The sequence below is a fragment of the Brevibacillus laterosporus genome (genome assembly GCA_007833815.1).
GTDB classification, from domain to species: domain Bacteria; phylum Bacillota; class Bacilli; order Brevibacillales; family Brevibacillaceae; genus Brevibacillus_B; species Brevibacillus_B laterosporus_D.
Genome location: CP033464.1, coordinates 2,095,857 through 2,326,542, shown reverse-complemented (window position 1 = coordinate 2,326,542; position 230,686 = coordinate 2,095,857). Strand labels below are relative to the sequence as shown.

Annotated in this window: 190 protein-coding genes, 19 pseudogenes and 2 riboswitches (1 of these 211 running past the window's edge); of the genes and pseudogenes, 56 read left to right on the top strand and 153 right to left on the bottom strand. The window is 41.7% G+C overall.

The window, feature by feature from the left end:
* The 4 genes from EEL30_12350 to EEL30_12335 form a co-directional block, all read right to left on the bottom strand.
* On the bottom strand, nt 1-1,516 hold the 5' end (the start) of the coding sequence (locus EEL30_12350) for a serine peptidase (protein QDX93022.1). The gene continues 2,315 nt to the left of window position 1, outside the view; 1,516 of the gene's 3,831 nt are visible here — the first part of the coding sequence; it begins with the start codon at nt 1,514-1,516; its stop codon lies beyond the left edge, outside the window.
* Nucleotides 1,517-1,727: 211 nt separating this feature from the next.
* Nucleotides 1,728-2,477: a succinate dehydrogenase iron-sulfur subunit gene (gene sdhB / locus EEL30_12345; GenBank protein ID QDX93021.1), complete on the bottom strand. Its 750-nt coding sequence runs from the start codon at nt 2,475-2,477 to the stop codon at nt 1,728-1,730.
* A 2-nt stretch (nt 2,478-2,479) separates the two neighbouring features.
* Entirely contained in the window at nt 2,480-4,243 is a 1,764-nt protein-coding gene (sdhA, locus tag EEL30_12340; protein ID QDX93020.1) for a succinate dehydrogenase flavoprotein subunit, read from the bottom strand.
* Between the two features lie 18 nt (nt 4,244-4,261).
* A complete protein-coding gene (locus tag EEL30_12335) occupies nt 4,262-4,873 on the bottom strand; it encodes a succinate dehydrogenase (GenBank protein QDX93019.1) in 612 nt (203 codons plus the stop codon).
* A gap of 32 nt (nt 4,874-4,905) precedes the next feature.
* Between EEL30_12335 and EEL30_12330 the strand changes: the two are divergent.
* Nucleotides 4,906-5,144: pseudogene (locus EEL30_12330) on the top strand (hypothetical protein).
* A 249-nt stretch (nt 5,145-5,393) separates the two neighbouring features.
* Nucleotides 5,394-5,873: a DUF2507 domain-containing protein gene (locus tag EEL30_12325; GenBank protein QDX93018.1), complete on the top strand. Its 480-nt coding sequence runs from the start codon at nt 5,394-5,396 to the stop codon at nt 5,871-5,873.
* A gap of 114 nt (nt 5,874-5,987) precedes the next feature.
* Here the strand turns inward: EEL30_12325 and EEL30_12320 are convergent, their stop codons facing one another.
* From EEL30_12320 to EEL30_12310, 3 genes and pseudogenes are all read right to left on the bottom strand, one after another.
* Nucleotides 5,988-7,088 carry a homoserine O-acetyltransferase gene (locus EEL30_12320; GenBank protein QDX93017.1) on the bottom strand — a complete coding sequence of 367 codons (1,101 nt, stop codon included), beginning with the start codon at nt 7,086-7,088 and terminating at the stop codon, nt 5,988-5,990.
* 107 nt (nt 7,089-7,195) lie between these two features.
* Nucleotides 7,196-7,306: riboswitch (SAM riboswitch) on the bottom strand.
* Nucleotides 7,307-7,356: 50 nt separating this feature from the next.
* Nucleotides 7,357-7,728: pseudogene (locus tag EEL30_12315) on the bottom strand (GNAT family N-acetyltransferase).
* 184 nt (nt 7,729-7,912) lie between these two features.
* Complete coding sequence (locus EEL30_12310) at nt 7,913-9,130, bottom strand: aspartate kinase (protein QDX93016.1); 1,218 nt, start codon at nt 9,128-9,130, stop codon at nt 7,913-7,915.
* Between the two features lie 568 nt (nt 9,131-9,698).
* Here EEL30_12310 and EEL30_12305 point away from each other — a divergent pair.
* Nucleotides 9,699-10,622: an SDR family oxidoreductase gene (locus EEL30_12305; protein ID QDX93015.1), complete on the top strand. Its 924-nt coding sequence runs from the start codon at nt 9,699-9,701 to the stop codon at nt 10,620-10,622.
* Between the two features lie 2 nt (nt 10,623-10,624).
* Here the strand turns inward: EEL30_12305 and uvrC are convergent, their stop codons facing one another.
* From uvrC to EEL30_12255, 10 genes are all read right to left on the bottom strand, one after another.
* Nucleotides 10,625-12,451, bottom strand: coding sequence for an excinuclease ABC subunit UvrC (gene uvrC / locus EEL30_12300; protein QDX93014.1), 1,827 nt, complete (start codon nt 12,449-12,451; stop codon nt 10,625-10,627).
* A gap of 231 nt (nt 12,452-12,682) precedes the next feature.
* Nucleotides 12,683-12,997 (bottom strand): thioredoxin, encoded by a 315-nt coding sequence (gene trxA, locus EEL30_12295; GenBank protein ID QDX93013.1) that lies wholly within the window; start codon nt 12,995-12,997, stop codon nt 12,683-12,685.
* 262 nt (nt 12,998-13,259) lie between these two features.
* On the bottom strand, nt 13,260-14,222 hold the full coding sequence (locus EEL30_12290; GenBank protein QDX93012.1) for an electron transfer flavoprotein subunit alpha/FixB family protein: 963 nt from the start codon (nt 14,220-14,222) through the stop codon (nt 13,260-13,262).
* 14 nt (nt 14,223-14,236) lie between these two features.
* Nucleotides 14,237-15,004, bottom strand: a complete 768-nt coding sequence (locus EEL30_12285; protein ID QDX93011.1) for an electron transfer flavoprotein subunit beta/FixA family protein — start codon at nt 15,002-15,004, stop codon at nt 14,237-14,239.
* 12 nt (nt 15,005-15,016) lie between these two features.
* Nucleotides 15,017-15,793 carry an enoyl-CoA hydratase gene (locus EEL30_12280; GenBank protein ID QDX93010.1) on the bottom strand — a complete coding sequence of 259 codons (777 nt, stop codon included), beginning with the start codon at nt 15,791-15,793 and terminating at the stop codon, nt 15,017-15,019.
* 189 nt (nt 15,794-15,982) lie between these two features.
* The gene (locus EEL30_12275) at nt 15,983-16,570 is read right to left on the bottom strand and encodes a TetR/AcrR family transcriptional regulator (GenBank protein ID QDX93009.1); all 588 of its coding nucleotides are present in this window, start codon (nt 16,568-16,570) and stop codon (nt 15,983-15,985) included.
* Nucleotides 16,571-16,829: 259 nt separating this feature from the next.
* Entirely contained in the window at nt 16,830-18,539 is a 1,710-nt protein-coding gene (locus tag EEL30_12270; protein ID QDX93008.1) for a long-chain fatty acid--CoA ligase, read from the bottom strand.
* Between the two features lie 287 nt (nt 18,540-18,826).
* Complete coding sequence (locus EEL30_12265; GenBank protein QDX93007.1) at nt 18,827-19,864, bottom strand: LytR family transcriptional regulator; 1,038 nt, start codon at nt 19,862-19,864, stop codon at nt 18,827-18,829.
* Nucleotides 19,865-20,020: 156 nt separating this feature from the next.
* Nucleotides 20,021-21,196 (bottom strand): thiolase family protein, encoded by a 1,176-nt coding sequence (locus EEL30_12260; protein ID QDX93006.1) that lies wholly within the window; start codon nt 21,194-21,196, stop codon nt 20,021-20,023.
* 23 nt (nt 21,197-21,219) lie between these two features.
* The gene (locus EEL30_12255; protein QDX93005.1) at nt 21,220-22,155 is read right to left on the bottom strand and encodes a 50S ribosomal protein L11 methyltransferase; all 936 of its coding nucleotides are present in this window, start codon (nt 22,153-22,155) and stop codon (nt 21,220-21,222) included.
* Between the two features lie 353 nt (nt 22,156-22,508).
* Here EEL30_12255 and csaB point away from each other — a divergent pair, with 353 nt between their 5' ends.
* The gene (gene csaB / locus EEL30_12250) at nt 22,509-23,612 is read left to right on the top strand and encodes a polysaccharide pyruvyl transferase CsaB (GenBank protein QDX93004.1); all 1,104 of its coding nucleotides are present in this window, start codon (nt 22,509-22,511) and stop codon (nt 23,610-23,612) included.
* Between the two features lie 31 nt (nt 23,613-23,643).
* Entirely contained in the window at nt 23,644-24,492 is an 849-nt protein-coding gene (locus EEL30_12245) for a methyltransferase domain-containing protein (GenBank protein QDX93003.1), read from the top strand.
* A 121-nt stretch (nt 24,493-24,613) separates the two neighbouring features.
* Here the strand turns inward: EEL30_12245 and EEL30_12240 are convergent, their stop codons facing one another.
* The 16 genes and pseudogenes from EEL30_12240 to EEL30_12165 all read right to left on the bottom strand — a co-directional run bounded on the left by EEL30_12240 (nt 24,614) and on the right by EEL30_12165 (nt 36,961).
* A complete protein-coding gene (locus tag EEL30_12240; GenBank protein ID QDX93002.1) occupies nt 24,614-25,525 on the bottom strand; it encodes an ABC transporter ATP-binding protein in 912 nt (303 codons plus the stop codon).
* Entirely contained in the window at nt 25,488-26,600 is a 1,113-nt protein-coding gene (locus EEL30_12235) for an iron ABC transporter permease (protein QDX93001.1), read from the bottom strand. Before EEL30_12235 ends, EEL30_12240 begins: the two co-directional genes overlap by 38 nt.
* Nucleotides 26,601-26,621: 21 nt before the next feature.
* Nucleotides 26,622-27,623 carry an ABC transporter substrate-binding protein gene (locus tag EEL30_12230; protein ID QDX93000.1) on the bottom strand — a complete coding sequence of 334 codons (1,002 nt, stop codon included), beginning with the start codon at nt 27,621-27,623 and terminating at the stop codon, nt 26,622-26,624.
* A 227-nt stretch (nt 27,624-27,850) separates the two neighbouring features.
* Nucleotides 27,851-28,237 carry a hypothetical protein gene (locus EEL30_12225; protein QDX92999.1) on the bottom strand — a complete coding sequence of 129 codons (387 nt, stop codon included), beginning with the start codon at nt 28,235-28,237 and terminating at the stop codon, nt 27,851-27,853.
* Between the two features lie 875 nt (nt 28,238-29,112).
* Nucleotides 29,113-29,709, bottom strand: a complete 597-nt coding sequence (locus EEL30_12220) for a DUF4291 domain-containing protein (protein QDX92998.1) — start codon at nt 29,707-29,709, stop codon at nt 29,113-29,115.
* A 3-nt stretch (nt 29,710-29,712) separates the two neighbouring features.
* Nucleotides 29,713-30,240, bottom strand: coding sequence for a HEAT repeat domain-containing protein (locus EEL30_12215; protein ID QDX92997.1), 528 nt, complete (start codon nt 30,238-30,240; stop codon nt 29,713-29,715).
* The gene (locus EEL30_12210; protein QDX92996.1) at nt 30,237-30,611 is read right to left on the bottom strand and encodes a hypothetical protein; all 375 of its coding nucleotides are present in this window, start codon (nt 30,609-30,611) and stop codon (nt 30,237-30,239) included. The genes EEL30_12215 and EEL30_12210 overlap by 4 nt, the downstream gene beginning before the upstream one ends.
* 44 nt (nt 30,612-30,655) lie before the next feature.
* Nucleotides 30,656-31,883 (bottom strand): annotated as a pseudogene (locus EEL30_12205) (wall-associated protein).
* Nucleotides 31,876-32,082, bottom strand: a pseudogene (locus EEL30_12200) (DUF4280 domain-containing protein). The pseudogenes EEL30_12205 and EEL30_12200 overlap by 8 nt, the downstream one beginning before the upstream one ends.
* Nucleotides 32,083-32,226: 144 nt before the next feature.
* Nucleotides 32,227-32,526, bottom strand: coding sequence for a hypothetical protein (locus tag EEL30_12195; protein ID QDX92995.1), 300 nt, complete (start codon nt 32,524-32,526; stop codon nt 32,227-32,229).
* A gap of 184 nt (nt 32,527-32,710) precedes the next feature.
* Nucleotides 32,711-33,385 carry a hypothetical protein gene (locus EEL30_12190; protein ID QDX92994.1) on the bottom strand — a complete coding sequence of 225 codons (675 nt, stop codon included), beginning with the start codon at nt 33,383-33,385 and terminating at the stop codon, nt 32,711-32,713.
* Nucleotides 33,382-33,651: an HNH endonuclease gene (locus tag EEL30_12185; protein ID QDX92993.1), complete on the bottom strand. Its 270-nt coding sequence runs from the start codon at nt 33,649-33,651 to the stop codon at nt 33,382-33,384. Before EEL30_12185 ends, EEL30_12190 begins: the two co-directional genes overlap by 4 nt.
* Nucleotides 33,652-34,994: 1,343 nt before the next feature.
* Nucleotides 34,995-35,320 (bottom strand): annotated as a pseudogene (locus EEL30_12180) (hypothetical protein).
* A 15-nt stretch (nt 35,321-35,335) separates the two neighbouring features.
* Nucleotides 35,336-35,638 (bottom strand): annotated as a pseudogene (locus EEL30_12175) (transposase).
* A gap of 39 nt (nt 35,639-35,677) precedes the next feature.
* Nucleotides 35,678-36,478 (bottom strand): annotated as a pseudogene (locus EEL30_12170) (RHS repeat-associated core domain-containing protein).
* A 144-nt stretch (nt 36,479-36,622) separates the two neighbouring features.
* Nucleotides 36,623-36,961, bottom strand: a complete 339-nt coding sequence (locus EEL30_12165; GenBank protein QDX92992.1) for a YolD-like family protein — start codon at nt 36,959-36,961, stop codon at nt 36,623-36,625.
* Nucleotides 36,962-37,147: 186 nt separating this feature from the next.
* On the opposite strand from EEL30_12165, the gene EEL30_12160 reads away from it, so the two are divergent.
* From EEL30_12160 to EEL30_12145, 4 genes are all read left to right on the top strand, one after another.
* Nucleotides 37,148-37,840: a hypothetical protein gene (locus EEL30_12160; protein ID QDX92991.1), complete on the top strand. Its 693-nt coding sequence runs from the start codon at nt 37,148-37,150 to the stop codon at nt 37,838-37,840.
* A gap of 32 nt (nt 37,841-37,872) precedes the next feature.
* Nucleotides 37,873-38,109, top strand: a complete 237-nt coding sequence (locus EEL30_12155; GenBank protein QDX92990.1) for a hypothetical protein — start codon at nt 37,873-37,875, stop codon at nt 38,107-38,109.
* A gap of 143 nt (nt 38,110-38,252) precedes the next feature.
* Nucleotides 38,253-38,936 carry a transposase gene (locus EEL30_12150; protein QDX92989.1) on the top strand — a complete coding sequence of 228 codons (684 nt, stop codon included), beginning with the start codon at nt 38,253-38,255 and terminating at the stop codon, nt 38,934-38,936.
* Nucleotides 38,930-39,826: an IS3 family transposase gene (locus EEL30_12145; protein QDX92988.1), complete on the top strand. Its 897-nt coding sequence runs from the start codon at nt 38,930-38,932 to the stop codon at nt 39,824-39,826. Before EEL30_12150 ends, EEL30_12145 begins: the two co-directional genes overlap by 7 nt.
* Before the next feature lie 200 nt (nt 39,827-40,026).
* On the opposite strand, the gene EEL30_12140 is transcribed toward EEL30_12145, so the two are convergent.
* From EEL30_12140 to EEL30_12130, 3 genes are all read right to left on the bottom strand, one after another.
* Nucleotides 40,027-40,467: a rhs-associated protein gene (locus EEL30_12140; protein ID QDX92987.1), complete on the bottom strand. Its 441-nt coding sequence runs from the start codon at nt 40,465-40,467 to the stop codon at nt 40,027-40,029.
* 5 nt (nt 40,468-40,472) lie between these two features.
* Nucleotides 40,473-40,901 carry a hypothetical protein gene (locus tag EEL30_12135; protein ID QDX92986.1) on the bottom strand — a complete coding sequence of 143 codons (429 nt, stop codon included), beginning with the start codon at nt 40,899-40,901 and terminating at the stop codon, nt 40,473-40,475.
* 245 nt (nt 40,902-41,146) lie between these two features.
* Complete coding sequence (locus tag EEL30_12130) at nt 41,147-42,490, bottom strand: transposase (protein ID QDX92985.1); 1,344 nt, start codon at nt 42,488-42,490, stop codon at nt 41,147-41,149.
* Nucleotides 42,491-42,564: 74 nt separating this feature from the next.
* Between EEL30_12130 and EEL30_12125 the strand changes: the two genes are divergently transcribed.
* Nucleotides 42,565-42,798, top strand: coding sequence for a hypothetical protein (locus tag EEL30_12125; GenBank protein ID QDX92984.1), 234 nt, complete (start codon nt 42,565-42,567; stop codon nt 42,796-42,798).
* On the opposite strand, the gene EEL30_12120 is transcribed toward EEL30_12125, so the two are convergent.
* From EEL30_12120 to EEL30_12100, 5 genes and pseudogenes are all read right to left on the bottom strand, one after another.
* On the bottom strand, nt 42,789-43,043 hold the full coding sequence (locus EEL30_12120) for a hypothetical protein (GenBank protein QDX92983.1): 255 nt from the start codon (nt 43,041-43,043) through the stop codon (nt 42,789-42,791). The two genes, EEL30_12125 and EEL30_12120, sit on opposite strands and share 10 nt — an antisense overlap.
* Nucleotides 43,044-43,054: 11 nt before the next feature.
* On the bottom strand, nt 43,055-43,363 hold the full coding sequence (locus EEL30_12115; GenBank protein ID QDX95751.1) for a hypothetical protein: 309 nt from the start codon (nt 43,361-43,363) through the stop codon (nt 43,055-43,057).
* Between the two features lie 78 nt (nt 43,364-43,441).
* Nucleotides 43,442-44,030, bottom strand: a pseudogene (locus EEL30_12110) (hypothetical protein).
* 426 nt (nt 44,031-44,456) lie between these two features.
* Nucleotides 44,457-44,711 carry a hypothetical protein gene (locus EEL30_12105; protein ID QDX92982.1) on the bottom strand — a complete coding sequence of 85 codons (255 nt, stop codon included), beginning with the start codon at nt 44,709-44,711 and terminating at the stop codon, nt 44,457-44,459.
* A 12-nt stretch (nt 44,712-44,723) separates the two neighbouring features.
* Nucleotides 44,724-45,263, bottom strand: a complete 540-nt coding sequence (locus EEL30_12100) for a hypothetical protein (GenBank protein ID QDX92981.1) — start codon at nt 45,261-45,263, stop codon at nt 44,724-44,726.
* Nucleotides 45,264-45,882: 619 nt separating this feature from the next.
* On the opposite strand from EEL30_12100, the pseudogene EEL30_12095 reads away from it, so the two are divergent.
* Nucleotides 45,883-47,032 (top strand): annotated as a pseudogene (locus EEL30_12095) (IS4/IS5 family transposase).
* Nucleotides 47,033-47,171: 139 nt separating this feature from the next.
* On the opposite strand, the gene EEL30_12090 reads toward EEL30_12095, so the two are convergent.
* The 26 genes and pseudogenes from EEL30_12090 to EEL30_11965 all read right to left on the bottom strand — a co-directional run bounded on the left by EEL30_12090 (nt 47,172) and on the right by EEL30_11965 (nt 81,159).
* Nucleotides 47,172-47,468, bottom strand: a complete 297-nt coding sequence (locus tag EEL30_12090; protein QDX92980.1) for a hypothetical protein — start codon at nt 47,466-47,468, stop codon at nt 47,172-47,174.
* 262 nt (nt 47,469-47,730) lie between these two features.
* A complete protein-coding gene (locus EEL30_12085) occupies nt 47,731-48,291 on the bottom strand; it encodes a hypothetical protein (protein QDX92979.1) in 561 nt (186 codons plus the stop codon).
* A gap of 437 nt (nt 48,292-48,728) precedes the next feature.
* Nucleotides 48,729-52,534, bottom strand: a pseudogene (locus tag EEL30_12080) (wall-associated protein).
* A 155-nt stretch (nt 52,535-52,689) separates the two neighbouring features.
* Nucleotides 52,690-52,958: pseudogene (locus tag EEL30_12075) on the bottom strand (hypothetical protein).
* 671 nt (nt 52,959-53,629) lie between these two features.
* On the bottom strand, nt 53,630-54,526 hold the full coding sequence (locus tag EEL30_12070) for a ribonuclease inhibitor (GenBank protein QDX92978.1): 897 nt from the start codon (nt 54,524-54,526) through the stop codon (nt 53,630-53,632).
* Between the two features lie 322 nt (nt 54,527-54,848).
* Nucleotides 54,849-55,469 (bottom strand): annotated as a pseudogene (locus EEL30_12065) (RHS repeat-associated core domain-containing protein).
* 337 nt (nt 55,470-55,806) lie between these two features.
* Nucleotides 55,807-56,334, bottom strand: a complete 528-nt coding sequence (locus tag EEL30_12060; GenBank protein ID QDX92977.1) for a hypothetical protein — start codon at nt 56,332-56,334, stop codon at nt 55,807-55,809.
* 24 nt (nt 56,335-56,358) lie between these two features.
* Nucleotides 56,359-56,892 carry a hypothetical protein gene (locus EEL30_12055; GenBank protein ID QDX92976.1) on the bottom strand — a complete coding sequence of 178 codons (534 nt, stop codon included), beginning with the start codon at nt 56,890-56,892 and terminating at the stop codon, nt 56,359-56,361.
* A gap of 88 nt (nt 56,893-56,980) precedes the next feature.
* Nucleotides 56,981-57,805, bottom strand: a complete 825-nt coding sequence (locus EEL30_12050; GenBank protein QDX92975.1) for a hypothetical protein — start codon at nt 57,803-57,805, stop codon at nt 56,981-56,983.
* 443 nt (nt 57,806-58,248) lie between these two features.
* Nucleotides 58,249-63,792 (bottom strand): annotated as a pseudogene (locus EEL30_12045) (wall-associated protein).
* 41 nt (nt 63,793-63,833) lie between these two features.
* A complete protein-coding gene (locus EEL30_12040; protein ID QDX92974.1) occupies nt 63,834-64,262 on the bottom strand; it encodes a DUF4280 domain-containing protein in 429 nt (142 codons plus the stop codon).
* Complete coding sequence (locus EEL30_12035) at nt 64,250-64,807, bottom strand: serine protease (protein QDX92973.1); 558 nt, start codon at nt 64,805-64,807, stop codon at nt 64,250-64,252. The genes EEL30_12040 and EEL30_12035 overlap by 13 nt, the downstream gene beginning before the upstream one ends.
* A complete protein-coding gene (locus EEL30_12030; protein QDX92972.1) occupies nt 64,779-66,053 on the bottom strand; it encodes a pentapeptide repeat-containing protein in 1,275 nt (424 codons plus the stop codon). The genes EEL30_12035 and EEL30_12030 overlap by 29 nt, the downstream gene beginning before the upstream one ends.
* 35 nt (nt 66,054-66,088) lie before the next feature.
* Nucleotides 66,089-67,513, bottom strand: a complete 1,425-nt coding sequence (locus EEL30_12025) for a hypothetical protein (protein QDX92971.1) — start codon at nt 67,511-67,513, stop codon at nt 66,089-66,091.
* Nucleotides 67,510-68,163: a hypothetical protein gene (locus EEL30_12020; GenBank protein ID QDX92970.1), complete on the bottom strand. Its 654-nt coding sequence runs from the start codon at nt 68,161-68,163 to the stop codon at nt 67,510-67,512. The genes EEL30_12025 and EEL30_12020 overlap by 4 nt, the downstream gene beginning before the upstream one ends.
* 69 nt (nt 68,164-68,232) lie before the next feature.
* Nucleotides 68,233-69,009 carry a DNA and RNA helicase gene (locus EEL30_12015; GenBank protein QDX92969.1) on the bottom strand — a complete coding sequence of 259 codons (777 nt, stop codon included), beginning with the start codon at nt 69,007-69,009 and terminating at the stop codon, nt 68,233-68,235.
* A gap of 94 nt (nt 69,010-69,103) precedes the next feature.
* Nucleotides 69,104-71,752: a molecular chaperone gene (locus EEL30_12010; protein ID QDX92968.1), complete on the bottom strand. Its 2,649-nt coding sequence runs from the start codon at nt 71,750-71,752 to the stop codon at nt 69,104-69,106.
* Nucleotides 71,753-71,778: 26 nt separating this feature from the next.
* On the bottom strand, nt 71,779-72,474 hold the full coding sequence (locus EEL30_12005) for an iron-dependent peroxidase (protein ID QDX92967.1): 696 nt from the start codon (nt 72,472-72,474) through the stop codon (nt 71,779-71,781).
* Nucleotides 72,465-73,751 (bottom strand): normocyte-binding protein, encoded by a 1,287-nt coding sequence (locus tag EEL30_12000; protein ID QDX92966.1) that lies wholly within the window; start codon nt 73,749-73,751, stop codon nt 72,465-72,467. The genes EEL30_12005 and EEL30_12000 overlap by 10 nt, the downstream gene beginning before the upstream one ends.
* Before the next feature lie 181 nt (nt 73,752-73,932).
* Nucleotides 73,933-75,753: pseudogene (locus tag EEL30_11995) on the bottom strand (serine/threonine protein phosphatase).
* A 51-nt stretch (nt 75,754-75,804) separates the two neighbouring features.
* Nucleotides 75,805-76,653: a serine/threonine-protein phosphatase gene (locus tag EEL30_11990; protein QDX92965.1), complete on the bottom strand. Its 849-nt coding sequence runs from the start codon at nt 76,651-76,653 to the stop codon at nt 75,805-75,807.
* A 10-nt stretch (nt 76,654-76,663) separates the two neighbouring features.
* Nucleotides 76,664-77,179 carry an FHA domain-containing protein gene (locus tag EEL30_11985; protein QDX92964.1) on the bottom strand — a complete coding sequence of 172 codons (516 nt, stop codon included), beginning with the start codon at nt 77,177-77,179 and terminating at the stop codon, nt 76,664-76,666.
* Between the two features lie 34 nt (nt 77,180-77,213).
* Nucleotides 77,214-77,771 (bottom strand): FHA domain-containing protein, encoded by a 558-nt coding sequence (locus tag EEL30_11980; protein ID QDX92963.1) that lies wholly within the window; start codon nt 77,769-77,771, stop codon nt 77,214-77,216.
* Nucleotides 77,772-77,907: 136 nt separating this feature from the next.
* Complete coding sequence (locus tag EEL30_11975) at nt 77,908-78,354, bottom strand: J domain-containing protein (GenBank protein ID QDX92962.1); 447 nt, start codon at nt 78,352-78,354, stop codon at nt 77,908-77,910.
* Between the two features lie 91 nt (nt 78,355-78,445).
* Nucleotides 78,446-78,871, bottom strand: coding sequence for a membrane-associated protease 1 (locus EEL30_11970; protein QDX92961.1), 426 nt, complete (start codon nt 78,869-78,871; stop codon nt 78,446-78,448).
* A 119-nt stretch (nt 78,872-78,990) separates the two neighbouring features.
* Complete coding sequence (locus EEL30_11965) at nt 78,991-81,159, bottom strand: transcriptional regulator (protein ID QDX92960.1); 2,169 nt, start codon at nt 81,157-81,159, stop codon at nt 78,991-78,993.
* Nucleotides 81,160-81,612: 453 nt separating this feature from the next.
* Here EEL30_11965 and EEL30_11960 point away from each other — a divergent pair, with 453 nt between their 5' ends.
* Nucleotides 81,613-83,649, top strand: coding sequence for a VWA domain-containing protein (locus EEL30_11960; GenBank protein ID QDX92959.1), 2,037 nt, complete (start codon nt 81,613-81,615; stop codon nt 83,647-83,649).
* An 8-nt stretch (nt 83,650-83,657) separates the two neighbouring features.
* Here EEL30_11960 and EEL30_11955 read toward each other — a convergent pair whose 3' ends face one another.
* Nucleotides 83,658-84,647, bottom strand: a complete 990-nt coding sequence (locus tag EEL30_11955) for a serine/threonine protein kinase (protein QDX92958.1) — start codon at nt 84,645-84,647, stop codon at nt 83,658-83,660.
* Nucleotides 84,644-85,006, bottom strand: a complete 363-nt coding sequence (locus EEL30_11950; protein QDX92957.1) for a thioredoxin — start codon at nt 85,004-85,006, stop codon at nt 84,644-84,646. The genes EEL30_11955 and EEL30_11950 overlap by 4 nt, the downstream gene beginning before the upstream one ends.
* 271 nt (nt 85,007-85,277) lie before the next feature.
* Here EEL30_11950 and EEL30_11945 point away from each other — a divergent pair, with 271 nt between their 5' ends.
* Nucleotides 85,278-86,654 carry a hypothetical protein gene (locus EEL30_11945; protein ID QDX92956.1) on the top strand — a complete coding sequence of 459 codons (1,377 nt, stop codon included), beginning with the start codon at nt 85,278-85,280 and terminating at the stop codon, nt 86,652-86,654.
* Between the two features lie 118 nt (nt 86,655-86,772).
* Here EEL30_11945 and murJ read toward each other — a convergent pair whose 3' ends face one another.
* Nucleotides 86,773-88,299 (bottom strand): murein biosynthesis integral membrane protein MurJ, encoded by a 1,527-nt coding sequence (murJ, locus tag EEL30_11940; protein ID QDX92955.1) that lies wholly within the window; start codon nt 88,297-88,299, stop codon nt 86,773-86,775.
* A 158-nt stretch (nt 88,300-88,457) separates the two neighbouring features.
* Between murJ and EEL30_11935 the strand changes: the two genes are divergently transcribed.
* Genes EEL30_11935 through EEL30_11925 form a run of 3 tightly spaced genes read left to right on the top strand, consistent with a single transcriptional unit; the run spans nt 88,458 to nt 92,198 of the window.
* Nucleotides 88,458-89,711 (top strand): ligase, encoded by a 1,254-nt coding sequence (locus EEL30_11935; protein QDX95750.1) that lies wholly within the window; start codon nt 88,458-88,460, stop codon nt 89,709-89,711.
* A 20-nt stretch (nt 89,712-89,731) separates the two neighbouring features.
* Nucleotides 89,732-91,378, top strand: a complete 1,647-nt coding sequence (locus EEL30_11930; GenBank protein ID QDX92954.1) for a hypothetical protein — start codon at nt 89,732-89,734, stop codon at nt 91,376-91,378.
* Complete coding sequence (locus EEL30_11925; GenBank protein ID QDX92953.1) at nt 91,365-92,198, top strand: hypothetical protein; 834 nt, start codon at nt 91,365-91,367, stop codon at nt 92,196-92,198. The genes EEL30_11930 and EEL30_11925 overlap by 14 nt, the downstream gene beginning before the upstream one ends.
* A gap of 136 nt (nt 92,199-92,334) precedes the next feature.
* On the opposite strand, the gene EEL30_11920 is transcribed toward EEL30_11925, so the two are convergent.
* Complete coding sequence (locus tag EEL30_11920) at nt 92,335-93,843, bottom strand: glycosyltransferase (GenBank protein ID QDX92952.1); 1,509 nt, start codon at nt 93,841-93,843, stop codon at nt 92,335-92,337.
* 208 nt (nt 93,844-94,051) lie between these two features.
* On the opposite strand from EEL30_11920, the gene EEL30_11915 reads away from it, so the two are divergent.
* A complete protein-coding gene (locus EEL30_11915; protein QDX92951.1) occupies nt 94,052-95,194 on the top strand; it encodes a glycosyltransferase in 1,143 nt (380 codons plus the stop codon).
* A gap of 190 nt (nt 95,195-95,384) precedes the next feature.
* A complete protein-coding gene (locus tag EEL30_11910) occupies nt 95,385-96,212 on the top strand; it encodes an aminopeptidase (protein QDX92950.1) in 828 nt (275 codons plus the stop codon).
* A 102-nt stretch (nt 96,213-96,314) separates the two neighbouring features.
* On the opposite strand, the gene EEL30_11905 is transcribed toward EEL30_11910, so the two are convergent.
* The 3 genes from EEL30_11905 to EEL30_11895 all read right to left on the bottom strand — a co-directional run bounded on the left by EEL30_11905 (nt 96,315) and on the right by EEL30_11895 (nt 100,694).
* On the bottom strand, nt 96,315-97,613 hold the full coding sequence (locus EEL30_11905; GenBank protein QDX92949.1) for a nucleotide sugar dehydrogenase: 1,299 nt from the start codon (nt 97,611-97,613) through the stop codon (nt 96,315-96,317).
* Nucleotides 97,614-97,907: 294 nt separating this feature from the next.
* A complete protein-coding gene (locus EEL30_11900; protein QDX92948.1) occupies nt 97,908-98,318 on the bottom strand; it encodes a DUF350 domain-containing protein in 411 nt (136 codons plus the stop codon).
* Nucleotides 98,319-98,336: 18 nt separating this feature from the next.
* Nucleotides 98,337-100,694 (bottom strand): endonuclease MutS2, encoded by a 2,358-nt coding sequence (locus EEL30_11895; GenBank protein QDX92947.1) that lies wholly within the window; start codon nt 100,692-100,694, stop codon nt 98,337-98,339.
* Between the two features lie 203 nt (nt 100,695-100,897).
* Between EEL30_11895 and EEL30_11890 the strand changes: the two genes are divergently transcribed.
* Nucleotides 100,898-101,251 carry a phage holin family protein gene (locus EEL30_11890; protein ID QDX92946.1) on the top strand — a complete coding sequence of 118 codons (354 nt, stop codon included), beginning with the start codon at nt 100,898-100,900 and terminating at the stop codon, nt 101,249-101,251.
* A gap of 184 nt (nt 101,252-101,435) precedes the next feature.
* Here the strand turns inward: EEL30_11890 and zapA are convergent, their stop codons facing one another.
* The 5 genes from zapA to EEL30_11865 form a co-directional block, all read right to left on the bottom strand.
* Entirely contained in the window at nt 101,436-101,714 is a 279-nt protein-coding gene (gene zapA, locus EEL30_11885) for a cell division protein ZapA (GenBank protein QDX92945.1), read from the bottom strand.
* Between the two features lie 96 nt (nt 101,715-101,810).
* Nucleotides 101,811-104,252 carry a phenylalanine--tRNA ligase subunit beta gene (locus EEL30_11880; GenBank protein QDX92944.1) on the bottom strand — a complete coding sequence of 814 codons (2,442 nt, stop codon included), beginning with the start codon at nt 104,250-104,252 and terminating at the stop codon, nt 101,811-101,813.
* A 32-nt stretch (nt 104,253-104,284) separates the two neighbouring features.
* Nucleotides 104,285-105,319 (bottom strand): phenylalanine--tRNA ligase subunit alpha, encoded by a 1,035-nt coding sequence (locus tag EEL30_11875; protein ID QDX95749.1) that lies wholly within the window; start codon nt 105,317-105,319, stop codon nt 104,285-104,287.
* Nucleotides 105,320-105,760: 441 nt separating this feature from the next.
* Nucleotides 105,761-106,588, bottom strand: coding sequence for an RNA methyltransferase (locus tag EEL30_11870; GenBank protein QDX92943.1), 828 nt, complete (start codon nt 106,586-106,588; stop codon nt 105,761-105,763).
* 3 nt (nt 106,589-106,591) lie between these two features.
* A complete protein-coding gene (locus EEL30_11865) occupies nt 106,592-107,245 on the bottom strand; it encodes a TrkA family potassium uptake protein (protein ID QDX92942.1) in 654 nt (217 codons plus the stop codon).
* Between the two features lie 131 nt (nt 107,246-107,376).
* Here EEL30_11865 and sspI point away from each other — a divergent pair, with 131 nt between their 5' ends.
* Nucleotides 107,377-107,613 carry a small acid-soluble spore protein SspI gene (gene sspI, locus EEL30_11860; GenBank protein QDX92941.1) on the top strand — a complete coding sequence of 79 codons (237 nt, stop codon included), beginning with the start codon at nt 107,377-107,379 and terminating at the stop codon, nt 107,611-107,613.
* 324 nt (nt 107,614-107,937) lie between these two features.
* Here sspI and EEL30_11855 read toward each other — a convergent pair whose 3' ends face one another.
* From EEL30_11855 to EEL30_11830, 6 genes are all read right to left on the bottom strand, one after another.
* The gene (locus tag EEL30_11855) at nt 107,938-109,020 is read right to left on the bottom strand and encodes a M42 family peptidase (GenBank protein ID QDX92940.1); all 1,083 of its coding nucleotides are present in this window, start codon (nt 109,018-109,020) and stop codon (nt 107,938-107,940) included.
* Nucleotides 109,021-109,052: 32 nt separating this feature from the next.
* Nucleotides 109,053-109,433, bottom strand: coding sequence for a DUF1294 domain-containing protein (locus tag EEL30_11850; GenBank protein QDX92939.1), 381 nt, complete (start codon nt 109,431-109,433; stop codon nt 109,053-109,055).
* On the bottom strand, nt 109,430-110,056 hold the full coding sequence (locus tag EEL30_11845; GenBank protein QDX95748.1) for a DedA family protein: 627 nt from the start codon (nt 110,054-110,056) through the stop codon (nt 109,430-109,432). Before EEL30_11845 ends, EEL30_11850 begins: the two co-directional genes overlap by 4 nt.
* 225 nt (nt 110,057-110,281) lie before the next feature.
* Nucleotides 110,282-112,057, bottom strand: coding sequence for a DUF4080 domain-containing protein (locus EEL30_11840; protein ID QDX92938.1), 1,776 nt, complete (start codon nt 112,055-112,057; stop codon nt 110,282-110,284).
* Between the two features lie 34 nt (nt 112,058-112,091).
* The gene (locus tag EEL30_11835) at nt 112,092-112,604 is read right to left on the bottom strand and encodes a MogA/MoaB family molybdenum cofactor biosynthesis protein (GenBank protein ID QDX92937.1); all 513 of its coding nucleotides are present in this window, start codon (nt 112,602-112,604) and stop codon (nt 112,092-112,094) included.
* 239 nt (nt 112,605-112,843) lie between these two features.
* On the bottom strand, nt 112,844-113,545 hold the full coding sequence (locus tag EEL30_11830; protein ID QDX92936.1) for a pirin family protein: 702 nt from the start codon (nt 113,543-113,545) through the stop codon (nt 112,844-112,846).
* Between the two features lie 258 nt (nt 113,546-113,803).
* On the opposite strand from EEL30_11830, the gene EEL30_11825 reads away from it, so the two are divergent.
* A complete protein-coding gene (locus EEL30_11825; GenBank protein QDX92935.1) occupies nt 113,804-114,175 on the top strand; it encodes a hypothetical protein in 372 nt (123 codons plus the stop codon).
* 274 nt (nt 114,176-114,449) lie between these two features.
* The gene (locus EEL30_11820; GenBank protein QDX92934.1) at nt 114,450-115,796 is read left to right on the top strand and encodes a Trk family potassium uptake protein; all 1,347 of its coding nucleotides are present in this window, start codon (nt 114,450-114,452) and stop codon (nt 115,794-115,796) included.
* Between the two features lie 73 nt (nt 115,797-115,869).
* Here the strand turns inward: EEL30_11820 and EEL30_11815 are convergent, their stop codons facing one another.
* The 8 genes from EEL30_11815 to EEL30_11780 form a co-directional block, all read right to left on the bottom strand.
* Nucleotides 115,870-116,142, bottom strand: coding sequence for a hypothetical protein (locus EEL30_11815; GenBank protein QDX92933.1), 273 nt, complete (start codon nt 116,140-116,142; stop codon nt 115,870-115,872).
* A 152-nt stretch (nt 116,143-116,294) separates the two neighbouring features.
* A complete protein-coding gene (gene leuB / locus EEL30_11810) occupies nt 116,295-117,392 on the bottom strand; it encodes a 3-isopropylmalate dehydrogenase (protein ID QDX92932.1) in 1,098 nt (365 codons plus the stop codon).
* Between the two features lie 111 nt (nt 117,393-117,503).
* Complete coding sequence (locus EEL30_11805) at nt 117,504-119,039, bottom strand: 2-isopropylmalate synthase (GenBank protein ID QDX92931.1); 1,536 nt, start codon at nt 119,037-119,039, stop codon at nt 117,504-117,506.
* 52 nt (nt 119,040-119,091) lie between these two features.
* A complete protein-coding gene (ilvC, locus tag EEL30_11800; protein ID QDX92930.1) occupies nt 119,092-120,114 on the bottom strand; it encodes a ketol-acid reductoisomerase in 1,023 nt (340 codons plus the stop codon).
* A 75-nt stretch (nt 120,115-120,189) separates the two neighbouring features.
* Nucleotides 120,190-120,690, bottom strand: coding sequence for an acetolactate synthase small subunit (ilvN, locus tag EEL30_11795; protein ID QDX92929.1), 501 nt, complete (start codon nt 120,688-120,690; stop codon nt 120,190-120,192).
* A 1-nt stretch (nt 120,691) separates the two neighbouring features.
* Nucleotides 120,692-122,416 carry a biosynthetic-type acetolactate synthase large subunit gene (gene ilvB, locus EEL30_11790; GenBank protein ID QDX92928.1) on the bottom strand — a complete coding sequence of 575 codons (1,725 nt, stop codon included), beginning with the start codon at nt 122,414-122,416 and terminating at the stop codon, nt 120,692-120,694.
* An 809-nt stretch (nt 122,417-123,225) separates the two neighbouring features.
* Complete coding sequence (gene sat, locus EEL30_11785) at nt 123,226-124,410, bottom strand: sulfate adenylyltransferase (GenBank protein ID QDX92927.1); 1,185 nt, start codon at nt 124,408-124,410, stop codon at nt 123,226-123,228.
* A gap of 42 nt (nt 124,411-124,452) precedes the next feature.
* Nucleotides 124,453-125,145, bottom strand: a complete 693-nt coding sequence (locus tag EEL30_11780) for a phosphoadenylyl-sulfate reductase (protein ID QDX92926.1) — start codon at nt 125,143-125,145, stop codon at nt 124,453-124,455.
* Between the two features lie 298 nt (nt 125,146-125,443).
* On the opposite strand from EEL30_11780, the gene EEL30_11775 reads away from it, so the two are divergent.
* Together EEL30_11775 and EEL30_11770 are read left to right on the top strand one after the other, a co-directional pair.
* Entirely contained in the window at nt 125,444-127,069 is a 1,626-nt protein-coding gene (locus EEL30_11775; GenBank protein QDX92925.1) for a nitrite/sulfite reductase, read from the top strand.
* Nucleotides 127,070-127,165: 96 nt separating this feature from the next.
* Entirely contained in the window at nt 127,166-127,372 is a 207-nt protein-coding gene (locus EEL30_11770; protein QDX92924.1) for a DUF3906 family protein, read from the top strand.
* A gap of 64 nt (nt 127,373-127,436) precedes the next feature.
* On the opposite strand, the gene EEL30_11765 is transcribed toward EEL30_11770, so the two are convergent.
* From EEL30_11765 to EEL30_11725, 9 genes are all read right to left on the bottom strand, one after another.
* Nucleotides 127,437-128,207: a hypothetical protein gene (locus EEL30_11765; GenBank protein ID QDX92923.1), complete on the bottom strand. Its 771-nt coding sequence runs from the start codon at nt 128,205-128,207 to the stop codon at nt 127,437-127,439.
* Nucleotides 128,208-128,212: 5 nt separating this feature from the next.
* Nucleotides 128,213-129,379, bottom strand: coding sequence for an aminotransferase class I/II-fold pyridoxal phosphate-dependent enzyme (locus EEL30_11760; protein ID QDX92922.1), 1,167 nt, complete (start codon nt 129,377-129,379; stop codon nt 128,213-128,215).
* Nucleotides 129,376-130,542: an aminotransferase class I/II-fold pyridoxal phosphate-dependent enzyme gene (locus EEL30_11755; protein QDX92921.1), complete on the bottom strand. Its 1,167-nt coding sequence runs from the start codon at nt 130,540-130,542 to the stop codon at nt 129,376-129,378. Before EEL30_11755 ends, EEL30_11760 begins: the two co-directional genes overlap by 4 nt.
* 99 nt (nt 130,543-130,641) lie before the next feature.
* A riboswitch (SAM riboswitch) is annotated at nt 130,642-130,751 on the bottom strand.
* Between the two features lie 130 nt (nt 130,752-130,881).
* Nucleotides 130,882-131,241, bottom strand: coding sequence for a 50S ribosomal protein L20 (locus EEL30_11750; protein ID QDX92920.1), 360 nt, complete (start codon nt 131,239-131,241; stop codon nt 130,882-130,884).
* Nucleotides 131,242-131,341: 100 nt separating this feature from the next.
* Nucleotides 131,342-131,539, bottom strand: a complete 198-nt coding sequence (locus tag EEL30_11745) for a 50S ribosomal protein L35 (protein QDX92919.1) — start codon at nt 131,537-131,539, stop codon at nt 131,342-131,344.
* Between the two features lie 24 nt (nt 131,540-131,563).
* Complete coding sequence (gene infC / locus EEL30_11740; protein QDX92918.1) at nt 131,564-132,073, bottom strand: translation initiation factor IF-3; 510 nt, start codon at nt 132,071-132,073, stop codon at nt 131,564-131,566.
* A gap of 345 nt (nt 132,074-132,418) precedes the next feature.
* Nucleotides 132,419-134,332, bottom strand: coding sequence for a threonine--tRNA ligase (thrS, locus tag EEL30_11735; protein QDX92917.1), 1,914 nt, complete (start codon nt 134,330-134,332; stop codon nt 132,419-132,421).
* Nucleotides 134,333-134,668: 336 nt separating this feature from the next.
* Nucleotides 134,669-135,586 carry a hypothetical protein gene (locus EEL30_11730; GenBank protein ID QDX92916.1) on the bottom strand — a complete coding sequence of 306 codons (918 nt, stop codon included), beginning with the start codon at nt 135,584-135,586 and terminating at the stop codon, nt 134,669-134,671.
* A gap of 186 nt (nt 135,587-135,772) precedes the next feature.
* Nucleotides 135,773-136,825 (bottom strand): FAD:protein FMN transferase, encoded by a 1,053-nt coding sequence (locus tag EEL30_11725; GenBank protein QDX92915.1) that lies wholly within the window; start codon nt 136,823-136,825, stop codon nt 135,773-135,775.
* A 252-nt stretch (nt 136,826-137,077) separates the two neighbouring features.
* Between EEL30_11725 and EEL30_11720 the strand changes: the two genes are divergently transcribed.
* The 9 genes and pseudogenes from EEL30_11720 to EEL30_11680 all read left to right on the top strand — a co-directional run bounded on the left by EEL30_11720 (nt 137,078) and on the right by EEL30_11680 (nt 146,220).
* Nucleotides 137,078-137,464, top strand: a complete 387-nt coding sequence (locus tag EEL30_11720; protein ID QDX92914.1) for a NusG domain II-containing protein — start codon at nt 137,078-137,080, stop codon at nt 137,462-137,464.
* A complete protein-coding gene (locus EEL30_11715) occupies nt 137,448-138,014 on the top strand; it encodes a Gx transporter family protein (GenBank protein QDX92913.1) in 567 nt (188 codons plus the stop codon). Before EEL30_11720 ends, EEL30_11715 begins: the two co-directional genes overlap by 17 nt.
* Nucleotides 138,015-138,046: 32 nt before the next feature.
* Nucleotides 138,047-138,882: pseudogene (locus EEL30_11710) on the top strand (ATP-binding cassette domain-containing protein).
* Nucleotides 138,858-139,757, top strand: a complete 900-nt coding sequence (locus EEL30_11705; protein QDX92912.1) for an ATP-binding cassette domain-containing protein — start codon at nt 138,858-138,860, stop codon at nt 139,755-139,757. Before EEL30_11710 ends, EEL30_11705 begins: the two are co-directional and overlap by 25 nt.
* Nucleotides 139,751-140,582, top strand: a pseudogene (locus tag EEL30_11700) (energy-coupling factor transporter transmembrane protein EcfT). The gene EEL30_11705 and the pseudogene EEL30_11700 overlap by 7 nt, the downstream one beginning before the upstream one ends.
* Nucleotides 140,566-142,491 carry a U32 family peptidase gene (locus tag EEL30_11695; protein QDX92911.1) on the top strand — a complete coding sequence of 642 codons (1,926 nt, stop codon included), beginning with the start codon at nt 140,566-140,568 and terminating at the stop codon, nt 142,489-142,491. The pseudogene EEL30_11700 and the gene EEL30_11695 overlap by 17 nt, the downstream one beginning before the upstream one ends.
* A 29-nt stretch (nt 142,492-142,520) precedes the next feature.
* Complete coding sequence (locus tag EEL30_11690) at nt 142,521-143,795, top strand: aspartate aminotransferase family protein (protein ID QDX92910.1); 1,275 nt, start codon at nt 142,521-142,523, stop codon at nt 143,793-143,795.
* Nucleotides 143,796-143,918: 123 nt separating this feature from the next.
* Nucleotides 143,919-145,373 carry a menaquinone biosynthesis decarboxylase gene (locus EEL30_11685; GenBank protein ID QDX92909.1) on the top strand — a complete coding sequence of 485 codons (1,455 nt, stop codon included), beginning with the start codon at nt 143,919-143,921 and terminating at the stop codon, nt 145,371-145,373.
* Nucleotides 145,348-146,220 (top strand): 4-hydroxybenzoate octaprenyltransferase, encoded by an 873-nt coding sequence (locus EEL30_11680; GenBank protein ID QDX92908.1) that lies wholly within the window; start codon nt 145,348-145,350, stop codon nt 146,218-146,220. The genes EEL30_11685 and EEL30_11680 overlap by 26 nt, the downstream gene beginning before the upstream one ends.
* Nucleotides 146,221-146,329: 109 nt before the next feature.
* Here EEL30_11680 and EEL30_11675 read toward each other — a convergent pair whose 3' ends face one another.
* From EEL30_11675 to EEL30_11640, 8 genes are all read right to left on the bottom strand, one after another.
* The gene (locus tag EEL30_11675) at nt 146,330-147,514 is read right to left on the bottom strand and encodes a hypothetical protein (GenBank protein ID QDX92907.1); all 1,185 of its coding nucleotides are present in this window, start codon (nt 147,512-147,514) and stop codon (nt 146,330-146,332) included.
* A 24-nt stretch (nt 147,515-147,538) separates the two neighbouring features.
* Entirely contained in the window at nt 147,539-148,261 is a 723-nt protein-coding gene (locus EEL30_11670; GenBank protein QDX92906.1) for a hypothetical protein, read from the bottom strand.
* Between the two features lie 280 nt (nt 148,262-148,541).
* Nucleotides 148,542-149,522, bottom strand: coding sequence for a polyprenyl synthetase family protein (locus tag EEL30_11665; protein ID QDX92905.1), 981 nt, complete (start codon nt 149,520-149,522; stop codon nt 148,542-148,544).
* A complete protein-coding gene (locus EEL30_11660) occupies nt 149,509-149,946 on the bottom strand; it encodes a hypothetical protein (GenBank protein QDX92904.1) in 438 nt (145 codons plus the stop codon). Before EEL30_11660 ends, EEL30_11665 begins: the two co-directional genes overlap by 14 nt.
* Before the next feature lie 131 nt (nt 149,947-150,077).
* The gene (locus EEL30_11655) at nt 150,078-151,958 is read right to left on the bottom strand and encodes a 6-phosphogluconate dehydrogenase (protein QDX95747.1); all 1,881 of its coding nucleotides are present in this window, start codon (nt 151,956-151,958) and stop codon (nt 150,078-150,080) included.
* Nucleotides 151,959-152,038: 80 nt separating this feature from the next.
* Nucleotides 152,039-152,911, bottom strand: a complete 873-nt coding sequence (locus EEL30_11650; protein ID QDX92903.1) for an FMN-binding protein — start codon at nt 152,909-152,911, stop codon at nt 152,039-152,041.
* Between the two features lie 357 nt (nt 152,912-153,268).
* Nucleotides 153,269-154,375 (bottom strand): dehypoxanthine futalosine cyclase, encoded by a 1,107-nt coding sequence (gene mqnC, locus EEL30_11645; protein ID QDX92902.1) that lies wholly within the window; start codon nt 154,373-154,375, stop codon nt 153,269-153,271.
* Nucleotides 154,376-154,457: 82 nt separating this feature from the next.
* Nucleotides 154,458-154,676, bottom strand: coding sequence for a hypothetical protein (locus tag EEL30_11640; protein ID QDX92901.1), 219 nt, complete (start codon nt 154,674-154,676; stop codon nt 154,458-154,460).
* Between the two features lie 254 nt (nt 154,677-154,930).
* Between EEL30_11640 and EEL30_11635 the strand changes: the two genes are divergently transcribed.
* Entirely contained in the window at nt 154,931-155,506 is a 576-nt protein-coding gene (locus EEL30_11635; GenBank protein ID QDX92900.1) for a DedA family protein, read from the top strand.
* Between the two features lie 185 nt (nt 155,507-155,691).
* On the opposite strand, the gene ald is transcribed toward EEL30_11635, so the two are convergent.
* On the bottom strand, nt 155,692-156,819 hold the full coding sequence (ald, locus tag EEL30_11630) for an alanine dehydrogenase (GenBank protein ID QDX92899.1): 1,128 nt from the start codon (nt 156,817-156,819) through the stop codon (nt 155,692-155,694).
* Nucleotides 156,820-157,082: 263 nt separating this feature from the next.
* Nucleotides 157,083-158,495, bottom strand: a complete 1,413-nt coding sequence (locus EEL30_11625; protein QDX92898.1) for an amino acid permease — start codon at nt 158,493-158,495, stop codon at nt 157,083-157,085.
* Between the two features lie 187 nt (nt 158,496-158,682).
* On the opposite strand from EEL30_11625, the gene EEL30_11620 reads away from it, so the two are divergent.
* On the top strand, nt 158,683-159,105 hold the full coding sequence (locus tag EEL30_11620; GenBank protein QDX92897.1) for a cell wall hydrolase: 423 nt from the start codon (nt 158,683-158,685) through the stop codon (nt 159,103-159,105).
* Nucleotides 159,106-159,122: 17 nt separating this feature from the next.
* Complete coding sequence (gene gerQ, locus EEL30_11615; protein QDX92896.1) at nt 159,123-159,602, top strand: spore coat protein GerQ; 480 nt, start codon at nt 159,123-159,125, stop codon at nt 159,600-159,602.
* Nucleotides 159,603-159,778: 176 nt separating this feature from the next.
* Here gerQ and EEL30_11610 read toward each other — a convergent pair whose 3' ends face one another.
* The 14 genes and pseudogenes from EEL30_11610 to EEL30_11545 all read right to left on the bottom strand — a co-directional run bounded on the left by EEL30_11610 (nt 159,779) and on the right by EEL30_11545 (nt 175,561).
* Nucleotides 159,779-160,237, bottom strand: a complete 459-nt coding sequence (locus EEL30_11610) for a DUF420 domain-containing protein (protein QDX92895.1) — start codon at nt 160,235-160,237, stop codon at nt 159,779-159,781.
* Nucleotides 160,238-160,269: 32 nt separating this feature from the next.
* Nucleotides 160,270-161,175, bottom strand: coding sequence for a cytochrome AA3 (locus tag EEL30_11605; GenBank protein ID QDX92894.1), 906 nt, complete (start codon nt 161,173-161,175; stop codon nt 160,270-160,272).
* Between the two features lie 323 nt (nt 161,176-161,498).
* A complete protein-coding gene (locus tag EEL30_11600; GenBank protein QDX92893.1) occupies nt 161,499-161,813 on the bottom strand; it encodes a cytochrome C oxidase subunit IV in 315 nt (104 codons plus the stop codon).
* A 1-nt stretch (nt 161,814) separates the two neighbouring features.
* Nucleotides 161,815-162,441, bottom strand: a complete 627-nt coding sequence (locus EEL30_11595) for a cytochrome (ubi)quinol oxidase subunit III (protein QDX92892.1) — start codon at nt 162,439-162,441, stop codon at nt 161,815-161,817.
* Nucleotides 162,441-164,288 (bottom strand): cytochrome c oxidase subunit I, encoded by a 1,848-nt coding sequence (gene ctaD, locus EEL30_11590; protein QDX92891.1) that lies wholly within the window; start codon nt 164,286-164,288, stop codon nt 162,441-162,443. The genes EEL30_11595 and ctaD overlap by 1 nt, the downstream gene beginning before the upstream one ends.
* Before the next feature lie 36 nt (nt 164,289-164,324).
* Nucleotides 164,325-165,344 carry a cytochrome c oxidase subunit II gene (gene coxB / locus EEL30_11585; protein ID QDX92890.1) on the bottom strand — a complete coding sequence of 340 codons (1,020 nt, stop codon included), beginning with the start codon at nt 165,342-165,344 and terminating at the stop codon, nt 164,325-164,327.
* 562 nt (nt 165,345-165,906) lie between these two features.
* The gene (locus EEL30_11580; protein ID QDX92889.1) at nt 165,907-166,434 is read right to left on the bottom strand and encodes an ACT domain-containing protein; all 528 of its coding nucleotides are present in this window, start codon (nt 166,432-166,434) and stop codon (nt 165,907-165,909) included.
* Between the two features lie 110 nt (nt 166,435-166,544).
* On the bottom strand, nt 166,545-166,847 hold the full coding sequence (locus EEL30_11575; GenBank protein QDX95746.1) for a hypothetical protein: 303 nt from the start codon (nt 166,845-166,847) through the stop codon (nt 166,545-166,547).
* A gap of 129 nt (nt 166,848-166,976) precedes the next feature.
* A pseudogene (locus EEL30_11570) lies at nt 166,977-167,440 on the bottom strand (DUF1284 domain-containing protein).
* 268 nt (nt 167,441-167,708) lie between these two features.
* Nucleotides 167,709-169,136 (bottom strand): aldehyde dehydrogenase family protein, encoded by a 1,428-nt coding sequence (locus EEL30_11565; GenBank protein ID QDX92888.1) that lies wholly within the window; start codon nt 169,134-169,136, stop codon nt 167,709-167,711.
* Between the two features lies 1 nt (nt 169,137).
* Nucleotides 169,138-170,502 carry a 4-aminobutyrate--2-oxoglutarate transaminase gene (gene gabT, locus EEL30_11560; GenBank protein QDX92887.1) on the bottom strand — a complete coding sequence of 455 codons (1,365 nt, stop codon included), beginning with the start codon at nt 170,500-170,502 and terminating at the stop codon, nt 169,138-169,140.
* A gap of 207 nt (nt 170,503-170,709) precedes the next feature.
* On the bottom strand, nt 170,710-172,125 hold the full coding sequence (locus tag EEL30_11555; protein ID QDX92886.1) for a PAS domain S-box protein: 1,416 nt from the start codon (nt 172,123-172,125) through the stop codon (nt 170,710-170,712).
* Nucleotides 172,126-172,169: 44 nt separating this feature from the next.
* On the bottom strand, nt 172,170-173,645 hold the full coding sequence (locus EEL30_11550; protein ID QDX92885.1) for an aminoacyl-histidine dipeptidase: 1,476 nt from the start codon (nt 173,643-173,645) through the stop codon (nt 172,170-172,172).
* Nucleotides 173,646-173,761: 116 nt separating this feature from the next.
* Nucleotides 173,762-175,561 (bottom strand): M3 family oligoendopeptidase, encoded by a 1,800-nt coding sequence (locus tag EEL30_11545; GenBank protein QDX92884.1) that lies wholly within the window; start codon nt 175,559-175,561, stop codon nt 173,762-173,764.
* A gap of 306 nt (nt 175,562-175,867) precedes the next feature.
* On the opposite strand from EEL30_11545, the gene EEL30_11540 reads away from it, so the two are divergent.
* Nucleotides 175,868-176,785 (top strand): gfo/Idh/MocA family oxidoreductase, encoded by a 918-nt coding sequence (locus tag EEL30_11540; GenBank protein ID QDX92883.1) that lies wholly within the window; start codon nt 175,868-175,870, stop codon nt 176,783-176,785.
* A 156-nt stretch (nt 176,786-176,941) separates the two neighbouring features.
* On the opposite strand, the gene EEL30_11535 is transcribed toward EEL30_11540, so the two are convergent.
* The 7 genes from EEL30_11535 to EEL30_11505 all read right to left on the bottom strand — a co-directional run bounded on the left by EEL30_11535 (nt 176,942) and on the right by EEL30_11505 (nt 186,102).
* Nucleotides 176,942-178,186: an MFS transporter gene (locus EEL30_11535; GenBank protein QDX92882.1), complete on the bottom strand. Its 1,245-nt coding sequence runs from the start codon at nt 178,184-178,186 to the stop codon at nt 176,942-176,944.
* 11 nt (nt 178,187-178,197) lie between these two features.
* Complete coding sequence (locus EEL30_11530; protein QDX92881.1) at nt 178,198-179,562, bottom strand: ATP-grasp domain-containing protein; 1,365 nt, start codon at nt 179,560-179,562, stop codon at nt 178,198-178,200.
* Nucleotides 179,559-180,695 carry a radical SAM protein gene (locus EEL30_11525; protein QDX92880.1) on the bottom strand — a complete coding sequence of 379 codons (1,137 nt, stop codon included), beginning with the start codon at nt 180,693-180,695 and terminating at the stop codon, nt 179,559-179,561. The genes EEL30_11530 and EEL30_11525 overlap by 4 nt, the downstream gene beginning before the upstream one ends.
* 172 nt (nt 180,696-180,867) lie before the next feature.
* On the bottom strand, nt 180,868-182,013 hold the full coding sequence (locus EEL30_11520; GenBank protein QDX92879.1) for a mannitol-1-phosphate 5-dehydrogenase: 1,146 nt from the start codon (nt 182,011-182,013) through the stop codon (nt 180,868-180,870).
* A 1-nt stretch (nt 182,014) separates the two neighbouring features.
* Entirely contained in the window at nt 182,015-182,437 is a 423-nt protein-coding gene (locus tag EEL30_11515; GenBank protein QDX92878.1) for a PTS mannitol transporter subunit IIA, read from the bottom strand.
* The gene (locus EEL30_11510; GenBank protein ID QDX92877.1) at nt 182,434-184,602 is read right to left on the bottom strand and encodes a PRD domain-containing protein; all 2,169 of its coding nucleotides are present in this window, start codon (nt 184,600-184,602) and stop codon (nt 182,434-182,436) included. Before EEL30_11510 ends, EEL30_11515 begins: the two co-directional genes overlap by 4 nt.
* Before the next feature lie 33 nt (nt 184,603-184,635).
* Nucleotides 184,636-186,102, bottom strand: coding sequence for a PTS mannitol transporter subunit IICBA (locus tag EEL30_11505; protein QDX92876.1), 1,467 nt, complete (start codon nt 186,100-186,102; stop codon nt 184,636-184,638).
* A 401-nt stretch (nt 186,103-186,503) separates the two neighbouring features.
* On the opposite strand from EEL30_11505, the gene EEL30_11500 reads away from it, so the two are divergent.
* From EEL30_11500 to EEL30_11490, 3 genes are all read left to right on the top strand, one after another.
* Nucleotides 186,504-187,715 carry a GNAT family N-acetyltransferase gene (locus EEL30_11500; GenBank protein QDX92875.1) on the top strand — a complete coding sequence of 404 codons (1,212 nt, stop codon included), beginning with the start codon at nt 186,504-186,506 and terminating at the stop codon, nt 187,713-187,715.
* A gap of 106 nt (nt 187,716-187,821) precedes the next feature.
* Nucleotides 187,822-188,490, top strand: a complete 669-nt coding sequence (locus tag EEL30_11495) for a transposase (protein QDX92874.1) — start codon at nt 187,822-187,824, stop codon at nt 188,488-188,490.
* Nucleotides 188,451-189,380 carry an IS3 family transposase gene (locus EEL30_11490; protein QDX92873.1) on the top strand — a complete coding sequence of 310 codons (930 nt, stop codon included), beginning with the start codon at nt 188,451-188,453 and terminating at the stop codon, nt 189,378-189,380. The genes EEL30_11495 and EEL30_11490 overlap by 40 nt, the downstream gene beginning before the upstream one ends.
* A gap of 109 nt (nt 189,381-189,489) precedes the next feature.
* Here the strand turns inward: EEL30_11490 and pflA are convergent, their stop codons facing one another.
* The 4 genes from pflA to EEL30_11470 all read right to left on the bottom strand — a co-directional run bounded on the left by pflA (nt 189,490) and on the right by EEL30_11470 (nt 196,764).
* Nucleotides 189,490-190,230, bottom strand: coding sequence for a pyruvate formate lyase-activating protein (gene pflA, locus EEL30_11485; protein ID QDX92872.1), 741 nt, complete (start codon nt 190,228-190,230; stop codon nt 189,490-189,492).
* A gap of 141 nt (nt 190,231-190,371) precedes the next feature.
* Entirely contained in the window at nt 190,372-192,636 is a 2,265-nt protein-coding gene (gene pflB / locus EEL30_11480) for a formate C-acetyltransferase (protein QDX92871.1), read from the bottom strand.
* Between the two features lie 595 nt (nt 192,637-193,231).
* Nucleotides 193,232-195,667 carry an NAD(P)/FAD-dependent oxidoreductase gene (locus EEL30_11475; protein QDX92870.1) on the bottom strand — a complete coding sequence of 812 codons (2,436 nt, stop codon included), beginning with the start codon at nt 195,665-195,667 and terminating at the stop codon, nt 193,232-193,234.
* 314 nt (nt 195,668-195,981) lie between these two features.
* The gene (locus EEL30_11470) at nt 195,982-196,764 is read right to left on the bottom strand and encodes a Cof-type HAD-IIB family hydrolase (protein QDX92869.1); all 783 of its coding nucleotides are present in this window, start codon (nt 196,762-196,764) and stop codon (nt 195,982-195,984) included.
* Nucleotides 196,765-196,909: 145 nt separating this feature from the next.
* On the opposite strand from EEL30_11470, the gene yunB reads away from it, so the two are divergent.
* Entirely contained in the window at nt 196,910-197,620 is a 711-nt protein-coding gene (gene yunB / locus EEL30_11465; GenBank protein ID QDX92868.1) for a sporulation protein YunB, read from the top strand.
* 17 nt (nt 197,621-197,637) lie between these two features.
* Here the strand turns inward: yunB and EEL30_11460 are convergent, their stop codons facing one another.
* On the bottom strand, nt 197,638-198,201 hold the full coding sequence (locus tag EEL30_11460) for a DUF402 domain-containing protein (GenBank protein QDX92867.1): 564 nt from the start codon (nt 198,199-198,201) through the stop codon (nt 197,638-197,640).
* A 329-nt stretch (nt 198,202-198,530) separates the two neighbouring features.
* Between EEL30_11460 and EEL30_11455 the strand changes: the two genes are divergently transcribed.
* From EEL30_11455 to EEL30_11415, 9 genes are all read left to right on the top strand, one after another.
* Nucleotides 198,531-200,312 (top strand): flavocytochrome c, encoded by a 1,782-nt coding sequence (locus tag EEL30_11455; protein ID QDX92866.1) that lies wholly within the window; start codon nt 198,531-198,533, stop codon nt 200,310-200,312.
* Nucleotides 200,313-200,558: 246 nt separating this feature from the next.
* A complete protein-coding gene (locus tag EEL30_11450) occupies nt 200,559-200,858 on the top strand; it encodes a DUF2089 family protein (protein QDX92865.1) in 300 nt (99 codons plus the stop codon).
* Between the two features lie 239 nt (nt 200,859-201,097).
* Complete coding sequence (locus EEL30_11445) at nt 201,098-202,108, top strand: iron ABC transporter permease (protein QDX92864.1); 1,011 nt, start codon at nt 201,098-201,100, stop codon at nt 202,106-202,108.
* Nucleotides 202,101-203,162 carry an iron ABC transporter permease gene (locus EEL30_11440; protein QDX92863.1) on the top strand — a complete coding sequence of 354 codons (1,062 nt, stop codon included), beginning with the start codon at nt 202,101-202,103 and terminating at the stop codon, nt 203,160-203,162. Before EEL30_11445 ends, EEL30_11440 begins: the two co-directional genes overlap by 8 nt.
* A gap of 128 nt (nt 203,163-203,290) precedes the next feature.
* A complete protein-coding gene (locus tag EEL30_11435; GenBank protein QDX92862.1) occupies nt 203,291-204,268 on the top strand; it encodes an iron-siderophore ABC transporter substrate-binding protein in 978 nt (325 codons plus the stop codon).
* A gap of 426 nt (nt 204,269-204,694) precedes the next feature.
* On the top strand, nt 204,695-206,257 hold the full coding sequence (locus EEL30_11430) for a spore germination protein (GenBank protein ID QDX92861.1): 1,563 nt from the start codon (nt 204,695-204,697) through the stop codon (nt 206,255-206,257).
* A gap of 38 nt (nt 206,258-206,295) precedes the next feature.
* A complete protein-coding gene (locus tag EEL30_11425; protein ID QDX92860.1) occupies nt 206,296-207,408 on the top strand; it encodes a spore gernimation protein in 1,113 nt (370 codons plus the stop codon).
* Nucleotides 207,383-208,684: a Ger(x)C family spore germination protein gene (locus EEL30_11420; GenBank protein ID QDX92859.1), complete on the top strand. Its 1,302-nt coding sequence runs from the start codon at nt 207,383-207,385 to the stop codon at nt 208,682-208,684. Before EEL30_11425 ends, EEL30_11420 begins: the two co-directional genes overlap by 26 nt.
* A 114-nt stretch (nt 208,685-208,798) precedes the next feature.
* Nucleotides 208,799-209,659: a DUF2087 domain-containing protein gene (locus tag EEL30_11415; GenBank protein ID QDX92858.1), complete on the top strand. Its 861-nt coding sequence runs from the start codon at nt 208,799-208,801 to the stop codon at nt 209,657-209,659.
* A gap of 4 nt (nt 209,660-209,663) precedes the next feature.
* On the opposite strand, the gene EEL30_11410 is transcribed toward EEL30_11415, so the two are convergent.
* Entirely contained in the window at nt 209,664-210,611 is a 948-nt protein-coding gene (locus EEL30_11410) for a nucleoside hydrolase (protein QDX92857.1), read from the bottom strand.
* Nucleotides 210,608-211,585, bottom strand: a complete 978-nt coding sequence (locus tag EEL30_11405) for a nucleoside hydrolase (GenBank protein ID QDX92856.1) — start codon at nt 211,583-211,585, stop codon at nt 210,608-210,610. Before EEL30_11405 ends, EEL30_11410 begins: the two co-directional genes overlap by 4 nt.
* Nucleotides 211,586-211,828: 243 nt before the next feature.
* Between EEL30_11405 and EEL30_11400 the strand changes: the two genes are divergently transcribed.
* A complete protein-coding gene (locus tag EEL30_11400; protein ID QDX92855.1) occupies nt 211,829-212,410 on the top strand; it encodes a biotin transporter BioY in 582 nt (193 codons plus the stop codon).
* 131 nt (nt 212,411-212,541) lie between these two features.
* On the opposite strand, the pseudogene EEL30_11395 reads toward EEL30_11400, so the two are convergent.
* Nucleotides 212,542-214,835 (bottom strand): annotated as a pseudogene (locus EEL30_11395) (pyruvate synthase).
* Between the two features lie 16 nt (nt 214,836-214,851).
* Nucleotides 214,852-215,871 carry a 4Fe-4S dicluster domain-containing protein gene (locus tag EEL30_11390; GenBank protein ID QDX92854.1) on the bottom strand — a complete coding sequence of 340 codons (1,020 nt, stop codon included), beginning with the start codon at nt 215,869-215,871 and terminating at the stop codon, nt 214,852-214,854.
* Nucleotides 215,872-216,192: 321 nt separating this feature from the next.
* On the opposite strand from EEL30_11390, the gene EEL30_11385 reads away from it, so the two are divergent.
* On the top strand, nt 216,193-217,314 hold the full coding sequence (locus EEL30_11385) for an acyltransferase (GenBank protein ID QDX92853.1): 1,122 nt from the start codon (nt 216,193-216,195) through the stop codon (nt 217,312-217,314).
* 80 nt (nt 217,315-217,394) lie between these two features.
* Here EEL30_11385 and EEL30_11380 read toward each other — a convergent pair.
* The 3 genes and pseudogenes from EEL30_11380 to EEL30_11370 all read right to left on the bottom strand — a co-directional run bounded on the left by EEL30_11380 (nt 217,395) and on the right by EEL30_11370 (nt 220,775).
* A pseudogene (locus EEL30_11380) lies at nt 217,395-217,586 on the bottom strand (hypothetical protein).
* Nucleotides 217,587-217,688: 102 nt separating this feature from the next.
* A complete protein-coding gene (gene cls, locus EEL30_11375) occupies nt 217,689-219,134 on the bottom strand; it encodes a cardiolipin synthase (GenBank protein QDX92852.1) in 1,446 nt (481 codons plus the stop codon).
* A gap of 771 nt (nt 219,135-219,905) precedes the next feature.
* The gene (locus EEL30_11370) at nt 219,906-220,775 is read right to left on the bottom strand and encodes a LysR family transcriptional regulator (protein QDX92851.1); all 870 of its coding nucleotides are present in this window, start codon (nt 220,773-220,775) and stop codon (nt 219,906-219,908) included.
* A 145-nt stretch (nt 220,776-220,920) separates the two neighbouring features.
* On the opposite strand from EEL30_11370, the gene EEL30_11365 reads away from it, so the two are divergent.
* Nucleotides 220,921-221,877, top strand: a complete 957-nt coding sequence (locus tag EEL30_11365) for a DMT family transporter (GenBank protein ID QDX92850.1) — start codon at nt 220,921-220,923, stop codon at nt 221,875-221,877.
* 98 nt (nt 221,878-221,975) lie between these two features.
* On the opposite strand, the gene EEL30_11360 is transcribed toward EEL30_11365, so the two are convergent.
* Nucleotides 221,976-222,905, bottom strand: a complete 930-nt coding sequence (locus EEL30_11360; protein QDX92849.1) for an alpha/beta hydrolase — start codon at nt 222,903-222,905, stop codon at nt 221,976-221,978.
* A gap of 151 nt (nt 222,906-223,056) precedes the next feature.
* On the opposite strand from EEL30_11360, the gene EEL30_11355 reads away from it, so the two are divergent.
* On the top strand, nt 223,057-223,440 hold the full coding sequence (locus EEL30_11355) for a hypothetical protein (protein QDX92848.1): 384 nt from the start codon (nt 223,057-223,059) through the stop codon (nt 223,438-223,440).
* A 55-nt stretch (nt 223,441-223,495) separates the two neighbouring features.
* On the opposite strand, the gene EEL30_11350 is transcribed toward EEL30_11355, so the two are convergent.
* From EEL30_11350 to EEL30_11335, 4 genes are all read right to left on the bottom strand, one after another.
* Nucleotides 223,496-224,257 carry a hypothetical protein gene (locus tag EEL30_11350; GenBank protein ID QDX92847.1) on the bottom strand — a complete coding sequence of 254 codons (762 nt, stop codon included), beginning with the start codon at nt 224,255-224,257 and terminating at the stop codon, nt 223,496-223,498.
* Nucleotides 224,258-224,387: 130 nt separating this feature from the next.
* Nucleotides 224,388-224,591 (bottom strand): aspartyl-phosphate phosphatase Spo0E family protein, encoded by a 204-nt coding sequence (locus tag EEL30_11345; GenBank protein QDX92846.1) that lies wholly within the window; start codon nt 224,589-224,591, stop codon nt 224,388-224,390.
* A gap of 170 nt (nt 224,592-224,761) precedes the next feature.
* Entirely contained in the window at nt 224,762-224,959 is a 198-nt protein-coding gene (locus tag EEL30_11340; GenBank protein ID QDX92845.1) for a hypothetical protein, read from the bottom strand.
* On the bottom strand, nt 224,956-226,275 hold the full coding sequence (locus EEL30_11335; protein QDX92844.1) for an XRE family transcriptional regulator: 1,320 nt from the start codon (nt 226,273-226,275) through the stop codon (nt 224,956-224,958). Before EEL30_11335 ends, EEL30_11340 begins: the two co-directional genes overlap by 4 nt.
* A 212-nt stretch (nt 226,276-226,487) precedes the next feature.
* Here EEL30_11335 and EEL30_11330 point away from each other — a divergent pair, with 212 nt between their 5' ends.
* Nucleotides 226,488-226,742, top strand: a complete 255-nt coding sequence (locus tag EEL30_11330) for a hypothetical protein (protein QDX92843.1) — start codon at nt 226,488-226,490, stop codon at nt 226,740-226,742.
* Between the two features lie 191 nt (nt 226,743-226,933).
* Here the strand turns inward: EEL30_11330 and EEL30_11325 are convergent, their stop codons facing one another.
* Nucleotides 226,934-227,362, bottom strand: a complete 429-nt coding sequence (locus tag EEL30_11325) for a methyl-accepting chemotaxis protein (GenBank protein QDX92842.1) — start codon at nt 227,360-227,362, stop codon at nt 226,934-226,936.
* Between the two features lie 44 nt (nt 227,363-227,406).
* The gene (locus EEL30_11320; protein ID QDX92841.1) at nt 227,407-227,886 is read right to left on the bottom strand and encodes a MarR family transcriptional regulator; all 480 of its coding nucleotides are present in this window, start codon (nt 227,884-227,886) and stop codon (nt 227,407-227,409) included.
* A gap of 162 nt (nt 227,887-228,048) precedes the next feature.
* Between EEL30_11320 and EEL30_11315 the strand changes: the two genes are divergently transcribed.
* The gene (locus tag EEL30_11315; GenBank protein ID QDX92840.1) at nt 228,049-229,503 is read left to right on the top strand and encodes an NADP-dependent glyceraldehyde-3-phosphate dehydrogenase; all 1,455 of its coding nucleotides are present in this window, start codon (nt 228,049-228,051) and stop codon (nt 229,501-229,503) included.
* Nucleotides 229,504-229,598: 95 nt separating this feature from the next.
* Here the strand turns inward: EEL30_11315 and EEL30_11310 are convergent, their stop codons facing one another.
* Nucleotides 229,599-230,423 (bottom strand): aldo/keto reductase, encoded by an 825-nt coding sequence (locus tag EEL30_11310; GenBank protein ID QDX92839.1) that lies wholly within the window; start codon nt 230,421-230,423, stop codon nt 229,599-229,601.
* Nucleotides 230,424-230,686: the final 263 nt, after the last annotated feature.

The window sequence follows — 230,686 nt, the reverse complement described above, 5'->3', positions numbered from 1 at the left end:
TTGCCATAGAAGTACCACTCTTCACCCCATACCCTTCACGGGAAACAGTGGATAGAATTCCACCACCAGGTGCAGCTATTTCCGGTTTAAATTGTAGATCTGGTGTAGGTCCCCAGGAAGTAAAGGAAGAAATCGTTCCACCTTCTGGATATGGCAACTCATTTTGTGCAAACTGACCATCGAAGGTAATTTTTACCTTTTTACCTTTTTTTAATTTCGTTGCCACTGCTTCACCCATTGATTGTAGAATGGAAGCGCTTGGAATGTTTTTACTCTCATTTCCACTCATAATAAAAGGGCCCGCTTGATTGTTATAAATAAGAGCTCCAGCTGCACCCGCTTCCTTTGCCAGACGCAGCTTTTCATCGAAGGTAATCTCTCCACGCTCAATTAAAACAACTTTATTTTTGACACTAACGTAGTAATCCTCCTTCTTTCCTTTCCCCACATACACCATTTCGTGCGGCTGTGACAAATACTGTTCTGGTTGTAAAGCACTTCCGCTAGCTGGAATTCCCGTCAAATAGACCACCCGTGCCAACTGATCTACACCCTCTAGCGCAAAACTATTACCAGCAAGAGTCGTAGCATTGACGGAAGCAACGCTAAACGCATCTGGAGCTAATCCAGGTGTCCCGATCATTGCGTAATCTGGATTGGTTTGTTTTACTTTATCACTGCCAAAATAAGAGTCATTGCCAGCCGCTGCTACTACAACAACACCGCTATCTACAGCATTTTTCACTGCATATTGCTCAGTATTCGTCTCGTCTACATAGCCAGCCGAAGAACCGAGACTGAGATTGATCACATCCGCTTTTTTCGCAATAGAATCTGTCATAGCAAACAAAATAGATTCACTAAGACCCGAAATACTGCCTTGATAATTGCTAAAAACTTTTTCACTAAGTAGTTGAGCTTCTGGTGCTACCCCTTTTACTTTGCCATTCCCAGCTACTATTCCCGCTACATGAACACCATGTTGAGATTCCCCAACGTCTTGAGTTATTTGATTGCGATCGGCCCAGTTATAACCTTTTATCACTTTTTGAGTGGATCCAGATTTTTGTTGTGCCGCTTTTTGATCTTTAGGCGCTGGAAAATCAGGATGTTCATGATTAATACCTGTGTCAACAATGGAGATGAGCATACCTTCCCCTTTTACACCTAACTCCTGCCAGGCCCTGTCTGCCTCTATCATGGACAAAGTTGGTCTTCCTGCTTTAGACACCGTTTCCCCTTTTATCACATGCTTTAGGGCATTCCATTCGTTTGCTTGGTTCTGAAACAAGCTGAAAAGATTGCCCGGGGAATGACCGCCTCTCTTTTGAGAAACGGAAGCCTTAGTCGCCTCCCGAATATCCTTATGGATTTGCTCACGTGAAATTATTTGCTGCGTGTTACCAATAGTCGTGTGGTTATGTAAAACTGTGTCTGCTTCAACGTAACTGACTGGATAATATAGCAACGGTACAACTGCACCCGCACAAATCACTTTGATCATTTGATTTTTCATACGCAGCCCCCTCCTGGTGAAAATTCCTCATGTAGTATCTTCATCAGTTTGCCAAAGGAAGCTTATGGGTATACGCCAGTAAGAATACAAAGGGCTAAAAGCATACTACCAATTTTTTCAAGAGAAAAAATAAAAAGCCTTCTCGCGTTGAGAAGGCTTTTACTGAAATAAATATATTTCTTGCGAATCAAATAAGTACCTACCTTCTCGCTTACGAGAAGAAGAATGATTTTATCGCATGCTTAGTTGTCTCTTTATTCATATGAGCGATTGATGTAGTCAATGGAATACCTTTCGGGCAAGACTGCACGCAGTTTTGCGAGTTACCGCAGTAGCTAATGCCACCCTCATCCATCAAGGAATCTAAACGTTCATGCCTGTTCATTTGCCCCGTTGGATGCTCATTGAACAAACGTACCTGAGAAATCGCAAATGCACCAATAAATGGTGATTTATCATTAACGTTCGGGCACGCTTCTAAGCATACGCCACATGTCATACATTTAGACAATTCATATGCCCATTGGCGATCTACTTCCGCCATACGTGGTCCTGGTCCTAAATCATGTGTTCCATCAATAGGAATCCAAGCTTTAACACGTTTTAAGGCATCGAACATACGACTGCGATCTACTGTCAAGTCACGTTGTACAGAGAACGTACTCATTGGCTCAATACGCACTGGTTGTTCCAATTTATCGATCAGAGCGGAACAGGCTTGGCGTGGTTTTCCGTTAATCACCATCGAGCAAGCACCGCACACTTCTTCTAGACAGTTGGATTCCCAGATGACAGGTTTAGTCTTCTGTCCTTGGGAGTTAACTGGGTTGCGTTGAATTTCCATTAAAGCAGAGATTACGTTCATATTTGGACGATATGGAATTTTAAACTCTTCTTTATAAGGCGTGGATTCAGGTGTGTCTTGTCGGGTAACGATCAGATGGATTAAACGATCAGCCATGATCATTTCCCTCCTTTTTTATCACTGGTATAGTCACGCTTACGTGGTTTGATTAAGGAGACATCTATAGCTTCATAATAGATTTCTGGCGCTGTTGTTTCTGGGTTATACTTCGCCATCGTCGTTTTCATGAAGCGTTCGTCATCACGCTCAGGGTAATCAGGCTTGTAGTGAGCACCGCGGCTTTCATCACGTTGCAAAGCACTAAGCGTAATAGCGCGACCTAGCACGAGCATGTTCCACAAATGACGTGTAAACTGTGCTCCAGAGTTGCTCCACTGTTGCGTATCTTGAATGTTGATGTTTTTGTAACGCTCCATGAGCTCAAGAATCTTATCATCGGTTTTTTGCAATCGATCATTGTAGCGAACTACCGTTACGTTATCGGTCATCCACTCACCCAACTCTTTATGGATCACGTACGCATTTTCCGTACCATCCATTTTTAAGATGTTGTCGTATTTCTCTTGTTCTTGCTTGGCATAACTGTCAAACAAGCTACTTGGAAGATCATCTGAGTGCTTATCCAACGAGTTAATGTAATTGATAGCATGTGGACCAGCTACCATTCCACCATAAATAGCGGATAACAGAGAGTTTGCTCCCAGACGGTTACCACCGTGTTGAGAATAATCGCACTCACCAGCAGCAAATAGACCAGGAATGTTAGTCATTTGGTTGTAATCTACCCACATACCACCCATGGAATAGTGAACAGCTGGGAAAATTCGCATCGGTACTTTTCGTGGATCTTCACCAACGAATTTTTCATAGATTTCAATGATACCACCCAGTTTTACATCCAATTCTTTCGGATCTTTGTGGGACAGGTCCAAATACACCATGTTTTCGCCGTTGATGCCCAGTTTCATATCTACACAGACGTGGAAAATTTCGCGAGTCGCAATGTCACGCGGTACAAGGTTTCCGTATGCAGGATACTTTTCCTCCAAGAAATACCAAGGCTTACCGTCTTTATACGTCCAGATACGTCCGCCTTCTCCACGAGCTGACTCAGACATAAGACGTAGCTTGTCATCTCCTGGAATAGCAGTCGGGTGAATCTGGATAAATTCGCCATTCGCATAAATAACGCCTTGTTGATACAAGGCAGATGCCGCCGTACCCGTGTTAATGATAGAATTGGTAGATTTACCAAAGATAATGCCAGGTCCACCAGTCGCCATGATAACTGCATCAGCATGGAATGCTTTAATTTCACCTGAGCGCATGCTCTGTGCAGTTATCCCACGACAGACGCCTGAATCATCAATAACCGCTCCTAAAAAATCCCAATATTCGTATTTTTTAACAAGCCCTTCCGTCTCATAACGGCGTACTTGTTCATCTAGAGCATATAATAATTGCTGTCCTGTTGTGGCTCCAGCAAATGCAGTACGGTGATGCTTCGTTCCCCCAAAGCGACGGAAGTCTAGCAAACCTTCTGGAGTACGGTTAAACATAACACCCATACGATCCAGCATATAAATGATACCAGGTGCAGCATCACACATCGCTTTTACTGGTGGTTGGTTCGCTAGGAAGTCACCGCCATAAATCGTGTCATCAAAGTGTTCCCAAGTAGAGTCGCCTTCCCCTTTGGTATTAACAGCTCCATTAATACCGCCCTGCGCACAGACAGAGTGAGAGCGCTTAACCGGAACTAGGGAAAAAAGTTCTACGGCTACCCCTTTTTCTGCAGCTTTAATTGCCGCCATCAGTCCAGCCAGACCACCGCCGACAATAATTAGTTTACCCTTCGCCATGTTTTCTTCCCCCTTCTCTTACACGAATGCGAATACGGCACGCAAGCCTACGTAGGATAATGCTACGAACAGGATCATGGTGAAATAAGTTGCCATACGTTGTGAACGTGGCCCTACTGTAATGCCCCAATGCACTAAGAACGACCATACACCGTTGCAAAGGTGGAACACAGCGGATAAAACCCCTACAGCGTAAAACGCTATCATCACTGGGTTAGTAAAAATATCATGCATGAGGTCGTAGTTAACTTCGACGGTACCAAGCGCTTTGGCAATTCGTGTTTGCCACACGTGCCACGCTACGAAAATCAGCGTAAAAACACCTGTAATACGTTGCCAGAGATACATTTGATTACGGTAATACGAATAGCTGCCATTGTTAGGTTTTGCTTGAAATGCGAGATACAGACCATAAATGGCGTGAAACAACAGCGGGAGATAAATGAATGCAAATTCCATAAACAATAAGAACGGTGCCTTTTCGATTAGACCAACCGCTTCGTTAAATGCTTCCGGTCCCTTGGTTGCTTGAAAGTTCGCCGTTAAATGGAACAGTAAAAACAACCCGATCGGAAACAACCCGAGTAGAGTGTGAAGCTTGTGCAAAGCGAAGTTTTTCTTACTTGCCATGCCTGGGTCCCCCCTTCATTGATGTGTGGAAAATGTTATCTTACAATACCTATGCTTCAATCCTGTAGGATTTCAGCCAAGACACAAGTTCCGCTCCGCTTCCACTTTGGAAGAACATCCTCCATGCATGAAGAACCAATCTCTCAATATGGGAAAATAAAATATTTCCAGTTTGCGAAATGGTTTTAAAAGTCTGTCAATCCAGCGCATAAAAAGCCGCGGGCGCAATGAGTTGTGTCCAAATAAAGAAGAAAGAGTGGAAATTATGTGACCAAAACAATTGTACTCCTACCTCTTAGTAGCGTCAAGCAATTGAATAGACTTAATACATTCTTAGATTAATTGTAATTTATTTCATTAATATCTTTTATTGTTAAACATTCTTAGTATTGCCACTCATCTATCAGATATACACTCACTTACTCTTCTTTTACCTATCCTATCATTTTCAGAACTTTAGCATAAATGATCTTTTCCTTCATAGAATAGAAATCATGCACGAGAGGAGGACGAGCTACACATGAGACAAGCCACTGATGTCTTACAACAGCTTTTGCCCACGTTTTCACCTCATGACCATCAGCGCATGCAACAAATGAACATGCCCTTTGCGGGTCATCTCTTTTTTCGAAATGTAGTCACACAAGAATTATTGGGAGATTGTGAAGGCCCTATTCTTTATTGGATGGGTAAAGAGATAGGTGCAACCTATCAAATACATGAAGCAGAAGACCTGATATTAGCCTTTATCCAACTTGGCCTAGGAAAATTAGAAATAACCTCGTGTACAGCTAAACGGATTGAGTATCTCCTGACACATCCCCATCTTACCATGCAGACGACAAATCGACTAGAACGCACCCTACAGTTTGAGACAGGCTTTATTGCTGGATCTATTAGTCAGTGGTTAGAACGGGAGACAGATGCCACGCTCACTCTTCTGGAGAGGGACAAAAAAAAAGAGCCAACTGCACACATTCAGGTTGTTATCTCAGGGTAACAACCCGTTTTTTTACGTGCAGAGCCCTTATTTATCCTTACTATGCTGATTGCTCATCGTACCTATCTGCCTATTCCTATCTTCTGTCTACTACGTTTTTTATCAGATGGGCTGTTATCCAATCAATTGAGATGCTTGTTGCTCTTTTGCCCCTACAGGAAAATAAGGCCCTATCAGTTGAGCCATCTTATCCATTTCAACTAAAAAGCCATCATGCCCAAATACCGAGTCAATCGAGTAAAAATCCACATCTTTACCCTGTTGTTTCAACGTAGAGGACAGCCAAAGCTGATGGGGAATTGGATATAATAAATCGTTGGAAATCGCTATACAGACCACTTTTGCACCAATACGTGCCAGCGCACTTTCAATTCCATTCCGTCCTCTGCCGATATCGTGTGTATCCATAGCTTTTAGCAGATAGAGATAGCTGTTCGCATCAAACCGCTGTACAAGTTTATCACCTTGATAACGTAAGTAGCTCTCTACTTCAAATGTGGTATCCACTAAGTCAGCATGCACGGTTCCCTGATGAGCTCTTCCAAAACGCTCTTCAAATAATTCAGCTGTCCGATACGTAATCATGCCTACCATACGCGCCGTGGATAACCCGCGAATCGGGCCGGGTTCTGGATAATAATGACCATTGTTCCAATCAGGATCATTACGGATGGCTTGCCTTGCCACATCATTATAGGCGATTGCCATAGCAGATAAATGAGCACAAGTAGCTATCGGTATTACAAAATCCATCATCTCTGGGTATTCGACCGCCCACTCATAAACTTGCATTCCACCCATTGAACCACCAATGACCGCATAAAGATGAGGGATTCCCAACTGTTGGATAAACTTGTATTGAGCACGAACCATGTCCCGGATGGTTACAACAGGAAAATGAGTCGCATATGGCGCTCCGGTCTCCTTATTCATACTTGCCGGACCTGTTGTTCCGTAACATCCGCCTAGTACGTTAGAGCAAATCACATAATAGAAGTTGGTATCAATCGCTTTGCCTGGTCCAATCAATCCATCCCACCATCCTGGCTTCTCACCATCACCTACAGCTTGACTGTCTCCAGTTAATGCGTGACAAACCACAATCGCATTCGGTTGCTCAGAGTTGTAGGTGCCACTCGTCGTATATCCGATTTCCACTTGACGGAGCACCTCTCCACATTCCAACTCCAGATCATGAATCGTTGCTTTTTTCAATGCCATTCCTCCTATTTCCACTTGATGCTCCTCAACGCAAATCAAATGTAGCGCTAAAAAACCCCTCTTCCGGAGAAGAGGGGTTTTGATCGTATCGACTAGACCCACTCTTATCTGCCAGACTACTACATGCATGCCTGCTGGATTTAGCACCTCTCCGCTTATTGCGGGGTTGCCGGGTTTCTTCGGGCCAGTCCCTCCACCACTCTTGATAAGAGATTCCTATATAATTCTATTTATCATACTTCTTCGAATAATAATTGTCAATCTATTTAGACAAAAGCATTTCCTCTCTTTTTATCTGATACATCGTCCACATTCCAATGTCTTGAAAACCTAAACGCTTGTAGATAGCCCCAGCTTCTGGATTATCGTAAAACAAACAAAGATTGCGTCCTTCTGCCAATACATCCTTACACAACGCTATCATACAAGCACTAGCATAGCCGCGTTTACGATAGGCAGGATGAGTACAAACACCAACTATCATCGCAGCCATCGAGCATTCTGCTGTTGTGGAGGCACATGCTACCGTTTCTCTGTTAACCGCTACATAATAGGTTCTCCCGGTGCCACTTTCCAACGTATGACGCAACGCTTCTTCCGCATAAGCAGATATTCCAAATTCTTTAATTTGATCGGAAATTCTCCATCCAAAGTTTTTCTCTCCATTATCTGAAAATTGATACTACTAGTCAAGAGAGAAAGGGAGAAAATACGTAAAGCTTGGCGGAAATCACTCCACCAAGCTTCTTTTTAAATCCAACCCTATCCATATTGGGCATCTGTTACGCCCTAGTCTCTTTTTTTTACTGTATGCCAGATTAGGCGTGCATGACTGCATCATTGATTACATCCAGTCCAAACGCCGTGTGTAATGTAGTCACAGCAAGTGCCACTTGCTCTGCAGGAATGACGCAAGATACCTTTATATCGGAAGTAGATACCATTCTAATGAGAATATCCTGGCTAGACAAATGACTAAACATATCGGCAGCAACACCTGGATTTGTAATCATACCTGCTCCAACGATCGAGACTTTGGCTAAACCAGACTCATATTCCACATGTTCAAAGCCTAGCTCTCCCTTATTTGCTTCCAATGTCTCCAGCGTTCTATGTAAATCTTCTGCGGAGATGGTAAAGGAAACATTATTTGCTTTGTCATGATAAGTGCTTTGAATAATAATATCTACGTTAATAGATACCTCTGCCAGTGCTTTAAATAGTAAAGACAACATGCCTACTTTTACAGGCATCCCAATAACCGTGATAGATGCCACATCTTTATCATGAGCGATTCCGCTAATTACTTTGCCTAATTCCATGTTTGTATCCTCCTCAACCAATGTTCCTTCTTCATCAGTAAAACTGGAGCGAACCACCAGACGAACTCGATATTTTTTAGCACTTTCCACGGAACGCGGATGAAGTACGCCGGCTCCTAGCGTTGCCAATTCTAGCATTTCATCATAAGAGATAGAGGCTAATTTTTGCGCAAAAGGTACGATGCGTGGATCAGCTGTAAATACACCCGACACATCCGTATAGATTTCGCAACACGTAGCATGTAGACTAGCCGCGATTGTTACCGCTGTGGTATCAGAACCACCCCGTCCCAATGTAGTAATCTCTCCATTTTCGCTAGCGCCTTGAAAACCTGCTACGATCACGATTCTTCCTTGATGCAATTCTTGTTCAATCCGCTGGCTGTTGATCGTACTGATGCGTGCCTTACCATGTATTTCCTCGGTTAAAATGCCCGCCTGCCAGCCTGTCATGGACACCGCTTCGTAACCTCTGCTCTGTAGTGCCATACTGAGTAGCGAAATGGAAACCTGTTCACCTGTAGCCAGCAACATATCCATTTCACGAGCAGGTGGATTTTCATGTAATTCTTTTGCTAAATCCACCAACACATCTGTCGTCTTTCCCATAGCAGATACCACGACCACCATGGCATGCCCTGCATCTTTATAGCGGATAATTCTGTCCGCCACTTTTTGGATACGTTCCGCTGAACCTACGGACGTCCCCCATATTTTTGCACCACAATTTCCATTCTGAATCTCTCCTCTGGTATATTCTGCTAGTCTTGATCATATGCCTTCCTTACATGTCTCTATTTGAATCCTTTTTTATATAACAAAAAAGGCAACGACAAAGGAAATACCTAGTCGTTGCCCTAACTGGACATACACGGTCCCTCCTTCCCCTGTTTCACGGAAACTCCAAAGCAAATAACAAAAAGCTCTGGTAGCCCCGGTGAGATAGCTCTCCATTCGCATGCCGGGTATGACATACAAATGACAGTCTTACGCTTATTTAACGTAAGCCCAGCATGCACCGCTTGGGTATCGCGTGCACACTTCGGCAAATTCCCCTTTCCCAACTCCATCACAGATTCCCACATCTCCGGAAGGTACTCTTGGTTTTTGCGCCTCTACCTCACTTCTGTATGAGGGAAGTGAGGTTGTTGCTTATGAGATTATTCAGAATTATACCATGTGAATTTACCTGTTACAATGCTTTTTGTAATTTGATGTTAGATCTTGTTCACATGGTACAATGGGCGTAGTTTTCAGTAACCCTGTGAAAGGAAATCTCACTATGAAGTCTACTACCCCTATCCAAAATCCTAACACTAGATCAAACACCAATTATCAGATATCAAAATTCCAATCCTCGTCACCTGTTGTTCTCATCACTGGATGCTCCAGTGGCTTCGGGAAACAGATTAGCCTAGCTCTTGCAGAAGAAGGCTATCAAGTGGTGGCAACGATGCGTGATGTATCAAAAAAAGAGCCCCTTCTTCAAGAGGCTTCCGTCCGTAACAGTGTAGAGCGTTTGCACATTATCCCCCTCGATGTTACTAGGCAAGATAGTATCACGCAAGCCGTTGACCAAACGCTTCTCCTATTTGGCAAGATTGATGTACTTATTAACAATGCTGGCTATGCATCTGGCGGTTTTACCGAAGAAATTCCTCTAGAGGAATGGCGAAAACAATTTGAGACGAATTTTTTTGGAGCTGTCGCCACTACCCAAGCCGTACTTGGGCATATGCGTGAGCAGAGGAAGGGTCTCATTATCAATATGAGTAGCATTAGTGGACAGTTTGGCTTTCCTATGTTAGGCCCGTATGCAGCTTCCAAGCATGCATTGGAAGGCTTCAGTGAATCTCTACGTCTAGAAATGCTACCGTTTGGTATTCAAGTTGTCCTCCTGGAGCCGGGATCTTACCGAACCGGTATTTGGCAAAAAAGCGTAGATGCAACAACGCTCTCACCCGAATCGCCCTACCATACTCTCTTAGTTCATTTACAGCAGCAGGCTCAGCACAACTCCACTCACTCTGGTAATCCAGAGGAAGTAGTCCAAACGGTATTACGTATCATGAAGGCTCCTTATCCAGCGTTCCGTTATCCAGTTGGAAAAGGCGTCAAAGGCTTATTACTTAGCAAAAAAATGCTACCGTGGAAGGTCCTAGAACGCATTGTAAAAAAACAACTACTTAAGATGATGAAGAAATAAGTTTACCTCTCATCCTTCAAGCTTCTCAAATGTGTAATAATATCTCTTGCCAATTTGTCACCAATGCCAAGCTGACGGAAATCTTCCACCGTTGCTTCCCTCATCTTTTTCAATGAACCAAAATGTTGGAACAGCTTCTTGCGCCGCTTCTCTCCTATACCTGGAATCTCATCTAATTGCGATGAAAGCATTGTTTTAGAACGAGCCTGGCGATGGAAAGTGATTGCGAATCGATGCACCTCATCTTGGACACGCTGCAACAAATAAAACTCATGGCTATCCCGCTTAAGCTCCACAGGCATAGGCGGGTCACCATACAGTAGCATCGCCGTTTTATGCTTCTCGTCCTTAGCGAGTCCACAGACTGGAATAAACAATCCTAATTCGTTTTCCAGAACATCCATAGCAGCACTAATTTGTCCCTTACCTCCATCAATAACAATTAGATTAGGTAGTGGCTGGTTTTCCTTTAACAGACGAGAATATCTACGCAGAATAACCTCGCGCATGGAGCCGTAATCATCAGGCCCTTCCACCGTTTTTATTTTATATTTCCTGTATTCTTTCTTGTCTGGTTTCCCATCAGTAAAGACGATCATAGCCGACACCGGTTCCGTGCCCTGTATGTTAGAGTTATCAAACGCCTCGATGCGATGAGGTGTTCCTATTCCCATAATGTTGCCTAAATTATGGACGGCTTGCACCGTACGCGCATCATCCTTTGCTAATAAGGCAAACTTCTCTACCAAGGAAATACGGGCATTCTCCTTTGCCATTTCAATTAATTCATGCTTTTTACCACGTTTAGGCGTCAATACTTTTACCCCTAGCCATTCGGAAATCAACTCCGGCTCACTTTCTTCTGGAAGTAAGATTTCTTTCGGCAAAGCTTGTTGCTTGTCAAAATAATACTGAGCCACAAACGACATGAAATCTTCGGTTGCTTCTCCATAAAAGGGGAATGAACTAGTATCACGCTCGATCAGCTTACCCCCACGCATATAGAAGACCTGCACACACATCCAGCCCTTATCGGTATGAAAGCCAAAGATATCGCGGTCAACCGTGTCTGTGAGCGTAATTTTTTGTTTTTCCATGACTGCTTCAATATTAAGAATTTGGTCGCGGAATTCTTTTGCTCTCTCAAACTCCATATTTTCCGCTGCCACCATCATTTTTTCGGTCAATATTTCTTTAGTAGCTTTGTAACCTCCATCTAGGAATCTAGCGATCTCATCAACCATTCTTATATTCTCCGCTTTATCGACCTCGAACACACAGGGTGCCATACATTGATGCATATGGTAATACAAACATACCTGCTTCGGCATGTTTTTACATTTACGGAGCGGGTATAAACGGTCCAACAGCTTCTTCACTTCTTGCGCAGCTGTAGCATTGGGATACGGTCCAAAATACTTCGCTTTATCTTTTAAAATTCGACGCGTGATCTCCAAACGCGGATGCGCCTCATTGGTAATTTTTATATACGGGTACGTTTTGTCATCTTTTAATAAGATATTGTAACGTGGATCATACTTTTTTATCAGATTACACTCTAAAATAAGTGCCTCAATCGGACTAGAGACCACAATATATTCAAAATCAACAATCTCATTGACAAGTAACTGAGTTTTTCCATCATGACTGCCGGTAAAGTAGGAGCGAACGCGATTTTTTAATACCTTAGCTTTTCCCACATAGATAATGTCACCATTCGCATTTTTCATCAAATAACAACCTGGCTTATCCGGCAATATCGCAAGTTTATCTTTAATCTGGCTCACCTCGCGTTCTCCCCTCCTAGTTATGTAGTAAGAATTCTGCATCCGAATGTCTTTTTTCCTATCCTTTATCCTAGCACACTTGTTCTCTTTTTCCTACTTATTAACATGTCAGAAGACACGCTTTGCCCGAAGCCGATTCATCTCATGATTAAAATGACGAGTGTACTCGGCTAATTCATAAAACAAAAGAAAACCCGTACTCCTTTTTAGGAGCCGGGTCTCTTGAACGCATGATGCAGGTTTTGCCCCATACGCATTTGTTCTTGCAATGACTTATAGATGTTTGTTGATTGTTTCCATCAAAGCATCTTTTGGTTTAAAACCAACCATTTTGTCCACTGGTTGACCATCTTTGAACAAAATCAAAGTTGGAATGGACATAACGCCAAATTTACCAGCAGATTCTGGATTATCGTCAACATTCACTTTCACGATTTTCAGCTTTTCGCCTACTTCTTTATCCATATCTTCAAGCACAGGAGCGATCATTTTGCAAGGTCCGCACCATGGAGCCCAGAAGTCTACCAATACTGTACCTTGTTCGATATCTTGTGTGAAAGATTGATCGGTTGCGTTTGTAATAGCCATAGGATTAAATCCTCCTTTACTCTTGGAAAAATAACTTAAAGTCTTCTGAAAGTATATCATCTACAACCAAAATTGACCATGACTCAAAATACTTTCGCTATACTTTGAAAAAACATCCCTATTCTTATCTTATCCTGCTACAAAATGGTTGAATCCATTCGTTACAAGTTCTTTTCTAAATCTAAATCAAATTAACGGTAAAAACAAAAAAACTACGATCCTATAAGAGCAACCGTAGTCTATTTACATGCTTTCAATAATCTTAGCCTACTACTACTTTCTTGAATTCTTCTGTTAACAATGGCACCACTTCGAACAAGTCACCCACGATTCCATAGTCAGCTACTTGGAAAATAGGTGCTTCTGGGTCTTTGTTGATAGCCACAATTACTTTGGAGTTGGACATCCCTGCCAAGTGTTGGATAGCTCCTGAAATTCCGCATGCAATATATAGATCAGGCGTTACCACTTTACCTGTTTGACCGATTTGCAGAGCATAGTCGCAATAATCTGCGTCGCATGCTCCACGGGAAGCACCAACTGCTGCTCCTAGAACCTCAGCTAGCTCTTCTAGTGGTTGAAAGCCTTCTTTACTCTTCACGCCACGACCACCGGAAATAATTACTTTTGCTTCAGACAAGTCTACTTTGCCAGACGTTTTGCGAACGACTTCTTTGATAATGGTGCGTAGATCTTTCAGTTCTGCGTCTACCAAGGACACTGTAGCAGATTGACCTGGCTTGGCTTCTCCCAAGGCAATATTATTTGGACGTATAGTTACGAAAATTTTGTCATTGGAGAATATGCGCTTTTGGAATGCTTTCCCCGCATAAATTGGTCGAGTAAAGACAGGACCTGCTTCTACACTAGTGACATCAGAGATAAGACCTAATCCTAAACGAGCGGCAACACGCGGAGCGATATCACGTCCAATCGCCGTATGCCCTGCCACGATGGCATCTGGATTCACCTCTTGAATTACTTTAACAAAAGCTTGTGCATAGGCATCTGGAGCATATTGGTCTAATGTCTCATTTTTAACCGCATAAAGGGTAGTCGCTCCGTGTTCACCCAGTGCATTGGCATATGAATCTGCATCGCTACCTAACGCAGCAGCTACTACTTCGCCACCCTCTGCAATGATCTGGGCGGCAGCCAATGCCTCCAAGGAAACGTTACGCAATTGATGATCACGTGCTTCAGTTAGTACGAGTACTTTTTTCATTTGGAAGTCCTCCCTTAGATCACTTTTGCTTCGTTGCGCAGTAGTTGCACTAATTCAGCCACTTGGCTTGGAACATCACCTGATAAGATACGGCCTGCTTCTTTCTTTTGTGGTACATATTGATACACGACCTCTGTTTTGCTTGCTACATCTTCTGCTGTAAGTCCCAAATCATCTGCGGACAGACGATCTAATGGTTTCTTTTTCGCCTTCATGATACCTGGTAGAGAAGGATAGCGAGGTTCGTTCAAGCCTTGTTGCGCCGTAATAAGCACAGGCAATGAAGTTTCTACAACCTCCGTATCTCCTTCCACATCGCGGTCGACACGGACCGTGGTACCATCAATTTCAATTTTCACTGCTGTTGAAACATGATTGATCGAGAGCTCTTCCGCTAAACGTGGGCCACCTTGACCTGCACCGGAATCCACAGCCATTTGTCCACCCAAAATCAGATCAAAGCCTTCTTTTTTGGCAACAGCCGCAAGTACTTTTGCTGTTGTGTATTCATCACCAAACAAGGATTCATCATCTACCAGCACTGCCCGATCGGCCCCCATAGCTAGAGCGGTACGCAATTCTTTTTCCGCTCCATCCTTACCTATGGTCATCACAACTACCTCGCCACCAAGATCATCACGTAGCTTGATTGCTTCTTCGATGGCATATTCATCATAAGGATTAATGATTGTTTCCACGCCGTCATCGCTAATGAGACCATCCTGAATAATGATTTTTTCTTCCGTGTCAAAGGTCTGCTTCATCGCAACTAAGATTTTCATGGTTGAAACCTCCTATCGATTGGAAAATTGCGGTTTACGTTTTTCAAGAAAAGCATGTACGCCTTCTTTCATATCTTCTGTAGCAAATACCTGTCCAAATAACTCCGCTTCACGCTTTGTGCCAGCTGTTAAACCCTGCTCGACTCCATAGTGAATAGCTTCCAGTGCGTATTTGACAGAAATCGCACCCTTTTCTGAAATTTTATGAGCTAGCTTCTTACTTTCCTCCAACAACTGCTCGGCTGGATACACAGCTTCTGCTAGACCGATCGCATGCGCTTCTTCGCCATCGATCATATCGGAAGTTAAGATTAGTTGTGTAGCCTTTCCTCGGCCAATCAGGCGTGGCAAACGTTGCGTTCCACCATATCCAGGGATCAGACCAAGATTAAGCTCCGGCAATCCTAATTTCGCTTCCTTTGCTACATAACGAATGTGACACGCCATAGCAAGCTCCAATCCCCCGCCTAGGCAAGCTCCATTTATTGCGGCAATGATAGGTTTGGAGAAAGTCTCCATTCGCAGAAACAATTGTTGTCCCCGCTTTGCTATCTGCTGTGCATTCTGTCCAGTCAGCTCTGTAAATTCTTTAATGTCTGCACCTGCGATAAAAAAGCGCCCTTCGCCTGTAATGACAATGGTCTTTACCTGATCATCTTGCTCCAAATCGTCCAAAGCTTGTGCCAAACTGGTGAGTGTAACCTGATTTAACGCATTCGCTGGCGGATAATTAATCGTCAATACAGCAATAGTTTCTTCTGTTACAAGCGTAAGATTTGGATACGACATGCTTTGTCCCCCTTTTACACCGAACGAGTGAATGAGCGCCCGATCAGTTTTTGTGCAAAATAGAACCTAGGCAACATTGTATCAGAGGAAATCTCTATGCAAAAGTATTTTTATAGGTTTTCCTGATTTGAGATAGCTTAGGTTACATCAAATCATTTGTATCCGAGATTTCCTAGGTTTGAATGGGGTCTAGTATTTGCAGAGTCCCTTTAGGAAGAGATTGTGAATGGGATCCACAAGAGAGACGAGATCGTACTTACATTCTTTCATAATCCAAGAAGTAACCGTCTGATCCAACGTACCAAAAATCATCGTGCGGGCCATCCGTACATCAATATCTGCACGGAAGATACCGCTCTCCATTCCTTCCTGAATGACTCCGTCAATCAGGTTAAAGTATGCTTTTAACACTTCTCCAATACCTTGACTTACCTCAGGATTGATCTGACGCAACTCAATTTGTGTCACAATCGCTAGGTTATGATCCTGCGCCAGTTGGCTTAGATGACTCTGAATAAGGATACGTACTTTCTCAGAAACATCGTTAGCCTGAGAAGTCAATTTACGGCAATTCTCTACAAATTGACCCATCTTCTCGTTAAACAGCGAGATGAGGACATCATCCTTGTTTTCAAAATAGAGATAAATGGTGCCGTCCGCTACCTTAGCTTCTTTAGCGATTCGAGATACCTGCGCGTTATGGTAACCGTGCTTGGCAATCACCGTGACGGCTGCATTTATAATGGCTTGATACTTTTCCCCCGTTTTTTTGGCCATGTTACCCTCCATTTTACTTACTTAGATGTCTTTGTTAGATTTGCTAAAAATGAATGAATATTCATTCAAACACAGTTTATAATACCCATCCCTTGCTGTCAAGCACTAGACAAATAAAAAACGGCTTACCCCACGCAGGGTAAACCGTTGAAGTTATTGTACCTCTGTTTGAATAGGCAAGCAATCCATCTTGAATGATAAAATGCTAAATTCGTCTATTTTGTCACAATTTGTCGCATTTTAGACACATTCTAGTGATTTAGCCTAGTTTACTGCTACTTTCTAATTCAATACGCTTCTTCTCTTCTTCTTGCAAATGACGACGAAGTACCTTTCCTACCATGGTTTTTGGTAGCTCTTCCCTAAATTCATAGGAACGTGGCACCTTATAACTAGCTAATCGCTGACGACAGAATGCATTTAATTCATCCTCTGTCACCTGATAAGAATTCTTGACTACAATAAAAGCTTTAACCGTCTCTCCTCGATATGGATCTGGTATACCAACGACAGCAGCTTCTTGAATGGCAGAATGTTCAAACAAAACTTCTTCCACCTCGCGTGGATAGATATTAAATCCACCAGCAATAATCATATCTTTTTTCCGATCAACGATATAGAAAAAACCCTCTTCATCCATATATGCAATATCTCCGGTCAACAACCAGCCATCCTTGAGAACCATAGATGTGTCTTCAGGACGATTCCAGTACCCCTTCATGACCTGAGGGCCACGAACAGCCAATTCACCAATCTGATTGTAGGGCATCGCTTCATCTGTGGCTGAGTCAATAATACAAGCTTCTGTATCCGGCCAAGGGAGTCCAATGCTACTATTGACTCGTCTTCCCCACAGATTGTTTGAATGCGTAACAGGAGAGGTTTCCGTTAAACCGTATCCCTCTACCAATTTGCCACCTGTTATCTCTTCAAATCGCTCTTGAACTTCTAAAGGAAGCGGTGCAGAACCACTGACACAGGCCTCAATAGAAGATAAATCATAGTTCTTAATATCAGGATGATTAATTAGACCGATGTACATGGTAGGTGCTCCTGGAAAGATCGTAGGGCGCTCTTTTTGTATTAATTGTAGGATTTGCTTTACATCGAAACGCGGAACCAACAAAATTTCCGCGGCCATCTGAACCCCACAGTTCATCACAGTAGTCATGCCGTAAACGTGGAATAAGGGTAGGACTCCAAGGATTTTCTCTTGTCCTTGCTTCATTTTATAAAGAATGAACTTACATTGAACTGCATTCGCCACTAGATTGCGATGGGTAAGCATCACTCCCTTGGCAAAACCAGTCGTTCCACCTGTATATTGCAATAAAGCCAACTCTTCTTCCCAGTTTCCTTCAACTTGGATGGGATTAGTTGATGCCTGCTTTAACGCTTGAACGAAATTCTCTACCCCAGCCTGATATAGAATGGCTGGTATTGGCGCCGCTTTTTTATCAAATTTCTGTGCAATTGGATAAAGCGCTTTCTTAATTGGGGGTAAAAAATCTCGGATGCTGGTTAGAAAAACGTGAAGTAATTTAGTATTTGTTTTTACATTCATTAGTCGGTTGTATAAGAGATCGAGGGTTACAATCGCCACTGCGCCAGAATCGTTGAGCTGGTGAGTTAATTCACGCTCTGTATACAAAGGATTGGTCATAACAACCACCGCTCCAGCAAACATCGCTCCATAAAAAGCTATTACAGCCTGCGGTATATTTGGCAACATAATGGCAATACGATCTCCCTTTTGTACGCCTCGGGCTCGTAGTACATGAGCAAAACGATAGGATTGGGTGAGTAATTCTTGATAGGTCATACGCTTTCCCATAAAAGAAAGAGCATAATTTTGTGGGTAATCTTGTGCTGATTTTTCTAAAAAGTACGTCAATGGAACACGGGGGTATTCCACTGTACCGGGGACTTCTGCTGGGTAACAAGATAACCAAGGCTTGGCAATTGACATCGCTTTCCCTCCAACCTTTGATACCTCATCTTTCCCATCTTCACATTCACAATCTCTCCTTATTTATTCATTTTATTCTAAATTGATAAACTTTTCCAGATTTTTTTACTAATCTTTCCAACAAAGGAAAGGCAAAACGAAACGGGACATGCTATTCGGATGCATGGTTACGCCTTTCCTCCCCCCATATTTAGTTTTGTTATTTCCATTTTCATAAAAAAGGAGAGGCATAGATCTGGTAGATACTTGTGTATGTACGCTATCTTGATTCTCGGATGCTTCCCCTTCTATTCTTCTGCTTTAGCTGTCAACACTTTTTTAATTTTTTCTTGGATTCTCTCTCGCTCCCCTGACGACACCAAGTAATACCAGCCGAGTGTTGTATGATTCCAAATACGTTCGTCACGCCCTTTTATCGTTTCTGTAGTTAAGTGATTTTGTTTGGGATCATAGTAGGTTACAAGCAAAGAGGAAATTTCATCTTGTGTGAGGTCAGTCTTAATATGTTTTCCTAAAATATCCATCAGCTTAAATGCCTTTAGAAAAGCATCCATGGAGCCTCCTTTATTCGCTAAAGCCCGAATCATTTCTTGCTGACGATCAATTCGTTCATAGTCACTGTCTTCATGGCCCAAGTCACTTTTCCGATAACGCGCATAATCTAGTGCCTGTTTCCCATTCAGCACTTGCTTGCCTGGATACAGATCAATATTGGTTCCATCACTAGGATCGGTATACTTCATTCGTTTTTTGACGGTTACTTCTACACCGCCCAATTCATCAATTAGTTTACGAAAGCCCTCAAAGTCAATCGTAGCATAACGATCAATCTTGATAGACAAGTAGTTTTCCAATGTTTTTTTTAGCAGGGCTGGTCCACCAAATGCAGTGGCATGATTTACTTTATCAAAGCCTTTACCTGGGATTTTCATGTAGGTATCACGAGGAATAGAGATCAGTTGAGCTTGCTGAGTTAATGGATTGATGGTAGCTACCAAAAGAGTATCAGAACGTGCACGCTCCCCTTCCCGACTATCCGTACCAATTAACATCATGCTAAAGGGCTGGAGGGTTTGTTCCTTGTGGTATAGCTCTTCCGCTGAAAGGTTGGAGGACTGATACGGGGGAACTTCTGTTGCCTGCATGATTGAGGTCTTGTCTGGAAATGAAGAGCCGCTCACTTGAGGAAGCGGCTCATACCAATCTTGTGTCATCTGCTTGTACTGTTGAAAAGCAGTGCCTAGATAGGCTATCAACGCGATAAATAAGACACAAAGGACAACGACGATCACTTTCTTCCAGGTTTCTTTCTGCTTGGCTTGCATCCGATCTTCCCCCTTACCTAATGGCGATGTGTACAAAAAAAAGAACCCTTTTCAGGGTCCCTTTTACTATGGTCAAAAAATGGCCGATTTATGCAATAGATACCAAGCCTAGACTAACTCTTAGCATAATCCTCTCGTGGCCAATTCGATGGGATTTTAGCGCTCTAAGATCATGCTCATCCCAAGTCCACCACCTACACATAAGGTGGCTAACCCTCTATGTAATTGGCGTCTCTTCATTTCATGCAAGAGCGTAACGATCAAACGACAGCCTGTAGAGCCAACGGGATGTCCAAGCGATATCCCGCTACCATTTACATTAGTGATAGTCCGATCCAATTCTAATAGCTTTTCCACCGCCAGATACTGTGCGGCAAACGCTTCATTAACCTCAATTAGTTGCATGTCTTGTAAACGCAGACCCGCTTTCTTCAAGGCCTTGTGCGTTGCTGGTACTGGTCCATATCCCATCAAATCAGGTTCAACACCTGCCCACGCATAGGAAACAATTCTACCAAGCACAGTTAGTCCAAGGCTTTTTGCTTTACTCTCTTTCATTAACAGCACAGCAGAAGCACCATCGTTCAAACCTGAAGCATTCCCCGCTGTAACCGTCCCCTCATCGCGGAATGTCGGCTTTAGTTTCGCCAAAGCTTCTGGTGTAATGTCTGGGCGAATATGCTCATCTGTGGTCAGTGTGACGGTTTGTTTCTTTTTACTCAACACAATCGGAATGATTTCGTTTTGAAATCGTCCCTCTTTGGTAGCTTGTGCCGCTTTATGATGACTTAAATAAGCAATTTCATCCTGCTCCTCTCGACTAATTCCATAGAGGTCCACCAGACGCTCCGCTGTCTCACCCATTAGAATATCATGATGCGGATCTGTTAATAGCTCCCACAAAGCATCCGTCATTTCGCCATGCATTAATCTTTTACCAAAACGGGCTTGCTTTAACACATAAGGGGCACGGCTCATGCTTTCCACACCACCAGCTATAACAACTTCGCTATCTCCCAAGGCTATCTGTTGCAGACCTGAAACAATTGCCTGCATACCGGAAGAACATTGTCGCTGGACGGTCAATCCCGTCACTTGCTGGGGCAGACCTGCATCCAGAAGAGCTGTTCTCGCAATATTCGGCTCATCTGTACGTTGAATACAGTTCCCTAGAATGACTTCATCAATCTGCGCTGGGTCAATTCCTGTTGTATCCATGATGTCACGAATCGTTAGTTCAGCTAATTTACGCGCTGATACATCTTGAAACATGCCGCCAAATGTTCCGATTGGCGTCCGTTTTGCTGCGACGATTACGATAGGCTCTGCCATGCTACTCCTCCTTAGATGTGCAACTATTTCCCTTTATTGTCGCACAATTCCAATAAGAGTGTCACCCATTCTTCGCTCTGTTTTTGTTCCATTACATAAAACCCTGCTTGCTCATAGACTTCCACTACTTTTGGCAGAATCCATTCCACTATTCCAGACAGAACCAAGCGACCCGTTGGCTTGATGGTACGTTTAACTAGCGGTAACATTTCGATCACTTCTTCTCCACCGATATTAATGAAGATAAAATCAAAATGCTTTTCCAAGGACAATAGACGTTCATCTACGGACGCATCACCTACCAACACCTCGACGGATTGCTCGGATAACTGATTGAGCGCCAGATTGTGCTTTAGTTGAAAATCGGTTTCCAGGTTGATATCTGCTGCATACACGGGATGTGCAGCTCCATTTAACAAGCTGAAGATAGAGAGAATTCCTGAACCCGCGCCCACGTCCAAAATAGTTTTTCCTGCTAATTCGCTCTCTTGTAAACAACGCAAACTATCTTGTGTCGTTCCATGGTATCCCGTTCCAAAAGCAGCACCCGGATCAATGTAGAGTACATGCTCTGCCTGCTCTACTACCTTAGCATCCTCCCAAGAGGGCGCTATGAGCCAATCTCCTATTTGTATGGAGGTAAACTCGTCTTTCCACGATTCGTTCTCCTCTTCTACTTTTTCAATAGCTGTCATTCTAATCTTGTCTTCCCATTGAGCGAGATAGCTTTGTAGTGTAGCTGTCTGTTCTTGCTCAGTGGTCGTTAGTGGTTCAAAAAGATACGCTGTCATCGGTTTCTCAGTCAATTCCGCATAATCGTAGCCGTTGTCAGTCGTAATCACCTCTACTTGTGGCTCAATCCAGCCCAGTGTGTAGTTCGTTTCCATAATGGTATAGGAGAAAATCTCCTCCATTTCTCCTGGTAGGGAAAGCGTATATTTCATCCAATATTTTGTCATGCAACAAGTTCCTTTCTGGCAAAAATCTAGCATATTCTAGTGTAGACATGGTAATATGAACGATATTGGAGCGTGTTCAAAGAGAGGGGTCTACACGATGTTTGATGAGTTTTTCTATCGAAGACGAAAAAACAAAGGCATCCTGTATGTAATGATCGGCTTTATCGTGCTTAGTGTGTTGCTACTTGCTGCGGGAATCTACTATATCATGTAGTTCTGACGCCCTGGCTTTACTTACCTGTTGCCTCTCGATTATACTTGAGGATGTGCCCAAATTAGAAAACGGCACCTATGATTGTATACTACTTATCAGTTACGTTACCAGTACGTTTGAATAGAAAGAAGGTTCTCTCATGTCGCGAATTCTCATCTCCGGATATTACGGCTTTAACAATGCCGGGGACGATGTTGTTTTATATGGAATCATTACCTCGCTCAGACGAGAACAACCGAATATTTCCCTATCCGTGTTGTCAAATACGCCTGAGCGGACAACATCGCTATTTGGGATATCCGCCCATAATCGTTGGAAACTCTCTACGATTGTGCGAGAATTAAAACAAAGCGACCTGTTGGTGATGGGTGGCGGTACGTTAATGCAAGACGTTACTAGTCCCCGCAGTGTACTCTATTATCTAGGGATCGTTACGATTGCCAAATTGTTAGGAAAACCCGTCGTATTTTATGCCCAAGGCTTCGGTCCCATCCTAAAATCGTTTAGCCGATCCATGATTAAAACAGTCGTGAATCATGTAGATGTAATTACAGTGCGCGACCATGAATCTGGTGAAGATTTTAAAGCTTGTGGAGTGACCAAGGCTCCATTGTATGTTACGGCGGACCCTGCACTCACCATTCATCCTGAAGATATTTCAGATGAGCGAGGCGCTGAGCTGGTATCACCTATGTTCGAAGATTCATCCCGACCGCTTGTGATCTTTTCCGTTCGTGATTGGAAAACGGAAGCGCGTTTTAAACAGGTGATTGCCGATGCAGCGGATTATTATCAGGAACGCGGCTGGAACGTGCTGTTTCTACCGATGCATTTCCCGAGCGATATCGCCCCTTCTGAAGACATTATGGAGGCGATGCGTTATAAGGGTGCGGCTATGCTAAAAGAGCATGTCCCTTTTCATGACATTATGTGCATCTTAAAGCAAGCGGATTACGTGGTGGGGATGAGGCTTCATTCTTTGATCCTTGCTTGTATGCTTCACATTCCGTTTATCGGGATTTCCTATGATCCTAAAATTGACCGTTTTGTGGAACGTGCAGGCATGACCTGTGCGGGCCATATCAAGGATTTGACATCAGAACAATTGCTTACACTACTTGATGATCGTATGCAGCATCTAGATCGCGAGCAAGCAATCATCCGTGAAAAAGCTGACATGCTTAAAGCGGAAGCTATGAAAAGTAGCGAATTAGTTCTACAAGCGTTGGCCAGTAAGAAATAATTGTCGTTTGTTTGTAAGGAGGCAAAAGATCTTGTCACTCTCTTCGTCATTACTTATCACATTAAATAAAATGTTTCCTTTGCCCGTTCATCCGTTTAATCTAGCGAATGACGGTAAAATGAGCTATACCGAATGGCAATTCCGCAAGGGTGATCAGACCATTCAATTCTTCTTGCCGTTCCATTCTCAGGAAGAAATGTTTAAAGATAAAACCGTGCTTGATATCGGTTGTGGCGGTGGTGGTAAAACATGCTACTACGCTACGTTTGGTCCAAAAAAGATCATAGGAATTGACATCGTACCTCATTATGCTGAAGAAGGTAATGCCTTTGCTCGGGAAAAGGGCTTGGATAACATAGCTTCATTCATGACGGGTGATGCATCAAAGATGTTATTTGAAGATGAGACGTTCGATACGATCATCATGAACGATGCAATGGAACACGTAGATAATCCAGAGAAAACGCTGGAAGAATGTTTCCGTGTTTTAAAAAAGGGCGGTCATCTCTACATTAACTTCCCGCCATATTACCATCCATATGGTGCTCACTTGTCAGATGCAATCGGATTTCCGTGGGTACATTCCTTCTTTTCTGAGCAAACCTTAATCGATGCTTATCGCAAACTCGTTCAAGATTTGCCAGACGGAAAGGATCGTTTAGGCTTTCGGATTAGCAAGCGTCCAGATGGTTCCGAGTACTTTTCGTATATCAATCGCATGACGATCAGACGTTTCCGTAACATTCAAAAAGGCGTGCACTACCCTGCTGTTTATGAAAAGGAAATGCCTTTGCGCAATGTAGTAGCTAATTTAGCAAAAACGTCCTTGTTCCGTGAGTATTTTGTGAAGATGGTCGTTTGTGTTTATCAAAAGAAATAATACAAAAATCCCCAAACGGATAGTAAAATCTGTTTGGGGGTTTCTGCTATTCCAACACGCTTCTCCATTATCTAGTCGTTTTGAGCAAGAGATACTTGAGGGGAATGAAATGCTTACTTACTCATTTGGTTGTCAGCTTTTCTGCTCGCTGTTTTGGACAAACTAGCACTTGTGGTCGATTTGTCTCTGGATGAGGAACAACCGCTGTATTTACCTGAAAAACGTTAGCAAGTCGCTCAGAGGTCATCATTTCTGACGGTGTTCCCTCAGCCGAAATCTTACCATCATGTAGCACGATAATACGATCACAGTATAAAGCAGCTAAATTAAGATCGTGCAAAACAGAAACGACTGTTACTCCACAATCCTGTTGCCACTCCCGCACCACGTCCATAAATTGCACCTGATAATGAATATCTAGGTAAGTGGTTGGTTCATCTAACAGCACGATGCTAGGCGACTGGGCCATTAATTTGGCCAAGGCCGCACGCTGACGCTGTCCTCCACTCAATTGATCTAGTCTTCTATCTGCCAGCGTCTTCAACTGCAATCGCTCCATGATGCTCTCAATAAATGGTCCGCTGTCCTCTGCTTCCGTTCCCCACCATGATTGATAAGGAAAACGCCCCATTTCCACGACTTCTTGCACAGTGTAATGAATCGGAGGAATCGTTTCCTGTTGGAGAACAGCCATATGTCGTGATAAGTCTTTACGTCCGTATGACTTGATATCTCTACCATATACGAGAACCTGTCCAGTAGATGGTGTCTCCGCTCGTGACATCAAAGATAACAAAGTGGATTTGCCACTGCCATTCGGCCCAATAATACCTACCCACTCACCTGCCTTAATGCCAAGTGAGATCTGTTGCAAGACCGATTGATTTCCGTAACGATGGGAGACATCACAAACAGAAATGACAGGATCAGTCTGTTCTTCTCGCAAAGACTTTTGATGGTTAGAATACGTGGCTTGAACACGATTATACTGTTGTTTACTTGCTGACTTTACTTGGTGTCCCCTGTTCTTCATCAGCATCATCCCCCCTACGCTTCCGTTTATTACGGATCAGTAGCATGGCAAAGAACGGTGCGCCAATGAAGGCGGTTACCACACCAAGTGGAATTTCTGTCGGAGCAAGCAACGTGCGAGCAATGGTATCTGCCCACAATACATAAATAGCTCCACCTATAGCAGACATGGGAATCAATAACCGATAATCAGCCCCAATGATCATCCGTAGTAAATGCGGAACGACCAATCCAACAAAACCAATCACACCAGACACAGACACAGCGGCTGCCGTTACAAGCGTAGCTGTCAGTAGCACGATCCATTTCGTCCGTTCTACATGCAAACCTAGATGTCCCGCTTGCCTCTCTCCCAATGCGAGCATATTTAGGGGTCGGGCATATGCAAATAAAACAAGGAGTCCGACAACAAAATAAGGCAATAAAACTCCTGTAAATGACCAGCCTCGCAAAGCCAGACTCCCCATCACCCAAAATAAAATTTCATTAATGGTTTGCTTAGACATTGCGACGAGAAATGAAACAATGGAGCCTAGAAATGCTTGCATGACCACTCCAGATAAAATCAACGTCTCAATGGGAATCTTTCCGTTTTCTCGTGCCATCTGCAACACGATTACTAATGTACAAACCCCGGTGACAAAGGCAGTCAACGGTACTGTCCACTGTCCTAGCCAAGTATATTGCAAGCCAAAGTAAATGAGTATGGCCGCCCCAACCGAAGCGCCAGACGATACCCCAAGTGTGTAAGGATCTGCTAGTGGATTACGTAAAACACCTTGAAACGCGGCACCCGCTATCCCAAGGGAAGCCCCTACTAATAAAGCCAATATCACCCTTGGCAATCTGACGTTCAACATAATCTGTGTGGAGGATTCATCCCATGTAACTGGAATAAGCGAGTTAACCCCAGGAAGCTGGTGCAATAAAATGCGGGTAATCTCTCCCATCGGTAACATCACAGAACCAATGGCTAAACTAGCCACAACAGACAACAGGAGCAGCATCATTCCCACTGCTCCCGCTGTCATTCCTTTTGTCCCTATCATCTGTCCGTAAGCGTTATTTGTACTCATCTAGAGGTCAGCCCCACTTACTTAAAATTTATCAGGATAAATTGCTTTTGCTATTGTTTTTAGACCTTCTGCGAGGCGTGGTCCAGGACGACTGATGACATTCTGATCTAGACCAACTACTGTGTTATTTTTAACCGCCTCAATCCCACTCCAGCCTTTACGCAAACGAATAATGTCTTCCAAGGATTGGTTGGTCTTGGTGTCCACTACACCCAGTGTATAGAGAATAACATCAGGATTTTGCTTAATAATGGTCTCTTCATTAATTTGCACCCAACCTTGAGTGTCAGCAGCCACGTTGATTCCACCAGCAAGCTCTATCATTTGGTTTAAAAATTCACCTTTACCGACCGTCCAGCCTGGAGCAAATTCAATATAAACTTTCTTTTTCTGGTTAATATCCTTTACCACAGCTTGAATCTCGTCCCACGTCTTTTTAAGTTCGTCAACTACTTTCTTCGCTTCAGCCTGACGATCTGTGATTTTTCCATACAATTCAATATTCGCAATCACATCATCATACGTCTTAGGTTCTACTTTAAAGATTTTTACACCAAGCTCACGGAATTTCTTTACAGTCTCTTCTTTCATTGAAATTCCTGAGAATACAATGTCCGGTTTTGCAGCCAAAATGGATTCTACGTTTGGAGCCATTATGCTACCCATCTTAGGCTTATCCTTTACAGATGCTGGATAGTCATCGTAATCCGAAACACCCGTGATTTTTTGCTCAAGACCAAGTGCAAATAACGTTTCGGTTTCAGCTGGAGATACAGATACGATGCGCTCTGGGGCTTTTTCAAATGTAAACTCTTCTCCCGTCATATCCTTTACTTTGAGCGGATAGATGGTTTTTAATGTAGTATCTGTTGCTTGGTTATCCGAAGCAGAATCAGTCGGTTGGTTCTGGCTTGGGGAAGGCTGTGCTCCCTCCTTTGGTGTTGTTTCACCCGAACATGCAGTTAGTGAAACAGCTAAGCATAGTGTTAGCAATGCTGTTAGAGTTCGTTTCATTTTTTTCATGGAGATATCCTCTCTTCATTCGATTTTTATCGACCACATCTACCAAAAAATCCCTAATCCTTCAAACAGACGGATTAGGGATGGTGTCGCCTCTTGAACGGGAGGACTATTCTCCTCCATCTGACATAAAGAATGCAATTTTCTCGTAAAAGAAACTATCATATTAGATTATAGGAGAAAGAAAGAGAACTTACAAGGAAACTGGTTTAATGGGTGAGTTCATTCTCTTATCTAACAATTTCACCAGTAACCGCGTCAACATATAACCGAGGTGTATCATGATAATAAATCTGATAAACCAAGTGAGGGACTGCTATTTGTTGCTTCGTATCCGGTAGCATGACATAGACTAGTGACCAGGGACGTTCTTTCAAGTAGATAGTGGCAGCAGCATCTGGTGTCATTGCTTGGGGTTTGTCTGGGAAGCTCGTAGATGCTTGTTCTCTATAGCCTAGATCAAGTCCAATTATCTTCTCTTTTTCCGCATCAATGGTTACAGCATAACCCCGAGTAATGACAGGAGTACCTTGATACGACCTTCTAAATTGATAGGTTTGAGCCAAGCCTGTCTTTTTAACATCTATCAATTGAAGCTCTTTCGTATTAACATCCATATATCTTTCTATTCTCCGCGTTACCGCCTCCCAGAAACAACTCGACAGGCAGATCAACTTGTTAGAAAGAGTATAAGGGCTGTGAATTAATGTTTTGAATTATAAAAAGGGCTGGTATGTAAGGCCCTTCTTTTTTTACATGTGCTTTAAATAGAATTAGGATTGAAGCTAAGCGCTGAATACTCGTTTAGGGTATGTATCTTGTTTATAGTTATTAATGGATTGGGCTGTGGTTTTGATTAGCCTTCTCTAGAATATCTTCTGCAGTTAAATCCTCTTTACTAGTAACAATAATTCTATAAATTTCTTGATAATAAGGTACACTAACACTGTTCTAACCATGTATCCTCTTCTTCTTCCGTTCCTTTTGCAGATAGAATATTGTGAATAACTTCTATAATTTCATCCTTACTTTGTTTCTTCTCCATAAATTGAACCCTCCACTTTTTAATTACTATTATAAAATGGTTGATTCCTCAGATGGTTTTTTGGCCAATATTCCTCGTGTATCCTTAGTGTTACAAGTAATAAATTGTCTCGGTCAAAAACAGCACCATCAACTCAGCACTTCTATACTTATCTCCCACTTAACATGTCAACTTTCCTTAAAAAAGAAACCTTAAAGGCATGAAACCAATGTTTATGAGTTGGTGCCTCTCCAATTTTATCAAGACACACTCCTGGATCACATTCCCTCGTTTTTATATAGAATGCTCTTCATCTCTCTACCCCAATATAAGTTAAATCTAACTTTTTCTTCTGAACATACAGTCATTCTATCCCCTTTAATCAAAAAAAGGCCACATCAAACTATGTTGTGTGACCTTTGATACGGCGAACCTATTTTCCCTTATTCAAATGGTTCCTCAACTTCTTTATACTACTCCAAGTATCGTCTTTATACCGTCATCCAAAGGGTATTCATGTTCACTTGGCAGCATACTTACTTCAAAGGTTTTTGATTTTATTGATTCTCTTAGCTCTATCACTTCCTCTGTGATATCATTAATTTTTACAATCCAATCATTAACGTAATTTTTAACCATATTACCCTTTAAACCTAATTGAATAGCACGTCTATCCAACGGATCTCCATATATATCCCTATCAGGGTCCCATTGGCATCTAACCTCTGAGATTTCAAGTTGAGATCTCCAATCTTCATATGATCCATATACACTTTCTTCAAATGTTGATAAAACTACATTTTCAAGAATTGCTTGAAATCCTGTTCTTTTTATATCAATTGCCAATATCCTTTCTTGGTCTTTTTTAGTTGCCCACCCTGACCTATACATCATCCATAAAAACGATGGTTTTATCCATGTCATTCTATCCATTTTGAAGGACGGACCAAATGTTCCTAAACGTACAGCTTCATCTGCAATTCTACTATTATAGGCCTGATAAACTCTAATTGTGTTTTCGTTAAACTGAGCCAGGATTTTTTGGGTTTTATAAACCTCTTTCATTTTTTAATCCTCCGGTATATTCAAATAATTAGTCTTCAGGAAATATTTTCGTTGTAATTGCTTAAGCGCATTTTCTCTTATGATTTCATTCTCTGATACAGATAACAATTCCAGTTTTTTTCGCGATTCTTCAGTATTAATATCCCCTAATGCCCAGATACATTTAACAGCTAGCGCATAACTATCATCATATTCTAAATACTCAAATTGAGTTTGTGCTGTTTTATATAAACATTCTACTGTTTGTGGAAATCTAAAAGATTGAAATATTGTTGCTATATCTTCGTGTTGATGATGCCAAGGAGCGTACATTAGTCTGCACAGTAAGTCAACATAATCTTCTGTAACAAGATTAAAGCAAAATATAACATAAGTTTGATAATCTACATCCTTCTCATTTTTCTCATTATAAGCAATTTCTAATAATTGTTTCACATAGTTTGAGTCAACATTAAATTCTAGTGCAAACTGTTCTTCGGATATATCATCCCTAATTAGCTTCCTAATCGTCTCTCTTTCATTATCTGTCATTTTGGGACCTCCTTAAATTTTATTATATTCTTATTGAATATTTCCAACGCTTTACCAGTTCCTAGACCAATATTAATTTGACCTTTATCAGTCGCTTTATTCCCTTTCTTACCTTCTCCTTTAAAGAAAGCTTTCTCCTCATTCCATCCTTTAGAAACCTCAGGCATATTTGGATATTTTTCAACTACTACTCCAGCATTATTTCTTACTCCTATTGCTTCTAAAGCTTTAGTCGTTCCTGGAGCAACTTCAAACTCAACCAAAACCCCATCATATTTTGCTGAGTACCCTTTTATTGGTGAGATGCATGTTTCCCTAGTAGCCGGTACTTTTCTTGTCTTAACTAAAGTATCATAATGTTCTTGGCTCATTGTTCTATAGTATTTCTCAGCTTCATCCGTCCCTCAGTCTTACCCTTCTTACACTGCCCAGTCCCAAGCCCTGCCAATCCCAGCGGATCAATAAACCCTACTGGATCGCCATTTACATAGGCAAATCGGTTAAAGGTCTGCCCTTCCGTCACGTCCCCTGATAAGATATCTCGGTTCAGGAACCGCTTCAGTCCCGGGTGATAGTACCGCCCCTCATGTAGTACAAGCCATTCGGGTCGGTCATGACACCATCTTCCATTATAACAAAACGGTTGGGAGGTTGTACCATCGTGCTGTTCTAATTCCCCGTACACGCCAGAGCTGTAGCGGTCAGTGACGCGTCCGCTCCAATCACTCAGCATCGTGGTACTACCACGCATATCCGTATGATACGACAAGTAATTCCCTTGCGCATCCTCTCGCCCGATCAGTCCTTGTCCATACACATAGTAGGCTTTCGGGCTACCGTCTTCTCCTAGCTCCATAAGAACGCGGCTAAATACTTCCACTTGGTCGACTACATAGCGTGTCGTCTTTCCTTTCCAAGTCATCGAGGTACGTACAAGCTCGGCATCATAGGTGTAGCGTGCTTGACCTGTGCGAGCTAAGCGATTACGGGCATCGTACACATAGGCATGAGTTTCCTCATTCTCTGTCCATGCGAGAAGATTGCCGTCTGCATCCATCTCTACTGGATGTTCATTCACTACGGAGAGCCGGTTGTCCTTTCCATACCCCATGACCTTCTTCGGTGTTGCCTCTACCGTCCCGATTCCCGTGACGTTTCCACCTTGGTCGTAGCTATACCAGACGCGACCACCCGGCCATTCACCGCTTACGAGTCGTTTAAGAGAGTCGTAGGTATACTTCTTTTCCTCTTCCTGCACAATTTGCCCTAGCTCATTGTACACGTAGCGATATTTCTGGAGCATCACACCTTGGCGGTTTTGATCCCACAGACGTACCATTTGTCCAGCGACGTCATAGCTACGTTGCTCGATGGTTCCATTTGGTCGTACCGTCTTGATCAGTCGTCCATTTTCATCGTAGGTGTAGGTAGTACGACGCCCTGCCCAGTCTTTTACCTCCGTGAGCTGTCCCGCCAAATCGTAGGCATAACGGACAACCTTCCCATCTGGATAAATGAGGTGGGAAAGCTGGCTATTTTCATCATATCGGTATTGAATGGTATTTCCGTAGCTATCTGTACAAGCAGTGGACACGGCCTAACAGGTCGTACACACGATGCTTCGTGCCCTGTCCCTTCTTCCTTGCCCCCAATCCACGACATAGTTACAATTGGCATGCATGGCATACGTTTTAAGTAACCGCCGTTTGCTTCCGTAACTGCTGCTACCGCTGGATTTGCTAAGTTACCGCATCTGCCAAAGGGCATGATATTCACATTAGGAACGAAATCCTTGATGTTCATTTGGGGCTCTGTCTTTTTCCTCCTATGATTTTTGGGCATGCAAAAAAGCTCATTCCTAACTCACGGTTCAAGTTGGAATAAGCTTTTGGAAGTTAATAAAGTGTTTGTTAAGTTGTTTAGTGTTTGGTTTGTTGGTTTTATTGTACGACATAAGCGTTAGATTGAAATCTCCTAGTATCCTCTCTATTCATCTTCAACAGTAATAACTTCTAATTTTACACCACTAACTATATTATGAAGTGCCTGAAAAAAATTATCTCCTAAACGGATAAGAAAATCATCGTTTCCTCCATAAAAAGCTCCTGATGAAGAAATATACCATGTCATATCCATAAGTGGAATTTCTCCAACGATGACAAATGACTCGTTACAATATCGTTCATATCTCTTCGATACTTCTCGGAAAATTGAGCTTGCTGCATCAATTGGGTTAATAGTCAAAGTTAAATAGCTGTCTGATCTTTTAGGATTTTCAAATTGGATTTTTAAATCACCATATTCTTTTAGAAAATCAGCTGCACTTTTAGCTTGTTAGTGTTTGGTTTGTTGGTTGTACTGTATGATCTTGTGCCAAGATGTAAACCTAGTCTATTTTTTTGTGTGAGTTATATGTGTTATTGGTTTAATGTTGGATTCATTCGGCACTCGGTAGCCCTATCATACCCGTTTACTTCTCCCAATCTATCCCGATTTCCTCAAACGAAGTCATACTTTCACTCAAACCTTCAGGACTTTCTGCTCCAATCAATTCAATTTCGCGTTTTGTCAACGTGATATTAACATCAGGATTATTTACTTTCCTAGCATATATCGACTTTAACAGATCAACTTGTTCACTCGTCATCTCATAATAATCTCGCCAAGATTCAATTGCAGATTCATGCTCCATAAACTGCCTTTCTAATAGATAACCCCCATACTGAATTAATCTTACGAAATTATCAATCGAAGTAATAGTATCATTATCACCCCAAAATGCAGTAGTGATAGATGGTGAGGACATTCCATCTTCATCCTCTTCTAGAAGGTATTCTAAAGTTTCATTCTTAGTTAGCTCAAGGATTTCCTGTGGCGCACCAGTAAAAAAATCCATTGCTGTAGGGAATTCAGTTCTATTAATGTTTTCATTTCGAAACGCACCGACAACATACTTTTCGTTAAACGTAATTGTTCCTCTTCCACTTGAACCGTCAACAACGCTGTAGTTTTTACCGTCCCATGAATGTTCGTATGATAATTCAGGATAGTGAGCAACCATAATAGCATGTGCTACCGATGCAAGTATACAGCCGTTCCACAAATTGTTTTTATTTAATTGATTATTTAGTATAACAGGCTTCATTTTTTTCTCCTTTTCGGTTTAGTTGGTGGTGTTTTCTTGCTTGGTTTATTTAGGTCGGAGGGTAACTTGTTGGATTTATCTCTATTTTCTTTTCGTGTTAACACTTGAGCATTGCTGAAACTGTTAGTCCCATCTTTATCTCTAGGAATAATATGATCGATTTGCCATTCATTCGGATCGGGTGTCTCCTCCTCAAAATTACAAGTTGGAATAAGCCTTTTATGTTTATCAGCGTGTTTGTCAATTTTTAAGTGAATCAATTTCATAAATCAGAGCCCTACGGGCTCAAGAGTTTTTGAGCATAGAAAAAGGAGTACCTCCCCAAATCTCTAATAAGTTAAGTGCGACCCAAACTTAAGAGGTGCTGGTGACTCCCAGTGTCTATTATAAAACAAGGAAGCCTATTTGATATACAAGAATTATTCGACTTAGAACCTCCCAAACGTTTTGAGGCTATTTTCTCTACTCTTGACATTGAACCGATTCTTTTCTCTATTTCCAAAAAATCGAAACCCTTTAGCTTATTTAATTTCGTGTGTTTGTTGCTTATGACATCATAAGGTAGTCCTCGTTAGTAAAATGTCATCTCGCCTATTCTCGCTCTTAATGCTTTATTATTAAAATAGCACCCCTTGATGGTTTAGCCTTCATGAGTTATTTATTCAAATTCAAGGATATCTTTTTCTGTAAACATATGGGCGTTTCATATTATATTCCATTGTTTATCGCCACGAGCCATAGCATTTTCATTAGTTATTATGGTTCTTGTGTAAAAAATGTCATTTTACCTATTTCTCGCCCTGTCAGCAAAATAGGCACATTTAACAATTTATTTTTCTATTTCTAATATCAAACTTTCCAAATTCAAAATATCTTTATTAACTTCATAATTTAATACTCTTAATTCTTCGATATATAACTTAGTTTTATTTACTACTTCTTTTTTGAAGTTCTCATAAGTAACTTGTTTATCTTCCAATACTGATGAATTAAATCCATCTCGCCCCTTTCTCGTTCTTGTTCAGTTCTTCCAAGCATTAAAACGATACTCCATGATGGTACAACCTTCATGAGTTATGAATTTCACGTAAGCATTATTCAATGTCTACCTAACATAAAACTTTTCTCTTTTACTGTTTAATTCATTCTCTTATGTACCAGTGTATTTCCTCATTTATCACTTCGAGCTTTGCCATTCTCGTGTGCAAATGTAAATCGAGTAATAAGTGTGGTAGTCATTTATGCCTTTAGCACTGCAACCAATCTCATTTGTCTGTTTACCATCATGAGCTTCTGATTCAAATATTGATTGTTTTAACTCTAAAATGTTTAAATCATAAAAAAACCTTGAAAGGCGTATAGCCAATCAAGGTTTACGAGTTATTACGTTAGAAAATATATACTCTTAATAGTTTATACACACTTAGCTCCAATTTTTTAAAGTCCACTCTCGTGAAATTCTTTCAATAAACAAAGTATCATTCCATGTACCCCACGGAGACAATTTTTTTTGCTCTTCCGATAGTGTTTCCCTTTGCAATGTATCATAGTCTACAGTTTTCTGGATGGCGACTGGCACCAAAACGCCCCTAGGACTCCTAGTAGAGGTTTATTTCACGATACACTTAGGGGAAAAATTTACAAACACAGAGTCTTTGCCATCATCCATCATTATTTTCAATTCCCTCCCTAATGAGTAATTAGAATTTGGTTCTGTTTGCAATACACAAACAATATTTCCACCCTCGCCTTGTGTTAGACAGGTTAACTGTAAATAGTCAGTATTATCATATATAAAAGACACTATATAATCATAGAAACTATCTTCACAGTTATCCTTATTTAATGCCCCCTAAAAACCCTGACTATGGTTCCACTCCAAATTCGAGTATCGTCTGCGATTTCCTTAACGGATATCCAATCACTCTTAAGCATTCTATTACATCCTTTCTATTTAACTTTTAAATTATGACCGCCAGATGCATCGGCAGGTTTAGTTGGCTTAAAATCAAAATCAACCTCCCCTTGATGCTTTCCTTTGCTATTTGTTTTTTCAAATCGACCATGCTGTGTATCTACCGAATATAAATCACCTTTTTTAGGGTCTTTATATACATCTCTACCATTAATCTTACTTAATTTCGAATCCTTTATTAAATCATTATTTTTAGCAACTTCCTGTGCTTTTGTTCTTACAGTTGCAACGCGCTCGGCTGGTGGCAACTTGACTAACGATTTTTCAAAATCTTTAGCACTATTACCCGTACCCTTATTCCCCTTCGGACAATCATCAGACCCAAGCCCCGCCAGCCCCAGTGGATCAATAAACCCTACTGGATCACCATTGACATAGGCAAATCGGTTAAAGGTCTGCCCATCCGTCACGTCTCCTGGTAAAATATCCCGGTTCAGGAAACGCTTCAGTCCGGGATGGTAGTACCGTGCCCTCATGTAATACAAGCCATTCGGGTCGGTCACGACACCATCTCTCCCATTATAACAATACGGTTGGAAGGTTGTACCATCGTGCTGTTCTAATTCCCCATACACGCCGTAGCTGTAGCGGTCAGTGACGCGTCCGCTCCAATCACTCAGCATCGTGGGGCTACCACGCATATCCGTATGATACGACAAGTAATTCCCTTGCGCATCCTCTCGACCGATTAGGCCTTGTCCATACACATAGTAGGCTTTCGGGCTACCGTCTTCTCCTAGCTCCATAAGAACACGGCTAAGCTCCTCCACTTGGTCGACTACATAGCGTATCGTCTTTCCTTTCCATGTCATCGAGGTACGTGCTCGGCGTCATAGGTGTAGTGTGCTTGACCTGTGCCAGCTAAGTGATTACGGGCATCGTACACATAAGTATGAGTTTCCTCATTCTCTGTCCCTGCGAGAAGATTTCCATCTTCATCCATCTCTACTGGATGTTCATTTACGAGGGAAAGTCGGTTGTCCTTCCCATACCCCATGACCTTCTTCGACGTTGCCTCTACCGTCCCGATTCCCGTGACGTTTCCACCTTGATCGTAGCTATACCAGACGCGACCGCCCGGCCATTCACCGCTTACCAGACGTTTTTAAAACGTCATAGATGTACTACATCTTTTTGCTTCATTCCGTTGCGTTCCTTCACGTTCCTTTGCGTTCCTTGAAGTCGGTTTGCAAAATGGTTTGCAATGTTTGCAAAAAAATAAGTCGTTTCCTGAATTTAAGGAGACGACTTTCTTAATTAAATTACATATCAACCTTCACTACATCCTCAACAGGTATCCACCAGAAATCCTCATCATTCTTTAACTTGACCTGCTTAAATGTAGAATCAAACTTATCTACCCATCCCCAAGCTGATTCAATCACGCCTCGATCTCCTTTCGTTGCTTTCCACCAATTGATTGTAAGAGCGTAGTCAAACTGACGTGAGTCAGATATCCGATAACAGAACTCGGCTAGTTCATCCTCTTCAATGATAGGCTTCTCGATCAGTTTCTTATCCTCGTGATGCTGGCGTAACATCTCGGCATGCTCAGGCAAGATGAATTTTGTTACAAGTGGATCAAGAATTTTAGAAGCCATCGAAACATCTCCTTAAACACGAATGTATGTTCTTATTTTATTTGATGATGAGGAGATTATGCAATGGTTAGAAATGGTCAATTAAAAAAAGAAATTATATTCAAAGGATCAGTATAATTATAATTGCTATTTTTTTGAAATTTTGACATTATTATATGCATGGATTAAATAAGGAGGCATATAATTATGAAACGCGTTGTTTTATCTGTTTTGGCCGGAACACTGATATCAGGTGTCATGGTTGCATCTCCGCTACAGCATTCTAATGCGCTAGCAAAAGAATCGAATAGCGTAACTATTTTCGATAATGAACAATTTGCTACCGATCTAGTCAAAGAAGAAGTGATTCAAGATGGTAAAAAAATTACTTTTGAACGTTTTGAAGATAAAGACGGTGTAGTCCATTCAAAAGTAATTGAAGATCAAAAAGAAATAATCATTTCTTTTGACCCTAAAACGAATGAACTATTAGTCGATGGCGTAAAACAGGAAATATCTATTAAGCCGTCAAAAGCTGCTCCTTTAACCTTGCACTCTTTACAGTCTGTTTCGATGCCATCAGGTGGAAAGTTTATGGGAAGTTATGAGACTGATTATAATGTCAATCAATTAGGGATATCCGTAGCAGCAGGCATGCTTTCAGCTACTACAAAAATGCCGTACAGCATGGGGTATGCAGCCCTTGCCTCAATAACAGCTTTTAGCGCTACGGCATACATTACTTACGATCAATACAGATACCCTAAAAAATGTGAACAATATCGATACTACAACCATGTTAAATTCTACAAAAATGCTGACCGAACCAAATTAGATTCTGAGAGTGGATCTGGCATGTTTTTCGACGGAAAACCAACACCGGTAAGCTGTACCCCGTAATCATACTACTATGAAAGAAGTGAGAGAATAACATGTTAAAGTACATACTCTCTTCTCTTTGGCTTATCCTATCCTTTTACCTTACCCTCCAAGTCAATCGCTACTTTGCTATTTGCTTAGGATTAACACCAGTTATTGTGGAGACTGTCAAATATCTGGAAAATAAGAATAAGGAAAAACCTCAGCCCTTCCCAGTTAAAAATATTCTTTTTACTGTACTTGCAGTTATTATCGCTGTAATTATTGTAGGCTTAGTAGAACGTATGTGAGTGCGATGTGTTTTTCAGTTCTGAAGTTTACAAGGTAAATAAAAAGAGCCCTCCAACGGTTTGATTGATATGCTCTGATATGCTCCCCTTGTGGTAGACAGTTGAAATAATATAACTGTTTCCTTACAAGGAGGAGCATTTTTATGTCCCATAAAGCAAAAATATCTGGGTCAGAAAAGATTGCAGCTATTGAAAAATATCTTCGTGGGGAAGATTCGCTTAATCATTTAGCAAATCTTCTAGATGTTTCCTTTCCATCTATTAAACAATGGCTTCAAACTTATCAATCATTAGGTCCAAACGGATTGCTCAATACATCCAAGAACTCCTCCTATTCCACAGAATTAAAGAAAACAGCTGTCGAGGATTATCTGGCTAGTCGTGGTTCTCACATGGATATATGTAAAAGATATGGCATCAAATCAACCCGCCAACTGCGTAACTGGATCCTGAAGTATAATGGTCATGAGAAGCCGAAAGCTTCCGGCTCAGGAGGAACGCCAATCATGACAAAAGGACGAGCAACTACTTACAAGGAAAGAATTGAAATCGTAAGATTCTGTATAGAACATCAACACAATTATGCCCAAACCGCACAGAAATTTCAGGTATCCTATCAGCAAGTTTATTCTTGGACAAATAAATACATTAAATCTGGTGTAGATGCACTTCAGGATAAACGTGGAAAGCGAAAATCTGAAGATGAGATGTCCGAAGTGGAGAAACTGAGGGCACATAATAAGCTGCTTCAAGCTGAGAACAGAAGAAAGCAAATGGAGATTGACTTACTAAAAAAGCTGGACGAAATCCAAAGGGGGCGATTCTAAGCCAAGTCCGATATGAACCTGTATATTTTGCCATACGCGATCTTCATGACAGTAAATTATATCCCATTAGTCAACTCTGTGAAAACATGGGGATTCAACGTTCTTCGTATTATAAATGGCTAAACAGGAAAGAAAGTAATAACGAGAAATTCAACAAAGAGTTGCTTCTCATGATTAAGGATGCCTATGAAGAAAGAGATGGAATCCTTGGATATCGTCAGATGACAATCAAACTAAACCGACAACACAATCTTACTGTTAACCATAAACGGATATACAGACTCATGTGTATCTTACAAATAAAATCGGTATGCCGCAGAAAGAAAAAGAATTACATTCCTTCAACGCCTGAAATTACGACGGAAAATGTCTTGAACAGAGATTTCGAATCCGATGGATTCGGTACAAAATGGCTCACTGACGTGACGGAAATGAAGTATGGCCTTCAAAGCAAGGCTTATTTGAGTGCAATCCTGGATTTGTCAGATAAAAGTATTGTTTCTTTTGTGATCGGGCATTCCAACAACAATGAACTTGTTTTTAGAACTTTTGATATTGCACATCAGTCATATCCTAATGCTAAACCTATCTTTCATAGTGACCGAGGGTTCCAATATACGAGCAAAAAATTCAAGAAAAAACTGGACGATGCAGGAATGATACAAAGCATGTCGAGGGTATCTAGGTGCATAGACAATGGCCCGATGGAATCGTTTTGGGGAATGATAAAATCCGAAATGTATGATCTCAATAAATTCAATACATACAAAGAGCTGGAAGTAGCAATTATGGAATACATAAATTACTACAATAACCATCGATACCAGAAAAGACTAAACTGTATGACACCTTTGGAATACAGGCAATACCTTCAAAGTTCAGCATCATAAGAAAGACACCAACCTAAGTGAATAGTTGGTGTCTGATCTTTTATTTTTCCATTGTCTACTTGACGGGGGGCAGTTCACTCCTCCTTGTAAGGAAACAGTTATATTATTTCAACTGTCTACCACAAGGGGAGCATATCAGCCAATCAAGGTTTTTTTGCTTTTTATATTCTTTGATTTACTCCTGTACCTGACTCTTGAAACTAATTCCTGTTTAAACTAAATCCGAAATCTAAATAGTTTTCATACGATATACAAAGACACCAATCACCTTCTAAAGGTATGAAATAATGGTGCTGTGGAATGTCTAAAAAATAGACTAATATCTGTTCTATATCCTTTATTTCGAACTGATACCCAAACTCTGTAAGACTATCGCCTATATACATTACTCGAATGTTATTATGCAAGTATTTTTCTTTTAGTTCAGTAATGAATAGACTAGCATCAGTAAGTAAAGATTCATTATTCGACTCATTACTACAGTGCATATTAGTTTGCAACCAATCTATTTTTGAACCATTAAAACCAAATTTTTGTTCTATTAAATTTAGATAAGTTTCTGGATTTTTTATTACTTTGACACACTTATTTAGCTCATTTAGTACTAGATCCTTTACTAGTTCATCATCATAAATACTCAAAAAAATTAACCCCTTCTTCTAAAAAGATTTTGTATTTTTTTAACGATTTTCTCAGATGCATCAAATTCAAAATGCGGACCTTTTTCTTTTCCAGCCCAAACATTAATATGCGCTCCACTCCTACTATCATGCTCGATTCTAAAACCTACTTTACCGTCATTTGTTTGCCTACCGATAGGTTCATTTTTAGTATACCCAAACTTTCCAAAGGTTTGTTTTTCAGATTTGAAGCCTCTTTGCTCCAACCAAGACAGTGCTTCATTTCGAGCTTGCTCGTATGTCTTGACTTTACCCGTACCCTCAGCTTTACCCTTCTCCTTATTCCGCTTCGGACAATCATCAGACCCAAGCCCCGCCAATCCCAACGGATCAATAAAACCTACTGGATTACCATTCACATAGGCAAATCGGTTAAAGGTCTGCCCTTCCGCCACGTCCCCGCGTAAGATATCTCGGTTTAGGAACCGCTTCAGTCCGGAAAAGTATCATGTGGCATATTATCGAAGTTCTTTTAATTTATTTTTCAGCAGAAAGTATCTTGCTTATAATGTCTACATTCTCGTCTCTATCTAACTTTTTTTCATTACATGAATCAATTTCATAAAGGCTTTTTCCAAAAATAATTAGACTATCCCTACGGGATTAATGCTGTTTTTTTGAAAAAATTAAGCTGCTACTTTCATCCTACTTGCCAGTTCCTACGAATTCGATCCACTGCTAACTTGGATGCATTATAAACAAGAGTAACCAAGTCAAAATGGACTTTTGCCCTCTTTCCTGTGCGATATCGGACATTGTTTAGCTGAAAGAACTCCTTCAAATAAGCATGTACTCGCTCTACGGCTGTTCTCTGGTCATATAGTTCTTCCCACGTTTTTGTTCCTCTGGCTGGCGCGGTGTACTTTCGAAGATCGGTTTCAGCCTTAATTTTATAGACTTTTTGACAGAGAGAATCCTGATTCAATGGACAGTCTTTACATTCTTTTGGCCGTACAAATTTCAACGTTTTGTACTTCTTATCATAACTGTCGTAACGATAAGAGCATTCTCGGACACAAGGTGGCGCAAAATGTGAATCGAATCCAACCATTTCTCCTTCATTCCGCTTGTTGTAAGCAATAATCGCTTGTGCGTTCATTCGTCCGATTTGTTGATAGATCGGGACATAGTCATATCCCGCATCCATGATTGCATATCGCATGTGATTGGGAAGGACAGTTTGAATTCCTTTCAACAAAGGAATCGCTGCTTTCCCATCGTTCATACTTCCAGAGGACATGAGGGAGCAAAGAATATATTGACTTTTCGTACTGACTGCAAGATGAGCTTTGTATCCAAACCAAAACATGTTCTTTCCATCACTATTTTTCTTTATTCCCCAAGCAGGTTTGATAGGAACTTGGTACCGTAGGTCCTCCAACGTCACATCCAGTTGAGCTGCAATGGTTTTTTCATATAAGGACTTCTGGGCTTCCTTTTCTTGCTTTTGCTTGTCGTAGATATCTTTTTCTGCTTTTGATTTACGTCCACGTTTTTTCAATTCTGGTTTCGTCTTTTTTTCTTTTGCCACACCTCGATCACGGGATTCAAAATGGGTTGCATCGATGGCAATTGCTTCATCGCCTATGAACCCTTCCTGTATCGCTTGCAACAGTAACTTGTCTTGGACTTTATTGAGGTGTGCTGTTTCAGAAAGCTTCTGAACGAGACGAGAGTACGATGCCTCGGAAGGAAGATTGTCAGAAAACAGAAAACCGCATTCCATTCGAAAGATAAAGTCATGTTTTAGTCGTTTTCGTAAATCTTTCACAGTGGGAATTCGTTCTACGATTCGAGCGACCAGAGAATATAGCATGGCAGCATAATTCAACTCGGTAGGAGCACCATAGATCGACTTTTTGGAAATAGAGAAAAGAAGCGGTTCAATGTCAAGAGTGGAGAAAATAGCCTCAAAACGTTTGGGAGGTTCTAAGTCGAATAATTCCTGTATATCAAATAGGCTTCCTTGTTTTATAATAGACATTGGGAGTCACCACCACCTCTTAAGTTTGGGTCGCACTTAACTTATTAGAGATTTGGGGAGGTACTCCTTTTTCTATGCTCAAAAACTCTTGGGCCCGTAGGGCTCTGATTTATGAAATTGATTCACATAAGTTTAATTGTGGGATATTACATAGGTTATGTGTGATATTGGTTGAACGGGGGATGCATTCGGCACTGGGTAGCCAAAAAAAAGAAACCTTGAAAGGCATTAAGCCAATCAAGGTTACAAAAATTTATAACATAATAATTAAATCATCAACGACCTGTTACTTGTTTTCTTATTCATAAATTTTTGCGGCATATAGTACATTTGCAAAAAAATTCCAATCAATATTATCTGGTAATGGTATATTACTGTTCTCATAATAGCCTTCCGAATCTTCAATCCAAGATTGCATTCCTGCCAAGTACGAATCAACAGATTCATTCTCCCACTCGTCACGATTGTTTTCAAAGTCATTTACAAGTAAACCAAGAAATTCAACAAAATCCTCTTTTGTCTTGATTATCTTTACTCGTTGGGACAATCTCATTCTATTTCCTCCTATTTAACGATAATAAACTTACCGTTTCCAAGTTTTAGTTTTATTGACTTACCTCCGTTTTTGGTACTCATTTTCCAGATTTGATCTTCAACAAGTTCTTTAGATGCCCATTCAACAGGCACTCCTTTAAGGTCTGCTAATCTATATGCTGCGAGTCTTCTATGGTCAAGAGTCCATGTTTTTCCAGTCTCATCTTTCCATACTCTCATAGTAGGTAAATCACTTGGTTTAAGTTCTCCTGATTTTAAAGCTGAAGCATTTTCTAGAACGGTATACTTACCAGTATTATTTTTTGCAGTACTTTGCATAAAGTTAATTTGTTTTGGATCTAATTTATCTGGTTTGTTACCATTACCCTTCTCCTTATTCCGCTTCGGACAATCATCAGACCCAAGCCCCGCCAACCCCAGCGGATCAATAAACCCTACTGGATCACCATTCACATAGGCAAATCGGTTAAAGGTCTGCCCTTCCGTCACGTCCCCTGGTAAGATATCTCGGTTCAGGAAACGCTTCAGTCCGGGATGGTAGTACCGTGCCCTCATGTAATACAAGCCATTCGGGTCGGTCATGACACCATCTCTACCATTATAACAATACGGTTGGAAGGTTGTACCATCGTGCTGTTCTAATTCTCCATACACGCCGTAGCTGTAGCGGTCAGGACGCGTCCGCTCCAATCACTCAGCATCGTGGTACTTCCACGCATGTCCGTATGATACGACAAGTAATTCCCTTGCGTATCCTCTCGCCCGATTAGGCCTTGTCCGTACACATAATAAGCTTTCGGGCTTCGTTTTAAAGCGTCATAGGTGTACTGCCTTTCCTCTTCTTGCACAATTTGCCCTAGCTCATTGTACAGTAGCGGTATTTCTGAAGCATGATTCCTTGGCGGTTTTGATCCCATAGACGTACCATTTGTCCGGCGGCATCGTAGCTGCGTTGCTCGATGGTTCCATTTGGTCGAACTGTCTTTGATCAGATACTGCCGGAGAGTCTTAACTCGTCTGCCTGTTGCCGTAAATCTCGTGTTTTTTGACAGTAGCCTCTTACTTCCTCTACGATTGCCTGAGACTCTACTTCCGCCTGTGCAATTAAACCTACCTTTTCCTGTACTTGTTTTGTCATTTTCCTTCTCCTCCTTTGATTTTGGGCATACAAAAAAGGCTCATTCCTCCTCATCAATCAAGTAAAAATAAGCCTTTGAAAGTTTAACAAGCGTGTTCGTCAAATTTTTTAGTGTTTGGTTTGTTGATTGTATTGTAAGATTTTGTTGAGAGAATAAACAAGTTTTACACAAAAATCCCGACAGACCCGAATAGACAATCCGTGTCCAAATCTTGGCTCAAATCCATTTCCATCTCTCTGGTCTGTTTTGTTTCTTTTTCTAGAGAAAAGCAATTACTCGTATCTACTTCCTACAAATAAAATTGTAGCTATCGAATTCCAATTTACATTTTTCGAAAACTCTTCCTTTGATTTTTCAATTAGTTCGTATCTATCCTCAACCCATGATGCAATTCCATTAAGAAAATCTGTAAGGTCTGTATTCGCCCACTGACTTGGGTTTTGCTCAAAATCTTCAGCTAATGCATAAATAAAACTTATGAAATCTTCCACATCTCTTACATTTGCCAATTTATCATGAATCTTCAAAGGTACGTCCTCCTATTGGATAATTTCCTTTAAGCCTTTGCCAATTTTTAAAACGATAGATTTACCGTCGACCTTTTTAGAAAGTTTCCATGCATCTTGATAAACCTCAGCTTTAGAAGCCCAATGAACTGGAATTTTATCTAAATCTGCAAGTCTAGAAGCCCCTAACCTTCTATGGTCAAGTGTCCATATATTCCCCTTCCCGTCCTGCCAAGCTCTTATCGGGTTTAATTCAAATATTTTAGAAGGGTTTTCTGAAAATGTCTTAGCATTATCAAGTACCGTATATTGACCAGTTTTATTAGTAATAGTACTTTGCATGAATCTGATTTCTTTAGGATTAAGTGTTTTACTTCTGTTTGCAACACCTTCAATCACCCCACCAAATTCATCTGTTATTCGCTTAATGCCTATCTCTCGTTCTTTATCATAATCAAATTCAAACTTTGAGTTCGAGGATTTACCCTTCCTCTTATTCCGCTTCGGACAATCATTAGTCCCAAGTCCTGCCAGTCCCAGCGGATCAATAAACCCTACTGGATCACCATTCACATAGGCGAATCGGTTAAAACTCTGCCCTTCTGTCACGTTCCCTAGTAAGATATCTCGGTTCAGGAACCTTCAGTCCGGAATGGTAGTACCGTAGTACAAGCATGATTCCTTCTCTTCTGACGTGTAGTGCCCTCTTGCTTCTCTAGTTCTCCTTAGACTTCTTACGAATATCAGTCCTATACTCGTCCAATTTGGTCGGCGAGGATCGTCGTTCTCCCCTTTATGGCAGCATGTTAGGACAAATAGTTACCTTGGACATTATCATCTAAATCTATACTAATAGCATGTGACCCTGATAGTTTTTCAATTCATAGTTTATCTATTATAATGATAACATTCGAGAAACTAGGAAAGAGGGTTATTTGAATGGCTAAAAGACCAGTATTTATAGCTAATCCCAAAATTAAAGGTCTCTTAGAAGTAGAGTATATTGATTTTACCTGGTATTCTGGATTTGCTTTATCTCAAAAACAAAAGTCTATTGAATCATTACATGAATCAATTTCATAAATCAGAGCCCTACGGGCTCATGAGTTTTTGAGAATAGAAAAAGGAGTACCTCCCCAAATCTCTAATAAGTTAAGTGCGACCCAAACTTAAGAGGTGGTGGTGACTCCCAGTGTCTATTATAAAACAAGGAAGCCTATTTGCTATACAAGAATTATTCGACTTAGAACCTCCCAAACGTTTTGAGGCTATTTTCTCCACTCTTGACATTGAACCGCTTCTTTTCTCTATTTCCAAAAAGTCGATCTATGGTGCTCCTACCGAGTTAAATTATGCTGCTATGCTATATTCTCTGGTCGCTCGAATCGTAGAACGAATTCCCACTGTGAAAGATTTGCCATCGATGCAACCCATTTTGAATCCCGTGATCGAGGTGTAGCAAAGGAAAAAAAGACGAAATTACTAAAAAAACGCGGACGTAAATCAAAAGCAGAAAAAGAAATCTATGACAAACAAAAGCAAGAAAAGGAAACTCAGAAGTCCTTGTACGAAAAAACCATTGTAGCTCAACTAAATGTGACGTTGGAGGACCTACGGTCCCAAGTTCCTTTCAAACCGGATTGGAGCATTAAGAAAATAGTGAAGGAAAGAACGTATTTTGGTTCGGATACAAAGCTCATCTTGCAGTCGGTACGAAAAGTCAATATATTCTTTGCTCCCTCATGTCCTCTGGAAGTATGAACGATAGGAAAGCAGCGATTCCTTTGTTGAAAGGAATTCAAACTGTTCTGCCCAATCACATGCGATATAGAATCATGGATGCGGGATATGACTATGTCCCGATTTATCAACAAATCGGACGAATGAACGCACAAGCGATTATTGCTTACAACAAGCGGAATGAAGGAGAAATGGTTGGATTCGATTCACATTTTGCGCCACCTTGTGTCCGAGAATGCTCTTATCGTTACGACGGTTATGATAAGAAGTACAAAACGTTGAAATTTGTACGGCTAAAAGAATGTAAAGACTGTCCATTGAATCAGGATTCTCTCTGTCAAAAAGTCTATAAAATCAAGGCAGAAACCGATCTTCGAAAGTACACCGCGCCAGCCAGAGGAACAAAAACGTGGGAAAAACTATATGACCAGAGAACAGCCGTGGAGCGAGTACATGCTTATTTGAAGGAGTTCTTTCAGCTAAACAATGTCCGATATCGCACAGGAAAGAGGGAAAAAGTCCATTTTGATTTGGTTACTCTTGTTTATAATGCATCCAAGTTAGCAGTGGATCGAATTCGTAGGAACTGGCAAGTAGGATGAAAGTAGCAGTTTAATTTTTTCAAAAAACAGCATTGATCCCGTAGGGATAGTCTAATCATTTTGAAAAAAGCCTTTATAAAATTGATTCATCTAATAGTTTGACTTAAATCTTTTCCAAGTAGTAGAACATTGACTTACCTTATACTTCTGTACTAAATTTCCAGGTTTCTTTATAAACCTCAGCTTTTATGCCGTATTGTGTATAAGTTTCTAATTCATTACCTTTTATAGTTTCTTTATAGTTTAATGCTATCTCTACTATTTCTTCAGGCGTTAACATAGTGTCACTCCAAAAAATTAAATCACTTGGAGCAGAATGGGGGACATTTTGTTCTAGAATATCGATATATTCACTTACCTCCTCTTCTGATAACTTTGGATTACATATTTTTTCTACTAGTTTGATAAGCTCCTCTTTTTTTAGCTTCTCTGACATTTTTCATCCTCCTTATACTATCCTGTAATTACTTTATGATGAAAAGCATACCATTTTATTTTTCCATGATGCCCACTTTGAGCGTATGATTTGCACATAAGAAAACCCGAATAAGGATTTTAGTAAGCGTCCGTTATTCGGGTTACGATTAAAGTTGTTTTATCAAATTTATAAGTCATGAAAAAATTTGATAAACAAATCTATATGATTTTATTTTTTTAACATTTCGTCTTACAATAACTTAAACATACTTAATCCTTCTTTAGTCATCTTCAGCATCTTCCTTTCTTTCTACCTCAAATGTTTCCATCCAATATTTCGCTCTAAATGAAATTTTTTCATTAGATGAATTTACCAAGGTTGAAATAAATTCTTCTGCATTTTCATCATTCCATACAATCGTCTCAAAATATTTTTCAATTACTGCCTCAGACCAGGTTGGATTAATATTTTCTGCTAGTTTTTTGAGTTGTGGTATGGCAGTTTCAGAGATGATCTCTGGCATATATTCAATTACGTCTAGAGCCCAATAATGAGGAGCATTACTATCTTGTTCGTTCAATATTTTTAAAAAATAGTCTATATATTGGGAAGATGGATGATCGAGGGCTGAACCTATCCACTCATGAGCATTTTTCCATTGTTTTGTTACAAGACTTTCTTTAATATATGAAATGATATCCTTCTCAACATCTTCATGAGTCAACTCACGGACCTGTTCTCCAAAACTTTTTCGTATTTTTTGTCCCTCTCCGCGGGCTACGGTTTTCATTTTTTCATTATATATTCTTATTAAATCTGCAAGAGATCTTTTACTTTCCACTATATCACCTTCCATGAAACAATTTGTGAGTTAAAGAATTCAAGGCCTTTTTCACTTGATCCTAAACCTAAACTTAATACTTCATTTTTCTCGAATTTGACTTCCACAAGACCATCTTTATGCGGAGGCAAATGAGAAAAGTCTGGATGATTTCGAGTAGATTCATGGGTTCCACCGGATTGATTAATTAATTTATCTTTTGTACCTGGTTTAACCTCAAACTCAACAAAACGAGTATAGTTCCTAGATTTTTGCGACTTACGTTTAGATAGATCACCCGATCCATAATGAGGATCATCGGTAATTTTTAGCTCACTTTTCCCTTCAGGTCGTTTGGTTAGAATCCCGTTCTTTTCTAGCTTTTTAAATTCTTTTTCCGACATCGCTCGATAAAATTTTTCGGTTTGCTGATCAGGATTCCGCTTCGGACAATCATTAGTCCCAAGACCCGCCAATCCCAGCGGATCAATAAACCCTACTGGATCACCATTCACATAGGCAAATCGGTTAAAGGTCTGCCCTTCCGTCACATCCCCGCATAAGATATCTCGGTTCAGGAAACGCTTCAGTCCGGGATGGTAGTACCGCGCCCTCATGTAATACAAGCCATTCGGGTCGGTCATGACACCATCTCTACCATTATAACAAAACGGTTGGAAGGTTGTACCATCGTGCTGTTCTAATTCTCCATACACGCCATAGCTGTAGCGATCGGTAACACGTCCTCCCCAATCACTCAGCATCGTGGTACTACCACGCATATCCGTATGATACGACAAGTAATTCCCTTGCGTATCCTCTCGCCCGATCAAGCCTTGCCCATACACATAATAGGCTTTCGGACTACCGTCTTCCCCTAGCTCCATGAGAACACGGCTAAATACTTCCACTTGGTCGACTACATAGCGTGTCGTCTTTCCTTTCCATGTCATCGAGGTACGTACGTGCTCGGCATCATAGGTGTAGCGTGCTTGACCTGTGCGGACTAGTCGATTGCGGGCATCGTACACATAGGTATGAGCTTCCTCATTCTCTGTCCATGTGAGTAGATTGCCGTCTGCATCCATCTCTACTGGATGTTCATTCACTACGGAAAGTCTGTTGTCTTTTCCATATCCCATGACCTTCTTCGGTGTTGCCTCTACCGTCCCGATTCCCGTGACGTTTCCACCTTGGTCGTAGCTATACCAAACACGACCGCCCGGCCATTCACCGCTTACGAGTCGTTTCAAAGCGTCGTAGGTATACTGCTTTTCCTCTTCTTGCACAATTTGTCCTAGCTCATTGTACACGTAGCGGTATTTCTGGAGCATCACACCTTGGCGGTTTTGATCCCACAGACGCACCATTTGTCCAGCAACGTCATAGCTGCGTTGCTCGATGGTTCCATTTGGTCGAGTCGTCTTGATCAGTCGCCCATTTTCGTCGTAGGTGTAGGTAGTACGACGCCCTGCCCAGTCTTTTACCTCCGTAAGCTGTCCAGCTACATCGTAGGTATAACGGACGATCTTCCCATCTGGATAGATGAGGTGGGTCAGCTGGCTATTTTCGTCATACCGGTATTGAATGGTATTTCCGTAGCTATCTGTACAAGCAGTGACACGACCTAACAGGTCGTACTCCCGATGCTTCTTGCCCGTTCCTTCTTCCTGTACCTTGACGAGATTGCCGTCTGCGTCGTATTCCCTTCGTACAGTACCAACCTCATCCTTTTGTTCGAGAAGCTGGCCTGCGGCATCGTAGCGATAGTGGGTTTCTTGCCCTCTGGCATTGGTACGTTTGTGTATCCAGCCTCGTTCGTCGTAGGCAAAATGGGTAGCTTCCCCGGTGGCATTTTGTTCCTCTACCACTAGCCCACTTTGATCGTACCGAAGCGTCGTTTCGTTGTCATTGGCATCGGTATAGCTAACGAGACGTCCTTCGCTGTCATATTGCTGACGATAGATCGCGGCATCGCTTTCCATGACCTCGGTCAGACGAGCAACGGCATCGTAGGCATAAGTCGTATTTTGTCCAAGAGCATTTGTCTTCTTGGTGCATTGATATAATTTGTTAAAACCGTACAACGTTGTATGACCTAAGGCATCTGTAGCGGAAACAAGATTACCGCCTGCATCGTAGCTGACGTCCTGTACCCTATTTCCCAGCGCATCCCAAACCTGAAGGAGGCGTCCGGTTTCATCATAAGCGGCTTTCTCGGTTCGACCTAATGGATCAGTAATCGCTATGATACGACCCATTTTATCCCGCTCATAGTGAATTTCCGCTTCATTTGGCTGGATAACGGCAATCAACTGGCCCTCTGTGTCATATCGATAGGTGGTCGTCTGTCCTAGCGGGTCCGTTACGCTTTCCATTGGTCCTAGCACATGATAACGATAGCGGGTGGTTACTCCTGAAGGCATCGTTTCTTCCACGCGTTGATCGAAGGCATCATAGGCAAAGGAATATGGGCGTCCAAGCGGATCGATTACTTGTACGATGTTATCATTGGCATCATAGGTGCGTCGTACTTTGCCACCTCGTCCATCTTGGAAAGAAGCAATACGCCCTACCTCGTCGTAGCCTACCTGTATGACACGGCCCTCTCCATCATAGACAGCCGCGAGGAGCCTTTGTCATCGTACCTATACCGGCTCGTCACACCATTCGAATCGGTGTAGCTCTCCCGTTGTCCCTGTTCGTTGTAGCCAATCTCAGAGTGACTTTCATCTGGGCGGGTCATGCTTACCAAACGTCCACGTTCGTCATACGTGTAGCTCGTGATACCTCCCTCAGCATTAGTCTCAGACAGCAACAAATCGTCTTCATTGTACAAATAGCTGGTTTGATTCCCTAGTGGATCAACTACTTGAATCAGATTGCCTCGCTCATCGTACTGGTAGGTGGTCGTCTCTTCTTTCCCTACTGTTTCCGCAATCATTTGACCTCGGCTATTATATTCATACGAAACACGGCTACCGTCTCTTTCTTGTTTCTCCATAAGTAACATGCGTTCATCATGAATCATGACCTCTGTAGCACCCAGACGGTCTGTGAAAGTTGTAATTATGGAACCAGGAATGCTTTCTGTGTCATAGGTGAACTGAGAGGCTAGTCCTAAGGCATTGGTCTGCGCAATAACCCGTTCCTCATGGTCGTAGGCGTTGCGATATTGCAAAATTCCATCCACAGTAAGGGACTCGATCTGTCCTTGTTCGGTATACGTTAGCTCGCTTATGGTTCCATTCGGATCGACGAATTGGCTGAGGCGACGAGACTCGTTGTAATCGAATTGCACACTGCGATAAGCATCGTAGACACGGTATAATAGTCCATCCTGTCCGTACTTCAAGGATAAAGAACGACCTGTGACAGCATCTGTCATGTTGACAAGGCGATCAGAGGAATCATGAATAAAGGTCAAAGATTGCCCCAAGGCATTGGTTTGTTTACTCAACTGTCCATTCCGTTTAAAGTAGTGGATTTCCCGCGTATTTCGGTTGAAGAGCTCAAGACCATTCTCGAAACGGCGAAGCTCATAGAACATCATGTCTACATCTTCTGAACGGTACAGAGTACGATCTGCTTCCGTCTGCATAAACACATTTCTTCTGCCTGTGTTCCACCAGATGGTAATCTCACCCTGGTCAATACGCTCTATGTTGGCATGCATTTCATAATTATGCGTCCAAGCTTTACCGAGTACGCCCTGCTGGAGAAGCAACGAATTGTAGTGTAGCTCGAATGTCCATGTCTCAGCTCCATACAGCTTCAGAGTAGGATGAATGATAAATTGCGATCCGGAGCCAGCATGAATGGGATCGCCTACACAGCTTTTTTTATTGGCATCTGCATTTTTTGCCCGTTGAGCGGCTTTTTTGCGCTCCTTTTTAGATAATTTCTTCTTCCCTTTATATTTATTCTTTTTACCGCCTATTACTCCCAAAACAGAGGATGCTACATCACCAGCCACCTCTTCTACCGCTTGGTATCCGACTTCTGTAGCTACTTCTTTTGTAACGGCTTTTCCAATTTTGCCAACACGACTGTTTGCCATTGCCTTGAGCTTCATACTGCTTTTTATCTTCTGAACAGCTTCTAGTTGATTGATACTGCTCTTTAGCTTACGTGAAGCTAGTTTACGTGAAGCGGTATAGACCTTTCCAATTACTGCATCGACTACCTTGGCTACTGTTTTTCCCATCTTTAATGCCTTCGCGGCTTTCATTCCGAGCTTAGCACCGGTCGCGGCCGCTCCTGCATAATCTCCACGAGCTACTGAGATGCCCGCATTGAAACTTATTTTGAAATTTACTTAATACATAACCGTGAAATTGGACATGGTGCGATATTTGCTTAAAACAAAAAAACAGGTCAATCATGGGTATTAGACCATAATCAACCTATCATTATAATTTATGCATTCTTTTTAATAGCTTTTATAACATCCGTAATATTTTTCTTTAATTCTACATCCATGTTATTTATATACTGATAGTGACCATCAATTCCCCTATGAATAATTGTATTCATTACTGGATAATGCTCTTTACTTGTTGCTTTTATTAAATCGTCAGCAAAGGAAACAGCTTGATTTTCACTGTACTTAAATACATTAATTAATAGAGTTATCGTTAAAGCGTGGGCCTGTGGTTGACTTAGGTCGTCCCTTTGTACAATAACATTATAGCCCCAAAGCAAAAGGCTGCGATGACTTGTCTCTCAAGCTCTGTAGTTTCTTCAAATTTTATTGCAATCAGATCTAAGATTTTTTTAATAAAAGACTTAATTCTGTAACTGCATTTTTCAATTTACATCATCTAATTTAGATGGGTCTAAAAAATCCGTCATATCTTATCTCCAATCGTTAATTATTTAGAATAGGTAAACTTAGTAGACATATAGTACCCCTTCTGTCAGTTGTCTTCCATCTAAGACACCAAGCGAGAACTTCGGCGTCTTATAACTCGTTTCCGGAAACAGAACTGCACCAAAACGTGACGCCATTCTCTTGATGAACGAAATCTATCTCCTCATAATTGAAAGATATTGATTCTTTTAGCCATAACAAAATCCCCTTCAAGTAGATTGTAACACTTATCAATCAGATAAGGTTTTTCACACTCTACCTTGAGGGGATAATGTCAAAGGTATAAAGACAAACAAGGTTTCCACGTTTATCTTTATACTTCAATAAATACATTTTTTGGATAATGAAGCAAATTATAGGAAGAGATGCTTTCTTATGGAAATGTACTCCTCCACATTCTAAACTTTAGGTATTTTCTTTTACAACTGAAATACCTTTAATTAACCAGATTCCCTCCATGAAATTACAAGTTTGTTTTCTAATATTTTATTTTTCAAATACTATTGTTACATCTTCATTTTTTAAAATCTCAACAAGTACTTGAAATAAAGGTCTGTCACCCAATTCTTCGAACTCAGGCTTATTAAGCAATTTATTACTTAGTTCTCTTTTATATCTAATTTCTCTTAACCAAGACTCAATATCCAAAAAGCGTTCTGCTATCTTATAGTTTTTCCATACGAGCGTATACGGTGAGGTTGCACCGAATCCTCCCTGTAAACAATCAATTAAAGAGTTAATATCAAATCCATAATAACCTCCCGGACCATTAACAGCTTCTCCTATTGCGCAAAAAAATGCAGGATAGTCTGTTACATATGTTCCATCCAAATAAAATACCTTTTCCTTTAATTCGTAATAATCGGTTCTATTATCATTATACTTTGTTACAACCTTTAACCAGGCCCTTCGTTCCTCTTCATTAAAATTAGCCCAGTGATTCTTATTTAGAGGACAGGAAATCCTCCATTCATTCCAAATTTCAAGTTCTTTATTTGATAAAACATCATCTAAAGACCCTTTAAATATTATATTTGTAGGATTCTCGGGAAATCCAACTTTATGATAATAAAGATTATCAAAAATGAAAAAAGAATACTTACCTATTGGATTTTTATCTTTATCAATTGTACATATATATACTAACCTATTTATCGACTCTTTGCTTTTTAATAGATGTTCTTTAAAATTATTACAAAAAGCGAATTGTATTAGCTCAATTTGATGATACGAAATATCCGCATCAGAATAAATCTGACCGTCTAATCCCACTATATCTTTACAGTAACCAATTACTAAATCACTTTGATCATCATGAAGCGAGAATTTCCAGTCCACTATTTCCCCTCCTTTAATCCTATTACGGCTTGAATTTCCCACCATCTGGAAACCAAGGTGATGGAAATAATTTCGGTTTACTATAATCATGGTTGATAACATAACCTAATTTTCCATCTGTTCTTTCTAATATCCTATGCTTAGTACCCGGCACATCCCATTCCTTTGAACCATCCCAAACATTATTTTTCCCTGTTTTATTCTTTAGTTCATTAGCTTGAAATATCTTTTGGGTTCTATTTTTATCAACCCTAGGTGTACCATTTCCAAGATTGATATTATCATATTCATCTACTATTTTTTTAGGAATATTATGATTATCGGAAAGCTTGTATTCTTTCGGGACTTTACCCTTCGGACAATCATTAGTCCCAAGCCCTGCCAACCCCAGCGGATCAATAAACCCTACTGGATCACCATTCACATAGGCAAATCGGTTAAAGGTCTGCCCTTCCGTCACGTCCCCTGCTAAAATATCTCGGTTCAGGAAACGCTTCAGTCCGGGATGGTAGTACCTCTCCCTCATGTAATACAAGCCATTAGGGTCGGTCATGACACCATCTCTACCATTATAACAAAACGGTTGGGAGGTTGTACCATCGTGTTGTTCTAACTCACCATATACCCCATAGCTGTAGCGATCGGTGACACGTCCGCTCCAATCACTCAGTATCGTGGTACTACCACGCATATCCGTATGATACGACAAATAATTACCGTGCGCATCTTCCCGGCCGATCAGGCCTTGTCCATATACATAGTAGGCTTTTGGGCTACCGTCATCTCCTAGCTCCATGAGTACACGGCTAAATACTTACACTTGGTCGACTACATAGCGTGTCGTCTTTCCCTTCCAAGTCATCGAGGTACGTACATGTTCAGCGTCATAGGTGTAGCTTGCTTGACCTGTGCGAGCTAAGCGATTACGGGCATCGTACACATAGGTATGGGGTTCCTCATTCTCTGTCCATGTGAGAAGATTTCCTTCCCATCGTCTATATCGCAATAGGATATTCTACAGTTGCGTTGTATTTGAAAAAAACGCAAGAAAACGAAGATAACAAAAAAACAGGTCAATCATGGTGGTATCTGACCATAATCAACCTGTTCGGTGTAACGGCATTGCGTTATTTTGGTTACAAATTAGAGTATTTTATGTGCGTACAAACAATTTGAAGAAATCTTTATACAGGTATTACATGGGGTTATATGTGTTATTTGTTGAATGACGCGTTCAACGGCACTTGGTAGCCTCACCAGAAAAACACGGACATTGTTTAGATATCTGCCTTTTCCATATGGTTTCTATAAAGCTGTCTCCAATATTATTTATAGAGAATTCCGTCACCATCAATTGCATTATACTCTGCAATTAACCGTGTCATACCAGGAAGGTTACCCTCTTTATATCCTGATTCCTTTAGCCCTGATATAATATTGAATAGAACTCTTTTCCATTCTGATATAAAAGACTGTTTAGATAGAACAATAGCTCCTTTGGAGTCCAATAATTGTTCAGTATGCCCCAAAACAGAACCCCATTCAGAATTTATTACCACCTGCGCCTCCCACCACCTTATATTCCATACATTAGCAAATGTATTTGATGCCCAATGCAAGGATATCTCACCGGATGAATTACTTCTTAGCTTTTCAAGAATGTCAAGAATATCATCTACCATACAACTAATATCATACTTATAACATAGCGGTATATATATGGTTTTCCAAACCATAATAGCTTTTTCAGTCATCATTGGAAATATTGTTTCAATAGCATTTGAAAGGTTTTCGTCTTCCTCATCAAAAATTCCTGTGCATTTAGGGCAACTTGCCTGAATCCAAAAATTCATTATTACCTACCTCCTCATAATTTTTTAGGGCATAGGATACCCATGCCAAGTTCCAGTTCCATTATTTCGAACCCACATTTTTGTAGCTGAAGCAGTAGTCCCATCGGGCATGTATACAATGGATTTTGAACCTTTTGGCAAATCAAAATATCCACTTTCACCAGGTTTTAATGTATTTGCCTTCTCTGTAGCATAATCTAAGTCGGCTTTGTTCCATTGTCCTTGAGGTTTTCCTTCGTTTTTGGCTCGAGCTGGACCCTCCTTCCATTTAACTCCATGTTTTTTACTTCCAGTTACAGCGGCTTCCGGTCTGACAGGTTTACCCGTCCCCTCAGCTTTACCCTTCTCCTTATTCCGCTTCGGACAATCATCCGTTCCAAGCCCCGCCAGCCCCAGCGGATCAATAAACCCTACTGGATCACCATTCACATAGGCAAATCGGTTAAAGGTCTGTCCTTCTGTCACATCCCCGCGTAAGATATCTCGGTTCAGGAACCGCTTCAGTCCCGGGTGTAAGTACCGCGCCCTCATGTAATACAAGCCATTCGGGTCGGTCATGACACCATCTCTACCATTATAACAAAACGGTTGGGAGGTTGTACCATCGTGTTGTTATAATTCGCCATACACCCCATAGCTGTAACGGTCAGTGACGCGTCCGCACTTTATCCTCAACTTTTAGCTTATAGCATGTCAATTCACTTTGAATTTCTGAATTATGACTGCTAAGGACTAAAATCATGAAATCATCCTGGCTTTTTAAAACCTTACATTTAGCAAATATTGTATTGTCAACATTATTTAATAATAAGCATTGCTCTTGAAAATTTATTGAAATAACTTCTTCTTGTACCAAAATTACCAGCCCATTATACAAAACTACATCATGAGGTTTTACACTTGATGTTATAAATTTTTCAACGCTATTTGCATTAAAAAAATAATAGTGATTATTCCTTTTTCCTTTGTACACAATTTCAAAATTGTTCATGTTATACGTTATAACAGGAAGCCCTCTTGTTCTCACCCATACTTGATAAAATTCAAAGTACTCTATTTTAATTTTACTTATATCCTCTGAGAAAAGGGTATTTTTCTCCGTATTATATTTAAAAAAATTGCCATCATATGTAACAAAAACAATCTCTTCTCCCTTCCAATAATAACATTTTGAAAAGTTAGGCAATTCCGCATCAATAACTAACTTTTTAAAAATAAACTTATTCAAATCAATGTATACAAGAGAGTTGTTATCAGAACAGTACAGGACTAGCTCGTTTGTTACAACGTTTTTGTAAGATAAATATATTAACATATTCTCTGTAATTTGTATTTCTTTCAATAATTTAAGGTTATGATCTAATACAGATATTCCCCCATAGTCATTATTTATAACAATCATTTCCTGAAATAATTCCACAAAATAAACATCCATATTAATTTCATGCTTTTTTATTTTTATTAACTCCATTACCTATCTCCTTTGTTTAAACCTAATCAGATACAGGATATTTCAACTGTATCTGATTAGCCTTATTACTTTAGATATTTGTCAATTTTTTTATTAGGATCAGCTTTTGTAGTATTTAAATTTCCCGTAATTGGATCAGCCTCACCAAGATGCTTTTTCCCTGTACTATCAAATACCTCAATATGAGCAGCTTTCCCTTCATGTAGAGTGTCACGATAATAGTAACGTTCCTCGTATTTGTATACTTTAGCACCTTTAATTTCTATTTTGGTTCGTATGAAGGAACTATCCATTAGGAATGTTTCATTGTCTTTAGGCACCCTATTTTCTTTAATGTACGCTCTGTTATTCTTACTAGCACTCTTATGAGCTTCTGTTCTTTTGGATTTTCTTCCATAATATCCATCATGAGCAATTTCATCATGCCTTTGTGAGATGTTAGGTTTACCCTTCTGACACTGCCCAGTCCCAAGCCCCGCCAGCCCCAGCGGATCAATAAACCCTACTGGATCACCATTCACATAGGCAAATCGGTTAAAGGTCTGCCCTTCCGTCACGTCCCCTGGTAAGATATCTCGGTTCAGGAAACGCTTCAGTCCCGGGTGATAGTACCTCGCCCTCATGTAATACAACCCATTCGGGTCGGTCATGACACCATCTCTACCATTATAACAAAACGGTTGGGAGGTTGTACCATCGTGCTGTTCTAATTCGCCATACACACCATAGCTGTAGCGGTCGGTGACTCGTCCTCCCCAATCACTCAACATTGTGGTACTACCACGCATATCCGTATGATACGACAAATAATTCCCTTGTGCATCCTCTCTACCGATCAAGCCTTGTCCATACACATAATAGGCCTTCGGACTACCGTCTTCCCCTAGCTCCATGAGTACACGGCTAAATACTTCCCCTTGGTCGACTACATAGCGTGTCGTCTTTCCTTTCCATGTCATCGAGGTACGTACGTGCTCGGCATCATAGGTGTAGCGTGCTTGACCTGTGCGGACTAGTCGATTGCGGGCATCGTACACATAGGTATGAGCTTCCTCATTCTCTGTCCATGTGAGTAGATTGCCGTCTGCATCCATCTCTACTGGATGTTCATTCACTACGGAAAGTCTGTTGTCTTTTCCATATCCCATGACCTTCTTCGGTGTTGCCTCTACCGTCCCGATTCCCGTGACGTTTCCACCTTGGTCGTAGCTATACCAGACGCGACCACCCGGCCATTCACCGCTTACGAGTCGTTTCAAAGCGTCGTAGGTATACTGCTTTTCCTCTTCTTGCACAATTTGTCCTAGCTCATTGTACACGTAGCGGTATTTCTGGAGCATCACACCTTGGCGGTTTTGATCCCACAGACGCACCATTTGTCCAGCAACGTCATAGCTGCGTTGCTCGATGGTTCCATTTGGTCGGACTGTCTTGATCAGTCGTCCATTTTCATCGTAGGTGTAGGTAGTACGACGCCCTGCCCAGTCTTTTACCTCCGTGAGCTGTCCCGCCAAATCATAGGTATAACGGACGATCTTCCCATCTGGATAGATGAGGTGGGTCAGCTGGCTATTTTGGTCATACCGGTATTGAATGGTATTTCCGTAGCTATCTGTGCAAGCAGTGACACGTCCTAACAGGTCGTATACTCGATGCTTCTTGCCTGCTCCTTCTTCCTGTACCTTGACGAGATTGCCGTCTGCATCGTATTCCCTGCGTACCGTACCAACCTCATCCTTTTGTTCAAGAAGCTGGCCCGCGGCATCGTAGCGATAGTGAGTTTCTTGCCCTCTCGCATTGGTACGTTTGTTCATCCAGCCTCGTTCGTCGTAGGCAAAATGGGTAGCTTCCCCGGTGGCATTTTGTTCCTCTACCACTAGCCCACTCCGATCGTACCGAAGCGTCGTTTCGTTGTCATTGGCATCGGTATAGCTAACGAGACGTCCTTCGCTGTCATATTGCTGACGATAGATCGCGGCATCGCTTTCCATGACCTCGGTCAGACGAGCAACGGCATCGTAGGCATAAGTCGTATTTTGTCCAAGAGCATTTGTCTTCTTGGTGCATTGATATAATTTGTTAAAACCGTACAACGTTGTATGACCTAAGGCATCTGTAGCGGAAACAAGATTACCGCCTGCATCGTAGCTGACGTCCTGTACCCTATTTCCCAGCGCATCCCAAACCTGAAGGAGGCGTCCGGTTTCATCATAAGCGGCTTTTTCGGTTCGACCTAATGGATCGGTAATGGAGACAATGCGACCCATTTGATCCCGCTCATAGCGAGTTTCCGCTTCATTTGGTTGGATAACAGCTATCAATTGGCCCTCTGTGTCATATCGATAGGTGGTTGTCTGTCCTAACGCGTCCGTTACGCTTTCCATCGATCCCAACACATGATAACGATAGCGGGTGGTTGCTCCTGAAGGCATCGTTTCTTCCACGCGTTGATCGAAGGCATCATAGGCAAAGGAATATGGGCGTCCAAGCGGGTCGATTACTTGTACGATGTTATCGTTAGCATCATAGGTGCGTCGTACTTTGCCACCTCGTCCATCTTGGAACGAAGCGATACGCCCTACCTCGTCGTAGCCTACTTGTATGACACGACCTTCTCCGTCATAGACAGCCGTGAGGTAGCCTTTGTCATCGTACCGATAGCGGCTCGTCACACCCTTAGAATCGGTGTAGCTTACGCGTTGTCCCTGTTCGTTGTAACCAATCTCAGAGTGACTTTCGTCGGGACGGGTCATGCTTACTAAACGTCCACGTTCGTCATACGTGTAGCTCGTGATGCCACCCTCTGCGTTGATCTCGGACAACAACAAATCGTCCGTGCTGTATACATAGCTGGTTTGATTCCCTAGTGGATCAACTACTTGAATCAGATTGCCTCGCTCATCGTACTGGTAGGTGGTCGTCTCTTCTTTCCCTACTGTTTCCGCAATCATTTGACCTCGGCTATTATATTCATACGAAACACGGCTACCGTCTCTTTCTTGTTTCTCCATAAGTAACATGCGTTCATCATGAATCATGACCTCTGTAGCACCCAGACGGTCTGTGAAAGTTGTAATTATGGAACCAGGAATGCTTTCTGTGTCATAGGTGAACTGAGAGGCTAGTCCTAAGGCATTGGTCTGCGCAATAACCCGTTCCTCATGGTCGTAGGCGTTGCGATATTGCAAAATTCCATCCACAGTAAGGGACTCGATCTGTCCTTGTTCGGTATACGTTAGCTCGCTTATGGTTCCATTCGGATCGACGAATTGGCTGAGGCGACGAGACTCGTTGTAATCGAATTGCACACTGCGATAAGCATCATAAACGCTATATAATAGCCCGTCTTGTCCATATGTTAAGGATAGAGAGCGACCTGTAATCACATCTGTCATTTGGACAAGACGATTAGAGGAATCATGGATAAAGGTTAACGCTTGCCCCAAGGCATTCGTTTGTTTACTTACCTGTCCATTTCGTTTAAAGTAGTAGGTTTCTCGCGTATTTCGGTTGAACAGCTCAAAACCATTCTCCAGACGGCGAAGCTCGTAGAACATCATGTCGACATCTTCTGAACGGTACAGAGTACGATCTGCTTCCGTCTGCATAAACACATTTCTTCTGCCTGTATTCCACCAGATGGTAATCTCACCCTGGTCAATACGCTCCATGTCGGCATGCATTTCATAATTATGCGTCCAAGCTTTACCAAGCACACCCTGCTGGAGAAGCAACGAATTGTAGTGTAGCTCGAACGTCCATGTCTCAGCTCCATACAGCTTTAAGGTAGGATGAATGATAAATTGCGATCCGGAGCCAGCATGAATGGGATCGTCTACACAGCTTTTTTTATTGGCATCTGCATTTTTTGCCCGTTGAGCGGCTTTTTTGCGCTCTTTTTTAGATAATTTCTTCTTCCCTTTATATTTATTCTTTTTACCACCTATTACTCCCAAAACAGAGGATACTACATCACCAGCCACCTCTTCTACCACTTGGTATCCGACTTCTGTAGCTACTTCTTTTGTAACGGCTTTTCCAATTTTGCCAACACGACTGTTTGCCATTGTCTTGAGCTTCATACTGCTTTTTATCTTCTGAACAGCTTCTAGTTGATTGATACTGCTTTTTAGCTTTCGCGAGGCGGTATATACCTTTCCTACTACTACATCCGCTATCTTTGTGACCGCTTTTGCTACATCAGCGGCTTTATCAGCTACTTTGGCCGCTGCTTTTCCCATTTTTACTGCCTTCGCAGCTTTCGTTCCGAGCTTGGCAGCCGTCGCGGCTGCTCCAGCAAAGGGAATACACGCCACTAAGGAAAGAGCCGCTCCTGCGTAATCTCCACGAGCTACCGAGATGCCCGCATTAGCAACATCGGCAACGATCCCAACTACTGGAATCATCCCCACCACATCCAGCGCCAACTGCACACCATCTAGCAAGCTCCCCCAGAAGCCCTTCTCTTCCTCTGGCGGTGGTGGTGGCGGAGCTGGGTCCTCTGGTTCTGGCTCCGGCTCTAGGTCAGCTACCGAGACGGGCGATTTGATCAGACCATCTACCTTTAAAACCGTGCCCTGAATATCCGTCTCTCCATCTAGCACAATGCTACTTTCCTTACACAGCAGATAAATCGCTTCCTGAGCCTTAATTTCAAACTTGGTATCTGTCTCAATCTCCAAGTCCTGCTCCGCTGAAAACATTATGGCTTTATCACTGTGAATCTCGATGCCGTCTTCGACATCCAGCTTAATAAACATCTTGCCTTCTTTACTGTCCTTCGCGGTGAGCACAAAATCCGAGCTGCCTAGCTTCATCTCCTTGCCGAAGTTGGTGCCCCAATATTTCTCGCTTGGATTGCCCATCTTGGGAGAGTCTTGTCCTGTTTTACGGACGGAGCTCATCGCTACAGACTCGTCTTCTTGGCTCGTTGGGAAATAAACCTGGACGGCATCTCCCTGTTGTGGCATGCAGTGAAAACCGTTGCTGCCTTCTGTTGAGTAGACGGAGGAATACGGAAACCACCAAGCCTTGCCTTTGTCTTGGGATTGATCGATATCGAGATGGACCTTGACAGTATCATTGCGAATCTCGATAATCTTTCCTTCGATCGAGACACCCGTTAGTTGTTCATTTCGAATCGGATTCTGCTGCACGCCCTCTTCCTGGCAAAGGGTATAGGTATATAACAAGGTACCCTCGGTAAAACGTGCTGTAGATGCTGCTACCGTCAGCTCTTTCTCTTGAAACAGTACCTTGTCTCCCAACGCAAAATACTGACCGCTTTCTGTGGTATAGTGGGTGAAGGCTGTCTCGTCTAGCTCGCTACCATGTCCCGTGGTGGCTTCCGTGTATCTGTCTAGTGATCTTGCTACACCATAGTGGTAGTCTGTCAGTTGTCCTACTTTTCCATCTGGGACACCAAGCGAGAACTTCGGCGTCTTGGAGTTTGTTTCTGGTAATAAAACCGCACCAAAACGAGACGCCATTCGCTTGATGAACGCCCAATCTGTTTCCTTATATTGCAGGGTGAATCCTTCTAATTTGGCACCGTTTGTAGCATAATCGAGGTAGTCTGATCCAGGGTAATCTTTTACAATTAAATCTAGTAAGGCCGTGTACGTCATGTTCTTATCTTGAAAGGATCTTGTCTTCTCTTTTATATCTAGTTTGCTGGTGAATGAGATGCCTTCTAGCTCTAGATAGTAGATGCCACGGACAGCACGAACCCCGATATCTTCTACGAGTCCGGTAAACAGATTCCTTACCTTGCTACCATTCTCTACTTCATTCACCTCTATGATGTCGCTACTCGTTGCCATTGCAATGTAACTGTCTTTCTTCTCTTCCGGAATGATTCCGGTTAGATATAGCTTGGCGTGATCGTTTGCTCCTTTGACCAGTTGTAGCTCTTGCAATGTTTGTATATCGTAGGGAGACACTACTTGCAGATTTCCATATCCCGCTACGTTAACTGCCGTTTTCACACAATCCCCCCTCCCAATGGGTGGTATGATTTCTTACAGGTTTAGTCCAACTCCTGTCCGTCGTCGATGATGCTTATTTGTCCACCACAATGTAAGCACATGTTAGTACAATCGTTGAGAAGAACCGGGGCATCCTCGATAAGCTTATTTTCCTTGCCCCCAATCCACGGCATGGTTACAATTGGCATGCATGGCATACGCTTTAAGTAACCACCGTTTGCTTCCGTCGCCGCTGCTACCTCCGGATTTGCTAAGTTACCGCATCTACCAAAGGGCATGATATTCACATTAGGAACAAAATCCTTGATGTTCATTTGAGCCTTGTCCTTGACAAATACGCCATGGCTTAACGGGGTTTTCAAGCGACTTTTTTGGGTGCCAAAGGTGCAAGTAAGGATAGCGCCTGCCACCACATAGCTTTTCTTGGCTCCTTCCCCACCTGCTATTTCCACGTCTTCTATGAGGGCCATTTCATCTCATCCTCTCTCTGGACCTCCAGCTCTATTTTTTGAAGCTGGATGCCTGTAAAGTCCCGACGCAAAATACTTTCCGCCAGTCCCAGATTCACTACAAGATGCTCTTCACGAATGCCATCTATGCGGAAGAACGTTCGTCTACCAATTTTGTCCGGATCTAACATGAGCCGTTTTACTGTTCCGTCCTGATAAAACTCGGTTTGATCTGATAGGCAGGCTAGACTCGGGGACACAAACACCCAGTACAAATCCTGTCTCATCTGCTCCCGATCTGCCAGTACCACAGCCTTGCACATCATCTTCGGTACATATTTGACCACCAATTGTTTTAATCGATCTGACAACAATGGGATGGGGCGTTGGATATAATCTACGTAGGTGACATATTCTTTCTGCTGAATCGGGACCTGCAATACCAGTTCATCTAAGACATGCACCTTCTCCTCGGTTAGCATCTCTTTGGTTAAAAGGCTAGTAAGTCCTACAGGCTCCACAGCGTCTAACAGGCGATTATCTTGGGACAGAATAAAATAATTCATCTAGGTACGCCCCCTCGCTCTCGGCTTCCATCCAAATAACAGTGGCTTGTTGCTGCTCGTCTAAATTCACATTGCCTCGATCTCGTGCTGAAAAGGTTGCACCTTCTACATCCGCTCCAGTAAAATCGACAGCAACTATGCTAGCCCCGACAAACACAGCTCCACGTAAATTAGCATCTGTGAAGCTGACGTCTGCCAAATCTGCTCCAGCAAAATTTACGTCTACTAGATTGGCTCTGGAAAATTTAGCTCCCGCCAATTGAGCCCCGACAAAACTAGCTCCCTCCACATTCGCTTCTGCAAAGGTAATCTCCCAAAAGCCCGGCATTTCCCAGCTATCTGGTTCCAACAACCCCTGAGAAGCTTGGATTCCTCGGAAGTCTGCCCCTGTTAACTCACTCTGACAAAAATCCGCACCAGACAACATACTATGGGAAAAATCTGCATCAGCTAGTCGTGAATGATTCCATCGTGTGCCAATTAATACACAGCCGTTACATCGACTAGCAGATAGATCACTTTGTTCAAAACGCGAATAGCGAAAATCTAGCTCGGAATACTCTCCTTTTGACAGGTCTAAACGGTCAAAAACTTCATAGGCATACTCCTGTTTGCTGCCTTCAGCGATCCAGTCCCTAACAGATTGGGCATCTCGCGTGCGTCGATCTATTTTATATACAACTTCGCTAACATCCATGTATTCGCCGACACGTATTTCAACGATATCCTCTATGGATAGCTCCACAAATTCCTGAGATTGAATCGCCATAGGCAACGCATACCTAGCCAACTGAATCACGTACTGATGAAAATGAACGGCTTCTCTCAATATCAATTGCTCCACGTCTGGAAGCGTAATAGCACCCATATACGCCTTACTACCGCCATTAATTTCAGCCTTCAGCTGTTCCAAATACGCTAAAGCCCAGCTAGCATCGTATTCTGTTTGGCAAGGATTCCGATCAAAAAACCAAGAGCTGTCTGTCGCCTCCACCAAATAAATCGCTCGCCCTACTGCTAATTCCGTCCGCAACAACGAAAAGGTGATATGCCCAATACTTGCTTTGTCCTTTCGAATCTGTTCGCCACCTAGCTGTTTGCAGATGCGTTGAAAAGCAATCGTCCATTGTGTAGCCAATGCGTTTTTGTTTGTCTGAAAATCCTGCTCTAGGCGCATTAATGCTCTCAATCGTGCTGGCTCCACTACATTTGTCATAAAATGAGGCATCGCTTCTGTCTTGTCCATCCTTCTCCTCCTCTCTGCCATAGAAGTTTGTCCGTCTAGTTTGTCTTGGTCTCATTCCCCATGATCGTGGTGTTACCATCCATCTTGATATTACTTTCCTTGCAGGTCATGTTGATCTCTTCCTTAGCGCTGATGATCACCTTTTTCTCGGAGTCCATCATGATGTCTTCCTGCGAAATGATTTTGATTTTTTTCTTACTCATGATCTGAATGCCATCTTGCTCATTAAGTCTGATAAAAATCTCGCCATCTTTGGCAGTAATCACAATCTCGCTAGGGCTCATCATGAGTTCCTTACCAGTAGGTGTCCGAAAAAATTTAACATCGGGGTTGCCCAGCTTATTATGTTCCGCCTCTCCTGAATCCTGACGAACGGAACTACTAGCGATCCCGTCTCCTTCTTTATTGCCGGGAAAATAGACGCGCACATGGTCATTAAGCTCTGGCATGCAATACCAACCGCTGTTTCCTTCTGCGGTATAAACGGAAGAATAGGGAAACCAATGCGCTTCGCTCTTGCTCTGGCTTTTGTCGATAGAGAGGTGAACCTTCACCGTGTCCTTGGCGACCTCAATGACCTTTCCTTGCACGGATGCTCCGACGATTTTCGGGTTAAAAAGCTTGTTTTGACTCATTCCTTTTTTGGTGCAAAGCGTGTAGACATGCTTCAATAACCCCTGCTTCATTTCCGTATATGCTTCGGCCACAAACAAAGTTTTGCCTAAAAATTGTACGCCGTGCCCTACCTCTAACACTCTGTCTGATTCCACTTCGTAGTAGATAAAGTCATTCTCCTGAATGCCAGGGATATGATTCTCCGATGAATGTCGGAAAGCAGACATGCGTTTTTTTACGCTATAGTGGAAATCCTCCAGCTTGCCCTTCGAGCCACCCTCTGGCATTCCGAAATAAAATTTAGGCTTATCAAAAATAGAAGCTGGCACCACACCCGCGTTAAATCGGGAGGCCATTCGCTTTAAGAACTGCCAATCTGTCTCGTCATACTGCATGGTAAATTCCCCGAGCTTACCGCCTTTGGAGACGCTGTCCATCACATCGAGTCCAGGATAGTCGGCCGCAATTTGTTTTAACAGCGCGGAGTAGGTCATATTTTTATTTTGAAAGGAACGTTTTTTACGCTTTATATCCAGTTTGTAAGAATGCGAGACCGCTTCGACCTGCATGTAATAAATGCCCCGTACGGCCTTAATTTCAATATGGAGTACGAGTCCGTTAAATATAGGCGTACTTCCGCCTTTTTCGTCGATCTGACTGATCGTAAGTGGCGTCTCTGCTTGCGTCATCTCCACGTAGCTATCTTTTAGTTCCTCTGGCACAATACCGGTAAAGGTTACTTTGGCGTGTTCATTGATAGTTTTGGTCATGACTAACTCTTGTAGGTTGACTATTTGATAAGGGGAAATCTGGAGATTGTGATACGCGATTACTGTTGAACTCACTCTTCCTCTCCTCCTTTTTGATCGTTGTGAATGACTAACGATTCCATCATGCCTCGCGCGACTAGTCGCCAGTCTTCCATCTCATCCTCTGTACAGTTGAACGTACACAGCAATGCCTTACCATCTAACTCAGTAAAAAACATAAAATTATATAGATTAACGTTATATGCTGGAGTCAAAAATTCGCAGTAGCCAATCGGTTTTCCGTTAATCTCTTTCACACCATCTCCGTGCCACTGAAGAAGCTTCTGGGTCTTACGCAACAGCTGCACCATGACGGCTGTAAACTCTTCCATCTCGGCATCAGTGAGTCGATTTTGGGTGTGATTAATCGCTAAATTAATAGAAGCGCTACTATTGGTAAAAATCAGGGTAGGTCTACGTTCTGAAGGGTATTTTAATGCCGCCATTTCAGACGTCATTGGGGTAAATGATTTAGGCATCGGAATCCTTATTTTTTCATCTAACAAACTACGCTCTGAAAATGAAATCATCTCACCGTCAATCTTGATCAACGATTTTTGCAGATCGTACGCCCACTTATGATCAGGTTCCTGTGTTTTTTCCGCTTGTGCTTCCGGTCCCTGTTCGTCCTTTTTCTCATCCTGCTCCTGTAACATCGCAATAATCTTTTCGTCCATATGCTCCATAACAGTCCCCATCCTTTCTTTATCCACGCATGACTTCATGTGCCTTCCTACCTGCTTACCTCTCAGTCGTCAGTCCACAATCATTCGATGCAAACCACCCTGACGCATATCAGCTCTTGCCTTGCCCCCACCTCTTACCTCATCTAAAATGCGCCCCAAATATTTATGAATCTGCCCATTGCTGTACTCCTTGAAGCCCGTGCCCAATCGGTTAGCAAGATAGGTAAGGATGACCTCCCGATTGACCGTCCCTTCGTTAAGACATAGCAGAGCGAAACTGATATCAAACGCTGTCAGATTCGTTCCATTCACCAGCTCCCTAGCAAAATACCGCATGATGGCCGGAGCGAGCGTACTGTGTGTCTCACTTGCATAGGGAACATAAATCGTAATAAACGTGTTGTATTCCGTAGCCAAATCAACAAAGCTTTGGTATTCGGAGCGTAGCTTGGCCCCTTCTTTTAGCTTAAAACGACCTAATTCTAGTTCGTTATGACCAAGCTCCACCTGTTCGTCCAGCACGATTTCAGACCTGTTAATCGTGAAGTCGTTTTCTGTCAGCTGTTCATGGAACCTGATTTTAACCAAGGTTTCTCGATTGTTGGCTTGGTACATAAGCTCATGCTCTTCCTTTAACAAATACAAGCGACCAGAATGCTTAACGATTCCCGGTGTAATCGAGATACTTTGCGCGCCAATACGTACGTCTGATCCTGAGATGATCCCATCTGAATAATCTTTGTATTGAATATCGAGAAAATCACGTGGGTAATCTCGAAGATTGGCAAGCATGTCAGTTTTTAATATGCGACCTTTGTTAAAATTGGGATACAGATGGGTAAACAAGTGGCGCCCTCCTTTGTGCATGCCTTGGTTGCTTCCTTCAAGCTAGCTGACGAGGACAGCGCTTCATCCCTGTCCTGTCTGTTCCTTCCTCCACTTACTTCAACCCATCAAAGAAATCCAACTCAGACAGATCGTTTTCAAACGCAAAGAACTGTTTCTTGCCTAGATAAAGCTGCTCGTTTTGTCTAGCAACAGGCACTACGTAAAAACCCCAGCTCTTTTCATCTGTAAAAACAAAGAATTTAACTTCCCCATTAATAATAGAATCTGTATCGTCCTGCGGGATTTTACCTGGATAGATGCTTGCGATCTGCTCGTACACCATCTGTGTATAGCTCTCAGGCTGATTGATAAACACGTAATGATGGCGCGGATTTCCGTTCGCATCCTTTAAATAGAACTGAATCTCTCTGACTGCGATCGGGCGTGAAATGAAGCCTTGTACCTGATTGGCTCGTTCTAAGCTGTTGATTAACGTTTTTTCGTGTTGGTTATGTGTAAATGCGCTCACAGAATATGGAATGATTGGCGCATGATTCGTTATGCTGGGCTCGATGAATCCAGATTTTTTGGCACTCAGATAGCGAAGAGAGCCACGCAGACATGCCAGTTTAAGATCAGATACCTTTCCTCTTTCTTCCATTTTTTGTTTAAATTCAATACTGCGCCCCGGCACAAATTCTTTTAACGCCTCACGGAACACATCAATACGGCAGGATTGGCCCGTTAGTTTAATGATTGAAAAATCCTGTAAGCGGCCATCTTGGTAATATTCATCTAAAAATTTACGCACAATCTCATAGATGTCTGCGCGGATCAACTGACTGATTTCCCTGATGGTAAAGACCACATTAGGAAATTCATACTCCTCTTTGAAAACCTCTTGATGAAGTACAGACAAGAACCAACGATCCATTTTAGTGATTTTCAGATCATTGTCTGAATCCTCGTTAGACACAGACTGAAATCGATTTCGCAAGATACCTGTCTTACGGAAGAATTCTTTTTTCATGTTCTCAGCGAGTTCCCATAGAAAGTAAAAGTTGTTGCGCACGCGTTGATATTCTTCCTGTGAACGGTTTTCATACAGCTTAAACTGTGTCGGAATGATACGATCTGCCCCACGATAACTCGCTTCAAAGTTTTCGTAGACAGCCCCCACACCGTAATCATCCACATAGCGAAAAAGATCGGTCGCTGGGATCGTAATGAGTTCATCAATATCTGTATCCGTTCGCCTTTTCGTATAGTAATTAGCAAAGACAATTTTCATGAATTGCAAGATACGGTATGTGATGTTATTGCCACCAAAGTTGGTATCGCCATTCTCATAGGTCGTATGTATATCAATCTTGTAGGATATATGTCCATCTAAAATCGAGAACTGGCAGGAAGACAAATCTGTCGTACCACCTCCGCAATCGATCACTAACGCCTTATATTCCTCGCCATCCAGAAAACGATTTTTCTCGATCTGATCCGCTATGGTATTGTAGAGTACTGCCATGCCCTCATCCAGCGCATCTGTGGATTCAATCTGGTACTGAGGTAAAATCTCGCTAAACATTTCAATAAATTGCGTTTTTAATTTGACTGGGCTTGAGATATGTAAGTGTGTAAAGCGGCATTTAAATTGATGCTCTGCCATTTCCACAATATAGGTGAGGAAACCGCGTAGGATGTCACTTCGCTTGACATAAGCCGTGTTGCCTTCCATATCTATAATTTCTTCTGTCTTCGTGTAAGCATTTACCCATCTTTTTAGACCATGGAATTGAGAGGATTGGCTACTGTATCCATTTTTTTTGCGATGAGAAATGGCTTCATAGCCGAAATGATACTGGATATTCTCTGGCTCCCGACAGTCTGCTACACTAACGATTGTCGGAACAACTGCCACCCAATCGGTCGTCTGCTCCGTATCATCAGGGAACCTCACATAATTAATCTCATTCAGGCGTATTCGTCCATTTAATAAGTCATGGCTTGGAGGTGTGGAAATATATCCGCTATCCAGATAGGCTCCCGCGGTTGTGTTAGATGTCCCAAAATCGATAGCGAGAACAGCTCCCGTCTCTTCTAACTCGCAAATTTCCAGGTCTGTCACTGGAACCTTGCAATAGTGCAGGTTGGCAGGTAACAATGGGCCGTCCTGATAGTAGGCTCTGTATAGGTATTCTGAATCCTGCTTTCTGAAAAACAACAAACTGTAGTTTTGATTCGCCGTTCGCCGTAGCTCGGCGTTGCGATCCATAGCTAGATAATAAAGCCCTGTATGTGACTCACATTTTTTCACATGCAAAATCCCACATAGCTCCATGCTGTCATTAATCAGCAGCACATTGGATTCCATCAGACCGTTCGCTTCGACCTGATATTGATCCGATTTGTCTACTTTTAGTCCACGGTACAAAGACACTTTTGCTGGAACTTTGATACTAACCTGATCAGACATGGGAGTTTTTAAATAGGTATGTATCGCTTCCTCTACTCGATGGAATCCACCTTTGTGAAAGCTTCGAATTAACAGGCTATCCACTGCTCCACGGAACTTTAAAATCGTGTGAATTAAAGCCTCCCGATCCAGCGTATTGGCAACCCCTTCAACCAATCGCTCTTTATAACAGATGTTACGCAATTGGAAGGTGGTCATATCCTCCAGCTCTTCTCGCGAGTATCTGATCAGTAAACGACTGCTATCTCGCCCTTTGTCCGTATGCAATCTATACGAGTATCCGTTCATTGTGTTCTATCCTCCTTGCTTGTCGGTCAGTAAAGAGCGATGTAGTCCACTTGCATCGTTTCTTCCACTTCCATAATGCCAAAATGATAACTCCAGTACAGTTCCGTGGAAAAACGAACCGGTAAAAACAAATCCTTAATCAACTCAATCTTGGCCCGAGCGATCGGTGTTTCTGGTTGACCGATATAAAACAGCAGCTCATCCTTTTCCTCACAGTTGGCATATATCGTGGAGCGAGTAAATACCTTTTTGGTTGTGTCTTTTAACAAGTAAACAGCTTCACCTGTTTCATACAAACGCAAGAGATTACTTGCAATCATCTCCCGCTCCTCTTTATTGAACAGGTGGATGTTGTCTTTCACACTGACCCCAAACACGCCTGCTTCCAAATCCTTTTGCAAAAAACGGATGTAGTACTCCCGCTTGTTCATGCCTTGCATCAGATCGATCTCTGCTAAGAAATGAATGAGAATATCAAACAAGCTATTTCGAAGTTCTACATCTGTCTCAATATTGGGGTCAAATAGATCCCTAAAAATTTCGTAAAACCGATAGTAGGGATTGATTTCAATGGTTTGATCGATCTCAATTGCATTCAGATTTACCAGACTAAGCTCCATGTAGGGCGAAGAGACTTTGGCCGGAGCAAACTGGACATCTTTTTTCTCCATACCGGACCGCTCTGCCTTAATCAACAGATCCCAAATGTAATTCAAGCCCATTCTCCTTCGCACTTGTATTCAGGAAAGCTCATCTGTACTTCTGAAACTAGAAAACTCATTAGGTCATGCAGAATAAAGGATGTATCACCTAGGTGGGCGCGATTCCGAAAGCACAAGCGCATGATTTTTTTGTCCCGTTCCACCCTAACATTGTCGCTAATAAAAGGATTCATCTCATAGGTATGCCCTTGTGTCCTTTGAGCCTCTAAAATCTCCACCTGTACCAGCTCCAGCATATCTGCCGTTTCAAATGAGTGAACAATTCGAATGATTTCTCCTTTTGCCCGCACAATCATTGCCTGTTTACGGGCATAACGTGCGAGAAAGCTATCAATGCGCTTATTAGAGACGAGTGGATATTCCAGCTTGCCTATTTTAGACTCTACTGGTTGCATGATCTTAAGTACGTCCCATATCCCTGCCTTTTCTTGCGGTGAAACAATAGTCAACTCGTCATGAGTCCGTTTGATGTAGCGAATATTCTCTTCTTCCCCATCCACCAAATATCCGTGATCAGTGCCCGTCTTGCGCAACGACAAAACATGCTCAAAATTAACCCGATCCATAGCCGGGGTCGGAAATCCGCTGTTTTTAAGCTGAAGACGCTGAATGTTCCACAAAGGAATCTTGTCCAACCGCTTACAGCTCTCCCATTCCTCCAGATCGACTGTAATCTCCAGAATTTCTTCGGATTCGTCCAGCTGCTCGTCACAGCCTGTTAAAATAACATCGAAAAACTTGTAAGCATATGGATTGTTTACCGTTTTCCAAGGAACACTATTTTTTTGAAACACCGTATAAAGCTGTTCGATCTCTTTCATGTAGGTACGGTTTTGCTCTAGTCGGACGTTAATTAGCTTCGTGTTAGTAGCCGTAGTTAGCTTTCCTGTGAAGACACGATTATTGTTTAACAGCTGTTTAATCGTAGGATAATCGCATTGCAAAAAAAGCGTAAACAGTCTTGCTTCTTCCTTCTTGTTCAATTGGGTAACCAGACTGTTCATATCACATGTTTTGTTCAGTGTATCTTCAGGTAGCATTGGGTATAAATAATCATGGATTGGATCCCAGTCATCTTTGGAACAAATGGTGACGTACACATCATGCTTCTCTTGTTGATCTTCCAGCTCGCCAAACACCCGTTTCTCCAATTTGCTGTTCATCTCTTCCTGATATTCAACGAGATTCACAAACACACCAGTCATGAGTTGCTTTAGCATACGGCGTTGGTCTAAATCCTCCAGTTTGTTTAAGCGGTCAAGAATAATATCTTTCATGTCGATGTGTAGCCTCCTTTCCGCCAGTAATTGCTGGTGGTGGGTTGGTGGTTTTTGAAAATACTGGTTGTGCTTCGTTCATGAGCATACTTCCCTTAAAACGTTCCCACTGTCTCATCACCGAAACCATCTATGGTGTTGGCACAACTGGTGCAGGTTCTTGCTTTTGTGCATCAAGCGGTTGTGTCACTGGTGGTGGCAATGACTCAGTTGTTTTAGGGACTACTTGCTGTGGAGTTGATTCTGGTTCCGGCTGTTGTGTTACTGGTGCAGGTATCGTTGGTGTTGGCGTAGTGGATACTTGTCCCGACGATTGTCCCTTTGCTGGTGTGGAGCCTGACCCTGACACTTGTTTCGCATCTGGTACTGGTGTTTGCCCTGACGCCGGTACTGGTGCTTGTCCTGGGACTGGAACCTGTCCTCCAGCTGGTTGCTGATCCCCTCCATTTGCAGCAGGAACCGGTAACGGATGTAACAGCTCATCCACCTTGGTAATCTTACGCTCCATGCCTAGCACCTTTTCCATCATCCCTGCTTCCTGATAAATCGACTGCGCCTGCAAGTAAGCATCCAAAGCACCTTCCAAATCCTCCTCTGCTAGCAGACGATCTCCGTCCTTCTCCATCTTCTCGCCTTCTAATTGTTGAGTGCCTTTTTCTACACCTAATCGTTTGAGCTGCGTTTCATCTATTTTCGTTTTAATTTCTTTTTGTCCCTCAGTGTAGGAGGCACTAATTGCTGCCAACTTCGCCTGTTGGTACATCTCCATGGCACCTGTATAATCCTCACTGCTAGCTCGTAGGTCACCTTCTTTGATCAAAAGCTGAACCTGAGCTATTTTCTCTACGTTATCTACTTTTTCTTGCAGCTCTGTCTTATCAAACTCCTTCTGATTCTTCGCTTCTTCCAACGCTTTTTTATAGTTCTCCAGCGCTTGTTTCATCTTTCCATCTTTTACAAACTTATCTCCATTCACAATCAACTCGGTAATTTTCAACTTTTTGCTCAACAATTGTTTATATATCTTGTCTTCTATCCTTTTAGCTGCATTACGAGCTTCACTATATTCTAAAAGTGCTTTATCATAATCCTTTTCTGAAACATAGGTGTCCGCGTTTTTCTCATGTTCATAGATACTAGCAATGTTCTCTGCAAACCGTTCGGCTGCACGCGCTTTCATATACAACAGTCCACCTACAAGCAGAATGACAGGAATGCCTATAAATAAGGCTGTTTTAATCTTTTTCCAACGCTTTTTGGGATCTTCTTTAAAAACTTTATTAGCATAAATAGACGCTATCGTATAATTATTTATTACTTGTCTTTGTTTACTTAATAACAATTCTTCCAGTAGGTCAGCCATCTCTGCTGGGCCTTTTGCTTCTTCTAGGCCTTCTACCATATCAGAGCCACTTACCTCTTCCCAAGCTCCTGGCGTACACAGCATCATCACATCTCCATCAGATAGTAAAACCTTTTTGGATACATACGGCTCAAAATAGTCTGGCTTGCCTAAATAAGATAGGAGATTGTGGCGTTCTTCGTGTCTATCTATTGCTTCAAAAGAAATTTGCTCCTCATCAGCCATCTGCTGAGCTAGGGTCTGATCGTTGCTTCTTGTTTGCAAGCGACCATGCCGAAAATGGTACAGTCTCGCATTGCCTGCCACCGCCCATATGATCTTGCTATAATCGGTGACAACGATCAAAATGCTGGCTTTTAACCGGACTCTTCTGCTCTCCTCTTTTAGCCAGTTATGGGCATTGTTTATGTATTTTTTTAACTTTCGGCGGGACATGGTGGGCTTATCCATAAAGCTTTGCAAGATGCTTTGCACCGCCATCTCCGCACTTTTCACTTCTTTGTCCGTATCAATCCCGTCGGCAATCACCCAACAAGCTACATCATCTAGTTCTACAAAAGCAAAATAATCTCGATTTTCCATAAAAGTGCCTGCTTCGGAAACGAAACTGGTCTGAAAATTGCTGTTCTCCTTCCTCATCCGTACCCCCGCTTCTCCTTCGCTACCAAAGGCATGACCAGTCGCTCCGTATTACCAGCCTTGTTCTAAAATAATGACCGTAGCGTTATCTTGATTGTGTAATTGTTTGCGTTCAATTTCTGCCACCATCTCTTCTGCTGCGTCAAATGGAGATGTGGTATTCATTAAAATCTGCTCCATCTCCACTTCGGAGAGCGTGTTGTATACGCCGTCGCTTAATAAAATAACCTTGTCTCTTTTTTTCAACAGAAACGGTTCGTTGCAAATCTCCATATTTTGAAACTGCTCATAGCCTAAATAATTAATCAGTCGCTTGCGCATCGGGTTATTGGTGGCTTGTTCCCTAGTGATTTCCCCTGACAGATAACGCTCCTCTAGCACAGATTCCAAGATGTGCTTTTGGTTCATTTTGATAAACTCCCCGTTACGAAACACCATGATGCTACTATCCCCCACAGCGCCCCAATAAAGTTTATCTTCCGCCACAACGGCCGCTACTAACGTCGTACCACCATTTGATCCACCGATTTGTTGCACAATTTCAGCATTGCTTTTACGAGCTGCTTTTGTGAAAAAAGAGGTAACATTTTGTACATGATCCAGATTCAAAAATTCCCGCATGAATAGCGTAACAGCCAGAGTGCTAGACATCCGTCCATGTGAAAGCCCACTGATCCCATCCGCCAAAACAGCCAGAGTGCCAATCGGAGTCGTCGCCGTCGAGAAGTAGTCGTCCTGTTCATCTCGATTACCAATCGTTTGACCGTTTCCGATCTGAATGCCCGGCTCTTCAATAGGAGCCATCAGACGCTGGCGTATCATAAAGAGAAGTAGCATAGACACAAAGGCTGCTAGCACAAGCAGATATGGCATGTATTCCTGTTCTCCCAGCATGTTCATCAACCTACCCTCAATTGTTTTCCCATTCAAAATGGACGCCGCACAACGGGATAAAGATAAATTTACTTTGACCAAGCTGAATGACGTCATATGCTGTTAACTCTACTGGTGAATAGACAGCCTCATTGTTATGGTAAGCAAGTCCGGACGCATCTCCTGGCAACAGGTAAAAGTTACGTTTTTTCGGATCATAGACAATCACTGCATGATTGCGCCTAGATATCGCGTTATCTCCAATGATGCGAATATGCATCTCCTCTGCTCGTCCAATGAAATTCTTCTCTGCCATGATCCGATAATCTTGTCCCTGCTGTGGTCCTTCGATACAGACTAACCAACCTGTCACAGGTTCAATACCCGTTGTCTCTCCCAAGTAAGGCATGGTCTTTTCTTCGTCGGGTTGGCGTACTTGACTTTTGTTGTCTCCCCGTGGTGCTTGGTCTACGACAATGTTGCAATAGGGGCATGTATTACCGTGTTTTCTTGTGCTAAACATATGGCCATTCGTACATCTCGTTAAACTCATTTCTGGTCATCCCCCATGTGATTAGTAGCGACTTTTATTTCACTAATATTCGTGTATTTGCTATGTAAATGAGATCATTTGTATGAATTTGTTGCCTTGTTTCGACCTCTACCTTGCTCGTCCGAGTGTTGTTCGCCTTTTTAATTCCAATTCCATTATGAGAATCATTGTCCTCAATGAACCAGTTCCCTCCAACATGGTTAAGCACTGCATGATGAGTACTGATAAGCGATGCATATTCCGTATCTGATAGATCTATATCAACCTCGCCGTTGCGGGAGTTCTTTCCGATCACCAAAGAGGTTTCCCCCTGTATGTACCACTCTTTTACTCTTTCGCCTTCTTCATCCAATAAAACTAACTTTGTAATACCTTCCGGCTGCTTGTGTTGTTGCTTAGGCAGCAGCTTCTTATTTTTTTGCGTAGCATAAAAAATAATAGAAATAAGTACTAGAAAACTAACCAACCATTTCATAATTGGATCTGATTGAATGCCAAACGTGAAATACAAGATATTAATTGCAATGACAAATATAAGTACATCAATGATTATGACCCAGATGGAATGGTTCTTTTTCGCTTTTGCTTGCACATCCTCTACCCCCGTAAACTGGTGTTTTCCTTTCCATTCCGATCACTACTTGTAAAGAAAAAAGGCCCCATACCTTGAAAGATGTATGTCCACTGACATCAAATCACCAACAAAGAGAGGAGCAAGCCCTTCCACCTTATTTTTTTCGCGGTCCAAAATAACTCTGAAAGATCGCTGAGGTATCCATAGGATTCTTAGACGATGATCCGTTTTTATGAAGATTCCCTTTTTTATCTTTTGGATCAAATCCAAAGAATTGGGAGAAATTCCGTTCCATATCTCGCGGATCAAATCCCTGATATCCTTGTGTTGTCTTGCGTTCCGTCGATTTCTGGCCTGTTCCTTGGGTGGATGTAGCTTTCTTTTGTGTTCGCTGATCCAGCTTCGCATCGTACGCTGCCCGTGACTCTTCGGTTTTTAACACTGTGTAAGCTTCATGAACTTCCTTGAAGCGCTGTTCTGCTTCACTACTCCCTGCATTCACATCGGGATGGTATTTTTTTGCTAATTGCCGATACGCCTTTTTCAACTCCGCTTCGGAGGCATGTTTGGAAACACCAAGTATGTCATAGTAACTTTTCATTCTCTCTCCCTCTCACGGATGAAATAAAATTTTAAGAGGCTTTGAACCTCTTAAAATTTTATCCTTCCTCAGATCGCTACAAGACTATCTATTAAACGGCATAGCCGCCTTCAATTTTGGTAAATTCGGTTTTGTCTTTTTTCTGTTTGATGAATAGAACGAACTCACCAACACCTTCTGTATCGCCAAAACGCTCTGTGTAATCTACCACGAATGCATTTGGCATGTGGATTTTGCGAACTACTTGATCAGCCGCGATTACTTCTAGTGTTACTTTTCTGTAGCAGTCCGCTTTTTCAGCAGGAACTAAGGACCACAGAGCTAGCTTCATCGTGTCATCAGCGCTATCACCATCGGTAGAAGTAATGATTTTACCAGTAAGGCGTAGTGTAGCTCCTACATCTGTTGATCTAGCATTTGAGTCATCTGGAGTGTCAGTGTCATACACAACGGTTTGGATGTTATCCATTCCTAGTTCAATTGTTTCTGCACCTTCTACTTTTAGTCTGAAACCCATAAATAAAACCTCCTTAGGATTGAAAAAAATGGCTCTCACGCCCGATTTAGGGGGGCGAGATTTATGTATAGAGGCAATCTTTTGTAAGACAACCTCTACCATACGTTTTAGAAAAGACATCACGCTTTCACAGGAGTTGTGCCCTTGGTAATCATCACTTCAAGGTTCTTCACGTTTCCGTTAAAGACCAGATCGATGTGGCACAAATTGCTCTTATCGTCGATGATGTAGCTAATATCGTCTCCATCCTGAACGATGGAATTGATATACCCGCGCCCACTAATCCACTTGCTCTTTTGGCTACTCGGGTTGTTACTGAAGAATTTCACGATATTTTCGTGTTTGAAATCTCCAGTCTGGAAACGCAGAATACGTTCGATGTAAGTACTAACGAGAGTTTTATAAATAGGATCAAATCCATCATCGGCCAAAGCAAGGCTTCTCGCTTTGTAAACCGTAATGCGTTTAATATCCTTTTCTTGAAGCTGTGCATTCTCTGATGAGAAGACAAAGCCGAAGTTTTTACGGTTGATCGAATCCTTAATGTTGTTGGTAAATCCAGAGATTTCTTTAGCCATTGTGGTGACAGCGCGTAAGCTGTTATCTCCGGCTTCAATATCGAAGCGCACGCCTGGGTACTCTTTGTTGATGTTTTTAAATAGTTCGCGCATGTAATCAGGGCACTGATAGGAAGCCACCACACCTGCTGCTACATAAGAAGAACCAATATAGACTCCTTCAATCCATAGCTTTAAGATGTCTTCTTTTTCTTTCGAGAGCTGTGCACCTGAATCGGTTTGCAGCATACGGCTGTCGATTACTACCCCAGACTTATCTTTCGGGATGACTGTAAAGTTAGGTACGCAAGGTACTGCGAATTCACTGTAATCCTTGCGAACAAGTGGGTTGCACTTATCGATATATTTATCGATGCCCGCTGTGGCCATGCTGTTAAAGGTGGTCTCTTCCCCTGTTTCAAAGCTGAAGAAGACTTGTACCTTGTATTCTTTCACCACATTTAGAAGCATCGAGAGTGATTCCAATGTATTTCCGTCCTGCTTTACAACCTTTTCGTTGCCTTTGAAACGCTCGCGGCTTACTTTTACTCTGCCTGCGGTCTCTAATTCAACGGACGGTACAATACCGAACCAGATTGTATCTGTAAAATCATTTTTGGAGTTAACGGTGTTTAGATAGGTTTCTAGACGTGGAATATTGCTACTCTTTACCAACATATCTAGCTTTGTATTGGTGACTAGAAGAGTAGGAACCATGCCCTTGTTCTTGGTGGCATATTGATCAAAAAACATTTTCACGCCAAGAATTTTCTCCACGAGAGGTTTTACTGTTTTTACAAAGTCGTCTTTCGCGTTTTTGTAAAATTCCAGATATGTATTATAGTTTTGGACTTCAGTCTCAATGTCGACTTCCGTCTGAATAGCTGGCAATGGGCAGAAAGTGCGCACTACTAAGTCTTTTACGTAAGAAGAAGGTGTCTCCGTAATAGATTCATAATCATCTTCAAAAACCGTTACCAAACCAGTGCCACTACTATCGTCTAATAGCATGAGTTCATTGCTATCGCTTTTAGGGGCTTCGATGATCTTTAATTCACCGCTCTCCCCGATAGTAAGCATCCCGATTTGTATCGCCTCGGATTTGTTCTCCTCAGAAGAACCACCTAATAAAAGTCTTGTTTTAATATCCTCAATCGCTAGTGGAAGCATTGCCATGACATTGTTGTAGTTCTGGCTTGCCTCTTCAAACATGCTATTGAGCTTATCGCCCATATCAAGTTTCTTTGGATCGCCATCATCCAATTTATCGTACTCGGTGTACATGTAATGAATCTCTTTGCGAACTTGTCTAATATCATCCATGACTTTTTTCGGAGAGATCATATCTAGTAAATTTTCAAACTTAAAGTCTACGTTGGTAATACCCTGACTGCGCTTCGTATCAATCAAGGTAAATAACATTTTCAGAAAATCATTATGCTGGTTAACCTTTATCTCCGTGATGCAATCATCTGCGATTGATTCTGGCTTTTTCAGTGTGTACATCACTTTTTGATTAGCTGCATTGTAAAACGAATAAACAGTAGGTTCGAATTTGTCCAAAAATTCGTCGAAGTTTTTAATAAGCAGATGCTGATTGATTTCTTTGATTTTCTCATCACTCAGACTATCTATACCTTTGACATCACCTACAATGGTAATAAGATCCAGCTTCTCTGGATTTATTTCCTCAAAAAGCATCGTTCGGTTGGTTTGATAAATAATGTCCATAATCTGCTCCTTTCTATGTTTCGCTGAGGTATTAACAATAAGTAGACCTACATGTGAATAATTGCACGTGCATAAAAAGTCATAATTATTCAGGGGTAATCGGTCCCAAACAATACTGGATTAATCTTTTTCTTTTACCAGATTAATCTATTTTCCTGCCATAATTACCCTAAAACCTTTCGCAATTTATATTAATCAACTTTTTTCGTCACTGTCAATCATTTTAAAAAATCAGGACTTTATGCCTTTATTTTCCGTTTTCAAAAAACTTAGATTGGTACTTATTACCTTACACGCCTATTTTTCGTTGCAAAAATCAGTTGTTTTCGCCTTTTTTTGGTTCTATTTTCCTGTTTTCCATTTTTTCTATTCATTTTTAGGACATAATGACCGATTTATATTTTGAGATCATATCTTGCAAAGGATGTGTTAAAAGTCAAGATGAGGAAATCCATGCGTAATTCCACTATGTATCTTGCCATATGCGCTCTGCTTTTAGGGATCACCTTTTCTTGCATACTAGAAGCTCCCCGAGCGTTGGCCAAGGCTGACCCTAATCGGGGTATTGATGCGATATTTGTATTGGATACCAGTTATTCCATGAAAGAAACGGACAAAGAAGGCATAGCCGCAGAAGTAGTCAATCTATTTATGGATATGAGCAATGCAGACCGAACTAGGGTAGGATTTGTAGCTTATAATCACAAAATTGTCAAAACTAAGCCATTAACACCAATCTCAATGAAAGACAAAAAAAATGAGATAAAAAAAGCCCTTTCCACTTTGCCACGCTCAGGTTATACAGACCTCGGACTTGGTCTGTTGACAGGTACTGAGTTAATAGCCAAACCTGTTGAGAGTGGAAATCGTCCTTTCCTACTTCTGCTGTCAGATGGAGGTACCGATTTCGGACCTATGTCCAAAGGGAGGAGCGTAGCGGATTCAAACAAAGACGTTGACAAAGCAATTAATCAAGCCAAGGCAAAAGGCTTCCCCATTTATACAATTGGTCTAAATCAAGACGGGTCAGTTAATCAAGCGGAGTTAAAGCGGATTGCAACCGAGACAGGTGGCACTTCATTCATTACAGATAGCGCCGAGGATTTACCTGAAATTTTCAACAAAATTTTTGCTAAACAAATTCAATCTACACTGATTTCTGTTGCTGCCGTTACTGCAACTGGAGCTTTACAAGATGTGACGCTTTCCATTCCTAATGGAAGCATGAATGAAGCAAATATCATTTTGTTATCAGAGCACCCCGTTAAAGAAGCTCAATTATTTTCCCAAGCAAAAAGTATCCAATTTACTGAATCAAATAAATACTCCCTCTTAAAAGTCGGGCAACCACCGAAAGGGAACGTAAACCTTAAATTCCGAGGTACACCTGGTAACTTAGTAAAAATTAATTTATTAGGTACCTACAATCTGGATATACAGGCCCCAGTGCTGTCCAATCAAACACAAAAAGGACAAGCCACTAGCATTGTTGCCCACCTCATTGATTCTCAAAGCAAGAAATTTACCGATCAAGATGTTAATCAAACCTTAAAGGCTGAATTTATTACCTTCCATACAGCTACAAAACAAGAACAGCGAAGCTTGATGAATTTGGTTGGGGATGAATGGAAGCTGGAGCATGTCTTCAAACAATCTGGGGATTATACGTGGAAAATCAGAATGGAAGGTCCAGACTTTTATCGGGAAACCTCTGTAGAAAAGCTACATGTAGGCAATGTGGCACCGCAAGCGACTGCACAGCGCACAATCTCCCTCTCTAAAGAATCAGGAGAAGCAGGGATTGATCTGCGCAAATATTTTACTGATGCTAATCAGGATATCCTCACTTACCAGATCATAAATGCTCCTGATGCAACAGTAACAAGCACATCCATTCAAGACCAAACTTTGCATATTGCCCCACTTGCAACAGGAACAACCACTCTGATAATAACAGCTACTGATCCGGATGGTGAGCTAGTTACGTCGGAATTATCCCTTACCATTACATCTGTGTGGGACAAATACCTGCTAATCGGTGGCATTTTGTTGGCTGTCGCTCTCATTGGAGGAGTCATTTATCTGATCGTTCGACCTAAACCCATGCTATCTGGAAAATTGGAAGGGTACTTTTTACAAACTGCTAGTGGAAATGATATTCCAGTTACCTACTGGCCACTCTCCTCCTTCCCTCAACGCAAGATTACGCTTAAGGAGCTGTTTAGAAGTCTAAACGTAAATGAGCCGTTGCCAGAAGCAGAATCCATTGTGTTCGAGGCAAGCAAAAATGGGACATTATTGGTAAAAAACACTTCCAACTGCACATTGGTACGCGGCACCACTCTACTTCGTACCAACAAAAAAGAAATCCTCACCTATAATGACAAATTGTACATTACGTTTGAGGATGGAATTACAGAGATTGAATTGCGATATAAAGCCGTTAAAGTGAATTCTCAGCTGTATTCGGACGTTCCTACCCCCATATAATCTCACCGTTAAGATGGTTTGCCAGATGATGAAGTAGTTGCGGTTGTTTTTTGCTTTGATGCAGGAATCAACCTCTCTCTACTTTTCCAAATAAGCGCCTCTGCATACAAGGCACGCTTGAACCAGTTTAACGTGGGACACCTCTTGTCAGCTTGGACTGCTAATCCCCAGCGAATGACTCGTGCCAGCATAGGAGTAACGATAGAAGAAGGCATATGTATTCCATCTGTTGGATGTTCAAATAAACGTTGAGTAACATCCGTAGGAGAATTCCTATTAATATAGAAGAAAAGCGTCGCGGCAAGACTATACAAATCAGAGCGTGCGTCTTGCTTTGACTTCTCTGAATAAAATTCTAAGGGAGAATAACCCGCTGTGGTTACAATTGTTTGTTTGCTTGCTTGGCCTTCTTGACTCATAGGGATGGCTGAACCAAAATCTATCAGGATAGGATTCCCAGACGAGCTGATTATAATGTTACTAGGTTTAATATCGCGATGAATAATACCTTGTTTGTGTAGGTAATCGATGGCATTCACAAGCGGTAGCCATGTCTTTTCAATAACTTCCGCGGTATACAGTTGCTCCGTTTCCTGTACATAACGATCCAGTGTCATCCCTTCGCAGTAATTCATTACTAAATAAGCTGTACCATTCTCCTCAAAGAAGTCAACATATGATACAAAGTTAGGATGATTCAGTCCTTTTATCATTTCCGCTTCTCTAGTAAATGCCTGCATCAATTCGTTATATTTATCCTGCAAAGAAGGAAGCCGGCAGAAAAGCGTCTTATTATCAAGATCACGTAAGGCAAGTGCCTTTGGAAAAAACTCTTTAACGACACGTGTATATTTACTCCCTAATTGCCGTGCTGTATACACGATAGACAGCTCGCTTTGCGAAATCATTTTTTTAATCTGATATTGTCCATGGAGGCGTATTCTTTTAGGCAATCCCTTCTCCTTGTTACCCGATTTCACGATCTTACCTCTCTTCATTTTTCACTAAGACCTTTCATTTCTGCTTGTTCTACCATAATTTTGGCTTGTAGGAGCGTCTCACTCAGTTCTTGCATTTGGATGAACCTTGCTTGGCGGTATATCTCTTTGCCATAGACGAACACAAGTATGGTAGGCCCGGAAAACGCTAAAAATCTCCCCGAAAGTTCAGGAAGTTTATCTATAGATGCTTTAATAGCATGTAAAGGATTTGGGTGCTGTTCATTTAATAGCCATATATCCAGCTTCTGTTCAACAGCATCGCAGACACCGCAATTCTTAGATTTAATGAAGACAAGACAAAGCGGGTATGTTTGTAAATCCTGTTCAACCGCTTCTAAGCTATCGCATTCTTTCATCGTCAGTATGCCTCCTGGGGACTAGTAATTTGCTATATCTATATGAAGGTATTTATGCTTATGCGAAAAGTGCTCAGCTCTATGTTATCATAGATTTTATTTATAAACATTCCGGATTAACATGATCAAACTAAAAAATAATCCTTTCATGCACCTTCATCCAATCTTTTTGCTAAAAGGTGTATATTTGGCAAATAACCACTTCCTACATTGACGTGTGAAAATAATCACCTAGAATAAAGAAGAAGGTTTTTTCAGAAGGAGGATTAACATGAAATGGAAAATAATTGTACCTATAGCCATTTTAATCATAGTTGCTATTGGCTTTTTCATTTTTAACCAACAACGCACGGCTGTGTATAAAAATCCAGAAACCGTCGTCAAGCAGTTCCAGCAAGCAGTAGAACAAAATCAATTGGATATCTTTGTACAAGTAACTACTGTACCAACTGGTGTCAAAGCTACATTGACCGATAAAAATGCAGCTGGAATTATTGCAAGCTTGTCCAAACATACTGAAACCTGGAAAACATACGTAAATTCGCTTACCGAACAAGCTGCCAGCTATCAAGCTAATCCGTCCTATATACCTGAGGCTCTAGAGGATGCGGCGGCGGCAAATTCCCTACTGGTCTTAAAAAAGGTAGGCAACGTATATAAGGTGCAGGTACGCCCAGTCTATATGCAATTGATTGGACCAAAAGGAACCAAATTAGTAACAGGAGAGCAAGGTGTAGAGATTACTCCCGAGACCCAATCAGCTCAACCTAAACAAAAGAAATCTGAAGAAGTGACATCTGAACAAGATAACAAAGATACTTTCAAAGTGGGTCCCTTTTTCCCAGGGGAACATTTTATGAATGGTAGCTTACCTACCATGTTAGGCACAGTAAGTACCGAAATCAAATTTGATGTCAGCTTTGGACGTTCTCAACAAGTGATAGTGAATTTCCCTGTCCGTGACGTTAAAGTGTATACCAATGTAAATAAAGCTAAACTATTCCATAACGGTCAAGCTCTACCCGTTACCTTTGAAAAAAGCTTTACTGGATACGATGCCTTAATCACCAACGCTCCCAAAAAAGCACTGGAATTTACTATCAAAGCAACTACACCACTTGGTGAGGTAAGTAATACAGGTACATTAGGCGAGCAGGATACATTCATTGATTTACCGATCCAAATTTCTGAAGCAGGTAGTGTTGAAGATGAGATCTCCGCTTTCTTTAAAGCTTACAACAAAGCATGGTTACAATACGCTAAGACTAAAACAAGCGTTGACCCACTCGTTCCCTACCTCTCTGCGAATGGCGATGAAAAAAAGAGCTATGATCGTGAGGTAGAACAGTTTAAAATTACGCCAAACGTTTTGCAACAAGTCTTTGTGGGTGACTTACTTCATCTAGAAATTGATTTTGGGGCTTTAGAAATGGTGGATGACACTCATTTGAAAATACTGGTAAGAGAAGTCTATCAGGATAAATGGAAAAATCTCAGCACCAAACAAATAAGCGATCACGGTCAAGACGAACAATGCTGGGAGTATGAGTTGCACAAAGCAGGAGACAAGTGGCAGTTAGCTTCTACGCGTGCCGAATCTCTGTCCCGCTTTGGTCTGAATCGGGATCAAGTGAAGATATTAAAATAGGTATAACTACTAAAGAAATAAAGAAAAGGCACTCACCACGTACTGTATAGTGAATGCCTTTTCTCTTTTATGGAGAAACCTTTTCCCTGACTAATCGTCATTTGATAGAGGGTGCCTCCTACTTTTTCAGAAAGCGTCCTGCTACCTTGCTAACAATATCTTTCACAAGCGGTTCGCGCATTACTAACAACGCTGTAAAATAGATGGCGGTAGACACGGTACCTCCTACGAGCAATTCCAAAAGCTTACTCGATTCCACCATCAGTACCCTAATAATCAAGGCGACAATAGACATCACAGCGCAAGCCATTATAACTTTCGCTGCAGTCAACAAGAAATCCCAGGTCAGAAGCTGGCCAATGGAACGCCATAGCAGCACAAACAATAGCATAGACTGAACCATTGCAGATACAGAAGCACTTAACGCTACGCCCCCATGCTCTAAAAATGGGGTGAATATTTTGGCAGTCAGCAAGTAAACACCGATACCAACTGCTCCCACAATCACAGGGGTGCGAGTATTTTCTAAGGCATAGAATGCTCGTGTAATCAAATCACGAGCTGCTAAGAAGTAAAGGCCCATGCCATAGAAAACAAGACCAAAAAACGTCCAGGATAATGCTTCTTCATTAAAAGCACCAGATTTTCGAACGAACAACAAGCTTATCAGGTTTTCACCATACAAAATGAACCCAATTGTAACTGGAAACAACAAAATCAATAAATAAGACAAGCCCTTTTCTAACGTAGCTTTCATTAAATGCATCTCTTTACGCTTTACGTAATTGGCTAAGAGTGGAAACAATGGTAACGTAAACGCCCCAACAAAGATAGCCATTGGAAGTTGGGCGATTTGATTGGCATAAGAGAGCGCTGCTACTTTTCCATCCCCAAGCCCTGTAGTTAAACCACGTTCCAGAAAGGTGGTGGTTTGCGAAATAACGGAACCAATGAGAATAGGAACAACGCGTTCGCCCATACTGCGCAACTCGGCATCCTGACGATATTGCAGGTTAAACCGTTGACTATAGCCATATTTGCGCATAGCTGGCCACATAACGACTAGAGCAGCTACGTAACCGAGAGTGGTAGCAATTGATAAACCGTCCACTCCAACGATTGGTACAAGGGCAACCATGGCAAGAATAACAATAACGCTATTCGCCACCGTACCTAGTGTAGATGTAAAGAAATGCTGATGTGCATTTAAGACACTTGCCCATAGACCTGCGAGACCAATAAAGAAAACAGATGGCCACATCAATTGCAATTGACGGATGGTAAGTGCCGCTTTTTCACCGCTCACGCCATACATCAGAGCAATCTGTGGAGAGAGAAAATAGCCCGCCACGGTCAGAACAAAAAAGCTGAACGTTATCAGTGCCAACATTTTATGGTAGAGAACAGAAGCTTTCTGGGTCTGATTATCTTCTAGTATTCCTCGCATGGTAGGAATCAGGACAGCATTGATCGCCCCGGGAATAATCATGAACAAGGTCATGGGAATCGTTAATGCGAGAAAGTAGGCATCCGCCTGCATCCCTGTCCCGTACAAATGTGAAACATAGAGTGTGCGAATAAAGCCTAGCAGACGTCCTATTAATGTAAGTACTACTATCATGGATGCGGTTTTTAGTAAATTCACAGCTCGTAATCTCCTAATTCTTGCGCGCTACTTGGTCTGTTAGTTAACAACGCTAGATTTCTTTTCCTTGCTACCCTATCTTATGATTCATTATAATGGTAGGGTCGAACAAATGTGTAGGGGGACTTCGCTTGAAAACGAATCTAAAAAAGTTGGTAATGAATCCTACCAACTGGATTTACTTATTACTCACCTATCCTATCATTGATTACGCACTGCGTAAATTTATCCCGATTGGAATTATTGGATCTCTATGGGATAAAATCGTTCTTACTGTCCTCCTTCTGTTTACCTTTGCTGCGTATGCAAAAGGCAATCGCTCCATGCCTGGCATTAAGCATGCGTTCCTTGCCTTTTTGGTTTTTGGCCTGGGACTTATGTTTATGGACATGACTAATTTTGATGCCAGCGTGGAAGGTTTTCGAGCCATCTTCCAATATATGGTTGCGCTGTTAATCGGCTTCTATTTAATTGAGTCGAAAGAACAAATGCAGAGTTTCTTGAAAGCCTTCACCTTAGTCGGTCTATTCGTAGCCTTTATTGGCGTGATGCAGGTCGTGCTTGGAGTGGAAGTAAACAGCTCGTGGACAGGCGAAAACGAATCAATGAAGAGACGTGCATTCTCCATTGTAACAAGCCCGAACGTTTTGGGTAGCTACATGATCTTTACCATTCCAATTGCAATCAGTCTATTTTTGCAAGGAATAACCAAAAAGCAAAAGCTTCTTTGGGGGCTGACATCCCTGATTATGCTAGTTTGTCTAATTGCGACAGGCTCACGTGGGGCTTGGTTCGCCCTACTAGCCGTATTGGTTATTGGCTCTATTTTTGTGAACCGCAAAGTTTTCTTATCCATTGTAGCCGTAGCTATTATTGGCGGCGTTGTTTTGTTGGCTGTACCGGAGACAACTCCTGTCATCGGTAAGGTGCAAAACCGTATTACAACCCTATTTACTGAGGACTATTGGGAAAAAAGTAGCCAGAGCGGTCGTGTAGCGCGTTGGACAAATGCTTACCATCGCATGCGACTGGAACCACTGTTTGGTGCTGGTCCTGGTCACTGGGGCGGTGCGGTAGCTTCCCGTTATTTTGGAACCATCTATACCGACAGCTACATGTTTAAAACCTTGGCTGAAACGGGGATTATTGGTTTAACTCTAATGGTTACCATGATGCTTGCCATTGTTAAATACGCGGCTCAGGCTACCTTACGTTGGAAAAACTCGCCGTATTTCTATACAGGCTTGGGATTATTCTGCGGTTTTCTGGCCGTGTTCTTCCACAACTTGGTGGAAAACATCTTTGAAGTGCCGTTTATGTCTACCTTCTTCTGGCTATTAGGCGGAATGGTAGCGGCACTGGCCACTCTTGACTTCCGGTATGCCAACCGCAAAATTGGCTCCAGATCATAAACGAGAAAAAGGTGAATTGTATGCGACAGCTGTTTAGGCTGCAAACCTTATACTGGGCAGTTTATGCCTTTGCCCTGTTTATCGCTTATAACTTGGTGGTCAAGGTCGCTTTTATTGATCTGTCATGGATTGCCCTCGTGATCTTTGTGCCACTACTTATTGGGACGTACTTCCTCATCCATAAAGAGGAACGTCGTCAGGTGATAATTTTTACGATTGGATTCTTATTGTTAGATAAAGCATTGACCACATTAGATGATCGCATCATGGTCAAATATGTACTAGGCGCAATTGGTGCAATTGTAGGCCTTGCCCTACTAGTTAAATTTTACGGAAAAGTAAAGTGGAACGCAGTGTTTGCACTTGTTGCTGTAGCTTGCCTGACTAATTTCACCTATGCACGTGATAATCTGGCAGCAATTAATCATTTTGTGTTAATAGCAGAAACAGACCGTCTGTATAAAGGTGAGTGGGTTGATTACTTCCCGATCGTCCTGTATGACGTCGACGGTGATGGCACGATGGAAATTCTGACCTATGGTAACGCAGATGAAGTTGCGGATGTGGAAGAAGATAAAATTCCAGAAACGCCAGAAGAAAAAAAGGCAACTGCTGAAAAGCTTCTTTATTTAAAGAATGAGCCGCTCTCTCTTTACGTAATGAAGTGGAAAGACGGTAAGCTTGTACGTTTAAAACAGGATCAGTTTACACCGCAACAGTGGAAGAACGCTTTGGCGCAAATGCCAACGGACTACCCTGGTTTCCCATATTATGCTCAAATTGGGGATCAATTGGTCCCTACTGTACAGCGTCAAACCTATACGGAGGCAATGATGCAGTCTGGTACAGCACCATTCCGCGCCCTGTTGCTTGATCTGGCACAGGTAGATAGAAAACTGACGGATCAGGATGGGTATACCTATCACATCAATCAATTTAATAAGCCAACGAAATTCCATGATGTAGCAATTAAAAATGGATTTTTGACCGGCTCCTATGGCGAAATCTCCTTCCAGTACAAATCGCGTGGCACCAAGATTTTGGACACGATGCGCCTTCCTGGTGGAGAAGAAGGGCTGCTAGTTTTAGATGAAGATCTATCTGTGATTACCGTTAAGCCTGATGCTACGGTAGAAGAAAGCTATCGTTTGAATCGTAAATCCTTAAAAGGTGGACTTGCGATGAGCGACATTATGGTAGCAGATATTGACCATGATAATCAGGATGTACTTTTGATTGGCGGTGTTCCTTCTTATATCTTGCGCCCAACCGCTGATGGTAAATGGGACATGTTATTTGCAAGTAGCGAAAAAGACACGAGTTTCCGCTTGACCAACTATGCTAGCATTGGCAAGAATGAACACGCAGAACTGATAGCCCAAGCAAAAAGCTGGGTGAGTAGTTTCGATCGTCGTTATCTCGCTGGTTATGATTACACGCAAGACGGGCTCAAGCAAAATTGGAAGATTTATTTACCATTAATTAAAATGCAAGTTGGAGATATTGACGGAGATCAAGAGAACGAGTTGGTTGCTACCATGTACGATAACCACCGCATACTGGTGTTCAAACGCCACCATTTCCCTGTCTTCCCAATTGCAGTTGGCATCACCATTGCATTATTTGCTTTCGGTATCGTGAGGAGGGTTCGCTATGCTTCGAAATAAGGGAAAATGGTTACTTGCGAGCATAACTGCTCTCTCCCTCCTCTCCGGTTGTACGTATGAATCTGCTCCAAAAGAGTTTGTGAAGGTAGAAGATACGGCTCCTGCTGGCATTGTCCCTGCTGAAAATCCTGCCGCCGTATTACGTGCTGCTTTGGAAAAGGGAAAAGCTACTTTTAAGATGATGAAAAACGGTGTCGAGACAGAGGTTAACCCTAGCAAATACTGGTTCAGCGGCTATGTAAAAAATCGGATGATGTCACGTGAGACAACCAGTATGTTTGATGGTATCGTTGAAGGTCCAGATGCTTATCAAGTGACGGGTCGCATCGCTCGTCAGGAATTTGTGTACTACCGTAAAGGAGACGAACGATATATTTTCAAAGGCGGTAACTGGATTACAGCACGCGAGGAACCTATTCCTATCGATGTATTCCGCGGTTATGAAGCATGGTTACCTTTCTTAGATAAAGCTGTGCAGATGCCTGATGAAAAAGTGATCAGCACCGAGACAATTCCTTATCAGATCAAAATTACTGGTAAGGAATGGGTAGAAAATGCAGGCAGCGATTTATTTGCAGTCTTTAAAGAACACTTACAAGATCGTCCTGATATTAACGAGATTTTAGCTAACACCACCATTAAGATGACCGTGGGCATCGGCAAAGATGATGGCTTGATCCATAGTTATCAAACATGGATTATCCTACCTATTCCAGGTGGTGGCTACATGGATCAGGAGGTTAAATTCACATTCTTTAAATATGGGGAAAACATTAAAATGAAAGACCCCGAAGAAGTGAAAAAATATTTGCTTGATTAAATTGTAGCGTAAGCCCTCAGTAATAAAAAAACTCTCTACTGATCGTCAATCATTGACCGGTAGAGAGTTTTTTATATGTATTCTGATCCATCAAAAAAGCGTGCGAACGTATAACGTTCAAACACGCTTCCACTACTTATTCTTTTATCAAATTTGTTTTTGCTAAGCTTACCTTCTCACTGTCTCCAGCACCGCCCACTAGCTCATTCATTAGTTGTGCCAGTTGACCTGCCTGTTCACGTCGTTCGTACAGCTTAACACGGTCATAGAAGCTCTCATCGCGTTCTATGTGTGGCCCGTTCTCCTTTTGTTGCTTCCACGCCTGATACAGATGTAAATAGGCTTGTTTCATCGCTTCCTTATCAGTAGGGTTGGCTACCTCTCCTAAGCCAAAGCGCTGGATGATCTCTGTCGCCTCTCCTGGCATGTTTAAAGCTAAAATGGGCTTACCTACCCCCATATACTCATATAACTTACCCGGGATATAAGCGCCTGCATCAGGAGTCACATCCCCGATCATCAGCAACGCATCTGCACCACTCATCAAGCCTAATGCTTCTCTATGAGGCAGATTACCAAGCACCCTTACAGCTTTCTGTAAACCAAGCCTCTCTACACAATCCCGATTTTCTGTATAACCCGGATAGTCAAAGACACCAGCAAATGAAAGGCAAATCTCCTGTTGATCAACCAGACCTTCGTCAATCAGTTCTTTGATAGCACTCAGCAGTAATCGCGGGTTTCGTTTTTGATACAAAATGCCTGCATATGCCGCATGGAAACGATCAGGTACCGTATGTGCAGGAGTCAGCTTTGCAAAATCGGCTCGGTCAAAGCCGTTATAAATCAGCTCCATTCGTTTTACGGTAGCTGGGTATTTTTTTTGAAAATTATCGGCAAATGTAGCCGTCACTGTTGTAATAGCATCAGCTTGCTTCATCACTTTCGCTTCCATCCGCTCCTCAAGCTGCTCTCGCCAAGCAATACCTGACCGATGCATATTTTGAGTCCACGGATCTCGGAAGTCAGCAATCCATTGGCAACCGAACTCTGCTGCCAATTTCCGAGCGACAAGATGGTTTGTTACCGGTCCTGATGTAGAGAAAACAACATCAATGCGGTGCTTGCGCATAATCTCACGCCCCACCCTCACTGCTTCCGGATACCACAAAATCTGATCATCCGGGATGAGCAGGTATGGCTTTACTTTTTTTGCTGTTCGAAATAATGTGTCCTTTAGGCGAGTGACCAAGGATGGCTGAGTGGTTGCTACGGTCAGTTGTGCTGAAGTTGATGTGATGTTGTTCTTCTCTGTACTTGAATCTGGCTTATTCTCTCTTGCTATTTCACTACTGGAAGCCTGCTTGTCACCATCTTGTTTACCAGATGATGTAGCTGTTTCCCCTGCTGGTTTACGAAATTTTGCAGTCAGTTCCTTTGCCCGATGTATCTGCACATCTGCTGGAACATCTGCTAGTAGGGTGGGGTCAAGGGTAGCATGGTAACTTGGGTCTGCCGTGAGAACATGTACACCCCAGCCGAATTCCCCTAGATATTTAGCCATTTTAAGCGGACGTGGAACCCCTCCGCCGCCAATTGGTGGAAATATATACGAAAGTATTAATACGTTATGTCGCTTGTTCATATCTATCTTCCTCATCCTTATCCACGAATCCAAAATCTTTAAAAACGTAACTTTTCCCATTTTCTAACGCAATTATTACCTTACTTATATAGATCAAATCTATAAAAAAAATGTCACGTTTACCATACCATAAGTACGGTCATATTGCGAATCACGGCTTCATCTGGTATATTTGAAATGGTCTGTTGGAAAGGTTCGGGTGGATTACATGAAAAGCAAACTACGTGTCCTCCACGTAATCGGCGGTGGAGAATTTGGTGGAGCTGAACAGCATATTCTCAATCTGCTTACCTCTTTTTCTGAGAAGCAAGTAGACGCAGCCGTCGTATGCTTTTACGATGCATTATTTGCGAGAAAATTGCGTGAAGCTGGCATCAAAGTGACAACATTACATACATATGGACGCTTTGATTTCCGTATTTTGCAGGGATTAAAACAGGAAATTATCGCTATGAATCCAGATATTGTGCATACACATGGAGTGAAAGCTAACTTTATGGGAAGATTGGCGACTCGTGCGATGGACTGCGCAACATTTACCACGGTCCATAGTAATTTAAAATACGATTATGTGAGTCCGCTAGCCTCTTTTGTGGCAACTCTAATGGAAAAACAAACACGCCGCTGGACCGACCACTTTATTACTGTGAGTCAGGCACTTCAAACGGTGTTAATAGAAGATGGCATTCCTAAAGAAAAAACAAGTGTAATTTTTAATGGAATGGATGTAACTCCTTTCCGTTCAGAACATAAAGCAAAAGTGCGTGCCATGCTACGCGAAGAGTGGCAGCTCCCCCAGGATGCTTTTGTATTTGGAAACGTTGGACGTATTGTGCAAATCAAGGGGCTTCCTTATTTGCTTCAAGCTTTTGCTCAAGTTTTAGCCAACACACAAAACCATACAAATCTTTATCTGGCAATAATCGGGGATGGTGTCGAACGTCCGGCCCTGGAAGATCAGGTACGTCAGCTTGGAATTGCTGAGCAAGTCCGCTTTGTCGGTTTCCGTACCGATGTTCCACGTTGCTTGCAAGCATTAGATATGTATGTTCATGCTGCTTTGTATGAAGGATTAGGTTATACAATCGTTGAAGGAATGGCCGCTTCTCTACCTGTAATAGCTACTGATGTTGGTGGCGTTAGCGAATTTGTCATTTCCGAAGAAACTGGTTTGTTGGTCCCAGCAGCAGCAGCAGACCAATTGGCAGAAGCCATGATCAGACTATGGCAAGATAAAAGCCTTCAACGACGCTTGGTAGATACAGCTACGGAAATGATCGACCGTGAATTTACGATTGGCCAGATGGCGGAGCAAACCATTGATCTGTATCAACAAAAACGAAAATCATAACCTGATCGTACAACTCTAGTTGATCAGATGTAAATGTAGCTAGGCATTACCTTGTACTACTGATTATCAATGTACACAAGAACGACTTCCTTTCGCTCCATCCAAGCGTACGAAGTCGTTTTTTCTTTGTCTCAATATCTGAATCCTTGTACAATAAAAGAGGAACTACATAGAAAGGTTGTGAGTAATCGTGAAAGTATTTATTTCCTGTGATATGGAAGGAATTTCGGGTATTACCGATCCTACTTATATTAATCCCGAAACAGGCAGTAATTATCAAAGAGGTCGTTCCTATATGACTGGAGATATAAATGCTGTCATTGAAGGTGCAATTGCCGCTGGTGCTATTGAAGTCTTGGTAGCAGATAGCCATGAAAATCTTAATAACATTCATTTGGAAGATTTGCATCCGAAAGCTCGCCTGCTACGTGGAACCCCACGTGACCACTCCATGATGCATGGTTTGGACGAAACATATGATGCAGCTTTTTTGATCGGCTACCATACCCGCCACGGCGTTCCTGGCGTTCTTAGCCATACGATGTCTCGCGTAATTAAAAATATGTACATAAATGGTCGGGTCGTAGGCGAATTTGGATTTAATGCCATCTACGCTGGTTTATTCGGTGTGCCTGTTTGCTTGGTATCTGGTGACAATCTAATTGCAGAAGAAGCACGTGAGCTGATTCCTGGCATTCAGACAGCAATCGTTAAGTATGCGGCGTCTCGTACTTCAGCGATCTGCCTTTCTTTGAAAGAAAGCCGTGAAGTTCTCCAGGAACAAGCTAGCCTTGCTTTGCAGCGTTGTAAGGAGATAGTACCACTCACTACAGAATTGCCTCTTAAATTAAAAATCGAGTTCTCTCATTATGGTCAAGCTGAGATGGCCTCTATCGTGCCGGGAACTGAAATCATTCCTAACACGACTGAAGTTATATATACCGCAAAGAACCAATCTGATATGTATAAAACCATGCGTGCAATGATGAATTTGGCTAGTTCAGTGCCATTTTGTTAACATAGCCTCTATTCCCATATCGTATTGATGATCACAAGATAAAAAAACGTCCTGCTCCCTTACGTCAATTCTGACCAGAGACAGGACGTTTTCTCCTACATTCTAGATTCGCTTCACTTTCACTTGCTCATCAAGCGTACGCGGAATGCGATTCTTCATATCTAATAACACCGGAGAAGCTGCCATTTTGCCAGTAACTTCTGTCCAATCAAGCTCAGTGAACTCCTGTTGCATCGCAGCTAATACCAAAGCGTCTGCACCTGTTACAGCAGCCTCTAAGCTGTCTTTTTTATGAGCATACGGGGTGTGGACAGCAGGATCGTAGGAGGTAACCTCTACACCTTTAGCTAGCAAAATCTCAATAAAATCGTGCACCGGACTGATGCGATCATCATTGGAGAAATCTTTCATTGCTAGACCAAACACCGCTACCTTACTGTCACTCAAACGTTTCCCTACAGATTGTAGTGTCTGCTCCAACATGTTTACCAACACATTAGGAATACCATCGTTGATCTTGCGTGCAGTAGTCAAGAGTGGCAAGTCCACGTTTAGTTCTTTAGCTTTTGGTGCTAAGTAATAAAGTGCATTTGGCAAACAATAGCCACCTACGCCCGGACCAGGTGTTAGTAAATTTACGCGAGTGTGCGTGTTAGCAACCTTAATTAATTCAAATACATCGATATCTGCCGCTTCCGCAAATCTCGCAAACTCTTGAACCATCGCAATATTTACGTCACGTTGAATGTTCTCAATAACCTTAGAGGCTTCCACTACCCGAATATCTGTAATGGTAATCTCCGTCTCGCTAATAAAGGAAAGCAATTCTTTTCCTTTCGCTGCACTCGCTTCATTAATACCACCTAAGGCAAGTGGCATATGAATAAACTCTTCGAAAGCCCGTCCTTCTGCAATACGCTCAGAGCAATAACTCAGATAGAAATCCTCGCCTGCTGTCATGCCACTCACTTCTTCTAGAAATGGTTTCACGACTTCTTCTGTTGTACCAGGAATTACGGTACTGCGGATCATGACGTGATCGCCTTTTTTGAGCTGACGTCCTAAAGATTGAGCAGCGCTTTTCAAATATTGCAACTCGGGGTCACCATTTTTAACAGGGATACCTACTGTTACGATATAGTGGTCAACCTGTTGCTGTGCTTCTTCATAAGAAGTAGTGGCATGAAAACGTCCTGCCTCCACCTGTTCTTGTAAAATTTCTGGCAATGTCTTGCCTTTATATGCTTCCAGATGATGAGATTTTCCCGCGTTTGTTTCTTTCACAAGTTGTTCAGAAACATCGATTCCGACTACTTTTGCACCTTTCATCGCGTAGGTTAATGCGAGCGGCAAACCTACAAAACCAAGGCCTACAACCGCGACACGAATAGGATGTGTCATAATAATCTCCTCTTTCCTCTGTCTCTCCACGTATATATGCTACGTATGTAGTAACTACGATAGATAGTAAATTCCTAACCCCAGAAAAACAAGGCCGCAAATAAACAATGCTTTGTATAGTTTATCCAAATTGCTGCCCCCCACCACGAGAGATTCTTTCTATCCTTCTCAAAGCCATATTATACCCTGCCTAACGCAAAAAGGACAGCCATTCACAAAATTTGCCGTCCTGATTACGCTTTGATTTATCTTTCTGAATTTCTTACATTTCTCTTTTTACATGTAGGCATCGCACTACACCACCAAACTAGCTCCAATGATGTACGAAAAACCAATGGAAAGAAACATGGAAATCAGCCCGATTGCGCGGTTATCTTGCTCGATTTCATGATCGATCTTGAGACTTGGTGTCATAAATTCAAAGATAAAGTAGGCAAGTAGCATCAATAAAAATCCGTAGCTAGCATGTAGTAAGAATGCTCCTAGCTTCTCATGTTGTTGGATGGAAAACCGGAAGATATTGGCGATCCCAAATATCTTACCGCCTGTTGCCATTGCTACAGCGAGATTTCCCTTTTTTAATTCAACCCAGACCCGATATTTCGTGACCAGTTCAAAGATAGAGATAAACAGAATCATCGCAAGACCTGTCACCGCAAAATAGGTTGCAGTGGCCAGATACGTATTTTGAAATAAGATCGCCATAAAAGGCTCTCCTCCCCGCTATTTCAATTCTACAATGGTAGCACCCACGCCACCCTCACCTTGACCACCTAAGCGAAATGATTTGACGCTACGATGGCGGCGCAAAAATTCATGTACACCTTTGCGCAAAACCCCAGTACCATTACCATGAATAATTGATACCTTGTGAAAACCTGATAATACCGCATCATCCAGATAACGATCTATTTCTTGAATGCTATCCTCTACATTATATCCGCGTAGATCCAGATCTAATTTAATGCTACTGGCTTCTCTTTTTATGGTCGTATACTGCACTGGTTTCTTCGGTTGAACCGATTCTTTCACCACATGCATATCATCTTTTTTGACTTTCATTTTAATAATTCCAAGCTGGACTAAGAATTCAGAGCTTGATACCTTATCCAAGACGGTTCCCTTTTGTCCAAAGCTATCGACCATCACTTCGTCGCCAACCTTAATCTGAGTAGCACGAACGGCTTTAGCTGGTTTTTTCACTTTTTCTTTTTCCAGTTCTAACACAGCATTTCCTAACCGTTGTTTAGCATCAATCAGGCGATGTTCTTTAAAATCAACACCTTCTTTACGCATCTGACGCAATTCGCGAATGATTTCCTCTGCTTCCTCACGGGCTAGCTGCACCGCAATACGTGCCTCTTCTTCCGCTTTTTCAAGCAATCGATTTTTGGTTTCTGCGAATTGACGACGCTCCTCATCTACTTGCTGACGCATTTCTTCCGCTTGTTTACGAATGTTTTCGGCAGCTTCACGCTCTTTTTCTGCTGTTTTTTTGTTGGATTCTAAAGAGGCAATCATTTTTTCTACCTGATTCTCCTCTGTAGACACAGAACGACGAGCCTTATCAATTATTTGCTCGTTTAAGCCAAGACGAGCTGCAATCGCAAATGCATTGGAACGACCAGGAACCCCAACCAACAGCCGATAGGTTGGACGCAGGGTTTGTACATCGAACTCTACACTGGCGTTAATTACTTCCGGTGTATCGTATGCATATGCTTTTAATTCACTATAATGCGTCGTAGCTACTAACCTAGCCCCTTTAGCTAGCACAAAATCCAAAATGGACATCGCAAGCGCTGCACCCTCAGTAGGGTCTGTGCCTGCTCCTAGCTCGTCAAACAGCACAAGACTTTTTTCATCCATTTGATCTAATATACGAATGATGTTAGTCAAATGACTAGAGAATGTAGATAAGCTCTGCTCAATTGATTGCTCATCACCTATATCTGCAAAGATGGAGGAAAATATCGCCATCTCGGTTTCTTCCTGCGCTGGTATATGAAGCCCTGCCATCGTCATTAAGGACAATAAGCCTAACGTTTTAATGGATACGGTCTTACCTCCAGTATTAGGACCAGTGACTACAATACCTGTATACTCTTTGCCTAATTCTACATCGAGTGGTACGACCACCTTTGGATCAATCAGCGGATGGCGTCCTTTTTTAAGCAAAACGTAGCCTTCTTCATTTAATTTCGGGCTTATAGCTTTCATGCTGTATGCCAACTGTGCTTTTGCAAAAATAAAATCAAGTTCGGCCAGCACAGATAAATTCTCCAACAGCATTTCCACATGATCTGCTACTAGTACGGTTAACGTATAAAGAATGCGTTCAACTTCATGCTCTTCTTTTAGTCTCGCCTCGCGTAGCTTGTTATTCATCGACACAATCACTTCTGGCTCAATAAACAGCGTAGCCCCTGAGGCAGATTGATCGTGTACAATACCGCCAAAATGCGAGCGATACTCCTGTTTTACTGGAATAACAAAGCGATCTCCACGTATCGTTACAATGTTTTCCATCAGCATTTTTTGTGTGGATGAAGAACGAGTCATCTGATCAAGCTTTTCACGAATTCGTGCTTCAGAGCTTCTAATCTCCTGCCGAATCTGGCGCAATTCAAGGCTAGCGCTGTCCACCACTTCACCATTGTCATCAATACAGCGTTTTATTTCGGTTTCTAATTCACGTAGCCCCTCAATCCGATCTACCAAGTCCTGCAAAATGGATAACTCATTTTCCTCGGAGATATCGCTAATAAATTGTTTAAGACGACGTCCCGCATGCAAGGTAGTAGCAATATCAAGTAGTTCCATCGGCGCTATAATCGAGTTCAGCCGAGCACGTTGGATCGGACCACGGATATTGCGGATACCGCCCAATGGCACGCTTCCTTTGACACGTAGTATCGTGCTTGCTTCCTCCGTTTGTCTTTGAGCATGACGAACAACATCTATATGGATAAAAGGCTCAAGTGCCTCAGCCAGTTCTCGTCCGAGTTCTGATGTGGTTTTCTCCATCAGCATGGCGATGATTTTATTAAATTCTAGTGTTCGTAAAATCCTTCGCTCCACGAATGCTGCCCCCTTCTTATCTAATCATCATCCTATTATACCATGTAGCATGTTTGAAGCTACAAAAACCATTTCAAGAGGAGTCAATCCCAGTTGGGTAAGTTGCCCATTGAAATAATTACATGCCACCTATTTTACATACTTTATACGGTGATAAGCCAAAATGAAAACGTACACCTACCCTATTAAAGGAGGAATGGTTTATGAGTTTTATGCGTCACGTTATTCGCTTTATCGTTGCCGCAATTGTTCTGATGTTCGTCGGGTTCCTAGTACCGGGCTTTGCCGTTAACGGCTTTTGGACCGCTTTGATTGCTGCGGTTGTTATTGCCCTTATTGGTTGGGGAGTCGAAAGCATTTTTGGTGATAAAACCTCTCCCTATAATCGTGGGATTGTCGGCTTCGTCGTAAGTGCTATCGTCATCTACTTAACTCAATTTTTGGTACCAGGCTTCCGCGTCACTGTGCTAGGCGCCTTGCTCGCTTCCTTGGTCATTGGGATTATCGACTTGTTTATCCCAATTAAAAGCAAGATGGACATGCGCAACGGAGATTAATGAAGCTCGTCTTTGAATCAGTACTAGCAAGGAAAACACATACTCGCATTTTTTAGCTGTGTGGAAAAGACTGCCTATAGGCGGTCTTTTTGCATATTGGTAATCTCAGCTCCTATGGTATACGAAAGGGCTGTTGAGATAGTTTCCCAACAGCCCTGTGACTTCATACGGTCTATGTTGTATGTTAATCGTTTGTAGGCATTTTGCTAGCATCTTCTTGCAACAGTCTGAGCAATTCCTCATACTCCTGCCGCAGACGGAAATACTCATCAGCAATATTTACCGAGCTCAACACAGCAATCTTAGCTGTATCCAAGCGAAAGTTCCCCTGCGCGATTTCTTTCATTTTATCGTCAACGTATCTGGCTACCATGCGCATGTGGCTACTACTAGCCTTTCCGCTCAGGCGATACTGTTGACCATAGATTTCGACTGACAAACGATTTTTCCCATCTTCCTGCACGGAGTCTTCCTCCTTGAAATAGCCCGACTATACGCTCATTACTACTAGGTTACTGAAAATGACTGTATTCGTCAAGGAAATTGGTGGAGGTATTTACTAGGAGCGTAATTCTGCTCCCGCCTTGGTCAATGCCTCAATAACTTTGCCTGTTATCTCTTGCACTTCTTCATCCTGCAAGGTTCTCTCTGGATGGCGATACACAATTGAATAAGCTACGCTCTTTTTGTCAGAGGCGATTCGCTCTCCTGTGTAAATATCAAACAAGGTAACAGACTCAAGTAACTCACCTGACTCTTCACGAATGATTGATTCTAGCTGTGCAACCGGCAAATCACGTTCTACTACTAACGCCAAGTCGCGGGTTACAGCAGGGAATTTCGGCAATGGTTTGTAGTCAGTAAGATCTGCTGCAAAACTGAATAAACATTGTAGATCAAATTGGAAGACATAGGTTTCATCTAAATCATGATCCTTCTCAGCTTGAGGATGAAGCTGTCCTACATACCCGATCAATTCACCTTCCACCATTACATCAGCTGTACGACCAGGATGCATACCTTTACGACCTTTATTTGCAACATACGTTACGTCAAGTGGGTTTACGCCCAAACGGCTAAACAAGGATTCAACCAATCCTTTTACTGTATAAAACTCAACAGGAGCTTTCACACCCATCCAATTCACTGGCATCCATTGGCCTGTCAAAAGACCCCCTAGATACAAACGTTGTTCTGGTTGTTCACTTAATTCTTCCTGTTCGGATAGGAATACATGGCCTAGTTCAAAGAAAGCTAAATCTTGGTTTTGTCTATTCTTGTTATACGTAGCGGTCTCTACAAGGCTTGCTAGCAAGTTCGTGCGTAATACACTATGCTCTTCGCTAATTGGCATAGCTAATGGTACTGGATGCAATTTGCGTTCTTCTTGTAACCCACTGAATTGTGCCAGCTTATCTGGGTGTAACAATGCATAGGAAATCGTCTCAGATAACCCTGCACCGATCAGATGATGACGAGTAATACGGCGCAATTGTTGTTCTTTGGTTAGCTTCCCTTGGATTGATTCTCCACCTGGTAGTGTCACCGGAATAAGATCATAGCCATAGAGGCGCGCCACTTCTTCAATCAGATCCTCGGATAATGTAATGTCGCTACGACGTGTAGGGACCGTCACTGTAAACAACACTCCATCTGCTTGTTCCGATTGGTCAAATGCGAATTGTAAGCGGGTAAAGATATCTACCACTTGTTCCTTTGTGATGCTGGTACCTAGATGCTCATTAATTTTTGTAAGTGAAACTGTAACCACAACAGGTTGATTTACCGTGATCGTTTGTTCTGCTACCCCTTTAGATACCTTTGCATGAGCTAGTTTCTGAATCAGGTGTGCAGCACGGTCGGATGCTGCGCTGACACGTGATTGGTCAACACCCTTCTCCCAACGGGCGCATCCTTCTGTACGCAGATTCAACTTTTTAGACGTACGACGGATAGAAGCTGGTGTGAAGTAAGCAGATTCTAAGATAATCTCCTTTGTATCGATCACAATCTCGGAGTTAGCTCCTCCCATTACGCCAGCAATGGCCAAGCCTTTTTCTTTATCAGCAATTACTAACGCTTCTTGATCAAGAGCACGTTCTTGATCATCTAACGTAGTTAACTTTTCATCTTTATGTGCCAAACGCACGATAATATGTCGATCTGCTACTTCTGTTGCATCAAAGGCATGCAAAGGTTGTCCGTACTCTAATAAGACGTAGTTAGTAATATCTACTACATTGCTGATTGGACGTGTTCCAGCAGCCATCAGACGGTTCTTCATCCATTGTGGTGCGCTTGTAATCACTGCATCGGTAAAATGTCTACCTGCATACTGATAGCAATGCTCCCCAGCTTCAATTTTCACCGAAACAGGATTTGCTTCACCATCTTCAACAACGGATGTATCTGGCAATTTAACTTCACGACCATAAAGCGCCGCTACTTCATAAGCCACCCCTAGCATGCTCAAGCAGTCGGAACGATTCGGAGTCAAACCCAACTCCAAAACGTGATCATTCAATCCCAAATACTCGGTTGCATCCGCACCCAGCTCTGCCTCTTCTGGTAAAACTAGAATACCTTCTTGTTGATCCTTGGGAAGCAATTTATCGTTTAAACCCAGCTCTTTTGCTGAGCAGATCATCCCTTGAGATTCTACACCGCGTAGCTTTGATTTTTTGATTTTAAAGTTCTCAGGTAGCACAGCACCGATCATCGCTACTGGAACCTTTTGTCCCTGTGCCACGTTTTGAGCACCACAGACGATTTGCAACAGCTCCTCTTGACCTACATCCACTTTCAACACGCTCAGACGGTCTGCATCTGGATGTTTTTCACGTTCCTGTACATAACCGATAACAACACCTGTTACGCCTTTATTTAATGATTCTACACCCTCTACTTCGATTCCACTGCGAGTCATTTTTTCCGCTAAATCCTGTGGTGTTATATCCGTTAGATCAACATATTCTTTTAACCATTGGTATGATACTTTCATTGCTTACATAATCCCCTTTCTTTCCGAACCGACTAGGAGCGGTTAAATTGACGTAGGAAACGAACATCATTTGTATAGAAATTTCGAATATCTTCAATACCATACTTCAGCATTGCAATGCGCTCTACTCCCATACCAAATGCAAAGCCGCTTACTTCTTGTGGATTGTAACCAGCCATTTCAAGAACGCGTGGATGAACCATTCCGGCACCCAAAATTTCGATCCAACCCGTTTGTTTGCAAATCCGGCAACCTTCTCCGTGACAGATTACGCACTGAATATCCACCTCAACGCTTGGCTCTGTGAATGGGAAGAAACTAGGACGAAGACGAATTTGTTGGTCTTCCCCAAACATTTGCTTGGCAAACGTCAACAAGGTTCCTTTCAAATCACTCATGCTGATGCCTTTCCCAACAACAAGACCTTCAATTTGAGTAAATTGGTGGGAGTGTGTCGCATCATCATCATCGCGGCGATACACTTTGCCAGGGCAAATAATCTTAACTGGCGTCTTTCCTTCTTTCTTTAACATGGTACGAGCCTGTACAGGCGAAGTATGCGTACGCAACAACAATTCCTCTGTAATATAGAAAGAGTCCTGCATATCACGCGCTGGATGTCCTTTCGGCAAGTTGAGCATCTCAAAGTTGTAGTGATCCAACTCTACTTCAGGTCCCTCTGCTACTTCATAGCCTAGTCCGATAAAGATATCTTCCAATTCTTCAATAATACGGGACAAGGGATGCATCGTTCCTGTCGGTACAGGACGACCTGGCAGTGTCACATCAATGCTTTGCTTACTTAGTTTCGCTTCTAGCACTTGTGCTTCAAATTCTTGCTGTTTGGAAACGATGGCTTCTTCAATCACTTGACGCACATCATTCACCAACTGGCCTACTTTTGGGCGCTCTTCAGCAGACAATCCACCCATCCCACGCAGAATCTCGGTTAATTCACCTTTTTTACCTAGGTATTTAACACGAAGGTCCTGAAGTTCCTGCCCTTCGCCTACTTGCTTCAATAGAGCAAGTGCATTTTCTTTTAACTGTTGTAAACGCGTTTGCACAACAATCTCTCCTTTGTTTACAAATAAAAATACAACAAAAAAACTCCCTCCCAAAAACAGGGACGAAGTTTAATTTCCGCGGTACCACCCTGGTTAGACATCTCAATATGCCTCACCTTCGCATCCGTAACGTGGATGAACCGGGGCCTCCTACTTGTGCATACGATTGGCACTTTAGATCATAGCCAGTTAATCGCAAGCATATGATCAAAGTATTTCAATCTTGAGTTCAGAGGTCTGCTCATGAGGGAATTCCATAGAGATCACGTAAAAGTGCTTCCAGTCGCTTCATTTGCGGCACCTTTTCCCTGAAGACGTCATCCATTCTATGTACTAGTCTCAATCCTAGCATTTATGACAATTATTTTAGAATTTGCGATTAATTATACCTCACAAGTGGGGTAACTTGCAAAAGAAAACGGGATTATTTACAAAAAACTCTTAACCGCAATCACAATCCTCTTTACGCTGACGTACAGCTTCATACAGCATGATGCCTGAAGCAACAGCTGCATTTAGCGATTCTGTTCGGCCATAGATAGGAATGTGAATCAGTTCGTCTGCTTGTGTTAGCAATGAATCTGACACGCCACGTGCCTCATTACCAATCACAATGGCAACTTTCCCACTATATACTGGTTCGTCATATTCACGACTTTTTTTGCCGAGAGCCGTCACTAGCAAACGTCCACCTGCCATTTTTATTTGCTCTGCTACCGCTGTTACATCACAGGTAAATACAGGCATACGGAAGAATGAACCCATGGTGGAACGCAATACCTTACCATTATAAAGGTCGACACTACCTCGTCCCATCAAAACAGCATCGACACCTGCCGCCTCAGCAGTACGCATAATCGTGCCTACGTTACCAGGGTCTTGTAATTCATCTAGGATGAGTACGAGAAAGTCGTATTTTTGCAAACACTCCCATTCGCTAGCCCAATCATTAGAACGCATTGTCACTTCTGCCACGATTCCTTGCGGCGTTTTCGTTTCTGATAATTTACTTAAAACGGTATCCGTTGTGGACAAGCATTTGACTGGGTACGGGAATGCTTCGAGTGCTCGGTTTACTGTAGCTGGCAAACCTTTTTCCTCGTCATACAAAAGCGTTACTACTTCCATCTTAGACAACAGAGCTTCTTCAACCAGATGCTCCCCTTCTATTAGGAATCGCCCTGCTGTTTCTCGCCCCTTTTTGGTTTGCAATTCCTTCAAGCGCTTCACTAGAGGATTTTGCAAGGACTGTATATGTTCTACTTTCATATTTTATGCCTTCTCCTCAAATTCTTTCAGATCCATATTATGACCAATCACAACCAATACATCATCATGTTGCAAGACAATGTCTGGTCCTGGCGAAATGTTAAACGATTGATTACTCTTAATAGCAATAACGTTAACCCCATATTTAGCACGAACATCAATATCACGTAACGATTGTCCAACCATCGAATGAGATACTACGACCTCAGCCACACTATAATCCTCGGCAAGCTCGATAAAATCTAGTACATTGGCTGAAATTAAATTATGGGCAACTCGTATCCCCATATCACGTTCTGGGAAAACCACTCGGTCAGCTCCCACTTTATAGAGAACTTGCCCATGACGCTCATTTTGTGCTTTGGCTACAATTTTTTTTACGCCCATTTCCTTAAGGATCAGAACGGTTAAAATGCTGGCCTGAATATCAGCACCAATGGATACAACTACAACGTCAAAGTTACGGATACCAATCTCACGTAGAGCCATCTCATCAGTAGAATCAGCAGCAACCGAATGTGTCACATTCTGGATATTTTCATTAATTCGCTCTTCATCTTCATCGATTCCCATTACTTCATAACCCATTTCATATAAAGCATGGGCAACACTCGAACCAAAGCGTCCCATTCCAATAACGGCAAATTGTTTTGACATGATACGACCTCCCATTTGTCCTTCTAGATTATAACATAGCGCTCGAACAGTACAAAAGGAATGTAAATGTACCGTTCAACGAATACTAACCGTGATCATTTTTATTTTTAATGGAAAAGGAGTGTGACACAATGAACATCAATGCATTAAATCTACGTCAAGCAATTATGTATAAAATGCAAGGCTCTAGCCCCGCATCTGTCGAAGAAACGATCAATGATGCTATCCAAAGTCGTATGGAAAAAACGCTACCTGGACTTGGTGTATTATTTGAGGTGCTTTGGCAAAACAGCCCTACAGACCTGCAACAACAAATGGTCTCTACCATTTCTGAGCACATTCCAGCTGAAACGGCCTCTCCTGTGTAAACAGAAAACAACTTCTTACTTTGTTTTCGTACTTCTTTTTTATCAAAAGACAATGGGAACTTGCAAGTTTAGTTACCCGTTGTCTTTTTTTACAGATAAAAAAATTCCCCCCACACTACATTGATAAGCTTACAAAGGATACACCACTGCTTTGAATCGATACCCCTCACACTGAAACAAATCAATGTAGGAACTTTTATTTATGAATTAGCCAAAAGGTTTTGTGAAGCTAACTAGAGTCCCGCTAACCTATAGTCAATGATGGAGTAGCATTAACAAAACAAGGCGAACTCTGGTCTAAACCAAAGTCCGCCTTGTTACTTATTATTCAAAAGAGGTCAATTCTGCTACCTTTTCTTTGTCCAAGCGCTTAACCAATGCAAGTAATAATTTTACTAAGTTCTCGTAATCATCATAATGAAGCACAGATGCATGGCTATGAATATAACGAGTTGCTACAGAGAGTGCGATGGACGGTACACCGTTACCAGTTAGAGTAAACGCTGCCGCGTCTGTAGCTCCACCCGGAATTGAGGTTAATTGATACGGTATGTTTTCCCTTTCAGCTGTCTCAATAACAAAATCCCGCAGTTTTTGCGGAGCAATCATACGTGCGTCGTATAGACCGATTTCTACACCTGCGCCTGCTTTGGATGGGGCATCATTTTTGTTAACACCAGGCGTATCACCAGCGATACCCACATCTACTGCGATACCGATATCAGGTTTTACTACATTAGCCACAGTGAAAGCCCCACGAGTCCCTACTTCTTCCATTACAGTTCCTGCCGCATACAACGTATTTGGGTGCTCAACGCCTTGAAGACCCTTCATTAAATCAATGGCAGCGGCACATCCCATACGGTTATCCCATGCTTTCGCCATCAACATTTTTGGATTTTTTAACACAGTAAATGGACACACCGGAATAATCGGATCACCCAAACGAACTCCGAACTCCTCTGCTTCTTTTTTACTGGAAGCTCCAATATCAATAAACATATCTTTGATCTCAACCATTTTACGGCGTTGTTCCATCGGCATAACATGCGGTGGAGTAGAACCGATTACTCCATCTAGGAAACCTTCCTTGGTCTGAATATGTACCCGCTGTGCCAGCATAACCTGTGGCCACCATCCGCCCAACGGTTGAAATTTCAGAAAACCTTCATCTGTAATACGCGTCACCATAAAACCAACTTCGTCCAAGTGTCCAGCAATCAACACTTTTGGCCCATTAGCATCGCCTGTTTTTTTAGCAATCAAGCTACCTAGATTATCATAAGTAAGTTCATCTGCATACGGTTCTATGTATGATTTCATAACCTGACGGACTTCTTGTTCAAAACCCGGTACACCATGAGCCTCTGTTAGATCGCGTAGCATTTGTTCTGTTTTTTGTTCCATATTGTTCATTCCCTTCTGTGTCGCGTGTTGTATCATACGAAATATGGTAACACATAGTACCACAGGACATAAAAAAACCCGCCATTCCATAATAAACAAAGTGGTACCAGAACACAAAATGACAGATGCTTGGTTTTATGACGCCATAGCAACATCCCTAGGCCCACTCCAACAGCACCTCCAAGCGCAGCTAACAAAAAAAACGTGGCTTCGGGTATTCTCCAAGTGTTATGTTTGCGAGCAAGACGTTTATCCCAGCCCATTGCACACAACGCATAGAGATTAATACCCCCAATAGCCACTGAAATAAGCAGAAGATGATGTAATAAACCTCCAGTTACCAGCATAATCCAGCCTACTAGAAGAATAATATTTCTCTGCCGTTTATGAGCTACTAACTTTCGTGGGATCACTTCTGATCCCCCTCTCGTGCCTTTTTCGCACGTTTTTTTATGCAACAATAGCGGAAAATGATCACACATATAATCAGAGCGATCACCACTCCCAATGTTATAAATCCGTAATGACGGCTCACAGCAATGATATGGTCCGCATGATTACCAAAGAAGTAGCCGAGAAAATAGAACGCCAACGCCCAAACCAGACCAGTGGTGTAGGAATATAACGCATATTTACGAAAAGTCATGCCTCCGATTGCTACAACATATGGCACTAAATGACGTACCACTGGTAGCAAATAGCTGATAAACAGTGAAAACGTACCGTATTTTTGAATGAGTGCAGTCGAACGATCGATATAAGGTCCTAATTTCTTTTTCTTAGCTAACCGAGTCAGCATAGGTGGACCAACCCAACGACCTAAAAAGAAACCAATTGATAGACCTGAAACAACTCCGAAATAGCCGGCAAGAAAGGCATAATACGGATTCAAGTAACCAAGGGCAGCAACTAATCCACCTGTCGCTACTACGAGTTCATCAGGAACAGGCAGACCCACAATGCCCAGCCATAAGAGAAAGAAGATGGCCAGATAGCCATATTGTTCAATAAATTGAAGTAACACATCCACACTCATGTCCAAAGAAGCTCCCCTTTTGTCTTGTCTGAGATCCAAACATCTTTGTCGTTGGTATTACGATTTACTAATCATTTTCGTTACATTCCCGACATAATTCGCAGGAAAAAATTTAGGCTGTGGAGATTTTATGTGTAAGAACCTACTTTGGGCATGGTGTAAAAAAACAGTGTGGATTGTACATAGGCCGCTTTATACTGTCGTCTGTTTACTTTTCGCTATCCTTTAGGCAACTGTTTGTGGTACAGGGACACAGGTGAAAGCATTTGATTCCCCTTCTACAAACGGATAATACATCACCAAAGCAAAATTACCTTCAAGCATTTCACCCGTTTTTATATAGTGTTCCACATTAAATGAGACATGCGCTACCGTAGTATGTTTGGCATACTCTTTTTCCGTTTCTGCATGTAAAGCAAAATCTGCTCGTAAGTCAGCACGTCTATTCGCTACATCCTGATAAATCGCTTGTAATTCCGTCTTGTTGACCATATCTTCCCACCAAATTTTTCGTGGGCGATATTTCTGATGTAATAAGTAATCAAATTTTAACATACTTAAAGAATGGTTTGTTTTATTAGGAAGTTTATATTCAAGAAAACGTTGGAGTCGAATAAATAAATCTTCTAACTGATGTCCAAAACGCCCCCAGCCCTGCTCTTCCCAATAATCCCCAAACTCTTGGAAGAAATCAAATGGCGTTTCGAAATGCTGAGCCAAAATCCATTCAAATGCATCATCCATTCGATGAGCATTCCAATATTTTTCCAGGATATCCTCCGTACGCTTGATTCGTTGCATATCATCAAATGAAAGTACGTTATTTCCAAGGATTTCGTATGGCGACTGATCCATATAAATGTATCCATGTTCCGCAGCACGTGCCCTTACACCTGTACCTCGCAACATTTTCAAAAAGCCTAATTGCAACTCTTCCGGACGCAAAGCAAATACCTCGTTAAACGTCTTGCGGAAGGATGCATAATCTTCCTCCGGTAATCCTGCGATTAAGTCTAAGTGCTGATCAATTTTACCAGATTCTTTGATTTTCAGCACGGTATAACTTAATTTTTCAAAGTTTTGTCGGCGTTGTACGAGACGATTCGTTTCGTCATTTGTCGATTGAACCCCAATTTCAAAGCGGAAAATACCTGGTGGTGCATTCTCTGCCAAAAAATCAACAACATCAGGCTTTAAGATATCAGCCGTTATCTCAAATTGAAAAATAGTTCCATTATGGTTATCAATTAAAAATTGAAAGATTTCCATTGCATACTGCTTATTAATATTAAATGTCCGATCAACAAATTTAACTGTTTTAACGCCATGATCAATCAAACGCTTCAAATCACGTTTCACTCGATCTAATTCAAAATAACGAACCCCATTCTCGATAGATGACAAACAGTACTGACAACGAAATGGACAGCCACGAGACGCTTCAAAATAAACGACGCGATTGTTCAGTTCATCTAAATCCTCTTCAAATGGAGATGGCAAGTGGTTCAAATCTTTGGTTTGCACCCGTTGCATGGAAAAACGGACACGTTCTCCATCCCGATAAGCAATACCAGGTACTTCTTTTAATAGAGGGGCTTCACCTGTTTGTTTTGCACGCTCATATGCTTGGCATAACTCTAGGAATGTTTCTTCACCTTCGCCCATTACAATCACATCAATAGCGGGGTATTTGTTCATCCACTCATCTGTATCGTAGGAAACCTCAGGTCCTCCTAAAATAATCGGCACATTTGGACAAAGTTTTTTTACATTATTAATTACGTCCAGTGTCTCGCGAATATTCCAGATATAACAGGAAAAGGCGATGATATCAGGCTGACGTTTATGAATATCTCCAACAATATTAATCAGCACATCATTAATCGTATATTCCACTAATTCGATATTTGGAAAATGAGGCTTTGTATAGCTACGCAAATACCTCAAGGCCAATGAAGAATGAATAAATTTGGCGTTAAGTGTTGCAAGTAAGATTTTCATTATGTATGGTTCACTCCTTTTTCTACGCCCTTCATTATACTGTTCTGCGCAATTCTCTGACAACATGTCCTAGCTCTGGCAGAATTAATTTGATCATTGCTAGTTTAACCGCTCCTGTAGAACCTGGTGTGGAAAAGATTGCGGTTCCTTTATATGTACCAGCTATCGCTCTAGATAATATGGATGCGGAACCAATATCCTCCGTATAACTTAGCATACGAAAAATCTCGCCAAATCCCGGCATCTCCTTATCTAGCAACCCTTTTACAGATTCATATGTATGATCGCGAGGAGCAATGCCCGTCCCTCCGTTAAGCAAAACCACATCTACACCCTCATGTTGTACACCTTGTTCAATCACAGCTTGAATTTGCGTTGGTTCGTCCTTAACAATATGGTAGAGAAGAGTATTATGCCCCGCCTCTTCTAAAAGTGTTTTCATCAGTTTTCCGCTTTTATCCGTCTCTTCGTCTCTTGTATCGGATACAGTGACAACCATTACCCCCACGCTTTTAGGTGCGGTCGCTTTATGTTCGGTTGTGCTCATCGTTTATTCCTCCTCAGTACCGCTTTTTGCGAAAATACAAATCCCATTGTACTCGATCATAAAATAGTTTACAGGTACAGGCAACGAAAAAACTAGATTGTAATTCCTAGCATACCCTTCTTTTTTCACGCGCAAAAGCCCAAGACTTCTGTGGGTATTTTCATTACCACAAAGTCCGGGCTAAAAGGAAGACTAATTTAACTAGTTATCTCTTACATCATTTATAAACAAAATGACACTTACGGCAAATCAATCAGCATAAAGTAGCTGTCTTGTCCTGCTACAAGCTCTACTTTATCCAAATCCGTAATTCGAGCTGAGTCGCGGCATTCTAATACTTGTCCATTAACTTGTAATTGCCCCTCCATGATGAACAAGAACGTCCGTCTGCTCGTATGTTGAGAGAAGGAGATGCTCTTACCCGCTTCTAAACGAGACAAATAAATGGTCATATCTTGATGCACATGTGCGACATGATGTTCCTGTGAATTAGCTGATACGACAGGTAATAAAGCATTAATCATCGCTTTCTGATCGTACGCAAACTGTTCATAAGATGGCGTCAAACCATACTGCTCCGGTTCAAACCATAATTGAAGTAGCTTAGCTTCTTCTGTAGTGGAGCCATTATACTCGGAGTGCATAATACCAGTACCAGCAGACATGCGTTGAATCTCACCTGGTTTCAGGTCCTCTTCATTACCCGTACTGTCCTTGTGGCGCAATACACCCTCCAGCATAATGGTAACAATCTCCATCTCTTTATGAGGATGGGTTCCAAAACCATATCCAGCTTGAATGGTATCATCATTTAATACTCGCATAGGGCCAAAATTCATATTTTCAGGATCATAATATTCCGCAAAGGAAAAACTAAATTGGGATTTCAACCAGCCGTGATTAGCTTGGAAACGAGACGCTGACGGAAAAATTTTTATCATAGTAGCTCACCTCATGGCTTTATTCTTGTAGGTATCTTTAGCATTTATTCCTGACTTCATCATAACAAAGTAACTAACTTTTGTAAAGTAACTAATTTTTTTATAAAAAAATCTATGCTACCTTTTTGAAACTTCTGTCACGGACTTTCGTATACAGAAGAAATCGAAGCTGCACGTCGATTGTTTTTTCATGCACAAACAGCATTTCTCATTCATATAGATCAAGGATATATAGAGAAAGGAGGCATCCGTTTCCTCATGTCTTTATTACTAAAAATTCTATTACCGATTGGTTGCTTCTTTCTTTGTTGGTACTTTATGAGCCGTTTGTTTCACCCCTTACGTGCATTTCGACAATCTAGACGAAAAGGTACATTTTATATGCTAGACACACCTGGTAACATCCGACAAAACCTGCTTGTAACCTATAAAAAAGCGGTGTATGAAGGAGAAAAATATTCTGAACCTGGTAAGCCTGCCAATGTAAATTGGATTATCATGACCCTAACCAAACCTACTACAGAAGATCTCTTGTCAGTAGACTATGATCTGATGGAAAGCCGTTTACATGAACATTACCCACAAGCTCAAATACAATGGCCTCCCTGCGCTAAAAGACACTCTCTTTAGGCCTTGGTTGGGCCTTTTTTTGTATATTTTTAATATTTTTCGAGTAAATAATCTCTTTTTCATCGTTTTATTTAGTTACCATTTCTCCTTGTTTCACTCCCCTTTTTTGGCGTTAATTTCGGTATTTTTTCTTATTGATGAACGGTACATTTTCTGCTACGCTTGTGAGCAGTTTCCACTCCAAACCACAGAAAGCCTGACTTTCCGGTAATACTATATGTTAACGTTGTGTATTTCCTCGAAAGGTGATGTCAGGTAAAAGGAAGAGGTTGCGATGTTAGAAAAATTAATTAAAAAATTTCACCTAAGCCCTCCCAAGGTACTGGTATTAGGATTTGCGCTTATCATTGTAATTGGTGCCATCTTATTAACCCTTCCCATCGCAACGAACGACGGCCAAGGTCTATCGTGGATCAATGCCTTTTTTACCTCTACGTCTGCCACCTGCGTAACAGGACTAGTTGTAACGGATACTGGGACAACATTTACGATGTTTGGGCAACTGGTGATTTTAGCACTGATTCAAGTAGGTGGTTTGGGCTTCATGACCCTTGCCACATTTTTCGCCCTACTTATGGGAAAAAGAATTTCTTTAAAACAACGTCTATTATTGCAAGAATCACTAAATCAAATTTCCATCGAAGGGGTAGTCAGGCTTGCCAAGATGCTTCTTATCTTTACAGGGCTGATTGAATTGACTGGAGGAATTTTGCTGACGCTTCGCTTTGCCTTTGATATGCCTTTTGCCAAAGCTTTGTACTACGGCATGTTTCACTCCATCTCCAACTTTAACAATGCCGGATTCGATCTCATGGGGGAATTCAGTAGCTTAACCAAGTATGTAGGTGATCCCATCGTCAATTTGACGGTCTGTGCGCTGATTATTCTAGGCGGGATTGGATTTATTGTTATGGCGGAAGTGTACGAATATCGCAATACAAAACGTTTATCTTTACATACAAAAGTAGTTATAACTACCACAGCCATCTTGATTGTGTTAGGCACTCTATTTATTTTTATTCTAGAGTTCACCAATGCTAAGACCCTTCAACCACTATCACCCGCTGGTAAGTTTTTTGGGGCGCTGTATCAATCTGTTACGTCTAGAACGGCTGGTTCCAACACGATAAGCATTGGCGACATGCGTCAGTCCAGTCTGTTCTTTATCATTGTATTAATGTTCATCGGAGCGTCACCAGGTTCCACAGGTGGTGGTATTAAGACAACTACGTTTGCTACACTGTTAGGAGCTGTTTGGGCACAGATTAAAGGCAGGGAAGACGTTATTTTCTATCGCCAACGAATTCTGCCCCACATGATTTACAAATCGCTAACCGTAACGATGATTGCTTTGTTTATCGTAATTGTAGTTAGTATGATATTAACTATTACTGAGCCGGGCAAAGATTTTTTAATGATTCTCTTTGAAACCGTATCCGCCTTTGCAACGGTTGGATTATCCATGGGATTGACCCCTGATTTATCTGACTTCGGGAAAATCATCATCTCCTTGACCATGTTTGCTGGACGGGTAGGCCCATTGACCATCGCCTTTGCACTAGCCCAACGAAATCGGAAGGAGTACTTCCGCTATCCAAAGGGAAAAATTATGATTGGATAATATAGAGAAACATAAGAAAAGACCACTAAGGATAAAATATTCTTTAGTGGTCTTTATAAAAAAACAGCTATTTTTACCTTCTTTTCCTTCTCGTAACAAATGTTACTACTCCAGCAAGGAAGATACATGCAACAATCGGTAGGATATAACCCGTAAACAGAGAGCTTTCCCCATAGATCGTCACCGAGCTTGACATTGTTCCTGCCTGTTCATACGCTTTTTCTATGTTTGGTGTATACGCTTGAGTTTTCAAGATACCAAAGATGGTATTCACTATTATGTAGCTAACGAAAAAAAGTAGAAAACTGGCGCCAAAAATGATCGTTTGTACCTTTCTAGATCTCATGATACGCCCCTTCATTTTCATATTTTTATAATTATTCAAATATATCACAATTCATCGTATTCGTACACTTTCGCAAGCAAAAAAATCCTACCAATGATTACTTTTTAAATCATTGGTAGGATTTTTAATTGACTTATAAAATTAGTTACCTACTAATTAGAGATAACTGCCTTTTTCAATTCAGCTACAACCAACTGACCCATTTCCACAGTACCAAATGCCTCTGCTTTATTGTCAGTCAGATCACCTGTGCGATGACCTGCTTCTAGTACCGCCCATACCGCTTGCTCGACACGATCCGCTGCTTCATCCAGATTAAGTGAATACCGCAACATCATCGCTACAGATAAAATCGTAGCCAGCGGATTGGCAATACCTTTGCCTGCTATATCTGGTGCTGAACCATGTACTGGCTCATACAACCCGAAGCTACCTGAAGCAAGGCTGGCGGAAGCCAACATCCCGATGGAACCAGTCAACATGGCAGCCTCGTCACTTAAAATATCACCAAACATATTCTCGGTCACAATCACATCAAATTGCTTTGGTGCTCGTACTAGCTGCATGGCGCAAGAGTCAACCAACATGTGCGATAACTCCACATCAGGGTACTCCGTTGCAACCTGATCAGCAACTTTCCGCCACAGACGTGAGCTTTCCAACACGTTAGCCTTATCCACCGATACTAGCCTCTTTTGCCGTTTACGAGCGATGTCAAAAGCAGTACGCATAATGCGCTCCACTTCTTCCTCTCGGTACACTAACAGATCTTCTGCTGTATCCTGACCATCTTCTCCGATATAACGCTTCTTCTCACCGAAGTAGATTCCGCCTGTCAGTTCACGCACAACCACTAAATCTACCCCTGCGACCACTTCTGGCTTTAAAGAAGATGCTTCTACAAGGCTTTCATGCATAGTCGCAGGACGCAGATTAGCAAACAGACCTAATGCTTTACGAATCCCCAACAAGCCTGTTTCCGGTCGTAAATGACCCGGATTTTGATCCCATTTTGGTCCACCGACTGCACCAAGTAGCACAGCATCCGCTTCTTTACATAGGAGTACAGTCTCCTCTGGCAAAGGAGTACCCTCTTCATCAATAGCGCAACCGCCGATTTTACCATAAGTAAATTGGAATGAATGGCCTGTTTGTTCAGCCACCACCTCTAATACTTTCACTGCTTCTGCAACAATTTCAGCTCCAATGCCATCCCCTGGAAGAACGGCTACTTTAAAGGTTTTTGTCATGTCTCGATCTCTCTCTTTCGCTTCTCAACTAACTGGTACGTCCGGTCTCATGTAGCTTCTCTATGTTTCACTCTATCCGTATCGTTGGACTTTTGGTCTGCAAACTGGTCATTATACAGGCTGCGCGTCCAGTACTTCTCCACGTGTTTGAATTAACTTGTTGATCGCTCGTACATAGGCGATTGCACTTGCTTCCATAACGTCGGTGCTTAGTCCTCGTCCTTGAGAAATCTCGTCCCCCTGTTGCAAACGAACATATACTTCTCCTAGAGCATCTTTTCCGTGCGTAACCGAGATAATCTTATAATCGATTAATGTAACCTCTTCACCGATAGCTCGATCGATAGCTTTGTAAATAGAATCGACCGAACCATTGCCACAAGCGGCTTCTTCACGTACTTCACCATCAGCACGAAAAATGCGTACACTAGCTGTAGGAGTGCTTTGATTGCCATATGCTAGTTGAATGGAATCAAGCTGATACATCTCTTCGCTATCGGTCATTTTTGCATCGATCAGCGCTAGGATATCGTCGTCACTTACTTCTTTCTTCTTATCACATAGCACTTTGAAAGCTTGGAAAGCCGTATCAATTCGATCTGCTTCCAAATGATAGCCAAGCTCTGCCAGCTTATCCTTAAAGGCATGTCGACCCGAATGTTTGCCTAGTACCAATAGATTAGACTTGTAGCCCACTGTTTCTGGGCGGATAATTTCGTAGGTTTCGGTATGTTTTAATACGCCATCTTGATGTATGCCTGATTCATGTGCATACGCGTTAGCACCTACGATTGCCTTGTTCCCAGGTACAATCATTCCTGTTAGACGGCTGACTAATTGGCTAGTACGTGCAATCTCTTTCAACTGCCATTTGGTTTGAACTTGATAGAAGCTTTTACGTGTTTCCAGTGCCATCACTACTTCTTCCAGAGACGTATTACCTGCTCGTTCACCGATTCCATTGATGGTACCTTCCACTTGAGTTACTCCTGCTTCAATCGCCGCCAAGCTGTTGGCAACCGCCATTCCCAAATCGTCATGACAGTGACAGCTTAGTTTAATACTCGCTGTTTCAGGGACACGAACAATCATTTCGCGAAAAATGTTGCCGTATTCCTGCGGTGTCATATAGCCAACTGTGTCAGGCAGGTTAATGACGTTGGCCCCAGCCTCAATAGCAGCCCTCACTACTTCTGCCAAATAAGGAATCTCCGTACGACCTGCATCTTCAGCGGAGAACTGTACGTTGGAGATGTACTTTTTCGCATGTTTTATCGCTGCCACCGCTCGCTCGATCACTTGTTCTTTCGACATGTTTAATTTATGCTCGCGGTGAATCGGAGACGTGGCTAGAAATACGTGTATACATGGATTTTGGGCATCACGCAACGCCTCATAAGCTTTATCGATATCCCCTGTCACAGCTCTGGCTAGACTGACTACCGTTGCATTTTTTACTCGCTTAGCCACTTCTGCAACGGACCGAAGATCACCGGGGGAGGCAGCGGCAAAGCCAGCCTCCATTCGTGAAACACCCAAACGTTCGAGTTGGAGCGCGATCTCCACCTTTTCATTCATGCTCAAATTCACTCCTGGAGATTGTTCTCCATCGCGCAATGTGGTATCAAAAATCTCGATAGTACGCATTACACTTCCTCCTCCCAGCTCTCTTGTTATTTTATAGATCAATAAAAGATTCCTACGCTTTTACTGACTCTTGCTCTTCTTTCTTTTCTTTTTGAATCCACGCCATCATATTGCGTAGTTTTTCACCCACTTGCTCGATACCATGCTCGCTTTCCAGACGACGACGAGCATTAAAGCCTGGGCGGTTCGCTTGATTTTCCAAAATCCAATTGCGTGCAAATGTGCCATCTTGGATTTCAGCAAGCACTTTTTTCATCTCTTGACGTGTCTCATCTGTTACGATGCGACGCCCTATGCTGTAGTCACCATACTCAGCTGTATCACTGATGGAGTACCGCATACGTGCTAGACCACCTTCGTACATCAAATCAACGATCAGCTTCAGTTCGTGCAAACACTCAAAGTAGGCGATTTCTGGTTGATATCCTGCATCTACCAGCGTATCAAATCCTGCTTTTACCAGCTCAGAAACACCGCCACACAACACAGCCTGCTCACCGAATAAATCCGTTTCTGTTTCTTCACGGAATGTGGTTTCAATAACACCTGCTTTGGTGCTACCAATTCCGCTTGCATAAGCAAGAGCTGTTTCTAATGCTTTACCACTATGATCTTGGTGAATGGCTACCAAGCTAGGTACACCGAAACCTTCTACATATACACGACGAACGAGGTGACCTGGACTCTTTGGAGCTACCATGATTACATCTACATTGTCAGGGGCTACGATTTGACCAAAATGAATGTTGAAACCATGTGAGAAGGAAAGAGTTGCTCCGGCTTTTAGATTTGGTTCAATCTCTTGTTTGTACACATTACCTTGATGTTCATCTGGAAGTAGGATTTGAATAACATCTGCTTGACTTGTAGCATCTGCTACTGGGTATACCTCAAAACCATCTTTTTCAGCTTGGCTCCAAGATTTGCCTGGACGCAGACCAATAATTACTCGATATCCACTGTCGCGTAGGTTTTGGGCTTGAGCATGACCTTGACTTCCATATCCAACGATTGCAATTGTCTTTCCGTATAGAGCTGCCTGATTAGCGTCTTGTTCGTAATAAATTTTCATCATGTTTAAATTCCTCCTAGTTTTTTCTCCATTTTTGTTTTTATATTTTAAAAATTCAATTTTTACCAAAATAAAGGCTTATGCTTGCATTAATTCCAGACTTAACCCGCGAGCCATTGCTACGCTTCCTGTTCGTGTCAATTCTTCAATGCCATATGAGGATAGCAAAGCAAGTAGGGCATCAATTTTTTCACTATCGCCGGTTGCTTGAATAATAATAGAAGCGGGACCGATATCGACGATAGAAGCACGAAACGGTTCCACAATACCCGTTAACTCTGTACGCTGAGACGCTTTTGCATGAACCCGAATTAAGGCAATCTCTCTTGCTACCATCGGGTCTTTACTCAAATGAGTTACTGAAATAATGTCGATAAGCTTACATAATTGCTTCATCAATTGATCCAGGCGACGTTCATCCCCATTAGTTGTAATAATCATTCGGGACAAGCCTGCTTCTTCTGTTGCTCCTACGGTTATACTGTCGATATTAAAATTGCGTTGACCAAACAAAATGGCTACTCGAGTCAGGACACCGGGATGGTCGTTTACCAAAAGGGCTAATGTATGTCGTTGCATGCTACTCATCCCCCAACATCATTTGATCTAACGTGCTTCCAGCGGCTACCATCGGGTACACATTTTCTCCAGCTGCTACTCTAAAATCAATAACCACAGGTCCATCGTATTCCAACGCTTCCTTCCAGACGGCTTGAGCTTCTTCTGAAGTAGTGGCTCGCATTCCTCTGACACCATAAGCTTCTGCTAATTTAACAAAATCAGGACTACATGTTAGATCAATGGAACTGTAACGTTGATCATAGAATATCTCTTGCCATTGTCGCACCATTCCCAGACACTGATTGTTTATAATAACCACTTTGACAGGAAGCTTGTGTTGGGCTAAAATCGCCAGCTCCTGATTAGTCATCTGGAATCCGCCATCTCCTACGACGCTGATTACAGTCCGGTCAGGATGAGCAATCTGCGCTCCAATTGCGGATGGAAAGCCAAATCCCATCGTTCCTAGACCGCCAGATGAAATAAAAGAACGAGGTTTTTTTATCTTGTAATACTGAGCACACCACATTTGATGCTGTCCTACATCCGTTGTCACAATTGCCTCACCATTTGTTGTTTCATAAAGCATTTCGATTACTTCTTGCGGCTTTAGTTGACCATCTTTTTTATAGCTATATGGATACGCCTGCTGCCATCCATGTAATTGTTTCATCCAAGCACTGGTTTCAAGTGGCTTAGCTAGTACTAGCGCTTTTTCTAGCGTACTTTTTATGTCTCCTGCTACACATACCGCCGTTTCGACATTTTTTCCCAGTTCAGCAGGATCGATATCTACATGGACAATCGTAGCATTTGGCGCAAATTCTTTGGTGCGACCCATCGTAATTCGATCATCAAAACGTGCTCCTAGTCCAATCACGCAGTCAGCATGAATCAAGGCTTGATTAGCTGTGTAATTACCGTGCATACCTGGCATACCAAGCGCTAATTCATGTGTTCCTGGGAAGTTACCTAGCCCCATAAATGTACTGATAACAGGGATGTGAGTCAGTTCTGAAAAGGCAAGTAATTCCCGGTGGGCATTGGCAGCTAGGATGCCTCCTCCCGCCATGATGACTGGACGTGAGGACTTATTAATTGCTGTTATAAACTGTTGCATCTCTTCATCCGAGGGTACCAGAGTAGGATGATAACCACGGACACTAATGCTCTCAAGCGCTTCGAATGGCGCTACCATATTACAAACATCCTTGGGAATATCAATAAGCACCGGGCCCGGACGACCAGTTGTTGCAATATAAAAAGCCTCTTTTATGATGCGTGGAATATCACGGATATCACGAACAAAATAGTTGTGCTTCGTAATCGGCATTGTAATCCCCGTAATGTTTGCTTCTTGAAAAGCATCGGTTCCAATCATGTTTTGTGCGACGTTGCCGGTAATACAGACAAGCGGTACGGAATCCATTTGTGCCGTGGCAATTCCTGTGACTAAATTAGTAGCCCCTGGACCCGATGTGGCAACGACTACACCCGCTTTTCCGCTCGCTCTTGCGTATCCATCAGCGGCATGAATAGCACCTTGTTCGTGCCGCGCCAGAATATGCTTTAGTCGACTACTATATAGCGAGTCATAAATCGGTAGAACGGCCCCTCCCGGATAACCAAAAATATGCTCAACACCCTCTAGCAACAAGCAACGTAATAAGGTTTCCGCCCCCGTCAATTCTTCACCAAATCTCATCTCAGGCAACGTCCGCGTCTGTTCTGCGGTCTCGATCATCTTCTCTCCTCCCTACTCCTCTTATCATTGTAAAAGTCCATTTTTCATGAAAAAAATCCCCTCGCCCCGACATACGAAAGATGTCTGATTGGGGCGAAGGGATTCGCGGTACCACCCAAATTTGCTGATTCCTCGCGGAGATTCAGCCTTGGACAGGTCAGAGAAATATCTGACTGTCAGCGCGATAACGAGCGCCAAGCGGTTACACCTACTAGACCTAGATCGTTCAGCTAACAGCTCAGAGGCGAGCAATTCATTACGTTCCTATCCGGTTCTCAGCAATCCGGACTCTCTGTGAAAGAATGGGTAATCAATCATGTCCTCATCAAAGCCATCGAAATATTCTTTCAAATCAACATGTGATTCAATGTGATGTGAATTGTCTGAAAATAATTGTTATGACTGATTATAGCCAGCCAAAAAATGTGTGTCAATGAAATCAAATTCTTTTTATTGAACTTTTTCCCGAACGATTGCTCACTAGAAATGAGCAGGCTCTTATGGCACATAAATGAAAGCGCATACACAAAAATCTGTACACATACTGCTTTTTTTTTCAATTTTTTTCTGGTTATCTGTCCCACATCAATATTTTTCTGAAAAATACTGGGAATCTAGTTCCAATCATTTACTAGCAATTGTTCAAATATTGTTCAGATTTATTCCCGTTGCCTCTTCATTCATGGTCTAACTTGTTCTCTGCTGTTTTTCTCCCCATATGCCTTTTGAACAAATCCACATTAGAAAACGCAGAGAGAAAATCTGCTCTGCGTCTGTTCATTTTTCCCTATATTTAGCTTTTTTCCAGCTTAGCCTTCAATCTTCTCTCGTTCCCGAAGACCTTGAATTAACACCTGTGCCACTTCTGGACGAGAAAATTCAGGTGGCGGAGTAATCCCGTTACGTAGTAATTCCCGTACCTTAGTACCTGATAACGCAACATGATGTGCTTTGTTATGTGGACATGTTTTCGTTGTAGCCATTCCTTGGCACGCCTGACAGAAGAAGCTATGCTCGAAAAATAGTAGAGTAATTCCTAACTCTTTAGGTGTAAATTCAGAAAAAATATGTTGGGCGTCATATGTGCCATAATAATCGCCCACTCCTGCGTGATCTCGTCCGACGATAAAATGCGTGCATCCATAATTTTTTCTGACCATTGCATGAAAAACGGCTTCCCGAGGCCCTGCATAACGCATCGCCGCAGGAAATGCTCCCAAAAAAACCCGATTTTTAGGATAATATTTTTCCAGTAAAACGAAGTAACTTTTCATTCTGACATGGGCAGGCACATCGTCGGATTTCGTTTGACCTACTAGTGGATTTAGAAATAGCCCATCTACGATTTCTAAAGCCGCTTTCTGGATATACTCATGTGCCCGATGTACCGGATTTCTCGTTTGAAACCCTACAATACTTTTCCAACCAATCTGTCTAAAAAAATCTCTCGTTTCACTCGGCGTATAATAATAATTAGCAAACAATTCTGGTTTTGGACGCTGAATCACTTTAATACTTCCACCCACATAATAAGACGGCCGCTGATGCAGCTTAGCCACCCCAGGGTGTGCTATATCTGTCGTGCGATATACCTGAATGGCTTCTCTCTTTTTGTCAGGTTGATAGACATCCTTTACCGTAAGTACGGCATAATTCTTGCCATCCAGTCCACGCAACACCAGTTTTTCACCTATAGATAAATCGCTATATTCTTCAGGAACTGCCAATGTAATCGGTACCGTCCAAACTGTTCCATCTGGCAAACGCATACGTTCTATCACTGAATCATACTCTTTTTCTGTCAGGAAGCCCTTTAGCGGAGAAAAGGCTCCTATCGCGATGCAATCAATATCAGACAATGTCCACTCATCCACGGTAATGGCGCGATAAGGATGTAAACGTTGATTATTCTCTTCTAGAAACACAGGGGATAACAAGCGATTTACTAGAACCCCACCATGTGCTGAATATTGTTCTGCCACGATTCTCCTCATTCCTTTCTAGTCGTTCCTATCTCTAGGCTTATCTCCAGGTCTTTATTTGTGCAAGCCACACTCCGTTTTTTCAAAACCCGACCAGCGTCCAGCACGAGGGTCCTCTCCGGGAAGCACTATACGTGTACAGACCGAACAGCCAATACTCGGATAATGTTGGTCGTGCAAAGGGTTATAAATAACCTCATTTCTTCGGATATACGCCCACACATCCTCACTCGTCCATGCCGCTAGCGGATTACATTTTACAAGGTTAAACTTCTCATCCCACTCTACTTTTTTGCTGTTAGCGCGCGTTGGAGCCTGATCACGGCGAATCCCTGTAATCCACGCCTCGTAGTTGGTCAAAATCCGTGTTAATGGCTCTACTTTTCGGATGTTACAACAGGTCGTAGGATTGCTTTTCCACAGCTCATCTCCATGCTGTGCACTCTGTTCTTCCAGCGTTAATAAAGGAGAAACCTTAATAAAAGAGGTGCCATAATGCTCCTCAAGTCGATCAAGAGTTTCATACGTCTCTCTAAAATGTTTATTTGTATCCAGGTAAAATACAGGCGTTTTTGGTGCAATCTTTTGCAGCATATCAATTAGCACTACATCCTCCGCCCCGAAGCTGGATGCAAGTACAATTTTGGAACCATAGGTTTCTGTTGCCCAAGCCAGCAATTCTTCTGCTTCTGCTTGATCGAATCGATCAGCCAACAACTGAACCTCATCCAATGTCAATTCGTTCATTTCTCTACCTCTCTTTCACAGCATTCATCTACTCATCTTATGTCGCACGCTCTCTTAAGGATGCTTGCCTATCACGATTGCAAAGCTAACTTGCGACTGAGGATGGAAAAACTCATCACTTGAAAACCAAGTTTTAAAGTAGGATTTGAAAGTATTTGCCCTACATCATAGCCATTTATTTTCGTTGTGTCAATTCAAACTATTTCGTTTTTTCTTATTGACCTTGTTGTATTCAGCGGTTATACTCAGTTCAAAGTATTCCGACAAAAACGATATGAATTAAGGGAGGATCATTGAAATGAGCGATCAGCAATCTCGCCCTTGGGAAGCGGATAAGAGTAAATTACATGCGTTTGAACTTACAAAATTAGAACGTGATGGCATGGATATTATCGATACGATACGAAGGCTTGGTTCAAAAGGATATCAGGCGTTTTCTGCTGACGATCTTGCCTTTTTTAAATGGGCAGGAATCTACGAACAAAAACCTAAAGGAAACGGTTTTTTTATGATGAGAGTCCGCATTCCAGGAGGGATTTTAAGCGCAGACCAAGCAAGAACTCTCGCAGAAATCAGTCGAGAATATGGACGCAATTTAGTAGATATCACGACTCGACAAGCCGTGCAGTTTCATTGGTTAACCACACCAGACCTTCCAGATGTATTTGATCGCATGGAGCGTGTGGGTTTGTTCTCATATGAAGCTTGCGGAGATGTTCCGCGTACGATCGTCGGAAATCCACTCTCAGGCATCGATCCTTATGAACTCATGGATACTGAACCCCTTGTAAATCAGCTGGAAGAACATTTTTTATTAAATCCCGAATTTACAAATCTCCCACGTAAATATAAATTGTCTATCTCCGCAAACATCTACAATACCGGACATGCAGAGATAAATGATCTTGCTTTTACTCCTGCGTCTAAAATCATAAATGGTCGAGAACAGATCGGGTTTCACGTTTGGGTAGGCGGTGGTCTGTCTGCTAAGCCTTATCTGGCAAAGCAATTACCTATCTTCGTCTTACCTACAGAGGTTGTGCAGGTAGCAGATGCTGTTACACGTATCTTCCGAGATTATGGTTATCGCGAGAAGAGACATCAGGCTCGCCTCAAATTTTTAATGGCAGATTGGGGACCTGAGAAATTTACAGAGAAATTATTAGAATTGACAGGACCCTTAGAAGAACGTGGGGAAGATCGGACAGTTGGCTGGAATGCAGGCTACTTTACCGGCGTTCATAAGCAAAAACAGCCCGGTCTACATTATGTAGGGTTACTATTGCCAGTGGGACGACTCACTGCTGAAGACCTAGCCGAGTTGGCCGAGTTAGCTGATCGCTACGGAAATGGCTCCATTCGCACCACTAACTCGCAAAATATTATTCTGCCAAACATTCCTGATGACAAGCTGGACTCCTTGCTTGCAGAAACCTTGCTCACACGTTATTCCCCTACCCCTCGAACCTTCATTGGGCATGCTGTCTCCTGTACGGGAAATGAATTTTGCAACTTGGCAATCGTTGAGACAAAAGCACGGATGACTTCTATTGCCCACTGGCTAGATGCTCACGTAGAAATTGATACACCAGTGAGAATCCACATGATCGGATGTCCTAATTCCTGCGGTCAGCAACAAATAGCCGATATCGGATTGCAAGGGACTTTAGTCAAAACCGCAGAAGGTACTGTGGATGCTTATGATTTTTTCGTTGGAGGCAGCCTAGGTCCAGATGCTCAATTTAATAGTCGTCTAAAGGGGCGTGTCGTCGCAGATCGGGTAGCTCCTGTTATCGCTCAGCTTGTGGAATTATTTAAAACTGAACGGGAGACGGGAGAAAAGTTCCACCAGTTTGCTCGCCGATTCGGAACCGCCAATATCCAGGAGCATTTTACGCAAATTATCGCGAGCGTGAGTGTGTAAGTTTAAGTGACCGTTTACATACTAGACAGTAGTCCTAGCACAGTTGGCTGCTAAGCTACCTTTTGAAACCAGTAAGTACGAAAAGAGGGAAATCCCATGTTCCTATACCATGTTGAGATCGTGACAACGGAGGATAAAAGTCTGGTAGCCGCCGTGATTGCGGAAACGGAGGAGGCAGCCTTTCAAACAGCTCAGGCACTCACCAAACGTCAATTCCACCCGGCCCCCGTTATCAAAACCAGCACCTTGATTGAAAAAAAATATATAGATAAAGGGAAGGGATATGTGTTTGCGATTTCCTAGATCCAAAGGAATCCAGCCATCTGGCCATACAGGTCAGAAAAGCTGGATTTTTCTTTGTTCCTGTTTATTTTTCCGGTAATGATATCCGTTGCGTTCCCAATAATAATGTTTGTTCGTCAACCCATCTCATGTTGCCTCTTTCTATGACCTCTTTTTCGAGTATCATCTTCTTCTGTTCCGTATCCCACACGTATAGCGTAACAGGTCTTTCCTTCCGTTCTTCTGCATACGTGTACACCATAAATGCACTTCGTTTTTGCGCAGGGGAAAACACGGTTTCCCTTCTCAACAATGCAACATCCAGCCCTGGTATGGTGATCTGAGATTCTTGTTGATATCCGTTCCCCTTGGCATCAAATGAACCCAGCCTCATCACTGTAGTAATATCTTGTCGAATGATATCAAGCAAATAAATCCGTTGGCCCGCATTCATCCCTAGATAATAACGGTCAAATGGTTGGCTTGTTTTTTTCCTAGGCAAGGCTTTTTCTTTTTTGATGGCAAAGTCAATGGCAGAAAACCCATTATGATATAAGACAATTTCTTGATCGCTTAGCCACTCTACCAGCCATTGCTCTTGCATCCCTGCTAAACTATCTTCCTCTTTGTTTACTTTGGTGATTTCCCCAGCGAGCGTAACAAACTCTTTCTTTCCCTGATCAATGTATCCTAAAATGCCTTCATGATATGTTCCCGACTCTATGAGCAACAAGATATCCTTACCATTAGGAGAGTAACTGAATTTCGAAGTATTGTAATATACAAAAACCCCCTTTTTATTAAAAGGAGGCTTCTTTTGCCAAACGACGAATGAAAGTCTTTCACTTTTTTTCATAAACCCTACACATTCACTTGCTCCTCTATTTTCTCCCCGGCTTTCAGACCACGCTCTAAGTCAGCCAACACATCCGTCACGTCCTCTACTCCAAGCGATAGCCTCACCAATCCATCTGTGATTCCACGCTTTTCTCGTTCAGCTTTCGGCATAGCCGCATGTGACATTTGTGCTGGATATGACAGAATACTCTCTACTCCCCCCAGGCTAACTCCCACGAGAGCATATTGCACGTTATCGAATAAAGCCTTCACCCGTTCACGACTGCCCAAGTCAAAGGAGAGGACTGCTCCGTGTCCATTTGCTTGAGTCTCTTGAATTTCATGTCCATCATGGGTGGACAAACCTGTATAATAGACCCTTTTCACCAAAGGATGCTCTGCTAAATGATCTGCAACAACCGATGCATTGCGAGTCGAAATATCCAAGCGTGCTTTTAATGTTTTTAAGCCACGCATCACCAGCCAGCTATCCTGTACACCAAGAATGGCGCCAAATCCATTTTGAATGGCATATAATTTTTGTCCTAATTCCTTTGTTTTAGTCACTGCAAGACCGGCTACTACGTCACTATGTCCTCCGATAAACTTGGTAGCACTATGCAAAACAATATCTGCTCCTAACTCCAGTGGTCGTTGGTAGTACGGAGTCATAAAGGTATTGTCCACGATTGTTATAAGCCCGTGTCGTTTAGCAATTGCAATTACTCCCCGCAAATCAGTTACTTTTAACGTCGGATTGGATGGTGTTTCTAGAAAAACGGCTTTTGTGTTAGAACGAATAGCTGCTTCCACCAAAGACAGTTGGGTGGTATCCACAAAGGTCACTTCAATTTGCATCCGTTCTAGCACTGTAGTTAAAAAACGAAATGTTCCCCCATAGACATCTTCAGCTACTACCAAATGATCGCCACTTGAAAATAATAAAAATACGCTGGAAATAGCAGCCATTCCAGAAGAAAATGCAAAACCACGCTTTCCCCCTTCTAGTACTGCAATTGTTTCTTCTAGTGCTTGACGAGTCGGATTCCCTGACCGTGCATAATCATAAGTACCAGGCTGGTCAATATCATATTGGTGAAAAGTAGAGGCTTGGTAGATCGGGATGCTAGAGGCTCCCGTCACTCGATCCATTCCACACGTACCATGAAGGATTTTGGTTGCAAAATTCATCGGATACACTCCTCTATTTGTAAACATTTGTCCAAGGCATGTTTCAGGTCAGCTATCAAATCATCACGATGTTCAATTCCCACTGATAGGCGAAGCAATCGGTTGCATACACCTACTTGTTCTCGCACTTCAACCGGAATATCTGCATGTGTCTGCGTAGCCGGATAGGTGCACAAGGATTCTACGCCTCCCAGACTTTCTGCAAATGAAATAACTTGTAATTGTTTTAAAAAGATAGGGACCAGAGATTGTTCCTTGATGCGGAAGGAAACCATTCCGCTATAGCCACTTGCTTGTTCCGTCTGACTATCATATCCCGGATGAGTAGGTAATCCAGGGTAAAAGACCTCTGACACTGCTGGATGAGTTTGTAAAAAGTCAGCCACAGCAAAAGCATTTGATTGATGGCGATCCATGCGCAATGCCAACGTTTTTAGGCCACGCATCACCAACCAGCAATCCTGTGGACCAAGTACCGCTCCTATGGAATTATGCAACAAACTAATCTTTTCTGTCAGCTCGGTACCTCTGGTCACGATCAAACCAGATAGCACATCATTATGTCCAGCTAAATACTTGGTAGCACTGTGAAAGACGATGTCTGCTCCTAGCTCCAGCGGTCGCTGATAATAGGGAGTCATAAAGGTATTGTCAATAATGGACAGCAATTGATAGCGTTTGGCAATATCGACAACGGATCGCAAATCGGTAATTTGCATAAGTGGATTGGTAGGTGTTTCTATGAACAACGCACGTGTCTCGCTGGTAATAGCCGCTTCCACTAGCTCCGGTTGGCACATATCAACGTAGGTGCAGGTTATTCCATATCGCTTCATGATTTGTTCAAATAGTCGATATGTCCCTCCATACAGATCGAGCGAGACAACTAAATGGTCACCATAGGAGAACAACCCCAAAATGGTTTGAATCGCCGCCATTCCCGATGAGCAAGCAAAACCACCGTCTCCCCCTTCTAAATTAGCGATAGCTTCCTCAAGCACCGTTCGCGTCGGATTAGCCGTCCTAGTATAGTCAAATCCTGTGCTTTCACCCAATGCCGGATGACGATATGCCGTTGCATGATAGATGGGAAAGCTGATTGCTCCCGTTGTTTTGTCTTTCCCTACCCCGATTTGTGCCAAACGTGTATCAATATGCTTCATCAATTCCACTCCTCTGTCGTCCCACTTTATTTACAAATAAAAAAGCCTTCTTTCGATGAAAGAAGGCTTTGGCTACGCAAAGAGATCCGTAAGCAAACCTTCTCATCTTTCAGAACTTAATGTTCTGCAGGAATTAGCACCATCTCGTTTATAAAACAAGTGGTTGCCGGGCATCAACGGGCCAGTCCCTCCGCCTCTCTGGATAAGAAGTCATGCTATTCAATTTGTATTGATTCTAAAATTATCAGACAGTTCAGCTAAAGTCAAGAATTTTTCTCCCGCATGAATCAAAAAAAGGCTGCCGAGGAAACTCGGCAACCTTTTTCTAAAAGAACGTTCTTACGCGTTCAATTTGCTTTTAGCAACTGTAGCAATGTCGTTGAAAGCAGCTTTATCGTTAACAGCTAGATCAGCTAACATTTTGCGGTTTACTTCAACACCAGCTAGTTTCAAACCGTGCATCAAACGGCTGTAAGACAGACCATTCATGCGAGCTTGAGCGTTGATACGAGTGATCCACAATTTGCGGAAGTCACGTTTTTTCTGACGACGGTCACGATAAGCGTACATCAGAGACTTCATTACTTGTGCATTAGCTGATTTAAACAGACGGTGTTTAGAACCAAAGTAACCTTTGGCTAATTTTAAGATTTTCTTATGACGACGACGCGACACAATGCCACCTTTAACTCTTGGCATAATTAATTCCTCCTGATCTGTAGCATGGCGGTCTACGTAAGACGCTTATGGAGCTCATGCTAGATAATTTTTCGTTACGGAAAATGAGCAGAAATGAATCTTACAAGTAAGTGATCATTTGCTCAATGCGTTTTTGGTCTCCTTTAGAAACCATGCCACCTTTGCGAAGATGACGCTTCGCTTTAGTGCTCTTGTTAGCAAACAAATGGCTCGTGTAAGCAGAATCACGTTTCAAACGACCGCTACCAGTCTTTTTGAAGCGTTTTGCTGCTCCACTGTGAGTTTTCATTTTAGGCATTGGGAAATCCTCCTGTCTCGTATCCTATTTTTCCGATTTCGGAGTTGGAGCTAAGATCATAATCATGCTACGACCTTCAATTTTGGGTCTACGTTCAACCGTTGCTTCCTGTTCACAAGCGGCTGCCACGCGTTCCAGCACCTGTTGTCCGATTTGAGAGTGGGTAATTTCACGTCCGCGGAAACGAATCGTACATTTCACTTTGTGTTCCTCACCCAGAAACTTTAGCACATTGCGAAGTTTCGTTTGGAAATCGTGTTCCTCAATGTTAGAGGAAAAACGAACTTCCTTCAGCTCAACAATTTTTTGGTTCTTGCGAGCTTCTTTCTCCTTTTTCGATTGCTCATACTTGAACTTACCAAAGTCCATAATACGGCAAACAGGAGGTTTTGCTGTAGGAGCTACGTTGACAAGATCTAATTCAGATTCTTGTGCAATACGTAATGCTTCTCTCAGTGGTACTACACCTAATTGGTCACCGTTTGCACCAATCAAGCGTACTTCTCGAGCACGAATCGCCTCATTCACCAACATTTGATCCTTGCTAATGATTTGCCACCTCCATAGTCTTTCGAGAGCAAAAACGGATAGTAGAAAAGCTGGTATTGCATAGTTGAAAGCTTTTCATAAGCATGTGGCGATCAATAGTCATCAATCGCCACACACATAAAAATGCGGACGCTATAGCGCCCGCATTTAATCTCACCTTTAGCAAAACAACGAATGAATCGGAGGCTTTGCATACGTTAGACCCGTCAACTGTCCAGCTAGACGTCGATTCAGGTGAGAAGCTGGGCGCTTCTGCTTCAATCTCGAAATGTGAAGTTATCACACCTAAGTAGTATCACATAACAGTTAGGTGTTTGTCAAGTGTTGTACTTATTTTCTTTCTAGAATTTCATTTTGAAGATGAGCCAATACATCAGCAACCGGCTTACTGCCTAGATCGCCTTCTCCGCGTTTACGTACGGATAATGCTCCCTCTTCCATTTCTTTTTCCCCGATAACCAGCATATACGGGATTTTTTGCATTTGGGCTTCGCGGATTTTGTAACCGATTTTTTCATTACGGGAATCTAGCTCTACACGAATACCCGCTTGTAGCAATTGCTTGCGCACTTCTTCTGCATAAGGAACATGCACTTCATTAATCGTCATCAAACGAGCTTGTATTGGTGCAAGCCAAGTTGGGAACCCACCGCCATAATGTTCAACCAAAATACCGATAAAGCGGTCAAGTGAACCATACATAGCACGGTGCAAAACAACCGGACGATGCTTCTCATTATCCTGTCCAATATAGCTTAGATCGAATTTTTCAGGCAATTGGAAGTCCAACTGAATTGTTCCGCATTGGTGACTACGTTTCAGAGCATCTGTGATTTGGAAGTCAATTTTTGGACCATAGAATGCGCCATCGCCCTCATTGATTTCGTAATCCATACCTAGTTCATCCAATACGTTTTTCAAAGAGCTTTCTGCAATATCCCACAGTTCATCAGATCCCATAGAATCCTCTGGACGAGTAGATAGCTCTACACTGTATTTGAAGCCAAATACACTGTAAATTTTATCGATTAGTTGGATCATGCCTTTAATTTCCGCCTCAATCTGATCAGGACGTACGAACACGTGTGCATCATCCTGACAGAACGTACGAACACGTAACATACCATTTAACGCACCAGAGTACTCATGACGATGCACCTGTCCGAACTCGGAGTAGCGAATTGGTAGATCGCGATAAGAATGCATCTCGTTTTTATAAATCAGCATATGACCAGGACAGTTCATCGGTTTAAGGGCGAACGTTGTGTTGTCTACTTCTGAGAAATACATATTCTCATGATAGTGATCCCAGTGACCGGATTGCTCCCATAGACGTTGGTTCATCATGAATGGTGTACGAACTTCCTCGTATAAAGCTAGGTCTTGCAAACGACGGGAGAATTGCTCCAGCTCGTTGCGGATCGTCATACCGTTAGGCAGATAGAAAGGCATACCTGGTGCTTCTTCCGAGAACATGTACAAGCTTAGTTCTTTTCCCAATTTACGATGGTCGCGTTTCTTCGCTTCTTCTAAGAAGTGCAAGTGTTCATCCATGTCTGCTTTTTTCGGGAAAGCTGTGCCATATACGCGTTGTAATACTTGGTTATCAGAGTTACCACGCCAGTAAGCACCTGCCACACTCATCAATTTGAATGCTTTAATTACTCCAGTGGAAGGCAAATGAGGTCCACGGCATAGGTCAAAGAATTCACCCTGATGGTACATCGTGATGACGGAATCCTCTGGTAAGTCACGAATTAATTCTAGCTTCAAATGATCATTTAATTCGCCAAAGATGCGCATCGCTTCTTCACGACTTACTTCTTTACGCTCGATCTTCAAGTTTTCCTTGATAATCTTGTTCATTTCAGCTTCCAATTTGATTAGATCTTCAGGCGTTAAGCTAACTGGAATATCCATATCATAGTAGAAACCGTCCTCAATTACAGGACCAATCCCGAATTTAACCTCGCTACCGAATACACGTTTTACCGCTTGAGCTAGCAAATGGGCTGTACTGTGGCGATATACTTCCACGCCGTCTTTCGTATCAAGTGTCACAATTTCCACGTTTGTATCTTCTTGGATAGGTGTAGATAAATCTACAACCTTGCCATTTACTTTTCCTGCTACCGCTTTTTTCTTCAAGCTAGTGCTAATGGAACCTGCGATATCTTCAATTGTTACGCCCGCTTCGTATTCACGAACAGAGCCGTCTGGCAGAGTTACTTTTACTTGTGCCATTTTCATAACTTCCCTTCCGTATGTGTATCATCGCCCGAGCTAACCCGAGCAATTTAAAAAATAAAAAAACGCTCAATCCCAAAAGGGACGAGCGCTTATTTTCTCGTGGTACCACCCTAGTTCAGATTTATCCCCTGTTGCTTAGGATAAATCCCTCTACGTAAACGATAACGGTTTCACACCGGCTGACCGATACTAGGCAAAATGCCGTTCCCAGCCGCTACTCGAAGGTGGTAAATCATTGTTCGCTGCGTGGTGAGCTCTCAGCCATGGCTCCCCTCTCTAGAACGCTAAAACAAGATTCTTGTCCTTCTCACTGTATTTGACTCTTATTACTTATGTATTATAGTGACTGGAGAATTGGAAGTCAAGATTTCCAGGAGTCGTTAAACAATGAGCACAACTCACACACGCCAATACACGATCCCCAAATACAGCCTGCATCGTCTGCAACAAGAGGCTACTCTCTTCCGCTCCATGAATAACAATCTTTTCAGGTGCAAGCGCAATTAATGCACTCACGATATAATCCTCTTGACGATCTGGCTTAAATCCCAAAATGGCTTCCAATTGGCTCAGGTCTATCTTGGTATCTTCTTGATCATACATAAAAAATTCGTGCGACTCCCGCAACACGACATGAACAAGTGGATAACGATGCTCCTGTTTCGAAACAAAGAAGCGGAGTAATTCAACAAACTCCTGATACTCCTTGTCCTGTTGATATTGTTGCAAGCCCATGTCAAAAGCCTTGTCCAACAAAATATGGTAGTTTTTCAAACGAAATTTCACGAAACCTTCCAAATAAAGGTATTGTTCTTCCTCTATATATTGCAAAACCTGTTCATAAATGGCTGCTTTGCGTGTGGAGCGGTTCATATTTTCACGCACTTCATCCAACTCATGGAACACAAATTGAATATAAGGATAGATCTCGTCAAACTTATGAATAAGAGCCCTATGTTCTTTCCGTTTTAAAAAGGAACGCAACATCTCTACTTCCACAACCTGCATGGTCCACTCAGTAATAACTAAAGCAACAAAGGAAGCCATATATTCCAAGGTATCACAGGTATACTCTTCCCGTGACCAACTAACAAAGCGAAACTGTGTATGACATTCATGCTCCTCTACCCGGCACTCAATGCGAACGGGGGACGTATCTATCATCTCCTGCATGCTCTGAAGAATATGACGGAACCGCTCGATGTAGTGTTGATGAGTAGATTGTAGGAATACGGATACTGTTTGCACGTGGTTCACCCCCACCCGTTTATACAATCAGTATATGCCCAAGCCTTGGCGATATACTTTTAAACCATTGGAAAAAACCATCAAACGAACGTTACGTTCATCTGACGGTTTTATTGAGTGAAAAGAGTGCTAACAAACTGTATTTATTTTATTTTTGTTATTCATTAAGCTGTGAGGAGCATGTACCTAATTTGCCATCTGGTATTGTTCATTGGTCAATTCCCAATTACCTTTTAAGCCGCCAGTAATGTGAACCTTTTTATCTTTTGTGATAAAAATAGCCTCTACATTTGGCAAGCTTTCCATAAAGGACATCCCTTTTTCCAAGCCTAATGCAAATCCGGTTGTTGACAAAGCATCCGCATCGGCAGATTCATTCGTAATGATGCTAACGCCAAACAAATTATTTTCAACAGGATATCCTGTTGCTGGGTTTAAAATATGATGGTAATGCTTGCCATTCTCTTCGAAATAACGTTCGTAAATCCCTGACGTAACCACCGTCTTATTTGTAACTTTTAATTTACCTAGTTGATTGCCACGGTTACGATCTGGATCTTGGATACCAATAGTCCAATCATTTCCGTTCGGCTTTTTTCCAAGCGCTAGAATGTTCCCACCCAAATCAATAATGGCACTGTTAAAGTCGTTTTCTTTTAAATAAGCAGCAATTTGGTCGGCAGCATACCCTTTACCGATCCCGCCTAAATCAATTGCCATGTTTGGCTGCTTCAAAAACACCGTCCGCTTTGCATCATCTAAAACAATTTGATGATAATCAATCACCTGCAACATCTTTTTGATGTTCTCTTCCGAAGGTACCTTTGCATTATCTTGCCCAATATTCCACAAACTGACCAATGGACCGATCGCTGGATCAAAACACCCTTCTGATAACTCCGCATATTTCATAGATTTTGTAATTACTTCATAGGTTTCAACCGATACAGGTACAGCTTGTTTTCCCGCTTGTTCATTGATCCGATAAACCTCACTACCTTGTAATGTACGACTTAAATGAGATTCAATTTCTTTCATGCGAGTGTCCAGCTCTTTAAAATGCTGGTCCGTCACTCGATCGTCATACACACGCACAGTCACAATCGTGTCATAGATGAAATAACTTTCAGAATGTGGTTGGATCGCAGTGTTCACACTTTCTTCATAGGGTTTTGAGGCACAACCATTTAAAATGAGGCTGAGTATTAAAAAAAACAGAAGCGAAAATTTGTGTTTCATGATGCCAGACCTCCGCTGTTTTCCCGTCTTGTGCCAAAAATAAGGTCGCAACGGGAGTTTTACCCACTCTTATCCAAAGAACCACCCTTGTAAGCTTAGACTTACGGACAAAAGTGAACGTGGCGCATTATACCATTAGAAAATCCTTTTGGAAAGGAAGAGTGTCACACCTACATATTTTAGATCGTGTATAATACGTATTGGCATTGCATTATTTGTAAATCAAAAAAAATTATAACAGGAGAAAAAAACATGAAACGAGCAGATCTTATTTTAATTGGCATTGTGCTCGTCGTGGCTCTCGTTTTTCTTGTGCCGCGTTACTATAACACAGGTTCAAGTGAAAATTTGCACAATGTCCATAAAGTAGCAAAAATTACCGTTAATAACCAATTATACAAGACCATTGAGCTTACCAAAGAAGAACAAATAATCACGGTCGATACCGATCATGGTCAGAACATTCTTAAGGTGCATGATTTTGGCATTGAAATGTTTGAAGCTGATTGTGACGATAAAGTCTGCCTATCCTTTGGCTTTATCACCGAGCCGAGTCAAACCATTGTTTGCTTGCCTCATCGCGTCCTAGTGGAAATCATTTCAGATGAAGGAGCTGACATAGATGGCCTTGCCCAATAATTCCTCACAAATGGAAACGCAATCACAGTCATTGAAAAAAGTAGTGATTATCGCCATTTTTGCTGCCGTATCTGTTGTGCTTGGGCTAATCGAATCCACACTCCCCATTAACTTACAAATGCCCGGGGCTAAGCTGGGACTAGCCAACATCATGGTACTAGCCTGCCTATATTTTCTGTCTGGTAAAGATGCCTTTACCCTAGTGATATTAAAAACATTACTAACAGCCATGATTTTAGGTACGTTCTCCAGTTTTTTATTTAGTTTCTTTGGTGCTTTATTTAGTTTCATCGTTATGTTCGGATTAATGAAGCTGACTGGAAAATCGCTTAGTTTGATCGGCATTAGTATTCTAGGCGGCGTCGCACATAACATTGGGCAATTAACCGCAGCTGTACTTATTTTTCAGACGAGCAAAATCTTCTACTATCTTCCAGCCTTGCTGATAACAGGAATTCTTACTGGCATATTTATCGGAATAGCTGTTCGTTATCTTGTTCGTTCTCTATCCAAGATGGCTTTATTTCAACCATTCGTTCCAGTTGACTAAGCTAAGACGTACGTAGAAAGTAGGTGACGGCTATGACCCAGCAACCGTTGATTGAGCTTCATTCTGTCTCGTTTCAATTTCCTAACCAGCCCCCCTTCTCACGGATATCTCTTTGCACATCAACCAAGGGGAACGCATCGCCATCGTTGGTCATAATGGCTGTGGAAAATCCACTTTAGTTAAATTGTTGAATGGCCTACATCGACACACACAAGGAGAAATTTGTGTAGCAGGTCAGATGTTATCGGACGAAAGCTTACCTACTATCCGCAAACAGATTGGCATGGTATTTCAGAATCCTGAAAATCAATTTGTAGGTACAACTGTTGCCGATGATATCCTATTTGGTCTTGAAAACTTGTGTCTTGGACGTTCTGTGATGCATGACAGATTAATCCACTACGCTGAAAAATTAGAAATAAGCCACTTCTTACATAAACATCCCGATGAACTATCTGGGGGACAAAAACAACGAGTGGCGATTGCCTCCATACTTGCTATGCAACCAAGCATCATCATTTTTGACGAAGCAACTTCCATGCTTGATGAGACAGCGAAAAACGAGATAGGAAAACTGATTGGTGAGTTGCATCAGGAGGGTTCTTACACAAGCTTATCTATTACCCATGATGCAGAAGAAATCCTGGCGGCTGATCGAGTGATAGCTCTATCTGGAGGGAAATTACTGGCTGATACCACTCCACATGAGCTATTTTCGCATCCCGAATGGCTTACTGCTTGCCATCTCAATTTGCCTTTTACCTGGGCAGTGAGTCAGATGATTCATGACTTACATCCAGATATACCTGTTCATTCAGATGAACAAGATTTGATGGAGGACTTATGGCGATTCACTTTCATGAAGTAACCCATTCCTATCAAGTTGGCAACATGTTTCAGGAAACCGCTTTGGATCATATCAATCTAGAGCTTGCAACAGGATCGTTTACAGCCATCATTGGACCTAGTGGTTGTGGAAAATCAACCTTATTACAACACACGAATGGCATTCTGTTACCAACAAATGGACGTGTCCATGTTCTAGATCATGTACTTACACCTCAGCATGCAAAAAAAGGCATTCGCCAGCTTCGTCAACGCGTTGGACTTATTTTTCAATTTCCTGAGCATCAAATGTTTGCTGATACGGTGGAGCATGAAATTGCTTTTGGACCGAAAAATTATGGCGCTTCATCCGACCAAGTGAAAGCATTGGCCTTAAAAGCTTTAGAACAAGTGAAATTAGATGCAGAGCTTTTAGACAAGAATCCTTTTCAATTAAGCGGTGGTCAAATGCGAAAAGTGGCAATCGCCTCTATACTCGCAATGAACCCGGACATTCTCGTGTTAGATGAACCGACCGCTACATTGGATTGTAAGAGCCGGCAAGAACTTCTACAACTTTTACATCATTTGTGTAAACAGGAACAGAAGACTGTACTTATGGTAACTCATCGATTAGATGAGGTCCTGCCTTACTGTGATCAGGTGGTCATTATGCAGAAAGGAACGGTCGCCTTTCAGGGTACGGTAAATGAGCTAAGTGAACAAAGCGAAATTTTCACCACACTCGGAATTACTGTTCCCGCTCAGCTTCGATTTCAGCAAGCTTTTCGTCGAAGATTTCCTGAATTCCCCCTTCCTGCTGATCAATCTGTGCAAGGCTGGGCCAGATATCTTGGAGAACTGAAAATGCGTCTGAACAAATCAAAGAAGCAGCAAGCAGGTGATCAACCGTGTTAAACAAAGTAATGTTTGGGCGCTATATTGACACGGATAGCTGGTTGCATCATCTAGACCCTCGTGCCAAATTACTAGGGATGTTTCTTTTTGTTCTTTTAATTATGCTGTCTCATTCCTTACTCGCATGTGTTGTTGTTTTTCTATTTGCTACAGGCATCATGGCGAGCAGTCAAATTCCATTACGTTTTTTCATGAAAGCAGTCAAACCATTACGTTTTCTTATTTTCTTCTTATTTCTGTTTCAACTTTTATTTATGAATGAAGGACGTTTATTGCTTTCCATGGGACCGCTTTCTATCCATGCAGAAGGAGTACGTCTTGCTTGTTTGACGGCTTGGCGCATGATCTTATTACTCTCGTTCACCTCTTTGTTAACCTTTACAACTAAACCCTTATCATTAGCAAAAGGTGTAGAGGGAATCTTGCAACCATTCCGTTTTACTGGCATCTCTCCCGAAAAACTGGGGCTAATGATCAGTATTTCCTTACGCTTCATCCCAACCATTTTTGAAGAAACGCAGAAGATATTAAAAGCCCAAGCTTCCCGTGGTGCTGATCTGGCTGACTTACCTTGGCGTGAAAAAAGCAAAATGCTGTTGTCACTGTTGGTTCCTGTAACAGTAAGTGCATTTCGCCGAGCTGAAGACCTGGTTTATTCAATGGAAGCCCGCGGTTATGTGCTAGGTGCGCCCCGAACCCCATATGAAACGTTAGCGTGGAAACGTAATGATACGATCTTTTTATGTTTGTTTCTCACCATGAATATCATTGTAGGATTCATTTTTAAATGAATGTGGAGGTTTTACAAATGGCTCGTTATTTTAATGAAAAAGAAATTGAATTATTGGCACCTGCTGGAACATTTGAGATTTTTCAAACCATCGTAGAGGCGAATTGCGATGCGATTTATTTCGGTGGACCTGTACTTAATATGCGATTGATGCGTAAAGGCTATAACTTGACCCATGAGGAATTGGAGCAAGCGATTCAAATAGCTCATGACAGAGGCAAGCGTGTTTATATTACCGTTAATAATCTGTTTGATGAAGCAGATGTAGAAGAAGCTAAAACATACCTACGCTTTCTAGATAGCATTCGCCCCGATGGTCTAATTGTGCAGGACATGGCGATTTTTCCACTGATTCAGGAACAAAAATTGACGGTGCCCCTTCACTCTTCCGTCATGATGAACGTACACAATCTTGAAATGATTGAAGCCTTAAAAACACTAGGTGTAACACGCGTGGTTGCATCTCGTGAAATGGATTTGCAAACTGCGAAACAACTGCAAGCATTGACTAATATGGAATTTGAATACTTTGTTCATGGTGACATGTGTACGGTACACGGTGCCAACTGCTTATATAGCTCCATGTTATTTGGTAACAGCAGTAACCGTGGACGGTGCATGAAGCCTTGCCGTTGGGACTATCGCGTGAAGAAGGACGGCTATGTCTACCCAACCGAATACCCACTCGCAGCTAAGGATATGTACATGTACGAGCATATTCCAGAGTTAATTGAATCTGGAATTACCTCATTTAAAATTGAAGGTCGTATGCGCGATAAGGAATTTCTGGTTACGTTAATCAATAGCTACGGTGATGCTATTGACCGTTATATAGATGACCCAATCGGTTTTGATCGTTGCAAAGATAAACAATCATTATTTGAAAACCGCAAACGCGACTTTAGTACAGGATATGCCTTTGGTAAGCCTGGGCTTGATTACATTAATCGGCGCTACGAGGGTACAGGAAAATTCTACAGCACAGGAAAAGTCTTTAGTACAACAACAGAAGAACGCGAAATTCGTGAACAGCGTATAGACGCCTTACAGGAGGCTTTCAAAGCATATCACAATCCTGCCAAGGCAAAAGGTGAGTTGTGTGTACGTGTTAATAATCAGGAGCAAGCTGAAATAGCGATCGCCGAGGGCGTGGAGCACATCTATCTAGCTGGGGATGTTTTCTTGCCTGACCTGCCATTTACTAAAAATCAGATTAAACAGCTTGTAGCAAAAAAAGGCACCAGCAAAATCTATCTGGGCATGCCTCGCATGATGTTTGGTCTTCAATTTGATCAATATAATCAATTCGTAGCTAATCTGGACGTGGAATTAGACGGGCTTGTAGTAACGAATATCGGTGCTATGCATAAATTTAAGCCGTATGGTTTGCCAATGGTTAGTGATCTATCACTAAACTTGTACAACCACAAAGCAGTTGAGCTCTATCAGCAATTCGGCATGACACGCGCTTTCGCATCCGTTGAGCTAAAGCAAAAAAATCTAGTTGAGTTCGTTCAACAATCTCCATTACCTACTGAAGTATTAGTACATGGCTCTCCTGTTGTGATGTACCTAGAGCACGACCTGTATGAAAATACACGTGAGATGGAACCGATTGCGGAGGAAGATAACAAATACGTCGATAACAAATACCTAGTGTTATTAACGGATAAAGGGGAAAATCCGGTGTATTGCGATCAATTCGGACGAAATCATTTGACCACAGCAAAAGAACTTTGCCTACTACCAGTAATAAACGACTTGCTAGCTGTTGGTGTCAGTCACTTCCGTATTGAAGGTGCTACCTATACGACTGAGCAATTGCGAACCATTATTCGCCTGTATCAGGAAGCACTTCAACACCCTGAGCGTTCTATGGAGCTTTATGAGAAAACCACACCTATCTATGCAGGATATACTCTTGGCACATTATCCTTTGACTAAACTATTTTAAAAAAGGAGCGAGGCAAGATATGACCACTTACTTGGGATCATCAGGCATTTTAGAGAAACGCAAAGAGTATTTCTATCCGTGCACCGCTCATTTCTATAAAGAGCCACCACAGCTTGTTCGCGGTGACATGCAGTATTTGTATGACAGCACCGGCAAAGCGTACACAGACTTTTTCTCTGGGGTGTCTGTGGTAGCATGCGGGCATTGCAATCCAGCAATTACAGCGGCAACCGTCAAGCAAGTAGAAACATTGCAACATACATGCACGATATATTTAACGGAACCAAATGTACAGTTGGCCGAGAAAATGGCTGACGTACTTCCAGGAAATTTGAAACGAACCTTTTTTGTGAATAGTGGTTCTGAAGCGAATGAAGCTGCTTTGACTCTCGCTCGCTTTGCCACTGGTAAAAAGGAATTTATCGCGTTTGAATATGGATTGCATGGTCGAACCTTTCTGACCATGAGCGTGACAGGCATTCCCATGTGGCGCTCTGACAACTATTTGGAAGAAGGCGTTAGTTTCATTCCTCGCCCTTACGATCCTAGCTTGAATGAACAAGAAGCAGTAGAGCGTTCCCTATCCGCTTTACGAAAAGTACTTGAGGAAAAGGGCGACCGCATTGCAGCCATGATAGTAGAACCGATGCAAGGAAACAGCGGAATCGTTCCTGCACCGTTCTCTTACTTCAAAGAGGCAAAGAAACTCTTGGAGCAACATCATGTCCTATTGATTGCAGATGAAATTCAAACTGGATTTGGTCGTACGGGTAAAATGTTTGCCATTGAACATTACGGCATTGTTCCAGATATCATGTCTATGGCAAAAGCTTTGGGTAATGGCATACCAATTGCCGCTTTTGCTACAACCGATGAAATTGCTATCCATTATAATCGTCCTTCTGCTTCTACACTTGGAGGTAACCCCGTTTCTTCTATGACAGCCCTCGCTGTACTCTCCTATATCGAGAGCGAACAACTGGCAGCGCGTGCAGAAAAACTCGGCAAACAATTAAAAGAAGGATTGCTTTCACTCCAGACCACTTATCCAGCTATTTCTGATGTTCGTGGTTTGGGCTTAATGATCGGTGTAGAGCTTTATGCAAATGAACCTGAGAAAGCGGCTCCTCTTGTAGATACCATTTTAGAAGAGATGAAAAATCTTGGCTTTATTATCGGAAAAAATGGTGTAGGTCGTAACGTGATCGCCTTCCAGCCTCCGCTAGTCATTTCGGAGCAAGATATAACAAGCATGCTGAACGCACTAGCAGATACTTTTAAACAACTACTCTAATACCCGATGGTTTGTGCCACCGAGCTAGGCGCTTAGATACTGTTAGACTGTTACATCTGTTTTATTAATAGCCTTTGTTCTGGCGCCTCCCTCGGTCAAACAACCTGCTAGGAGGAACATACTGTGGCATACGATAATTTACGAGCGTTTATCAAAGATTTACAGGATCAGGGTGAGCTACACACGATTGATATCGAAGTGGACAGCTATTTAGAAATTACTGAGATTACCGACCGTATCTCCAAACAATATGGCAAGGCTTTGTTGTTCACCAACGTTAAAAATTCCCCTTATCCAGTGCTAATCAATAGCATGGGCACGGATAAACGCATGAGCATGGCTCTAGGGGTTCAGGACTACGATCAAGTAGCGGAAGAAATGCAGAATTTTATGGATCTAGCTAATTACAAAGGCTTATGGAACCAGCTTAAAATGGCTCCAGACCTATACAAGCTCTCCAAGATTTTCCCTAAAAAAGTAACCTCTGCTCCTTGCCAAGAGGTAGTAGAAGAGCCTGATTTAACACAGCTTCCTGTGCTACATTGCTGGCCAAAGGATGCAGGACCATTCGTTACCCTGCCGCTGGTCATCACCAAAGATCCAGAAACAGGGCAACAAAACATGGGGATGTACCGCCTCCAAGTCTACGACAAAAATACGACAGGCATGCATTGGCATATGCACAAAGATGGCAAGGAAATCTATGAAAAATACCGCAAGCTAGGGTATAAGCGTATGCCAGTATCCGTAGCACTTGGTGGTGATCCTTCATTAATTTACTCTGCAACCGCTCCTTTACCAAAAATGATTGATGAAATGCTCTTTGCTGGTTATCTACGTAAGAAACCGATCGAGGTTGTGAAATGTGTAACAAACGAATTATTTGTACCTGCTGAAGCTGAATTTATTTTGGAAGGTTATGTAGAGTTAGATGAATTGCGTTTGGAAGGACCCTTTGGCGATCACACAGGCTACTATTCGCTAGCAGACATGTACCCAGTCTTCCATGTGGAGAAGGTTACACGCCGCACGTCTCCGATCTATCCAACAACGATTGTAGGTCAACCACCGATGGAAGATTGCTATATTGGAAAAGCTACAGAGCGCGTTTTCTTGCCACTCATGAAGTTGATGCTACCTGAAATCGTAGATATGCACTTACCGTTTGAGGGAGTTTTCCATAACTGCGCTATTGTTTCAATTAAAAAGTCTTTCCCGAAACACGCTCAAAAAGTTATGTACGGTCTATGGGGCATGGGACAGATGATGTACACAAAAATGATCATTATTGTGGATGAGAACGTAGATCCTCACGATGTTTCCAAAGTAATGTGGAAAGTATTTAATAACATTGATCCTAAGCGAGACCTTGTATTAACTGAAGGACCCCTGGATGCGCTGGACCACTCTTCTAATACCGCTTATTTTGGTCACCGTCTCGGCATCGACGCTACCAAAAAATGGCCAAATGAAGGTCATACACGTGAATGGCCCGACGACATTGAGATGTCAGACGAGATCAAAAGCATGGTAGAAGCGAAATGGAGGGAGTATGGTTTTGAAAACGATCCTTCATAAGACGCGAATGTTCGGGGAACTAGTCATGTTTTCCCACACGCTGTTCTCACTACCCTTTGCCATCATTGCGATGGTCTGGGCAGCCGAGGGGCTTGCCCCCTCTCATGTACTTATCTGGTCATTGGTTGCATTAGTCGCTGCCCGTAACGGGGCCAATGCCTTTAATCGTCTCGTAGACAGGGATTTTGATCGCAAAAATCCACGGACAAGCAATCGCCATTTACCTAAACGCTTATTACATGAAAAAGAAGTCATCGTTTTTATTATTTTGAACTATGCAGTCTTTATTTTTGCTTCCTATATGTTAAACCCACTGTGCCTTCTATTGTCACCAGTAGCGATTTTACTGATCTCTTCTTATTCTTATACCAAACGCTTTACATGGTTGAGCCATCTGTATTTAGGCTTTACCATTGCCTCTGCTCCAATTGGTGCTTGGTTTGCTGTCACAGGTGAAATTGCATTTGTGCCATTTGTGCTAGGAACCATTGTGATGCTGTGGATTGCTGGCTTTGACATCATCTATGCTACGCAAGATATTGAATTTGATCGCAAGGTAGGGTTATGGTCTATCCCTAGTTATTTTGGACTACAAACAGCGCTGTGGATGGCTCGAGGCTTGCATCTGATTATGGTTCTGTTGCTGTTATTCCTATATTTCTATCAGAATTTGGGGTTGGTGTATCTAGTCGGATTGGCGATCTCGATATTGTTACTTCTAGCTGAACATAAAATAATCAAGCCTGCTAATCGGAGCTTGATGAAAGTGGCTTCCTATAAGTTAAATCAGGTGATTAGTATGGTTATTTTGAGCTGCACCTTGGTTGATTTTTTCTTCATGAAATAAACTTTGAATAAACCCTGTACATTATCAGAAGCAACACCTTAGTAAATTCACTAAAAATGTTGCTTCTGATTACTTAAAGTATCTTTTTCCATTAAGATGATCATTTGAGTTAATTAATCTTTGTAAACCTCCATAAAAGCTGTTTCTCTCCATTGTGTTTAATAGTTTGCTCAAGAATTTCACCCGTTTTTGTGTTTAAAATGAGTTGCTTGGCATCTTTTTTCGTTCCATTTTTAGGAACAGAAATAAACGATACACCCCCATTTTCTAATGGAATTGGTTCCAAATTTGTAAAGTGATCTTTTGTCACTGGAACTATAATCTTAGTTGATTTATCTGTCAGATCAAGTGAAGCAATCTTTCCATTCTCACCATTTATTCCAGCGTATCGTAGGAATATTAAATTTTTTCTATCCTCTTCCCATGCTACTCTCCCAATGGACGATTCATCTTGGGAAGCATAAACAAGTTCAGAAGCTTTTCCATTTACCCCAGCTACCCAAATACCAGAAGCCATCCAAAGGCGATCTCCTTCTGCTGCTGCATTTCGGAATAAAGTTGCGCTATACGCTATTTTTTCTCCATCAGAAGAAATAGTAGGAAAGGAGAACTCAACCCACATTTTACGAGACGCCTTTTCTATTGGAATTGTTCTCCCTCCATATTTTTTTATAAGCCCATCAAGTTCTTTCTGGGACATGTAATATTCCCACATTCCATCTTTTTTGTCACTAGTTACCACCCAATTACGACCATCCCATATCCCACCTTGGGCGATCGTTGTTGTCTTTCCCGTTTCTGTGTCTAACACATTGATTTCTTGTTTGGCAAAATCACTTGAAACATCATTTTTGAGATATAAGAGTCGTTTACCATCAGGAAACCAAGAGAGATACTTTATTTCTTGCTGATTTGGCATTTCTGTAAAATACTCCTTCTCAGAATTTCCAAAGAAAGAGTTTAGCGCTTTGATTGTAAGCGTTCGTTTTGTTCCTGCTTGATTCCACTTTGTATAGGCAATGTACGTACCTGTTGAATTCACAACCGCATAATTATCTGATGATATGTTTTCAAGCTTAGCAAGTTCTTTCATCGTATTATCTTTTGGATTGTACACAACAAAAGAAGTATCAGACATGTCTCCAACCAAACCTGCCAATTGTCCCTTGTACTTATCATGAGGGGACATTTTATTCACAACAAACCAAGCAATTACAGCCAAAAGGAGAATCAGACATACAACTACGTTTTTTTTCAAAAGGACATTTTTCTCTTTTGCTTGTATTGGCTCCATATCGTTACTCCTACTTTTCATTCATTACGAAGGATTCCAGTTTGTTAACGGTACCCATGTACGACTATAAAACACCCCATCACTCGTGTTTCCATGCAAATCTTTAAAAGTAGATGTATCTAAATCCACGATTACCTTTGTATAACGAGAATTTGGGCACTGATTCGGTCCAAAGTCTGTTCGCTTTACTGTCATAGATTTATTGCTATTAATGTCTCTCACAGAGAAGGTTACACCATTCTTTACATCTACAGTATTTTGTCCTGTATTGGAAGAGCCATTGCGATAAGGCAATGCAATATTGCCGTTTGAATTATACCAGCTAGCTTCTCCATACGTCGTCAAATAATCACCATCACCACTGGCTGAATCCTTATCTCCAATTGTATGGCGCGCATAAGTAGTCCATGCATTTTTTCCACAATCATCTTTATTCCAATTTTTACCAATAAGAATCGGGTTGTTCTCAACATCATATCTTGGAGCCAGTGCGTCTACGTTTTGGGACTTACCTACCTTCTTGTCCGGTTCAAGATTTTCTTCCAAGAACTGAATTTGTTTTTTCTCTTCTTCATCTGTGACCCATACCTCCCCTGGCATGTTAGAAAGTACACTTCCACCGACAGCATCCTTGAGTACTTGGATTTCAGATTCATCTGATTGTTTTGCGGTTATTACATTAGCAGAAACTACAAGTGCAAATACAGTTGTAACCCCTGCAATTTTACCAATCGAGTTCATCTTCATAAGAAAAAACACTCCTTTACATTGTTGTGCAAGAATTATATTAAATTTTACCTTTTTTTGTATTTTATGTATATATTTTTATATCAGTTATATTAACTATTCTCTCATTCCTATTAGTGGGCATGTCGCTCAAAGCAAGCAACCACAACAAAAAAACCACAGCTGATTCATCTGCAATAATGAAGTCCACCACACCTCATATTACATAAAAAAGAATCAACCATGGTTCAATCGTTATATTCTCTGAGCGCACACCGTAGCTCAATTATGTTTTTAGCTATCACGTTTTTCGCTTTCCAAAATACGTAATAAGCACTTCCAAATCCTTATGCGCCGGATACTCGGCCAATTCCCCGACAATGTTAGCCGCCTTCTGCAAATACTCCTCTGCCATCTGGTCAGCTCTATCTAATATGTCGCTATCGCGGATCATCTGCACTACCCTATGGATTTCTTCCTCTGTCGAATGCTCATGTAGCTGGCGCACAGAGCCACTCAAACGCTCATCCTGCAATGCATACATGACAGGTAACGTAATGTTCCCATTAGCCAAATCGCTGCCTGCTGGTTTTCCTAGCGCTTCTGATGTCTCTGTAAAATCTAGCACATCATCCCGAATCTGAAAGGCCATCCCCAGATGATCTCCGAATTGCGCCAACTTAGCAGTTACTTCTGGGGTTGCACGCCCCAACCTTGCTCCTACCTCCAGGCAGGTCGACATTAAGATGGCTGTTTTATTGCGAGTTTTACTTAAATAGGTATCCATAGATAGGGAAAAATTAAAACGGTTAGCCATCTGCTGATATTCTCCCAAACAAAGTCTGGAAGTTAATAGGCCTGTAATTTCTTCCCGATATGGATTTTTGTCATCCTCTACTTTGCTTAACAACTCAGCTACTCTCGCCATCATATAATTAGCGGTATGGATAGCTGTAGGTACGTCGGTGAGCACATGCAACGTTGGTTTTCCCCGTCTGATATCCGCTTGATCAATTACATCATCGTGTATTAAAGAAGCAACATGGATGAATTCTGTCACGGCGGCCATTTGTAACACTTTTTTCGGGTCTGCCATTCTTCCAAATCGACTGCCGACCATAACCATCATGGGGCGTAATCGTTTTCCACCTGCCAAAATCATGCGACCAATATTGCCAGCGATTGCTGATAGCATTGGTAAACTCATGTCTGTACGAACAATACGTAACATTTCTTTGTCAATGGTGTCTAGGTTTATGTGTAACTGGTCAGCTAACTTCATAAGTCACCTGCTGGTCTGTTTTTGTCAAGAATTTTTCCATGCGTTGCAAGAGGATTCGCTCCGTTGATTTCCCTTGTATCTTACGTATTTGAATCTGCTTTAAAACAGGAGCCAAAAAATTGACCAAATCTCTTTCCCCATGTTGAAATGCATATTCATAATAAAAGCTTTGTAGATAATCACCATCTAAAATATCCTTTGTCAAAGATGGATTTTCGATAGTCAGCTTTTTATGTTTGCGAAAAGCAGCTTGCAACAGGACATAGCACCCAAAAATATGTTCTTTGCGTGCAGATGAAAGCTCAAATGAATCAAGCAGATGTCTCATCTCCTCCAAAAGCCGCCTATCTACGTCGAGCGTGATACAAGCTTGTGGTGACATTTGCTTCTCCAACTTCTGCAATGATTCCCGAATTCCATTCATCTCTATCATCCCCTACTCACGCTGTTCTTTCTGTACACTTCTATTCCATAAGCTCCTATGTGGTAAAGAAGGGGAATGTACAATTCACAGCACATTCCCCCATTCCAAGGTGTAGCTATCCTGTTATACAATTAGTCCACGTATAAATACCAACGTTTAACGAACGGGATTTTCTTCCACACTTTTTTCAATTGTGGTAATACATAGTAGTCCAGACCCAACGTGCTTCCAGAACCACCAATGAGAGCAATACCCCCTGCAAGGTACCAAAGCATCTCATATGGAGCCATACCGGAAGTCCAGATCATCAGACCCATACCTACTGTCGCAATAGAAGAGACAGCTGTGAACAAACCGATGATCAACAGTACACCAAATATAACTTCAGCGAAAACCATCATCGTCTGGAACACAGAAGCAAGCGCTGTATAGCTTCCATCTGCATTGTAAAAGAACATATCCATAGAACCTTTTACCATGCTATCAATAAAACCAGGTACTGGAAGGGCTTGTACCGCATCTTTCGCTGTAGCGACCGCTGAAGCTGCAGAAGAAGTGTCCACGGCTTGTGTCACATCTTGTACTGCTTGAGAAGCGGACGTAATTCCGTCAACCGCTTTTGGAGATGGCGGTATTAAGAAGATGTTGGTTGGATCTTTTAACACTTTGCCCATTTTTGCTAAGCCTTCTGACAACCACATGGAGCCGACTAAGACACGTAGAGGAACTAGCCAAAAGTTAGGTGATCTCTTGCTAAAATGTCCACCTAGGAAACTACGTCTATTATTAACATGGAAAATTTCATGCATTAAATAAGACCAAACTTTATTAAATCCACAGATTTGAACCAGATATACCATATTGATAAAGTGCTTAACAAACATCGCCATGAAACCGCTCATCAAGAACATTTTCCCTGGCATCCCTACAGTAGCTACACCATAACGGCTACCGATGCATACCATGCAGCCATGGAACGTAGGCTTGTAGGACTTGTGTGTACCACCTTTTACATCAACATAGATGTTGTGAGCAACGATTGGAGCCGAGTGCTCTGCGTTCTCAACCATTTGTGGTACTGGACGTTCTTCGCCTTCTGGAATGAAGAAGATGTTGTCCCCTACCACATATACATTGTTATGCTCAGGACTTTGTAGCTTATCATTAACCACGATACGCTTACGGCCTTTTTGTTCTAATTCAACATTTTCCAACAGGTCAGAGCCTTCTACTCCAGCAGTCCAAACAACGGTCTTAGAACGAAGTAATCCTCTCTCGCCCAATTCAACGCCATCTGGGGAAACACCAGTAATTTTGCTGTTAGTAATAATGTTGATGTTTAATTTATGTAGATGGCGCTCCGCCTTCTGAATTAACTTATCAGGCAGAATTGGCAAAATTTTTGGTGCCATATCCGCAACATGTAGTTGTACTTCAGATGGCTCGATTGCGTAGGTTTTGCACAGTTCATCACGGAATTCCGCCAATTCCCCTACCATCTCGATTCCTGTAAAACCTGCACCTACTACCACGAAGCTCAACATATCCTGACGTTTTTGTTTATTGGTTTCTTTCGATGCTTTGATAAACATATCGCGAATTTGCTCACGCAGATTAACAGCATCTTCAAACGACCAAAGGGAGAATGCATTCTCTTCTGCACCGGGGATTCCAAAGAAGGATGGCTTACAACCTGTCCCCATTACTAGGTAATCATATTCGTAGGTGTTATTCTCGGACACTAATTTTTTTCCGGCAAAATCAATTGTGGAAATTTCATCCAAAACTACATCCACGTTGCGTTTTGCAAAAATCTTTTTCAAGTCAACTTTTATTGAATCCTCTTCGACTCGATTTGCCGCTACTTCATGCAATTCTGTTAGAAGAGTATGGAATGGCTTACGGTCTATCAATGTAATTTGTACGTTAGTATCTTTTTTAAATTTATTTGCCAGCTTTTTCGCTGTCAAGACACCACCGTAACCTCCACCTAGTACAATTATTTTTTTCATAACATTTCCTCTCATTTCCATAGATCATTACCCTTTTGACGATTCACCAACGACGGAAATCCCCTTAAAGCGTAATTACCTTACTTTTTCGCGTCCTTTAGAGCCTCTTCAGCTAATTTCACGAAATCGTTCACTTTAATGGAAACGCCAGAAACTGCGTCTGTTGTACCTTCATTGTTTACAGTAATAGAAGCTGGGTCTTGTTTTTCAATTAATGCTTGTTCTACTTTTGCTGCTTGTTCATGCCATTCAGCCTGTGCTTTTGCTTTCTCTACCATTGCATACTTGCCTTCTTTAGACTGGGTTTTCTTGTCTGCTTCACCTTTTTCATTGATTGCATTCCAGTTAGCAGCTACAATTTTACCGTTTAATACAGTTAAGTCAGCTGTATATTTCCAATCTTTTTCGAATTCTGGCTGTTCTGCATGGTACCCACCATCTTTATAAGGACCGGATTGTTGTGGCCCTGCCGCCAATGCTTCTGTTACCAAAGCAGCAAAGTCATTTACTTTTATAGACACGCCAGAAACGGCGTCTGTTTTGCCATCGTTATCTACTGTGATAGCAGCTGGGTCTTGTTTTTCAATCAAGAATTTTTCTACTTTTTCAGCTTGTTCATGCCACTCAGCTTGTGCTTTTGCTTGTTCTTTCATTCCATATTTACCGTCTTTAGACAATGCTTTTTTGTCAGGACCTGCATCCTTACTGATACCAGTCCAGTTAACATTCGTAATTTTTCCGTCTTTTACATCTAAAACAACAGCGTAGTTCCAATCAGCATCAGCATTTTTTTGTTGAGCGTAATATACGCCATCCACCATTTTTTTGTCTGTTGCTTCAGCAGAGGTAGCTGTTTCGGTTTTCTTTTCAGGGGTTGGTTGTGTAGCAGCACCGCAACCTGCTAGCATAGAAACTGTTAATACACTCGCCATAATAAGTGAAAGTTTTTTCATTTTCTTTCTCCTCCCTTTTTCTCCACACGCATGTGAAAAAAAACACAAATATCATTACGCCATCATTCTAACATTCCTAACTAAATAATCAAGACCTTTTTTTTCCATTTTTATGTTAAATTAGGCTATAAAACAGGGGTTTTTATGACAATCTAAAGAACGATTTTGTTTATTCTAATCTAAGGAAGAATTGATTGAAAAATGCGAATATTCCTAGCATGAAAACGCTTTAAAACGTCATAGAATGGTCATACAAAACAAGAAAACCCCGTCTACAGGAGACGGGGTTTCACTTACGTTTTCTATCAAGAAAGTAGTCCATCAAATATCACTAACTAGTAGATTAGACTACACTCATTAATTTTGCATTACAAAATCCGTCTCAGCCATTTCTCCCCCATGAAATACATGTAGAGTTTCGTAGGCGGTATTGCGCTGAGCAGGGATTTTTCCTGCTTCACGAATTAGTTCTAGGATTTTGTTCGTATTTACTTTATAAGCACATTTTGCCGCAGATACAACATTCTCTTCCATCATAGTCGAGCCAAAATCATTTGCTCCATAGGTTAAGGAAAGCTTACCAATCTCAGGTCCCATCGTTACCCAAGAAGATTGGAAGTTAGGAATATTGTCCAGCATCAAGCGGCTAATCGCTAATGTTTTCAGATACTCTTCTGGTGTGTTTTTTGTCGCTTTCATGTTGGTATTATCAGGTTGGAATGTCCAGACAATAAAAGCCTTAAATCCATTGGTCTCATCTTGAGCATCACGAATCCGCATCAATGATAACACTCGTTCTTCCATTTCCTCACCAAATCCGATAACCATCGTAGCAGTACCCGGCAGACCTACGCGATGAGCCGTTTTTTGGATATCCATCCACTGCTCCCACGTGCCTTTTAGACGGGAAATTTTTTTGCGTGTCCGATTATCCAAGATTTCTCCGCCTGCTCCCGGCAAAGAATCCAGACCAGCTACTTTTAGCTGTCTCAATGCTTCTTCAATTGAAACATTGGAAACCTCAGCCATTTTAGCTACTTCCGCTGTGGATAAAGAGTGCATCGTGATGTTTGGAAAGCGCTGTTTAATCTCACGTAACAAATCCGTGAAATAGGAAAGTTTTAAATCAGGATTAGTACCGCCCTGCATCAAAATTTCCGTTCCACCCACATCAACTGTTTCTTGAATCTTATCGAAAATTGTTTCTTTTGGAAGAACATAGCCTTCATTCGAACCAGGCGGGCGATAAAAGGCGCAAAAGCGGCAATAGGTATCACAGACGTTGGAATAGTTAATATTCCGTCCAATGACAAAGGTCGTGATCGGTTCAGGATGCCACTTTTGCATGATCTGATTCGCTGCATGACCCATTTTCTCAATTTCATCAGAAGCAAAAAGTGCTAAACCATCCTCTAATTGAAGTCGCTCTCCACGAAGAGCTTTGTCCAATATATGATCAATCAAGAGGAATTCCTCCTATCCTGTGCATATTCCACCTTTCATCCTATCATAAAATCAATTTCCTGCCTATGCTAGAAGTATATTGCTATTCAAAACCAATCACTTCATATACTTCTGGTTCCCAATAAATAACACAACTTGCAAGCGGTAAATTGATTTCACGAGCACCATTTGGCTGGCCATTGAAGCGAATGATTTCTGTTACGGAGACACGATCCCCTCGTACCACAATCTCTCCTTTAAGGTCTTGACGATTTCCATCTGGTGAATAGAAAGTAATGACTCCGGAACCAATATCTTTCATGTGCAATCCCTCTGAATTCTCAAAATTTTTATCTTAATAGTAGTAGAGAAGTTCGATAACGTCAACTATATGTGCAGAATGAGAAAAAACTGAATCCTTTTTATCCAAGTGTTCGTATAACCTTGTAGCATGCTATAATATTGGTCGGACTTGTCATATCCTAGCTTGAACGACCATACATCTAAATAAGTCCAAAATTTGTCCGATCCTTGACCATGCAAAAAGAATCGACTTTATACATAAAGGAGACTACGATGCTTGACCAAATCAATCATATTTTTCAGCAATATGGAACGTGGGGACTTTTTACACTCTCCTTTCTAGATTCAATCATCTTGCCGTTCCCACCCTTCTTTTTACAGATTGCTATGAGTTTATTAGATCCTTCACTTGCCATAGAATATGCTACCTATGCTTTCATTGGCTCTTTACTGGGAGCGCCATGCGGATTTGTTCTTGGAAAACTATTTGGTAGACCACTCATGAATAAAATTGTCCCTGAAAAATGGATTGGTCTAGCAACAGAGCAAATGACCAAAAACGGTGATGCCGCAATCATCATTGGTTCTTTCACACCCATTCCTTTTAAAGTATTCACCATCCTTTCTGGTGTACTCGGCTTCTCTTTTAAAAAACTAATGATTTATGCCATTATTGGTCGAGGCTTCAAATTTTTTCTCATCGGTCTCATCTTCCATCTATACGGAAAACAAGCTAAATTGTTAATCGATGAATACATGGATGTCTCTCTTTTAGTTGTTGCTGTTTTACTTGCTGTGGGCTGGCTTATCTTCATGCAAGTTAGAAAACGACGTGCAAACAAAAAATAATATCGATTACCGTTCATATCGCTATCCCAATCATGTGGTTCCTACTAAATGAAGTAGCCCCTATGGTTGGGGTAGCTTTTTTTGTTCTTTTATTATCTTAAAATTTTGAATATACAACAAAATAGAAACAGGGCTATCCCATCTTCTTAGACGTTGGATAGCCCTATTTTCATTACTACTATGCTTTATACTTCATTTTTTTCTAGCAATTCCTTTGCATCTACGGACTCATAGCCCAATGCTTGTGCAACTGCATTATATGTCACATGCCCGTGCAATGTATTTACACCTTTTAGCAACGCCGGATTATCGAGGCACGCTTTTTGGTATCCTTTATTTGCGATTTGCACGGCATATGGCACAGTCACGTTTGTCAACGCGAATGTAGACGTACGTGGAACCGCACCAGGCATATTAGCTACCGCATAATGAACCACACCATGTTTTTCATACGTTGGGTTATCATGAGTAGTGATGCGATCTGTTGTCTCAAAGATACCGCCTTGGTCAATCGCAATATCAACTAGAACGGAACCTTGTTGCATGGATTTTACCATTTCTTCAGATACCAATTTTGGTGCTTTTGCTCCTGGAATCAGTACAGCACCAATAACTAGATCGGATTCTTTGACAGCTTGTGCAATATTATATGGATTGGACATCAACGTTTTTACACTATGACCAAAAATGTCTTCTAATTGACGCAAGCGATCCGGGTTCAAGTCGATGATGGTAACATCAGCACCTAGACCTACTGCCATATTCGCTGCGTTAGTACCTGCTACGCCCCCACCAACAATGGTAACCTTACCACGCTGCACCCCTGGTACACCGCCGAGAAGGATACCTTTACCGCCTTCCTGTTTTTCAAGGAACTGAGCACCAATTTGGGTAGACATACGACCAGCAACTTCTGACATCGGTGTCAACAGAGGTAGCGAGCCATTGCTCAGTTGAACTGTTTCATAAGCAATCCCTACAACTTTATTATCAATTAGCGCTTTCGTTAATTCTGGTTCAGGAGCTAAATGTAAGTATGTGAATAGAATAAGTCCTTCACGGAAGTATTGATATTCGGTTGGTAATGGTTCCTTCACTTTCATAACCATTTCCATTTCCCAAGCTTCCTGTGCAGTCTGTACGATTTTTGCACCAGCCGCTACAAATTGTTCATCAGTAAATCCAGAGCCAAGTCCTGCCGATGTTTCAATGAAGATTTCGTGTCCATTCTTCATTAAATTCAATGCTCCTGCTGGTGTCATAGCTACTCGATTCTCGTTGTTTTTAATTTCCTTTGGAATACCGATGCGCATGTTTCGTCCTCCTCAGTAGTTAAGCATAAGTAATTCAAACTGTTCTGATGATTGAGATGATTGGTACAAGGTAGAAGCTTTATCCACGCATTGATTGTAACATGCACAAAGCGGAAATGAAAGCGCTTACAAAAAATCTATGAATTCACATTCGCCTAAGTTGTTTGATAGTTTCGAAGTATATAAATAAAATAAGTCACCAGCTATTTCAACTGGTGACTCTATCACTTATATCAAATCATAGCAGCATATCCTGCTTCCAACTAGGATCTCTTCTTAGATCCACCAGAAGCTCCCATACTCTCCAATAAGCTATGTTTCTTGGAGTAACCGAAATACACAACCGTTCCGATTACAATCCAGATTGCAAAGTACATCCAGGTTGCTGCTGGAAGGTTAAACATAAGGAAAGCACAGAAAACCATCGTTAAGATCGGTAGCAACGGCACCAAAGGTACCTTGAAGCCACGCTCCAAATTCGGATGAGTTTTGCGAAGCACGATAACGGATAGCGCTACCATAGCAAAAGTTAGTAATGCACCAATATTTGCTAAATTCGATAATTCTTTAATTTCTACAAATCCAGCAATTCCCCCGCTGATAAGACCTGTCAGCCATGTAGAGAATACCGGTGTTTCCGATCTTTTATCAACACGTGAGAATCGTTTTGGAAGTAAACCATCGCGACTCATCGCAAAGATAACACGGGTTCCCGCATAAACGTAAGCAAAGATTACCGCCATAATGCCGATAACCGCCCCTACAGCAACGATTCCCGCTACGCTATCCTGACCTACAAGTTCCAATACGTAAGCCATTGCTTCCGGTACATCTAGATTCTTGTACGAGGTGATACCTGTCATGATAAGGCAAACGATTACATAAAGAATCGTACATACAACAAGTGATGAAATAATTCCTACTGGCAACGCCTTTTGCGGGTTTTTACAATCTTCTGCAGATGTTGATACTGCATCAAAGCCTAAGAATGCGAAGAATACGGCAGCTGCACCAGCAAAAATTCCGTCAACGCCATACGGCATGAATGGGCTCCAATTTTCTGGTTTTACATAAAATACACCTACAACAATAAATAACAGAATAACAACTAGCTTTACTAGAACCATGAAGTTGTTAAACTTCTTGCTTTCTTTTGTTCCACGGGATAATACTAATGTAATTAATAATACAATGATGACTGCCGGGAGATTAATGATTCCCCCCTGCATCGGGGTACTGACCAACTGTTCAGGTAAACCCCAGCCAAAACCAGTAAGCAAGGTATTAAAATAAGCGGACCATCCCACAGCTACGGCTGAAGTAGTAAGGAAATATACCGATAATAGTGTCCATCCCATTAAATGCGCTACAAATTCACCTAGTGTTGCATATGTATAAGTGTAAGCGCTTCCAGAAACCGGGATAGTAGATGCAAATTCGGAATAACAAAATGCGGCAAATCCGCAAACAAGTGCAGCGATCATAAACGAAAGAATAACCGCAGGACCAGCATCTCTAGCTGCTACAATACCTGTAAGTACCATAACACCTGTACCTAGTACTGCTCCAATTCCCATTAATGAAAGGTCAAAAGATGTAAGAGTTTTATTCAATGATTTTTTTTGACCTTGTTGCAATAAGTCAGTAACTGATTTTTTTCTCAAAAGTTTGCTCATATTGCCCCCCCTTGATTGATAAACTTGTTTCCTTCACATATGTATCCTACCACACAATATTCATTTTGTTTTATTTATAGATTTTTCTTAAAAATGAGAAAAAAACACAGTTTTTTTGCTACGTACAATCACCTAATTGGCATAACACAATATATTGGAATGGTAGAGAGAAAGGGGAAGTGAACGAATGGCCGTTATTAAACACAACTCCAGTGACATTGATATGCTGGCTAGGTTAATTAGAGCAGAAGCTGAAGGAGAAGGAGATCTTGGAATGCTGATGGTTGGCAATGTATCGGTAAATCGAGTACTAGGCAACTGCTTAGATTTTAAAAACATACGAACCATCCCACAAATGGTATACCAAAGTCCTGGTGGATACGAAGCCGTTCAGAAACCGTACTTCTATCAAAGGGCTAGAGAATCAGAAAAACGCTTGGCAAGGCGCTCAATTAATGGGGAGAAAACACATCCAGCAAGCAACGGGCTATGGTTCTATCGCCCTGAAGGGAGCTGCCCTCCCACATGGTACAACCAGCGAAACACAGGACGCTTTAAAGCCCATTGTTTCTTTGCACCGACTGTTCAGGATTGCCCTGAAGTTTATTAAAGAGGAGAGAAAACCAGATGTATTACAATAATTATGAACAACAGCAACAACAAGGCTGTGAGTCCTGCGGTACTACCACTTATCCACAAAACTATATGTATCCCTATTATCCAACTACACCTCAGCAAACTCCCAGCACACAAGTGAGTCCGACACAACAAATGCAACAACAACAGCAATGCCTGCCTCCCAATCCAAGTGGTAGCTATATTCCAGGTGGTCCCCTTCCAGTGGTCGAAGAGTCCTACGTAGAAAATATTTTACGTTTCAACCGTGGAAAAGTTGCTACCTTCTATATGACCTATGAGAACAATAGCCAATGGAACGCTAAAATATTCCGTGGGGTCATTGAAACTGCTGGTCGGGATCATATCATCATCAGTGATCCAGAAACTGGGATGCGTTATTTGCTCCTAATGCTCAACCTCGATTATGTCACATTTGATGAAGAGATTAACTACATTCCACCAGTTAATCCATTTGCTCGCACTCGCTAGTTATTAGCCATTTCATAGAGAGACAACTCGTCTATGTACCAGAACATCTAGTTCTGCATTGATTTTGATGGAACATTTATATCAACCAAACAAACCTCCAAGTCCACTAGGAAAATGAACTTGGAGGTTATTGTTTGCCTTTGTTGGTTCTTTCTTGATGTGTTTTATCCCTTACTTTAAAAACCTAAGATCGTTCGGAGTAAGCTAGACGTCTCTCCTCCTGGATAAATCACAAACAGCAGGAAATAAACAGCTATACCAGTAATCGCTGTACCGAACCAGATAATGGATGTAACTGGCCCCCACTTACGATGCTTAGAAAATTGCTTTGTGAAGCCTAAATACAAGGTTACCAGCCCAAAAACGGCTGCTGTGGTAGCCAAAGTGATATGGAAAATCAAAAAGATTTGGTAGTACAAGCGCAGTTCATCCGGTCCACCAAAATTCATATTTCCCACAAAAATAGTTCGAGACATATAAATGATGAAAAATGCTAAGGCAAACACGGAAGCAACGATCATCGTTTTTTTGTGGGCATCAAATTTACGTTTGGCTACCTGAGACCAACCGATTGCTACAAGGATTGCACTGATGGCAATAAAACTAGTACTAAGTGCAGGCAACAACGTTAGCACTCGATCACTTCCTCTTACTCTTTATTAGAAATTTACACTCGTCCACTAGTGGGAACGATAGTGAGCTCCTTACGCTGTTCCATGATTTCAAAAGAATCGAGCGAATCAATTTCATCAATACCCGTCGTCGGATTCTCTTCACGGTACCATCTGGAAAAAACATACCATAGCCCAACCCCATAGGCTGTTTCCTGTACCATCTTCATCACAACACCACCGAGTTGCTGATCGTCCAGTATCGGCAGGATGGCGAACAATTGAGGACCATAGCTATAAGATTCATAGACCAATTGGGAAGCAAAGATGATTAACGCACAGGCTGGTGTCATCAACACACCTGCTGCAAAGATATACCCCATTAACTTGACGTTTTTAATCCGTTGCAGCTCTGGAAGCGGACAGATGATATGCCACCATAACATAAAGGCTGTGAATAATAACAGTAGCTTGTATGCAATATGAGCTCCATGGTACTGCATCACGAAATCAAGTACAAGTGGAATATGGTACACAGAGAAAAATAAGTTAAACATAAATAAGGAAATCAACGGCTTTGTAAAACGGTCAAACCATTTTCTTACAGCAGATGGTTCTAGGATCGCTCTCAAGAACCAGGTTGGCAAGCCCAGAACAAAAAGTGGTGGGAAAATCATTAATAACAAAGATTGCTGAGTCATATGCAAGGTAAATGACACGTGCCCGTAAAAATAGAGTGGACTCCCCATAGCAACATATAAAGTAAGAAGAGCAGTTACAAAAGTGAATTGCTTTCCTACTGAGACAGATTCTGCATGGGCAAAGCGTTTGCGCCACGGACCAATTAACAGGAAATACGCCAAACCGAGTAATAAGACAAAAGCAAAAAACTCAGGATTCCATAACTCCGCAAACTTCGGTTGATAGCCATGCAATAGTAAATGTTGTTCATGGGTACCCATCCGTATCCCCCTCTCGTGCGGAAGGTAACTATTTTCTGATAAGTGGAAACATACATGTATATTATACTGAACCGACCTAAGACAAGCCAGTGACTAACATGCTTTTTGCCAAGCAAGAATGGGAATGCGCTCCCCCTGTTCACCTGTTTGCCATAAATTCTACGGAAGGTTTTTTTAGCAAAACAAAACCCTAATTCTGTAGGAAGCTAGAATAGGCTAGCTTCTTTTGCATAAAAAAGCGGGCTACCTAAGTAGCCCGCTTTTATCAGGTTCGGGCCAAGTCTTCACCCTATCTAATCAAAGTTCGACCTTTTTCCCTACCCTTATACCCAATACAGTGCCATGACAACGCATGTAACCATGATAAATGCCCCAGTGAAAATTCCCACCACAGGAAACAGATGACCCTTATCTTTTAAGTGCATCCAGATGTATAGCTGCACCAGCGCTTGCACAGTACCCAAAAGGATAATATAAGGATAAACAAAACCCTTTTTATCAGGCATGTAGATAACGGCCGCAAATGCTAATGCTGTTAATACAATGGACAGAATAAATGAGACGATATGTGGCTTCATGCTGGTGCTATGAGCATGGGAATGTTTCGAAGGTTGAGATGAATGATTATGTTGATCCATCTTATGCTCCTCCTTTTCCAGACATGATACCCATCAGGTACACGACTGTGAAAATGAATACCCATACAACGTCAACGAAGTGCCAGTACAAACTTGCAATGTAGAACTTCGGTGCAGTAACCACGGTCAACCCTTTTTTCATAGCAGAAATCATCAAGGTTGCAATCCAAGTAACCCCGAACAGCACGTGCGCTCCATGGAATCCAACCAACGTATAGAAGGCGGAACCGTATGCACTACTAGTCATCGTATGACCTTCTTGATAGTAATGATAGAACTCGTATATCTCAAGTCCCAAGAACGCAAATCCAAGTACAACGGTTACAGCAAACCAGAACATCATCATTTTGAAGTTATGGCGGTGCATACCGATGATGGCAAATACACTGGTTAAGGAACTAGTTAACAGTAAAATTGTCGCCATTGCAACCAGTTCGATTTTAAAGATTTCATGTGGAGCTGGTCCTGATACATATTGTTCTCGCAAAGCCAGGTACGTGGCAAATAACGAACCGAACAATACCATTTCTCCACCAAGGAAAAGCCAAAAGCCAAGTATCTTATTTCTGCCTTCAAGGGTTGCCTTTTCAGGCTCAGCAGGTAGAACACCATGATCTGTGTGTTGCATTACAGCCTACCCCCTTTTTCTGTTTCCTTGATCTCTTCTACTTCGATATGGAAACCATGGTCATCTTTAATGGAACGGGCAAACATGCAAAGTAAAAACAGTCCCATTCCTACGAAAACCAACACATATTTGTGATAAATAAAACCAAATCCTGCAATAAACATTCCTACGGACATCAGGAACGGCAATACAGATGGAGATGGCATATGAATCGGGCCTAGCGGTTCAGCCGGAGTCATTGCTTTATTACCTGCCATTTTCTCAACCCAGAAAGCATCAAGACCACGCACGCGAGGTGTTTGAGCAAAGTTATACTCAGGTGCTGGAGAAGGAATTGACCACTCAAGTGTACGACCATCCCATGGATCCGCCACAGCCTTTTTACCTTTCGCACCTGTGTAAATCACGTTTACAATGAACAGCAAGGTACCGACACTCATAATGATTGCTCCAACAGTAGAAATCATATTCCCTAATTCCAACTCTTGACCTGGTAAGAATGTATATACACGACGTGGCATACCCATCAAACCAAGGAAATGTTGCGGGAAGAATGTCAAATGGAAACCGATGAAGAATAACCAGAAATTCCATTTACCGATTGCTTCATTCAGTAATTTACCAAACATTTTTGGCCACCAGTAGTAGAAAGCTGCGAACAATCCCAGCACCATACCACCTACGAGAACGTAGTGGAAGTGAGCTACTACAAAGTAAGAATCTTGGTACTGATAGTCAGCTGGTGCTACAGAAAGCATTACCCCTGTCATACCACCGATGGTAAATGTCGGAATAAAACCTGTAGCGAACAAATTAGCTGTCGTGAAGCGAATTTGACCGCCCCACAGAGTAAACAGCCAGTTAAAGATTTTAATACCAGTTGGTACGGCAATCAACATCGTCGCAATGGAGAAGAGCGAGTTAGCTACCGGCCCCAAACCTACCGTAAACATATGGTGAACCCATACCATGAAGCCTAAGAAACCAATAACCATGGTCGCAAATACCATAGCAGAGTATCCAAACAGACGTTTTTTTGCAAAAGTACTAATAACGTCAGAAATCATACCAAATGCTGGAAGAATCAAGATGTAAACTTCCGGGTGACCAAAGATCCAGAACAAATGCTGCCACAGCAGTACGTTTCCGCCGCCAGCTACTTCAAAGAACTGTGCTCCGAAAATTCGGTCAAACATCAATAGAACTAAACCTACTGTGATCGCAGGGAAAGCGAATAAGATCAATGCAGAAGTAATAAATGCTGTCCAAGTAAACATCGGCATACGCATAAAGGTCATCCCTGGAGCGCGCATGTTAATGATCGTAACCAGGAAGTTAATCCCCCCGATTAATGTCCCCAAACCAGCTATCTGCAAACCTAGAACATAGAAACTAACCCCAGCAGTCTGACTGTATGTGGTCGAAGATAATGGCACATACGCTGTCCAACCTGCATCGGGTGCACCGCCCATAAACCAACTTACGTTAAGCAGCAATCCACCGAAAAAGAACAGCCAGAAGCCTAGTGAGTTAACGAATGGAAAAGCTACGTCGCGCGCACCAATTTGTAGTGGTACGATTGCATTCATGACAGCAAAAATCAATGGCATGGCAGCTAGGAAGATCATGGTGGTACCATGCATCGTTAACAGTTCATTAAAAGTCGACCCAATGAACAGTTTGCTACTTGGATACATAAGCTGAATACGCATCAGCAATGCTTCAAGTCCACCAAGCAAGAAGAAGAATCCACCGGCTATTAAGTAAAGAACGCCGATTTTTTTATGGTCCACGGTTGTGATCCAATCCCACAAGCCCGTATTTCTTGGACGAACATGTTGAGCCACGGTTTTGCCCCCTCTTTTAGATTCAAAATTCAGTTACTATTGACGTTTTAAGCTGGACAGGTATTCAACAAGAGCATCCACCTGATCATCTTGTAATTTCAGGTTAGGCATCAAGTTACCAGGCTTCACTGATTCTGGATCTTTCAACCATTCAGCAACGTGTTTCTTATCATTTGGCAACACACCTGCTACGGTTTGACGATTACCAAAGTTAGTTAAGTCTGGACCAATTTTACCACCATTACCATCAACAGCATGGCAGGAGACACAGCTTTGTTTAAAGATTTCGTCCCCTTGGGTCGCAACAGCTTTATTTTCAGCAGGTGCATTTTCACCTTTGGTCATTTTTACTACCCATTTATCAAACTCTTCTTGTGATACAACCTTTACTTTGAAGTCCATCAAAGCATGGGACGGACCACAGAGCTCCGCACATCGTCCTTGGAATGTACCTTCCACTGTACTTTCTAACCACATATGGTTGGTCATACCAGGGTTTGTATCTTTTTTACCGCCAAGTGCCGGTACCCAGAAGGAGTGAATAACATCAGCAGCCTCTAAAGAAAGATACACTTTTTTATTGACAGGGATGTATAATTCCTGAGCAGTGTTAATTTTTAAATCAGGATATTCAAACTCCCACCAGAATTGGTGACCGGTTACCTTGACCTGAACAGCATCCTTGTCGTTTGAATAGTCCTTTGCCAATGTAAACGTTGTCGAAACCATCGGAATCGCAAGAACAATCAAAAGAATGAAAGGGATAACCGTCCAAATAATTTCTAACTTGTGGTTTCCTTCGATTTGTTCTGGAATACTGTTATCGCCCTTACGTTTGCGGTATCGAATCAATACATAAGTAAAGATAACAATAACCACAGTAAAGACGCCTAACATGATGATAACACTAAGCTTAATCAAGTCATATTGCATGCCTGCTACAGGCCCTTTAGGCTGCAAAGCAGACAGATAAGGGTCGCCACAACCAGTTAGTAAAAGCGCTACCATTACCAACATAGGAAGCATGCGCCCTACTTGCTGCAATCGTCTCATCATTGCGATCTAGCCCCACTTTCTCTCCTTTTTACCTTTAATAGACTTACTAATAGTAATCACACTAAGTCTACTAATGCAATCATGTTTGTTATCTAGAATGTGCTCAAGTATTTACGAACAGAAGCAATAGTTATTATGTAAATCTGGTAAACCGAACAAATCATGATAACAGAACTTTCTTCTTACTAAATGAGAACTTTTACAAACTGCGTTGTCTGTTCCGTTATAGCCCCCTTCTCATCCATATGTAGCGTCGTTTTGCCGCAATTATAAATTAACAATCAATTGAGGCTAGACAGACAATAGCTAATTTTAAAAACAGATACATCCATTGTAAACAATTTCCGGCTGCTTTAGGAAAAGAGCGATAATAATTCACAAATTGTTCATACAAATGTAACTCTTTTGACTCTGAAGAGTCTGTTCTATGTGATTTTTTTCATTGATTCACAAAATAATCATACCATGACATGCAAGCGCTATCAAAGAGCGGAAAACTGGTTGTTACCCGCTCTTGTTCACTTTTTCGCCATTTTTCATTCTTTTTTGATTATCTTTGAAGTTACTGCATTGAAATCGCTTTCGTGACATTCGGCAATCCCTCAATTTGTTCATTAGCTTTAGCTGGTATCTCCTCATCAGTCAGAGAAACCAGTAAAGCCAATTTTCCCTTTTGTTCACGAGAAACGTTCAGTTTGGAAATGTTAATTTCGTGTTGGGCCAAAATGCGAGAAACATCGTGAATAACCCCAGGATAATCACGGTGATACACTAATATACCATGGGTGTCTGCTGTGATACGGCACGCGTATACATTAATCTCACTTATATAAGTCTCTCTATAATCCTTGGAGAATACATACTTGTTTCCTCCAACTACGAGCTGGGCTACATGACTTGCATATTCCCCTGTGCTATTTTCCAATTTTATTTGCATATCTGGATGTAATTCACGTAATCCCGTAAGTAACAAACTAACAATTTGTTCCCGATCATCGGCAGTCATGATGGTTAGTGTTACTTGTTCCATATTTGGCTCAAAACGCTCCACTAATTTAACTAATGAGCGCAAACCTGAGTAATCTGTCATACTGTTTCCCCTCTCGTACTGTCAATGTATCCTATATATACATCGTCAGACGATAATAAGCAATGCTTACTGAAGGGAAAACTCTACTTTTTTCACATACCCACACTTCATCAGTGAACATCACCATGTATTCCAATACTCTCTAATCTACTCCGAGTATCTGAACTGCCTAAGTGGTAAATGAGTTGATAAATCTTATCGAGGGTTTCATCGTATTCATACGGTTCCCCACTCAGGTCTTCGTCGTAGGCCATTTCAAACAAGTCCTGAAGCTGTCTTATCTCACCAGGTGTAGCCAAAACTTCATAATCAAACGATGTATCAGTGGGATTGTTGATGATATCTCCCGTTACTGAATGAGGGTGAATGGATAAATAGTACGGTTTTTTATCAGGAGTTGGTGTTGGTGCCAAGTTTTTCATCCCTTCCTATGCCTGCCTTTTTTCTTTCTTTATGCCCCTCTCTCCTCTTTTCCATACCTTCTGTGTCTTACCTAATTAAAGCTCTAGATGGATGAATTACATGTCATTGCTCATCAACTATCAGATAGCGTCTATCTCTAAATATTTATTTTCTTTCAGTAATGCAATCCCTTTTTTGCAAACCCCGTATCTTAGCCAAGAACACCCTGCACAAATTCGATCCAAATCAGAAGGTTCCACTATGTTTTTTGTTCGCTCTACCAGCTCTGACTTGCGGTATATATGACCTGGCTCCAAACCCAATTGTGTAAGAGCAGCCAGATCCATTGTCTGCACATGCTCTTCTGATGTCGGGTCTGCCACACAAATACCTGCACCTTTATGAGGACAATATTGACAGGTATCGTCTAAAGCACGAACCACTCGAATAGAGAAGTCGTCATGTTCATCCCTAACTCTTTCAACGATCTCTTTCATTTTGACAGCAAAGGCTGGACTATATCCCATTCCTCGAAACCGTGTACACATAATAAATGGTGTCCGCGTAATGTGATAACATTTTTGTCCTCTCTCTCTACTAACACCCAACCATCTCCCTTTTCATCTTTGACTATAGCATAATTATTCCAAATAATCCCACAAAAAAACAAATGAAAAAATACCCCATCCAAGCAAATAGCTTGAACAGGGTAAATATTTGGATTGGGTAGTAAGTGAACTTTGTTAATGTAAGAACGTTGTTAACAAAGATCCTTGAGACAATAATATCATCTCTACTTCTTCTGAACAAATGTAATGATTTCTTCAGAGGGATAAATCTTCCCTCTTTTTTTACCCCATCCAATTTTATCCTTATGACAATTTTATACTAATCAATTTCAATTCTGTCATTTCCTCAACGGCATATTTGATACCCTCACGACCAAATCCGCTTTCCTTAACACCTCCATACGGCATGTTATCTACGCGGAATGTAGGGAAATCATTAATCATGACACCACCTACTTCAAGCTCTTCGGCAGCTTTCATTGCCGCATGAATATTGTTGGTATAGATACCTGCTTGCAAACCATATCGAGAATCATTAACCATCGCAATCGCCTCATCTAGCGTCGTAAATGGTGCTATCATAACAAGTGGTCCAAACACTTCCTGACAAGAGACATTTGCATGAGTAGGTACATCGGTTAGGATGGTTGGCGCATACAATCGCTCAGCCAATTTTTTTCCCCCTGTCACTACGTTAGCACCTAAGCTCTTAGCCTGACTAACCCATTCTTCCATTCGATCAATCTCTTTTGGAGCAATTAAGGAAGACAAATCAGTCGCTTCATCAAGTGGATCACCTACTACCATCTTCTCAGCAGCTACCTTCATTTTACTAACAAAGTCTGCAAACTTGCTTTCATGCACAAAAATTCGTTGCACGGAAATACAAACCTGACCTGCAAATGTGAAGGCACCAAATGCACAACGATCAATTAGCTCTTGTGTAAGCTCCACATCATCATTGATAATCAGCGCCGCATTGGAACCCAACTCTAAAGTAACACGTTTTAATCCTGCTTTTCCTTTTAGAGAAATCCCCACTTCTGGGCTACCCGTAAAGGTAATAGCAGCAATACTTGAGTCCGTAACCAGTAAATCTCCAACTACACTTCCTTTGCCTGGCAACACGTTGAGTGCCCCTGCTGGTAAGCCAGCTTCTTCAAAAATCTCGGCCAAAACCAATGACGCAAGAGGGGTCTGTCCCGCAGGTTTTAAAACTACGGTATTGCCAGCAGCAATAGCAGGACCTACTTTATGTGCTACCAGATTATATGGAAAATTAAATGGTGTGATAGCTCCTACAACCCCTATTGGTTTACGAACAGTAAAAGCAAGTCGTCCTTCTCCACCAGGAGCCGCATCCAACGGAACGGTTTCTCCATGAATGTTGCGTGCTTCTGAAGCAGCGAATTTGTAGGTTTGAATGGTGCGAGCTAATTCGGCGCGACCGGTCTTCACTGGTTTAGCTGCTTCCAATGCTAGTAATCGAGCTAATTCCTCCTTGCGATTCTCCATGATAGCTGCCGCTTTTTCTAGGATAGTGGCTCTTTGATGAGCAGGCATTTTGGCCATGATAATAGCGGCTTGTTTGGCTGCTCCAATCGCATCTTTTACATCGTCCTGATCGGCTTGCCCGATCTGTGCAATTACTTCTCCTGAATAAGGGGATGTGAGTGATTGATATTCCTTCGCTTCTTTCCAAGCACCGTTAATATATAAATGTTTTTTCATGCTATTTTACCTCCGTCGCTACTGTTGATTGATACATACTGACTAAAAGACGGTTCATAATGCCAAGACCTTCTATCAATTGTTCATCGGTAATAACAAGTGGTGTCAAGAAGCGTAGAATATTCCCATGCACACCAGCAGACAGCATAATAACACCTTGTTCACATAGAGATTTAGTGTAAGCAGATGTAAACTCTTTCATCGGTTGTTTTGTAGATGGGTGAAGGAGTTCAATGGCACACATCGCCCCTAAACCACGAACTTCAGCAATGATTGGTAACTCTTTTTGCAAGGTGAGGAAATTCTGCATGATTTGCTCACCAATCTGTCGAGAGCGATCCACTAGATTCTCCTTTTCCATTTTCTCAATCACAGCCAGAGCAGCTACACAACCAAGCGGACTTCCTCCATATGTACCGCCAATTTCTCCAGGCGATGGAGCATCCATAATTTCTGCACGTCCCAAGACAGCACTTATCGGCATGCCAGCAGCAAGAGATTTAGACATAGTAATCAAATCTGGCTCAATATCAAAATGGGTGGACGCAAACATCTCACCTGTACGCCCAAAGCCTGTTTGTACCTCATCAGCAATAAACAAGATGTCATGCTTACGGCAAATGTTATAAATACCTTGCACGAACTTTTTATGTGGAATAATAAAGCCACCTTCTCCTTGAACAGGCTCCATGATCACTGCAGCCAATTCTTCTGGGGCTACTTCTGTGTGCAAGAAATCATCAAATTGACTGACGCAAAACTCAGCATACGCCTCTTCCGTCATATCAACGGGACGGTGTAATGGATAGGGAAACATCGCTTTATAAGTAGCTGGTGCGAACGGCCCCATTTGAAATTTATATGGCTTAACTTTACTGGTCAAGGACATGCCAAGCAGTGTACGTCCATGAAATCCACGCGTAAATGAAACAATGCCCGATCTACCCGTATATTTACGAGCAATTTTTACAGCATTCTCAACCGCTTCCGCCCCACTATTTAATAAGATGGTTTTTTTCTCAAAAGCACCGGGCGTGATCTCTGCCAGTTTTTCAGCAAGAGCAAGATAAGGCTCATACATCGCCACGTGAAAGCATGTATGAATATATTTATCCAATTGGGCTTTGATTGCCTCGACGACTTCCTCTGGACGGTGCCCTACATTTAACGTTCCAATAGCTCCTGCAAAATCAAGCAATACATTTCCATCTACATCATGAATGAGTGCTCCATCTGCCTTTTCGACAAAAATAGGTGCGTTATTGCCCACACCTTTTGGTACATATGTCTTACGCTTCTCGATTAGCTCCATTGATTTTGGTCCAGGAATGCTAGTATTTATGGATATAAATGTAGTAGTTGTCATGTTATACTCCCCCTTCATATTTACCTGCGCTTGCGTGCCATTGCTATTTAGCTGTTTTTTTACTACTATTTTTATAAATAGCAATTATCATGCCAAATATAGAAAGAGGAGAAAATAACATGGTAATACGCAACACCATGTGTAAGACAACAGTCGTTTATTCATTTTTGAATAAAATCGTTTTCAGTTTTATTCACTAACAAATAATTATTCATTTTTGAATCGTTTAATCTGGTACTTTTGTAACTTTCTCACCACAGAAGGCTGACTAATTCCTAACATCTGTGCCATCTCCACTGTTGTTTGACAAATGTTAGCCGCCTGTTCTACCATACTTTTCTCTAATCTCTCCATCGCTTGCTTCAACGGTACAGTTGGAGTTAAAGGGAGTTCTCCTGTGAGTATGGTAGGTAAACGTAATTTACTGATTTCCGCTGGGAGATGTTCAGCTGTTACCTTATCCTCGTCAGCGATGACCACCATTCTTTCTAAAACATTCTCTAGCTCTCGTACATTTCCCGGCCATTCATATTGGAGAAGCAGCTGAGTTGCTTGTGAGGAAAGTCGTTTCTGTAAACCGTACCGATCATTTAAAGAACGCAATGTCCATTTCAGATGGGCAGCGATATCTTCCTTTCGTTCACGTAAGGGAGGAATCTGCAAAGGAATGACATGTAAGCGAAAATACAAATCCTGGCGGAACGTTCCGCTTTTTACCATTTCCTCTAAATCTCGATTCGTGGCCGCGATCAACCGAAAATCTACATCCCGATACGTAGTACTCCCAATACGTTGTAGCCGTTTTTCCTGAATGACTTTTAACAGCTTGGCTTGTAAGGGCAAGGGTAATTCCCCCAATTCATCCAAAAACAAAGTCCCCTGGTTGGCTCGTTCAATTATCCCCATCTTCCCAGCTTTGGCAGCTCCCGTAAAAGAGCCTGCTTCATAACCAAATAGTTCCGACTCCAGTAATCCGTCTGGAATAGACCCGCAGTTAATCTCCACCATTTCCCCTTGCGAACGGCGACTACGCTGATGTATTTCCCGGGCGATAACGTTTTTCCCCACACCCGATTCCCCTAAAATAAGGACAGTTGAATCCACTCCCGCAACTTTTTCTACCAAGCGATACATCTCTTTCATGGCTGGGCTTACTGCTACAACTTGATCTGACCCACTATTTTTCTCCCGCAATTCCTCAATCTCATTCTCAAATTGTTTTAATTGCTGTGTAAGATTTTCATAACGGCGTTTTAATTCCAGAATTTCAGTCAAATCATGCGAAAAACTAATAACACCTTCCATTTCACCAGTCGGTTTCCAAATGGGAAAGGCAGACACCATCAGCTTTTGTTTATAGATCGTCTCCTGCATCATTGTCTGGGCTTCCCCTGATTCTAAAACCAAGCGAGTAGCTGAAGGGGAGAAGATTTTAGCCTCCTCCAGCTCTCGTACATTTCGTCCCAGTAGCTCTTGCTGTTTTTTTCCATAAATCGCTTCGCATGTAGGCCCGACCAACTGAACAACACCATCTCCATCCGTAATAAGTAGGTGCTCATGAGAATAGTGGACAATCTGTTTCAAAATGCGGCTCATCCATTTTTCTGTGTCTGCCTTGTCCATGTGTATCCCCCGTATACTTTTCCTTCATCATAACACGCTTATGGTTAGACTAAACGCTTAGACTCTTTCGTTGCAGCTAAAATAGCTACTAAATACTCCCAAATACGAGTGACCGAATCAATTTCAACATGCTCTTGTGGTGTATGGGCTCCATAAATGTTTGGTCCAAGCGATATCATATCTAGATCAGGATTTTTTTCCGCAAATACGCCACATTCTAATCCAGCATGCACAGCTGTAATTTCCGGTTTTTCTCCATTCATCTTTTCATAAACCTGTTCACAAATCTCACGAATAACCGATTCAGGACGATAAGCCCACTCTGGATAATCAGAATCGGTGACTAGCTCAGAATCAGTCAGGGAAGCAAGCATCTCCAACTGTTTAACAATGGCTCCCTTCAAACTTGCAACAGAGCTTCTCACCTCATTTTCTAAATAAATGTGGGTCTCATCTGTTCTTACAACACCTAAGTTGGTTGAGCTTTCTACTAGTCCTTCAATTTCTTGACTAATCGTTTGGGCCCCATTTGGTGTAAGCATAAAGGATGCAAGCAAATGACCAAACGTCTGAGAGGAAAATACACGTGTTCCATTTACCTGGACTTCTGTTAACTCCATAAGAACTTCTGGATCACTCGCCCGCAATTCCGTGGCAAATCGCTCTTGCAGTTGTCCCACTAGTTGCTTCGCTTTGTCAATCTCTACATCTTTAATAAATAAAATGGCCTCTGCTTCTCGTGGAATAGCATTGGTTTTCATTCCACCTTGTACATGTTGGATGTGATAGGAAATCTCTTGTTGTAGACCATGCAACACACGACCTAATAGTTTATTTGCATTACCGCGTCCCTTATGAATCTCTGCTCCCGAATGTCCTCCTTGTAGTCCCCGTACCGACAATCGTAATGGCTTACTTTGAACATCGACTTCTGCCCACTCAATCTCAAGTCGTTGTCTCGCAGTGACACCACCTGCACAACTTACTAGCAAACGACCTTCCTCTTCAGAATCAATATTAAGTAGAATGGAACCCTTCAGATGACTAAAATCAAGATGCATAGCACCTCCCATCGTAGATTCCTCTTCTGTGGTTACAAGTGCTTCTAAAGCAGGATGCTTGAGAGTGGAATCAGCTAGCAAAGCCAACATATAAGCCACAGCTATCCCATTATCAGCACCTAATGTTGTATCCGTTGCATATAGCATATCGTCTACTACCCGTAACTGGATGGAGTCTGTTAGAAAATCATGCGTTGTTCCTTGGTTTTTTTCACAAACCATATCCATATGCCCTTGTAAAATAATGGTAGGTAATGCCTCGTATCCTGCGGAGGCTGGTTTACGAATGATAACATTCAATGCTTCGTCTCGTGTAGCTTCTAATCCATGCTGTGTAGCAAAATCTAATAAATATGTACTAATTGCTTGCTCATTTCCAGATTCCCGTGGAATGTTAGATATTTCTGCAAAATAATGAAATACGGGATGTTGCAAGACTTCCTGTAATGTTTTAGCCATAAAAATAGTCCCTCACTTCTATGTATTAGATAAGATGATAGCTTTAGATGCAGGAAAAAGCCCTCTTATACGAGAGCTTTTCCCTTTTCATCCTACTTGTTACGTCGGTAGATTTTTTACGCTTTTTTCTCTGTGAGCGCCATAAATTCATCAATATTGGCCAAGGCTGCATCTACAGCACTTTGCCAGAAATCTGGTTGAGTCAAGTCTACATTGAGGTGGGCTTTTGCCAGATCTTCTACCGTCATGCGACCCGTATCTTTTAAGAAATCAATATACTTCTCTTCAAAGGAAGCCCCTTCTTTTTGTGCTTGTGCGAACAAACCAGCACTCAACATGTACCCGAATGTATACGGGAAGTTATAGAATGGTACATCACTAATATAGAAGTGAAGCTTAGCTGACCAGAAGTTCGGGAAGTACTCATCCAAAGCCCCTGCATAAGCAAACTTCTGTGCTTCTTCCATTAATTGATTCATTTCTTCAGCACTCAGCATTCCATTCTTGCGCTGTTCATAGAATTTTTTCTCAAATGTAAATCGAGTAAAGATATCCATAAAGAAGGAAACAGCATCGCCCAACTTGTCGTCGATCATGGAAATACGTTCTGCGTCCGATTTCGCATTTTTTAATGCAGCATCTTTCACGATTAATTCTGCAAATGTAGAAGCAGTCTCTGCTACGTTCATGGCATAATCTTTTGCTAGCTCAGGCAAATCTTTCATTACATACGTGTGATAGGAGTGTCCTAATTCATGAGCTAGTGTAGACGTACTTGACATGCTACCGTCGAACGTCATGAAAATACGTGTTTCTTTACTCGATTGTAGATCGGTGCAGAAACCACCTGGTCGCTTACCAGGACGATCCTCAGCTTCAATCCAATGATTTTCAAATGCCAATGTAGCGAATTCAGCCATTTTGGGACTAAATTTCTCAAATTGCTCTGTGATGAATTGTGCTGCTTCATCATAGCTCATTTTACTTGTACTACCAGGCAATGGTGCTGTCCAATCGTAGAAAGACAGAGAATCAATACCGAGCAATTCCTTTTTTCGCTTCAAATAAGGCACAAGACGCTCACGATTCTTCTCAACAACTTCCCACATGACATTCAATGTTTTCTCGCTCATGCGGCAAATTTCAACCGGCTCTTTCAAAAAGTCATCCCATTTGCGCTCTTTATATAACGCCAAACGGAAACCACTCAAATGATTCAAAGCTTTTGCACATAGGTCTTCGTTTTCAGACCACGCTGTTTTCCAATTTGCGAACATCTGTTTACGCACTGTAGGGTTGGTATCAGATAGTAGGTTAAATGCTTGTCCTACTGATAAATTTTCAATTTTCCCATCTTTCTCACTTGGGATGTGCATGCGACCAACAATCACATCATATAACTGCGACCATGCATGATACCCATCAACTGCTAGGTTTTCTGCCAGAATTTCTTGCTCAGTTGGGAGTTTAGCAGCCCCTAATTGACGGCGTTCCTCCAAAATGAAAGCAATTGGCTTCATGCTATCTAATTCAAGGAATTGTTTCCATAGCTCCTCAGGTACTTCTAAAATATATTGATCAAACAAAGTGCCTGTTTCTGCACTTGCCGCTCCTAATTGCGTTACACGATCACGTAGAAAAGCAGCTTTTCCATCATGTACATTCTGTGCTTCTAAGCATGAAATGAAAGAGCTAGCTTGCATCAAATCGGAACGCACCTGTTCAAAACGTGTTACAATCGATTCCAATTTTTTTAGCTGTTCCAGCGATTGTGAGGCTTCCAATGCTTTTAAATCAGCAGTTAAGGAAGAAGTATGTTCCTTTAAGTTATCTAGAAATGCTGCTAATTCCTTTGATTCACTTCCTCCTGGGAAGATGCTATCTAAGTCCCAAACGGGTTTAAGATTTTGTAGCATGTAATATCCTCCTTTATATTGGCAAAACGCAGCCTGTTATGTATAAGTCTTAGCTCTCATTGTACCTGTTTCCTGCTAGATTGGTATGCTTTTTTTACCGAAAAAACTTTTTTGACTGTAGTTGATAACTGAACATAGATTTTCTTAAAAGGGAAGTAGCCAGAATTGATATCTGACTGCTTTGTTACACGTGCCAGTAATGATACTGTGAAATAATATTGTCAGCATTTTGTGAGAAAGTCTTTATGTTTTTCTGCCCTGAAAACCACTACACTTACCTATGTGTTATAAAAGGAGGGGAACAACATGCTTCAACCTAGAATCGGAGTAATTGGACTGGGCTCCATCGCCCAAAAAGCATATTTACCATTAGTAGCAATCGAAAAGAATTGGAAATTAATAGGTGCCTACTCTCCCACAGCAACTAAACGTGAGGAAATTTGTAAGCACTATCGAATGAATTCCTACTCTGATATGAATACTCTCATCCAAGCCTGTGACGCCGTATTTGTACATAGCTCCACTTCCACACATTTTGAGATTGTCCAGCATGCATTGAAATCCGGGGTCGATGTTTTTGTCGACAAACCTTTAGCTGAAACCGTGGAACAGGCTGAAATCCTAGCTGAGCTAAGTGAAAAACATAACCGTAAGCTAATGGTTGGTTTTAATAGAAGATTTGCACCTCTTTATATAGAAGCAAAAGCAAAGATGGGAACCACTGCATGGATTCGTTTTGAGAAACATCGTAAACATGGAGTTCATGCTGGTCATTCTGCTGCATTTACTTTATTGGATGACTATCTTCATTTGATCGATACAGCTCGTTGGCTAGGAGCCTCCTCTATAAGAAATGGCACTATTGCGCTTACTGAAAAGGGGCAACTCCTTCATGCCCAGCATCAATTGGGAGCAGGTACCTATTCCATTACGACAGCCATGCATCGCCAGTCCGGTTCCAATAAGGAGCAATTGGAAATTGTCTCTATCGATGGGATCACTCGAATCCAAAATCTAGAGATGATGGAGGTAGAAAGTGAAGGATATACACAGCAGGTAATGTCTCATCCTTGGGACTCCATTTTGAAACGGAGAGGATTTGAAGGAGCCGTTCAACACTTTATGGACTGTTTGAACGGGGATCAAAAACCTCTTGTTGATGGTTGGGAAGGTGTCGAGTCACAGCGTCTTGTAACAAATATGATCAAAGAAATGAATGGGTAGCTACACCCCTAGTAAAGAAAACGATGGCTCTGTCATGCCCCTAGCTCAGAAAAGAGCCATCGTCACTCTCATTTAGAACGTAAATATTCCTTCCATAAAAAAGCACCGCTTCATATAGCGGTGCTAAGCTCATACACTACATGTTTGAGGAATCATTTATGACGCTAATCCTTTTGGTACCTTCCATTTCCGATAGAAGTAAATCGTGAAAATAAGCGCCATGATCATAGGTACACCATGTAGGATACCTACTACCCAAATAGGCAGCATGATTTCAAATAAAGGTGAACAAATCAACATACCGAATGCAAATCCAATTGTTTGCAACGTGGAGGATACTCCAAAGACACGTCCACGCTTATCATCAGATACTTGCTGTAAACGCGAGTTATAGCAAATAGCTGAGATCCCATCAGATATTCCTGCAAAGAAAGCGCATATAAGTAGAAGATACGTTGAAGAAAAAGCAAACAGCAAAATGAAAAAGAAAGACATTAAAATCGTAGAGATACCAAATGCTTTTTCTGTGAATGATTCCTTTGCATTTTTTGAATGCTTACTCATAAAACGAGAGCCGACTAGATTACCGATTGCCCATATCCCCCAAATAAAGCCCATAATCATGGAGGGATTGTCTGGCTTTATCATAGAAGAGTAAATCGGAATCCCTACGTTGTGTGCTGCGGAACCAAAGGTATCAAATAATCGAATCGTCATTAAAGATAATAGAACGGGAATTACACGTAAATAACGATAGATAAACGAAAACTCCGAAAAAAGCGATGTTTTTTGATCTGGTTGCGTCCGGGTTTCATTCGTTTTGATAGGCAGACTAAACAAGTTAACGGCTGAAAGTAAGTAGGTAAGGGAGTCAATGAAAAAGATACTTTGATAACTTAACAAATTAATTAGAATCCCACTCGATAGCATTCCGACAACCATCGCCATTGCTTGCCACGATTGTAATAAAGCATTGGCTCTTACTCTATTTTCTGGCGAAACAAGCATTGGAATACTTGATTGCATTGACACATTAAACATGGAGCTGAACATTCCCATACCAAAAGTCACAAAATATAACATATAAAAATGATACTCTTGTGGAGTAATGACAAGGGAAAATAGGAGACCAAACCGAACGACGTCACTAATAATCATTAACTTTTTGCGGTTAAATTTATCAGCTAGCATTCCAGAATAGAAACCTGCTAAAAAGCTTCCTATTAAACGGACAGCCATAAATAATCCCATGTAAACAGCACTGCCCGTTAATAAGTACACATACAGATTTAGTGCAATCATATCTAAATAACTGCCTATATCTGAAATGGTTCTTCCAGCAATCAACTGGTAAATATAACGCATTTTATTATTCTGTCCTGCTGGAATAGTTGTCGTCATCTTCTTTCCTCCTACACATTGACCATTTTCTCAATTTCGAATGTGACTAGATCGCACGCCTTCTGATACACTTGTTCAATGTGTTCATAGCTTTCTCCACGCATCCAGCACATCACTAAAAACACTTCTTCCTCGTCTCCTCTTACCTCTGTTCCTACCGGGTAAACTTGTGTCACTCTCAACACACCAGGGATTTTTTCCAGCTCTTCTATACCGTTTACCGCTCGTAGAATCCCGCTTTCTTTTGGATATAAGGTAAACATGGCGTGAGGTGTTTCTTCCTGATTCAACTGAGTAGGTAATTCAAATTTTCCTAAAACAATCTCCAACTGGGCACTCACAGAATCAAACCCAAGCATTGTTTCCAAGCTATCCTTGACACACATGCCACCTATACGTGGATTGATCTCTAATACTTGCGGTCCTAATTTTTCATCGTAACGTAATTCAACGTGAGATAATGAATTTTTTAAGCCTACAGCACGCACAGCTTCTATTGCATAATTTTTAAGTTCTTCTACTTCTTTCTGTGTAAAACGAAGAGGAGGAACGACTAATAGATGCTCATAGAAAACTTGTTTTTCTTCCGTTACCTTTACCTTGTCATGAACAAGCAGAGGAACGATTTCATTTTCTGTAATAACCATCTCTACGCTGGCTTCCCGACCATTCATATATTTCTCAACTAGCATGCAAGCCATGGGATCAAAATCAATTAGATTCCCATCCCTTGTTGCATAGGTGTGACAGGATGCATAAAGATTTGAATAATTACAGTCAGGTAATTTTTGAAGGGCATATGTAAAATTGTCCCTTATCTCCTGTTGATTGTTGGATTTTAGAATTAAATGAGAAGCTACTCCATTAATCGGTTTTAAAATTACTGGATAGCCAATACGTTCAGCATGAGTGACTGCTGATTCAATATCTACAGCTATTCCATAATCAACGGTTATCACACCAGCATGTCTTAGCGCATCACGCATGAGATATTTATTATTTGTACGATACAAAGCATCGGAATCCTGGGAAGCTAGACCTCTTTTTTCCGCTAGCTTGGCTACATCAGCCCCAAGTAGACCGTCACTTGAAAATAACCCCAAAATGCTAAAAACAGCAGAAACGTTGTATGATTCTTCAAGTGAGCACATCTTTTTTTCTAATTCCTCATAGCCAAAGTGATTCGTCTCGATGATTTCTACAAATAAAGAATCAATTTCATTTTCTACTTCTAATTGAGAGATTCTAGACCTTTCATGAGCAACTAAAGGACGGGAAATAAGGGCGCACTTATAACCCATTTTATTAGCTTGGACAGCTCTATTTATAGCAGGAAGTACCGAAAGATTTTCAATAAATACGATTAATTGAGTCATACCAATACCTCCATTGGCTTATCGTCTCCATCAAGGTAATGAGAAACGATGTATCCGTTTTCATTTATTTCATGGAGAGGTGGCAACATCTTGTTATCAGAGAATTGCAAGAAGTCCGCAGCTTTATAAGGTGTAGTGGAACGAATATACTGTTGACCGTCAATTTCTACATAATCAAGCTGAGAATTCGTACCAACTCGATGCTTACCAATAGGGGTTACATAAACATAATGAGGGGCAATGCTACCAGAGAAAGCAGATAATTCTCGTATGATATCAATACCCTTCTGAACAGATGTACGGAAATGCTTAGCTCCTACTACGGCCATACAGTGGAAGAGATAATAAGGCACAATCCCATTACAAAGGAACAATTCTATTAATTCTCTCATGGTTTTGGTATTATCATTAATATCTTTCATTAAGACAATTTGACCTCTTATTGTAATACCTCGGGAAATAATTTTTTGGGCAGCTCGTATAACTTCTGGGGTAAGTTCATCTGGATGGTTAAGTGATAAACCGATTGAAAGGTTCTTAGATAAACGTGGATTATCGTAGTTAATTTGATTAAATTCCGTTAACATTTCTGCTGTTTCGTCCGTAATCTTTTCAGGTGCAAATAAAATATTTCTGGTACCTACCCGAACGTTTCGCACATGATCAATTTCTTTAATTTGCTGTAAAACTTTATGCAGTAATGACACATCTAGGAATGGGTCTCCTCCTGTAATTAGTACTGTTTTAATCCGTTCATCATTGCTAATATAGGAGATAGCATCTGCAATATTTTCATCTGACATTCGCTTGGCTTCACCCGCTAGTGTACGGGTTTTCTTAAAACAGTACCTGCAATAGGCAGAACATTCAAAATAAGGTGTTAATACTGCTCGATCTTCATATATTCTTTCAAGTCCATAAATTCCTTTATTATTTTTTCCTTCTTCAAATGGCTTTTCTGTGCCATATTCTAATGCTTCATAGGGACTTGGTACAAACTGTTTGGCGACACCTGGCGATTGTTTCACGATCTTTGCTAGTGAAGGACTAATTTTGGAGCGGAACTTTTGCATTACTTGCTTCTGCATCTCTCTTTCTCGTTCAGAGATGAAGGTTTCAGTCATTCTTGTCATTTTGTTACCTCCCTTAATTAATTGGTTTGTCCATACTTTTATACAGCATGAAAATCATACAATATTGATTTAAACATTATATTTATTTTACTTTTTTGTCAATAATAGGTTTATTTATCATTAACAAAAAAAAAGACCGGAGAATCCCGATCTTTCCAGCAAAAATGTACTACTATTTTTGAATTTCTGCGTACTTCTCCACAATCCAATCTATCAACGTACTTTCTTCTGTCAGTCCACAATATTTAATAATTGTTGCCTTCAGACCTTGCTGCTTAATACTATTTTGTAACTCCAATGCTTCTACATCTTGGTTGTAATCAAATGAAAGAGCCGCTGCAATACCCAAGCAGAGTGCCTTTGGCTCCATCTGATACATCAATGCTTGACGAGCTGGGCTGATAAAGCGATCGTTTAGACCGAGTTTGCGAATAGGTGAACGTGCAATACGTGTCACTTCGTCTTGTAAATGTTTATTTTCAAAGCGGTGAATGATCTTAGTAATATACGTAGCATGCTCTTTTGCGTTAAAACCGTATTTGGCCTGCAACACGTTGCCTGTCTCTTGCAAAGCTTCTTCTGTTAAACGACGAATCTGCGGATCTTTAATCGCTTCTTCCATATATATATAACCTTTGAGATAGCCAAGATATGCTGCCGTGGCATGCCCTGTATTCACTGTATATAGTTTACGCTCAATATACGGTTCGAGGTTATCGACATATATAATATCAGAAGATTCTGGTAATTTACCTTTTGCCTGTGATTGATCAATAACCCATTCAAAATAGGCTTCCACCATTACTACTAGCATATCACCATTCTTTTGCATTGGAACGATTCGGTCTACAGCAGAATCAGGGAATCCAAATTGTTGATCTGCTTTTGCCTGATCTACATCGTTTAAGTGGCTGTATACATATTGTTTTAGCAGAGTGCTTCCAGCTATCGCATTTTCACAAGCAATGATGTTTAAAGCCTCAGTGGTTTGATTCATACGTTCTTTCATGCCCAGAGCAATCGATTTAGAAATATAGGGTAGAATTTGCGGCCCTACCGCTGTCGTGACGAGGTCGGCAGTAGCAATGGCTTGGGCTACCGCTTGTTCGTCTGCTCCATGTAAAGCGCACACATTTCGGACCGTAAATTCTTGCGTTTCTTCATCGGCAATCTGTACGGTGTAAGATTTACGTTGGTTAATTTCATTAACAAGTGCTTCATTAACATCCACAAAACATACTTCATAACCTGCCTGCTCTAGCAGCAGTCCGATGAATCCCCGTCCGATGTTACCTGCCCCAAAGTGAATGGCACGCATCCTACATACCTCCCTTGATGATATCCATGATCTCTTCATCGGTAGTGGCATTGACCAATCTCTCGACATTCTCTTCCTCAGATACCACAATCGCTAAATCAGACAGGATATCCAAATGCTCATCACCCACTCCTGCAATACCGATCAATAAACGCGCTTTATTTCCTTCACCGAAATCAACCCCATCTGGAAGTTGTACAATAGAAATTCCTGTACTTTTAATCATTGTCTTTGCCTCATTAGTTCCATGGGGGATTGCCACACCATTGCCAAGATAAGTGGTTAGCATCTCTTCGCGCTCCTGCATTTTATCAATATAGCTCGCTTCAACATGACCCTCTTGCCATAATAGTTTACCTGCTAGTTCAATCGCTTCACGCTTGTTGTCTGCTTTTTGGTTTCGTGCAATTACGATGTTTGTCATAGGTGGTTTCCTCTCTCTCCAACTTTTCTGAAACAGAACTGTTTCAATTTTTCTATAAAGTAGGCTTGGATTGTGATAGGCTGACTGTTCTCTATTATGCTGATCGTCTCTTCTTCAATTAATAAAGAACTAATCTCACTTAAAATTTCTGTCCCTTGACTAGGCATTTCTTTTGGGCTTACCAACACAAGCAATTTGGTAATGTTCATCTCTTCCCCATCCATCGACCTGCGAACGATTGGCTCTTGTAAAAATCCAATCGAAAAGGAGGGCTGTACAATTTCTGCGCTTTTTACATGATAGAGAACCTGCGTGGTACCTGGGATACCAAGTCCGCTTTTTTCTTCGCGTTCTAGCAATTTACGAACCACTTTTCGATAATCACGCATGACTCCTTGTTTCTCTAATTGCTCACACATCGTTTCCAGCGTTTCAATAATATCCTTGCCCTGGTTATTCAGTTGAACATCATACCAACCCTTGCAAATGGTCAGCGTATATTTTAAGTAGGATTCGCCTGCCTCCATATGATCCAGCATATTTTCTATCGTTTGTGGTTGACGAGGCTTATCTTCGGTCATGGGTTCTATCTGTACCTGACTGAGAAAATTCCGTATGCTACCAATTTCTTCACGTGATAATAACGGGCTTACTGTGATGTATGGCTTCTGATCAAAGGGGACGGGAATCGTTGAGATAATCAAGTCGTACTTCGTAGAATCAATTTGATTTACCTCAAAGATAGAAGCATGCTTGAAAACTTCTATTTCCGGAATTTCGGCCTCGATCCGATCTGCCAGCATACGGGAAGATCCGATCCCACTTGAGCAAGCGATTAACGCCCTGTATTTTATACGTGTTCTCTTTAACCGCTCCATTGAAGAGCCAAAATGTAGCACTAGATAAGCAATCTCTTCCTCAGGAACCAGTACATCAGGAAACGCCTCTTTGACTGTTTCAGCTACCACTTGGAAAACATGTCTATAGTCTTGTTTGATTTTAATCAGCAACGGATTGCGAATGTGCATGCCTCGTTTCATTCGATTCATTGCTGGTTCCAGATGGGTTAAAAGTCCTGATAATAATGATCGATCTTCATAAAAATTGACCATTAATTTTTTCCCGGCACCCTCCATCAGCTTTTGTGCTACGGCGGTTACTTCCGCATTGTTGATCTCCAACAGATCGTGCTGGCTCATTCGTAGCTTGGAGCCTTGCAGATGCATAGTGATGTAAGCAATTTCTGATTCAGGAAATTGAATGGTAAAGGTGCTTTCTAATTCGCTAATGATTTGCTTTGCAATCTTATATTCCGTTTGCATTTTCAAGTCATCAAGGTAAAGCTGATCAATTTCGATGTGTTCCCCTTTCAAGAGTCGTTCTATCACGAGGGATAAATGAACCACCAAAGCAATGTAGGAGCTATCAGCCAATGGATAGGGCAAGTCATTCCGCACACGTTGTAGTGTATTTTCCACAGCAATCAACCGATCCTTTTGAATCAGACCTAATAATTGCTCGGAAGCACTATTTACCTCTTGAGACGTTTTTTGCTGGATGTTTTCTTTTAATAGACCAATTAGTTGCGTTTCATCCAAGTTTTGTGAGAGTAAGGACGTCATGGCTTTTCTCTTAGCCGCTTCCATACCCTTCATCTCGATTCCGTATCCTCGGCGACGTACCAATTTTAATTGAAAACCCTTAACCCAATCCTCCAATTGATCTAGATCATGACTAATGGTGGGAACAGCCACCTTCAAATTATGCGCCAGCAAAAATAGCTTAATGGGTTCATTCGCTGCTAGCAATGTGCACAAAATAATAATACGCCGTTCTTCTGGGGTAAACTCTCTTTGGGTAACATGAAATGATCCTTGATGTTGTCCTTGATTCCATAAATGATCGGAGGAATGTTGCATGGCCTGATCCAATGCTTGATGTAATCTCTCTTTGTCTTGATCAGAGCCTTGGAGAATCAGGCCAACCCCCGACCGTTTCATTAAGTGAAGTCCGTATTGCTCCATCAGCGGTTCGATCTCAGGCAATTCACGGTGTACAGTGCGTGTACTCGTTTGAATTTCGTCAGCAATTTTGGCAATAGTAATCCCATCGTTCTCCCGTAGGAGCATCATGATCATCTGTTGTTGTCTCACTGAAATTTGCACGTGTACACCGCCTTTCTCCTGTTTATTTCCGATTTATTCGCTTAGATAAGTGGTTAACTCATCATATTTAGGACTACTTAGGAAGTTATCCACTGAGATATGATGCGCTTGAGGTACGGTTTGTTGAGCGCGCTCCGTCAAGGATTTGTGCGTAACAACAATGTCCACATTCTTCGGTAAATCATTAATCGCTTTATTTGTTACTTCCACATCAATGCCTGCTTTTTGAAACTTCTTGCGCAGAATAGAAGCTCCCATCGCACTAGAACCCATTCCGGCATCGCAAGCAAAGATTACTTTTTTCACCTGTTCTTTTGCAGGCAATTCATTGTTGGCAGCTACTTGGTCTGTCTGTGTTGTGACGTTAGCGTTTACAACAGTGCTTTCTGTTTTGTTGCCTTTCATTGCTTTCATTTGTGCAGTTGCTTTGTGCAATTCATCTTCTTCATCCGATGCTGAAGCTTTTAAGAACACGGATGCAAGGAGGAAAGAAACAACCGTACTAACTACTACCCCTGCTAATACTGGGAATAATCCACCTTTTGGAGCCATAGCAGCTATAGCAAAGATACTACCTGGAGAAGCAGTTGCTACTAAACCAGCACCTAGCATTTTGAAAACGAATACCCCACTGATTCCACCGCCAATTGCTGCTAAAATCAACTTTGGCTTCATCAAGATGTAAGGGAAATAAATTTCGTGAATCCCACCTAGGAAGTGAATAATCGCTGCACCCGGAGCAGATTGCTTTGCTGCACCGCGCCCTACCAACCAATAAGCTAACAGGATTCCAAACCCAGGACCTGGGTTTGCTTCAAGCAAGAAAAATATCGACTTACCAGCTTCAGCCGCTTCTTTTAATCCGATAGGACCTAAGATTCCGTGGTTGATCGCATTGTTTAAAAATAAAACCTTGGCTGGTTCAATAAAGATGCTAACGAGAGGCAATAGACCCATGTCAACAATCGCTTGAACACCTGCCGCCAAACCATTTGTTAGAGCAGAAACGACCGGACCTACTCCTGTGTAGGCAATAATGGTCAAAATTGCTCCGAGAATACCTGCTGAGAAGTTGTTAACCAACATCTCAAAACCTGCCTTGATCTTCCCTTCAAACAGCCCATCCACTTTTTTCATAACGTATCCGCCAAGTGGGCCCATAACCATTGCACCAAGGAACATCGGAATTTCTGCACCGACGATAATCCCCATGGTAGCTATCGCACCAAGCACGCCACCGCGTACATCGTAGATCATTTTACCCCCAGTATACCCAATTAATAACGGTAGGAGATACGTGATCATCGGACCTACCATTTTACCTAACTCTTCATTGGGAATCCAGCCGGTCGGAATAAACAGAGCAGTGATCAGCCCCCAAGCAATAAAGGCACCAATATTTGGCATTACCATCCCACTTAGAAAACGTCCAAATTTTTGAACCTTGACTCGTAGGCCCGTATCTTGAGTCTGCTGTTGCGCTACAGATGTCTGCTTCATAGTCATGCTCCTTTCAACACAAGCTCCATATGAGTAACAAATAATGTCTTGTTATTGACTTAATAGTAGAATGATCTCGTTCCTGATTCAACAAAATGAAAATGTAGTTCCGTCATGAAGAATGTTGACAAAAGTTAAATTAGTGACGGACAAAGGCTTTGTTATGGGATAGGATCATGATCGTATTACACTAAATAATCCCAACGTTATATGTAAATTTTTATTATTTAGCTTGTCTCATTCTGTTGGGGATAAAAAATTGAAGAACAAGGGAAGTTAGATCATATAAACTAGAATGTCATGTAGAATACGTCACATAAGTTGCTCAGTGATGGTTAGATACCCTATCCATTCACATAACAATTTCCTTTATTAAGGTTTCAATAGAAGGAGTAATAAAAATGTTAAAAAGCCAACTTAAAGATAGATTAGAAATAAGAAGCGTGACAGAGGAGCACTTGGATCAATTTAACGAACTAATTAAATATGTGTTTCAAGTGACCAACACAGATATAAGGGATTTAGACGAGGAATTCTGGGTGGAACAAAAAAGACCTATTCTTCGTTCCTGTAATACCATCGGTTGGTTTGATCAAGATAAGCTTGTCTCACAAATCATGGTTTATCCATTTATGGTTAACATTCACGGCATCCCTTACGAAATGGGTGGCGTAACTGGCGTTGGAACCTATCCAGAATACGCTGGATACGGACTAATTCAAGCGCTCATAAAAGAAAGTTTGACTATCATGAAAGAGAAGGGTCAAACCATTTCTTATCTATATCCCTATTCCATTCCTTTCTATCGTAAAAAAGGTTGGGAAATTATATGTGACATGATTGATTACAAAATAAAAGATACTCAGCTTCCCAAGATGTATGAGGTTACTGGGCGCATGATTCGAGCTGAGTTTACGCATCCCGACCTTCAACAGGTCTATGCTAGATTCGCCGAACAAACCAACGGCGCAATGCTTCGAAATCCAATTGCCTGGAATGAACGTTTTCGTTGGAAGAGGGATGAGTTATCTGTTGCTATTTACTACAATGCAAACGATCATCCTACTGGTTACCTTTATTATAAAGTGGAAGATGAAACTTTCTATGTAGCTGAAAAGGTCTACTTGGATGAGGATGCTCGTCAAGGCTTGTGGAACTTCATCCGGGCTCATATCTCGATGGTATATGCTGTAAAGGGGCGTATTTTTACAAACGAGCCTATTGCTTTTCTACTGGAAGATGGGGAAATCGAGCAGAGAATTTCCCCCTACTTTATGGGGCGCATTGTTGATGTCAAAGGATTTTTGGAGCGTTTTCCTTTTACTCGAAATGGTTGTAAGGAAATGGTTTTGCATGTAGAAGATCCCCTGCTGGATTGGAATAATCGTACGTTTGTACTAACATGGGACGAGGAAGATCGCTTACGAATTACAAATGAATCAAAAGAAGGTGGTATATCTCTAACGATTCAAACCTTAACCACCATGATGATGAGCTATAAACGCCCTACCTATTTATATAAAATTAGAAGATTACATGGTTCATCGAAAGCTGTTCGCTGGTTAGAAAAAATAATACCAAATGAAACACCTTGGTTTGCTGATTATTTTTAACGGTACCATCAATAATAAAAACCCTCCTTTTCATCAAGTGATATGCTCCCCTTGTGGTAGACAGTTGAAATAATATAACTGTTTCCTTACAAGGAGGAGCATTTTTATGTCCCATAAAGCAAAAATATCTGGGTCTGAAAAGATTGCAGCTATTGAAAAACATCTTCGTGGGGAAGATTCGCTTAATCATTTAGCAAATCTTCTAGATGTTTCCTTTCCATCTATTAAACAATGGCTTCAAACTTATCAATCATTAGGTCCAAACGGATTGCTCCATACATCCAAGAACTCCTCCTATTCCACAGAATTAAAGAAAACAGCTGTCGAGGATTATCTGGCTAGTCGTGGTTCTCACATGGATATATGTAAAAGATATGGCATCAAATCAACCCGCCAACTGCGTAACTGGATCCTGAAGTATAATGGTCATGAGAAGCCGAAAGCTTCCGGCTCAGGAGGAACGCCAATCATGACAAAAGGACGAGCAACTACTTACAAGGAAAGAATTGAAATCGTAAGATTCTGTATAGAAGCCCAAACCGCACAGAAATTTCAGGTATCCTATCAGCAAGTTTATTCTTGGACAAATAAATACGTTACATCTGGTGTAGATGCACTTCAGGATAAACGTGGGAAGCGAAAGTCTGAAGATGAGATGTCCGAAGTGGAGAAGCTGAGGGCACAAAATAAGCTGCTTCAAGCTGAGAACAGAAGAAAGCAAATGGAGATTGATTTATTAAAAAAGCTGGACGAAATCCAAAGGAGGCGATTCTAAGCCAAGTCCGTTATGAACCTGTATATCTTGCAATACGTGATCTTCATGAAAGGAAATCATATCCCATAAGTCTACTCTGTGAAAACATGGGAATTCAACGTTCTTCGTATTATAAATGGCTAAATAGGAAAGAAAGTCATAACGAGAAATTCAACAAAGAGTTGCTTCCCATGATTAAGGATGCCTATGAAGAAAGAAATGGGATCCTTGGATATCGTCAGATGACAATCAAACTAAACCGACAACACAATCTTACTGTTAACCATAAACGGATATATAGACTCATGTGTATCTTACAAATAAAATCGGTATGCCGCAGAAAGAAAAAGAATTACATTCCTTCAACGACGGAAATTACGACGGAAAATGTCTTGAACAGAGATTTCGAATCCGATGGATTCGGTACAAAATGGCTCACTGACGTGACGGAAATGAAGTATGGCCTTCAAAGCAAGGCTTATTTGAGTGCAATCCTGGATTTGTCAGATAAAAGTATTGTTTCTTTTGTGATCGGGCATTCCAACAACAATGAACTTGTTTTTAGAACTTTTGATATTGCACATCAGTCATATCCTAATGCTAAACCTATCTTTCATAGTGACCGAGGGTTCCAATATACGAGCAAAAAATTCAAGAAAAAACTGGACGATGCAGGAATGATACAAAGCATGTCGAGGGTATCTAGGTGCATAGATAATGGCCCGATGGAATCGTTTTGGGGAATGATAAAATCCGAAATGTATGATCTCAATAAATTCAATACATACAAAGAGCTGGAAGTAGCAATTATGGAATACATAAATTACTACAATAACCATCGATACCAGAAAAGACTAAACTGTATGACACCTTTGGAATACAGGCAATACCTTCAAAGTTCAGCATCATAAGAAAGACACCAACCTAAGTGAATAGTTGGTGTCTGATCTTTTATTTTTCCATTGTCTACTTGACGGGGGGCAGTTCAAAGAGTGGAGGGTTTCGCTACATGAACAGATGTTATTTCATTACTTGAAGCTGTTTCGTTCTACCTTTATTAATCCATTCATATGCACGTTCGACTTCGTCATCGGAGGGAGAGCGCTGCCCTTTTAGTGGATACTCTTTGCCTAACTCTTCCCATTTATATACACCCATTTCATGATAGGGAAGAATTTCTACCTTTTCTACACCATGTAGAGAACCGATAAACTCCCCCATTTTAAGCAAATGACTAGCCGAATCCGTAATGCCTGGAATCAATACGTGACGAATCCACATTTTCTTGCCGTGGTCAGATAAATATTTTGCAAATGTTAACGTCCGATCATTTGGTTGACTAGTGAGCCAGATGTGCTTTTCGCGATCCATTTGCTTAAGATCAAGCAGAACCAAGTCGGTCACTTCCATTAATTTTTCCGCTTTAGCTGTTTCAGAGAACCCAGAAGAATCTAAAGTAGTATGAAGCCCCCATTTTTCTTTAACCGCTTTAAATATCTCCGTGACAAATGGTGCTTGTAAAGTTGGCTCGCCACCTGTTACAGTCAGACCGCCGCCGGAGTTACGATAATAATTTAAGTAGGGTTCAATTTCAGCCAAGACCTCATCTACCGTCATTTCTGTTCCACCAGTGGTATCCCATGTATCTGCATTATGACAGAATTTACATTTTAGAGCGCAGCCTTGCAAAAATAGTACAAAACGAATACCAGGACCGTCTACTGTACCAAATGTTTCAAGGGAGTGAATACGACCTTTCATGTTGATCAATCCTTTCTACACAACAGCAAGAGAAGGAAAGCTGTTCTAAGTTAGTGTGTCCTTCTCCGTAACTTTCCTTCCCTTGCTGTTGCCCGAAGCAGCCAGCTGGCCGCCTCGGAAACAGTCGGGATGCATGTATGCTTAAATTTTGCCGTGGAAAGTACGGTTGATAACATCCAATTGCTGTTCACGAGTCAATTTGATGAAGTTAACCGCATAACCAGATACACGAATTGTTAATTGTGGGTAATCTTCTGGGTGTTCCATTGCTTCCACCAATTGTTCACGGTCAAATACGTTTACGTTTAGGTGATGACCACCATCTGGAGTCATGTATCCGTCCATCATTGCAACCATATTATTTATGCGGGATTCTAGATCTTTACCCAATGCTTTTGGCACGATAGAGAATGTATTAGAGATACCATCCAAGCTGTGCTCGTAAGGAAGTTTAGCTACGGAAGACAAGGATGCCAAAGCTCCTTTTTTGTCACGTCCGTGCATTGGGTTAGCCCCAGGTGCAAATGGTTCGCCGGCTTGACGTCCATCTGGAGTTGTACCTGTCTTTTTACCATACACCACGTTGGACGTGATTGTGAGTACAGACATCGTTGGCAACGCATTACGGTATGCTTTATGTTTACGGATTTTGTTCATGAAGCGCTCCATGATATCAATCGCAATAGAGTCAACACGATCATCGTTATTACCATATTGAGGGTATTCGCCTTCTGTTTCGAAGTCAACAGCGATACCTTGTTCATTACGGATTGGTTTTACTTTCGCATACTTGATCGCGGACAAGGAGTCAGCTACTACGGATAGACCAGCGATACCGCAAGCCATTGTGCGTAGAATTTCACGATCATGTAGTGCCATTTCAATACGCTCATACGAGTATTTATCATGCATGAAATGAATGACGTTCAATGTGTTCATGTATAGTTTAGCAAGCCAATCCATTACATTTTCGAACTTCGCCATTACTTCATCAAATTCAAGTACTTCGGAAGTAATCGGAGCAAATTGTGGTCCAACTTGCATGCCCAATTTCTCGTCAACGCCACCATTGATTGTATAAAGCAATGCTTTTGCTAGGTTAGCACGTGCCCCAAAGAATTGCATTTGTTTACCGATTCGCATAGCAGATACGCAGCAAGCGATACCGTAGTCATCACCAAAGTAAGGACGCATCAAGTCATCGTTCTCGTATTGGATAGAACTTGTTTCAATAGATACTTTCGAGCAGAACTTTTTGAAGTTCTCAGGAAGATCTTTTGACCAAAGAACAGTCAAGTTTGGTTCTGGAGCTGGTCCTAGGTTATATAGTGTATGCAAGAAACGGAAAGAGTTTTTTGTTGTCCGAGTCTTACCACTCGTGGACATACCAGCGATGGATTCTGTTACCCAAGTTGGGTCACCAGAGAATAATTCATTGTAATCAGGTGTGCGCAGGAATTTAACAATACGCAATTTCATTACGAAATGGTCAACGAATTCTTGTGCTTCTTCTTCTGTTAGTGTACCTTCAGCTAGGTCACGCTCAATGTAGGCATCCAAGAAAGAAGATACACGACCCAAGCTCATTGCTGCACCATTTTGCTCTTTAATAGCAGCAAGGTAAGCGAAGTACAACCATTGGAATGCTTCACGTGCGTTCGTAGCAGGTACAGAGATATCGAATCCATGCTCTTTTGCCATGAATTTTAGTTCTTGCAGGGAGCGAATTTGCTCGGAGATTTCTTCACGCAGACGAATAACGTCTTCTGTCAAAGAATCTAATTCTAATTGAAGCAAGTCACCTTTTTTCTCAGCAATAAGACGATCAACACCGTATAGAGCTACACGACGGTAGTCACCGATGATACGACCACGACCATAAGCATCTGGAAGACCTGTGATGATACCTGCGCGACGAGCTTTTTTCATATCTTCTGTATAAGCATCAAAAACACCTTGGTTATGTGTTTTACGAATATCAGTAAACATTTTAATGATGGATTCCGGTACTTCAAAGCCATACGCTTTGCAAGCATCAATCATCATGCGGATACCACCGAAAGGTTGAAGCGAACGTTTGAATGGTTCGTCTGTTTGCAAACCTACAACTGTTTCTTTATCTTTATCCAAGTAACCCGGTTTATGGGATGTAATGGTAGAAGGAGTGTTAACATCTACATCAAGTACACCACCGTTATCGCGTTCTTTTTTTGTTAGGTCAGAGATGATGTCCCACAGTGCTTTTGTATTAGCAGTTGCACCAGCTAAGAATGTATCATCGCCATGGTAAGGAGTGATGTTTTCTTCAATGAAGTCGCGAGTATCAATCGTTTTCGTCCATTTACCTGGCTTAAAACCTCTCCATGCATGTTCCAAAGTCTGTAGGTCTTTTTCTTGAATCGCCATCTTACATACCTCCTAAAGTATTGGCTCGTTGCTCTGAACTCGGCAGCACAACTCTTTACGTGAGGTGTCTCTGCCTGTAACGAAGGCCATTCTATATTGGCAAATAGGATATAAAAGTATCTTTTTTGAAAGAGCGCTTGTTCTTGATACTAGTGAGCTACTCTTTACAGTTTCATCATACAAGACAGATTATATGTCAGAGTGTGAAAAACATCACATATATACCTATTTTGTGACATGATTCACAAATTTGTTTCATTTTTATTGTAAATCTGTTTTAACACTAAAAACCATTGATATATAACACGTTTCAAGTCATCAAACAAACAAAATGATACAGGTACAATACCTGTATCATTAATTTTCAAGCTCGTTTCAGATCAATTCTAACCATTTCTCCTACCACTTGTAACTGGCATATTCCTATTTGGCCTGTATCTGGTTCTTGAACCTGACCACTTTCTAAGCAAATCCCGAGACGATACCTTCCGATAAAGATCCTCCCCGATAGGGACTTTTTGTTATTGTTTTAGTAGAATTGCTCATGCTGTTCACTCCTTTTTACAATGTCTTTGTCTGCTTTAGCTTCTCTGTACTAGGACAGACTTTCCACTATAATTGGTTCAAACAGTTTTGTTCTCGTTTCTTGATCTTGCAGTACTTTTTTCCATGGATCTTCTACTTGACCTAGTGCCAATTCAATGCGGGTAAATAGTGCTTGACGATTCACTACATTTTCTACAACATTTGTAGAAATGGTTTCAAGTCCGATGCGCTCGACCCAATCAGAAGTACGTTCCAAATACTTTCCTGTTTCACGGTAGTACTGGATGATCGCTCCACAAATCTCGGTTAGTTCCTCATCTGTTTTTACTTTACACAATAGATCTGCTACACGGGCTTTGATACCGCCATTACCTCCGACATAGATTTCCCAGCCGCCATCATTACCTACAATACCGATATCTTTCGTGCAAGCCTCGGCACAGTTACGTGGACAACCATTTACCGCCATTTTAAACTTGGCTGGCATATCGAGACGTTCAAATTTTTTCTCAAGAGCAATACCCATACCAATAGAATCGACCGTACCAAAGCGACAGAAACGAGAACCAACGCAGGTTTTTACGGTACGCAGGGCTTTGGCATAAGCATAACCAGATGGCATATCAAGCTCTGCCCAGACTTTTGGCAAGTCTTCCTTCTGTACACCTACCAAGTCAATCCGCTGTCCACCTGTCATTTTCACCATTTTTACATCGTATTTCACAGCAACATCAGCGATTTTCTTCAGATCTTCTGCTGTCGTTACCCCACCGTACATACGTGGTACTACCGTATAGGTACCGTCTTTATTAATGTTAGCGTTCAAACGTTCATTAACAAAACGGGAGGCTTTTTCATCTTGATACGTTGTCGGATGAATCATGCCCAGATAGTAGTTCAATGCAGGACGGCATTTGGAACATCCTTCCGGGTTTTTCCATTCTAGTACATGCATCACTTCTTTAATCGTAGTTAGACCTTTTTCTTGCATCTGGGCTACCACTTCATCACGGCTCAATGTGGTGCATCCACAGATTCCTTGTTTATTCGCATTGGCATCAAAATCATCACCGAGTACATACTGAAGCACTTGTTCCACCATTGGCTTGCAGCCGCCACAAGAGCGTGCTGCACCTGTGCAATCCTTTATTTCATCAACCGTTGAGCATCCTTGCTCCTTTATCGCCGTCACGATACTCCCTTTGGTTACACCGTTACATCCACAAATAATCTCCTCATCAGACATCTCTCTTACTAAAGCTACTTGGTTGCCACCACCACAACATGTTCCCCCACCCATAATGGAAGCGTAGACCTCGTCTGTCATTTCTGTTTGGGTGTTGACCAGCTTTTGTAAACGAGCCGATTCACTGACATCACCAAATAGGATACCTCCTACGATTTTGTTGTCACGAATCAGAACCTTCTTATAGATTTTCTTCCAGTCATCCTGCATACGTACGATGGTCATATCCGCTTGATCCTGAAATTCACCTGCTGAAAATACGTCTACGCCAGAAATTTTTAATTTGGTAGATACGACTGAACCTTCGTAACCTGTGGTCTCAATCCCGCATAGATGCTTAGCTAAGATAGCACCTTGCTCAAATAACGGAGCTACCAGACCATAGCAAAGTCCACGATGTTGGTTACATTCCCCAACCGCATACACATCTGGTGCTGACGTTTGCAATATGTCATTAACAACAATACCACGTGCTACTTCAATGTTACTTGCTTTAGCCACGCTTGTGTTCGGTACGATACCTACTGCCATCACGACGAAATCGGCGTCAAGTATGCTTCCGTCTGTGAAACGTAGCCCTGTAACACGTTCATCCCCAAGTAGCTCTGCTGTTTGTTTGCCCATCGCAAATTGAATACCCTGACGCTTTAGCTCTTCTTTTAACATGGTTGCTGCCACATCATCCAATTGACGCTCCATCAGCACATTCCCCAAGTGAACGACCGTTGCTTCCATACCTAAATGAACCAAACCTTTAGCAGCTTCCAATCCCAACAGACCGCCACCAATTACGACAGCTTTTTTACAGGATTTAGCCGCTTCCAGCATCTGATTACAATCGTTAATATCGCGGAACCCAACCACGCCTTTTTTATCTGCACCAGGTACTGGTAAAACGAATGGTTGAGAGCCAGTCGCAATAATTGCTTTATCGTAAGAATATACCGATCCATTATCCGTATACACCATTTTAGCTTCGGTATCAATATGAGTCACCGCTGTTCCCGTCTGTAGTTCGATCTGGTTCTCTTTGTACCAGCTATAGTCGTTTAACACGATGTCATCAATAGTTTTGCTACCTTCCAACACATAAGATAGCATAATCCGATTGTAGTTAGGATGAGGTTCATTTCCTATGATTGTGATGTGATACATTTCTTTGTTTTGCTTCAGGATCTGTTCAATGACATTGACACCAGCCATACCGTTTCCAATTAGCACAAGACGTTGTTTCTTCATATAGACAATCCTCCCAAAAATTTCTATATATGTTTGTGAAATAATGCACAAAATTAGGTTTAAACTGATTCTAAAATGACCTACTAGCATTTGAGTTATTCTATTTTTACGTTTTTAAAAAGCTGATATATTAGGGATTTACTGATCCTTTTATCTACTTACTGCCCGAGTATAGTATAGAAAAAGACCAGCAGGTGTGTTCTACATCACAGATAAATAGAACATTTTTACTAGCTAATGCTTACATCGTTCAAGAACCTCTTGCAAGAAACAAAAAAAGCCGATCGTCAATGAAGCAGACGGTCGGCTTTCCCCTACAACAAAATCTTTAATTCCTTCAAAGCATGGCTAATACCGCCCTCATCCACATGCTTCGTCACAAATTGCGCATGCGGAAAGACCTCTGGATGCGCATTTCCCATAGCTATTCCCATCCCTACATATCCGATCATCTCGATGTCATTCTTTCCATCTCCAAATGCTGCCGCTTGTGATTTGTCTACCGCTAGGTGCTGAAGCAATGCCTCGATACCTTTCGCCTTGGAGCCGTCTTTAGGCATCACATCTAAGGACACGCTATGCCAACGGAAAAAGCGTACGTCTGTTAGAGCATCATCTTGCTCGTAGACCTCTTCTTCCCCCTCAGCACAATGAAGCCAGCATTGGTAGATCGGCTTGTTGCGGAATACCTCTGCATTCATGCCTGGTGGTTCAAAGAAAATAGAAGAAACAGCGCTGTTCACCATCTCATTTTCCTCATGTGTCGCATAAAAGGAATCGTCACTTAAATATACGAGTGCATGGTTTCGATCCATCACAAGCTGGTACAGCTTCTCAATACTTTCGACATCAATAGGAGTAGAGTAGACTACTTCTCCTTTGTGCTCTACGTAGGCACCATTAAAGCAAACCAACGTCTCAATTCCTAAATCTTCTGCGATCTCCCTCACATGAAAGGGGGAACGCCCAGTGGCAATAACGGTATGAATTCCGCTATCCTGTAAGCTTCGTAACGCTTCTCGGGTATCTTCTGGAATCTGTTTCTGTTCGTTTAGCAGCGTGCCATCCATATCAAAAAAGATAACTTTATAAGACATGCGCTTCTCTCCCTTTTCCTGACTTCCTTTTCATTATAAACGAAATATTCCTGTCCTTTAAGTGAAGTTCTTTGCATGAACCATAGGCAAGCTAGCATGTTTCTCCCTCTTTGTAACATATAGTTTACAGATGAGGTGATCCAAGATGGCTATTCGCATGGGACGAAGACGCATTCGAGCGTCTAAGTCAAAAAAGAAAATTTTTTTTATAGCTTTTATTGTTTTTCTTGCAATGCTTATCCAGAGTCTCTTCTTCGTGGAGCAAAAAATGAAACCCACTTTATTAGTGATCGCCAAGCAAAAATCTGAGCAGATTGCCAAAGAAGCCATCGCAGACGCGGTGACCAAGAAGATTGCCCAAATCGATATGGATACGGCTCAAGTTCTAGACATTGAAAAAGATAAAGATAACAAAATACGTGCTATTAACTTTAACTTTCAAGGCTATTCAAAAATCATGGGAGAGGCTAACCAACGCATTAAAAACAGGCTAAAAGAGTTTGAAAATGAAAAAATCGAGGCGGGTGTACCTCTCGGATTAGCCACAGGAAGCTCCTTTTTCTCCGATGCGGGGCCTAAGCTACCCGTCACCTTTATACCTGTTGGTTCTGCGAAAACCTGGCTCGACCCTAAGCTGTCGGAAGCCGGTATCAACATGGTAATGATAACGGTCTATCTTCAAGTAGAAGTGCGTTTGCAAGTGATTATACCGTTTGCAACCGACCAGACCATCGTAACCACCTCCATCCCGATAACCAATTCTCTTGTCGTTGGAGAAGTGCCAGACTATCTGTACAACAATCCGATAGGCAAGCCAGAAGTGCCTAGAATGCAGGTAGAGCCGCCAGCTAAATAAATCAACAGAATCCTCCTTTATTGGGAGGATTCTTTCATTTGAAGGATAATATTTCGCCACTCGTTAGCATGAGTTAGTACCATTTGTGGTAAGGTGCATGTGCCATTTGTTACTTCTAGAAGTAGACGCTCCATTTCCAACACTGCCAAATCTCGCTCCCACTCACCAATAGTTCTATTTTGTAACGCCTCCTCCAGTTCATCCGCATCCCATACTTCCCTTGCTCCAGAAGGAATCATCGCTAAATCAAGATACAAATCATCGTACCAAGGAACACCATTTTCCCCCGTACCATGCCGCAGAACAATATCAAAATAGAAGTAGACTACTTTACCTGTCTGATCCATCATCGCAGTCATCACATAATGTCTACCCGCTGGAAAACATTGAACCCATACATAATCATCATCTGCTATACAAATCGCTTGTCCGTTAAGCGTTATCCAGTATGGTTCTGCCATTTTGGTAAGTACTAATCCAGTAATGCTCCCGTCAAAGTACTCTCCCCGTTTAGCCAGCGGTACAAAATGCTTGTCTACTACGGTGGTCCATCCCGTTACGTCTGCATATTTCCGTTTCATGAATAAGTCTCCTTTATACCCTGTAGCATTCTTTATCTTTTATCATTGTAACAGATTGAATTATAATTGGAATTTTGAGAGATATGGCACAATTACTTAACTGAAAATATCGTTAATTACGCTTCACAAATTAAACACAATCCCTTAAAAGACTTGATATGAAAGCGCTTTAGGCCATTCTTAAAAAATAAGAATATGTCAGAATTGTTAAATTGTGATTTTTTTCACTTGTTGTTTTATGAATGGTTATTACAATCAAGGTGATTAATGAGTTATCAAAATATGCCCCCCTTCTCTTTACTATACATATATCCAAGGAGGTTATCATCTTGAAGGGTTTATCTAAGATTTTTGTGCTTTTCTTAAGTATGGCTATCATAGTATCCATGGTTGGATGTAGTGGTCAAGTGGCTACTCCAGCTAATAGTGATTCTGTGACAGCTGTCGGTCAAGCTGACGGTAAGCATGGACCAATCAAGGTTGAGGTAACAGTTAAAAACAAAGAGCTTACAGACATCAAAATTCTCGAGCAAAAAGAAAACGAAGTACTATCCGAACCAGTTTACAAGAAATTGCGTGAACAAATCCTTGCTAAAAATAGCACTGAAGTAGATGCAATCAGTGGTTCTACCCTTACAAGCCAGGGCTACATCGGTGCGGTAAAAGACGCAATGAGTAAAACAGGTGTGACGTTAACAGCTAAGGGAATAGATACAAATGCAACAGCAAAAGAAGAAGCGGTACAGGATTACGATGTAGTCGTAATTGGCGCAGGTGGTGCTGGTTTTGCCGCTGCTATGGAGGCTAAAAAAGCTGGGGCCTCCGTTGTTCTATTGGAAAAAATGCCATCAATCGGTGGTAACACCCTGATCTCTGGCGCAGAAATGAACGCTGCTAACAACTGGGTACAAGAAACAAAAGGCATAAAAGATAGCAAGGAATCTCACTACCAAGATACCTTAAAAGGTGGAGACAATGTTGGTAATCCTGCCATGGTGCGTGTATTGACAGACAATGCAACAAACGCGGCAGAATGGTTAAAAGATGAAATAAAAGTGGAATTCTTATCAGATCATTTATTCCAATTCGGAGGTCACTCTGTTCCTCGTGCACTAATTCCTAAAGGTCATACTGGCGCAGAAGTAGTAACGAAGCTAAAAGCAAAAGCAGATCAAATGCAAATTCCTGTGAAAACAGAAACCAAAGCAGAAGAATTGTTAAAAAATGACGAGGGACGCGTTGTTGGTGTAAAAGCAAAAACCGCAGCAGGTCAAGAAATTACTTTTAACGCAAAAAAAGGTGTCGTCATCGCAACAGGTGGATTCGGTTCCAACGTAGAAATGCGTAAGAAATACAATCCGATTTTGGATGAAAGCTACATGTCCACTGACACTCCTGGCACAACGGGTGATGGTATCGTGATGGGTGAAAAAATCGGTGCTGCTATCACTAACATGGAAAGCATTCAAACATACCCGATTTGTAATCCCAAAACAGGGGTCATCTCTCTAGTAGCGGATACGCGTTTTGATGGAGCTATTCTAGTGAACCAAAGTGGAAAACGCTTTGTCGAAGAATTAGAGCGTCGTGACGTAATTTCCAAAGCCATTCTCGCTCAAGAAGGCAAATATGCGTATCAAGTTTGGAATCAAGCTGTAGGCGATATCGGTAAAACAGTAGACGTTCACAAGGATGAGTACGATATGCTTGTAAAAGAAGGCATGTTGATTAAAGCTGATACACTGGAAGAAGCAGCAAAGCATTTCAACATTCCGGTAACAGATTTGCAGAAAACAATTGACCGTGTAAACGGATTCGTGAAGAATGGTAAAGATGTAGATTTCAATCATCGTGGAAAATTGATCGAAATGAAAGAAGGACCTTGGTATATTGAGAAAGCTGTTCCTTCCGTTCACCATACCATGGGTGGCTTGGTTATTGACCCAGAAACTCACGTATTGGATAACAACGGAAAAACAATTGCAGGTCTATACGCAGCAGGCGAGGTAACAGGCGTTGTCCATGGTAAAAACCGTCTAGGCGGTAACGCAATCTCTGACATTTTCGTATTCGGCCGCATCGCTGGTCAGAATGTAGCAGCTCAGAAATAAATTGGTTTTTAACTATACAACAGGAGAAAGCTACCGCAGATTTTTCGGTAGCTTTTTTCTCTTTATTCTTCTTCGTCTCATAAACCGTTTTTACAAAATCGGTTACATCGTGTCCTTTTCCTTAATGTGCTAATTTTCATTCTATTTTTAGGATTACTTGCAGCTCGCTCGAATTTCGACACTGCTAAATGACTTACTCCTAGTTATAATTAAGTTAATATAATTTAAAAATAAGGAGGTGAGTTAATGGATCGTGAAGAAATTCCATCCTGGATTTTATCTTTAGATAAGGAGTCCCTTGAATTTATAAGGAAATTTATTATAAATTCGGGTTCTCTAAAGAATATGTCTGCAATATATGATGTTTCTTATCCAACGGTTAGGGCTAAGTTGGATAGATTAATAAAAAAAATTGAACTGCATAGCAAGGAAGACGAAGTAGAGTTCGTTCATATGATTAAAAACTTAGTAATTGATGAACGTATTAGTTTAGAAGTAGCGAAAATCATTATTGATAAATATAAAAAGGAAAGAGTTGATGATTGATCGTTCACATGCTTCAATTCTTAGTTGCACTTGTAATACCTGGAATTCCAATATTATCTATTTAGAAGAAATAGCGCATATTGGGGAGTTATCTTGCCAGGGATATATATTGCGTTTTTTTATTTGGAAAAGTTTCCTCGCATATAATTGATAACGATTTTCATTGACATTATATTGCGAATTTTTTACAATCAAGATGCGATCTATATGCATTATTTTCCTAGAGAGGGGTCTCTGTCATGTCTGGTTTATTGCAGAGCCGCCGAGCCAAAGTATGGGCATTGTTGACTGGTATCTTGTTGCTGTTAGTCTCTATGCTGATGAGCATCTTGTTCGGCTATCATATGTTTTCTATCCAGTTATTATTGGACATGCTATATCAGTTTGACGGTACAAAAGAACATCTGCTCCTCAGAGATGTTAGACTACCTGCAGCTTTTATCGCAGCCAGTGTTGGCGCAAGTTTAGCCATTGCTGGTGTTTTGATGCAAAATCTAACAAAAAATCCGTTAGCCTCCCCCTCCTTGTTCGGTATTAATGCCGGTGCGGTGCTTTTTATCGTGCTGACCTTATTTTTCTTTGATTCGGATTTAACCCTCACACAAATGGTCTGGATCGCTTTTGTTGGAGCTGGTGTGACTGCCGTTCTTGTGCTGATTATTGGAACAATGGGCAAGGATGGATTTCTCCCCATCAAAGTAACATTGGCAGGAGCCGCCGCTTCCGTCTTTGCTTCCTCTTTCACTTCAGGCATTATGCTCATAAACAATGAATCCTTAAATCAAGCATTGTTTTGGCTAGTAGGCTCCGTATCTGGACGCAAAATGGAACATCTCACCACGGTCTTGCCTTATATGGTGATCGGTTGGATTATCGCTCTGTGTCTTTCACACGCACTTAATCTAATGGCGATGGGCGACGATATGGCAAAAGGCTTAGGTTTACAAACTGCTGTCGCTAAACTTTTCATTATTCTCGTGGTGATACTGTTAGCTGGTGGCTCTGTTTCCTTAGCTGGTCCGATTGCTTTTGTAGGACTCATTATCCCCCATATCTGCCGCTATATCGTTGGGGTTGATCACAAATGGCTGATTCCCTTTAGCGGAATAACTGGGGCAATTCTACTGGTTGCTGCTGATACAGCCTCTCGATTCCTGTTGATGCCAAAAGAGGTACCAGTTGGCGTGGCTACCGCATTATTAGGCGTCCCATTCCTTATTTATATTGCTAGAAGGAGTAGCTATGAGTAAACCATCTCTTTTGCATAAATATATAACCATACGGAGCAACAAACCGGCTCTTTCCGCTCAGCTTTCCATTCGGGACATGCTTGTGTTAGTCGTCTTGTTCTTCTTATTGATCGTCTGCTCGGTGATAAGCATTGCCTTGGGCACAACTCATATCCCTATTCCTGACATCCTAGCTACGTTTGTGGGTGGAGATGTAACCAATAGAATCGTCATTTTGGAATTACGAATGCCAAGAACCTTAATGGCCATGATGATCGGTGCTGCTTTGGGCGTAGCCGGTGCAATCACACAAGGAGTCTTCCGCAACCCATTAGCCTCTCCTGATCTATTAGGTGTGACAGGAGGAGGAACTGTTGCCGCTGTTGCATTTATGACATTTAATAATGGACAAGCTAGCATCCATTGGCTGCCACTTCTTGCTATTGGAGGAGCCTTTGTGACTGCATTGGTAAACTATACGTTTGCATGGAAGGGTGGGGTATCCCCTTATCGATTAGTACTGATTGGTATCGGTATTTCTACTGCCATGTCCGCATTGACCACTTTTTTATTAATAAGTGGTCCAGCTCATCTAGCTTCTCAGATCCTTGGTTGGTTGACTGGTACCATTTATGGAACATCTATGAAACATGTAATAGCTATTTTTCCATGGATCGTCTTGTTTCTCCCACTCGCTTGGTTGCTCACTCGTAGGCTAAATGTACTGACGTTAGGTGATGGTATCGCAACCGGATTGGGCAATCCTGTTCAAATTACCCGCTTTCTACTACTTGTAATAAGTGTAGCACTCGCTGGAGCTGCTGTTGGACTAGCTGGAAGTATATCGTTTATTGGACTAACAGCACCACATATTGCTCGACGCTTAGTCAGCTCTCTGTACGGCGTATTAATTCCAGCCTCTGCATTATTAGGCTCCATTATTTTGGTGCTAGCTGATCTTGCAGGAAGAATGTTATTTTCCCCGCTCGATATACCTGCTGGCGTCTTTACCGCTATCATCGGAGCACCATTCTTTCTCTATTTGCTCTATCGTGGATATGGGAAGAATCACTAATATACTAGATGTTCTGAAAATACTTATTGACATTCACCTTTTATTATTTATAAAATATGTTTGATAATGATTATTGTTATCATTTGATAATTCACCAAATTTAGAACAATTAAGGGGAGAATCAATTCATGGTTCAAAAGAAATGGCTTCAAATTCCTGTTTTTATGCTACTTTGCATGGTGTTTTCCCTCGTTATATCCGGTTGCGGTGGCGCGACTAATAACGCAGCTCCTGCAAATGCTACAACAGAACCAGCAGGTGATACATACACCATAGAACATGCCATGGGGAAGACAGAGATAAAAGGCACCCCACAACGAGTAGTTATTTTGACGAATGAAGGAACCGAAGCACTGTTGGAACTTGGTGTAAAACCAGCGGGTGCTGTTAAATCGGGTGTAGGCGATGGTTGGTATCCACATATTAAAAGTGAAATGGATGGCGTAACGGAACTTGGTGATGAGTCACAGCCAAACATTGAGCTAATCGCTTCCTTAAAGCCTGATTTGATCATTGGTAATAAAGGACGTCATGAAAAAATCTACGACCAGTTGAAAAGCATTGCACCGACTGTATTCTCCACAGATTTAGCAGGTCAATGGAAAGAAAACTTCAACTTGTACGCAAAAGCCTTGAACAAAGAAGAAGAAGGCAAAAAAGCCATGGCTGCTTACGACAAGCATGTGGAAGAGCTTAAAACCAAACTCGGCGATAAAGCAAAAGGTAAAGTATCCATCGTTCGTTTCTTGCCAAACGCTGTGCGTATTTACCAAAAAGACACGTTCGCTGGCGTAATGCTTAAAGATTTAGGTGTTGCTCGTCCTGCATCACAAGATAAAGACGCCTTTATGGAAGTCGTTACAAAAGAACGTATTAATGATTTAGATGGCGACATCATGTTCTTCTTTAACGCAGACTATGATGAGAAAAAAGGCGGAACAAAGAACCAACAAGAGTGGATGAATGACCCACTCTTCAAAAATCTCAATGTGGCCAAGAAAAATACCGCCCTCCAAGTAAACGAGATTATTTGGAACACGTCTGGTGGTATCAAAGCTGCTAATAAAATGCTAGATGAGTTTGCAACCTTCATTGAAAAATTGTAAGTCACAGATATAAATTGATAAATCAAAACACATAGGAACCACATCTAAAAAGGGTGTAGCCCTGTAACTCCTGAACATAGGAGGACAGCGGAAACACCCTTTTTTTGCTGCATAACAAGAAAAACGTCACATACTAGTAAAAAACTTGAGGTGGAAAAATGAGGTTTCTGTTATTTTTAACTGTTTTACTCAGCCCGTTGCTCCTAGTGCTGTTGCAAGTGAAGTATCATTTTTTGCTACATCCAGGTTTTCTGATGAGTGGCGCCTACCTAGGAGTGTATGGAATGTTTTTGTTATATCGCTCTATCGTTTCAGAATGATGATTTGCATGTTTTGCCAACAAAATACAAATACTTCCTATATCTACAGGTAAACAATGTACCTGATTTCTCTTCTCGTTTATTACTGAATTACAAGGGGCTAACTATGTCTACTTTTTTTCAACGCGCAAAATGGAAGCGACAAAGCCATCTGTCTGCACAAGAAAAGGGCTCTCTCTTTTCATCCGAGTTATCGGTAGCTCTTACTCAACTGCATACTGTTTTAGGACAAAGCTATGATATCACTACACGTGAAATCTATCTAAATCAATTACAAAAAAAAGCAGCAATAGTCTATGTAGAAGGAATTATAGACCAAGCACTATCGAAAGAGTTTTTATCTCCATTTACCTCAAATCATCAAACGGCTAAAGACCAATCTGCACAGACAAACGAGGAGGCAGCCACAGCTCCATCCATTGAGCAGTTAGTTAGTACACTAGCTGTTTGTCGCACAGTAAAGACATTTGAGAGACCATCAGATTGCATAGATGACATCCTATTTGGTTATACAGCACTATTAATTGATTCGTATGCTTGTGCCTTTCTACTGGATACCGCTTCTTTTCCTTCTCGCACAATGGACGAACCGGTTACCGAATCAGTCATTCGAGGACCCCGGATTGGCTTTGTGGAAACGATTGCTGACAACGTTGCCTTATTGCGCCATCGCATCCGAAATCGCAATTTAACATTTCTCTCTCAACAAGTTGGGGAGCATGCTCCCAAACTTGTTGTTGTCTCGTACATAGAAGATATTGCAAACCCTGCCTTAGTGGATGAAGTATTACGTCGAGTGAAAAGCGTCGAGATAGATGATCTACAGGAATCCAGCTATTTGGAAGATTTGATTGAAGATGATCCCTGGTCACCTTTTCCACTCATCCAAAGTACGGAACGACCTGATCGCGTGGAAGCTGCTTTACTAGAAGGACGAATTGGGATTTTAGTTGACGGTTCACCATTTGCTTTAATTGCTCCCGTAACCTACCCTATGTTGTTGCAGTCTCCAGATGACTACTACCAGCTTTGGTATATTGGGTCGCTCCTTCGATTTTTACGTTTTATTTGCATACTAATCTCGCTGTTCCTACCTTCCCTCTATGTGTCGCTAGTCTCCTATCATCAGGGACTTATTCCAATGCGGCTCGCTTTTACGATCGCTGGGACACGGGAAGGTGTACCTTTTCCTACCATCATTGAAGCGTTAATCATGGAGATTACAATTGAAATTTTACGTGAAGCTGGATTGCGCCTACCTAAACCTCTGGGTCAAACGATCGGCATTGTTGGCGGATTGGTTATCGGTCAATCTGCGGTAGAAGCCGGAATTGTTAGTCCCATCATGGTCGTAGTAGTAGCTCTCACTGCCATCGCTTCGTTTACTATTCCCCAATACGAAGCAGGCATCGTAATTCGTATTTTACGTTTTGGTATGATGTTATCTGCTGCCTTTTTGGGACTGTATGGGGTCATTTTGTTCTTTATTATACTTACTAGTCATTTGGTGAAGCTAAAGAGTTTCGGCGTAGATTATCTTGCACCTATAGCACCACTAAACCTCCATGATTGGAAAGATTTTATTTTACGCTTACCTCAAAAGTCGTTAACGAAACGTCCACAGATTCTACATCCACTTGATTCAAAAAGAATAAAGAAGAAGCCTTAATACATTCCTAGCATAAGAAAAGAAGGAGGTACGAGATCATGTCACTTAATTTCCAGCCTAAGTTTTCCAGTCTTGATGTGACCGCTGTAATTGCATCTATGGTAATTGGAGTATCCATTCTGACTCTACCTCGTGTCGCTGTCGATGCAGTAGGGACACCGGATGTCTGGATTGATGCGCTGGTTGGCGGTCTGTTAGCAATGTTAGCTGGTTATTTTTGCGCCAAATTAAGCCAACACTACCCCTCGTATCACTTTTATCAAATAACGGGGATCCTATTAGGGAAATGGGGGGGCGCCCTGCTTACCCTATTCTATTCTCTCTATTTCTTTTTTCTGTGTGTCTATGAAGCGCGGGTGCAATCTGAGGTAATTCGCCATTTCTTGTTGGATCAAACGCCTATTCATGTAACGATCATTTCTTTCTTACTGGCAGGATTATACTTGGTGATCGGCGGTCCGCAGCCTATTGTACGTCTGTTTCTCCTCTATTTTCCTGCTACGATACTTATCTTATTTTCAATTGCCATTCTTAACTATCAGAGTTTCCATATCGATAATTTGTTACCAGTTCTACATCATGGCTGGACACCAGTGCTTCATGGCTTGTCTGCCACTACGCCTTCTTATATGGGCTTAGAGATTATTATGTTTCTGACCTACATGATGAAGTCGCCAGCAGGTGCTACTAAAAGCGTTGTCATTGGTCTTGGATTCGCTACCCTGATCTATACTACAATCACTCTGATGATTGTCGGAACCCTAACAGCCCATGAGGTAAAAACCCTTACATGGCCAACGATGGAGTTTGTGAAACAGATCGAATTTCCTGGTGCCTTCTTTGAACACTATGAATTGTTTTTTATGGTCATCTGGGTTCTTAGTATTTTTACTACATTTGTATTCTGCTTTTATTTGGTAAGTCTAGGATTAAGTCTACTTGTACCTATACGCCTACGTTTGTTGCAAGTCCTGTTGACTCCCCTTTTGTACGCTTTCGCCATGCTACCCAAGAATTTAGATCAAGCATTTTCTTTGGGTACACATCTTGGCTACGTTTCAGTATTAGCATCCGGTATCATCCCGATTTTATTGCTACTTTTTTCAAAATGGAGGAAATCTGCCAATGCCCAACAAAACAAACAAACATAATTGGTTGGCATGCGTGCTCACTCTCTCTTTGACACTCTTGATATCGGGGTGTTGGGACCGTCAGGAAATAGAAGATCTAGCCATGGTAATTGGCGTAGGAGTTGACACTCCTCTAAAGGAAAACGATTCAGACTCGGAAACGAATGCCGACTCAGAAGAAGCTAGCTCATCTGATGCTGACTCTGAATCAGCACATCAAGGGGATGAATCCAATGCAAACCAAAGTACTCAACAGAAAATCCCCATTCTCTTAACTCATCAAAATGTTGTACCCAAAGTCCTTACCGGTACAGCTAAAGTAACCGGCACACAGAAGCAAGCCTACTTCAATATTTCAGGCGAAGGTACCTCGTTCTTTGAAATAATCCGTAATTTTTCTACTAAAAGCTCCAAACCGCCCTTCTTTTTGCATGTCAAAACGATGGTGATTGGAGAAGACTTTGCAAGAAAATTAAGCATCGAAAAAACGCTGGAGTACTTTTTACGTGACACCGAACTGCGTAGAACCGTACTAGTTGTTGTAGCCAAAGGTCGCGCTCTTGATGTATTAAATAAAAAACCTCTTAACGAAACACTTCCTGCTATCGAAATACTTAGCATCCTGGATAATGTTAGAAAAAATTTAGCTATTGCTACCCCGACTTCACTTGGGTTTATTTCAGAGCACATGACTACAAGAAAAAGTTTTATGATTCCTCGAGTGGAAGTATCCACAAAGACAATAAAAATAGCTGGAGCTTCTCTCATTAAAGGTGATACGGGGAAAATGATTGGGTGGTTAAACGAAGAGGAGGTAAGTGGAGCCAATCTCCTCCTGGGTAGTGGTAAATCAAAGTGGGAAAAGCACGCAGGTCTTATTAAAACCGTCTTACCACCAACAAATAGCCTACTCATATATGAGATTCGTACTATTTCAAGTAAAATAACTCCTAAAGTTCAAAATGGACAAGTCTCTTTTTCCGTACATATTAAGTTAAATGGACGAATTGGCGAAGACTGGTCTCCAGAGGAAAATGGCTTTGATGACAGCTATCTTGTGAAGACAGAAAAAGCATTTGAGAAAAAAATAAAGGAATTGACCAGAAAAAGTCTCAACAAGCTCCAAAAAAAATGGAAAATAGATGTTTTGGAATTCAACAAAGCTTTATCCGTTCACCACCCAGATGTTTGGGAAAAGATGAAAGATAATTGGGATGAGGAATTTAGTAAGATTCCTATTGACGTCCATGTAAAGGTGAATGTTAGAGAATTTGGTTTAAAAGGGTCAAAACGGTAGCTTACTAGCCCACAGCGCGCCTAGTCCCGGTGGGTTTTCATACTTTCATCTTGACTAAAAACAAACGAAATATTAATATGTCTATAAATAAACAGACGAATGGAGTTTTTATCTATGGACATATTAGCCGACTTATTTTGGAAAGCCTCCATGGAAGAGATCAAGAACGGTTATGTATACAATGAAAAACAAGAGAGCTATACATGTCTGATTTGTGGTCAGTCCTATGAAGAAGGCATTATTTATCCACAGGGTGAATATTGGTATGAAGCGAAAAGGGCCATGAAACAGCATATCGATGCCACCCATACCTCAATGTTTCACTTTCTTCTATCGTTGGACAAAAAAATGACAGGCTTAACCGATGTTCAGCGTCAACTTCTTGCCCAGTTTTATGATGGACAAACCGACGCACAAATTGTGCAAAACAGTGAGGGCCGTAGCAATTCTACTATACGCAATCATCGCTTTATGTTAAGGGAGAAAGAAAAACAGGCCAAGATATTTCTAGCCATCATGGAATTGTTAGGGGAAACTAGTCAGTCTTCCTCCAAGACTCACACTTCCTCTGATTCTGAACAGTCATCCCAAACTACATCAACCAAGAGAAAAAAACGCGAAGCTACAAGCCCTTTTCTTACTATTCCGCCCACTGTTCGCTTTCAAGACGAGCGTTTTGCTATGACAGAAGAAGAGTATCAAGAAATCTTACGTACGTACTTTCCTAATGGATTGGATGGAATGGCTAAGGAATTTCCACTCAAAGAAAAACGCAAAGCAGCCATCTTGCATCATATCATTGGCCGTTTCGAACGCAATAAGCTATATACAGAAAAAGAAGTAAATGCAATACTTAAAACCGTTTATGACGATTATGCCATTTTGCGTCGCTATCTAATCGAATACGGCTATATGGATCGCAAAGCGGATGGAAGCTCCTACTGGCTCGTTCCTTTTACAGCGAAACCGGAGTAGCTTCTTATATTATTTTTTGCGTAATCACCTGGTTTAAAAAATGTGAAACAAAGCGATGGACGTCTACTTCCATGCATACATCCATATTTGGGGCGTGCTCCGGAGCATTCCGCCTGTCTCCGATGGTTCGGCCGATAGAAGCCGAGCCTTCGGTATCTACTTGCACGTACATTGGCGTTGTTTTGACAAAAGATGGGTCAATAACCACCCCTACTGCAAGAGGATCGTGTAAGGCGCATCCGCCAAGGTATGGGTTAATTTTAGCGTAGGCATCCATATAGAATTCAGAACATGCCGCTAAGAACTCTCCTACTGCTGTACCAGACTCACGCCACATCTGTGTATGCACCTTGGTCAGCAAAGTTTGCATGGTAACATCAAGTCCTACTAAGGTAATTGGTATACCTGACTGGAACACAAGCTCCGCCGCCTCTGGATCGGTATAAATATTGGCTTCCGCTACAGGAGTTACATTTCCTGGCACCGTTACTGCGCCGCCCATAATGACAACTCGCTCGGCCAGTGAAACAATCTCAGGATCTTTCATAATAGCTAATGCCAAGTTGGTTTGGCTGGCAACGGTAATGAGGGTCACTTGATTCGGATATTTGCGAATTTGTTCAATGATAAAATCGGCGGCATGCATTTCGATTGCCTTTGCTTTTGGTTTGGGCAAATGGGTATTACCAATGCCATCTTCCCCATGAATATGGGTAGCATTCGCTTTTAAAGGGGAACGTAGCAACGGCTTTCCTGCTCCTTTTGCCACAGGGATATCACTTGCCCCTAAAATCTCTAGCACTTTTAATGTATTCTCAGTCGTAATATCAACAATATGATTGCCAAAGCTAGTCGTTATCCCCAACACATGTAACGTAGGAGATTGTATCGCATAAGCAATCGCAAGAGCATCATCAATTCCCGTATCAACATCTAAAATAACGTATTTCATCTGTTAATTCCTCCGCTCGCATCCATCGTTAAGGTAGTAATCCAATGTTGTACAAAACGCTCGCTATCAACCTCTACACCCGCCAACACTTTTTGCCCGATGCTTGCTGTTTGTCGTAGATCAGCGATAAGCGCTCCACGTGACACTTCTCCCTTACATTCCACTTGAACCAAAATCTCTTTGGTACGAATCAATGTACTATCCAGGGCCACCCCGACAGCTAATGGACCTTGCATAGAGAATGCAAGCTTGTCCTGCCCAGCATCTCCCCCTGCCCCAAGTTGGAAACGAGCCATCTCTTCTATAAAAGAAAGCATGCTTTCTGTCCGTTCTGCTTTCTTATGCAGTAATTCAGCTAGATGACTGGACGTAAACATGGTTGGCTGTGTTATATCTAAGCTAACTAACGTAATTGGCAATCCTGCTCCCAATACAAATAAAGCAGCTTCTGGATCTCCCCAGAAATTGAATTCGGCAGCAGCAGTTACATTTCCAGCTCCACGAATTGCACCACCTGCAATAATTACCTGTTTTATTTTTTTGCCAAGAGAAGGGGCTTTTGCAACTGCATTCGCCAGATTTGTGAGTCGTCCCATCGTTACGATGATCAGCTCATCTTCGCATTCTTGCGCTTTCAAAATAATGAAATCGCTGGCTGACATTGCCAAAGCTGTTTGCATCGGTGCAGGTAAAACAGCATTACCCAGTCCAGTAGCATCGTTTTTTTGTCCATATCCCATCTCTTTACGGATCAATGGCTTGCTGGCTCCTTTTATTACCGGCACCTCATACCCTACTTGTGCTGCTTCTACTACCTGCAAGGTATTACGAGTTGCTTGATTCAAGCTGACATGCCCTGCACCAGTAATGATACCTTCCACACGCGCTTCTTTGGATTGCAACGCATATAAAATAGCTAATGCATCATCAATGCCGGTATCTACATCTAGTAACAACCGTTTTTGGTCTGCCATTGTCCCACTCCTATCATTAGAAAAAAGCTATTCTGTCCATATTTGTGAAACCTCGTTACCTTCCCCAGTTTACCATATTTTTTTGCATATCATGACTAGCGAGGACCATAGTGATGTGACTTCCCGAAACGTTCAAACTTTTCTTGCATCACATCGCATTATTTACAACGAAATCTTCTTTTGATACAATTTCGGTAAACTCGACTATACTATTCGTTTACATTTAAGAATTGAGGTGCCTTGATGCAACATCGCAATGAGAAACTTAGAACTTATATTTTAACTGCTATTTTTACTGCTATTACCGCTGTGTTTGCACAGATTACTATTCCGTTGCCTATTGTGCCGATTACAGGCCAAACTTTAGCTGTAGGCTTGGTGGCAACTGTGCTTGGAAGTCGCTATGGTACTGTATCCATGGTACTTTATGTAATACTAGGAGCGATTGGCGTGCCGGTGTTTGCAAGCTTTTCAGGTGGCCCTCAAGTATTGATAGGACCTACCGGCGGATTCATCTTTGGCTTTATTGCTACTGCATTTGTAATGGGCTATTTTCTTGAAAAAACAAAGTATACCTTCACTATGGCATTGATCGCTAATCTAATTGGTATGGTTATTACTTTCCTGTTTGGCGTAATCCAGCTGAAATTAGTTTTAAACCTCAGCTGGGCTGGTGCAATGGCAACTGGGGTAACTCCATTTATCGCTGGGGGGGTTATTAAAGCAATCCTAGCTGCCTACGTAGGTATCATCCTGCGCAAACGCCTAGTGTCTATTGGGATGTTAAAAGAAACGTCTTCAGCCAATCGTTTCTTAATTAATTAACAACACCAATAATAATGACCAATTATGTAATAGACCTGTGCCTTAATCGTTTTTTTGAAAGTATAAGAAAGCCCGTCTCTGGTATTACAACCAGAAACGGGCTTTCTTAACACATCTATGATCCTCACTTTTTATAAATAAGGATTCTCATGCTTTGCTTTCAACATATTCCAACGGCGCTCTACTTCTTGTTCAAACTGATTGAGAGAGGACTCATTTTCCGGTCGCAACAAGTGTCTGGTTTTGCCTAATAATTGTAGCCACTCTGTCACTGGTACGCGTTTGTTTTTCTCTTCTGGATTGAACGTAATCTTGGTTATTCCCTTCTCTACTTCATATAACGGGAAGAAACAACTATTGACAGCCGTTTCCACGATGGATTTCCCCTCATGTTCTGGTGCTTTCCAGTTTAGTGGACAACTAATTAAAATCTTACCGTAAACGGTACCTACATGCTGTGCGTACCATTGGGCTTTTGCCGCCTTTTTAATTAGATCTTGTGGAAGGCTTCCGTTCCTGTAAAGACATATGAGATGTTGGTTGCCGCCATGATTTGTACAGTGTCCTTATGGTGAAAAGCCTTTCCATGTTGCCCTTCGCCAAGGTTGGATGTAGATGTCATATGCCCCATTGGAGTAGAGTATGACATTTGCGATCCTGTATTCATATAGCCCTCGTTATCATATTCCAGAATGATTAACTTATGATTGCGTAGAGCTGTACCAATAGCAGGTCCCATCCCAATGTCCATACCACCGTCACCAGAAACCATAATAAAGGTCAAATTGCTCTCATCCACCTCAACTTCTCCACGGCGAATACGCTCCCAGAACATCTCCACGACCCCAGAAAGTGTAGCTGAACCATTCTGGAATAGGTTATGGATATAATTGACCTTATGAGCGGAATACGGATAACCTGTGGTCACAACCATAGCACAACCCGTGTGGAAGAGAACCACGATGTCGCCTTCAATTCCTTTAAAGAACATTTCTAGTCCAGAAAAGATTCCACAACCAGGGCAAGCACCGTGACCTGGGGCAATACGTTTCGCTTTTTTCGTCAGCATACGCATCGGTGGTACTTTTACTTTCAAGTCACCACTCTCTGCATCTTGAGTAACTGTAATAAATCCAGAGGTTTGCTCTTTTGTCAAAGGTTCAATCACACGTGTCGGACGGTTTTGCTCTTCGCCAGCCGTAATGCCATGGTAGTCAAAAGAAGCAATCTCTTCTCCCTGCATTTTTTGTAAGCACTGTGTAAAAAACGCTTCTGCATCTGCAGCGTAAAAGTCTTTGCCTCCCAAGCCAAAAATCCGTGTTAGGATCGTGGTATCAGCCTTGGCATCCAGCATCGCTGCCTTGATTTCGTGACTAAGATTACCGCCATGTGCTCCGTAAGAATCGGCACGCTCTCCTACTAGCACCACTTTTACATGTCGAAGAGCTTCCTGCACAGCCTTTTTAGGGAAGGGACGGATGATGTTCGGAGAGACAACTCCAGCTCTGATCCCCTTTTTACGTAAGCTATCTACTACATCACGGGCAGTATCGGAGGCGGAGTTTAGTAGAAATAAAGCTACCTCCGCATCCTCCATCATGTATTCATCCAGCACTGGATAACTTCGTCCCGTTAGCTTCTCAAATTCTTTGGCTACATCAAGGAACACTTGCTCTGCCTGATACATGGCTTGTGATTGCTGGTATTTGTTATTAATATAATCGGGATCATTCATATATGGCCCGATGGTAGTCGGATTTTTCACATCGGTAGAGTCCACATAGACAGTGTTCTCCCCGACAAATTTCTGAACGCACTCTCGATCCGTAAAGTACTGCACGCGACGCTTCTGGTGTGAAGTGAAAAAGCCATCTGATGCCACTATCACTGGCAAACGTACATCTTGATGTTCGGCTACACGCAGTGCAAATAGATTCATATCATATACAGCCTGTGGGTCCTTGGCTAAGAGAATCGGCCAGCCTGTATTAAGCGCATAGTATAAATCGGAATGATCCCCACGTATATCTAATGGCCCCGACACAGATCGGGTTACTAGATTTAAGACCATAGGGAAGCGTGTGCCAGATTGAACAGGCAACTGCTCCAGCATGTATAATAAACCATTGGCTGAGGTAGCATTAAATACACGTCCACCTGCTGTAGATGCCCCATAACAGATACCAGCTGATCCATGCTCCCCGTCCGCCGGAATCAAGACGATATCGTGTTCTCCATTTGCTTTCATCTCATCTAGATATTCAGCAATTTCTGTAGAAGGTGTGATCGGAAAATACCCCATTACATGATAATTGATCTGAGCAGCAGCTTTCGCGGCCATTTCATTGCCAGACCTGAAATCGACGGTCTCCGCTACACAGGCTTTGGTTTCTATTTCTGGTGACGTTGTTGTATTTATACTCATGTCCCTAGCTCCTCCCTTACGCTCTTGCCATTGCAAATGAATGTTTAACGGCATGCTCACGTGCATATTGTTCTTCTTCTCTTTCACGAGTTAGCGATCCAGTTGGACAAACCTCCACACACTTCATACAGCCCTTACAATATTGATAGTCGATACCACGTAAAAATTGTTGAGCACGACCACGTTTATCTTCGCCCTCTTCCCAAACAAAACAATAATCAGGGCAGTGCATTTCACAGGCTGCACAGTGAATACATGTTCCTTCGTTAAAATGCGGAAGATAGCCTTGACGAGAGGCGCTTAGATCTTTTAACACAGAGTTACCTGGGTTTGTGATAACACCACCGATCGGCTGTGTTAGATAGCCGAGTAACGTACCCACACTTTTTTGAGCAGATGTTTTATTTTCCTGTAGATTTGATGGTGCAAATGTTGTGCAGGTACCCTCCGCATAGCCCGCTTCAAATGTGCGTAGATTAGACTCGACTAGCTTAGGGTACTTAGCTTCAAAGGTCTCACGAATCATCCGTTTGACAGCCTCTGGATGAAGAAAATCCACAACTCGGCATAGAGCGCCCATCATCGCTGTATTAATACGTGTTTTTTCACGCAAAGAAATCCCTAAAGCATCCACACATAGTATGGTTCCAGAGATAAGTCCTGTTCGTTCTTTGATTTCTTCAGGCGTTTTGGTGGTATTAACGATCAGAATACCGTCTGATCCTAATCCAGAAATACAGTTTTGTGTCGTCAACATCGCTTCATGAAATACACCCACCACATGTGGTTCGTCAATGGGGGAAGTTGCTCGTAATTTGGTTTCAGGGTTGGCAAAACGGACGAAAGCTTTTACAGGGGAACCTTTTTTCTCAGAACCGTAGGAAGAAAAGTTAGAACCATTCAACCCTAAGTGAATGACACCAGCTTCTGCCAGCATTTTACCAGCTAGATTCGCCCCTAGCCCCCCGATTGATTCCAAACGGATTTCGTATAAGCCCAACTCATTCATCTTCGTCAGCCTTGTTTGTGCATTCAATTCTTACACCCTCCCATTTGTCTCTATATAAAGCTTTTAACGTATATCATTACCTTGTCTTCCTAATCTAAAGAACGGTTTGGCAACCATTCTGCTACGCTAATTTTTATCTTTCTATCTTTCGTCATTTTAAGTTTTATCTCCAAGAAATATTGTGAAAAACATCACACATAATAAAGTTATACCCCCTTGCATCTTTTTAAATAGATGGTAACAGCCTTTTTTAAAGTATCTTTGCTTTTCCATTAGGTAGATATTGAATTTAGATAGATGATTTATGTAAAATAGAAAAGTATGACAGTTATGAAAGAGGAACTTATTGTGGAGCATCGATTAAGAGAATATGATTTTATTCGAGTCTTGTGCGTGTTAGGCGTAATTGCCATCCATGTGACATCGCATTTTGTCACTCGAACCGATTTTGCTTTTATCTGGAACCAATCATCACGGTTTGCTGTTCCTATGTTTATGCTTTTATCCGGATTCTTTCTTTTTTATCAGGATCACCAGCTACAGTTGCACCAACGCCCATCTATGAAAAAGCGTATAAAAAAGCTGATTATTCCTTACATCTTGTGGACAATCATCTATGCATGTTATACACAAAGTGGCCTGCTTCAAAATGAAAATTATCTGATGTGGACCGACTATTTATTCAAAACATTATGGCAAGGAAAAGGCTACGTCCATTTGTACTTTATGCTGATTGTTTTTCAATTTTATTTGTTATATCCATGGTTGCGCTCTTGGTATTACCGATCACCTATCAGCATACTCCTAGTCAGCTTTATTTTGACCGTAGGCATTCAATCTCTGGTCTATCTCTCACAACATGCAATGGTAGGATTCATCTTGCCGAGGTTATGGTGGTCCTACAGCATCCCATTACCTATCTGGATTTTCTTTTTCATAGCAGGCATGTTCTTAGCACAATCCAGAGAACGCTGGGAAAACTGGCTCAAAGGTAAAACATTCTGGCTCCTTCTTGCCTGGATACTTACACTAGGTTTGGTCGTAATAGATACGATGTGGTCTCGCACCTATACCCTGTCTATTAAACCCAGCATCATTTTGTACTGCTTCATCTGCTTTTTCCTTTTTTATAATTTGGGGCGCTTGTTTTATCAGAAAACAAATCCGCTACAACCTGTCTTCAACTGGATTTCGCAACAATCCTTTTTGATCTTTCTGTTGCATCCCTTGTTGCTATCCTATTTGTCCTCACTAGCTGTTGCTAATAAATTAGAATTCTTATGGAAGGGGAACCTTGGGATTGTAAATCAGTATCTGATTACAGTACTAATCACTCTCCTGTTCACCTACCTGTTGTCCCGTTTCTCTTGGGTACATCTGTTGGGTGGAGTGCCTCCAAAAAGAAGGACGGAGACTGCTTCTACAAATGTGACTAATAAGCCAGAACGAGCAACTTACCAAAAAAAATAGACCTTTAAACATCAAAAAAATGCTTGGAAGCTCTTCTTAGAGTCTCCAAGCATTTTGCGTTTTATCCTATATCTTATCAGTTAAGAATCGCTCTCAGGTTGATCAGACTGAATTGCTTTGTATTCCTCTATAAGCGGATTGGAATCATGATCACGAGATATCTTCAACTGCTCACCCTCTTTTATCACATCCATCTGTCCATTCGTTTTTATCACTTTATTCGGTTTGCCATCTGCGTATGTTAATTCCAGTTCCATGATATAATGGTAAGTTGTCTTTCTGTTTTAACAAATTTTTACATAAATTATCCTTATCAATTTTGATCAATAAAAAAGCGTGTCCCTTCTAATCAGGTAACACGCTCTGGAATAAGCCTATAAAATTGGAGATAATAACCGCGCAATTGACTCTTGAAAACGGAGTAAACGCGGTCGATTTTTATACTCTTCTAACGTAAGCTCTGTGCAATGAGGAATATCCTGTAAAAAGATTTCCTCTAGCTTCATGGCTGTTTGACTGTCATAGATAATCGCATTTACTTCAAAATTTAGTTTGAGACTGCGAATATCTAGATTAGCTGTACCAACTGTTGCAAGGCTTCCATCCACCATCATCGTTTTCGCATGCAAAAAACCTTTCTCGTATAGATAACAACGTGCTCCTACCCCTAATAACTCACCTATGTATGAAGAAGACGCCCATTGAACCAGACGATTGTCTGAGCGTTTAGGAATCATGATCTTTACGTCAATCCCCGAAAGTACCGCTATCTTTAAATCATTTAACAAGCTTTCATCTGGAACAAAATAGGGTGTTTGTAAGTATAGACTCTTTTTAGCTGAATGAATCATTTTTAAATAATTGTATTGGATACGCTGATATCTGGAAGTAGGACCACTTGTAACCACTTGCAAGGCAACATTTCCAGATCCCCTCCATTTAGGAAAATGCTCTTCTTTGTAGGGAATGTTTTGACCTGATGCCAAATTCCAGTCAAGTAAAAAGGTGATTTGCAAGGATGATACTGCCAGCCCCTCTATCCGAAGATGCGTGTCACGCCAATCACCTAGCACCTGATCCAAGCCAAGATACTCATTACCCACATTAAAACCACCAACAAAACCAATTTTGCCATCAACAATGACGATTTTACGGTGATTACGATAATTCAAGCGGAAATTAAGGTATGGTATCGGAGACGAAAAGAAGACTGCCACTTCTCCCCCTGCCTGCTTTAATTCGTCAAAAAATTTCTTCTTGATTCCAAGGGAGCCAATATCATCATATAATACACGGACTTGAACCCCTTGTTTTGCTTTTTTCACTAGTAGATCAACTAAACTAGAACCTAGTGTATCCTGACGAAAGATGTAGTACTGCAAATGGATGTGATTCGTAGCTTGTTCCAAGCTTGCAAATAACGCTTCAAACTTTTCTTTCCCACTCGTGTAAATCTCTACTTCATTATCTTGGGAAAGTAATGACTTATTGGTGGTCGCATTCATATAGACGAAATCCCGATATGTCTCCACCGACGGATCTTGATATACGAGTCTATCCTGCTGGATCTTCTGTTTTTGTCGTCTGACCATTTCATTGAGTGTGTTATTTTCTCTCTGGTCTATACGATACAGTTTGCGACCACTTAAATTGCGGCCTAGTATAACGTATATCAAAAAGCCCAAACCAGGGATAAAAAATAGTACCAAAATCCAAGCCCAGGTGGCCGTAGCATTGCGTCGCTCTAAAAAGATAATTGCCATAGCAAGGAAAATATTAATGACGGATAAAACGACATAGATTTGGCTGATGGGCCCCATGTGTAGTTAACACCCCCGATGACTCATTGTGCCCCTTTATATACCAACAAATGAGGGTTTATGTATTGTTTATTTTACCATGGATATAGACATCATGTATGAAGAAAGAAGCGCCCATATAATGAGCGCCCCTCTCTTCCTTTTTAGCAGATACTTTTGAAGCGACGGATACTTCTGCAGCGACGTCTTCTTCTTCTTCTGCATTCTCTGTCGTGGTCTCTCTCGTGGTCTCTGTGGCGTCTTCTTCTTCTCAAATCACGAAGAGCTCGATTTAAGAAACGTTTAGCTCTACGGATGTTTCTTCTTGCTCGACGGACATCTCTGTTACTGACTCTATTTCTGTGTCTGCGTCTTCTGCGTCTGCAACATGACATGATTGATCACCTCTATCTGTAGTTTTGGGGAACGGTGGAGATTGTTAATTTCCTAATCACTTCCAAAACTAAATCAATATCCCCAATACCATAGAATGCAAGAGGAATCAGCTTCGATACAGACAAATATACTGGTTCAAAAGCCTAATTTTATTTTTACCCACTTATTTTCCAGTGGTTCTTCTCAAAATGAAAATAGGCATGGCCAAACGCATAAAATTCATATAATAGGCGATTGAACCTTAAAATAACCTTAATAACATAAAACTATTCTTAATTATCACGTTTTTTATTGTTTTTCTATGATTTCCTTATATAATTTGCCATAGGTCGCAATACTGTCAAAATAAATTTTGCATTTCTTCTCACAAATAACGTTAGCCATACGTTATTTTTTTTATGCATGTATGCGTTGTTCGTGGAACTGATCAATTTGATTCAAGAAACAGCGCATTGTATTAGTTAAAAAGGAGTCCTTTCTGCGGATGAAAACTGTCGTTACCTGATTGTATCCCTCTGGCAATGTAAAATGACGGATGTTTCCTTCTGAATGTAGTCGCAACACCGTTGATTTTGGCACAAGCGAAATGCCGAGTCCAGACTCCACCACAGCCAGGATCGTTTCCAATGTTCCAAACTCCATTATTTTAGTGGGAGTGATCCCCTGTGTTGATAGCCACTGAGTCAACCTTGCTCGATATCCACATCCTGACCGGAATACAAGGAGTGGTTTCCTTTTACATTCCTCTAAAGAGTGGATACCTCTTGCTGCTACAAGCACAAGCTCCTCCTCCATGACATGCTCCTGTACAATATCAGGATGCTGAATGGGTCCGCTTACAAAGGCCCCATCTAACTGATAGTGCAGCACATCACTTACCAAATGCTGTGTCACTCCAGATACTAATGATAAATCGACCCGTGGGAACTGTTTATGATACGACGCCAAAATCATCGGTAGTGCTGAAACCGTCTCAACAGAGCCAATCAACAATGGTCCAGATGGGTCCTCGCTGGTTTGAAACGATTGTTGCATTTCTTCCATTAACGCCAACATCTTTTGGGTATAGCCTAAAAGCTTACGCCCGTCTTCATTTAAAGTTACCCCTCGCCGGTGTCGATAAAACAGAGATGTTCCTAGTTCCTTTTCTACTTGTTGAATTCGAGCTGTGACGTTTGATTGCACATAATTTAAGCGTTTAGCTGCCTGACTTACACTGCCTTCCTCGGCTACTGTTTGGAAAATACGTAGATCGCTGATTTCCATTCCCTCTATCCTCTTTTCCTATCTCAACATTTGCTATCAATTATAATGATGGCTAATATCAATTTCAATCATTTTACATGATACCGGTTTCGACATATGATGTTCAACGTAGAATTTTTTACAGAGAGAAAGGTAGAGAGAGAAAATGAAAACAGACAACATCATGAAGGGAGCCTTCCTTTGCTTAGTAGCAAGTGTGGCTTGGGGAGCCATGTTTCCAGTAGCAGAAAGTGCATTTGAATTTATTGATCCGTTTTACTTCTCTGTTATTCGTTATTCTGTTGTTTCCCTCATTTTAATCGGTTTACTAGTCTGGAAAGAGGGCTTCAAAGCGTTACGTTTAGAAGGTCGTGGATGGTCCTTGTGGTTTTTTGGGACAATGGCATTCACCTGCTATAATCTATTAGTATTTTGGGGACAAAATCAATTAGGAACCTCAGGTGTCATCCTGGCCTCAGTCATGGAAGCATTGATGCCAATGTTATCTGTACTGGTTCTATGGATTTATAAATCAAATAAACCAAAACCGTTTACGATTGGTTGTATCGCAGTGGCTTTAGTTGGGGTATTTATGGTTATTACTAAAGGAGATGTCAAATCTTTTCTAATAGGTGGAAGTAGTATCTTCGCGGTTCTCCTAATCTTCATAGGGGTGTTAGGCTGGGTGATCTATACGATTGGTGGCAATCATTTTAGTGAATGGTCCGTTTTACGCTATTCCACACTGAGCTGCGTCCTAGGTACACTCACATCTGGACTAATTGTTTTGACTTTAACCACGCTAAACATTTTACATGTCCCTACCATGACCTCAATCTTATCTGCTGGCAACGAACTTGCTTTTATGATTATTTTTCCGGGTGTGATTGCGCTGATCAGTTGGAACGCTGGAATTAAGCTATTATCACCAATTAATGGAACACTGTTTATCAACTTTGTACCTGTTACGACTTTTATCATTTCTGTCATGCAGGGGTATGACATGACTATATATGATGTAGGTGGCACAACGCTAATCATCATGGCCCTAGTTTGTAACAACCTGTATCAACGAAAGCAAGCAAAAGGATTAATACCTACACGCGCTTCTGTGGTGAAATAAGCTAGCTGGTGTTCCGATAAGAAATTTTAGCTCTTTCAAGTCTAAAGAAATCCTCTCGAATGTTTTGCTGAGCATACAAGCGACAATCGAGGGGATTTTTACTCCACCTGCTCATTGAGCCACGCTAAACAATCCTGCATGACTTCCTCGCGATTAATGTCGTTTAGCAACTCATGTCTACCTTGTGGATACAATTTATAGGATACTTGTTGTAGCTGTAGCTCCTCATATCTTTTGACTAGCCTCTTAACTCCTTTGCCACAAACTCCAACCGGGTCCTCATCTCCTGCAATAACGAAGATAGGCAAGTTTTTCGGAATCCGCTGCAAGCATGGCTCCTGTTGAATCTCATGAAGCATTTTAAAAAAGTCACGGTAAAAACTGCTGGTGGATACCACACCACAGAAAGGATCGGCAATGTATTTATCTACTTCAGTTGCATCTCTGCTCAACCAATCAAATGGTGTACGTGGTGACTGAATATGACGATTAAAACTGCCAAAAGCTAACGAATCTATCCACGTACTGCGATGTTGCTCCCCACGAATGGCTGTAATTAATGCAGTTATACCTATCCCGGCTTGCAATTCTACTCCGCGGCTCCCATTACTCCCTGATAAAATAATACCTTCGATCAATTCAGGATATTCATACATATATTTTTGTCCCAAAAATGATCCCATACTGTGGGAAAACAAATACAGCGGATACTCCGGGTTTTCGTCTCGAATGATCTGACTAAGCTGAGCCATATTTTTGACCATCCATACAAACCCATTCTGCCCCACATAGCCTAATTTCTCTACACTACCTGCTGTTTTCCCATGTCCTCGATGATCGTTTGCATAAACAATATAACCTGCATTTGTTAAAAATCGAGCAAATCGTTCATAGCGTTCCGCTGTTTCCGTCATACCATGAGCGATTTGCACGATTCCCTTCACGTCCTCCTGATTGTCTGGAGACCATTGATAAACAAAGAGGGTAAAGCCTTGTTCATCTGTAAAAGTAAACGTTCCTGTCTTCATGTCTGATCCTCCATTCCATGTAATCTTTACCACTAGTGTATCAGTTTTTTCCAGCAAGCGAAAATGAATGACCGTATAACAATGAGCTGTTATGGTCGGTCTGAATTTTGACCATACTGGAAATCAAAACGGCTAAAAGGAGCTTTCCACCATGGCACATTTTCAATTTGTCTGGGATGATCCGCTTGTGAAGACCCATTCGCAAATCTGGCAGGGAAATCGCTATCATATTACCATTGATCCTTATGAAGATCACTCCTACTTATCTCTGTGGGAAAACGGACAAATCGTTCGTTGGATTGATCCATCAGGCCCTGCCTTTCACTATCAAACGTTACATTTTTTACCCTTCTCAGCACAAGTATTGGCATGGGGAGAACAAACGGTAACTAAGAGCGTCAAACCTTGTCTGCATTGTCGGAAGTACCATCTACTAGATTCACTTGCAGCCAGAAAAATGCATCCTTATCCACCACTATGTCGTAGCTGCCGCAGTGCCTCTCTTATGACAAAATCCTACTCTACTTATCATTGATGACTATACCCTTAAAGCAAAATGAAGAGAGGATGAGAAATCCTCTCTTTTGGCCTTACTTCTTTTTTTCATACTTGTGTTCGTTCTTATCTTCCCATTTCTTATTCATTATCTTATCAATCTTACTGCTAACCTTATTCTTAATTTCATCAGCTTTTTCTTGGGAAAGATGACCGTCCGTTACGGCCTTCTCAATCCGTTCCATATACGCTTTTTGCAAAAGTGCAGCCACTTCCTGTTTAGACACTCCTTGGTTTTGGGCAATCTCATTTAGAGATTTCCCGCTTGTCCAAGTTATTTTTAATTGTTCCCTGTCCATTTTTAACAAGGTTAGCAGTTCCTGATTCTCCCAAGGAACCAGCTTTCCTCTCATTCCATGGTTTCTCTCGTGATAGCGCATGGTACCTTCCACAATGCGGGTCGCTCTTGTAGTAGCATGTTCCTTTACTTTCTCCGCTCGTTCTTTCGTCATGCTACCATTCTTTACAGCTTCATCGAGCATCGCCATGTGCTGCCTTTTTAACAGTTCGATCACCTTGGTTTTCTCTACACCGCGACTATTGGCGATATCTGCCAGGCTTTTTCCTTTGTCTAATTCTGAGATTAATTGCTCTTTAGATAGATGTAATAGGGATTGCAACGCAGGATTATCTGTGAAGTGGTTTCTGTGCATAATCTTATTATGATGGGGGGAAGGAGTATCAACGGCATAAGTCGTACTAGATATCTGCATTTTTTGAGTTGCATAAGCCGAACTCGCACTAAACAATATGGTGGTAGCAGTAAGAATCAAACCCCATGTAGCTTTATATGGCATAAACAAAAACATCCTCTCTAAGAATCAGTAATGGTAGTTAAACAATCCCACCATCTGGGTTCTTAGTTAGGAATGTGGAATTATCATTAAAAATATACAACATTTCTCATTTGATTTTTTCATGGATGGATCAACCGTGTTCTCTCTCATCCATTTGTCTGCGTTTCTTATATTGTTGAAAGCGTTGACTCTGTAGTTGAACAACATATTCATCTAGCTCTTTACTTAGAGCTACAACCATTGGATGTGAAAAACTACCTTTCTCTTGGACAAGAGCAACCAACTGCTGTTGCAATGTGATGACCATATCTTTGATGGGAGGGGCATGCTTCAATATTCCACTCACCTTATCTCACAAACCTTTCTCTGGCAATTTCAAATTTTATATTAATGATAAGGTAACGTGATAAGTTACAGGTGTTTTCCATTTTTTTATCACTTTTTCGTAGGAAAGAAGAAAAAAGCTGCCACCCCGTTTCAAGGGCAACAGCTATACCTATTTTTTCACTTCTTTGTTGGTCTGGCTCCGTTATCACAAATACCTCCCTCTTCTGTATCGTTGTTTTCCTGCCCTGCACTGTTGTTATCCTGCTCTGTACCATTGCAGTAAACATCAATCGGTTTGGCACCATTGTCAGCCAGCGCTGCTGTAGGAGTAGCAATCACCATTATCATTCCAATAACGATCCACACTTTTTTCATGCGAATTCACCCTCCTTCCACCCTTTTAACAATTTCCAATAGAGATGTTGTTGTTCTTGAGTTGCATGAATTCTATGCGTTTCAAACATGTATAGCAATTCTCCTAATTCATGTTGCTTGTGGAGATAGAGTGCTTTATTTATAGCTTGTAACACTTGATCAATACCCTCTTTATACAACGCTAATTCAAAATACATCTGAGAGGCAACCTGAAAAAGATTAAATCGGTATTTGCTGATTAATATATTTTCTTCTGGAACCAAGCGCTTAGCAAACATTTCAAAAATATAGCGTGCTAACAAGGCTCTATCAGCATCTAGCAACTTCCTTATCACAATCGACAGACCTGATTCCCGCTGATCCTGCTGAGATAACCAACTCACATAAATAAGGAGATTTTGCAAATCACCCGAAGTAATCTCAATCATCATGCGGTTTCCGTATCCCACATTTTGAAAGGGTTTATATTTAGAGTACATATCTGTTAGACGCATAGCCTCCTGATAGTCCTCTGTTTCCTTTAAAGCAAAACTCTTAATCATCAGACAGTGATTATAAATGTCGATGTTCTGCCCCTTCGCTAGCTTCTCTAGGATATCGGCGTAATGCAAGACCTTGTCCCAATCGCTTGCAATATAAAAATACATCATTACCCGATCATACGCCTTTATTTTTTCTTGTAAAGGCAATCGATTAATGACGGATAACAGCATAACTAATTTTTCATAAGATTCTTTTACATCGAATCGCATGATATAAAAGATTCGAAAATAGCATATGGCTAGTTGCTCAGAATGATAGTCAGCTTCATTATTTACATAGTAGTTATAGAGAAAAAGAGCTTGCTGATATTCTGGTTCTTTGTAGGTGGGGACTCCAGGGTATTTTAGCGCGGCTAGCTTAAAAATAGATTCAGCAATCGTATAAATAACATCCAGTTTTTTACCGTCCTGCTCCAACAACATTTCTAATAGTTGAAAGGCTATGTCGTATTTACCAACCTCAAGGCAACGACGTAAGAACTTTTCATATTTGTCCTTAATAAAAACCAAATGGACACTTTTGAGCCGCTGTTCAATGCATTCCCCAAAAAACAGATGATAAAAGGCCCCTTCCTCCAATTCAAACACGACAGTCAATTTGTCTAAGCTCTCCAGCGTAAACGAATGATTGCCATTAATTGCTTTGGTAAAGCCGCTTCTTTCAATGGAAATCAGCTGGGCCGTTTCCGCTTGCGTCAAGCTTTTTTGTTTCATATGCTTGCGGATCGTATCGCGCAATTCCTCACGCGTCCATTCCAGTTCGGAACGAAACACAGTTCATCCCCCCAGCTCTCTTTTCCTCCAACATAAATCTACTAACTTAGCCTTTATTTTACATTATTTTACATGATTTTTCTACCTTTTTTGATACTAGGTGTTTTCCCTATTTCTTTCCTGTAAATACGAAAATGAAGGCTATCGCGTCGCAGATTCTACGGAAATTTGGTACAATAGAAAGAAATGCGTTAGCTAAAGGAGATCTCAGAATGGCTCACTTCGCTGCAATTTTACATATGAAAAATCCAGAGAAAAATCAAGAGTTTCGTCCTCATCATTTAGACTATCTGGAAAAGCTAAAGGCAGAAGGCAAAATCTTCGCTAAGGGACCCTTTGCCGATGGTTCAGGCGGAATGGTGATTTATGTAGCTGACTCGCTAGAAGAGGCCACGCAGATAGCAGAATCTGATCCTTATGTAGTGGAAGGCGTTCGTCGTCTGGAATTGCATCAGTGGAATATCTAGAGGAAAAACCGCTCAACATTGTACTGCACCCCAATTGTTAGACACATTCAACAATTGGAGGTGCAGTACACATTAGCTTGAGCGGTTTTTTTTGTGTATGTAAATGATGCGCAGGGGGGAATATTACTGAACACGTGATTGGAGATTTTTTAGTTCATGCGTTACTTTTTGAATCGTATGCACAAAGGTATCTAGTTGAGAAGAGCTTTCTTCCTGTTGCTTTGCATAATGAGTAGTACTTCTTCTAATACACTACATATATGGTTCAAAACCTTGTTGATTTCGTCTACAGATATTTTTGAATGTTCCGCTAATTTACGAACCACGTTTGCCACCACTTCAAAACCTCGACCGCTCGCTTCGGCCCTCGCCGCCTCAATTGCAGCGTTTAACCCTAGCAAATGGGTTTGATCTGAGATATTCTTCATCAAAGTACCCATTGCATAAATGCTGTAAATCTCTTGTTGTAACCCCTGAAGCAAGTCATGTGATTTATATTGTGATTGCGCTGTTTGACTTGCTGCTTTCGCTACATTCTCACTGCTTGCAGTAAGCTCCGGAACATTTTTACAACAAATAAAAAAAAACGCAAGAAAGCAGCAACAGTTACTAACTAACACAGTCGCTCCCTCTTTGCGCTTTTTAGCAGGTTTTTATATACAGGTTATTCTTTGTCAGCTTCAATACAGCAGTACGTTTTGTTTTGATTTAATTCATGGATACGCTCTAGCATCGCTTGCATTTGGACTAGTAACGATCCAAACTCTTCCATAGAGATCGCAGTACTTTCCACTAAAGCACTTTTAATTCCATCGGCTCTGCCTTGAAGTTCCTTTCCTTTATCCGTGATGGTAACATTAACCGTTCGCTCATCTGTGGTAGAGCGTTCTCTTTTGACTAACTCCATGGCTTCCAATCTTTTAAGCATCGGCGTCAATGTACCCGAATCCAAATAAAGTAGCTTCCCCAGCTGCTTCACAGTACAGGAGTGTTTATCCCATAAAATTAGGAGCACCAGGTATTGTGGATAGGTAAGTCCCATCTCTTCTAAATGCGGGCGATACAAACGACAAATTTCACGGGAACAGGCATAAATCGAAAAACATAGCTGTTGATCAAGCGCTAGCATTTTCTTGTTATTCATGGTTTGTCTCCCCTCTTTTTGCACTTCCAATTCAATTGCACGCAATTTAATTTTTGACAAATTAATCTTATGTCAAATATAATGAACATGTCAATTTGTACATTAACACATTTTGAGTACCTACGTACTAAAATATTCAATACATCATGGAGGGTACAGACTATGACTACAGCTACAACATCTAAAAATATGCAACTGCCTTACTATATCGACGGCGAGTGGAGAAAGAGTTCCTCCAATGAAACCGTCAAAATTTATTCCCCATATAAAGACGGAGTCGTTGGCGAAGTACAAGCCATCACTCAAGCAGAAGTAGATGAAGCCATTCACTTAGCAAAAGAAGCACAAAAAGGCTGGGCAGAGTTGAGCATTCGCGAGCGTGCTTCCTATCTCTATAAATGGATTGACGAGCTATTGGCTATGAAGGACGAAATTGCCGACATTATGATGCAAGAAGTGGGTAAAACTTTCGCTGACGCTCAAAAAGAAGTGGAACGCTCTGCCGACCTCATTCGCTACAACATTGAGGAAGCCATCCATATGTATAACGAGAGCATGAATGGTGAGAACTTCCCTGGCGGCTCAAAACAGAAAATCGCAATTGTTGAACGTGTACCTCTTGGTGTCATTTTAGCTATTTCGCCATTCAACTATCCAGTCAACTTGTCTTCCGCTAAAATTGCACCAGCTTTGATGATGGGTAACACCGTGATCTTCAAACCAGCAACACAAGGTGCGTTGAGCGGTATCAAGATGATTGAGGCCTTGCACAAAGCAGGCATTCCGAAAAACATTGTAAATGTAGTAACCGGACGCGGTTCTGTCATTGGCGATTATTTGGTCGAGAATAAAGGTATTGACATGATTACCTTTACAGGTGGAACAGAGACTGGTTACCACATTGCTGGCAAAGCAAAAATGGTACCACTCGTAATGGAGCTTGGTGGTAAAGACCCAGCTATCGTACTCCCAGACGCTGATCTGAAATTGGCAACTGGTCAAATTATTTCAGGTGCCTTCTCCTATTCCGGTCAACGCTGCACAGCGATCAAGCGCGTGTTAGTTCAAACTGAAGTCGCTGACCAACTTACTGATATGCTAGCGGCGGAAGTGGCAAAGCTGTCCATTGGTTCACCTGTAGACAAGGCAACTGTCGTACCAGTGATCGACACCAAATCAGCTGATTACATTCAAGGGCTGATTGATGACGCCATTGCAAAAGGTGCCAAAGTCCTGACTGGCAACAAGCGCGAGGGCAATTTAATTCATCCAACCTTGTTAGCTGACGTAACGCTTGATATGCGTGTGGCGTGGGAAGAGCCATTTGGTCCTGTCTTGCCAATCATCCGTATTAAAGACGCAGAAGAAGCGATTGAGATTGCTAACAAATCCGAATTTGGACTTCAAGCGAGCGTCTTTACGAATGACATTAACAAAGCATTCTATCTGGCGAAAAAATTAGAAACAGGCTCTGTACAAATTAATGGACGCACAGAACGTGGTCCAGATCACTTCCCGTTCATCGGTGTAAAAGGTTCTGGTGTAGGCGTGCAAGGTGTTCCAAAAAGCTTGCAATCCATGACACGTGATAAAGTTACGGTCTTAAATTTGCAATAATAGAGAGAACATACAAAAAAACGCTTCTTCTGATGAAACAATTCTCATCGGAAGAGGCGTTTTTCCTTTATTCAAAAGTGGAATACACAGGAGGTTTAAAAGAATTCGTCTGGGTTTGGACCAAAACGTTTGTTTTGATTCAAATCATTGATTCTGCCCATGTCTTCATCTGACAGTTCAAAGCCAAACAGTGCTGTGTTCTCCTTAATACGATTCTCATTAATCGATTTTGGAATAATAACAACACCATTTTGCAAGTGCCAACGAAGCACGATTTGGGCAGGTGTTTTTTCATACTTTTGTGCCAATTTAACCAAAACAGGGTGATCTAAATTTCCTTGCATCAGCGGGCTCCAAGCTTCTACTTGGATGTTTTGCTGTTTGCAGTATGTAAGCAGGTCTTTCTGTGTTAACAGCGGATGCATTTCGATCTGGTTAACCATCGGCTTCACTTCTGCCGTTTTTATCAATTCTTCCAGATGATGCTTATGGAAATTGCAGACACCAATTGCACGCACTTTTCCATCTTTGTATAGCTTCTCCAATGCCTTCCACGTATCCACATATTTGTCTGTACCCGGCCAATGGATCAAATACAAGTCAAGGTAATCCAAACCAAGTTTTTTCAAGCTTTCATCAAAAGCAGCTAGTGTCGTGTCATAGCCCTGATCGCTATTCCACACCTTGGTTGTAATAAACAAGTCTTCACGGGGAACTCCAGCTTCAGCAATCGCTTGGCCAACCCCTTCTTCATTCTTATAGATCATTGCAGTATCAATACTTCTGTATCCGTGCTGAATTGCTGTTTTAACTGCGTGAACAACCTGAGCTCCATCATCTACTCTCCAAACACCAAGACCAATCCAAGGCATTTTCACTCCATTTTGGAGTACTGTACAATCTGCGAGATGTTTTACCACTGCTGTTCCCTCCTCAGCTTTTTTAAAAAGTGCTGTATGTAACAGTAACAGTTTCATTGTAGCATGTAGTGAAACTGTTTATCATCTGTTGCATGTGTTATCTCCTATATTTTTGATACATTACACAGTTCTTTGCACGATATAATCAGCAAGCTATCGGATATACCCTACAGTTAGCCTGCATCTCTATTTAATTTGTCTGAAATACTCTAGCAATCTAGATAAAAAAATGGAACCCATGCTTACCTAGCAATCGGGTTCCA

Coding starts and splice junctions, on each gene's coding strand:
- sdhB (QDX93021.1), bottom strand. CDS start 2,477: ATGGCTGATCGTTTAATCCATCTGATCGTTACCCGACAAGACACACCT.
- sdhA (QDX93020.1), bottom strand. CDS start 4,243: ATGGCGAAGGGTAAACTAATTATTGTCGGCGGTGGTCTGGCTGGACTG.
- EEL30_12335 (QDX93019.1), bottom strand. CDS start 4,873: ATGGCAAGTAAGAAAAACTTCGCTTTGCACAAGCTTCACACTCTACTC.
- EEL30_12325 (QDX93018.1), top strand. CDS start 5,394: ATGAGACAAGCCACTGATGTCTTACAACAGCTTTTGCCCACGTTTTCA.
- EEL30_12305 (QDX93015.1), top strand. CDS start 9,699: ATGAAGTCTACTACCCCTATCCAAAATCCTAACACTAGATCAAACACC.
- uvrC (QDX93014.1), bottom strand. CDS start 12,451: ATGCAGAATTCTTACTACATAACTAGGAGGGGAGAACGCGAGGTGAGC.
- trxA (QDX93013.1), bottom strand. CDS start 12,997: ATGGCTATTACAAACGCAACCGATCAATCTTTCACACAAGATATCGAA.
- EEL30_12290 (QDX93012.1), bottom strand. CDS start 14,222: ATGAAAAAAGTACTCGTACTAACTGAAGCACGTGATCATCAATTGCGT.
- EEL30_12285 (QDX93011.1), bottom strand. CDS start 15,004: ATGAAAATCTTAGTTGCGATGAAGCAGACCTTTGACACGGAAGAAAAA.
- EEL30_12280 (QDX93010.1), bottom strand. CDS start 15,793: ATGTCGTATCCAAATCTTACGCTTGTAACAGAAGAAACTATTGCTGTA.
- EEL30_12275 (QDX93009.1), bottom strand. CDS start 16,570: ATGGCCAAAAAAACGGGGGAAAAGTATCAAGCCATTATAAATGCAGCC.
- EEL30_12270 (QDX93008.1), bottom strand. CDS start 18,539: ATGTCAATTGCCAAGCCTTGGTTATCTTGTTACCCAGCAGAAGTCCCC.
- EEL30_12265 (QDX93007.1), bottom strand. CDS start 19,864: ATGCAAGCCAAGCAGAAAGAAACCTGGAAGAAAGTGATCGTCGTTGTC.
- EEL30_12260 (QDX93006.1), bottom strand. CDS start 21,196: ATGGCAGAGCCTATCGTAATCGTCGCAGCAAAACGGACGCCAATCGGA.
- EEL30_12255 (QDX93005.1), bottom strand. CDS start 22,155: ATGACAAAATATTGGATGAAATATACGCTTTCCCTACCAGGAGAAATG.
- csaB (QDX93004.1), top strand. CDS start 22,509: ATGTCGCGAATTCTCATCTCCGGATATTACGGCTTTAACAATGCCGGG.
- EEL30_12240 (QDX93002.1), bottom strand. CDS start 25,525: ATGAAGAACAGGGGACACCAAGTAAAGTCAGCAAGTAAACAACAGTAT.
- EEL30_12235 (QDX93001.1), bottom strand. CDS start 26,600: ATGAGTACAAATAACGCTTACGGACAGATGATAGGGACAAAAGGAATG.
- EEL30_12230 (QDX93000.1), bottom strand. CDS start 27,623: ATGAAAAAAATGAAACGAACTCTAACAGCATTGCTAACACTATGCTTA.
- EEL30_12225 (QDX92999.1), bottom strand. CDS start 28,237: ATGGATGTTAATACGAAAGAGCTTCAATTGATAGATGTTAAAAAGACA.
- EEL30_12220 (QDX92998.1), bottom strand. CDS start 29,709: ATGAAAGAGGTTTATAAAACCCAAAAAATCCTGGCTCAGTTTAACGAA.
- EEL30_12215 (QDX92997.1), bottom strand. CDS start 30,240: ATGACAGATAATGAAAGAGAGACGATTAGGAAGCTAATTAGGGATGAT.
- EEL30_12210 (QDX92996.1), bottom strand. CDS start 30,611: ATGAGCCAAGAACATTATGATACTTTAGTTAAGACAAGAAAAGTACCG.
- EEL30_12190 (QDX92994.1), bottom strand. CDS start 33,385: ATGAAGCCTGTTATACTAAATAATCAATTAAATAAAAACAATTTGTGG.
- EEL30_12185 (QDX92993.1), bottom strand. CDS start 33,651: ATGAAATTGATTCACTTAAAAATTGACAAACACGCTGATAAACATAAA.
- EEL30_12165 (QDX92992.1), bottom strand. CDS start 36,961: ATGGCTTCTAAAATTCTTGATCCACTTGTAACAAAATTCATCTTGCCT.
- EEL30_12160 (QDX92991.1), top strand. CDS start 37,148: ATGAAACGCGTTGTTTTATCTGTTTTGGCCGGAACACTGATATCAGGT.
- EEL30_12155 (QDX92990.1), top strand. CDS start 37,873: ATGTTAAAGTACATACTCTCTTCTCTTTGGCTTATCCTATCCTTTTAC.
- EEL30_12150 (QDX92989.1), top strand. CDS start 38,253: ATGTCCCATAAAGCAAAAATATCTGGGTCAGAAAAGATTGCAGCTATT.
- EEL30_12130 (QDX92985.1), bottom strand. CDS start 42,490: ATGTCTATTATAAAACAAGGAAGCCTATTTGATATACAGGAATTATTC.
- EEL30_12125 (QDX92984.1), top strand. CDS start 42,565: ATGCTCAAAAACTCTTGGGCCCGTAGGGCTCTGATTTATGAAATTGAT.
- EEL30_12120 (QDX92983.1), bottom strand. CDS start 43,043: ATGAGATTGTCCCAACGAGTAAAGATAATCAAGACAAAAGAGGATTTT.
- EEL30_12115 (QDX95751.1), bottom strand. CDS start 43,363: ATGCAAAGTACTGCAAAAAATAATACTGGTAAGTATACCGTTCTAGAA.
- EEL30_12090 (QDX92980.1), bottom strand. CDS start 47,468: ATGTCAGAGAAGCTAAAAAAAGAGGAGCTTATCAAACTAGTAGAAAAA.
- EEL30_12070 (QDX92978.1), bottom strand. CDS start 54,526: ATGGTGGGAAATTCAAGCCGTAATAGGATTAAAGGAGGGGAAATAGTG.
- EEL30_12060 (QDX92977.1), bottom strand. CDS start 56,334: ATGAATTTTTGGATTCAGGCAAGTTGCCCTAAATGCACAGGAATTTTT.
- EEL30_12055 (QDX92976.1), bottom strand. CDS start 56,892: ATGACCGACCCGAATGGCTTGTATTACATGAGGGCGCGGTACTTACAC.
- EEL30_12050 (QDX92975.1), bottom strand. CDS start 57,805: ATGGAGTTAATAAAAATAAAAAAGCATGAAATTAATATGGATGTTTAT.
- EEL30_12040 (QDX92974.1), bottom strand. CDS start 64,262: ATGGCCCTCATAGAAGACGTGGAAATAGCAGGTGGGGAAGGAGCCAAG.
- EEL30_12035 (QDX92973.1), bottom strand. CDS start 64,807: ATGAATTATTTTATTCTGTCCCAAGATAATCGCCTGTTAGACGCTGTG.
- EEL30_12030 (QDX92972.1), bottom strand. CDS start 66,053: ATGGACAAGACAGAAGCGATGCCTCATTTTATGACAAATGTAGTGGAG.
- EEL30_12020 (QDX92970.1), bottom strand. CDS start 68,163: ATGGAGCATATGGACGAAAAGATTATTGCGATGTTACAGGAGCAGGAT.
- EEL30_12010 (QDX92968.1), bottom strand. CDS start 71,752: ATGAACGGATACTCGTATAGATTGCATACGGACAAAGGGCGAGATAGC.
- EEL30_12005 (QDX92967.1), bottom strand. CDS start 72,474: ATGGGCTTGAATTACATTTGGGATCTGTTGATTAAGGCAGAGCGGTCC.
- EEL30_12000 (QDX92966.1), bottom strand. CDS start 73,751: ATGAAAGATATTATTCTTGACCGCTTAAACAAACTGGAGGATTTAGAC.
- EEL30_11990 (QDX92965.1), bottom strand. CDS start 76,653: ATGAACATGCTGGGAGAACAGGAATACATGCCATATCTGCTTGTGCTA.
- EEL30_11985 (QDX92964.1), bottom strand. CDS start 77,179: ATGAGTTTAACGAGATGTACGAATGGCCATATGTTTAGCACAAGAAAA.
- EEL30_11975 (QDX92962.1), bottom strand. CDS start 78,354: ATGAAAAGTTACTATGACATACTTGGTGTTTCCAAACATGCCTCCGAA.
- EEL30_11970 (QDX92961.1), bottom strand. CDS start 78,871: ATGGGTTTCAGACTAAAAGTAGAAGGTGCAGAAACAATTGAACTAGGA.
- EEL30_11965 (QDX92960.1), bottom strand. CDS start 81,159: ATGGACATTATTTATCAAACCAACCGAACGATGCTTTTTGAGGAAATA.
- EEL30_11960 (QDX92959.1), top strand. CDS start 81,613: ATGCGTAATTCCACTATGTATCTTGCCATATGCGCTCTGCTTTTAGGG.
- EEL30_11955 (QDX92958.1), bottom strand. CDS start 84,647: ATGAAGAGAGGTAAGATCGTGAAATCGGGTAACAAGGAGAAGGGATTG.
- EEL30_11950 (QDX92957.1), bottom strand. CDS start 85,006: ATGAAAGAATGCGATAGCTTAGAAGCGGTTGAACAGGATTTACAAACA.
- EEL30_11945 (QDX92956.1), top strand. CDS start 85,278: ATGAAATGGAAAATAATTGTACCTATAGCCATTTTAATCATAGTTGCT.
- EEL30_11935 (QDX95750.1), top strand. CDS start 88,458: ATGAATCCTACCAACTGGATTTACTTATTACTCACCTATCCTATCATT.
- EEL30_11930 (QDX92954.1), top strand. CDS start 89,732: ATGCGACAGCTGTTTAGGCTGCAAACCTTATACTGGGCAGTTTATGCC.
- EEL30_11925 (QDX92953.1), top strand. CDS start 91,365: ATGCTTCGAAATAAGGGAAAATGGTTACTTGCGAGCATAACTGCTCTC.
- EEL30_11920 (QDX92952.1), bottom strand. CDS start 93,843: ATGAACAAGCGACATAACGTATTAATACTTTCGTATATATTTCCACCA.
- EEL30_11915 (QDX92951.1), top strand. CDS start 94,052: ATGAAAAGCAAACTACGTGTCCTCCACGTAATCGGCGGTGGAGAATTT.
- EEL30_11905 (QDX92949.1), bottom strand. CDS start 97,613: ATGACACATCCTATTCGTGTCGCGGTTGTAGGCCTTGGTTTTGTAGGT.
- EEL30_11900 (QDX92948.1), bottom strand. CDS start 98,318: ATGGCGATCTTATTTCAAAATACGTATCTGGCCACTGCAACCTATTTT.
- EEL30_11890 (QDX92946.1), top strand. CDS start 100,898: ATGAGTTTTATGCGTCACGTTATTCGCTTTATCGTTGCCGCAATTGTT.
- EEL30_11880 (QDX92944.1), bottom strand. CDS start 104,252: ATGAAAGTATCATACCAATGGTTAAAAGAATATGTTGATCTAACGGAT.
- EEL30_11870 (QDX92943.1), bottom strand. CDS start 106,588: ATGAAAGTAGAACATATACAGTCCTTGCAAAATCCTCTAGTGAAGCGC.
- EEL30_11865 (QDX92942.1), bottom strand. CDS start 107,245: ATGTCAAAACAATTTGCCGTTATTGGAATGGGACGCTTTGGTTCGAGT.
- sspI (QDX92941.1), top strand. CDS start 107,377: ATGAACATCAATGCATTAAATCTACGTCAAGCAATTATGTATAAAATG.
- EEL30_11855 (QDX92940.1), bottom strand. CDS start 109,020: ATGGAACAAAAAACAGAACAAATGCTACGCGATCTAACAGAGGCTCAT.
- EEL30_11845 (QDX95748.1), bottom strand. CDS start 110,056: ATGAGTGTGGATGTGTTACTTCAATTTATTGAACAATATGGCTATCTG.
- EEL30_11840 (QDX92938.1), bottom strand. CDS start 112,057: ATGAAAATCTTACTTGCAACACTTAACGCCAAATTTATTCATTCTTCA.
- EEL30_11835 (QDX92937.1), bottom strand. CDS start 112,604: ATGAGCACAACCGAACATAAAGCGACCGCACCTAAAAGCGTGGGGGTA.
- EEL30_11830 (QDX92936.1), bottom strand. CDS start 113,545: ATGATAAAAATTTTTCCGTCAGCGTCTCGTTTCCAAGCTAATCACGGC.
- EEL30_11825 (QDX92935.1), top strand. CDS start 113,804: ATGTCTTTATTACTAAAAATTCTATTACCGATTGGTTGCTTCTTTCTT.
- EEL30_11820 (QDX92934.1), top strand. CDS start 114,450: ATGTTAGAAAAATTAATTAAAAAATTTCACCTAAGCCCTCCCAAGGTA.
- EEL30_11815 (QDX92933.1), bottom strand. CDS start 116,142: ATGAGATCTAGAAAGGTACAAACGATCATTTTTGGCGCCAGTTTTCTA.
- leuB (QDX92932.1), bottom strand. CDS start 117,392: ATGACAAAAACCTTTAAAGTAGCCGTTCTTCCAGGGGATGGCATTGGA.
- EEL30_11805 (QDX92931.1), bottom strand. CDS start 119,039: ATGCGTACTATCGAGATTTTTGATACCACATTGCGCGATGGAGAACAA.
- ilvC (QDX92930.1), bottom strand. CDS start 120,114: ATGATGAAAATTTATTACGAACAAGACGCTAATCAGGCAGCTCTATAC.
- ilvN (QDX92929.1), bottom strand. CDS start 120,690: ATGCAACGACATACATTAGCCCTTTTGGTAAACGACCATCCCGGTGTC.
- ilvB (QDX92928.1), bottom strand. CDS start 122,416: ATGATCGAGACCGCAGAACAGACGCGGACGTTGCCTGAGATGAGATTT.
- sat (QDX92927.1), bottom strand. CDS start 124,410: ATGAGGAGAATCGTGGCAGAACAATATTCAGCACATGGTGGGGTTCTA.
- EEL30_11780 (QDX92926.1), bottom strand. CDS start 125,145: ATGAACGAATTGACATTGGATGAGGTTCAGTTGTTGGCTGATCGATTC.
- EEL30_11775 (QDX92925.1), top strand. CDS start 125,444: ATGAGCGATCAGCAATCTCGCCCTTGGGAAGCGGATAAGAGTAAATTA.
- EEL30_11770 (QDX92924.1), top strand. CDS start 127,166: ATGTTCCTATACCATGTTGAGATCGTGACAACGGAGGATAAAAGTCTG.
- EEL30_11765 (QDX92923.1), bottom strand. CDS start 128,207: ATGAAAAAAAGTGAAAGACTTTCATTCGTCGTTTGGCAAAAGAAGCCT.
- EEL30_11760 (QDX92922.1), bottom strand. CDS start 129,379: ATGAATTTTGCAACCAAAATCCTTCATGGTACGTGTGGAATGGATCGA.
- EEL30_11755 (QDX92921.1), bottom strand. CDS start 130,542: ATGAAGCATATTGATACACGTTTGGCACAAATCGGGGTAGGGAAAGAC.
- EEL30_11750 (QDX92920.1), bottom strand. CDS start 131,241: ATGCCAAGAGTTAAAGGTGGCATTGTGTCGCGTCGTCGTCATAAGAAA.
- EEL30_11745 (QDX92919.1), bottom strand. CDS start 131,539: ATGCCTAAAATGAAAACTCACAGTGGAGCAGCAAAACGCTTCAAAAAG.
- infC (QDX92918.1), bottom strand. CDS start 132,073: ATGTTGGTGAATGAGGCGATTCGTGCTCGAGAAGTACGCTTGATTGGT.
- thrS (QDX92917.1), bottom strand. CDS start 134,332: ATGGCACAAGTAAAAGTAACTCTGCCAGACGGCTCTGTTCGTGAATAC.
- EEL30_11725 (QDX92915.1), bottom strand. CDS start 136,825: ATGAAACACAAATTTTCGCTTCTGTTTTTTTTAATACTCAGCCTCATT.
- EEL30_11720 (QDX92914.1), top strand. CDS start 137,078: ATGAAACGAGCAGATCTTATTTTAATTGGCATTGTGCTCGTCGTGGCT.
- EEL30_11715 (QDX92913.1), top strand. CDS start 137,448: ATGGCCTTGCCCAATAATTCCTCACAAATGGAAACGCAATCACAGTCA.
- EEL30_11705 (QDX92912.1), top strand. CDS start 138,858: ATGGCGATTCACTTTCATGAAGTAACCCATTCCTATCAAGTTGGCAAC.
- EEL30_11695 (QDX92911.1), top strand. CDS start 140,566: ATGGCTCGTTATTTTAATGAAAAAGAAATTGAATTATTGGCACCTGCT.
- EEL30_11690 (QDX92910.1), top strand. CDS start 142,521: ATGACCACTTACTTGGGATCATCAGGCATTTTAGAGAAACGCAAAGAG.
- EEL30_11680 (QDX92908.1), top strand. CDS start 145,348: ATGGTTTTGAAAACGATCCTTCATAAGACGCGAATGTTCGGGGAACTA.
- EEL30_11675 (QDX92907.1), bottom strand. CDS start 147,514: ATGGAGCCAATACAAGCAAAAGAGAAAAATGTCCTTTTGAAAAAAAAC.
- EEL30_11670 (QDX92906.1), bottom strand. CDS start 148,261: ATGAAGATGAACTCGATTGGTAAAATTGCAGGGGTTACAACTGTATTT.
- EEL30_11665 (QDX92905.1), bottom strand. CDS start 149,522: ATGAAGTTAGCTGACCAGTTACACATAAACCTAGACACCATTGACAAA.
- EEL30_11660 (QDX92904.1), bottom strand. CDS start 149,946: ATGAATGGAATTCGGGAATCATTGCAGAAGTTGGAGAAGCAAATGTCA.
- EEL30_11655 (QDX95747.1), bottom strand. CDS start 151,958: ATGAAAAAAATAATTGTACTAGGTGGAGGTTACGGTGGTGTCTTGACA.
- EEL30_11650 (QDX92903.1), bottom strand. CDS start 152,911: ATGAAAAAACTTTCACTTATTATGGCGAGTGTATTAACAGTTTCTATG.
- EEL30_11640 (QDX92901.1), bottom strand. CDS start 154,676: ATGAAAGATATTGGTTCCGGAGTCATTACTTTCTATTCACCAGATGGA.
- EEL30_11635 (QDX92900.1), top strand. CDS start 154,931: ATGCTTGACCAAATCAATCATATTTTTCAGCAATATGGAACGTGGGGA.
- ald (QDX92899.1), bottom strand. CDS start 156,819: ATGCGCATCGGTATTCCAAAGGAAATTAAAAACAACGAGAATCGAGTA.
- EEL30_11625 (QDX92898.1), bottom strand. CDS start 158,495: ATGAGCAAACTTTTGAGAAAAAAATCAGTTACTGACTTATTGCAACAA.
- EEL30_11620 (QDX92897.1), top strand. CDS start 158,683: ATGGCCGTTATTAAACACAACTCCAGTGACATTGATATGCTGGCTAGG.
- gerQ (QDX92896.1), top strand. CDS start 159,123: ATGTATTACAATAATTATGAACAACAGCAACAACAAGGCTGTGAGTCC.
- EEL30_11605 (QDX92894.1), bottom strand. CDS start 161,175: ATGGGTACCCATGAACAACATTTACTATTGCATGGCTATCAACCGAAG.
- EEL30_11600 (QDX92893.1), bottom strand. CDS start 161,813: ATGGATCAACATAATCATTCATCTCAACCTTCGAAACATTCCCATGCT.
- EEL30_11595 (QDX92892.1), bottom strand. CDS start 162,441: ATGCAACACACAGATCATGGTGTTCTACCTGCTGAGCCTGAAAAGGCA.
- coxB (QDX92890.1), bottom strand. CDS start 165,344: ATGATGAGACGATTGCAGCAAGTAGGGCGCATGCTTCCTATGTTGGTA.
- EEL30_11580 (QDX92889.1), bottom strand. CDS start 166,434: ATGACAGATTACTCAGGTTTGCGCTCATTAGTTAAATTAGTGGAGCGT.
- EEL30_11565 (QDX92888.1), bottom strand. CDS start 169,136: ATGAAAAAACATTTATATATTAACGGTGCTTGGAAAGAAGCGAAGGAA.
- gabT (QDX92887.1), bottom strand. CDS start 170,502: ATGACAACTACTACATTTATATCCATAAATACTAGCATTCCTGGACCA.
- EEL30_11555 (QDX92886.1), bottom strand. CDS start 172,125: ATGGACAAGGCAGACACAGAAAAATGGATGAGCCGCATTTTGAAACAG.
- EEL30_11550 (QDX92885.1), bottom strand. CDS start 173,645: ATGGCTAAAACATTACAGGAAGTCTTGCAACATCCCGTATTTCATTAT.
- EEL30_11545 (QDX92884.1), bottom strand. CDS start 175,561: ATGCTACAAAATCTTAAACCCGTTTGGGACTTAGATAGCATCTTCCCA.
- EEL30_11540 (QDX92883.1), top strand. CDS start 175,868: ATGCTTCAACCTAGAATCGGAGTAATTGGACTGGGCTCCATCGCCCAA.
- EEL30_11535 (QDX92882.1), bottom strand. CDS start 178,186: ATGACGACAACTATTCCAGCAGGACAGAATAATAAAATGCGTTATATT.
- EEL30_11530 (QDX92881.1), bottom strand. CDS start 179,562: ATGACTCAATTAATCGTATTTATTGAAAATCTTTCGGTACTTCCTGCT.
- EEL30_11525 (QDX92880.1), bottom strand. CDS start 180,695: ATGACAAGAATGACTGAAACCTTCATCTCTGAACGAGAAAGAGAGATG.
- EEL30_11520 (QDX92879.1), bottom strand. CDS start 182,013: ATGCGTGCCATTCACTTTGGGGCAGGTAACATCGGACGGGGATTCATC.
- EEL30_11515 (QDX92878.1), bottom strand. CDS start 182,437: ATGACAAACATCGTAATTGCACGAAACCAAAAAGCAGACAACAAGCGT.
- EEL30_11505 (QDX92876.1), bottom strand. CDS start 186,102: ATGAAGCAGACATCTGTAGCGCAACAGCAGACTCAAGATACGGGCCTA.
- EEL30_11500 (QDX92875.1), top strand. CDS start 186,504: ATGTTAAAAAGCCAACTTAAAGATAGATTAGAAATAAGAAGCGTGACA.
- EEL30_11495 (QDX92874.1), top strand. CDS start 187,822: ATGTCCCATAAAGCAAAAATATCTGGGTCTGAAAAGATTGCAGCTATT.
- pflA (QDX92872.1), bottom strand. CDS start 190,230: ATGAAAGGTCGTATTCACTCCCTTGAAACATTTGGTACAGTAGACGGT.
- pflB (QDX92871.1), bottom strand. CDS start 192,636: ATGGCGATTCAAGAAAAAGACCTACAGACTTTGGAACATGCATGGAGA.
- EEL30_11475 (QDX92870.1), bottom strand. CDS start 195,667: ATGAAGAAACAACGTCTTGTGCTAATTGGAAACGGTATGGCTGGTGTC.
- EEL30_11470 (QDX92869.1), bottom strand. CDS start 196,764: ATGTCTTATAAAGTTATCTTTTTTGATATGGATGGCACGCTGCTAAAC.
- yunB (QDX92868.1), top strand. CDS start 196,910: ATGGCTATTCGCATGGGACGAAGACGCATTCGAGCGTCTAAGTCAAAA.
- EEL30_11460 (QDX92867.1), bottom strand. CDS start 198,201: ATGAAACGGAAATATGCAGACGTAACGGGATGGACCACCGTAGTAGAC.
- EEL30_11450 (QDX92865.1), top strand. CDS start 200,559: ATGGATCGTGAAGAAATTCCATCCTGGATTTTATCTTTAGATAAGGAG.
- EEL30_11445 (QDX92864.1), top strand. CDS start 201,098: ATGTCTGGTTTATTGCAGAGCCGCCGAGCCAAAGTATGGGCATTGTTG.
- EEL30_11440 (QDX92863.1), top strand. CDS start 202,101: ATGAGTAAACCATCTCTTTTGCATAAATATATAACCATACGGAGCAAC.
- EEL30_11435 (QDX92862.1), top strand. CDS start 203,291: ATGGTTCAAAAGAAATGGCTTCAAATTCCTGTTTTTATGCTACTTTGC.
- EEL30_11430 (QDX92861.1), top strand. CDS start 204,695: ATGTCTACTTTTTTTCAACGCGCAAAATGGAAGCGACAAAGCCATCTG.
- EEL30_11425 (QDX92860.1), top strand. CDS start 206,296: ATGTCACTTAATTTCCAGCCTAAGTTTTCCAGTCTTGATGTGACCGCT.
- EEL30_11420 (QDX92859.1), top strand. CDS start 207,383: ATGCCCAACAAAACAAACAAACATAATTGGTTGGCATGCGTGCTCACT.
- EEL30_11415 (QDX92858.1), top strand. CDS start 208,799: ATGGACATATTAGCCGACTTATTTTGGAAAGCCTCCATGGAAGAGATC.
- EEL30_11410 (QDX92857.1), bottom strand. CDS start 210,611: ATGAAATACGTTATTTTAGATGTTGATACGGGAATTGATGATGCTCTT.
- EEL30_11405 (QDX92856.1), bottom strand. CDS start 211,585: ATGGCAGACCAAAAACGGTTGTTACTAGATGTAGATACCGGCATTGAT.
- EEL30_11400 (QDX92855.1), top strand. CDS start 211,829: ATGCAACATCGCAATGAGAAACTTAGAACTTATATTTTAACTGCTATT.
- cls (QDX92852.1), bottom strand. CDS start 219,134: ATGGGGCCCATCAGCCAAATCTATGTCGTTTTATCCGTCATTAATATT.
- EEL30_11370 (QDX92851.1), bottom strand. CDS start 220,775: ATGGAAATCAGCGATCTACGTATTTTCCAAACAGTAGCCGAGGAAGGC.
- EEL30_11365 (QDX92850.1), top strand. CDS start 220,921: ATGAAAACAGACAACATCATGAAGGGAGCCTTCCTTTGCTTAGTAGCA.
- EEL30_11360 (QDX92849.1), bottom strand. CDS start 222,905: ATGAAGACAGGAACGTTTACTTTTACAGATGAACAAGGCTTTACCCTC.
- EEL30_11355 (QDX92848.1), top strand. CDS start 223,057: ATGGCACATTTTCAATTTGTCTGGGATGATCCGCTTGTGAAGACCCAT.
- EEL30_11350 (QDX92847.1), bottom strand. CDS start 224,257: ATGCCATATAAAGCTACATGGGGTTTGATTCTTACTGCTACCACCATA.
- EEL30_11340 (QDX92845.1), bottom strand. CDS start 224,959: ATGAAAAAAGTGTGGATCGTTATTGGAATGATAATGGTGATTGCTACT.
- EEL30_11330 (QDX92843.1), top strand. CDS start 226,488: ATGGCTCACTTCGCTGCAATTTTACATATGAAAAATCCAGAGAAAAAT.
- EEL30_11320 (QDX92841.1), bottom strand. CDS start 227,886: ATGAATAACAAGAAAATGCTAGCGCTTGATCAACAGCTATGTTTTTCG.
- EEL30_11315 (QDX92840.1), top strand. CDS start 228,049: ATGACTACAGCTACAACATCTAAAAATATGCAACTGCCTTACTATATC.